We start from the raw sequence: 230,686 nt of genomic DNA on the forward strand, positions 1-230,686 counted from the left end.
GAAGCGTACGACTTGCATGTATTAGGCACGCCGCCAGCGTTCGTCCTGAGCCAGGATCAAACTCTCATAAAAAGTTCGAACAATCTTACGATTGTTAAGCTCAATTTGTTTGCTAGCATATTGCTTGCTTGTTAAAAATGTTTGTTGTCTTGAATTGAATCAAGACGCCCTACACATTTGGTTTGTCTTACTTTGTTCAGTTTTCAAAGGTCTACTTCATCGGAAATGTTTTTCCGATTTATTTTGGCTGCCGTAGCAACTTTTATATCATATCAGAGTGGCAAGTGATTGTCAACTCTTTTTTAAAAGTTTTTTTCGATTTCATTTTTTTGAAATCTTTCAGCAACTCATTTATCATAACTTGTCGTTTGTTATTTGTCAAGAACTTTTTTGAAGTTTTTTTCAATAGAATCAACCTTCGCAAGCTGTTCTTTTTTAACGACTCAGTTATCTTATCATGTCACTATCAACATGTCAATAACTTATTTTTTATTATTTTAAGTTATTGGTGTTCTTTTGAACAAATAATAATATATCAACATCACATACGAAAGTCAATAAGAAAATGCTTATTTATCAACATTTCCAGCTTATATGATCGTTAGTTAGTTCTGCTCCTTTTTTGTTCGTCTTTATAACCTTAAAAAACGAAAAATCCTTTTATTTTCAGTTTAACGTTCATGTTTTTGTCCTATTTATGAGGACCAAATCTCTCACCTTCTAAAATTTTCCTTAACAAAGTGCTGCTTTTATCTATTTCTGCTTTTTTTTGCTAGAATAATAGTAACAATATGACTCTGGAGGATTTATTTATGAAAATTTTGATTGCTGACGACGATAAAGAAATCGTTGAATTATTAAGTATCTATGTTCACAATGAAGGCTATGAAGCAGTAAAAGCTTATGATGGGAAAGAAGCATTATCTAAAATCAGAACAATCCCTGATATTGAATTACTTATTTTAGATATCATGATGCCAGAGATGGACGGGATGCAAGTAGTGAAAGAGCTACGAAAAGAATCTCAAATCCCAATCATTATGCTGACAGCAAAAACTACTGATATGGATAAGATCAAAGGACTGGTGGCTGGTGCAGATGATTATGTAACCAAACCGTTTAATCCATTAGAAGTAATGGCTAGAGTAAAGTCTCTATTACGACGTACAAAAATGCAGATCGCCCCAGATCAGCCTGATGTATTAGAAGTAAATGCATTAATCATCAACAAAGATTCTCATGAAGTTAAAACAATTGATGGGAAAGAAATCCAGTTAACAGCTTTGGAATTCGGTATCCTCTACTTACTTGCTAGTCATCCTAATCGAGTATTTAGCGCAGATGAAATTTTTGAGCGTGTTTGGAAACAAGAAAGTATTGTCTCTGCTAAAACTGTCATGGTTCATGTTAGCCATTTAAGAGATAAGATCGAAGAAGCAACTGGTGGTGAAAAAGTCATTCAAACCGTTTGGGGAGTGGGCTATAAAATTGACGCAAGATAGTAAACGAGCAACTGAAAAACGCCGTCGGATCAACTTGACTTCAAAAGAAATCAGCGAATTGTTAGCGGAAGGAATCATCACGATCATCCTTTTACTTCTATTAAATGTTTCTATTTTGGTTGTTATCAGTTCGGTAATTAATAGTTCACCTTCTTTAACGAATGCGATTTGGGATTCAAAGAATATTTTTGCGGAACGATTGAACACTGATTTATTTTGGAACGGTCGAAACTTTATTATTCCCTTTTTCTTTCTATTAGATATCGGTGTTTTGTATTGGCGTTTGATTCGAAGATATCGCCAAATGCAATTACGACATATCATCAGTGAACTTCATTACATCGCAAATGGAAATTATGATCATCGTATCCCTTTTGAACTTAGTGGTGACTTAAGCCGAGTTGTAACAAGTATCAATGGATTGGTAGATAGCACAGTAGCAGCGATTGAAGACGAACGTAAAATCGAGAAATCAAAAGATGAATTGATCACAAATGTTAGTCACGATATCCGTACCCCACTTACTTCTATCATTGGATATCTAGGATTGATAGAAGATGGTCAGTATCACTCAGAAGAAGATCTTTTAAAGTATACACATACCGCTTATATTAAAGCAAAGCAGATGAAATCTTTAGTGGACGACTTATTTGAATACACTAAGGTACGCCAGCCTGCTGTCCCAGTAAATTTTTCTGCCTTTGATATGATCCAGTTGATCGAACAGTTAGCAGCTGATTTTGAGTTGGAAGCTTCTAAAAAAAATATCCAAATACTTGTGCAGTCAAAAGTAGATTCCCTTATCATGGATGGCGATACAGAAAAACTTGTACGTGTCTTCAATAATCTTTTGACGAATGCGTTGAAATATGGAAAAGGAGCAACGAAAATCGTGATCGAAGTAGAACGTGTCGGTTCAGAAGTTGTTGCAACGGTCAAAAATAATGGAGCAATGATCCCACAACAGGCAATCGATAATCTATTCGACCGCTTTTATCGTGTAGAAGAATCTCGGTCACAAGCAACTGGAGGAACTGGGCTTGGTTTAGCAATCGCTCAAAGTATTGTGGCTTTACATGGTGGCTACATTTATGCAAAATCAGATAAGCAATGGACTTCTTTCATCATGCACCTTCCAATCAAGAAAAATGAAAAATTACCTATTGATGCACAGGAAGTTATTGACGAAAGCTGAAATATTCGCTATTCTTATTACAATTATTAGAATAAATGAAAAACACAGAACCCAGTACACTTTATTCTTTTTCAGAGAGCTGATGGCAGGTGCAAATCAGCAAAGGGTAATTTGGAAGTTCCAGTTCGTTTACGTGCCCTTTCGAAATAAGAAAGGTCGGTTCAACAGCCGTTATGTGTTCAACAAGTGCAGCTTATGCTGAACTTGGGTGGTACCGCGAATTTCAGACTGATTCGTCCCAAGAATAAGGGGATGGATCAGTCTTTTTTTATTTTCAAAAAGGAGGAAATCATATGTTAGATGTAAAAATGATGCGACAAAATATCGAAGAAGTACAAGAAAAATTGATGACTCGGGGCGTTAAAAAAGAAACATTAGCTGAATTCATGGAACTAGATGAAAACCGCCGCAAATTACTAGTCAAAAGTGAAGAATTGAAAAAATACCGAAATGACGTTTCTGCTGAGATCGCTCAATTGAAGCGTGCAAAAGAAGATGCTTCTGCTAAAATCGCTGAAATGAAAGAAGTTGGTGGCAACATCAAAGCATTGGATACTGAAATTGCTGAAGTAGATGAAAAATTGAAACAAATTGCCACTACTTTGCCAAACCTTCCCCATGATTCTGTGCCAGTTGGATCAGACGAAGAGGACAATGTAGAAATCCGTCGTTGGAGAGAACCACGTACATTTGCTTTTGAGCCAAAACCACACTGGGAAATTGCAGAAAATCTGGATATTTTAGACTTTGAACGTGGCGCAAAAGTAGCCGGTAGCCGTTTTGTTTATTATAAAGGGTTGGGCGCTCGATTAGAACGTGCAGTCTACAACTTCATGCTTGATCAGCATATTTACGAACACGGCTATACTGAAATGATCACTCCTTATATCGTCAACAGTAAAGCGATGTTTGGTACAGGACAATTTCCAAAATTCAAAGAAGATGTTTTCCAATTGGAGAATACTGATTTAACATTGATTCCGACAGCTGAAGTCCCATTGACTAACTATTATAATGATGAAATCTTAGATGGTGCGGATTTACCTGTTTATTTCACTGCACTAAGTCCTGCTTTTCGTTCTGAAGCTGGAAGTGCCGGTCGGGATACTCGAGGACTGATCCGTCTTCACCAATTCAATAAAGTAGAAATGGTCAAATTCTCGGATGCAGAACATTCTTACGAAGAATTGGAAAAAATGACAGCTGATGCAGAAGATATATTGAAAAAACTGCATTTGCCTTATCGTGTAATGGCCTTATCAACTGGAGACATGGGCTTTTCTGCAGCTAAAACTTATGATTTAGAAGTATGGATTCCTGCACAAGATACTTATCGTGAAATCAGTTCTTGTTCTAACTGTGAAGATTTCCAAGCACGCCGCGCCATGATTCGTTATCGCGATAATGATGGAAAAATCCACTACGCTCATACTTTGAATGGTTCAGGACTTGCGGTTGGCCGTACAGTAGCTGCCGTTTTGGAGAACTACCAAAATGAAGATGGTTCTGTCACAGTTCCAGAAGCGCTCGTTCCTTATATGGGTAATCTGAAAGTTATTAAATAAAGAGGTTGTGAAAAAGCTGTCCTGCATCAAGTAATAAGAACTGCCAAACAAAAATAGCTCCTCTGATTTTTCGTTTGGTTGGGCTTATTACCGCAGATGCAAGCTTTTGAACACCGTTTATCGAAAGGTTGTGAAATCAGCGTCCTGGCCTGAGTATTAGAGAAAAAAATGGAAAAATAGCTCCTCATATTTTGCCGTTTTTTGAGCTAATACCGAGGGCCAGCTGATTGAACACCGTTTAAAAAAGAAGTCGTGAGCCTGCCGTTTCACTCCAAACCACAAGGAGTAATTTCAAAAAACAGCTCTTCATATTTTATGAATGTTCTACTTGTGATTCGGAGTTGACAAAGGAACATTGTTTACTTAAAAAAAGAGTGGTGACACAACATGTGTCACCACTCTTTTTTAGTATTTTTAAGATTCAACTGAATAGTTTGGTGCTTCTTTCGTGATTTGTACATCATGAGGGTGTGATTCTTTTAATCCACTGCCGCTCATTTGGATGAATTGCGCTTCATCACGTAATTGCTGTAAATTGGCTGCCCCAACATAACCCATTCCTGAACGCAACCCGCCGATCATTTGGAAAATAATGTCTGCAACACTTCCTTTGTAAGCAACTCGACCTTCGATTCCTTCTGGTACTAATTTATTTGCTTCATTGACACTACCTTGGAAGTAACGGTCTTTTGAACCTTTTTCCATCGCGCCTAATGACCCCATACCTCGGTATGTTTTGAATCGTCGTCCTTGGAAGATTTCGAATTCACCTGGTGATTCATCTGTCCCCGCCAACATGCTGCCTAACATAACTGCATGTCCGCCGGCAGCTAATGCTTTGACGATGTCACCAGAGTACTTGATTCCTCCGTCTGCAATAATCGCTTTGCCATATTGACGAGCAACTGATGCTGCATCATAGATAGCTGTGAGCTGAGGTACACCTACACCGGCTACCACACGTGTCGTACAAATCGATCCTGGTCCGATACCGACTTTTACGACATCCACCCCTGCATCATATAAAGCTTTTGTCGCTTCAGCCGTCGCAACGTTCCCAGCAATCAATGTTGCATCTGCAAAAGTTGAACGGATTTCTTGGATTTTTCGGATTACACCTGCACTATGTCCATGAGCTGTATCGATGATGATTGCATCTACCCCTGCTTCTAATAAAGCATTCGCACGCTCGAATGTATCGCTTGTTACACCAACGGCTGCTGCTACAAGTAATCGACCATGTTCATCTTTTGCTGCATTTGGAAATTCGATCACTTTCTCGATATCTTTGATTGTGATCAATCCGCTTAAACGACCTTCGTTATCAACGATTGGTAATTTTTCGATTTTATGTTTTTGCAAAATCTTTTCTGCATCTTTTAGAGAGGTACCTACTGGGGCAGTCACTAAGTTGTCTTTTGTCATCACATCAGCAATGGGCATGTGGTAATCTGTTACAAAACGCATGTCGCGGTTTGTAATGATCCCTACCAATTTTCTGTTTTCAAGTGTTTCAACGATTGGCACACCGCTGATACGGTATTTGCTCATCAATTCTTCTGCATCTGCTACAAGATGCTGTGGTGTTAAGAAGAACGGATCAATGATGACACCACTTTCAGAACGTTTGACTTTTCTTACTTCATCCGCTTGCTGGCTGATCGTCATGTTTTTATGGATCACACCTAATCCGCCTTGTCTTGCCATAGCGATGGCCATCTTGCTGTCGGTAACGGTATCCATACTTGCACTGATGATTGGAATATTCAACTTAATATTTTTAGCTAATTGTACGCTCATATCCACTTCGTTTGGTAACACGTGACTTTCTGCTGGTATCAATAAGACATCATCAAAAGTAAATCCTTTTTTCGTGAACTTTGTTTCCCAGTTGGACATTTTTAGTACCACTCCTCTAATTTAGTTTATCTATTAAAATAATTGATTTTTTCATTTAAGTCAATGATCTACATGGAATCAAATTAGCTTTCTCATAGAATACCAATATAAACCGCTTACATATGTGTGTATGCTAAATGAGGTTGTGAAAAAGCCACTTAGTTTCGAGTATTAATAAAAATTTTGTGAAAATGACTTTCCATATTTTTGCATAGATTTGGCTTAATACCGATAAACTGGCTTTTGAAGACCGTTTATTTACAAATAAGGACTGTGACAAGAATTTTGTCACAGTCCCTTGCTATTATTTAACTATGGATAAACGGAATAAGGTCCTTTACTACCTCTTAATATTTAGTAAAGCTACTGCTCTGCTTTCTGGTTTATCTTCTTGGAACGGATAAACTTCCAATGATCCCATACTTTTTCTTCAAGTAGTAACGGACGGCTAAAGCTGCTGCTCCGATGATGATAACTACTATCGGATCTAATACTGGGTTGATAACTGGTGGCAATAGCGTTGTCGCAGAAAACAGCACGACCCAAAGAAGTGTCGTTCCACCTAGGATAAGCAATGTTTTACCCATTCCTGGTTTCTTGCTTCGATCTGCTCCTGGGTATTCATACTGATAGATGTACTTGTACATCATATAAAAGACCCAGCCACCGATTGCAGAACCTAGAACGAGTGTAGAGAATCCATAAGCTGGCGTTGTTCCACGTGAAAACAATCCGGTAATCGCGATCATGATACTTAATAGACCAAGCAGTAATAACGTATTATCCAACCACATCAATAAAGGGGTCGATGTATTTTGTACTTCTGCTGGTTTATTGATGATTGCTTCCGTTCTTTCAGAGACTGTCCCGAACAATTGGCGAGCTGTTTTTCCGCCTTTTTGTTCTGCAACTAAAGTAGGCAGAATGTCATGAAGGGCTTTTACTTTTTCTTCTTCAGACAAATTCGCTGCTTCTAAAGATTTTTTCAAATCAAAAATGTACTGTTGATTTCTTTTGGTTAATTTTGTTTCTAAACTATTGTTTTCTTTTACGATTTCTCGTAATTGTTCTGGTTCCATTATCTAATAGTCCTCCTTAGCCGTTCCTTTTCTCAACGGTCGTCACAAAAGACATTCTACCATATTCTACAGCTAGTTTGATAGCCCTTTTACACATTAAAGCGGAATAACATTACATCGCCGTCTTGTACGACATAATCTTTTCCTTCTAATCGAACACGTCCAGCTTCTTTTGCTGCATGCATGTTTCCATAATGATCCAAGTCTTCAAAAGAGACAGTTTCCGCACGAATAAATCCACGTTCGAAATCTGAATGGATGATTCCTGCTGCTTGTGGCGCTTTGATTCCTTTTTTGAATGTCCAAGCACGTACTTCTTGTTCCCCAGCAGTAAAGTAAGTAGCTAAGCCTAACAAATCGTAAGCGGCACGGATCAACTGATCCAAACCTGATTCTTCGATTCCTAAAGCTTCTAGAAATTCCGCTTTGTCTTCTTCATCTAATTCTGCGATTTCTTCTTCTGCACGAGCGCTGACCACGATTACTTCTGCATTTTCTTCTGCAGCAAAGTTGCGCACTTCTTGTACATAATGATTCGCGTCTGCATCTGCCACATCATCTTCTGACACATTTGCTACGTAAAGAATCGGTTTTGTCGTCAATAAGAATAGTGATTTAACGATTTTTTGTTCTTCTTCTGTGAATTCGATCGTTCGAGCAGATTTTCCTTCTTCCAGTACAGGTTTGATTTTGTCCAATACAGCTAGCTCTGCCACTGCATCTTTATCTTTGGTTTTAGCAACTTTTGCTACACGAGTATAGCGTTTGTTGATAGATTCCAAGTCTGCTAACACTAGTTCCAAGTTGATTGTATCAATATCTTCTAGTGGATCGACGCGTCCTTCTACGTGAGTGATATTATCATCATCAAAACAGCGTACAACGTGACAAATAGCATCTACTTGGCGGATATGGCTTAAGAATTGATTCCCCAAACCTTCTCCTTTACTTGCGCCTTTTACGATCCCAGCAATATCTGTAAATTCAAAAGTCGTCGGAACAGTTTTTTTCGGATGTACAAGTTCTGTTAAGCGTTGCAGACGCCAGTCAGGTACTTCTACCATCCCTACGTTAGGGTCGATCGTCGCAAAGGGATAGTTTGCTGCTTCTGCTCCTGCTTTTGTGATCGCATTAAACAAAGTTGATTTTCCTACGTTGGGCAACCCAACAATTCCAGCAGTCAATGCCATAAATTTATTCACTCTTTCTCTGCATTTTTTTCAATTACTTTTTTTAATTTCTTTTCAAAATCTCGACGGGTCATCATGACGATATGTCCGCAATTCATACATCTGATTTTGATATCTGCGCCCATTCGAATGACTTCCCAGCGGTTCGTCTGGCAAGCGTGAGGTTTTTTCATTTCAACGATATCGTGCAAGTCGTACATAAAAATAGCCTCCTTTTTGTTTATTCTTCATCAAATTGAATATTCAAGATATCAAGAATTCGTGTCAAATCTTTTTGAGAAAGGTATTCGATCTCGATCTTACCTTTCCCGTTTTTTTCTTGGATAGCTACGCTCGTACCGAATTTATCCATCAAACGATCTTCGCTTTCTCGGATATAATATGGTTTTTCCTTTGCTAGCCTTGGGATTTTTTTCTTTTCTTTTCCATCGTTTTGATTTAACTCAGAAACAATCTGTTCCAGTTGGCGGACAGTTAAATTTTCAGTTACTGCACGATTGGCTAATTTCAAGATCAATGATTTGTTTTTCAAGCCTAACAGCGTACGAGCTTGTCCCATAGATAAACGTTGATCTTGCACCATTTCCTTAACAAGATCTGGTAAAGAAAGCAAGCGCAAATAATTGGCGATATAAGGTCTGCTCTTTCCTAAACGACTAGCCACTTCTGCTTGTGTCAGTTTCAGATTTTTCATCAGCATTTCATACGCTTCTGCTTCTTCTAATGGATTCAGATCTTCCCGTTGCAAGTTTTCCAACACGGCTACTTGCATCATTGCTTCTTCGTCAAAGTCTCTGACAATAGCAGGGATCGTTTCTTTTTCAGCTAGTTTGGACGCTCGAAAACGTCTTTCCCCTGCGATGATCTCATATCCTTTTACTGCAGAACGGCGTACGATGATTGGTTGGAAGACGCCTGATTGTTCAATAGAATTAGCTAGTTCTTGCAAAGATACTTCTTCAAATGTCTTACGCGGCTGATACGGATTTGGACGCAGCTCATTCAATGGCAACTGGACCACAGTATCATCTTTTACATCCACCGTCTCTAAGTTTTCTAAATCTTGGAACAATGCATCGATTCCTCGGCCTAATCCTTTACTTTTCTTCACGACTTACCACTTCCTTTGCCAATGCTTGGTAGACTTCAGCTCCCCGAGAACGTGGATCGTAGTCGATGATCGGTTTTCCATGACTAGGTGCTTCTGATAAACGAATATTTCTTGGGATGATTGTTTCATAGACTTTTTCGCGGAAGTATTTGCGTACTTCTTCTACGACTTCATTTCCCAGATTTGTTCGTGCATCATACATGGTCAGCAAGACACCTTCTATTTCTAATTCTGGATTGAAGTGCTTTTGAACTAAACGAACCGTATTCAGTAATTGGCTTAATCCTTCCAATGCGTAATATTCACACTGAACAGGTATCAAAATCGAATCACTTGCTGTAAATGAATTGATTGTCAAATGGCCAAGAGAAGGCGGACAGTCGATCAAGATATAATCATACTGGCTGCTGACTTCTGCTAAAGATCCTTTTAATCTTGATTCTCTTGCCATCATTGATGTCAATTCGATCTCTGCTCCTGCTAATTGGAGAGTCGCAGGCACAATACTCAAATTTTCGTGTTCAGTGATCAAAGTCGCCTCATCAATTGGCAATTCATTGACTAGAACGTCATAGATGTCTTTTGTCACATCGGGTTTTCTGATCCCGACACCACTGGTAGCATTTCCTTGGGCATCCATATCCACTAGCAATACTTTTTTGCCAAGGCTGGCAAGACAAGCACCTAGATTTACCGTCGTCGTTGTTTTGCCGACGCCACCTTTTTGGTTCGCAACAGATATTATTTGTGCCATCTCTTCTCCTCCTATTTGATTGGCTGCTTATTAGGCAGACCGGGCTTTCTTGGGTATTTCTTTGGGGTTATTTTCTTTTTTTGAATAACGATAATATGCCGTTGGTCAGAGACATTCGGCAAGGTAACTGCCTCTTCTTTGAGGAATTTACCACCTAATAAAGCAATCGCTTGTTTTGCTTCTGTCAGTTCCTCTTCACTTTTTGCTGCTTTCAATGCATAAAAATAGCCTTCTTGTTTAGCCAAGGGCAAACATAATTCTGCTAACACATTCAAACGAGCAACTGCACGAGCAGTGACAAGGTCAAATGATGCACGAAATTGAGGATTTTGTCCAAATGTTTCTGCCCGGTCATGATATAAGGAAGCATCGATTCCTAATAATCGAGTTAGTTCAGACAAGAAGGTTATTCGTTTATTCAGAGAATCAACAATCGTTATCTGCAATTCAGGAAAGGCAATTTTTAAAGGTATGCTAGGAAACCCTGCTCCTGAACCGACATCGCATAAAGATAAAGGTTGCGTAAAGTCTACTTCAAATGCTAATGTAAGCGAATCGTAAAAATGCTTCAGGTATACGTCTTTTTCATCCGTAATGGCTGTAAGATTCATTTTTTCGTTCCATTCGACTAATGTCCGATAATAGATAGCAAATTGATCCATTTGATGATCGGTAAGCTCTATCCCTTTTTCTGCCAAAGATTGGCGAAATTCTTCTGGTATCATAATTATTCCTTTCATTGTGAAACAGCAATTGTTTCACAGATTCTCTCCCTACTTTAACGCAAAATCCCAAGACATGCAATCCTTCCATATGGATTCTTAAAAATTTGAAAAGTAAGAAAAGTCGATAGATTTTTTCTTTCTATTATGGCACTTATAAAATACACATAGAAGAGAGAACTAGCTTTGAGCAATTTCTGCAAAAACTGGTTCTCTCTTCTATTTATTATTACGTATTACGCTGGTTCACTGACTTTCGCAATCTTCCCTTGTTCAATGTAGACCATTAAGATGCTTAGATCTGCAGGATTTACCCCGCTGATCCGGCTAGCTTGGGCAATCGTTTCTGGTTGGATTTTCTGCAATTTTTGTTTTGCTTCTGTTGCTAATCCGTTGATTGCTGCGTAGTCGATGTTTTCTGGAATCTTTTTCGCTTCCATGCGTTTTAATTTTTCTACTTTTTCCATGGCTTTTTTGATGTAGCCTTCATATTTGATTTGGATTTCTACTTGTTCGATTTCTTTTCGTGTCAATTCTTCATTCTCTGGGATAAACCGTAGAAGATCTGCATAAGTAATCTCAGGGCGTCTTAAAAAGTCGCTTGCTAGTACGCCATCTTTTAGAGGTGCCGCATTAATCGTCGCTAAAAAGGCTTGAACTTCTTCTGTTGGTTTGATCCGTACATTCATCAAACGTTTGATTTCTTGTTCAACTGCTTCTTTTTTCTTCAAATAAGCCTTGTATTGGTCTTCTTTTACTAAGCCCACACGGTGGCCCATTTCTGTCAATCGCAAATCTGCATTATCATGACGTAAAAGCAGACGGTATTCAGCACGTGAAGTCAGCAAACGGTAAGGTTCGTTCGTTCCTTTTGTCACCAAATCATCGATCATAACACCGATGTAACCGTCACTTCGTTTGATTACTAAAGGTTCTTTTCCTTGAACTTTCAAAGCTGCATTGATACCAGCAATCAGCCCTTGTCCAGCCGCTTCTTCATACCCGCTTGTACCATTTGTTTGTCCAGCTGTATAAAGATTTTCAACGACTTTAGTTTCTAATGTCGGACGGAGCTGGTGTGGTTCTACTACGTCATATTCGATAGCATATCCTGTACGCATCATTTCTACTTTTTCCAAACCGGCGATGGAATGAAGCATGTCGACTTGGACATCTTCTGGTAAAGAAGTAGATAACCCTTGAACATAGACTTCTTCTGTGTTCAAGCCTTCTGGTTCTAAAAATAGTTGGTGACGTTGTTTGTCTGCAAAACGCACGATCTTATCTTCGATGGATGGACAATAGCGAGCACCTACCCCTTCAACGATCCCTGTAAACATTGGGGCACGATGTAAGTTGTCTCGAATGATTTGGTGAGTCGTCTCACCTGTATAGGTTAGCCAGCAAGATTCCTGATCTAGTTTATAGGCACTATCTGGTGTGCTGAAACTAAAATGATTCGGCTCTTTGTCACCAGGTTGTTCTTCTGTAACAGAATAATCGATCGTACTTGATTTTACTCGAGGCGGCGTTCCTGTTTTGAACCGTTCGATAGCAAAGCCAAGTTCTTTTAGATGATTCGCTAGTCCAATAGAAGGTTGAGAGTTATTCGGACCTGATGAATATTTCAATTCACCGATAATGATTTCTCCGCGAAGTGCTGTTCCGGCTGTAATAACAACTGCTTTTGCCCGGTAGCTCGCTCCTGTGGAAGTCACTACACCATGACAAATACCATCTTCGACGATCAGTTCTTCGACGATTCCTTGTCTTAGCGTCAAATTTGGTTCTTTTTCGATCGTATGTTTCATTTGTGTTGAATAAGCATGTTTGTCTGCTTGTGCTCGCAATGCTCGGACAGCTGGGCCTTTTCCTGTGTTCAACATACGCATTTGGATATAGGTTTTATCGATATTCTTACCCATTTCTCCACCTAGCGCATCGATTTCTCGAACAACAACGCCTTTAGCTGGTCCGCCTACAGAAGGATTACATGGCATGAATGCTACCATATCCAAATTTATTGTCAGTAATAACGTTTTCGAGCCCATACGTGCAGCAGCAAGTGCAGCTTCTGAACCAGCATGTCCTGCGCCGACAACGATCACGTCATACGCATCTGCTTCATAATGTTTCAATCGTTTGTTCCTCCTTTTATTTTCCTAAACAAAATTGACTGAATAATTGAGTGATCAATTCATCTTGTACACTGTCGCCAACTACTTCTCCTAGATAATCCCAACAACGCGTCATATCGATTTGAACGAGATCCACAGGCATTCCTGCATCAATACCTGCAATGACTTCTTCAAGTGACAGAGAAGCTTTTTCTAACAATGCGATATGGCGGGTATTGGAAACATAGGTAGCGTCTCTTTCTCCTGTTTCTCCGCTGAAGAATAAATCAGAAATAGCTGATTCCAAATGATCTAGTCCGTCGTTTTTAGCTACGGAAATTGAAAAAACTGGTTCATTTTCGATCAATTTGTTCAATTTTTCTTGTTCCAACTGTGCTGGCAAATCTGTTTTATTTAGAAGAATGATCCGTTTCAATCCCTTTGTCGCTTCCAGTAATTGTTCATCTTCTGCTGTCAGTGGTTCGCTTTGGTTTAGAACAAGTAAGATCAAGTCTGCTTCTGCTAATGCTTTACGGCTTCTTTCGACCCCAATACGTTCCACCACATCTTCTGTTTCCCGAATTCCAGCTGTATCGATTAACTTGAGCGGTACCCCCCGAACATTGACATACTCTTCGATTACATCTCTAGTCGTTCCTGCAATGTCCGTAACGATTGCTTTTTCTTCTCTTAACAAATGGTTCAACAAACTTGATTTACCGACATTTGGCCGGCCGATAATCGCCGTACTTAACCCTTCCCGCAGAACCTTTCCTTGCTTGGATGTAGCAAGTAGTGCTTGGATTCTTTGTTGGATCATCTGTGCTTTTTCAAGCAATAACTTCGTAGTCAATTCTTCGACGTCGTCATATTCCGGATAATCAATATTTACTTCTACTTGGGCTAATGTCTCTAAAATCTCTTGTCTCAATGAACGGATCAAGGCAGACAGATTGCCGTCTAACTGATTGAGGGCTAACCCCATTGCTTTATCTGTTTTTGCTCGAATCAAATCCATCACAGCTTCTGCCTGTGAAAGGTCAACACGACCATTCAAGAATGCTCGTTTTGTGAATTCGCCTGGCTCAGCTAATCTTGCCCCTTCTCTTAACAGTAACTGCAAAATTTGATTGACTACGACGATCCCGCCGTGACAATTGATTTCTACCACATCTTCCCGCGTAAATGTCTTTGGTGCTCTCATCACGGAGACCATGACTTCATCGACTAGCTGATCGCTCTTAGGATCAACGATATGTCCATAATGGATCGTATGGCTTGGTACTTCTGATAGTCGTTTATTCCCAGAATGATAAACTTTATCTGCTAATTGCACAGCTTGATCGCCACTTAAACGAACGATACTGATTGCTCCTTCTCCAGGCGGGGTAGAAATTGCCGCAATCGTATCAAATTCTAAAGTAATTTCAGCCATTTTTTCACTTCCTTTTTCATTTTGCGCACAAAAAAAGTGCCCACTCCACCCTTTATGCATAATAAATGGTGAACTTCGCACTTTGACTGCTTGTTCTTGATTAAATTCTGGTCATAGGTTATCACACTTGTCATAAGGAATCAAGTGTTTAAAACAAGTTATATGAAGTTGTACCTCACTTGATTCCATTACCTTACATTTAATTGCCTTTGGCTGTCTCTTTGTGTTCTTTGATTCTTTTTTGAATTGGAATCAATAATGATTTTACGCAGTGTTTCTACTTTTTTCTGATCAAATTGATCACACCTATTTCTTATCGCTTTGATTTCCGCTCCTGTTATGTGACGGGATTCAGGAACTACTTCTTTCCGAGGAACAAATGGGATTGTCCAAATTGCATTGTTATATTTATCACCCCAAAATACTTTATGGATTTTTTTATTCTCCAGTGGAAGCTGTTCTCGCTCTTTTTTTCTATCCAAATAATGATCATAGGCTTTTGAAATAAAATTTCTCACTTCTTCTTTACCATATCCCGATTTTTCCAAGTGCATGATCATTAGTTCATTCATTACATAGTTGAATTTTTCTGTCGATAATGTTTTGTATTTCGTTTGCCAAAAGTTTCTGTCGTGGATAGTGACTTGTTTTCTGGTTCCCAAAATATATTTTAAAGAAGCATTCATATTATTTATTTCACAGTTTCCTTGAACATACTGAGTAGTAGCAATATGATTCGCAACATATTCTTTTTCTGTGCAGTTACTTAGCTTGTTTAAAATGTGATAAGTTCTTTTAGCTGTAGCAAATGGATTAATTCTTTCTTCAAAGGTAAGATGCTGCCTTCCTATCCGAAGCACTTCTTCCAATCCTTTCTTCTCTACTCCTTCATAGACATAAACTGGGGTGATTTTTAGGGTCTCTTGATCGAACCACAGCTTTTCTTGAATCTTTTTTTTCAATGCTCTTTTATCAGGGCAGTGCATTCTCATTTGTGCTTTATCATAAACTTCTACGTTCAGACGATCTTGCCCTTTTTTTATGATGAAAGTGACGCCATGACCATTTTTGAACCATGAATACCACTTTTCTTTATAAAACATCGAAACTGGTACAACTAAAAAACTATCTTTATGATTATTCTCTAGCTCATTGATGTAATTTTTAAATAATTTTGTATGGATTGAACCATAAATACTTTTTTGAATGGATTCTTTGATTTTGTTGATGTCCCGACCTTCGAATTCATCTGGATAAACATTGAGGATTTGTTGGTAAACGGTCATAAATTCAAGCGTCGGGCTTGTACTGGGTTTCGTCTTAAAAAAAATATCATTTCCAATCATGTTCCAATTTTGTAAAAGAACACTGCACATTTCTGGCACATATTTTTCGCTATTTACGTACTTTTCTCTTTTTTTATCCGCTGATTGAATCAGCATTTCTACTTGTGCTGCATCTAAAAGATCCATCTTTAAACGCTCCTTTCTTCTCTCTAACAAATGAATAATACTGTATGAGCAAGGATTTATCTTTCTTCAAAAAAGGGAGACTAAATAAATAGGATAACGCTATCTTAACGTTTCTTTTAAAAAGAAAAATGACCTATTTATCAAACTTCTCTTATAACACCTTGTTCTTGTTGTCTTCTTCGTCGTTCAACCATCGTACTAAACGAAGGAACTGATATTCTTCGGATAATATTGTGTAGTTGTTGTTGCCTAGATTCCGTACACTTTATTTTGACAGAGAGAATTTCAATAGGCGTTAAATGATAACAACTTTTCTGTTTATTTTCGCTAGAAGGCAGTCCATAAGAAAAACAAAGCGTATGGTCGATGGATTTTCTAATTTCAGTCGGGATAATCCAATGATTATTTTTGTTGATTCCTCCCCATTCTGATTTATGTGCTATTTTGTCAATCATATCAAGAGCTGATCGCTGACTTTTGGCTTCTTTATAGACTTCATAAGCATTTCTAATGAAATTTTCTGTCACTTGTCCATAGCCTATTTTTTTCAAATGCGTGAACATCAGCTCATTTATTGTGTGATTTAATTGTTCCGTAGATAACGTTTTGTATTTCGTTTGAAAGAATTTCTTGCCATCAATAATAATTTCTGACTTTGTTCCTAGTATGTATTTTAATGCCGCATTCATGTTTTTGATTTCGCTGTTATCTCTTACATATTGAATTGTCCCTACATGAGAGGAATATCCTTCTATTGTTGCGTACTTACTTAATTTATTGTAAATATAATAACTCTTCTTATATTTGGGAAAAGGAACTGCTTTTTCATGCCAATTGTAATGATTTCTTCCTATGCGTAAAACGTCAACCAGTGATTGAACATCGCTCAGTTCATATGTGTATATAGGAGTTAGTTTTGCTATTTCTTCCTTTGTCCATGAATTTTTATGAACATTTTTTTTCTTCGCATATTCATCTGGACGAACTGCTCTGATTTGAACTTTGTCATAAATCTGGACATTTATCTGATTATTTTGTTTTTGGATAATCACTGCAACATCAGATCTTTTTGTGAAATCAGCAGATCTATAACTTAGATAATAAAATGAAACAGGTACTACTAAAAAGCTGTCTTGATCATTGTTTTTCAATTCATTGATATAGTTACTGAACAACTCGGTATGGATCGAACCATAAATACTTTTTTGAATCGATTCTTTGATTTTTTTGATGTCACGTCCTTCGAATTCCTCAGGATGAATATCGAGAAGCTGCTGATAAATTGCCATAAATTCAATCGTGGGAGTTGTACTAGGCTTTTCGATTAGAAAAGTATCATTGTCGCGCATATTCCAATTTTGTAGAAGAAGACTGCACATATCCCGCGCATAGATATCACTTTTTAAATAACGATTTCGCTTTCGATTTGCTGATTTGATCAAATCTGTTACTTGTTTTTCAGTCAATATATTCATTCTATATGCCTTTCCTTCCTTCATTGAGTAAAACAACTTTTAAGACTACGAAATACCCAATTAATTATAACATCTGTGGTTTCTGTATATTTTCTAGCTTTTTCAAAATAAAGAAATAATTGTTTCTCTTCTATTCATGCTTTTTCTTTCTTCATAAAAACGGTAAACTAGAATGGGAGCGCTATCTAAAATATTTGTTTTTGAAAGGAGAAAAGGAATGAGCCAGTTCAACTCTGATGCATTGAAAGAAGAAAGTGATCCTCGGATCAATGATGTTGTTTTATCTACAGGAAATATCAATCAAAAATATATCGTCCGCGATATCGTTTTTGTTGTGGAATGCTTAGAAGCTGATTTGTTTGACCCAGCTTTTCCCAATGAGGATCTTTTCTTGACAACGAAGAGGAAATTAAAAATGAAGGTTCTTGAATATGGTGCGAATGCGGTGATCAACTGTCATTTTGAGTATCAGCAAAGAAATCGGGATGGAAAGTATTTTCTGGAACTTTTTGCTTATGGAACAGTGATCCAATTTATCCAAACGACGATTGGTTAAATGAAATAGACAAAAAAAAGCGGAGCAAAACTGAAAACAGTTTCGTTCCGCTTTTTTCTATCAAAGTTAGTGACTACTTCATCGTATACTCTGATAAGAATGATTTCTAGTAAAATATACTTGGTTTGAAAAACTTTGTCAACGTGATTTATTCAAAAAGTAATGGAATCAATAATATTTTTTAGCAGGTTCAACTACTAAGTAACGATAAGGTTCCTCACCTTCCGAATGTGTTTTTACATGTTCATCTTTGCTTAATGCCGCATGGATTTGTTTACGTTCAAAGGCAGGCATTGGTTCTAAGAAAACAGGCTGTCCTGTCCGTTTTACTTTTTCAGCCGTGCGATCAGCTAAACGCTGAATAATCTCTTGGCGCTTTTCGCGGTAATTGCCTACATTGACCACTACAGATAGCTTATTTCTTGCTAAACGATGGATAAAGACTTGTGCCAGATATTGCAGTGCATTCAACGTTTTTCCATGTTTCCCAATCAGTAACCCTTGTTTTTGTGTTTCTAAATGAAAAACGACCATATTATTTGATTCTCTTTCCATTTTAACAAGTGCTGGAGCATCAAGTTGTTTTGAAATTTCAGTAAGATAGACTGCCAATTCCGTTAAAGCTGCTTCATCACCTAGCTCACTTACTTCTTCTGTTTTTTCTTCAAGAATCGTTTCGTTGACTACCTCGATCTCAACTGTTGGTTCTTCTTCTAAAATCTCTTCTACCGTCTGTTCTACTGTTTCAGAAATTTTTTCGCTGATACTTGGCTGGATCGAAAGCCGTGCATTCTTTCGGCCCATTCCTAGGAAACCTTTTTTTCCTTCTTCCAATATTTCGATTTCAACTTGGTCTTTGGTCAAACCCAAATCAGCTAGACCTAGTTGAACAGCTTCATCTATTGTTGCAGCTTCATAAATCGGCATTAGCATTCCCTCCCCTATTATTTCCGTTTTTTCTTAGGATTCATTGCTTTCTTCAACGCACGTTCTCTTTCGCGGATTTTCCGTGCTTCTTCTTCCCGTTCTTTTCGAATTTTGAAAGGATTGTTGATCAGCAATGTTTGTACAACTTGGAAGGCATTGGAAACCACCCAGTATAATGAAAGACCGCTGGCTAAATTGACACCCATCACTAAAATCATTACAGGCATCACGAAATTCATGATCTTCATTGATGCATTCGATTCAATTTGACTCATACTAGATAAATACGTACTTGCAAAAGTAAAGATTGCTGCTAGAATCGGCAAGATAAATGTTGGATCCGCGTTCCCTAAGTTCAACCATAAGAAATGACCTTGTTTCAACTCAGGTACACGGGAAATAGATTGCCATAACGCCATCAAGATTGGCATTTGTACCAATAAAGGAAGACAACCAGCATATGGATTGACTCCATTTTCCGCATATAAACGCTGTTGCTCTTCTCTTAATTTACTTTGTGTTTCTGGGTCTCTTGAACTATATTGTTGCTGCAGTGCTTTTAATTTCGGTTGTAATTCTTGTGTCTTACGCATGCTCTTTGTTTGGAAATGCATCAGCGGCAACAAGATTACACGGATGATCAATGTAAATAAAATGATCCCTATTCCTGCATTACCAAATGACAACGCCTTGATCGCCTCAGCAAAGTAATAAACAATATAACGATCCCAAATTCCTGTACTTTGTGCGCTGACTTCCCCAGTTCCGCAACCGGATAAGACGATGACCAAACTAACGATACCGGCCATCAAAAGTAAACGTTTGTATTTCTTCACTTACTCTTTTCCTCTCTGTCGATTATTTTTGCAAGTTTTAAGACGTGGACTAAATTGGAGCGAACCTCATCATAAGTTAGCCCCTTCACACTTGGTCTAGCAATCACAATAAAATCCAACTCCGGATCAATCTCTTCTTTTATAGAATAAACTGCTGCTCGGATTTTTCGTTTGACTTCATTGCGGCTTACCGCGTTGCCGACCTTTTTTCCTACAGATAAACCAACTCGAAAATGAGGCTGTCCCGGTTTTTTCAAACGGTAAACGACGAATTTGCGGTTAGCAAAAGAATCTCCCGTATGAAACACGGCTTGAAACTCTCGTTCTTTTTTTACTCGATACGCTTTTCTCATTAGTTTTCTTTCCTTTTCTATCTCTCACTTACGCTCATAATCATACCATAATTACGATTGTCCTTTCATCATTTCCCTAAAAAAGAGTATAAAAAAAACCACTGAAACCCCAGTGGCCTAAGCTGAAAGAACTTTTCTTCCTTTACGACGACGGCTAGCTAACACACGACGTCCATTTTTAGTACTCATACGTTTACGGAATCCGTGAACTTTTTGACGTTTACGTTTATTTGGTTGGTATGTTCTTTTCATATATTCCACCTCCAAAATGTTCTTATCTATTTTATAAACACAGACATACTTTGATAGTATAACGACAAAGTAGTGATTTTGTCAATATAAAATAGAAGATCGATTGTCAAAACTTATCCACAAGATTATTTTTTTCTATGGGAATCTCATGTGGAAAAAGTTATGCACAGGAATTATCCACAAATAATAACGAGGTACTTTTACACAGAAAACACACGTGTAAAAAAAGTAATCCACAACCAGACGTTTTCCTGTGCATTTCGTCCCTAAACCATTGATAAATATACATTTGTTATCCACAGGTACAGGAGGAAATCTAGTGATTTTTACAAGTTGTCCACCTGTGCATTAGTGGTGTGGAAAACTTTTTTTGACAGCTGTGTTTTTCTCTTTTTTTTATTTGTCGATTATGTGGATAATTGTAATTAAAAAATTTTTTTCTTCGGTTTCTGTGGAAAACTATTAAAAAAAATGCTAAATTAGTACTAGTTATTCACTTTTTAATGAAGGAGGAGGCCTTATATGGTATCCCTCGATGCTTTATGGAATGAATTAAAAGCAACATACCAAAAGGATTTATCGCCTGCTAGCTATAATACATGGATTGAAACAGCGAACCCTCGAACTCTTGATCAAAACCAGCTCGTTGTTGAGGTTCCTAGCAAGATTCATAAAGAATATTGGGAAAAAAACCTGGCAACAAAAATCGTTGAAGTCGGTTATATGTTATCAGGAAATGAGATTATCCCTCGCTTTATTACTGGCGAAGAAGCAGAGCAAGAAGAAGTTGTAGAAGAAAAAAATCCAAAAGTTGCGGCACCTAGCCCGCTAAAAAAAGCCATGCTGAATCCTAAATATACCTTTGATACGTTTGTCATTGGTAAAGGAAACCAGATGGCTCATGCAGCAGCGCTCGTTGTAGCAGAAGATCCAGGTTCTATTTATAACCCGCTCTTCTTTTATGGAGGCGTAGGACTTGGTAAGACTCACTTGATGCATGCCATCGGTCATCAAATGCTGCAAAGTCAGCCTAATGCCAAAGTAAAATATGTAAGCAGTGAAACTTTTGCTAATGATTTCATCAATTCGATCCAAAACAAAACAGCAGAAGAATTCCGTCAAGAATATCGAAACGTTGATTTACTATTAGTAGATGATATTCAATTTTTCGCAGAAAAAGAAGCTACGCAAGAGGAGTTTTTCCATACTTTCAATGCCTTGTACAATGAGGGTAAACAAATCGTTCTAACCAGTGATCGGTTGCCAAACGAGATTCCGAAACTACAAGAACGCCTTGTTTCTCGCTTTGCATGGGGGCTCTCTGTTGATATTACGCCACCGGATCTTGAAACAAGAACAGCGATTTTGCGTAAAAAAGCGGCAGCTGAACGTCTAGAGATCCCAGATGACACGCTGAGCTATATCGCAGGACAAATTGATTCTAATATTCGTGAATTAGAAGGGGCACTTGTTCGAGTACAGGCTTTTGCTGCAATGAATAGTGAAGATATTTCGACTAGTCTAGCTGCAGATGCGCTGAAAACGTTAAAGTCAGGAAAAGGACATCCTCAATTGTCGATTTTGCAGATCCAAGAAGAAGTGGCAAAGTATTATCACATCCAATTGAAAGATCTCAAAGGAAAGAAACGCGTCAAATCTATTGTTGTACCTAGACAAATCGCTATGTACTTGGCACGTGAGCTCACAGATAATTCTTTACCGAAAATTGGTGCTGAATTCGGTGGCAAGGACCATACAACGGTTATCCATGCCCATGAGAAAATCCAGCAGCTGATGGATTCTAGTGTCAGCATGCAAAATGAAGTATCAGAAATCAAAAACTTTTTACTAAATTAATTTGTCGATTCTACCAACTGAAAATAGCATGTGGATAAAAGAAAAAAACAAGCAAAAGTTATACACACTTTTTCCACAGCTGTTTTTTCGTTTCTCTCTTGCGTTTTTTGAGTTTTCCACAGAATCAACATGCCCTATTACTTTTATTATTCTTTTTAACTAATAATAAATAAACAAACATTCAAAGGAGATACATCATGAAAGTTACTTTAAACCGAGCTAGCTTTATGCAGGAATTGCAAACTGTTCAACGAGCTATTTCAAGCAAAACCACTATCCCTATTTTGACAGGTGTAAAAATCACACTGACACAAGAAGGTTTGACTTTGACAGGGAGCAACGCTGATATATCAATTGAAACTTTTTTGTCTGTTGAAAACGAAAAAGCAAATATGCAAATCGAATCTACCGGATCAATTGTTTTACAAGCTCGTTTCTTTAGCGAAATCATTCGAAGACTTCCTGAAGAAACATTTACTTTAGAAGTATTAGAAAATAAACAAGTAGCGATCACTTCTGGAAAAGCGAATTTTATCGTGAATGGATTAGATGCAGATAATTATCCTCATCTTCCTGTTGTCGAAAGTCATAACCAGATGAAATTACCAGTACACGTATTGACTAAACTAATCAACGAAACAGTTTTTGCTGTTTCGCAGCATGAGAGCCGTCCAATCTTGACGGGTGTGCATTTTATTTTATCTGATCATTCTTTATTGGCTGTAGCTACCGACTCTCACCGTCTAAGTCAACGGGTGATCCCAGTAGAACAAACGGCTGATCATTTTGATATTGTTATTCCCGGGAAAAGTTTGATCGAATTGTCTCGCTCATTGACAAATGAAGAAGAAATCGTCGAAATCAGCATTATGGAAAACCAAGTCTTGTTTAAAACGGAAACAATGTATTTCTATTCCCGCTTGCTAGAAGGAAACTATCCTGATACCAATCGTTTGATCCCATCAAGCTTTAATACAGAGGTCGAATTTTCTGTTCCTAGCTTTCTAGCAGCAATCGAACGTGCTTCTTTACTTTCTCATGAAGGCCGCAACAATATCGTTCGTTTATCCATTCGTCCAGATGCGGTTGTTTTATACGGAAATTCTCCAGAAATCGGGAAAGTAGAAGAAAGCTTGAGCTATACAGCAAGCAGTGGCGATCCATTGGAGATTTCTTTCAACCCGGATTATATGAAAGCAGCGTTGCGTGCATTTGGAGATATGAGTATCAAAGTAAAATTTATTTCCGCTATTCGACCATTCACGTTGGAACCAACGGAAGATGGCGTTCAATTTATCCAATTGATTACTCCTGTACGTACAAATTAACAAAGATTTTCAAAGATATTGAAAATTTAATTGAAAAGAATTAGAAAAAATAAAATTTAAACAGAAGGCCCTAAAATCTCTTTTAAGGCTTTCTGTTTATTTTTGTCTAAATCACCTTTTTTAGATTAAATCGTCTTATATGGAAAAATATATGGATAAATTTGTTTTATTGCGGAAAAAAAGGTATAATAGAGTATACTTTTAATAATGAAAATGAGGGATGGACATTGAAACAACAAGTCATTCTAAATACGGAATTCATGACGTTGGGTCAAATGCTGAAAGAAGCCACCGTTATCGGTAGTGGCGGACAAGCAAAATGGTATTTGGCAGAAAACACTGTGTTAGTCGATGGCGAGCCGGAAAATCGTCGTGGACGCAAGCTTTATCCCGGTATGATGGTTGAAGTTCCAGAAGTAGGAACTTTTTTTATGGTAAAAAAAGGAAACGACGATAATGAGGCTGAATAAGCTGTATTTAAAAAATTATCGAAATTACGAAGAGCTGAACATCGAATTTTCCAAGAATCTGGTCATTTTTTTAGGTGAAAATGCGCAGGGAAAAACAAATCTTTTGGAAAGTATCTATGTATTGGCTATGACGCGAAGCCATCGGACAAGTAGTGAGCAGGAATTGATTGGTTGGAATGACGATCAGGCAATGATCCAAGGAGAGATCGCAAAAGGTTCATCCACTCTCCCATTAGAAATCTTATTATCTAAAAAAGGCCGAAAAACCAAGATCAACCATATCGAACAAAAAAAGTTAAGTACTTACGTGGGACAAATGAATGTCATTTTATTTGCACCAGAGGATCTTTCGTTAGTAAAAGGCAGCCCGCAGATCAGGCGGAAATTTTTAGATATGGAATTAGGTCAGATCAATCCAATTTATCTTTATGATCTTGTCCAATACCAAGCGATTTTGAAGCAAAGAAACCAGTATTTGAAGCAATTGAATGAAAAAAAACAAACTGATTTGCTTTATTTGGATATTTTGTCCGAACAACTAGCAGCGTTTGGTAGCAAAGTATTGAAAGCAAGAGCACAGTTCATCAAGCGATTGGAGTTTTGGGCTAATTCTTTACATCAGCAAATCACACATCATAAAGAGCAGCTAGAAATCGAGTATCTCACCGCAGTCGATTCTTTAGAAACACATACGCAAGAACAAATCCAAGAACAATTTCTCGCACTTTTGAATCAAAACAAAAAGAAAGACCTTTTTCGGGGAACGACGACAGTTGGTCCTCACCGTGACGATCTTTCCTTTTTTATTAATCAAAAAAACGTGCAGACTTATGGATCGCAAGGACAGCAAAGAACGACTGCTCTAAGTGTCAAATTAGCAGAAATTGATTTGATCAAAGAAGAGACAGGGGAATATCCAATCCTATTATTAGATGATGTGATGAGCGAGCTGGATGATAATCGTCAGCTCCATCTGCTGGAAACAATCGAAGGAAAAGTTCAAACGTTCTTAACAACGACGACACTTGACCATGTAAAAAATAAAATGACTGTTGAACCTGAGATTTTTTATGTTCGACAAGGGAAACTAAAAGGAGAAGAAACTGAATGACAGAAGAAAGAAGTTTAGTAGAACGCGCTAAAGAATATGATGCCAGTCAGATTCAAGTACTTGAAGGACTTGAAGCCGTTCGTAAACGACCTGGCATGTATATCGGTTCGACTAGTTCTGAAGGTCTGCATCACCTTGTTTGGGAAATCGTCGATAATTCGATCGATGAAGTATTAGCAGGTTTTGCAACGAAAATCCATGTGATTATAGAAAAAGACAACAGTATCACTGTTATTGACGATGGACGGGGGATACCAGTAGATATCCAAGCAAAAACCGGACGTCCTGCAGTTGAAACGGTCTTTACTGTTTTACATGCTGGAGGAAAATTTGGCGGTGGCGGATACAAAGTTTCCGGTGGTCTTCATGGAGTGGGATCTTCCGTCGTAAACGCACTTTCTACGCAACTTGATGTCAAAGTATACAAAGAAGGAAATGTGTACTATCAAGAGTATCGTCGTGGAGCTGTAGTGGACGACTTAAAGATCATTGAACAAACGGATCGCCATGGAACAACGGTTCACTTTACGCCAGATCCTGAAATTTTTACAGAGACAACTGAGTTTGATTTTTCAAAATTGGCTACCCGAATCCGTGAACTAGCTTTCTTGAACCGCGGGATGCGTATCTCGATTGAGGACAAACGAGAAGAAGAACCAGTCATCAATGAATACCATTATGATGGTGGGATCAAAAGTTATGTCGAATACTTGAATGCAAACAAAACCGTGATTTTCCCAGAACCTGTATATTTGGAAGGTGAGCAGCAAGATATCGCAGTTGAAGTCTCTATGCAATATACAGACGGCTACCATTCCAATATCATGAGTTTTGCCAACAATATCCATACGTATGAAGGCGGAACACATGAATCAGGATTCAAGACTGCATTAACTCGGGTAATCAATGATTATGCTCGAAAACAAAAGCTGATGAAAGAAAATGATGACAACTTGACTGGTGAAGACGTGCGAGAAGGATTGACAGCTGTTATTTCTATCAAGCATCCTGACCCTCAATTCGAAGGACAAACAAAAACAAAATTGGGCAATTCCGAAGTACGGACAGTCACTGATCGGTTATTTAGCGAGCATTTCATGAAATTCTTGCTGGAAAACCCAAGTGTGGGCCGTCAAATCGTTGAAAAAGGATTATTAGCTTCCAGAGCTCGTCTAGCAGCGAAACGTGCGCGTGAAGTAACGAGACGTAAAGGTGCTTTAGAGATCAGTAATCTGCCAGGAAAATTAGCAGACTGCTCTAGCAACGATCCTGAAAAATGCGAATTGTTCATCGTCGAAGGAGATTCGGCCGGCGGATCAGCTAAGCAAGGTCGTAATCGAGAATTTCAAGCTATCTTGCCTATTCGTGGGAAAATCTTGAATGTTGAAAAAGCAAGTATGGACAAGATCTTGGCAAATGAAGAGATCCGGTCTTTATTTACCGCTATGGGTACAGGGTTTGGAGAAGATTTCGATGTATCGAAAGCTCGTTATCATAAATTAGTGATCATGACTGATGCCGATGTTGATGGTGCGCATATCCGTACATTGCTGCTGACTCTTTTTTACCGCTACATGCGTCCAATTGTTGAAGCTGGTTATGTCTATATTGCTCAGCCGCCTTTATACGGGGTAAAACAAGGGAAGAATATCACGTATGTACAACCAGGAAAGAATGCAGAAGAAGAGTTGAAACAAGTCGTTGCTTCACTTCCTGCTTCACCAAAACCAAGTGTTCAGCGGTATAAAGGGCTTGGAGAAATGGATGATCATCAACTATGGGAAACAACTATGGACCCAAGTAATCGAATGATGGCCCGCGTCAGCGTGGACGATGCTATTGCGGCAGACCAGATATTTGAAATGTTGATGGGGGATCGAGTAGAGCCTCGTCGTGCATTCATCGAGGAAAATGCACATTACGTGAAGAACTTAGATATTTAATCATGAAGGAGGAAAAAGAATGAGTGAAGAAATCAGAGAAAACATCCATGATGTCAATCTAACTAGCGAAATGAAAGACTCCTTCATCGATTATGCGATGAGTGTTATTGTCGCACGTGCACTGCCTGATGTCAGAGATGGTCTGAAACCCGTTCATCGCCGTATTTTATACGGCATGAACGAATTAGGTGTGACACCGGATAAAGCCCATAAAAAATCTGCCAGAATCGTCGGAGATGTCATGGGTAAATACCATCCTCATGGGGATAGTGCGATCTATGAGTCAATGGTACGGATGGCGCAGCCATTTAGCTACCGTTATATGCTAGTGGATGGCCATGGAAACTTTGGTTCTGTTGACGGTGACGGTGCCGCTGCTATGCGTTATACCGAAGCACGGATGAGTAAAATCGCTACAGAAATGCTGCGTGATATCAATAAGAACACTGTTGATTTCCAAAGCAACTATGATGACACAGAAAAAGAACCCGTTGTATTACCTGCTCGCTTCCCCAATCTTTTGGTGAACGGAACGACGGGGATAGCCGTGGGTATGGCAACGAATATCCCACCTCATAATTTATCTGAGGTAGTAGCGGCTATCGATTTGCTGATGGATAATCCTGATGTGACGACCAATGAATTGATGGAAGTATTACCTGGACCAGATTTTCCAACAGGTGGTTTGGTCATGGGAAAATCAGGAATCCGAAGAGCGTATGAAACAGGTAAAGGTTCTATTACCGTACGTGCAAAAGTTGAGATCACTGAGATGCCAAATGGCAAAGAACGGATCCTCGTGACGGAATTACCTTATATGGTCAATAAAGCCAAATTGATTGAACGGATTTCTGAGTTGCACAGAGACAAGCGTATCGAAGGAATCACGGATTTGCGGGATGAATCTTCCCGTGAAGGCATGCGAATTGTCATTGACGTTCGTCGTGACGCCAGCGCATCAGTTATTTTGAATAACTTATACAAATTGACATCCTTGCAGAATTCATTCGGATTCAATATGTTGGCCATCGAAAAAGGCGTGCCGAAAGTTTTAAGTTTGAAACAAATCCTTGAAAACTATATCGAACATCAACGCGAAGTCATCACACGACGGACGGTCTTTGAAAAAGAAAAAGCAGAAGCAAGAGCACACATCTTAGAAGGTTTGCGTATTGCTTTGGATCATATCGATGAAATCATTGCGATTATCCGCGGGTCTAAATCAGATGACGAAGCAAAAGCAACAATGATCGAACGGTTCGATTTATCCGATCGCCAATCACAAGCTATCTTAGATATGCGTTTGCGTCGATTGACCGGTTTGGAACGGGAAAAAATCGAAAATGAATACCAAGAACTATTGAAACTGATTGAAGATTTGACTGACATTCTGGCAAGACCCGAACGTGTCACAGAAATCATCAAGAATGAATTAGCAGACTTGAATCAACGATTTGGTGATAAACGACGCACAGAATTACTAGTCGGTGAGGTCTTAAGTCTAGAAGATGAAGATTTGATTGAAGAAGAAGAAATCGTTATTACACTGACAAACAATGGTTATATCAAACGTTTGGCAAATAATGAATTCAGAGCTCAACGAAGAGGCGGGCGTGGTGTCCAAGGAATGGGTATCCACAATGACGACTTCGTCAAGAATCTAGTTTCTTGTTCTACCCATGATACATTGTTATTCTTTACGAATAACGGAAAAGTGTATCGGGCAAAAGGATACGAAATTCCAGAATACGGACGTACAGCCAAAGGTATCCCAATCATCAATTTGCTGGGTATCGACTCGAGTGAAAGCATCCAAGCAATTATTGCGGTGACGGGAGAAGCAGAAGAAGGCCACTACCTCTTCTTTACGACGCGTCAAGGTACAGTTAAACGTACGTCTGTCACTGCTTTCGCTAACATCCGAAGCAATGGTCTGATTGCAATTGGTTTGAAAGAAGATGACGAATTAGTCAATGTTCTATTGACAGATGGACAGTCAAATATCATCATTGGCACACATAACGGCTACTCTGTGACCTTCAAAGAGGAAGCAGTCCGCGATATGGGACGTACAGCTTCCGGCGTCAGAGGGATACGTTTGCGTGAGGAAGACTACGTTGTTGGGGCAGCCCTGATGAAGGAAGACCAAGAAGTACTAGTGATTACAGAAAAAGGTTACGGAAAACGGACCAAAGTATCGGAATATCCAGTGAAAGGCCGCGGAGGTAAAGGAATCAAAACGGCGAATATCACTGAAAAAAATGGTCCACTAGCCGGATTGACCACTGTTTCTGGAGATGAAGACATCATGCTGATTACAGATAAAGGTGTGATTATCCGTTTCAACGTATCGACTGTTTCTCAAACTGGACGTTCAACATTGGGTGTACGTTTGATGAAGATGGAAGCTGATACGAAAGTCGTCACAATGGCAGCAGTCGAGCCAGAAGCGGTAGAACAAACAGTTGAAGAGCAAGCAACAGAAGAATAATCATAAAGATGAAGTGTTTAAGTTAGCAAAGAGGTTGTGAAAAAGCTGCTCTGCATCAAGCAGTAAGAACAATCAGACAAAAATAGCATTCCATATTTTTCATCTGATTGGGCTTAGTGCCGTAGATGCAAGCTTTTGAACACCGTTTAAGGAAGAGATCGTGAGTCTGCCGTTTCACTCTGAGTCACAAGGAGCAATTTCAAAAAAATAGCTTCTCATGTTTGTTGAATAGTGTGACTTGTGACCGAGGAGTTGGCAGGAGAACACCGTTTATTCGAAAAAAGGGAACTGCGACAAGACTTTTGTCACAGTTCCCTTGCTTGCTTTTTTGATTAATTGAATTTCTCTTAAAATATTTGAAACTGTTTATTCTGTATTGCTTTTGACCAAAATAGAGTGTATAATCAAAGCTTGTGAGTAGTCTAATTAATTAGATAACTCTCCTTGCTCTTAGGAACCTAAGAGCCGAAAGTCCACAGGGAGGTGAATATCAATGGAAAACACGAAATATGAAATCATGTACATTATTCGTCCAAACATTGATGAAGAAGCAAAAACTGCTTTAATCGAACGTTTCGATGCAATCTTGAAAGATAACGGAGCAGAAGTTATCGAATCAAAAGATTGGGAAAAACGCCGTTTCGCTTATGAAATGAACGGTTACCGTGAAGGTATCTATCACATCGTTAAAGTATCTTCTCCATCATCAGCAAATGCTGTCAATGAATTTGACCGTCTTGCTAAAATCAACGACGACATCATTCGTCACATGATTGTTAAAGAAGAAGCTTAATTGTTGTTTCATGTGAAACAATAGAAAAACGATGAGAGGAGATGACTATTTTGATTAATAATGTTGTATTAGTTGGACGTCTGACGAAAGATCCAGATTTGCGTTACACAGCAAGTGGTACGGCAGTCGCAACATTTACTTTGGCTGTGAATCGTAATTTTACAAACCAAAGCGGCAATCGCGAGGCTGATTTTATCAACTGTGTGATTTGGCGCAAATCAGCAGAAACTTTAGCAAACTATGCTCGTAAAGGAACACTTTTAGGTGTTACTGGACGTATCCAAACTCGTTCTTATGATAATCAGCAAGGACAACGTGTATACGTGACAGAAGTAGTAGCTGACAACTTCCAATTGCTGGAAAGTCGTTCTGCATCTGAAAATCGCCAACAAAGCGGCGGATTCCAAAGTTCTGGTCAATCAGCTGGCGGATTTGGCGGAAACAATAACTCTAATCAAACATCTCAATCATCCAACGGTATGCCTGATTTCGACCGTGATACTTCTGACCCATTCGGCTCAAGTTCAACGATCGACATTTCAGATGATGATTTACCATTCTAAACGAATTTGATAGGAGGGAAATAGAATGGCACAACAAAGAAGAGGCGGACGTAAACGTCGTAAAGTAGATTACATTGCTGCTAACCATATTGAATATATCGATTATAAAGATATCGAATTACTAAAAAGATTTATTTCAGAACGCGGTAAAATCTTGCCACGTCGTGTAACTGGTACAGGCGCTAAAAACCAACGTAAAATTACTGTTGCAATCAAACGCGCACGTATCATGGGCTTGCTACCTTTTGTTAGCGAAGACTAATAAATCCGAGGAATTGAATGACTGATCCTTTTGATCAGCTATTCAATTCTTTTTTTTCTGTAAAATAACCGATATTCGTTTAGTCGCTTGAATGACGAAAGTTATGGTAAAATCAAGTTAGTCATATATGGGAGGAAAATTATGGAAAATAAAAACAATCATTTATCCCCAAAACCTCTCTTCCTTATCCTGTTTATACTAATCGAAGTATTGGTAGTCTTAATTTTACCATTTCGTTTTGTTAGCGCTTTGGTCATTCTTTTGATGAATTTATGGGGCGTTCGCTATTGGTTGAAAATGAAACGCTGGCTTATTTTAAATAAACGTGAAAAAATCCAGCAGGCTTCGACCGTAGCCGAAACAAATCTGGCTTATGTCTCAGAAGTCATGCCTGTAGGAGTGATTGCTTATCAGCCATCAAGCCAAAAAATCGAATGGCTCAATCCTTTAGCATTGAAAGTCAAAGATCAAAGTGGATTAACAGAGGAAGAATTATTAGATACTTTTTTTACTGCAAAAGAAAAAAAGAAAAACCAAGTCTATCTAGCAGATAAAACATTTCAGTTTGATATGGATACAGTAAAGGGTGTCGTTTATTTTAATGATATCACCCAAAACCAGTTGTTGAAACTTCATCAGGCGAACAGTCAGCCAGTAATCGGTATTTTATCTATTGATAACTATGCAGATGCTATTGATAAATTGGATGATAAAGAGATTTCTTATTTGAACTCTTTCGTCACTACACTAGTTTCTGACTGGATGAATGAATACCATGTCTTTTTCAAAAGAATCAACGCAGAACGGTTTTTCTTCGTCGCGCAGATGATCGATTTGAAAAAGATGATGGATAAAAAATTTGATTTGTTGGACCGCTTTCGAGCAGAAGCTGAAAAACAGAGCTCGCCTGTCACCTTGAGTATGGGGATTGCTTATGGCGCAAGATCCCTCGATGAAATCGGTGGAGAAGCTCAGAACAATTTAGATGTTGCTCTAGTCCGCGGAGGCGACCAAGTTGTCGTGAAAGAGGTAAAAGAAGGTGCGAAACCTGTTTATTATGGCGGTAAATCAGCTAAGAATGTCAAACGCACGCGTGTCCGTTCTCGAGCGATGAGTACTGCTTTGCGCCGGATTTTTGATGAAACAGGCGATGTGTTCATCATGGGACATAAATTTCCGGATATGGATGCTTTAGGCTCTGCTTTTGGTGTCAGTTGTCTTGCACGCTTCAACCAGAAAAAGGCTTATATCGTTATCAACGAGAACGAAATCATTCCAGATGTAGAACGTTGTCTCGAAGAAATCCATAAACATCCAGAATTAGAAATGCAATTGATCTCTCCAGAACGCGCCATAGAGCTGAAAAAAGATGAAGACCTACTCGTGATGGTGGATTATCATAAACCTTCTCTATCGATCTCTCAGAGCCTATATGAGCAATTTGATAAAATCGTAATCATTGATCATCACCGCCGAGGGGAAGAGTTTCCAAGCAAGCCTTTGCTGACTTATATCGAATCTTCAGCCTCTTCCGCTTCAGAGCTAGTTTCTGAGCTGATCCAATACCAAAGCAGCAAAACGAATCGCTTAGATCGCTTTGAGGCCACACTATTACTTGCAGGGATGGTTGTAGATACGAATAGTTTCAATGTTCGTACAACTGCACGAACTTTTGATGTTGCCAGCTATTTAAGGTCTTGTGGAGCAGACGCATCCTTAGTACAATATTTATTGAGCTCGGACTTAGCGACATACTTGGAAATCAGTCATTTGATTGCTGGAAGCGAGTATGTGACTTCTGATATTGTTGTGGCGGCAGGAACAGATGAAAAAGAGTATAATAGTGTCATAGCGGCAAAAACAGCAGATACACTACTTTCGATGATCAATATCAACGCAGCTTTCGTCATTACGAAGCGGATAGACGGATTGATTGGGATCAGTGCCAGAAGTACCGGTACGATCAATGTCCAAATCATCATGGAATCCTTAGGTGGTGGAGGACACTTCACAAATGCAGCTACTCAACTGGAGAATACGACAGTTGAAGAAACAAAACAGAAGCTTTTTGCTGCAATCAAAGAAAATATGAATCAAATATATGATAAGGAGTAATCCAAATGAAAGTAATTTTTTTACAAGACGTAAAAGGAAAAGGTAAAAAAGGGGACATCAAAGAAGTTCCAGCAGGTTATGCACAAAATTATCTAATCAAAAATAACTTGGCAAAAGAAGCAACGAAAAGTAGTATCAGTCAGTTAGCTGGACAGAAGAAAGCCCAAGAAAAACACGAAGCTGAAATCTTGGAAGAAGCTAAAAAATTAAAAGAATTCTTGGAAAAAGAAGATACGGTAGTCGAGTTAAAAGCAAAAGCAGGGGAAGACAGCCGTTTGTTTGGATCGATTCCTTCAAAACAAATTGCTGAAGGGCTAAACAAACAATACAAAATCAAATTAGATAAACGAAAAATCGAACTAGAAAACCCAATCCGTTCACTAGGCTACACAAACGTACCTGTGAAGTTGCATCATGAGGTGACGGCTACGATCAAAGTTCATGTCGTACAAGAATAACAAGTTTTGATAGTGATGTTCAGCTGGTAAGAAGAACCAGAAGGAGAAAAGACAAACCGAAATTTATCTGAGAAAAGCAGCTGTAGCAACAAAAGCACAAGCTGCATATCGATTTCAGATTGATTTCGGTTTCTTTTTTGAGAATAGTAAAATAGCATGAAGTAAACGAGTATAATAAAAGAGAGCTATTTTTTTAGGATACTTTCGATGCGAATGATGACTTTTCCATCATTTTCTTGTAAAATGAAGCAATTGAAGACAAGGAGCGATACGTATGAATGAAGTGTGGCAGGATCGAATCCCACCGCAAAATATTGAAGCTGAACAAGCGGTTCTAGGCTCTGTTTTTCTTGATGCAGAAACGATCATTGATGCCATGGAGTACATAGAGCCAAAAGACTTTTATCGTCGCGGCCATCAAATTATTTTTGAGACAATGATCGAGTTGAATGATCGTAATGAAGCGATTGACGTTGTTACTGTTAAAGACCGACTAGAACAAGCAAATTTGTTAGAAGATGCCGGTGGTTTAAGTTACCTATCAGATTTGGCTTTAGCAGTTCCGACAGCAGCAAATATCGTCTACTATGCAAAAATCGTTGAAGAAAAATCATTATTGCGTACATTGATCCAGACAGCAACGGGTATCGTTACAAAAGGATTCGAGCAAGGAGAAGAAGTTCAGACGATCTTAGATGATGCAGAACGCAGTATCTTGGAGGTTTCGGAAAAAAGAAATCGAAGCGGCTTTTTATCCATTGCTGAAGTACTGAACTCAACGATTGAAAATATCGATCGACTAGCTCAAAATAATGAAGAAATCACAGGCCTACCAACTGGCTATCAAGGTCTGGACAAAATGACAGCAGGTTTCCAGCCCGAAGAACTAATCATTCTGGCTGCTCGTCCGGCGGTAGGTAAAACTGCGTTCGCATTGAATATTGCTCAAAATGTAGGAACCAAAACAGATCGTTCTGTTGCGATATTCAGTCTGGAAATGGGGGCGGAATCTCTTGTAAATCGGATGCTTTGTGCAGAAGGTTCGATTGAAGCCAGCCATTTGCGTACAGGTCAGCTTTCGGAAGAAGAATGGTCGAATCTGATCGTTGCGATGGGAAGTCTTTCTCGAGCAAATATTTTTATCGATGATACACCAGGGATCAAGATCTCTGAGATCCGCGCGAAATGTCGAAAACTAGCGCAAGAAAAAGGCAACCTAGGCTTGATATTAATCGATTATTTGCAGTTGATTGAAGGGAACGGTAAAGAGAACCGTCAACAAGAAGTATCAGATATCTCCCGCCAACTGAAAAAACTGGCAAAAGAACTGAAAGTACCTGTCATTGCTCTTTCGCAGTTGTCTCGTGGAGTAGAACAGCGACAAGACAAACGTCCAGTACTAAGTGATATTCGTGAATCCGGATCAATCGAACAAGATGCGGACATCGTAGCCTTCTTGTATCGGGATGATTATTATGAAAGAGAAGGCGGAGATGACGATGATGGAAATGAGCCAAAAAATGACAACGTCATCGAAGTCATCATCGAGAAGAACCGAAGCGGTGCGCGAGGAACAGTTGAACTGCTGTTTATCAAAGAATACAATAAATTTTCGTCGCTTTCGCCAAGAGAAGAATTTTAAAGAAGAGGTTGTGAAAGCAGCGTTCAGCCTTGCGCAATGACCAAGGGCACTCGTATAAGATGCGACGAGTAACTGCAAGAGTGACTAGAGCACTTAATTAAAACAGATCTCCAAAGGGATTGTGACAAAAGTCTTGTCACAGTCCCTTTTTCCGAATAAACGGTGTTCCAGAAGTAACTTCTTCGGAAATAAGCCGAAATGCCACAAAAATTTGAGAAGCAATTTTCGTACATTCCTTCTTATTTCTTGAAGTTGACCACTTCTGTTACAACCTCTTTTTTAACAATCATTCTAAAACGATAAAAGTTCGTTTTTTAAGCGTTTTTATAAAATAAAAATAAAAATCATTCGATTTTATTTGAATTATGTATCTATTATTGATACAATGGTTCAGGATTAAATAATATAGAACGAGGTGTTCACATGTCATCTGTAGTAGTAGTAGGTACGCAATGGGGCGATGAAGGGAAAGGAAAAATCACAGACTTTCTCAGTGAAAATGCTGAAGTGATTGCACGGTACCAAGGTGGCGACAATGCAGGACACACAATCAAATTCAACGGTGTGACTTATAAACTGCATTTGATTCCTTCTGGGATTTTTTATAAAGACAAGATCAGTGTGATTGGAAATGGCGTCGTAGTCAATCCTAAATCATTGGTCAAAGAATTAGCTTATTTACATGAAAAAGGTGTAGAAACAAGTAATCTGCGTATTTCTGACCGCGCACACGTAATCTTGCCTTATCATATCAAATTGGACCAATTACAAGAAGATGCGAAAGGTGAAAACAAAATCGGTACAACGATCAAAGGAATCGGACCAGCTTATATGGATAAAGCCGCTCGTGTAGGTATCCGTATCGCAGACTTATTGGATAAAGAAATTTTTGAAGAACGACTTCGTTTGAATCTAGATGACAAAAACCGTCAATTTGTAAAAATGTTCGATTCAGAACCACTTGATTTTGACGATATTTTTGAAGAATATTATGAATATGGTCAACAAATCAAACAATACGTCACAGATACTTCGGTTATCTTGAATGACGCCTTAGATGCAGGTAAACGAGTGTTGTTTGAAGGGGCACAAGGAGTCATGTTGGATATCGACCAAGGAACCTATCCTTTTGTTACTTCTTCTAATCCAGTAGCCGGTGGTGTTACAATCGGAAGCGGTGTAGGACCTTCAAAAATCAATAAAGTCGTCGGCGTCTGCAAAGCCTATACGTCACGTGTCGGTGATGGACCATTTCCAACTGAACTATTTGATGAAACAGGTGAACAAATCCGCAAAGTAGGACGAGAATACGGTACGACAACTGGACGTCCTCGTCGTGTCGGCTGGTTTGATTCTGTAGTTATGCGCCATTCTAAACGGGTTTCAGGTATTACCAACCTATCTTTAAACTCAATCGATGTATTAAGTGGATTGGAAACCGTAAAAATTTGCACGGCTTATGAATTAGATGGCGAACTAATCTACCACTATCCAGCAAGCTTGAAAGAGTTGAACCGTTGCAAACCAATCTATGAAGAATTGCCAGGCTGGTCAGAAGATATTACAGGATGCAAAACACTTGCAGAACTGCCAGAAAACGCACGTAACTATGTACGTCGTATCTCAGAGCTTGTTGGTGTACGTATCTCAACATTTTCTGTCGGACCTGATAGAACACAAACAAACATCTTAGAAAGCGTCTGGGCGCAAATCTAAGGATAAAAACGACGACTGAATCAGGACGTTCTTACCAGAGCGAGTCGAAGGGTTTATCTATACGATAATAATAACTTGAACACTGTTTATTCAGAATAAGGGACTGTGACAAAAACCGTGTCACAGTCCCTTTTTTCGAATAAATGGTGTTCAAAGGCTTGCATCTACGGCACTAAGCCCAATCAGATGAAAAATATGGAGTGCTATTTTTATCTGATTGTTCTTACTGCTTGATGCAGAGCAGCTTTTTCACAACCTCTTCCTTAAACGGTGTTCAATCAGCTGACCCTCGGTATTCGCTCAACAAACGGCAAAATATGAGGAACTATTTTTCCGTTTTTTTCTCTAATACTCAGGTCAAAACGCTGATTTCACAACCTCTTATTCACGGTGGTCCAGAAGTAGCTTCTACGGAAATAAGCCGAAATTCCACAAAAATTTAAGAAGCAATTTTCGTAAATTCCTTCTTATTTCTTGAAGCTGACCACTTCTGTCACAACCTCTTATTTTAATTAGAACTTACGAAAATAAACCGGTTAAAGTGTGTCTAGCGCAAGAGATTTGCTATAATAGACGATAAGGGTAAAATGTAACGAGAAGGGGTTGAAAAATGTGTATCAAATTGTAACAGATTCTTGTTGTGATCTGCCATACCATGTATTAGCAGAAGAAAAAATTGATTTTTTATCAATGAATCTCCAATTGAATGATCAAGAGTTAGTAGATGATCTCGGAAAGACATTCAATTATGACCGCTACATGAATCAGCTGAAAAATGGTGCGATGCCTACGACATCACAAATCAATGTTGGCCGATATTTAGAATTTTTCCGTTCTTATGCGGAAAAACAGATTCCTGTCTTATATGTGGCTTTTTCCAGTGGATTAAGCGGCTCTTACAGCAGTGCGCTTCAAGCTGTTGAATTACTGAAGGAAGAATATGAAGACCCTGAGATCTATGTTTTTGATACAAAAGCTGCAAGTATCGGGGAAGGGCTTTTAGTATTGGAAGCTGCAAGATTGAAAAAAGAAGGGAAAAGTATCGAAGAAACCTTAGAGTGGCTGGAAAAAAATTATTTGAAAGTCCATTCATGGGTAACTGTAGACGATTTGAAGTATCTAGAACGAGGCGGTAGGATTTCCAAAGCAAGTGCTACTCTGGGCAGTCTATTGAGTGTAAAGCCTATTATTACGGTAGATAAAGAAGGAAGGCTGACGAATGTTGACAAAGTTCGCGGAAGGAACAAGTCGATCCAGACAATCGTCAATGAGACAGTAAAAACAATCGTTGCGCCACTTGATCAAATCGTTTATGTGGCTTACGCTGGGGATCTAGAGAGCGCGGAGAAGGCAAAACGGCTTTTGGAAGAGCAGATAAAGATGAAAGATGTCAAGCTTTATCCTTTAGGACCAACGATCGCCAGTCACACAGGCTATGGCTGTATCGCGATTTTTTCGATGGGAATCAGTCGATAAAAGCAGTAACTCATTCTGTAAAAATGCCTAGGATTTGAATGTAACAAAAATAGCGACTCTTAAAAGATAGATGAGCATTCTATCTCTTAGAGGTCGCTGTTTTTTTGTTTTTTAAGCTAAATAGGTCGTTACGCCCATAACTCGTTCAATTGTTTTTGAATATCTGTGTTTTCCAAGAATTCATCATATGTCGTATCAGCCCGATCAATCACACCTTTATCTGAAACAGCAATGATACGGTTTGCCAATGTTTGGATAAATTGATGGTCATGAGAGGCAAACAGGATCGAGCCAGTAAATGCCATCAAGCCATCATTCAATGCGGTGATTGATTCTAAGTCTAAATGGTTCGTTGGATCGTCTAATACAAGTACGTTAGCTTTCGAAAGCATCATTTTTGAGAGCATACAACGGACTTTCTCTCCACCAGATAAAACATTTACTGGTTTCAATACTTCTTCACCAGAAAACAGCATTCTTCCTAAGAAACTTCTTAAGAAGGTGTTGTCATCTTCTTCTTTACTTGCATATTGGCGCAACCAGTCTAAAATCGTTAGATCCGTGTCGAATTCTTTCGTTGTATCCTTTGGTAAATAAGAATGACTGGTTGTTACTCCCCAACGTACTGTTCCAGTATCTGGTGTAATTTCACCCATTATAACTTTGAATAGCGTTGTTGTTGTTATATCATTTTCTGCGACAAAAGCAACCTTGTCTTCTTTGCTTAAATTAAAAGATATATCATCTAAGATTTTCTTTCCATCAATCGTTACACTTACATTTTCTACCTGCAATAAGTCGTTTCCGATCTCACGTTCAGGTTTGAATCCAACGAATGGGTAACGTCTAGAAGAAGGCTGGATATCGTCCAAAGTAATTTTTTCAAGCATTTTTTTACGTGAAGTTGCTTGTTTTGATTTTGATGCATTCGCACTAAAGCGAGCAATGAATTCTTGGAGCTCTTTGATTTGTTCTTCTTTTTTGGCATTTGCATTCGCTTGGAGTTTAGCCGCTAATTGACTAGATTCCAACCAAAAATCATAATTTCCTACATAAAGTTTGATTTTACCAAAATCCAGATCCGCCATATGTGTACATACTTTGTTCAAAAAGTGACGGTCATGGGAGACAACGATCACAGTATTTTCAAAATTAATCAAAAATTCTTCCAACCAATTGATCGATTGGATATCCAGACCGTTTGTTGGTTCGTCTAGTAAAAGAACATCAGGTTTACCAAATAGTGTTTGTGCTAACAACACTTTTACCTTTTGTCCGCCAGTCAATTCACTCATTTGCTGATGGTGCAATTCTTCAGGGATGTTCAGTCCTTGCAGTAAAACAGCTGCTTCTGGTTCTGCTTCCCATCCATTAAGCTCAGCAAATTCTCCTTCTAATTCAGCTGCTCGAATACCATCTTCGTCAGTGAAATCTTCTTTCATGTAAATTGCATCTTTTTCTTTCATCACTTCATACAGACGCTTGTGTCCCATGATGACTGTTTCAAGTACAGTATAGTCTTCATAGTCGTAATGGTTCTGTTTCAATACGGCCATCCGTTCATCTGGTCCCATAGTAACGGAACCTGTGGAAGGCTGCAGATCCCCTGATAACACTTTAAGGAACGTTGATTTACCTGCACCATTTGCACCAATCAAGCCATAGCAGTTTCCGGGGGTAAATTTAATATTCACATCATCAAATAGTTTGCGGTCTGAAAAGTGCAAACTCACATCATTTACAGTAATCAATTTTTTTCCTCACTTTTATCATTATTAGTTTTTGACAAGTCTTATAGAATTATATAGGGGAAAGGTAAAAGATTCAAGGCAATCGAACATTCTTTGTGTTTCACGTGAAACAGAATGAAGAAAATAAACATAAAAGAGGAGTAGAAATAGCTGCTATAGGATTTTTTAGTTTGAAACAGCATAATTTTTGACGTTATTTATAAGAAGGAGTACTATAAAACTGTAAAAGAAATGAAAGAAGGATAGAAAATGGATGAAAAAAGAACCATCGACTGGGGCTCATTGATTTTGGGAATTTTATTTGTACTTGTCTCATTGTTATCATTTCAAGACCCTGTCGGAAATTTAGTTGCAATTGTAGTAGTCTTTGCGATTTTTGCTTTTATTAAAGGAATATTTGAACTGTTTGTACGTAACAGATTGAAAGAGCTAACAGGATATAAAGGAAAAATGCCCTTAATAATCGGGATCATCGATATTCTAGTTGGCGTCTTTTTCTTATTCAATATTGGTGCAGGAGTCGCAGCATTACCTTTTGTTTTTGCAGTATGGTTTATTGCTGATTCCGTTTTAGCGTTATTTACTGCTGACTTGGCAAGAGGAGTAAGTGAAGGTTATTATTGGTTTACGATCATCGTCAATATTTTAGGAATTTTATTAGGAATTTTCTTATTGTTTAATCCAATTTCTTCTGCGTTGACATTAAGCTTTTTAGTTGGGTTCTATTTTATGTTATTCGGCATCACACATATCGTCTATGCGTTTAGATAAGTGAAATCAAACAAATAAAAAAGCCAGCTTCCGGTAACAGTTTGACTGTTGCAATTGGTAGCTGGCTTTTTTATCATGGACAAATATGCACGAGGTAATCTTTAGGTGTCGAGAAAAATTTATGCAAAAATGTGAAAAGCAATATGCATAAATTTTATCTTAATACTTGAAACATACCGCAGTTATCACAACCTCTTGATATACGGTGTTCAAAAGTTTGCATCTGCGATAATAAGCCCAACCAAACGAAAAAATATGACGAGCTATTTTTGTTTGGCTGTTCTTATTACTTGATGCAGGGCAGCTTTTTCACAACCTCTTGATACACGGTGCTCCACCTGCTGCTTCTCGGTAATAAGATCGCCGTCCTAGAAAATATGAGGAACTATTTTCTGTCCATCGTTCTTATTACTCGAAGCATAGCGCAGTTTTTACAACCTCTTTTCATATAATTCATTCAATACTGGCAAATCATGGACTTCATATTTTTCTTTGAATGCTTGGATTTCTTCTTCAGAATATTTTCTTGGATCTAAATGCAGATCTTCTACTGGCAATGGGCGCTTGTTATTGATTTTCACATCGATCACTACAGGACGATCTGATTTTGCGGCTGCATCAAAGGCAAACCGAAGTTGCGAGTATTCTGTGACTGTAAAGCTTTTTGCTCCGAGTGCTTCTCCAACTTTACCGAAATCTGCATCTTCTAAAAATACACCGAATTTCTTTTGTTCCGTATCTTCTTGTTCTGCTTCGATGAAACCAAAAGAATCATTAGAAAAAACAACATTGATAATTGGAAGCTGATATTTGACTTGTGTAATGATATCTTGCATGACCATAGCAAATCCGCCATCACCACTTAAGGTAAATACTTGTTTTTCTGGGTAGCTTAGTTGTGCGGCAATTCCTCCAGGCACACCATTACCCATAGTGGCGAACCATCCAGAGGTTGTATGTTTTTGTTTACCGTTCATATTTAATAAGCGAATAGAATGGATAGTCGTGTTACCGACATCTGTGACGAAAATCGCATCGTCTTCAGCAATCCGATTGATTTCTTTATAGACAGCCTCTGGTCGAATCGGTTCTTCCTCACGATCTTCAAAAGATTTCAACCAATTTACCCATTTTACTTTATTTTCCTGATTTGCTAGGTACCAGCTATCAGCAGGACGAGTATCACCTAATTCGACCAGTCTTTGCAAAGCTGTGTTTGCATCACCGAGAATCGACAGAGATGTTTCATGGCGCCGTCCGAATTTTGACGCATCAATATCGATTTGGATAAATTCAGCAGTTGGATTAAAAAATGCACGTCCAAACGGGAAGTCGCTACCGACAAATAAGATTAGATCGGCTTCTGCCAATGCTTCATTTCCGGGTTTAGTAGCGACACGTCCAGCAAAACCAAGAAAGTTTTCATAATCATCAGGAATAATTCCTTTTGCTAGAACGGAAGCGACAATAGGAACTGAAAAATGTTCTGAGAATTCTTTGATTTGCGGAAATCCGTTTCGCGTTCCTTGACCAACATAAAGAACTGTTTTTTTTGCTTTTTCAAGATAAGGCAAAGCAGCCAGCAAATCTTTTTCTTCTGGTAATATCACACTTGTTTTATGAGTGTGAGCAGTAGAGAAAGGTTGTTCATCAATTTCTTCAAACCCAAGATCAACAGGAATAGTTACGATAGCCACACCTTTATGCTCATAGGCGGCTTTAATGGCTTCATCTACGACATGTGGAAGACTTTGGGGCGTCATGACTGTACGATTGTATACGCTGACATCTGCGAAAATAGGATTTTCATTTAATTCTTGGAAAGAGTTATAGTTCATGGATGTAGAAGCAACTTGTCCTAAGAACGCTACTAGAGGCACATGGTCCATCTGTGCATCATATAAACCATTGATCAAATGTGTCGCACCAGGTCCTGCAGAGCCGAAGACAGCGCCAACTTTCCCGGTTAATTTTGCATCTGCGGCGGCTGCTAGTGCACCGACTTCTTCATGACGGACTTGAATATATTTGATTTCGTTTTTTTCGTGATATAGTGCATCCATAATCGAATTGAAAGATCCTCCGGGAATGCCATAAATATGGTCGATGCCCCAGCTTTCAAGAACTTTTACCATTGCGACTCCTGCATTGATTTTTGACATGGTGTTTCACTCCTTTAGCAATGATGATTCATAAATTTTTGGTATCTAGAGTATAGAACTTTTTATCGAAAATCCCAACTAATTCGTCTTTTCACAAAAATGTAGTCATGTTTTTGGGAATATGCTAGAGTAGTACATAAATAGATTCAAGAGAGGGGAATGGCATGGTTGAATGGCTATTGAGGCTTGATCCTTGGCAGCAAGCACTTGCTGGGACAGCTTTTACTTATTTTATGACAGCTCTTGGTGCCGGATTGGTTTTTTTCTTTAAAGAAATCAAAAAAGAAGTGCTAAATTTGATGTTAGGATTTGCTTCTGGTGTCATGATTGCTGCAAGTTTTTGGTCCTTGCTCGATCCAGCAATTACAAAAGCAGAAGAAAATGGAGATATTGCTTGGCTAGTTGTAAGTATTGGATTTGGTTTAGGTGGGGTGTTTTTATATATGGCAGATAAAACACTGCCCCATATGCATTTTGGACCGCAACATGAAGCAGAAGGATTGCCTACCCATTTAAAGCGGACAATCTTGCTTGTTTTTTCTATTACATTGCATAATGTTCCTGAAGGTTTAGCCGTGGGGGTAGCATTCGGTGCAGCAGCAACTGCGAATAATCCGACAGCCGCTATACTAGCCGCTGTTTCGGTGGCGCTAGGTATTGGTATCCAAAACTTCCCAGAAGGAGCAGCTGTATCAATCCCATTGCGACAAGAAGGTCTGAGCCGTAAAAAGGCCTTTGTTTACGGACAAGCTTCTGGAATCGTTGAACCAATCGCTGGGGTGATTGGCGCACTACTAGTAACGAAAGTGGAGCTGCTGCTTCCTTATGCACTTGCTTTTGCTGCAGGAGCGATGATTTATGTCGTGGTGGAAGAATTGATTCCCGAAGCACAGCAGACATTGTCCAGCAAACGTCATTTTGCAGTTTTTGGTGTTATGAGCGGATTTATCATTATGATGATCTTGGATGTAGCATTAGGATAATTGGGAAAATTCATATATGATATATCAAATAGGGTCGCGAACTTATGTCGTGACCCTATTTTTAAGTAAGTTATATCATAACGGAGTGATTATGTGATTCATTAATAATAGTTTTTTCGATGTGTATTGCCTTTGATCCAACGAACGAGCCAGATGATAAGTGCGATTGGAATCAAAACTTTGACCGCAAACCATAAAAGGCCACTTACGACACTAACAAAAAGACTGATGACAAAGCTAGCAGCAATCAACACTAAAAGAACCATGAAGATATTTAAGAACATATTTTTTTGACGCATACAAAACCCTCCTCTTGTTCATTCTTTACTATAGAAAAAGTATAACAGGGATTCTCTAAAAACACCTCCAACTGCAGACTGATTTTTACTTCATCTGCTTAAATGATCAAACAATTGCTTTTTCACTTGTTTATCATCTAAAATAGAGCGGAAAAGGAGGAGAATATCATGCCTAAAAATCGTCTTGAAGCATTTACAGATGCTGTAATCGCCATTATCATGACTATTTTAGTTTTAGAACTTCATGAACCTAACGGAGATACGTGGGAGGCGCTCGCAGCATTAGGCTACCGATTTTTTATCTATATTGTCAGTTTCATCATCTTAGCGATTTATTGGAACAATCATCATCATTTATTTCAAGTTGTACATAAGATAAATGGACGGGTCTTATGGGCGAATAGTTTCTTTATTTTTGCGCTTTCACTTTTTCCATTTGCCACTTCATGGATCAGTGAGTACATCAATAGTCTGGCTCCAGAAATGACTTATGGTTTTGTTACCTTGATCGCTAACATTGCGTATTATATCTTGGCAAAAGAACTTGTCAAAGCAAATAAGGGTCACGAGAAAGCATTGAAGGCGATGCTGAATGATTACAAGAAATCGTACTTATCGATTGGCTTGAATGTCTTAGGAATTGTCTTAGGCTATTTAGTAGCGCCAGTAGCCGTGCTGATCGCAAACATCGTGATTCTGGCTGCTTGGATCATCCCCAGCCGTACCATCGAATCACAATATCGGTAAAATGATCTTTGTTTAAAATTTAAGAGAAAAATATAGAAAAAATAATCAAACGATCAAATATCCGAGTGATACTAGTATTCAAAGAGGGATGCAGATGGATCAAAAAAGACTTCATGTAGGACTGATTACTAGTTTTGTCACGATGCTTATTTATTTGGATCAAGGTCATTTGACTTGGACAGTAGTTAGTGTCACGGTATTTTTGACATTATTCGCAGCAATAAAAAAATAAACATCTTTATGTAAGCTAACATTCTATCTATTTAATAAAAACAGGTTTACAGCAGTATGATTCTGTTGTAAACCTGTTTTTATTTGTGGAAAATTTTTATTTTTAGGAAAGTGTATTGAAATATAAATCGTTAGTTTTTCCACAGTGGATAACTTTATGATAGCTAAAAAAGCAATAGATTAGTTAAAGGAGGCATATAGCTTTCTTTTGTCAGGGGATATACAATAGAAATGAATAAATATTAACGAGAATTCAGATGGGGTTAAAAAAGTAAATTCAGAGGAGTGAAAAATAACTAAACGACTATATTCAACTTGTTATTTAATAGTTAAAAAATAACGATACACTTGTTTTGATTTCTCTGCTACTTCTAAAAAACTGCTGCTTTTTCCTTTGAAATGTCTTCAAAAAGTAGGATCAGGTAAAATCTACTGGCAGAAATCAAGGAAAAAGATACCTTCATAAGAGAGAAAAATGATAGAAAAGAAGAAAAATTATTTATAGAACAAGCTTTTTGTAACAAATTAATATACCTATACGGGGTATAAAGAAGAGCGAAGATTTCTCAATCGATTTAAGTGTCGAATAGGAAAATGCTAAGATTTAAAGCATGTAAGCTAAAAAAATAATCATTTTTGATTAAAATGCGTACTTAAATTATGAACGGCTTATGGTAATACTTGTTTTTCAAGTAAAAAGAGCAAACCTAACCAATTTAACGAATAAAAAGGGAAAGTAAACAAAATATATATTTCTGTACTTTTTGTGATAGCGCTTTAATGATACACTTGAAAGGAGGAATAAGCCTATCTAAGAGTTTCTTTATAAACTATCAGACAATGTTTCCTTTAAACATATGGAAAACTGGAGCAGGTATTCTACTCCAGTCATATGAGTGTGTTGATACTATTTTTTTGAATAGGGATTGCTAAATGGAAAATCGTACCCTCTTTGTTGCTTTTAACTCGAAGAAGCCAATCATTTTTTCGAACGAGGGAGGCAACAATAAATAGTCCGAGCCCAGTTCCTCCAGCTGTAGTTTTCGTTGTAAAAAACGGAGTGAATATCTTATCTCGTATTTCTTCTGGAATACCAGGTCCATTATCTGCTATTTTGATAAAGACCCAATTTTTTCCTTGTTGCGAAACAGGGATATCCGTCATGCATTTAGAAAGTTCCGCGCATTTTTTTGATGTGATGTGTATATGGGCATCGTTTTTTGCTTGATAAGCGTTCATTATCAAATTATAGAGGACGATTTGCAGATCTTCTTTTTCAAATCTGCTACTTCCATTAGCGGAAAGTTCAGTATCTAGAATGATTGTCTTAGGAAGTAAAATACGAATCGTTTGTATCGCTTCTTGAACCGTTTCTGATACTTGATGGACTGACTGTTCCCCTGAATGTACTTTTGAAAAGCGCAAGACATTGGTAGAAAGTTGCAGTCCTTTTTCTGCAGATTGATAGATTTCTTTTAAATCTTCAGTTAATTGTTCATCTTCTTGGCGTTCTTCTATCAAAAGCTGTAAGTTACCGATCATGGGTGTCAAGAAGTTGTTCATGTCATGAACGATCGTAGTAGTCAATAAACCGATTGTCTCTAATTTGGATTCTTGAAGGATACTTTTTTCCAGCTCATATTTTTCTTGTAAAAGCAGTTGTCGTTCTTGTAGACGAATATTCTCTAAGTAAGTTTCATTTCGTTTTACATAATAGCGGATGGAAACAGTTAACAAAAAAATAATGACTAGCAAGAACATTAACAATCCTAGTGTAATCAGGTTATCCTGTAGGAGCAGCCCATTTCTTTCGTAATAATCTTCATTGCTAGCAGCGATAAGTCGAGCGTTACCAACTGTAAACCACTCATAGGAAGAAATCTTTATCACTTGTTTAGGATGTTTTTTTGTCCACCAGTATGAATAGTAGGTCAGGCTGCCTTTTTTATGTTTCAGTTGTTCTTTTTCTAGCTGCTCCAAACTAGCAAAATCAAAAGTTGGGAATTTTTCTTTTCGATCATCTACCACTGTTAAGCCAATCTGTTCCTGAGAAGGATGCATGATGATCTTCATTTCTGCATTTTTGACCATTGTATAGCCGATGACTGCAGAATCTTTTGAAATATTGGTCTGATAAATCTGTTGTAAATCAAGCGGCATGACGAGTAGAACTTGTTTTTTAGAGGCGAGAGAAACTTGCTGGTATAAATTTATGTAAGCGTGATGTTGATGGAAATACACATCACCATTTTCAATAGTATTCTCTGACAAAGCTGTTGAAAACAAAGGATCAGCTGTTAGGGTTTTTGGTATATCAGTAAAGGCACTCTGAAATTTATATTGGTGAATAAGTTGACCATTAGAAGAGAAAAGGAAAATACCGATTGCAGCTTTTTGATTTTTAGATATAGAGACATCAGATAAATCAGAAGCAAGTTCCTCGTTTTTTATTTGTCCGCTATACTTGTCCAGTAAGCATTGATAAGAAAAAATCTTTTCTTTGATCAATTCAATAGCAGAATGATTGATTTGAGCTAATTGCACTTCTGCAGATTTTACAGCTTTTTCTTGTGAAGTATGAAAACTGGCAAGTGTAAAAATAATTCCGCTGATCGTCAGCAGCAGGATCAGTGCGATGGGAGCATAGAGACCTTTGTTTGTAGGTTTTTTCATTGTTCGTTCCTTTCTGTTGCTAATCTATCAAATAAAAATAGAGGAGGAGTTTTTGTGCGAAATGAAAAAATTTTAGTTGTAGACGATGAGCCGGCGATTCGGAGACTGATTTGGAAGTCTCTACAATCTACAGGCATTTTAGTTTATCAAAGCGACTCAGTAGAAAAGACGATTGAAATCATGTCACGTGTGACATTTGATCTTTTTTTACTTGATATCAGCCTTGATTATGAAAACGACGGATATCATTTAGCGCAATTGATCCGAGAAGAAGATCTAGCCGTTCCATTACTTTTTCTAAGTGGTAAGAAAAGCGAAGAGGCGATGATTACCGGTTTAGAAGTAGGAGCAGATCAATATTTGACTAAGCCTTTTTCTTTAGATCTTTTACGCGCACAAGTGACAGCAGCTTTAGATCGTAATAAAGCGATTCGCAACCAGTCTGCCCATCCTATAAAAGGAGAGATCAAAGCCGGAGATTTTCGATTTGACCCAATACGTTATCAATTGTTTAAAAAAGATTGTCTGATCAAATTATCATCTAAAGAACTTCAGTTGATCCGTTTTTTCATGGAAAATCCAGATCAGGTCTTTTCCAAAGAACAAATTTATCGCAGTGTTTGGAATGATGAGCATTTTGATGCCAATACGATCATGGTTTTTATCAATCATTTAAGAAATAAAATCGAAGCCGACCCCAAAAACGCAAAGTATTTAAAAACGATTTGGGGGATCGGCTATACATTCTTGCCTGATGGAGACAAGGAATGTTCTAAAAATGAAAAATAAATACTTAAAGCAAGTAGATCAGCAGAACCGCCGGGGCTTAAATGCCGTTTGGTCAAATGGAGGTCATAAATTGTCAGTTCATGGATAAATGCTTGCGCTGATAAATTTTTTTTGAACAGATAGCTGCTTTCAGCTTGTACTTGCTTTAAAGCTTCAAAGCCGCCACGATGGAGCAAATTGCTGTCTTGTGTCTCACTCATCAAAAAAATCAATGCATATAAGTATTTTATCTCTTGGTTGTTCTGCGTATGCTGCCGTAAAAAATCTAACAGCTTATTTAGTGTAGGGTAGCCGCTTGCTGCTTCGCCTCGGATTCCGGTACTGCCGTGTTCGAGATAAAGTTTTTCTCCATAAGTCAATGATTCTTTATCTTTACATGAGAGGTGCTGAAAATCTTTTTCTACTATTCCGGAGACGATCTGCTTTGCTATTTGAAGGACAGACTCAGTATCTTTCTTTGTAAAGGGAAGGGTAGCACCTTTTTTGATATATAGCCCTGTAGCACCTAGAAGAATCGCAAAAGAGAAATTAGCACCCTTATGTGTATTTATACCATTTGTTGCGTGTAGCATTGCTTTTTCTGCTTTTTTTCCAATCTTTCGTAACTGTTCAAAAAGTAAAGGAGCATCTCCTTTATGATTATAACCAGCCTCTGCATATTGATAAAAAAAGGGGGCTAAACTGACGATACTGTCGAGAAAAGTATAAAAATCCATATCGTGATGAGCACCATTCGAGTAGCGATCGACCAGTCCGGGTTTTGGAGTAAGTGAGACTTCGTATAGCAAAGCCTTTTCTGCATAACTACTGATGGTCTTTAATAAAGGATTAGTCAATTTTTTGCCGCTCCATTTCTTCTAGAATGAATTTTAGCGAGTGATCTAAATGTTCATGGATCAATAAAGTGAGTTGCTCTTTGTTTTTTGTTTTCATTCCTCGATAGATAAGCCAATGTTCCTCCAGGGCTGTATTTCTACGTTTAGAGGAACGAATGGCAATATCACGAAAGTAGATAAGGTAAGATTGCAATTCTAATACAATTCCTTTTAGCCGAAGCATTTGGCTCTTTTCATAAATAAATGCATTGAAATCGGAAAAATTTTGTAGTAATTCATCTACTTGATCTTCTCTATTTAATTTCTCCCCATATATCAACAGCGCTTTCATTTTTTTGAAATCGTCAGTTGTCATTTGATCCATAGCTTTAATTGCGGCGAGTGTATCAAGCGATTTTCGAATATCGTAGATTTCATGAGCATCTTTCGTACTTATTCCTTTTACTACGACACCGATTTTAGGAACATATGTGACTAATTTTTCTGTAGTTAATTGCTTTAGCGCATAACGGATCGGGGTACGGCTGATATTCAAGATCTCAGAAAATTCTTTTTCGTTGATTCGCGTACCAGCAGGAATTTCTCCTAAAATAATCGTTTTTCGAAACGCTTCGTAAAGTAAGATTTTCAAGGTCTTATTTTGTGAAAAATCAAGATTTTTTTTGACTGCATCAATAATCGAGCTCATTTGCCAACTCCTTTCTGACTATCTGAATTGGATTCTAAAAATCAAATAATCAAGCAACTAAAGGAATCATAACGAAAAAAATAACAAAAAACAATTATATATAAAAACAAATTTTCGAATTAATTTTTTATGGTTATTTATTGAGGAATGTAAAGCGGCATATGTCCTAAAAGAATGATCGTAACGACGAAAATGATGAAGATCCCTAATGCATACTTTGCCGCTTCTTTTTGCCATTGTCCCATATCTAAACCTGTCAGGCGCAAAAGCAGATAAATAAATGCGACTAGCGGACTCAGTAAATGAAAAGCCTGTCCTAATAAGGAGGCAAGAGCCATCTGCATATTAGTAAATCCATAAGCACGACCTGCTTCTGCTAAGACTGGTAAAACACCAAAATGTAATCACCGTTCGTCCAGCAGATTTCATTGAGCCCCAACTTCCAGCTTTTCGTCAAGAAATTTCAAATTATGCAAAATCTGAGGAAGATGTCTTGATGTATGCTTTGTTTCCAATACAGGCAAAAGATTTTCTAGGAAGAAGAGAAGATCGATTTTACGATGTCCCACTCCAAATGGTAGAGGTGAAAATCGATTTTTTTGAAAATCAATAATTGAATAAAAAAGGACTGTCATAGGTACACACTGGAATGTATCTGTGACGGTCCTCTTTTATGAACGATTTTATCGAAGACGGATAGTACGTGTCAAAAATAAAAAAGCTACGATTAGAAATAACAATAAAATGTACCCCAAAATAACGGCTAGGCGATCCAACTTATTTGTCGATATGTGTTTGTTTAAAAGCTGATAGAACCATAATCCAATCAGACCTCCTGTTGTATTAGTAATTACATCAGTGATATCCGCTACGCCAATAACGAATAGGAATTGAATAAACTCTGCGAAGAAGCTTACAAGGAAAATGATCCCTAATTTTTTAGAAAAGGAAAGCCCTTTGAAATTGACATCCAAAAGCACCCCAAAAGGAAAAAAGACAATCAAGTTATAAGTGGTCTCGCGCAAAACCGTCGTATTTTCAAAAGAAAAAGTAGAAAAAGGGACGAGATTGACATTGCTATAAGAATAAGTGAGAAATTGTGGAAGATTAAATGACAGCTTGAATAAAATCAACCATAATAGAAAGAATAAATAAATCCCTAATAAAAATTTTGATACATACCGCATAGACATCTCCTCCATTTAAAAAGTATACCATCGAAAACCGCTGAAAAATCATAAAAAAGTATGAAGTTTAAGGGCCAATGTAGTTATCGTACGAAAATTAGAAGCTTTTTTTGTTGGGAATCCGGTTTCTTTTAAATGAGTTTAAAATGAGAAAATATTCAAATGTATAACTTAAGTAATTTTTATTCATCCACATTTTCCTCTCAAAGATTATTTTTAATAATTATATAAACTAAATGCATATATATATTATTTTTTGTATAAAAATGGAATATGCTATACATGAAAAAATTATGGAAAGATAAGTCTTTCAACACTTTTTTCTTCGGATTCATTAGTTTTACGCTCATTTCATTAATGATATTTACTTTTTTATTTTCTTGATGATAAAAAGAAAAAGTTAGATAATTGCATATATAGTTATATATATAAATTTCAGATAATTCGAATTATTTTGCTGAATCACCTTGACATTGCCTAATACCAATTGTATTATTTCAATAACTTTCATTATCTTTTAATTATTTCAGGTGATTTATTAATTAAACATGTTGCGCAATTATCTGGTTAATAGGGGTTGAAAAGGGTGAAAGCAGTATAAATAAGAGGGGGATATACATTATATGAAAAAAGTTTTAGCTTTGCTTCTAGTAAGTGCCGTTATGCTGGGAGCATGCGGGAGTAATGCAAAAGGGTCTAGCTCTTCAAAGAAAAGTGACCTTGTATCAGAATATAGTTCTGTATATGTAACAGATCTTGAAACGCTAGATTACACATTCTCATCCCGTAAAACGAATAGTGACCACTATACTAACTTTGTGGAAGGTCTTTTGGAAAATGACCAATACGGGAACCTGAAAGGCGATATGGCTAAGTCATGGGAAGTTAGTGATGACGGGTTGACTTATACGTATCATCTTCGCAAAGGTGTTCCTTGGGTGGATAGTGAAGGAAATGAGTATGGGGCTGATGTGACAGCAAATGACTTTGTTACTGGGTTGAAACACGCGGTAGATGTACAATCACAAACGTTATATATCGTGGCAGATAGTATCAAAGGCTTATCTGATTATATAGATGGTAAAACGAATGATTTTTCTACTGTTGGGGTAAAAGCAGTAGATGACTATACGTTGCAATACACATTGAATAAACCTGAACCATTCTGGAACTCAAAAACGACTTACGGTATCTTATATCCAATCAATGAAGAGTTCCTAAAATCAAAAGGGAAAGATTTCGGTAAACCAACACCAGACTCCATCCTTTATAATGGACCCTTCATCCTTGCAAACAATACAGCTAAATCAGTTATCGAATATACGAAGAATGAATCTTATTGGGATCCTAAAAATGTCCATTTAGACACAGTAAAATGGACCTACAATGATGGAAGTGATCCCGATGGGTTATTTAAATCTTACGAAAATGGAGAATTATCTCTTGCTCGTGTTTATCCAAACTCACCAGGATATAAAGACGTAACAAAAGCTTATCCAGATGGTGTGACTTGGTCTCAAACAGGTGGATCCACATACAATTTAACATTTAACTTTAACCGAGGTACATTTGATGCAACTTCAAAAACAACAGATAAAGAAAAAGAAGATACACAGAAAGCTATTTTAGATCGCAATTTCCGTTTAGCTATTCTATTCGGATTTGATAAGAAAAGCTATAACGCACAAAGTGTAGGAGAAGAAGGAGCCAATAAAGCATTACGTAATACACTTGTTCCTACCGATTTTGTAGAAATTGGCGGAAAACCTTACGGTGATACAGTGGCAAGTAAATTAAAAGCACTGGATTCCGATGCTTTTGGCGATGTAAATTTATCTGATGGACAAGATGGGTATTATAACGCAGACAAAGCCAAAGAATATATGGAAAAAGCAAAAACAGAACTAGAAGCAAAAGGTGTGCAATTCCCTATTCATTTAGATATGCCAGTTGAGGAAACTTCTGAGATTAGTGTCAACATGGTCAAATCTTTGAAAAAATCAGTGGAAACTTCTTTAGGATCAGATAACGTAGTGGTTGATGTTCAACTATTGAATGAAGATAAATATTTAGCTGCTACTTATCAAGCAACGACCGGACAAGCTGGCGACTTTGACATTACAAATGCCTCTGGTTGGGGTCCAGACTACACTGATCCATCTTCTTACTTGAATATCTATGATTCACGCAAAGGGGATATGATCCATACACTTGGACTGGAAGCTTCTGCCGTAGTACAAGGAACGGATCCATCAACTGCTGCGAAAAAAGCAATCAACTTACCTGAATACGACGCATTATTGGATAAAGCCGCTGCTATCACTGATGATTTAGATGCTCGTTACACTGCTTATGCAGATGCAGAAGCTTGGTTGTTAGATAATGCTTTGCAAGTACCAATTTATGCGGATGGTGGGACGCCGCGTGTCACAAATGTAGTGCCATTTAGTGGACCATATGGTTGGGCAGGAATTGCTGCAAACAAACTGAAATATGTAGAAGTACAAAGCGATATCGTCACAACAGATCAATACGACAAAGCGAAGAAAGCTTGGGAAACGAAAAAAGAAGAAACTGCGAAAGAAGCAGAAACAACAAGTTCTAAGTAATTTAGCTGAATGAATAGTAAAAAAGGCTTTCAATTTCTATTGTAGCCTTTTTTACTTATATGATGAAAGAGAGGGAAAATTGTGAAAAGATACCTTTTATTTAGAGTCCTGCGCTCTATACTTAGTATTTTTCTTGTAACTACCTTAACCTATGCGGTGATCTATTCACTTGTTCCGAGAAAAACGATATTTCAAAATGATGTGAATTACGGAAAATTAAAGGCAAAACCAGATGAACTGGCAGATTATGAAAACACAGCTTTCAGCAAGATGGGTTATATCGAATACCACACGACGAAAGAACTGAAAAAAGAAGTAGGAAGTAGTTCATCAGAAAAAGCCTCTTCTGAGCAGTTAGAAGAAAAATACCAAGATTGGGCGAAGAAAAATGGTTGGACGCTCAAACAATTTCCAATCAGCAAAGAATATTATGCGACAAAAGATATCCCATTAGTAAAACGCGTAGTGAATTTCTATGCGAATATGATCCAAATCGATCACCCTTGGAAAGTAAAAGATGCCAGCAATCCTAACTTAAAACATTCTCTGCGTATCGAAAACGATGAGTTGGTCGGTTGGGCACTTGTCGGTTCAGGAACACAATATAAATACCAGATCTATTTCAATGGACAATTTCCTTATATCCATCAAAATATCGTTCATTTGAATCTAGGCACTTCATATCCGACATTTGCTGGACAAGCGGTAACAAGCATCCTTTCAGGAGGACAAGGGAAAACAGAAAGTACAGAGACAACATTTAATGATGATTTTACAGCGCGCTCTTCTGCTAACATCTATCTCCGTCAATATCAGAAAACAAAAAACATCTCTTCACGAGACAAAAAATATTTTTCTGATAATTATGTCATCACAGATACGAATTACCAAGACCCATCGATGATCGGCACATCATTTCGTATGGGAGCCATCGCTGTTGTTATTGCTTATGCGATCGGCATACCTGCTGCGATGTTGATGGCTCGTTACAAAGGAAAGATACCAGATAAAGCAGGGATCGCTATCGTAACGGTGCTGATTTCCGTGCCAAGTCTAGCCTTTATCTATTTCTTCCGATTTATTGGAAGCAGCTGGTTTTCTTTGCCAGATTCCTTCCCAGCATTGGGCGCACAAGATATTCGCTCCTATATATTACCGACAGTGATTCTAGGACTATTGTCTGTTTCTGGAATCGTTATTTGGCTGAGACGTTACATGATCGACCAACAGTCTTCCGATTATGTTAAATTTGCGAAAGCAAAAGGTTTGAATGCGAAAGAAATTGCTAGAAAACACATTTTCAAAAATGCAGCTATCCCAATCGTCAATGGGATTCCAGGAAGTATCATCGGAGCGATTGCTGGGGCGACGATCACAGAAACAGTGTTTGCTGCACCAGGTATGGGGAAAATGCTACCTGATGCGATCATTACCCATAACAATCCATTAGTTATCGCAATCGTTTTTGTCTTTACCACAGTATCCGTATTTTCAATCTTAGCCGGGGATATTGCAATGGCATTAGTCGATCCGCGAATCAAACTATCGTCAGGAGGAAAATAGCTTGGAAAATGTGAAAACAGAACAAATGAATGAATTCATTTTTGTAGAAACGAATTCGTTAGCTTCAGAAAAGATTGATACGCCGAAGTATTCGTATTGGCGTTCGGTCATGCGTAAATTCTTTTCAAATAAAGTTGCGATTTTTATGCTGATACTGATGCTGGCTGTCTTATTGATGAGCTTTATCCAGCCATTATTCAGCGGATATAAATTTATGGATGTAAAAGATATCAATGACTTTACGAAACGCTATAATCCACCAAGTGCAAAATTTTGGTTTGGTACAGATGCTAACGGCATGTCCTTATTCGATGCAGTTTGGGCAGGGGCAAAAACATCAATTTCCATCAGTGTCATTGCTACATTGATCACTACAGTTATTGGTGTAGTAGTAGGGGCGATTTGGGGAACATCTAAAGCAATTGACCGTTTCATGTTGGAAATTTACAACATCATCTCGAATGTGCCAACTTTACTGATCGTTATCGTTCTCTCTTATACGTTTGGTTCCGGATTTTGGAATTTGATTTTTGCGATGTGTGTGACGAGCTGGCTGAGCGTAGCTTACTTTATTCGGGTACAAGTCATGATCATCCGCGACCGCGAGTATAATCTAGCCTCAAAAACACTAGGAACACCGACCTTGCGGATGATTTTTCGTAATATCCTGCCTTATCTGATTTCTATCATCGTGACAGATATATCTAGAGCGCTACCTTCGTTTATTTCATATGAAACATTTCTTTCATTCTTAGGCGTTGGGTTAAGCAGTGATGTTCCTTCCCTCGGACGATTGATCGCAAAATATACGAATAACATGAGCAATTACCCTTATCTTTTCTGGATTCCTGTGACTGTACTGGCGTTAGTTTCTGTTTCTTTATACATCGTAGGACAAACTCTTGCAGATGCGGCAGATCCAAGAACACATATTTAGGAGGCAAACAATGGAGAATCAAACAATTTTATCAGTAGAAAACATCTCGGTCAGCTTCCATGTTCGTCACCGTGAATTAAAAGCGATCAGAAATGTCTCATTAGTGCTAAAAGAAAAAGAAACATTAGCCATCGTTGGTGAATCAGGATCAGGAAAATCAGTTCTGACAAAAACATTCACCGGGATGCTGGAACAAAACGGCAATATCACTTCAGGAACGATCCGTTATAAAGACAAGATATTAAGCGAATTGAAAAAGGATGAAGAATGGGAAGATATTCGGGGAAAAGAAATCGCGACGATCTTCCAAGATCCTATGACTTCACTGAATCCTATCAAAACAATTGGCTCACAAATCTCAGAAGTCATCATCAAACACCAGAAGAAATCAGCGAAAGAAGCGAAACGCTTAGCTGTCGAATTGATGGAAAAAACAGGAATTCCTAATGCGGCAAAAAGATATGATGAATATCCTTTCCAATACTCTGGTGGGATGAGACAACGGATCGTCATTGCTATTGCATTGGCTTGCCGACCTAAAATCTTGATTTGTGATGAACCGACAACCGCTTTGGATGTAACGATCCAGGCACAAATCTTGGAACTAATCAAAGAGCTTCAGGAAGAATATCAATTCACAACGATTTTTATCACCCATGATTTGGGCGTTGTCGCGGCTATAGCAGACAAAGTAGCTGTTATGTATGCTGGACAGATCATCGAAAGCGGAACAGTTGAAGAAATTTTTTATGATCCAAAACATCCCTATACATGGAGCTTGCTTTCTTCTTTACCACAATTAGCACAAAAAGGAGATGTGCTTTACTCTGTACCAGGAACACCACCTTCTTTATATAAAGATATCCAAGGAGATGCTTTTGCGCCTCGCAGCGCCTATGCGATGAAGGTCGATTTTACTAGTGAACCGCCTATGTTCCAAGTATCCGAAACCCATTTTGCGAAGACTTGGCTGTTGGATCCTCGTGCACCGAAAGTACTTAAACCAAAACAAATCGAAAATCTTCATGAAAAAATGATTGCTTTGGCTGCAGAATTGGATAGTGAAGAACAAGACGGGGGGAAGCAAGTTGTCAGCTGATAAAAAAACTTTGTTAACTGTAAAAGATTTAGAAATCACTTTTGGAGAAGGAAAAAGCAAGTTCGTAGCTGTCCAAGACGCCAACTTTGATATTTATAAAGGAGAAACATTCTCTCTCGTAGGAGAATCTGGTTCAGGCAAAACGACGATTGGCAGAGCAATCATTGGGTTAAATCCGACAAGCAAAGGGGATATTCTCTTTGAAGGGAAAAAGATCAATGGTCCCTTGTCGAAAAAAGAACAAGCAGAAAAAATCCGTAAGATCCAAATGATATTCCAAGACCCATCCGCATCGTTGAACGAACGGGCAACAGTAGAATATATTATCTCAGAAGGCCTCTATAATTTTAACCTGTTCCACTCGGAAGAAGAACGTTTGGAAAAGGTGGCAAAAATCATCAAAGAAGTCGGACTACTTCCAGAGCATATGTACCGCTATCCTCACGAATTTTCCGGCGGTCAAAGACAACGGATCGGAATCGCTCGTGCATTAGTGATGGAACCTGAATTAGTCGTAGCAGACGAACCAATCTCTGCTTTAGATGTTTCGATCCGTGCGCAAGTGTTGAACTTACTGAAAGATGCACAAAAAAAACGAGAAGTGACATATCTTTTTGTCGCTCATGATCTATCAGTCGTACGTTTTATTTCAGATAGAATCGCTGTGATCAGACAAGGACATATTTTAGAACTAGCTGAAACGGAAGAGTTATTCAACCATCCGATTCATCCATATACAAAGGCATTGCTTTCAGCTGTGCCTATACCAGATCCTATTTTAGCAAGGAAAAGAAAATTACATGTGTATGATCCTAGCATACACGATTATACAAAACACGGTCCGGTTTTCGAGGAAGTACGCCCCGGACATTTTGTATACGGGAATCAAAAGGAATTAGAAGCGTATCGAAAATTGTGAGATCTGCAGTTTGACTGAGCACCGAAAATCAGGTGATCAAACATAATAGTTAATCGATATTTTGGTAAAAGCAAGGGGAAGACAGAGGAGTCTTACCCCTTCTTAGTCCACAAAGGGGTGGATGAATTGGAGGATTGTTTATTTTGTAAAATAGTGAATGGAAGATTGCACCGAAGAAAAATAGTTGAGAGTGAAAATATTCTTGTATTTTTAGATAACGCAAGAGATGTCGATGGTCATATGATCGCTCTAGTCAAAAAACATTGGGTCAATTTAATTGATTGCGAGCAAGAACTATTTATCGAATTGATGAACGTCATTCGAGCGGTTTCTCTTCATTGTGTCGAAAATTGCGGTTTTGATGGCGTCAATTTGATCAAAGCAGAAGATGAGACAGTAGAAGAACATGTCTCTCACCTTCATTTCCATATTATTCCTAGAAAAAAACAAGATGGGGTGGATGCTTGGCCCTTATTTACCGGCGCGATGAATGATTTAGAGACTATGCACCAGCTTCTTGATATGAGACAAAGGACAGGAGAAAAATCCAGTGCATAAAAGAGAAGAATGTACGCTCTTAGATACGATTCATTCGGTTTTTAATAAAAAAAGATAAGGTAGCGAGTTGCTTAGAAAACTTGCTATCTTTTTTTGTTAAAACGACTCGGAATGTTTGTTCTTTGTTCTGACTTTTCCAAGCCTTTTTCTTCTTGATACTAATTTTATGAAAAATCAAGAAACAATTGTTATACTAGGTAATGCTGACAAACGGGATTGGCATTTCATTTTGATTCAGCTTCTTTTCAAATCACTAGGAAGGAGGGATAGATTGTTCAAGACTTATTTTCGTTTCAATAAAATACAAGATAATCCTTTTCGTATCATGAACCTGATGCTACTTATCTTTATCGTATTGTGGTTAGGTTACATAAATCATGACTTTTTGATTTCAAGTTTTTCATCCTTAGGGATCTTTACTTTTTTCTATTATCAAAACATACCGATGAAATCTTTGTTGAAACGTATGTTTTTGATTGGTTGTGGTCTTTTGTTTGCTTTCGTTCTAGGGATTTTGTCAACTTATGTTTTATGGCTTGAACCATTTGCTGTAGCTTTGGTTGCTTTTTCCAGCAGATTTGTGTTGCGATTATTCCATATCTCTAAACCAGGTGGCTTGTTTTTTGCGATGCTTTCTGCCATGGGAACGAGCATGCAGCTGCCAATCGCTCAATTACCGATCGTCTCGCTTTATTTTTTTATGGGTGTCGTTTTTGCCCTGATTGCGGCAGTGATTACAAAATTACTGGATTCACGGCCTGAGCAGACAATTGAAAAAGCGACTCTAAAAGAAAGGTTTCATGAAGAGCCTTTGGTGATCATTGATTCTGTTTTCTACAGTGCCGCCTTGTTTCTGTCCGTTTATGTCAGTCATGGCTTGAATCTGCATAATCCTTATTGGTTGACCTTGTCATGTGCATCGATTTTGCTGGCGGAAAATTTGGATGCGATGAAGCATCGACAAGTTCAATATCTGATTGGATCGATGGGTGGGTTATGTGTATCAGCAGTCTTGTCATTTGTGCCGTTCACACAACTGCAGACGATTTTTCTGATTACGTTTCTTTATGGAATCGCACAATTTCTAGTTGCTAGAAATTACGCGGTTGCTAATATTTTTCTTAATCCCATGGCGTTGATGCTATCTACACTTATTCGCGGGGCCTATCTGATGTCTTTGATCGAATATCGTTTTTTAGGAATCATCATAGGAAGTTTCATCGGTTTAGGTGTTGCGTGGGTAATGAATGTCGGACTGCAACATTATTTAAATGTCGTTCGAAAGAAATTAGAATAGAAGGACAAATAGAAGTATATGTGCTAAAAAAGGTTGTGAAAAAGTCATTTTCACAACCTTTTTCTTAATACTCAAAACTGAGCGGCTTTTTCACAACCTCATCTAATCGAATGATACCTCAAAGCGGACAGAAGAGGGGAATTCCGCAATGTTTTCGTTTAACATAGTTGGTTTCACGTTTTTTACCTCTTTTCTGTGTTTCCAAACTGGTCGCACTTTTTCTTCTGCTGCAACGATTTTATGTCTATCCGAGTGAGCTACACGTTTCAAAAGATAGACGAAATTGATTTGCTGATAGGCTTTATCTGTGTTTCCTTCAATTGAAAAGGTACTTTCAATAAGGGCAAGCAAACGGACGATTTCTGTTTCATAAGCAGTTTCCTCCAGCATTTCGCGAACAACGGCTTGTCGACTTGTCTCCAAACGTTTGACCGCTCCGCCAAGCAACACTTGGATGACCTGTTTATCGTTTTCCCTGCTCAAAAGAATATCATCTGTTTCCTCATTCCATAAAATTCCAGATGCCCGTATATCAAATTGAAAATTCTCTTCTACCATACGCAAATCATTTGTTTCCATTCCAACGCCCACCAATCTTTTTCGCAAAAAATTTTTATTTATGTTGGCGGATGGATAAACTTTTTTGAGATAATCAACGTTTTACTTGAAAGTCGTACAGATATTCTTGCTTTCTCCATAGTGAAGGTTCTACACGTCGCTTTTCCGTAAGAGACAAGCTAATTAGGTCGAGTTCCCAAATGATTAGATTATTATCATGATCATGGGTAGCAATCGCTACGTGTTCATCATCAATCACGGAGACAATAAATACCCCACTAAGATCCATGTTTGTCGGGAGTTTTTTAGTAGTTTCTGCAGTCTCAAGATCAATAAAGTAGATCGTGCCGTTACTTGAAAAGTAAACAAGCTGATCTTTATAAATAAAACTTCCTTTTGAAAAACTGAATCCTATATCTTCCAGTATTATTTCTCGGTCTGTTTCTTTAAATGTATACGATGAATCTTTCAGCGAATAGCTAAATAATCCAGCTCGCCGATTATTAGCAAAATCAAAAGCCACTCCGTATAAGTGGTTTTCATGAACATTTAGCCGATAACCTATCAGATATTCACTCCCTTCTATATTGGGGAACGAACCAAGGTTCTCACTGATAAGCGTATCTTCAGAAAGATAGAGTCTATCAACAAATAATTTTCCTATTTCTTCGTCACGTAAAATATAGAGAGACTGCTCATCGTTTCCAGTCGAAAAAATATGCCCGTTGATAATCGTATAGTCATTATTAAAATAAAGATTGTTTTGATAAAGGATGTCATTGGTATCTGGATAGCCATGATTGAACAAAGTAACCAGCTTCCCGTCCAATATGACGCTGTCTATTCCTGTATGTTCTTTTGTTTGGCGCTTTTCCTTTTCGATTTTTCCTGAATGAGGTGTATAAACGAAGTCATGCGTTCGATCAGATAAAAAGACTTTTTGATCATGTTGTACGAAAGTGCCTAGTTCCAGTCCTTCTGTTTTTAAAATCACTTGATCCTTCTTTCCGATACCAACGAATCTGCCAGATGTTACAAACTTGTCCATTGTATTCGAAAAATAGAGATAATAATCATAATCATCTGTCAGTTTCTTTTCCTACACCGGTACATCCCGATATCCCTAACAATAAAAGGAACCCCAAGCTAAGAAATAGGTATTTATATTTCATGACATCTCCTTGTTAACGGTCATATTCTAAAAAACATTCCCATATTATTCCACCTATTACCGATTTTTTCATTCTCTAACACTCCTTTTATTTTTTTATATTTCAACAATTACAGTGTATTCTAACTAGCAATCAAATGTAAGACACAAATCATTGCGCCATATATTCAATTCCTAAATTTTCCGTTATAGTTAATATGGGAGAGAATACTTAAATGAAAGGAGCGAGGGATGGAGATCCATCAGTGGTTGCGTGAGAAGAGAAGGGAAAAAGGGTATACTCAAAAATGGGTGTCACTTCAGTTACATATTACAAGACAAGGTTTGTCCAATTGGGAAAATGGCCGGTCATATCCAAGTTGATGCTCTATAAATTGATTTGTTTGTATGGATGCTCAGCTAAAGAGATTTCAGAACTGTTTACAAGAGAAAGAGAAACAAAGAACTAGGATACACCATTTCTTTTTTAAGATCCCAATCGTTATAGACTCTTTTCAATTACAAATGTTTCTAATATAGTTGATATTGAGGGAAATGGATGCGGTTTAACAACGAGGAGGATGCTTGGATGGTATTTGCTCGATGGCTGACAAAAAAAGAAAAGACCGAAGTTATACACAAGATTTCGTTGCACGACAATTAGGTATCACAAGACAAACACTTTCCAAATGGGAAACAGGTCTATCGCGTCCCAGTTACGAGATGTTACAAAAAATTTTTCGTTTTTACGACTGTTCGCAAAAAGAAGTAGCTGAATTGTTTAAGACAATCGGAAACGGTAAGATGTGAATGTGGGAAGAATAATTGGTAGATCATATGTAATAATAAAACTTATTTCCGAAGAAGCACCTTTTGGAACACTATTCATTCGGAAAAAGTGATTGTGACACGACTTTTGCCATAGCCTCGTTTTAGCAGGTTGACTTTCTTTTTGACATTTGATACCATTCAGAATACAAATCGTAATTATTTCGATTTGCATTCTTTAACATGACTACAATCAAAGAAGAAAGTGGGTCGTCTATATGGAAAAAACAGATATCTCAAGTGCGTATCGCCGTTTGAAAAGCCCAAATATCAAAACACGAAAACGTGCGTTGAAAATCATCAAAGATGTGAAACGAAATAGTGGAAAAAGGTAAGAAGAAGGAAACTTAATAAAAAAATGAGGTTGTGACAGAAGTGGTCAGCTTCAAGAAATAAGAAGGAATTGACGAAATTTACTTCTCACATTTTTGTGTAATTTCGGCTTATTTCCGAAGAAGCTACTTCTGGAACACCGGTTATTCGAAAAAAGGAACTGCGACACGATTTTTGTCACAGTTCTATTTTCAATTATTTTTGTTTATTCCCACTCGAAAATAAAAAGATAGCGTATAGAATTATTTCGCTAATCTAAAGGTTTGCAACATATTATAATATGTTTAGAATACGATGGATTTTATAGAGTATTATCATTTTATTTACTTATTTCTACGTATTAATGTGTTAAAATTTTTTCTTGCTTATCTAGGACAGTTAAATCTAACGTATTTTTAGTAAAGTTTATAAACTTTTTGTCATGAGTCACAAAAACAACGGTAGCATGATGTTCGACATTAAATTTTTTTATGATGCGAAAGACTAATTCAGCATTTTTTTCATCAAGATTACCTGTAGGTTCATCTGCAAAAATATAAGAAGGTTTTTTTAAAATTAATCTAGCTAACGCAATACGCTGCTGTTCTCCGCCGCTTAATTCATAAATCTTTTTCTCTAAAACATTGGATAGACCTACTTCGAATAAACTGTGTAACATCATTTCTTTTTTCACTTTTTTATTCATTTTTTGGTTTTTTAATGCTATAAGTAGATTACTTTCGACACTTTCATCGTTTATTAAACCGAAATTTTGAAAGATATAGCCAATCTTATCTTTTTGTAGTAAATGAACTTCTTTAGCACTAGGATTTTCTATACCTTCAAATATGATTTTTCCACTATCAGGTTTTTCCAGCAAGCCTAACAAGTTTAATAAAGTTGTTTTGCCACTCCCGCTTTTTCCATAAATACATAAAAAGTCACCATCTTTAATCGTTAAGGAGAATTGTTCAAAAATTTTATTTTTTCCATATGAAATACCAACGTTTTTTATCTCTATCATCTCTAAACTCCTTTTTTTTCTATGCTTGGCTTGTTAATAGAAGTGCTTAAGTAATACATGGTTAATAAAGTGATAAGTAATTCTAAAATGCTCCAGCAAGTAATTATAAAAATAATATATTGGTTTCTATAAAGGATGAATAATACTGATACAAGAATGATATCTAATAAGATAATTGGCATGACTATTGGAGTAAAGAGTTTTATAAAAGAGTATCCAAAAAGTCTCTTAATATGCAAGCTATATCTATATTTTTCTACGATTAATTGGTAGGATGAAAAAACATTAAAAATTTGGATTACAGTTAAACAAATCAATAGAATTCTTATAGTGTAAATCAATGTTTTCTTTGTATTCAATTCTTCAGCTCGGAAATTGTAAATTGAAATAGTATTCTGGATGCTTGGTAAAGTATTTGTTTTGATAATGGTCGGTAATAAATAATTAAATCCATCCTTTTTTTCTGTTTGAACAAAAGAAGATGTCGTCAACCAGGCTGCATAAAAACTAGCATCTAGATTTCCTGTATCTACTATAGAGATTGGATCAACTATAGTAAAGTCTTTTTTATCAATGTGAGGATTATACGTAAAATATTTTTGATGACTTTTCACATATATGATGTTTATTTTTGCATTTATCGGTTCTGAAGACGCGCTCGTAGCTCGCCTCAAAAAAGAAAAATATTCCAGATATTGCGATTCAATTTCTTTTTCAAATTTATTCAAGAAGTCAGGCACTAATAGATTCAAATGGTTAGGTGAATAGATTATTTTATCTATAGGAGATTTTCCTTGAGTATCTATGATCGGGTTGTGCGCGAAATAGTTTTTATTGATAATGATCGATTTTCCAGCAGGAGAAGTCAATTGTTCAATATCACTATGAGTATTCATTTCATAGAGCGGTTTTCCATTTGATAGTTTTTCATAATTGGATGAGTTTATTAGGAATAATCCTTTTTTATTTGTTGCCTCGTTAAAAAAATTTTTCAAATTTTTCTCGTAAGGACGATATTCATCTGGATCATTCGTGATAAATCTTAATTGTGTGGCATAGATATTCTTTGTTTTCTCCCAATAGACATTTTGATTTTGGTGCTGAACCAATACCTGTTGATCTTTTAATAATGAAGTACCTAAAATAATAATGGTTGTTGCAACTGCTAATTTACAGAATAGATTAAAGGCTATCCCAAAGCTGCTGTAATTGTTGCCTTTTAAATTATTGGGATGATTCGAGCGATAAATGAGTTTAATAGATAGATAAATACAGATAGAATACAGCGTAATGAGTAAAAGAGTGGTCAATAATGACAAAGAGAAAAAGGAAATTATAAATGGCATTCCTTTATAACGGATAAAAAAGTATGGGACAATAATAAGGCTGACGGTAGATAAACTCAATAAAAGTACACGTATGATAGGAATTGTAAAAGAACTTAAAGTATCTTGGATACTCCAGCCAAATAGTTTAAATAGAGTGATTTTTTTAGTTTGTTTAATAAGAAGTTGGATCAATATTGCTAAATTAACTACCAATAATAGAAACCATACTAAAATCAATAAATATTTGTCGAAAAACTCTTTGCGGACATTTAGGTTGTAACTATCATTGTTATCGGTTTGTATAGTTCCTAGTTTATTGATATCTCTGAGAAACGCGTGGATCTGTTTTTGAGTGTTTCCCTGAATATAATAGACGCCTGAAATCCCTGTTTCAGGAATGTCGGCGAACTTTTTTAGCTCTAGGTCAATTTTTGAATTTGTCCAAACGAAATCTTTTCTAGATTTTAAAGTATCTGTACTGCTTTCATTTGGATTCCCTAGAGTAGTAAATTCATTCTTCATTGTTTGATTTGTATATATTTTTAAATCGGAGTCACTAGAAAATATATATTTAAAGATTTCAATTTGATTGTTGTTTGCTGTTTCAATAATAAAATCAGCTTGTTGCTGAGGTTCTCTTAACATTGAATTAGATTCGACTAGAATAGTAATCTTTTCTTTATCTTTATAAAGTAATTTATTTAACTCTAATTGGTCAATAACTGAAAGGAAAATAAAAACAGTTAATATTAATTGGGCAATTATTCCTATGTAAACATATTTTTTCATAATATCTCCTTTAATAATTACTTAAACAGATAGCTTCATACTGTGATTTTTTGTGTTTTAATTAACGAAAGTTATAATATGCTTTATTTCCACCAAAAAGAGTCCAGCCAACACTTGCGTTACTCCATTGATATGGCGCTTTCCAACCACCACTATTAAACGTTCCGTTTCCGTTCTCGCATGAGGCATGGCCCTCTTTTGTATAGTGTTGGTATTCAGAAATATTACGGTTGCCATTCTGGCCTCTACGCCACCAGCCACCACCAACGGCACTTGAAGCATATCTTGATGAACTATCGTTTTTATTATCTTTTGTTTCAATTACAGTAGTATATGCATCTACATTTTCTTGCCCACCAGAGTATAAAGAGTCCTGTGTAGCATTAGCAATAGGTACTACTATTCCAATGGCTGTTCCGGAAATTAACAAAGTACTAATAATTATTTTTTTCATTTATATCTCCTTTTAGTATAAAGCTATCTCAATTAAAGATAGCGCTTACAACGATGGTTGTCAATAGTTGAAAATAAAATGTCAAGCAATTAGCTCAGAATATTTTTTCTATCGGAAAATGTTTGTATTGATTAAGGTAATACTAGAGTTATCGAATATATTTTTATTATGGTTTACCTTATTTAAAATTATTATTGTTATTTAGTATTAACTATAAAAGTTTCATTTTTTATTATTTGAGAACACATATTGAATCATGTCCAGAACTGTTAAATAATTAGCAAGAAATATTTGGTAAGGAACAAAGAAGACTAAAGGAGCGGACATATAAAAAACGCTTATGAAGTACTATTGAAGGAATTTTCATGTTTTGTCAAAAGTAAATCAATTAAAATTACGTATAAAGTAATTGATGAAATCTTTTAAAAACTTTGTAACTGTGATAAAAGTGTGATAATGAAAAAACAAACAGCCAACAAACATTGACATATCAAAATTTGTTGGCTATTTTTGATTATTCCCACTCCACTGTTGCTGGTGGTTTAGAAGTGATGTCATACACGATACGGTTGACATGGGCTACTTCGTTTACGATACGTACAGAGATTTTTTGCAAGACTTCCCATGGGATACGGGCAAAGTCAGCTGTCATTCCGTCGATTGAAGTCACCGCACGGATACCGACTGTGTAGTCGTAAGTACGTCCGTCACCCATAACACCGACAGAGCGGATTCCTGGAAGAACAGTGAAATATTGCCAGATATCACGGTCAAGTCCAGCAGCTGCGATTTCTTCACGCAAGATAGCATCAGATTCGCGTACGATTTCTAGCTTGTCTTCAGTGATTTCGCCAAGAACACGAATACCAAGACCAGGGCCAGGGAATGGCTGACGCCAAACGATTGAATCAGGCATGCCTAATTGAGTACCTAATTCACGGACTTCGTCTTTGAATAGTGTGTTTAATGGTTCGATCAACTCAAATTGCATATCTTCTGGCAGTCCACCTACATTATGGTGAGATTTGATCGTTTGTGCTGTTTCTGTACCAGATTCGATAACGTCAGTATACAACGTTCCTTGTGCTAAGAAAGAGACGCCTTCTTCACCAGCAAGTTTTGTTGCTTCGTCATCAAAAACATATACGAATTCATTCCCAATGATTTTACGTTTTTGTTCTGGATCAGATACACCTTTCAACTTGTCTAAGAAGCGATCTCTTGCATCGACTTTGATGATGTTCAAGCCGAATTTTCCGCCTAGACTTTCCATTACTTGTTCCGCTTCGCCTTTGCGTAGCAGACCATGGTCAACGAAGATAGATGTCAATTGGTCACCAATCGCTTTTTGTAAAAGAACTCCAACGACACTAGAATCAACGCCGCCTGAAAGACCAAGCAAGACTTTTTTGTCACCAACTTGTTCACGGATTTTTTCTACTTGCATATCGATAAAGTTATCCATTGTCCAGTTACCTTCACAGTGACAAACATCAAAGGCAAAGTGGCGCAGCAATTCGATTCCGTATTCGGAATGACGTACTTCTGCATGGAATTGGATACCGTAAAAATTACGTGTGGTGTCTTGGATAGAAGCAATCGGACAATCTTTGCTTGTTCCGACTGTTTCAAAGCCTTCAGGAACTTTAGTTACCAAGTCACCATGGCTCATCCATACTGTTTGTTGTTTTGGTGTTTCTTTAAACAAGACAGCTTGATCGCTTGTTACTTCTAACAAGGCTTTCCCATATTCGCGGTTTTTAGCAGGCTCTACGGAACCGCCAAGTTTGTATGTGATCAATTGCATACCATAGCAAATCCCTAATACAGGAATACCTAAATTGAAGATCTCAGGATCGATCCCAAATGCATTCTCATCATATACACTGTTTGGTCCGCCAGAAAGAATAATTCCCTTTGGATTCATCGCTTTTACTTCTTCTGCAGTAATGCGGTGGCTCAATAATTCGGAAAAGACTCCAAGATCACGAATACGTCTTGTGATCAATTGGTTATACTGACTACCGTAGTCTAATACGATAATCTTTTCAACGTTCGTCATATCGGCAACGTTTGTCAAATTTATTACCCCTATCCCTTTAAATTTTATCTCAAAATAGTCAAACTATTTTAAAATGCTAATATTTTCGCATGAAAATCGAATCGATGATATGATTTTCAGTTTTATGGAGAATTATATCGGCTCTTCCTCGTGTAGGCAAGATATATTCCTGTAAATTTTTCAAATTCACATTTTTCCATACATCTTTTGCCATTTTAAAGGCTTCTTCACGATCTCCGATAGCAAAACGATAATAATAATTCTCTGGATTTTGGAAAGCCGTATCCAGTAACGCGCCAAAACGATCCAAATACCATTTTTCGATCAGCACGGGATCGGCATCGACATAGACAGAAAAATCAAAAAAGTCGCTGACGTAGATTTGCTGATTCGCAGGTAATTGAAGCGTATTGATCCCCTCAACGATCAAGATATCAGGTTGCTGGATCAGCTCGTACTTATCTGGAATGATATCATACACATCATGTGAGTAAACAGGTACTTTTATCTCTTCCTGACCAGATTTTACACGATTCAAGAAGTCGATCAGCATCTCCATATCATAACTTTCAGGAAATCCTTTGCGATCCATAATTCCACGCTCTTTTAATATACGATTTGGATAAAGAAATCCATCAGTCGTGATCAGCTGAACATTTCTTCGTTTGAAGGTACGAGACAAAATCGTCTGCAGCAGTCTGGCTGTGGTACTTTTTCCAACGGCTACGCTTCCGGCGATCCCGATAATAAAAGGCGGTACTTCTACGTATTTATGAAGAAATAAACCTTTACTCAAGAACAAAGATTCGAATTCTTTCATATATAGATATATCAGATGAGCAAGAGGTACGTAGATATCTCGAACATCCTGCATGGAAATGCGGTCATTCAAACTTTTGATATTATCTAGTTCATCTTGTGTCAAAGGTGCTTGCCCATTACGATAAAATTCTCGCCATTCTTCTCTTGCCACACGGTAGTAGTTCATTGGATCATTCATATTAGCCTCCTGCGTTCTCCCATCAATGGAACTATTTTAACACAAAATAAACACAAACCCCACCACTTAAGAGAGATTGCCAATCTTTTTGTACAATCTTTATAATAGAAAGAAAAGGAGTTTTATTCTTGACTTGCGCACGGATACATAAAAGGATAGACTGTTGACATGAAAGAAATGAGAAGGATGGAAGACATGACAAATCATTACTATTCTGAACGCCCAGATACGGCGCACGATTTTGAACAATGGGCTTTTGAGTTAAAAGGCAGAACCTTTCAATTTGTAACTGATTCTGGTGTATTTTCACGTGAAACAGTGGATTATGGTTCACGTGTCCTGATTGATGCTTTTGATTGGGAAGAGTTGCCTGACGAAGGAAAGATCTTAGATGTGGGATGCGGGTATGGACCGATTGGGCTAGCTTTGGCATTTGCGACACAACGGTTTGTTGAAATGGTCGACATTAATGAGCGAGCAGTGAGTCTAGCGCAAGGAAACGCAAAGCGTAACCAAATCGAACAAGTGGACATCCACCAATCAAATATCTATGAAGTACTTCATGAAGAAACCTATGCAGCTATCGTCAGCAATCCGCCAATCCGTGCTGGAAAAAAAGTCGTACATGAAATCTTGACAGGCGCATATCCTCGATTGAAGCAGGGCGGTACACTGACAATTGTGATCCAGAAGAAACAAGGAGCGCCGAGTGCGCAAAAGAAGATGGAAGAAACATTTGGCAATGCAGAAATCGTTACAAAAGATAAAGGATATTATATCATCAAAAGTGTGAAAGAATAACTAGCTGAAAAATAATAGAGCGACGAAAAAGTGGAACTGGGCGTGCATGTAAGGGTACGTATCAGTTCTTTTTTTGCTGAGAAGTTTTTAAAAAACAAAGAACTATTTTTTCTTCAAAAAGAAATAGTAGGAACAGAGTCGTTGTTTTTTACGATAAAATAAACAAGATACAGAACTTGTATAGAAGGCTGCCAAGTTGGTAGATAAAGGAGATTTTTATCAAAAAACATACTTTCTTTTTTTCTCTATTCTTTTCTTGGGGGTTTTGGTACACTGATAGGGAATTTAGATAGAAGGGAGCCACTAGGGTGAAGCTGACCATCAGAGATATTGCAGAAATGGCAGGGGTATCAGTAACAACTGTCTCACAGATTTTGAATAACAAAGGAAGCCGATTTAGTGATAAGACAAGAAAAAAAGTGTTGTCGATCGTGAATGAACATCATTATAAACCCGATTATTTCGCTTCAAATGTGATCAATCGACATTCAAAGACCATCGGAATGATCGTTCCTGATGTCACCGATTTCTTCTTCTCCAAACTGATCGAAGGTGTAGAGAGCTATTTGAATCCTTTGGGCTATGTGATCATGTTATGCAATTCTCGTCATAGCCAAGAAAATGAGATCAAGTATTTACAAGAGCTTTCCCACCGCTCAGTGGACGGGATCTTGCTGGCAACACCAAATATTTTACCTGAGAAATACGCATTAGACAGCGGATTTTATCAAAAAATGCCGATTATTTTAATCGATCGCGGATTGAATCGTCGGGATAACGGACGGCTTATCGTAAAGGAATATGAGGGAGCCTATCAAGCTGTTTCACTATTTATTGAAAGTGGCCATACGAAGATCGGCATGCTGAAGGAAACCACTGGATACTATCAATTAGAAGAACGTTTCAACGGATATCGTCATGCGCTGAAAGATCATGGCCTGCCTTTTAATGGGAAATTTGTTGAACATGGAGAGTTGACTGTCCAAGGTGGATATACTGCATCAAAAAAATTACTCAAACATAAAGATATCACGGCTATTTTTTGCGGGAATGATGCCATGGCGATTGGCTGTTATCAGGCGATAGATGAATTGGGCAAAAAAATCCCAGAAGATATCTCAGTCATAGGATTCGATGGATTAAAGCTGTCAGAATACATGATTCCGCAATTGACGACAGTGCAGCAACCAAGTTTTGATATTGGATTTTATGCTGCGCGTTTCCTGATTGATACGATCGAATTTCCTCAAAGAAAAGTTCCGAACAAAGTGTTCGAAACAAAATTAATTATTCGTGAGAGCGTAAAAGTATTGACAAAGGGCTAACTCGGCGGTATATTGCTTATGTAAGCATTTACAAAGGCGAGTTAGTGCTTTTTTTATTTTTAGTAAACCAGTTTACTAAAGTGGTTTACCTTTTCTAAAAATAATGTATAATACCGAATGAAGACAAGGAGGATCAGGCAATGCGAATGGTGGATCTGATTGAAAAAAAGAGGGATGGAAACGAGCTGTCGAAAGAGGAAATCGAGTACATCGTCACGAACTATACGAATGGAAAGATTCCAGATTATCAAGTCAGTGCATTATTGATGGCAATTTTTTATCAAGACATGACAAATGAAGAAATCACGAACTTAACATTGGCGATTGCTAATTCTGGTGATGTCATCGATTTGAGTTCTCTTGAAGGAATAAAGGTAGACAAGCATTCGACAGGTGGCGTTGGTGACACGACCACATTGATTTTAGCCCCCCTAGTAGCTAGTGTCGGAGTGACAGTGGCTAAAATGTCTGGACGCGGTCTAGGTTACACAGGTGGCACATTAGATAAGCTAGAAGCAATTCCCGGATTTCAGATCGAGCTTTCGGATGAAGCATTCGTGCGCATTGTCAATGAAAGCAAAGTAGCAGTAATCGGTCAATCAGGAAACTTGGCACCGGCGGACAAAAAATTGTACGCTTTGCGTGACGTCACAGCGACCGTTGATTCTCTTCCGCTGATTGCCAGTTCGATCATGAGTAAAAAGATCGCGGCAGGAGCAGATGCAATCGTTTTGGATGTGACCACTGGAGACGGTGCTTTCATGAAGAATATCGAAGATGCAAGACGTCTGGCAAAGACCATGACAAACATTGGCAAACTAGCGAACCGAGAAACAGTGGCGGTAATCTCGGATATGTCAGAACCTCTTGGCGAAGCAATCGGAAATAGTCTAGAAGTTGTCGAGGCAATCGAAACATTACAAGGAAATGGTCCAGAAGATCTAGTAGAAATGTGCTACGCTTTAGGAAGCCAAATGGTTGTCCTTGCTGGCAAAGCTAAAACAATCGATGAAGCAAGAACGTTGCTTCAAGAAGCTCTGGAATCAGGTAAAGCGTTAGCAAAATTCAAAGAAATGATTCAAAATCAAGGGGGAGACCCAACCATCGTGGAAAAACCAGAACGAATTTTGACTGCACGTTACACAATGGAACTTCCTGCTAAACAAAGCGGAGTCGTGTCAAAAATCGTGGCAAACGAATTAGGAATTGCTGCAATGATGCTAGGTGCTGGGCGTAAAACCAAAGAAGACGATATTGATCACGCCGTTGGATTGAAACTGCATAAAAAAATCGGGGACACTGTGACAAAGGGCGAGTCATTATTGACAATCTATAGTAATGATGAAGAAATCTCTTCGGTTATTGAATTATTATATAAAAATATTGAAATTGGCGAATCAGCAATGAAGCCAACATTGATTCATGACATTATCACAGAATAAAAGGAAAAAAGCGGATTTACCGTTTGAAAGAAAAGGGGAAAAGAAATGGAACTAAACCGAATGATCGACCATACTATTTTGAAAGCAGACGCATCTAAAGAAGCTGTGATGCAAATTATCGAAGAAGCGAAAAAATATCATTTTTACTCTGTCTGCATCAATCCAGCATGGGTTGCGCTAGCAAAAGAACAATTACAAGGCGAACCAGTAGCCGTATGTACAGTGATCGGGTTTCCTTTAGGAGCAAACACATCCGAGACAAAAGCATTTGAAACGACAGATGCCATCAATAACGGTGCTGATGAAGTCGATATGGTCATCAATATCGGTGCGTTGAAATCAAAAGATGATCAAAAAGTTCAAAAAGATATCGAAGCAGTTGTTGAAGCAGCAAAAGATCGTGCACTTGTCAAAGTGATCATCGAAACATCTTTATTAGATAGAGAAGAAATCATCCGAGCATGCGAATTAGCAAAAGCTGCAGGCGCTGATTTTGTCAAAACATCAACTGGTTTCTCAACGGGTGGTGCAAAGGTAGAGGATGTCCGCTTGATGCGTGAAACGGTAGGACCTGAAATGGGCGTTAAAGCTTCTGGCGGTATCCATAACGAAGAAGAAGCAATGGCAATGATCGAAGCGGGTGCTACAAGAATCGGAACAAGCGCAGGAGTAGCAATCGTATCTGGTTCAACTGGCGAAGGCTATTAATTTTCAAAGGAGAAACTCATGGCAGAACTCAAACAAGAATGGATCAACATAGCTATTGAAGCGTTAGATAAAGCATACGTTCCTTATTCCCATTTTCCGGTAGGTGCTTGTCTCGTAACAGAATCAGGCAAGATTTATCAAGGTATCAACATCGAGAATGCATCATTTGGATTAACGAATTGTGCCGAGCGCACAGCTTTCTTCAAAGCCGTATCAGAAGGAGAAAGATCGTTTACCCATTTAGTCGTAGCAGGGCACACCCCGGATCCTATTTCTCCATGTGGTGCATGTCGGCAAGTAATGGCAGAGTTCTGTGCTCCTGATATGCCGGTTACGCTAGTGGGAGACAATGGTGTGACGAAGGCAACGACCGTTCGAGAACTACTGCCTTATGCATTTACTGAAAAAGATCTATAACTCATGTTCATTCAGTCAGCTGACTGTTGAAAAATAAAACAATTATTTTAGGAGGCTTTACAGAAATGAAAAAAGCAAAATTATTTGGTTTAGGTGCTGTCGCACTAGCAGCAGGGTTATTTTTAGGTGCATGCGGCAACAACGGCTCTACTGATTCATCCGGTGGCAAAAGCTCATCAGACACAACAACTGCAGCATTGATCACAGATACAGGTGGTGTAGACGACCGTTCATTCAACCAGTCAGCTTGGGAAGGATTACAAAAATGGGGGAAAGATCAAGGTCTTTCACGAGGCAATGATGGCTTCCAATACTTCCAATCTTCAAACGAATCAGATTATATCCCAAATATCGACCAAGCATTGAATGCTGGATTCAAAACGATTTTTGGTATTGGTTATAAACTAAAACCAGCGATCCAAGAACAAGCAACAAACAATACAGGTACGAACTTCGTTATCATCGATGATGTGATTGACGGATTAGATAACGTTGTATCTGCTACATTCAAAGACAACGAAGCTTCTTATCTTGCAGGGATTGCAGCAGCTTACACGACTGAAACGAACGTAGTCGGCTTTATCGGCGGCGTAAAAGGTGAAGTAATCGATCGTTTTGATGCTGGATTCAAAGCCGGTGTTGATGCAGGTGCGAAAGAACTAGGAAAAGAAATCAAAGTATTGAACCAATATGCTGGTGACTTCTCTGCTCCAGATAAAGGACGTTCAATTGCTCAAGGTATGTATGCACAAAATGCAGATATCATCTTCCATGCTTCAGGTGGTACAGGTAATGGTGTATTCCAAGAAGCAAAATCATTGAACGAATCAGGCGACAAAAAAGTTTGGGTTATCGGTGTTGACCGCGACCAATCAGACGAAGGCGAATACACATTGAACGGCGAAAAGAAAAACTTCACATTGACATCTACACTGAAAGCAGTAGGAACAGTAGTAGAAGATTTGGCACAAAAATCAGCTGACGGTAAATTCCCTGGTGGTGAACACACTGTTTATGGATTGAAAGAAGACGGTGTTGGTCTAACAGAAGGACAACTTTCTGACGAAGCGAAAAAAGCAGTGGATGAAGCAAAAGAAAAAATCATTTCAGGTGACGTAAAAGTTCCAGAAACTCCTGAAGAAAATTAAAACCATTTCTATAGCCTTGTTAGACACATGTTTGACAAGGCTATGGTTTGATTAGAACAAGAATTGTTCATTTATCCAAGCTGCCTTGAGACAGTTTGGATAAGGGAACAATTCCCTGAAGTAATGTTTGTTTCAAAAGAAGAACGCTCGCTAAGCGTGAATCTTAGTCAATCGTTGCCCTAGATAGAAATCGTTAGGATGTGAAAAAAAGGTGGTTCAAGAAAATATTGTCATAGAAATGCAGAATATTACCAAAGAATTTGGAACATTCAAGGCAAATGACAACATCAATTTACAAGTAAAGGCAGGAGAGATTCATGCGTTGCTTGGAGAAAACGGTGCTGGCAAATCTACATTGATGAACGTGCTTTCCGGATTATTAGAGCCGACATCAGGAAAAATTTTGATGCGTGGGAAAGAAGTACAAATCACAAGCCCGACAAAAGCCAATCAATTAGGGATTGGGATGGTCCATCAGCACTTTATGCTTGTTGATGCCTTTACTGTAACAGAAAACATCGTGTTGGGAAGCGAACCTAGTCGTGCAGGGATGCTTGACCATAAAAAAGCGCGAAAAGAGATTCAAAAAGTTTCTGAACAATATGGATTATCAGTCAACCCAGATGCTTATGTTCGTGATATTTCAGTTGGGATGGAACAACGGGTAGAAATTTTAAAAACACTTTACCGAGGAGCAGATGTACTGATTTTTGATGAGCCGACAGCTGTATTGACCCCTCAGGAAATTGATGAATTAATCGTGATCATGAAGGAATTAGTCAAAGAAGGCAAGTCAATCATTTTGATTACGCATAAGTTAGATGAAATCAAAGCAGTAGCTGACCGTTGTACAGTTATCCGCCGTGGAAAAGGAATCGGTACAGTCAACGTTAAAGACGTTACCTCACAGCAATTAGCTGATATGATGGTCGGAAGAACGGTTTCATTCAAAACGATGAAAAAAGAAGCGAAGCCTCAAGAAGTCGTTTTGTCTATTGAAAATCTAGTGGTGAAAGAAAATCGTGGATTAGAAGCCGTGAAAAACTTGAACTTAGAAGTTCGTGCTGGCGAAGTACTTGGTATCGCTGGAATCGATGGAAACGGGCAGTCGGAGTTGATCCAAGCTTTAACTGGTTTGCGAAAGGCAGAAAGCGGACATATCAAGCTAAAAGGGGAAGACATCACCAATAAAAAACCTCGAAAGATCACTGAACATGGTGTAGGACATGTGCCAGAAGACCGTCATAAATATGGGTTAGTCTTAGATATGACATTGTCTGAAAACATTGCCCTACAAACGTACCATCAAAAACCTTACAGTAAAAACGGTATGCTGAATTATTCAGTGATAAATGAACATGCCAGAGAATTGATCGAAGAATATGATGTTCGAACAACGAATGAACTTGTTCCTGCAAAAGCTTTATCAGGCGGAAATCAGCAAAAAGCAATCATCGCTCGGGAAGTCGACCGAGATCCTGATCTGTTGATCGTTGCAAATCCAACTCGTGGACTGGATGTAGGTGCGATCGAATTTATTCATAAACGTCTGATCGAACAAAGGGACAAATACAAAGCAGTGTTATTGATTAGTTTCGAATTAGAAGAAATTTTAAATGTTTCGGATCGTATTGCTGTTATCCATGAAGGAGAAATCGTCGGGATCGTTGATCCGAAAGAAACATCTGAAAATGAATTAGGTCTATTGATGGCGGGCTATACCTTAGAAGAAGCACGAAAAGAGTTAGAAAAGGGGGCTGGCGCACATGAATGATCGCAGCGAGAAATTCCGTAATTTATTAGTGCCTGTACTTTCAGTTGTTTTAGGATTAATCTTAGGCGCGATATTGATGGCTGCTTTTGGTTTTCAGCCCATCCAAGGTTATTCTTCTATGTTAGATGCAGCTCTTGGTTCGCAAAGAGGAATCGGTGAAACATTAAGGCAAGCAACGCCGTTGATTTTTACAGCATTAGGGTTTTCTGTAGCTAACTCAGCTGGGTTCTTCAATATCGGGCTTTCTGGACAAGCACTTTGCGGATGGATCGTCAGTGTCTGGGTGGCACTTGCTTTTCCAGATCTTCCAAAAGTCGTTTTGCTTCCATTGTGTGTGATCCTAGGTGCCTTAGCAGGTGCGATGGCAGCGGCTGTTCCTGGGTTGCTACGAGCATTTTTTGGAACAAGTGAAGTGATCGTAACGATCATGATGAACTATATCTTATTATACGTAAGCACATTTGCTTTACATGAAGTGATGCCTGAAAGCTACCGATCAAGTTTGGACTCTTCCAATATGATCAGTCAAAATGCATCGTTGCGGTTACCTTGGTTAACACAAGCTTTTGGCGGCTCTCGCGTAAACTCAGGTTTGTTTTTAGCCATCATCGCGCTTATTTTTGTTTGGCTATTGATGAAGAAAACGACTTTAGGATTTGAGATCCGTTCCGTTGGTTTGAATCCTTTTGCTTCTGAGTATGCAGGGATGAGTAGTAAACGTACGATCGTTTTGTCGATGGTCATTTCTGGCGCTTTGGCAGGGCTTGGCGGTGTGGTTGAAGGATTAGGAACGTATCAAAACTTCTTCGTTCAAACGACTTCACTATCTATTGGATTTGATGGGATGGCTGTTTCCTTACTTGGATCTGGATCAGCAATCGGTATTCTTTTATCAGCGATTTTGTTCAGTATTTTGAAGATCGGCGGACTTGGCATGCAGACAGGAGCTGGTGTTCCGTTTGAGATCGTCAATGTATCGATTGCTCTGATTATCTTCTTTGTTGGGATCAATTTCTTGATTCGTTTCGTCATGGCTAAGTTCTTCCAAGGAAAAAAACAAGAAGAAATCGTTGCGACAATCGAAGCGAAGCCAACGAATCAAAACCATGAAGGAGGCGAACTATAATGTCGACTATCGAATTAATTGCCTTGATTCTTACTTCAACACTGGTTTATTCAACACCGTTAATTCTAACATCACTAGGCGGAACGTTTTCTGAACGCAGCGGGATTGTAAATGTAGGGTTAGAAGGAATCATGGTCATGGGTGCTTTTAGTTCCATCGTTTTCAACTTGACGATGAGCCCCTCACTTGGTTCCATGACGCCATGGATCGCTATTTTAGTGGGTGGCGTCGTAGGTATCCTATTTTCTTTGATCCACGCAGTAGCAACAGTCAGCTTGCGTGCTGACCATATTATCAGCGGTACAGTGATCAATCTGATGGCACCAGCTTTAGGTGTTTTCTTGATCAAAGCATGGTATGGGAAAGGTCAAACAGATAACATCACGCAGAATCTGGGATATTTCTCTTTCCCAGGTTTAGCAGATATTCCGGTCATTGGACCAATTTTCTTCAAAAATACATTCTTGCCTGCTTATTGTGCAATTTTGATTGCTGTCATTGCTTGGGTGATCATCTTTAAGACGAAATTCGGCTTACGCCTCCGTTCAGTTGGTGAAAACCCTCAAGCTGCCGATACATTAGGTATCAATGTATATGCTATGCGTTATTCAGGCGTGCTGATTTCAGGCTTGTTAGGCGGTATGGGCGGTGCTGTTTTTGCTCAGTCGATTTCCGGTAACTTTTCAGCTGGTACGATCGTTGGACAAGGGTTCATCTCCATGGCTGCTATGATCTTTGGTAAATGGAATCCTTTAGGCGCAATGGGTGCCTCACTGTTCTTTGGTTTTGCACAAAGCTTGAGTATCATCGGTGCACAATTACCAGTTATTTCTTCGATTCCACCAGTATTGCTGCAAATTGCTCCATATTTGCTGACAATCATTGTGTTGGTTGTTTTCTTAGGGAAAGCTTCTGGACCAAAAGCAAACGGGAAGAACTATATCAAATCAAAATAATCTTTTAGCGAATAAAAAGGATGGGTTACGGGAAGTGTTTTTCGTCTCGCCCTTTTTGTTTTAAAGGTAATAAAAATAAAAAGAAAGAAGGAATAATCATGTTTAAACGCGTACATCTGATCGTCATGGATTCAGTAGGAATTGGAGAAGCACCAGATGCCGAGAAGTTCGGTGACGTTGGTTCTGATACATTAGGACACATTGCAAAAGAAGCAGGATTGAATATTCCGCATTTAGAGCAGCTTGGTTTGGGAACGATTCGGCCTCTTGAAGGTGTGGAATCAGTGAAAGATCATCAAGGCTATGCGACGAAATTAGAAGAAGTTTCTGTAGGGAAAGATACGATGACAGGCCATTGGGAAATCATGGGATTGAATATCAAGACGCCGTTTCGTGTGTTTCCGAACGGATTCCCTGATGATCTGATCAAACAAATCGAAGAGTTTTCTGGCCGTAAAGTCGTATGCAACAAACCATATAGCGGAACGGCTGTTATTGACGATTACGGTGAACACCAAATGAAGACAGGTGATTTAATCGTATATACTTCTGCCGATCCTGTCCTTCAGATCGCGGCACATGAAGAAATCATTCCTTTAGAAGAACTATACCGGATTTGCCAATTCGTTCGTGATATAACAAAAGATGACCCGTACATGATTGGTCGAATCATTGCACGTCCATATGTGGGAGAACCAGGAGACTTCACACGAACAAGCAATCGTCATGATTATGCGTTGAATCCATTCGGACACACCGTCCTTGATTCTTTGAAAGAAGCAGGAAAAGATGTGATTGCTGTAGGAAAGATCAACGATATTTTCAATGGACAAGGAATCACTGAATCTGTCCGCACGAAAAGTAATATGGATGGCGTCGACCAGTTGCTGAACGTTATGAAAAAAGAGTTTACAGGTATCAGCTTTACCAATTTAGTAGATTTTGATGCATTATACGGTCATCGCCGGGATGTAGTCGGTTATGCGCATGCGATTGAAGAATTTGACTTGCGGATCCCAGAATTGCTTGAAGCGATGGAAGAAGACGACTTGCTAATGATTACAGCCGATCACGGAAACGATCCGACATTTACTGGTACCGATCATACACGAGAATATGTACCGTTATTGGCTTACAGTAAAAAAATGAAAGAACAAGGGGCGTTGCCTCAAGGATATTATTCCGATATCTCCGCAACGATTGCTGAGAACTTTAGTGTTTCTTCGACTGAAAATGGCGAAAGCTTCTTAAAATTATTAAAATAATCTTTTTAAAATAGGAGAAAGCAAATGACCAAGTTAAGTGAGATGTTACAAGAAACGACCCAGTTTATCCTTGATAAAGGAGTAAAAGAAATTGATTTTGGTTTGATCCTAGGTTCAGGATTAGGTGAATTAGCAGATGAAATCGAAGATGCTGTAATGATTTCTTATGATGAGATCCCGTTCTTTCCTGTTTCGACAGTAGTTGGACATGCAGGACAGCTGGTTTACGGATCTCTAGCAGGTAAGAAAGTGTTAGCCATGCAAGGAAGATTCCACTACTATGAAGGTCATTCCATGCAAACAGTGACCTATCCAGTACGTGTGATGGCCGGACTAGGTGCCCATTCAGTCATTGTGACCAACGCATGTGGCGGTGTCAACGAATCCTTTGTACCAGGAGATTTGATGCTGATTACCGATCACATCAATTTTACTGGCGAAAATCCTTTGATCGGTCCGAATGAAGATGAAATGGGCCCTAGATTTCCAGATATGAGTCAAGCTTATACGCCTGACTATCAAGCAACAGCAAAAGCAGCAGCAGAAAAACTAGGTTTGGATCTTAAAGAAGGCGTATATATGGGCTACTCTGGACCAACTTATGAAACGCCTGCTGAGATTCGGATGTCTCGAACAATAGGGGCCGATGCAGTAGGGATGTCGACTGTTCCAGAAGTCATCGTAGCAGCTCACAGCGGATTAAAAGTGTTAGGAATTTCTTGCATTACCAACTTAGCAGCAGGTATGCAAGCGAATCTGAGCCATGAAGAAGTTGTAGAAACAACTCAGAGAGTCAAACAATCTTTTAAAGCATTGGTTAAAGAAACATTGACATTATTGTAATAGGAGGAGCAACAAAATGAGTGTGCATATCGAAGCGAAAGAAGGCGAGATTGCCGATAAGATTTTACTTCCAGGCGATCCTTTACGAGCTAAATATATTGCGGAGACTTTTTTTGAAGAACCAGTTTGCTACAATCAGGTCCGTGGTATGCTAGGCTTTACCGGCAAATATAAAGGAGAACGTATTTCTGTTCAAGGAACAGGGATGGGGATGCCATCAGCCACCATCTATGCCCATGAATTGATCCAGTCATATGGCGTAAAGAAATTGATCCGAGTAGGTACATGCGGGGCATTGTCAAAAGATGTCCATGTTCGTGATTTAGTACTAGCGCAAGGCGCAGCAACCAGCTCTTCGATGATCGAAAAAAATTTCCAAGCCTTTCATTTTCCACCAATCAGTGATTTCAATCTATTACTGAAAGCATATGAAATAGCGAAAGAAAAGGGCTATACGGTTCATGTAGGAAATGTCCTTTCGGAAGATTCTTTCTACAAAGATGATTTGACAGAGACATTCCAATTAGCTGAACTTGGCGTCTTAGGAGTTGAAATGGAAGCAGCGGCTCTTTATTACTTAGGCGCGAAATACCATGTGCAGACATTAAGTTTGATGACCGTTAGCGACCATTTGATTACTGGAGAAGAAACAACAGCTGCAGAACGTCAATCGACGTTCAATGAAATGATCGAAGTAGGATTGGAAACGGCGATTCAAGGGTAAAGTAATAGCTAAATAGCAAGAAAGTGTGACTGCCTAAACTTCTATTAATAGAAATTTGGCAGTCACATTTTTTGCAGAAACTGTCTCACATAACCTGAAAACAATGACAACCGTTGCTTCAGTTACTTCGAGAGTCCTCCTAAAGTCAACCATTTGAATGTCTAAAATGTGAATCGACATTCCTTTTAAATTGCAGACGAATGGCACAATCTTAATCAAATAAAAAAGAACAGAAAGAAGCGAGTTACGCTCTTTCTGTTCCGAACTAGGCCACCAACAGGAGATGACAAATGGGTCATCTCCTGTTGGTGGTTTCGTCTAAATGAATACCTTAATCATTCAATTGCTCATGTGATGATGCTTGAAGAATGAAAAATTCAACTTAAATCAAGTCTGTATCAATAATAAGTGTTTCGAATAATACAGCGTGCTCAAGTGAGGTGCTTGATCCAGGACGTCCTGGTAGGCGATATACTTCTACTCGCTGTCCTGCTTTTCCAGGAAATGCTCGACGTATTTGAATGTTACCATCAACTATTCTTGTAAAGCTATAGAATGTTCTGCCGTCAAATGTTTCAAAATGATATCTTCCATCAATGTAAACGACCAATCTTTCTTGACTGTAAAAACGTTCAGGTGTCAATGTTAAATAAGCAAATGCTCGAGAGCCTTCTCGCCCTGCAGACAACAAGTTTGTTTCTGTTACGCCTGTTTCCACTTGGATATTGTCATATTTCGCCCAACCATTCCATGTAGAAGCAAATCGTATAAGGTATGTATTTTCATCGTCTGGAGTCGTAAAAGTAAGTTTACCACGTTCCCAGTTCTCATTATTATGTTCACTGCGCTCTAATACATCAAAACCGACATCATGATTCATGATCCCTAATTCAACACGTCCTGGTGCTGATTCGCTTGCTGCAACATCATAACTAAATGTATACGTGGTACTTGGTTTTAATGTCACGTATTGATGAACATTTTCACCATCTCTTGCTAAAGCAAAGTTATTTCCATTAACGGTTTGCAGTGTGGGATTATTTGGCTCTTGGCCACTAGTGATCCAATGATCAAACCCGTCATTAAAGTCACCATTATGGATATACAATTGTTGCTCAATGGCCTGCTTACTTGTACTAACGAAGTCAGTTGTTGATAGACTTGTTGCGAATGTCGAAACGGATCCTCCTAAACTTAAAAATACCATACCTGCTGCCATCACTGTTTTTAAATTATTTTTGATCATCTTGTATCTCCTCGCTCTCTATTTTTATTTTTTGATTTTGTTTGTAAGATGCAGCCGTGTAATCTGTCTGTATCTCACAAATTAATCATAACCGAGAAAATAACGGTCGTGTAAACGCTTTTTTCTATGTAACATTTATTATTAGAAAAAAATGATAAAATAAATAGTTTTATGAGGTTGACTTCTATCTAAATTTCATTTATTAGCAACATAAAAAAAGATGGAGAGTTGTGGTGATAGCTCATACAAATGAAACTTCCTCTTAGAAACAGGATAAAAGAATGAAATTTAAATAAGTTTCTACAAAAAATGTTCGCTCCACATCTGAATGTTTGTCAGACATTCTTTTTTCTCTCAATGCTACGCCTTCTCTCTTAATTTTTTATTTATTCAAACAGTACTTACTATTATAATCATATAGTTATTATGTAAATTGATGTCATTCGTATTAGATAGCCAAGACTACCGTCTTCCAATATCTAAAAAAACAGCCCCTTCATCTCTTACAATAATAGGAGGTGAGAGGGCTGTCTTACTTACAATAGAGTATCTATTATAGGTAGTATTTTTTAGCTACTGTTAAGTCATCATTTAATTCATAAACAAGTGGTTGACCTGTTGGGATTTCAAGATCCATGATGTCTTCGTCAGAGATACCTTCGATATGTTTAGCTAGAGCGCGTAATGAGTTACCGTGTGCAGCTACTAAAACAGTTTTGTTGTCTAGTAATGCTGGAGCAATTTCATCTTGCCAGAATGGCAAAGCACGTTCTAATGTTACTTTCAAATTTTCGCCACCAGGAATATCGCGTTTGTCTAACATTGCGTAACGACGGTCGTTTGCTGCAGAACCTTCGTCAGTTTCTTCCATTAATGGAGGAAGAGTATCGTAAGAACGACGCCAGATGTGTACTTGTTCGTCGCCGTATTTTTCAGCTGTTTCTTTTTTGTTCAAACCTTGTAATTTACCATAGTGACGTTCGTTCAAGCGCCATGATTTGATTTGTGGTACCCAAAGTTGATCTGAATATTCTAAAATCAAGTTACATGTTTTGATTGCACGAGTTAAAACAGAAGTATAGGCAACATCAAATTCGATTCCAGCTTCTTTGATTTTGCGTCCGCCTTCTTTTGCTTCTTCGATTCCTTCTGGTGCTAGGTTTACATCAGCCCAACCAGTAAATTGGTTCAATGCATTCCATTCACTAAGACCGTGACGAGAAAAAACTAATTTTGGCATGTTTAGCTCTCCTTTAAGATAGGTTTATATTTCTGAAAATTTCAGTTCTGTTTTATTGTACAATTTTTTGGAAGAGATTTCCATCGAAAAATTGGATAAGATTCTATGAGAAAACGAGTAGAGAAGATAAAAAAACGAACAGCTGCGAAAGCACTGTTCGTTTTTAGGCATTAGATGCATAATTGCTCGATTTCTTTTTCAGGCAAATTGATATATTTATAACATGTTCCAACTGAAACACCGCATTTTGAAGAAATAAATTGGATTGTTTCTTTTTTTTCATAATAGAGACGCCGGATTTTTTTGATCGTTTTTGCATCAATTTTTGGTCTTCCGCCGATTTTTCCTTTTTTACGAGCTTCATCTAATCCAACTAATGTACGTTCTTTGATCAATGCGCACTCCATGTTTGCTAGGTTTTCCATCAATTGGAAATAGATTTTTCCCATTTCGCGCGTATCGATTCCTTCATCAATGCTAATCAAGTGCAGCCCGCGGTCTTTGAATAATTGCGTAAGTTCTGTTAATTGCCGTGTAGATTTGCCCAATCGATGAAGTTGGCAGACGACTAGTGCATCGCCTTGCTGCATGTCAGCAATCACTGACTCCAAATGAATAGCAGTAGCATCGTTTTGTTCCACTTCATATGTCTCATGGAAAATTTCTTGACAACCAAAGTCAGATAATTGTTCAACCTGAGTTGTTAAATCAACATCATTTATGGTTGTGCGTGCATAACCAATAATTTTCATGGTGATTCCTTTCTAGCAGTGATTTTCTAACTGGATATAACAGTAAAAATGTAGCATAAAGTACGTCAAAAAGATAGTTTTTTCGCAAATTTTCCGCTGTCTTTTTTTATTGGATGATCAAGCAGTTTTTCTTTATTTATGGCGGATGGCATCAAGAATCTCAACACCTTTTTCTGAGCCAACAACAACTTTTGAAACCATATTTAGGAAAAGTCCATGTTCGACTACCCCAACAAGTTCATCTAAATAGGTAGCTAAGCTTTCTGGTTGTTCAATAACTTCTAGATGCAGATCAATGATATAATGACCACCATCTGTGGTTAGGACTTCGCCGTTTTCGTCTGTACGCAAAACAGGTTGGAATCCTTTTTCGTCAAAAATATGAAGTAGCTGTTGGGAGCCATAAGGGATGACTTCAACTGGGAGTGGGAACTTCCCGAGTTTATGGACTAATTTAGAAGAATCAACGATCCAAATCGTTTCTTTTGAGTACGTAGCGACTATTTTCTCGAAAAGCAAAGCAGCACCGCCGCCTTTTATTCCTTGAAAATCAGTACTGATTTCATCAGCACCATCTATCGTCAGATCGACTACTGGGACTTCGTCGATACTCTTTAGCGGTATTCCTAATTTTTCCGCTTGTTCTTTTGTCGCATTTGAAGTAGTGACTCCTGTGATACGTAATCCTTCTTCACGCATGCGGCGACCAATCTCTTCTACCATATAATAGGCGGTTGAACCGGTCCCGAGACCAACGATCATCCCGTCCTTTACGAATTTCGCGGCTTCAATGCCAGCTAATTGTTTTAAATTCATTTTTGCATCCACCTTTTTTTAGTTTGAGCTTCGTGCTTTCCTCACTATTTTAGCGTGATTTACGGCAAAAAGATACCATTCTTTTTTATTCCAATAAAGCTTTTTCAAAAAAAATTCCGTCTCTTGTTGACATGCTTTTTCATTCATGATATTCTAACAAAGGTGCTTTATCTACAGGTTTCTGTGAAGAAACGTGCTGACTGTTTATCAAAGCATATTTGATAAGGATGCAGACATTGCATTTATTTTTTATCGCAAAAAAAGAACCACCTGGATGTGTGGGACTAGACGCAAATCGTGGGAAGGAGGAAACAAGGAATGCCTACAATTAACCAATTAGTACGTAAACCTCGTAAATCAAAGGTGGAAAAATCTAATTCACCTGCTTTGAACAAAGGATATAACAGCTTTAAGAAAACTCAAACTAACGTAAACTCACCTCAAAAACGTGGGGTAGCAACTCGTGTGGGTACAATGACACCTAAAAAACCGAACTCAGCTTTACGTAAATATGCACGTGTTCGTTTGTCAAACTTAATTGAAGTTACTGCTTATATCCCAGGGATTGGTCATAACTTACAAGAACACAGTGTTGTATTATTACGCGGTGGTCGTGTAAAAGACTTACCAGGGGTACGTTACCATATCGTTCGCGGTGCTTTAGATACTGCTGGTGTTAACGACCGTAAACAAAGCCGTTCTAAATACGGAACTAAAAAACCTAAAGCTTAATTTTAATTATTAAACAAATGAAACTTGCTTCTATTATATAGAAGTAATTACTATGAACAATATTTCGGAAGGAGGAGTTACGGATGCCACGTAAAGGTCCTGTTGCAAAACGTGATGTTTTACCAGATCCTATTTATAACTCAAAATTAGTAACTCGCTTGATCAACCGTGTAATGGTTGACGGAAAACGCGGGATTGCAGCTAACATTATCTATAATGCCTTTGATTTGATCAAAGAATCTACAGGTAACGATCCATTAGAAGTGTTTGAACAAGCAATGAAAAACGTTCAACCTGTTCTTGAAGTTAAAGCACGTCGTGTTGGGGGTTCAAACTACCAAGTACCAGTTGAAGTTCGCCCTGAACGCCGCGTTACTCTAGGTCTTCGTTGGGTAGTAAACTACGCTCGCTTGCGCGGTGAACACACAATGGAAGAACGCTTAGCAAAAGAAATCATGGATGCTGCAAACAACACAGGTGCTTCTGTTAAAAAACGTGAAGACACTCATAAAATGGCTGATGCCAACCGCGCGTTTGCTCACTATCGCTGGTAAGATTCTCTCTGTTTGGTCGGCTTTTATAAGTCGACCTCAGATAGTGTCCTTATTTTTAGCAACTAGATAGTAAAGAGAGGAGAAACAAGGAGAATGACCAGAGAATTTTCTTTACAAAACACTCGTAATATCGGTATCATGGCCCACATTGATGCTGGTAAAACGACTGCTACTGAACGTATCTTGTACTATACTGGTAAAATCCATAAAATTGGTGAAACTCATGAAGGAGCTTCACAAATGGACTGGATGGAACAAGAACAAGAACGTGGTATTACGATCACTTCTGCTGCTACTACAGCACAATGGAAGGGTCATCGAATCAACATCATCGACACACCAGGACACGTAGACTTCACAGTTGAAGTTGAACGTTCCTTGCGTGTACTTGATGGTGCTGTAACTGTTCTTGATGCACAATCAGGTGTTGAACCTCAAACTGAAACAGTTTGGCGTCAAGCAACAACTTACGGTGTACCTCGTATCGTATTTGCAAACAAAATGGACAAGATTGGTGCTGACTTCTTATATTCAGTATCAACTTTACATGACCGTTTGCAAGCAAACGCTCACCCAATCCAATTACCAATTGGTGCGGAAGACGACTTCACAGGAATTATCGACCTTGTAACAATGAAGGCTGAAATGTATACAAACGATCTTGGAACAGAGATTGAAGAAACAGAAATTCCTGAAGAATACCGCGAATTAGCTGAAGAATGGCGCGAAAAATTGGTTGAAGCTGTAGCTGAAACTGATGAAGAACTTACTTTGAAATACTTAGAAGGTGAAGAAATCACTGAAGCTGAGTTAAAAGAAGGTATCCGCCGCGCAACAGTTAACGTAGAATTCTACCCAGTACTATGTGGCTCAGCATTTAAGAACAAAGGGGTTCAATTACTATTGGACGCTGTTCTTGATTACTTGCCATCACCGTTAGATATCCCAGCAATCAAAGGGATTGACCCTAAAACTGATGAAGAAGTAGAACGTCCTGCAGACGACAGCGCTCCTTTCTCAGCTTTAGCATTTAAAGTTATGACTGACCCATTCGTAGGTCGTTTAACTTTCTTCCGTGTGTACTCTGGTGTTTTAAAATCAGGTTCATACGTACAAAACGCAACAAAAGGCAAACGCGAACGTGTTGGTCGTATCCTACAGATGCATGCCAACTCTCGTTCAGAAATCTCTGAAGTTTACGCTGGAGATATCGCTGCTGCTGTTGGTTTGAAAGACACAACTACTGGGGACACACTGTGTGATGAAAAGAATCTAGTTATTCTTGAATCAATGGAATTCCCAGAACCAGTTATCCAAGTCGCTATTGAACCTAAATCAAAAGCTGACCAAGATAAAATGGGTGTGGCTTTACAAAAACTATCTGAAGAAGATCCTACTTTCCGTGCTGAAACAAACGTGGAAACAGGCGAAACAATCATCGCTGGTATGGGTGAACTTCACTTAGATATCATCGTTGACCGTATGCGTCGTGAATTCAAAGTTGAAGCTAACGTAGGTGCGCCTCAAGTATCTTACCGTGAAACTTTCCGTGCCGGCACTCAAGCCGAAGGTAAGTTTGTACGTCAGTCTGGTGGTAAAGGTCAATACGGTCACGTATGGATCGAATTTACACCAAACGAAGAAGGTGCTGGTTTCGAATTTGAAAATGCGATCGTCGGTGGGGTTGTTCCTCGTGAATACATTCCAGCTGTTGAAACTGGTTTGAAAGATGCTATGGAAAATGGTGTCTTAGCTGGCTATCCATTAGTAGATATCAAAGCTAAACTTTACGATGGTTCATACCATGATGTCGATTCAAATGAAACTGCCTTCCGTGTTGCTGCTTCTATGGCATTACGTGCAGCAGCTAAGAAAGCTAATCCAGTAATCCTTGAACCAATCATGGCTGTAGAAGTTGTTATCCCTGAAGATTACTTAGGTGATGTTATGGGTCACGTAACTGCTCGTCGTGGACGTGTTGAAGGTATGGAAGCTCGCGCTGGCGGCCAACAAGTTGTTCGTGCGATGGTTCCACTTGCTGAAATGTTTGGTTATGCTACAACTCTTCGTTCTGCTACTCAAGGTCGTGGTACATTTACAATGACATTTGACCACTACGAAGATGTACCAAAATCAGTACAAGAAGAAATCATTAAGAAAAACGGCGGAAAAGCTGAATAATTTCTTAAAACCGGATAGTCCTGCAAAGAGATTATCCAAAGAGACTATATTTTTAATATAGTTTCGTGTAAAATAATTATCGATGATATGGGCATGTGATGTACCTAGTGTACATCATATACCTATCAGACAAATAAAAAATATATTGTATTTTTAGGAGGACATTTTAAAATGGCAAAAGAAAAATTTGACCGTTCTAAACCACACGTTAACATTGGTACTATCGGACACGTTGACCATGGTAAAACTACATTAACAGCTGCAATCACAACTGTACTATCTAAGAAAAACGGCGGCCAAGCTATGGCTTACGATCAAATCGATGGTGCTCCAGAAGAACGCGAACGCGGAATCACAATCTCAACAGCTCACGTTGAGTATGAAACAGATACACGCCACTACGCTCACGTTGACTGCCCAGGACACGCGGACTACGTTAAAAACATGATCACTGGTGCTGCTCAAATGGACGGAGCTATCTTGGTAGTTTCTGCTGCTGACGGCCCAATGCCTCAAACTCGTGAACACATCCTATTGTCTCGTCAAGTTGGTGTTCCTTACATCGTTGTATTCTTGAACAAAGTAGACATGGTTGATGACGAAGAATTACTAGAATTAGTTGAAATGGAAGTTCGTGACCTATTAACAGAATACGAATTCCCTGGTGACGATGTTCCTGTAGTTGCTGGTTCAGCTTTGAAAGCTCTAGAAGGCGACGCTTCATACGAAGAAAAAATTCTTGAATTGATGGCTGCAGTTGACGAATACATCCCAACTCCAGAACGTGACAACGACAAACCATTCATGATGCCAGTTGAAGACGTGTTCTCAATCACTGGACGTGGTACTGTTGCTACAGGTCGTGTGGAACGTGGACAAGTTCGCGTTGGTGACGAAGTTGAAGTTGTCGGTATTGCTGAAGAAACTTCAAAAACAACAGTTACTGGTGTTGAAATGTTCCGTAAATTGTTAGACTACGCTGAAGCTGGAGACAACATTGGTGCTTTACTACGTGGTGTTGCACGTGAAGACATCCAACGTGGACAAGTTTTAGCTAAACCAGGTACAATCACACCTCATACAAAATTCTCTGCAGAAGTATACGTGTTGACAAAAGAAGAAGGTGGACGTCACACTCCATTCTTCACTAACTACCGTCCACAATTCTACTTCCGTACAACTGACGTAACAGGTGTTGTTGAATTACCAGAAGGAACTGAAATGGTTATGCCTGGCGACAACGTAACAATGGAAGTTGAATTAATCCACCCAATCGCTATCGAAAACGGTACTAAATTCTCAATCCGTGAAGGCGGACGTACAGTTGGTGCCGGTGTCGTTACAGAAATCAAAGCTTAATTGATTTAAGCAAAACTAAGCAACATTTATTCGGACGTAATCGCTTGGAATGAAGATCTCAGGATCTTTGTTCCGAGCTTTTTTATTTATTGTAGGATCAGGGAAAAAGACAGGAGCATTATAATAGAAGAAACACGAAATAAAAGAGTCAGTATTTTCTAAATGAAACTTTATGAAAACAAAATGTTTTTTACAAGAAAAAGCCTTGCGTTGTGAGTTTATATATATTATAATGACAAAGGTGCGTTTACTTTAGTGAATTGCACAGACGTAATCAGATTGATTTCGTCGGCTAAGAAACGAGAGGTTGCGACACGCCCGGACGCTTTGCCACGAACGAGCGTGACGGAAATTTTCGTGGAGCTATGTCTACTTTTCAAAATAGGCGAAGGAGGGAACAAGATGGCAAAACAAAAAATTCGTATCCGTTTAAAAGCGTATGAACACCGTATTTTAGATCAATCAGCGGATAAAATCGTGGAAACTGCAAAAAGAACTGGAGCTAGCGTGTCTGGTCCAATTCCATTACCAACTGAACGCAGTCTTTACACAATCATTCGTGCGACTCATAAATACAAAGATTCACGCGAACAATTCGAAATGCGTACACACAAACGTCTTATCGACATTGTGAACCCAACACCAAAAACTGTTGATGCTTTGATGAAGCTAGACTTACCATCTGGTGTAAACATCGAAATCAAATTATAAAACTAAAACAAAAATAATGGAGGTGTACTCATGACCAAAGGAATCTTAGGGAAAAAAGTGGGAATGACACAAATCTTCACTGAATCTGGTGAATTAATTCCAGTTACTGTTGTAGAAGCTACGCCAAACGTAGTACTACAAGTGAAAACAATGGAAACGGATGGCTACGAAGCTATTCAAGTTGGTTACCAAGATATGCGTGAAGTTTTATCAAACAAACCTGCGAAAGGTCATGTTGCAAAAGCAAACACGGCTCCTAAGCGCTTCATTCGTGAATTCAAAAATGTTGAGCTAGGAGAATATGAAGTAGGAAAAGAAATTACAGTAGATGTTTTCCAAGCAGGAGACATTATTGATGTAACAGGTACTACGAAAGGTAAAGGATTCCAAGGGGTTATCAAACGCCATGGACAAAGCCGCGGACCAATGGCTCACGGTTCTCGTTACCATCGTCGTCCTGGGTCAATGGGTCCAGTTGCACCTAACCGTGTATTCAAAAACAAACGTCTTGCTGGCCGTATGGGTGGCAACCGCGTAACTATCCAAAACTTGGAAGTTGTACGTGTAGATGCAGAAAGAAATGTTATCTTGATCAAAGGTAATGTTCCTGGAGCGAAAAAATCTTTAATCACTATCAAATCAGCTGTGAAAGCTAAATAATTGTAGGAAGAAAGGAGGAACTAAGGAATGCCGAATGTAGCATTATTCAAACAAGATGGAAGCCAAAACGGTGAAATCACACTTAACGAAGAAATCTTCGGAATTGAACCTAATGAAAGTGTTGTTTACGATGCAATCGTAATGCAACGTGCGTCATTAAGACAAGGAACACACGCGGTTAAAAACCGTAGCGCTGTTCGTGGCGGTGGACGTAAACCATGGCGTCAAAAAGGAACAGGTCGTGCACGTCAAGGATCTATCCGCTCACCACAATGGCGTGGAGGTGGCGTAGTCTTTGGACCAACACCACGTTCTTACAGCTACAAACTTCCTAAAAAAGTTCGTCGTTTAGCAATGAAATCTGTATTGTCAGAAAAAGTTGCTGAAAACAACTTGGTAGCAATCGAAGGCTTGAACTTCGACGCACCAAAAACAAAAGAATTCAAACAAGTTCTTGCTAACTTATCTATCGACTCTAAAGTATTGGTTGTTCTAGAAAAAGGTAACGACTTTGCTGCTTTATCAGCACGTAACTTACCAAACGTTTCTGTAGTAACTTCTGATAATGTGAGTGTGCTAGACGTTGTATCAAATACAAAAGTGTTAGCAACACAAACTGCTCTTACTCAAATTGAGGAGGTGCTTGCATAATGAACTTACTAGACGTAATCAAACGCCCAGTGATCACTGAAAAATCAATGCTTGCCATGGACGACAAGAAATACACTTTTGAAGTGGACACTCGCGCAAACAAAACTTTAGTAAAACAAGCGGTAGAAGCTGCTTTTGACGTTAAAGTCAAAAACGTGAACATCGTGAACGTACGTGCGAAATTCAAACGTATGGGCAAATATGCAGGATATACAAAAAAACGTCGCAAAGCGATCGTTACATTGACTGAAGATTCAAAAGAAATCCAATTATTCGAAGCTGCTGAATAAGCGCTAATAGATAACTCATTAAATTAGGAGGGAAAAACGTGGCGATTAAAAAGTACAAACCTACCTCAAATGGTCGTCGTAACATGACAGGTTCTGATTTTGCTGAAATCACAACATCAACACCTGAAAAATCATTGTTACAACCATTGAAAAACCATGCTGGACGTAACAACAACGGCCGCATCACTGTACGTCATCAAGGTGGCGGACACAAACGCCAATATCGCGTGATCGACTTCAAACGTAACAAAGACAACGTTGTTGCAACTGTTCAAACGATCGAATATGATCCAAACCGTTCAGCTAACATCGCGTTAGTACACTATGAAGATGGAGTGAAAGCTTACATCTTAGCACCTAAAGGACTAGAAGTGGGTATGAAACTTGTTTCAGGTCCAGAAGCAGATATCAAAGTCGGAAATGCTCTTCCATTAGAAAACATTCCAGTTGGTACTGTTATCCACAACATTGAAATGAAACCTGGTAAAGGTGGACAATTGATCCGTTCTGCTGGTACAAGTGCTCAAGTACTTGGTAAAGAAGGCAAATACGTATTGATCCGCTTGAACTCTGGTGAAGTTCGTATGATCTTAGCTGCATGCCGCGCAACAATCGGTTCTGTAGGTAACGAACAACACGAATTAATCAACATCGGTAAAGCTGGACGCTCTCGTTGGATGCGTAAACGCCCAACTGTACGTGGTAGCGTAATGAACCCTAATGATCACCCACACGGTGGTGGTGAAGGTAAAGCTCCTATTGGACGTAAAGCACCAGTTTCTCCTTGGGGTCAACCAGCTCTTGGTTACAAAACTCGTAACAAAAAAGCTAAATCAGACAAACTTATTGTTCGTCGTCGCAAAAATAAATAATTACTTTGACCATGTGTCGCACATTTTGAGAGGAGGTTCACCATGGGTCGTAGTTTAAAGAAAGGACCTTTTGTCGATGAGCATTTAATGAAAAAAGTTGAAGCTCAAGCAGGGGTTGAAAAGAAAAAAGTTATCAAAACTTGGTCACGCCGTTCAACAGTTTTCCCAAGTTTTGTTGGATATACCATCGCAGTTTATGATGGACGTAAACATGTACCAGTTTACATCCAAGAAGACATGGTAGGACACAAATTAGGTGAATTTGCACCTACAAGAACTTATCGTGGACATGCTGCTGACGATAAGAAAACGAAACGCTAATTTGAGGGGAGGATAAATCCAAATGGCAGAACAAATCACATCAGCTAAAGCAACTGCAAAAACAGTTCGCACTTCACCTCGAAAAGCCCGTTTAGTAATTGACCTTATCAGAGGTAAAAGTGTCGCAGATGCAATTTCAATCTTGAAATTCACACCAAACAAATCTGCTGGAATCATTGAAAAAGTATTGATGTCAGCAGTTGCGAATGCAGAAAATAACTTTGACTTAGATGTTGAAAACTTGGTAGTAACCGAAGCTTTTGTTAACGAAGGACCTACAATGAAACGTTTCCGTCCTCGTGCAAAAGGATCAGCTTCTCCAATCAACAAACGTACAAGTCATATCACGGTAGTCGTATCAGAAAAATAAGGAGGGATAATCAGTGGGTCAAAAAGTACATCCAATTGGAATGCGTGTAGGCATCATCCGCGACTGGGATGCTAAATGGTATGCTGAAAAAGAGTATGCTGAGTTCTTACACGAAGATTTAAGAATCCGTAAATTTATTTCAACTAAACTTGCTGATGCTGCTGTATCAACAGTTGAAATCGAACGTGCAACAGGTCGCGTAAACATTTCAATTCACACAGCTAAACCAGGTATGGTTATTGGTAAAGGCGGTTCTGAAGTCGAAAGCCTAAGAAAAGAATTAAACAAATTAACTGGTAAAAGAATCCACATCAACATCGTGGAAATCAAAAAACCAGATCTAGATGCAAAATTAGTAGGTGAAGGAATCGCACGTCAATTAGAAAACCGTGTTGCTTTCCGTCGCGCTCAAAAACAAGCGATCCAACGCTCAATGCGTGCTGGCGCTCAAGGTATCAAAACTCAAGTATCTGGTCGTCTAAACGGAGCAGATATCGCTCGTTCAGAAGGATACTCAGAGGGAACTGTTCCTCTTCATACTTTACGTGCGGACATTGATTACGCATGGGAAGAAGCAGATACAACATACGGAAAACTAGGAGTTAAAGTGTGGATCTATCGTGGAGAAATTCTTCCAACTAAAAAAAACACTGAGAAAGGAGGGAAATAATCATGTTAGTACCTAAACGTGTAAAACACCGTCGTGAATTCCGCGGAAAAATGCGCGGGGAAGCTAAAGGCGGAAAAGAAGTAGCATTCGGTGAATACGGTTTGCAAGCTGTTGATTCACATTGGATCACAAACCGCCAAATCGAAGCTGCTCGTATCGCAATGACTCGTTACATGAAACGTGGTGGGAAAGTATGGATTAAAATTTTCCCTCACAAATCTTATACTGCCAAAGCAATTGGGGTACGTATGGGTTCTGGTAAAGGGGCACCTGAAGGATGGGTTGCACCAGTAAAACGTGGTAAAATCATGTTTGAAATCGCAGGCGTTCCTGAAGAAGTAGCTCGTGAAGCGTTACGTCTAGCTTCTCACAAATTACCAATGAAAACTAAGATCGTAAAACGTGAGGAAATGGGTGGTGAATCGAATGAAGGTTAAAGAAATCAGAGAATTAACCACTGCCGAAATGCTTGATCAAGAAAAACAATTAAAAGAAGAATTGTTTAATCTTAGATTCCAATTAGCAACAGGTCAATTAGAAAACACTGCACGTATTAAAGAAGTACGTAAATCGATTGCACGCATCAAAACTGTGTTGCGTGAACAAGCTAAGTAATTATGGAAGGAGGCCATTAAGCGTATGACTGAAGGAAGAAATCAACGCAAAGTTTATCAAGGTCGCGTGGTTTCAGACAAAATGGATAAAACAATTACCGTTGCTGTCGAAACAAAGAAAAACCACCCTATCTATGGCAAACGCATGAACTATTCTAAGAAATACAAAGTGCATGATGAAAACAACACAGCAAAAGTTGGCGACATCGTGAGAATTATGGAAACTCGTCCATTATCAGCTACAAAACGTTTCCGTTTGTTGGAAGTAGTCGAAGAAGCAGTTATTATCTAATAACACGAGATTTTCCTATATAGATTGAATGCAAAATCTGAAAGGAGGATACACAACGTGATCCAAGCAGAAAGTCGTTTAAAAGTCGCTGATAACTCAGGCGCACGTGAAATTTTGACGATCAAAGTCCTTGGTGGATCTGGTCGTAAAACTGCTAACATCGGTGATGTGATCGTTGCTACGGTTAAACAAGCAACGCCAGGTGGGGTTGTCAAAAAAGGTGACGTCGTTAAAGCCGTTATCGTTCGAACAAAATCAGGAGCTCGTCGTACAGACGGTTCATATATTAAATTTGATGAAAATGCTGCAGTGATTATTCGTGATGATAAAAGCCCTCGTGGAACACGTATCTTTGGGCCAGTTGCACGTGAACTACGTGAAAACAACTTCATGAAGATCGTTTCACTAGCACCAGAAGTTTTATAATCTTGAGACACTTATCAAAGGAGGTGCGAAACAGTTATGTTTGTTAAAAAAGGCGATAAAGTTAAAGTTATCACTGGAAAAGACAAAAACAAAGAAGGCGTTGTACTAGCAGCGTTCCCGAAAAAAGATAAAGTTATTGTCGAAGGTGTAAATGTCGTTAAAAAACACCAAAAACCTTCTCAAGCTGCTCCTCAAGGTGGAATTGTTGAGATGGAAGCGCCAATTCATGTTTCTAACGTGATGGTGGTTGACTCTACTGGTGTAGCTGGCCGAGTTGGCTACAAAGAAGTAGACGGCAAAAAAGTCCGTGTTTCTAAAAAAACCGGTGAAGTTTTAGATAAATAAAAGTTTAAGGAAGGAGGGTCTTACTGAATGAACCGCCTAAAAGAAAAATATCTTAAAGAAGTAACTCCATCATTGATGGAAAAATTTAACTATAGCTCTGTTATGCAAACACCTAAAGTTGAAAAAATCGTCATCAACATGGGTGTTGGTGATGCGGTATCAAACGCTAAAAACTTAGATAAAGCAGTTGAAGAATTAACTTTGATCACTGGTCAAAAACCAATGATTACAAAAGCTAAAAAATCAATCGCTGGATTCCGTTTACGTGAAGGAATGCCAATTGGTGCAAAAGTTACATTGCGCGGAGAAAGAATGTACGAATTCTTAGACAAATTGGTTTCAGTTTCACTACCACGTGTACGTGACTTCCATGGTGTAAGTAAAAAAGCCTTTGACGGTCGTGGAAACTATACTTTAGGTATTAAAGAACAATTGATCTTCCCAGAAGTAGATTATGATTTAGTAGATAAAGTACGTGGTATGGACATCGTTATTGTAACAACAGCAAACTCTGATGAAGAATCTCGTGAGTTGTTGACACAATTAGGCATGCCATTCCAAAAATAATTAAAGGAGGCGAACTACGTGGCTAAAAAATCAATGATTGCTAAAAACAAACGTCCTGCAAAATTTTCAACACAAGCTTATACTCGTTGCGAACGTTGCGGACGTCCACATTCAGTTTATCGTAAGTTCCATCTTTGCCGTATTTGCTTCCGCGAACTTGCCTATAAAGGTCAAATTCCCGGCGTGAAGAAAGCTAGCTGGTAAAAAGTAAATTCGCATAAGAAGGAGGTAAAAGATCAATGGTCATGACAGATCCAATTGCAGATTTTCTAACTCGTATCCGTAACGCAAACATGGTTAAACATGAGTCTTTAGAAGTACCTGCATCAAAAATTAAACGTGACATCGCTGAAATCTTGAAACGTGAAGGTTTCGTTCGTGATGTTGAATACATCGAAGATGACAAACAAGGCGTGATCCGTGTTTTCCTAAAATTTGGTAAAAACGGCGAACGTGTTATCACAAACTTAAAACGTATCTCTAAACCAGGTTTGCGTGCTTATGTCAAAGCTGACGAAGTACCAAAAGTATTGAACGGTTTAGGTATCGCAATCATTTCGACTTCTGAAGGTGTTGTCACTGATAAAGAAGCTCGTGAAAAAAATATCGGCGGCGAAGTTATCGCTTACGTATGGTAATCAAGTAGAATCTACAAGGAGGTGTCTTTAAGTGAGCCGTATCGGAAATAAAGTCGTTGTTATCCCTGAAGGAGTAACAGTTACTCAAGAAGGAAACAACGTTACAGTTAAAGGACCAAAAGGTGAATTGACTCGTACTTTCTCAGCAGATATCAAAATGAATATCGAAGGAAACGAAGTGACTTTCACTCGTCCAAACGACAGTAAAGAAATGAAAACAATTCATGGAACAACTCGTGCGAACTTCAACAACATGGTTGTAGGTGTCAGCGAAGGTTTCCAAAAAGCGTTAGAACTAATCGGGGTTGGGTACCGTGCACAATTACAAGGATCAAAACTTGTATTGAACGTTGGTTACTCACATCCAGTAGAAATCACACCACCAGCTGGAGTAACTGTTGAAGTACCAGCTAACACACAAGTAATTGTTAAAGGTGCGAACAAAGAAGAAGTTGGCGAATTAGCTGCAAATATTCGTGGAACTCGTCCTCCAGAACCTTATAAAGGTAAAGGTATTCGTTATGTTGGCGAATATGTACGCCGTAAAGAAGGTAAAACTGGTAAATAATCGTTTAGAAAAATTGCATAGAAGCCAGCAGCAGGAAAAAGGCATTTGGCTGAAGTTTACCTTCAAAAAAATAAATTTTTACTTGTGCCGCAGCTTCTATTTTTCGAAACGTATTTACTGCTTGAAATAGTAGTACAATAAAAATAAAGAGGTGACAATTGTGATTACAAAACCAGATAAGAACAAAACACGTCAAAAGAGACATCGTCGTGTACGTAACAATATCTCTGGTACTGCTGAGCGCCCACGCTTGAACGTTTTTCGTTCTAACAAAAACATCTACGCTCAAATTATTGATGACGTAGCGGGTGTAACGCTAGCAAGTGCCTCTACCTTGGATAAAGAAATTTCAGGTGGAACAAAAACAGAAGCAGCACAAGCTGTCGGTAAACTAGTTGCTGAACGTGCAGCTGAAAAAGGCATTAAAGTAGTAGTCTTTGACCGTGGTGGATACCTTTACCATGGCCGTGTGCAAGCTTTAGCTGAAGCTGCTCGCGAAAATGGACTAGAATTTTAGAAGAAGGAGGAATACCATTCATGGTTTATATCGATCCAAAACATTTGGAATTAGAAGACCGCGTTGTTGCAATTAACCGTGTAACAAAAGTTGTTAAAGGTGGACGTCGTCTACGTTTTGCTGCTTTAGTTGTTGTCGGTGACAAAAACGGACACGTAGGATTTGGTACAGGTAAAGCTCAAGAAGTTCCTGAAGCAATCCGTAAAGCAATTGAAGATGCGAAGAAAAACTTAGTTGAAGTACCTATGGTTGGTTCAACAATCCCACACGAAGTAATCGGTGCTTTTAGTGGTGGTAGAATCCTAATGAAACCTGCTGTAGAAGGTTCTGGGGTTGCTGCTGGCGGACCAGTTCGTGCCGTATTAGAATTAGCTGGGGTAGCAGATATCACTTCTAAATCTTTAGGCTCAAATACACCAATCAACGTTGTTCGCGCAACAGTTGAAGGTTTGAAACAATTGAAACGTGCAGAAGAAGTTGCAGAACTTCGCGGCAAATCAGTTGAAGAATTAATCGGATAAGGAGGACAACAATAATGGCTGAATTAAAAGTTACTTTAAAACGCAGTATTATCGGACGTCCTCAAAACCAACGCGATACAGTTAAAGCGTTAGGTCTTACAAAGATTAACAGTTCAGTGGTTAAGCCTTCTAATGAAGCAATTAAAGGCATGATCAATACTGTTTCTCATCTAGTGGACGTTGAAGAAGTTTAATTAAAAAAATCAGAACTAGAATATTAAGGAGGTGCCAAACCTATGAAACTTCATGAATTAAAACCTGCTGAAGGTTCACGCCAAGTACGTAACCGTGTTGGTCGTGGTACTTCATCTGGTAACGGAAAAACTGCCGGACGCGGACAAAAAGGACAAAAAGCCCGTTCAGGCGGTGGTGTGCGTTTAGGATTTGAAGGGGGACAAACACCATTGTTCCGTCGTTTACCAAAACGAGGATTCACAAACGTGAACCGTAAAGACTATGCAGTCATCAATCTTGATGTATTGAACCGCTTTGAAGACGGAGCTGAAGTAACTCCTGTTGCTTTAGTTGAAGCTGGAATCGTGAAAAACGAAAAAGCTGGAATCAAAGTATTAGCTAACGGGGAACTAAACAAGAAATTAACTGTGAAAGCAGCAAAATTCTCTAAAGCAGCTCAAGAAGCAATTGAAGCGGCTGGTGGATCAATCGAGGTGATCTAATGTTTAGACTATTAAAAGATGCTTTTAAAGTAAAAGACATTAGATCGAAAATCCTATTTACTGTATTTGTGTTGTTTGTATTTCGCCTAGGTGCACATATCACTGTACCAGGCGTAAATGCTGCTTCATTGCAAAACCTTTCTTCTTTGCCATTTTTCAACATGTTGAACTTGGTAAGTGGTAGTGCGATGCAAAACTTCTCCATTTTCTCAATGGGGGTTTCACCATACATTACTGCTTCTATCGTCATTCAGCTTCTTCAAATGGACATCGTGCCTCGATTTGTTGAATGGTCGAAACAAGGGGAAGTTGGTCGTAAAAAATTGAATCAAGCCACTCGATATCTGACATTAGTATTGGCATTTATCCAATCTGTCGGTATCACTGCTGGATTCAATCAATACGCTCAATTAGGTTTCGTGAATAATCCTAACGTAGCAACTTACGTAACGATCGGTTTGATTCTAACAGCCGGTACGATGTTTGTTACTTGGCTAGGAGAACAGATCACAGAAAAAGGTATCGGAAATGGCGTATCAATGATCATTTTTGCAGGGATCATTTCTAGATTGCCTGAAAGTATCAGAGAAATTTATGAAGATTACTTTATAAATATCGATCCTTCAGACATATGGAAATCTGCTATTTTTGTGGCCATTTTATTAGTAGCGGTCTTATTGATCGTGACATTCGTAACATTTTTCCAACAAGCTGAACGCAAGATCCCGATTCAATATACGAAACGCGTCGCTGGCGCGCCTACAAGCAGCTATCTGCCGTTGAAAGTAAATGCAGCTGGAGTTATTCCAGTTATCTTTGCTAGTTCGTTTATTGCTACGCCAAATGCTGTTTTACAAGCATTGAGTGGTAGATTCGGTTCTGAAAACTGGTATAAAGTGATGATGGAGATCTTTAACTATAATACAGCACCTGGTGCTACGATTTATACGATTCTGATCGTTGCCTTCACTTTCTTCTACGCCTTTGTACAAGTAAACCCTGAGAAATTAGCGGAAAACTTGCAAAAGCAAGGAAGTTATATACCAAGCGTACGCCCTGGTAAGGGGACTGAAGAGTATGTCTCAAGATTACTGATGCGCTTAAGTACAGTTGGTGCAGTCTTCCTTGGTTTAGTGGCATTGCTTCCAATCATTGCTCAAATGGTTTGGGATCTTCCAAAATCAATCGGATTAGGCGGTACAAGCTTACTGATCGTTATCGGTGTAGCTTTAGAAACTGCGAAACAGTTAGAAGGCTTAATGCTGAAACGTAAATATGTTGGATTCATTGAGTAAGAAAGCGTGTTGAGGTTCTTCCTCAACACACGTTCTCACACATTTATTAGGAGGGAAAACAATGAACCTCATTTTAATGGGGCTGCCAGGCGCAGGTAAAGGAACACAAGCTGAAAAAATCATTGACGCTTATGGTATTCCGCACATCTCAACAGGAGATATGTTCCGCGCAGCGATGCAAAACGAAACAGCTCTTGGCCTGGAAGCAAAGTCTTATATGGATAAAGGTGCATTAGTTCCTGATGAAGTAACAAATGGAATCGTGAAAGAGCGACTAGCTGAACCAGATACAGAGAAAGGCTTCTTATTAGACGGCTTTCCACGTACACTAGATCAAGCAAAAGCTCTGGACGCAATGCTAAAAGATTTGAATAAAAAAATTGATGCTGTCATCGATATCCATGTTGGTGAAGAAATCTTGGTCGAACGTCTAGCCGGCCGATTTATCTGCAGCAATTGTGGAGCAACTTACCATAAAATTTTCAACCCTACAAAAGTTGAAGACACATGTGATCGTTGCGGTGGGCATGAATTCTATCAAAGAGAAGATGATAAACCTGAGACGGTTAAAAATCGTCTGGCTATCAACATCAAAAATAGTGAACCAATCTTGGCTTATTATAAAGAACAAGGTTTGCTAAACACTATTGATGGTGCTCGTGAAATCGATGCTGTATTTGCAGATGTACAAAAAATCATTGAAAAATAGCACGATTGCCCGTAGCCGACTTGCATTATGCAGTTACTCTTGTCAAGTTCAATAAATTATGATAGAATATGTCAGTCCGACTTCTAGAGAATCCTCTAGATGATCCATTTTGAGAATTTTGAGGTGGGAACTGCAGTTTCCGCCATTTTATCGTGTGAAAATGCGAAACAAGTACAAGGAGGTACTGTGCGTGGCAAAAGAAGATATGATTGAAGTCGAAGGTACAGTCGTCGAAACTTTGCCGAATGCAATGTTTAAAGTTGAACTAGAAAACGGACACCAAGTTCTTGCTACTGTTTCAGGTAAAATTCGTATGCATTACATCCGTATCTTACCTGGTGACAAAGTAACGGTTGAATTGTCTCCATACGATCTTAACCGTGGCCGTATTACTTATCGCTTTAAATAATTGTACTCCGTAAAACTACAGGAGGTATTATCATGAAAGTAAGACCATCAGTAAAACCAATGTGCGAACATTGTAAAGTAATTCGTCGTAAAGGACGCGTTATGGTGATTTGCCCAGCAAATCCAAAACATAAACAACGTCAAGGATAATTGGAGGTGCTATAAATATGGCTCGTATTGCAGGAGTAGATATTCCTCGTGATAAACGTGTGGTAGTTTCACTTACTTATATCTATGGTATTGGTAACACTACTGCTAAAAAGATCTTAGCTGATGCTGGTGTATCTGAAGATGTTCGCGTTCGTGAATTAACGAATGAACAAACAGATGCTATCCGTGCGGAAGTAGATAAATTAAAAGTTGAAGGGGATCTTCGTCGTGAAGTGAACTTGAACATCAAACGTTTGATGGAAATCGGTTCTTACCGTGGAATCCGTCATCGCCGTGGATTGCCTGTTCGTGGACAAAACACGAAAAACAATGCACGTACTCGTAAAGGCCCAGCTCGCGCTATCGCTGGCAAGAAAAAATAATTCTTAAGTGAAGGAGGTTAAAACTTCATGGCAGCAAAAAAAGTGAATCGTAAACGCCGTGTGAAGAAGAATATAGAAGCAGGTATTGCACATATCCATTCTACATTCAATAACACTATCATCATGATCACTGATACTCACGGAAATGCATTAGCGTGGTCATCAGCTGGTTCATTAGGTTTCAAAGGAAGCAAAAAATCAACTCCTTTTGCCGCTCAAATGGCAGCAGAAACTGCTACAAAAGCAGCAATGGAACACGGATTAAAGACTGTTGAAGTAACAGTTAAAGGACCTGGTTCTGGACGTGAAGCAGCAATTCGTTCATTACAAGCTACAGGTTTAGAAGTGACTGCAATTCGTGACGTGACTCCAGTTCCTCATAATGGTGCCCGCCCTCCAAAACGCCGTCGTGTTTAATGAGTGCCGCTCATTTTGAGTTTTATCAGTAACGTCATTGAACAAGACACTTTTCGTTTTGAAAGGGGTAAAGATAAGAATGATTGAGTTCGAAAAACCAAGAATCGCAAAAATTGATGAAGAAAAAGATTATGGCAAGTTCATCGTTGAACCTCTTGAAAGAGGGTATGGGACTACTTTAGGGAATTCCCTACGTCGTATTTTATTATCTTCTTTGCCAGGTGCTGCCATCACTAATATTCAAATCGATGGTGTACTGCATGAATTCTCTACCATCAAAGGTGTTAGAGAAGACGTCACTCAAATCATCTTGAACATTAAAGGCTTAGCGCTGAAAATGTATGGCCAAGAAGAAAAAACCCTTGAAATCGATATTACCGGACCTGCTACAGTAACTGCTGGCGATATTATCGTTGATAGTGATGTAGAAATTCTTAACAAAGATATGTACATCTGTAGTGTCTCTGAAGGAGCTACGTTCCATGCTCGCTTAACAGTGAAACCTGGACGTGGTTATGTTCAAGCAGATGAAAATAAAAAAGAAGATATGCCAATTGGCGTTCTTCCAGTCGATTCAATCTACACACCTGTTCGTCGTGTGAACTATCAAGTTGAGAACACACGTGTTGGACACCGTGAAGATTTTGATAAATTGACGATGGAGATTTGGACAGATGGTTCAATCGAACCGTTGGAAGCAATGAGTTTATCTGCGAAAATCATGACTGAACATTTGGATATTTTTGTGAACTTAACTGATGAAGCAAAAAATGCTGAAATCATGGTCGAAAAAGAAGAAACACAAAAAGAAAAAATGTTGGAAATGACGATCGAAGAGTTAGACTTGTCTGTTCGCTCTTACAATTGTTTGAAACGTGCAGGAATCAATACTGTACAAGAACTTACAAATAAATCTGAGCCTGAAATGATCAAAGTCCGTAATTTAGGACGTAAGTCATTAGAAGAAGTTAAAGCAAAATTGCACGACTTAGGTTTAGGTTTACGTAAAGAAGATTAAAACCTTTTACGAAGGAGGGAAACCAACGTGAGTTATCGTAAACTAGGACGCACATCTAGCCAACGTAAAGCGATGTTGCGTGATTTAACAACTGATTTATTAATCAACGAACGTATTGTGACTACTGAAGCTCGTGCGAAAGAAGTTCGCTCAACTGCAGAAAAAATGATCACTTTAGGTAAACGCGGAGATTTGCATGCACGTCGTCAAGCTGCGGCTTTCGTACGTAATGAAGTTGCCAGCGTGCGTGAAGAAAATGAGGACATCGTCATTGAATCAGCTTTACAAAAACTATTCAACGATATTGCACCTCGTTACGCAGAACGTCAAGGCGGATACACACGCATTTTGAAGACAGAACCAAGACGCGGTGATGGTGCACCAATGGTTGTCTTAGAACTTGTCTAAAATCACACTAATAACATCACTTTATAGATGATTCTTTTAGAGTGTTATGATGTTGGAAGATATTTTTCCGAGTCTAGCTCAGCGCTGCTCCTCAAGCGAATATCGCTTGGGGAGTAAGCACTCATCATAAAGTGTTTTTTTATACCTTCAATTAACTGTCATGACATCTCTGCTTGAAGGCATAAAAAAACATTTTAAGCGAGAAATAATTGAAAATTTTGTCTTTTTTTGATAGTGTTAGTAGGAACTTTAGGATGAAGAAGGAGTAATCATGGAGCCAATTATTGAATTAGAGAAAATAAATTATAAATACCAGCCAGATGATCTTCGCCCCGCATTGAAAGATGTCTCCTTTACAATTGATAAAGGTGAGTGGATCGCTATTATTGGACACAATGGTTCAGGAAAATCGACACTTGCCAAAACAATCAATGGGCTACTTCTGCCAGAATCAGGGGTCGTGAAAGTCGGAAATCAAGTATTGGATGAAGAAAACATTTGGACGATCCGGCAAATGGTTGGAATGGTTTTTCAAAATCCAGACAATCAGTTCGTTGGTTCGACAGTAGAAGATGACGTTGCGTTTGGTCTTGAAAATCAAGGGATTCCCAGAGAAGAAATGCTGATACGTGTGAAAGATGCACTTGAGAAAGTTAGAATGGCTGAGTTTGCTACACGCGAGCCTGCTCGTTTATCAGGAGGACAAAAACAACGTGTTGCTATTGCCGGCGTGGTTGCCTTACGACCTGATATCATTATTTTAGATGAAGCAACAAGTATGCTAGATCCAGAAGGCCGTGAAGAAGTGATTTCTACGATCAAGAAGATCAAAGAAGAAAGTCAATTGACCGTTATATCTATCACTCACGATATTGATGAAGCAGCTAATGCCAATCGGATATTAGTGATGAGGCAAGGAGAACTTGTCCGTGAAGGTACACCAAAAGAAATCTTTTCTGCGGGACCCGAACTGATTGATTTAGGTCTAGATCTACCATTTCCTGAAAAACTGAAGCGTGCACTGAAAGAACGCGGGGTAGATGTGCCAAGTGAATATATGACAGAAGAAAGGATGGTGGATTGGTTATGGACATCCGTTTTGAACAAGTAGACTTCACTTATCAGCCGAATACACCATTTGAACAACGAGCCTTATTTGACATCAATATGACGATCAAAGAAAACAGTTATACAGCATTAGTAGGGCATACCGGAAGCGGGAAATCAACTTTACTCCAACATTTGAATGCGCTTGTTAAGCCAACAAGCGGTACCGTCCATATTGGAGAACGCGACATTCAGCCAGATACGGATAATAAAAATCTAAAGCCGATCCGAAAAAAAGTCGGCATCGTCTTTCAGTTTCCAGAAGCACAGCTATTCGAAGAAACGGTGGCAAAAGATATTGCCTTCGGTCCTAAAAACTTTGGTGTCAGTGAAGAAGAAGCGCTGATACTAGCAAAAGAAACGTTAGAACAAGTTGGACTGGATGAAAGCTATTTGGACCGTTCACCATTTGAACTTTCAGGAGGGCAAATGCGTAGAGTAGCAATCGCTGGTGTGCTTGCCATGAAGCCTGAAGTACTTGTATTGGACGAACCAACGGCAGGACTTGATCCTCAGGGCAGAAAAGAAATGATGGAGATGTTTTGGCGTCTTCATAAGGAACAACAGATTACTATTGTTTTAGTGACGCATTTAATGGATGATGTAGCCAATTTTGCAGACTATGTCTATGTACTGGAGAAGGGGCGAATCGTTAATAGCGGGCAGCCTCAAGAGGTTTTTCAAAACATCAAATGGCTAAAAGAAAAACAGTTAGGCGTACCTACTGCCACAGAATTTGCAGAAGAATTAATGGCTAAAGGGATGGACTTCACTACCTTACCTTTAACAGCTGAAGAATTAGCAGACGCCATCGTCCATTCTGCTGGAGGAAATGCCCATGATGAATAAATTGATATTTGGTCGTTATATGCCAGGAGATTCCTTGATCCATCGATTGGATCCCCGAGCCAAATTATTAGCCAGTTTTTATTTTATTGGTATCATTTTTTTAGCAAATAATTGGGAAACATATCTTGTATTGGCAGTTTTCACATTATTTTCCGTCTTCTTATCAAAAGTAGACTTGAAATTTTTTATCCGAGGTATTCGCCCATTGATTTGGCTGATCCTCTTTACTGTAGCTTTGCAAATCTTGTTCACCAGCGGAGGAGAAACTTATTGGAGTTGGGGTGTTTTCCATATCACTGAATTTGGTGTGATGAACGGTCTCTTTATTTTCTGCCGATTCGTGTTGATTATTTTTATGTCGACGCTACTCACGCTTACTACACCGCCTTTGGAATTATCTGATGCGATTGAGTACTTGCTTCGTCCATTGAAAGCCGTACGGTTCCCAGTCCACGAAATTTCTTTGATGCTGTCGATTGCTCTTCGTTTTGTGCCTACATTGATGGATGAAACAGAAAAGATCATGAACGCTCAGCGCGCGCGTGGTGTTGACTTTGGTGAAGGCAATCTAGTTCAGAAAATGAAAGCAGTCATTCCTTTGCTGATTCCTTTATTTGTCAGCAGTTTCAACCGAGCGGAAGATCTTGCGACCGCTATGGAAGCAAGGGGCTACAAGGGCGGGGAAGGAAGAACGAAATATCGTGTCTTGCATTGGCATAATAGAGACACGATGGTTATCATTGCTTTTATATTATTAACCGTGCTGCTGATCTTTTTAAGAGGATAAACGTTCAGTGGACCGCTATCTATCCTTTTCTTGCTAATCTATTTGCAAGAAAGTATGCGAGCAGTGTATGACAAGAAACATTAGGGTCTGTGGCAGACTAATGTCACAGGCCTCTTTCTTTTATTTGAAAAAAAGAACAAACAACATTATCTGGAAAAACCACTATTTCTAGACAACTTTTTAGAAACAAAGGAGAGAAAACCATGGTACGTTACAAAGCAATCATTGCATACGACGGAACAAATTTCAATGGGTTCCAGAAACAGCCAAATGGACGTACTGTTCAAGAAGAAGTAGAAAAAACATTACAAAAAATGGCAAATGGGAAAGAAATCACGGTCTTTGGTTCGGGAAGGACAGATGCCGGAGTACATGCAATCGGGCAAGTGATCCATTTTGATTATCCAGAAGAACGCCCGTTAGAACGAATGCGTTTTGCGTTAGATACCCAGTCACCAGAGGATATCGCTGTAAGACAAGTAGAAATCGTTTCAGAAGAATTCCATGCAAGATATTTGGTCAAAGAAAAAACTTATCAATTTCGAGTGGATATAGGGAAACCACGCAGTCCTTTTCGACGCCATTATGCAAGTTATTTTCCTTACCCCCTTGATTTGGAAAAAATTCAGCGGGCACTTCCTGATTTATTAGGGACCCACGATTTCACCTCTTTTTGTGCATCAGGAAGCTCGATAGAGGATAAAGTACGTACGATCTACGAGGCTAAGATGGAGGTTAATGAAACAAAAGACGAATTGTTGTTTACTTTTAGGGGAAATGGCTTCTTGTACAAGATGATACGGATCTTAGTAGGAACGCTTTTGAAAATTGGCAATGGCCGATTGCCTGAAGATAGTATCCCAGATATTATTGCGAAAAAAGATCGTAATGCAGCAGGACCTACAGCACACCCTGAAGGACTTTATTTGTATGAAGTGAAATATGAATAAGAGGTTGTGAAAAAGCGGTTCTGCATCAAGTAATAAGAACAGCCAAACCAAAATAGTTTCTCATATTTTGCCATTTGTTGAGCTAATACCGAAGGACAGCTGATTGAACACTGTTTAAGGAAGAGGTTGTGAGCCTGCCATTTAGCTCTGAGTCACAAGAAACAATTTCAAAAAACAGCTTCTCACGTTTGATGAATATCACAACTTGTGAACGAAGCATGGATAAGTGAACCTTCTTTTTGCCACACTACTTTTTTGTAACTAAAAACGATGGAACGTTGTTTTGATTGCCCTTGGCAGACAGTCTGAACAGGTTCCATCGTTTCTTTATTTTCTTCGTCTTCTTCTGTGTGTATTTCGCGGTTTTTCTTCTATTGTTGGATCAATCGTGCCATAGAAGGGTTGATTGCGGTCAAGGTACCAGACATAGAGAATAAACAATGCAATGCATAGTACAAAAAGGATTGCACCTATTATAAATCCTTCAGGCAAGTAGCTGAAAGTAACCGTGTGTTTACCTGCTGGAACTTTTAGCATCAAGAATGCGTTTTTGAAGTTGCTGACTTTGACTGGCTTCCCATCGATTTCGGCTTTCCATCCTTTGTCGTAAGGAATAGTCGTCACCAACATAGAATCTTCTGCGGTATCTACAGTTCCAGAAGCTTTTCTGCCAGAGGCTTCCATTTCGACACCTTTTTCTTTGATCTGATTCATTGCGGCTTGATAGGCTACAACATCTAGACCAACGACTTTCGGCTCCATGAAACTTACTTCTTTCGTCCCATAAAAACTTGCAGTAAATGTCACCGTTGTCTCTTGGGGATAATAGCCAAGATCATAGTATTGTCCAGAAATATTGATTTGCGTTTTCCTCGATGTACCATTGACAGTAATCGTTGCACTAGAACTTTCTAATTGTGCAAAATTGGTTGGGAACAAACTTAAGTAAGCTTGTGTATTTGCAGGTACATGGACTTCCCATGTGAGCTCTTTCGGTTGATTGTCTGCCGTCTCTGAATAAGTCACACCAGTCGTTGTTTTTGTGATTGTCGTATTTAACTGATTCTTCAAAGTAGGCGTATAGAATGTAAAATACTGTTCATTTAGACCAGATAATGTATTGATCAAGTTTGTCTGACTAGTTAAATTATCTGTTACGGGCTGCTCAATATCATTAACGGATAACGGTGCGGTAAATGCCAGTGGCAATGCATTGACATTCTGATACAGTGTATAGTCGCCGCTTTGACCAGCTTGGCGGAAGCCATATTTGCTGAACGTGCTTTCGTTCTTAGAAATGTTGTATTTGATCCCTGTAAAGCCATCCATCAGCAAAGTATTATTATTGTAACGGATATTCAAATTTGTCCCTCTTGAACGAAACCCTAATGTATCCAGATAAGAGGAAGAATTACGATTTCTTATAGAAGAAAACAAGCTGATGCCACTGTAACCGTAGTTGATCGAATCGTTTGGCGATACCGGATCCAGATTTTCTAAGCGGTAAAACGAGTCAGAATCTTCTTTTGTTTCATTTACAAGAGCTTTCAAGTCAGGAGAAGGATCCGTATACAAACTGCGGGAAGCATAATTCCAATCATCAAGGATACCATGGATCATGCTGTTCGTATTGACTAGAGCCTCAGCAGACATGATCAATAACAACAATATACTTAGATGATTGAAGGAAAGTTTTTTATGCTGATAAAATCCCACAGCAAAAGCATAGATCCCTAAGAAAACAACTGTCAATACAAAGGAAGTCATCGTCACATAGGTGTAGCTTCCTTCAGGTTTGATGCCCCATGCCACCGCAAAGAGAGCAGCTACGACCAAAATGATTCCTAACAACAGCCCACGATCGTCTTGTTCTATCTTTTCCCATCCTTTTCCTGCAAGCAGGAGAACTAAGAAAGAGAACAGATAGGCATAACGGAATAAAAACATATTCGGTGCATGCATACCATGCCAGAACAAATTCAATGGGACAAGATAAAAACTTGCGATAAGTATGGCGAAAAGACCACCGTACAAAAACTTATTTTTCAACGGTACTTTCCGACTGGCAAAATAAAACAAGCAAAGGACCAACGGAAGTAGACCTGCGTAAATGAACGGAATCGAACCGTATTTTGTGGTGTCATAAACACCAATCATGTTTTTCATGATCAGATCCAGATAAGAAGTCGCTTCTGTTTTCAACGTAGTGATTTGACTCAATGCTTCGCCATTTGAGCGAAGATCCAGTACTGCTGGCAATACAATGATCATTGAAGCGCCGCCTGCCAGTAAAGAAGTGATCCCATAAGGAACAATCGATTTTTTGTATTCTGACCAGTTTGTCAATAGACGGGCAATAAAATATAAGAAAGAAAAGACACCAATCATGAAGCCCATATAAAAACTGGATAGAAACAAGAGCAAATAGCTGATGAATAAAAGTTTCGGCCGTTTCAGATCCATGACACGATGAATCCCCAAAATCACTAATGGAAGATAAACAAATGCATCCAGCCACATGATGATCTCCGAATGTGCAGTAATGAATGAGATCAATGCGTAACTGACGCTAAGTGCAACATGCCCCCAGCGAGGAATCTTGAACGTGCGTGCAAGAAACCAAAAAGCTAATCCGGCACAGCCGACTTTAAGCAAAGTCAGAACATAAAGTGCATCTGGCATCATCTGGTTTGGAAAGAAGAAAACCAGTGGCGTGAAGATCCCGCCGAGATAATAAGAAATCAAAGATAGATAATTCAAGCCCAGAGAAGCATTCCATGTATAGAAAATACTTTGCTTTCCAAGAAGGACATTTCGGAAGCTTGCATGAAAATTAGAAAATTGTGAAAAGGCATCACTTGCCAAAATACTTCTGCTGCTCCCGGGATAGATCCCGATACTTAAATAAACAAGTGCTAAAATCAAAAACGGAATCAGGAAACTAGCTGCTGCGTAGCGTCCGTTTTCTCTAAAGAATGACTTTAAGTTTTTTTTCATATTTATTTTCCACCAAATTTCTATGAAGTTGTATTTAGTTTATCATATCCTTGTTTTTCTCTGCTTAAAAAGAGTCTAGTTTTCATAAAAAAATAAAATTTGGGAATAAATAACTTCACAATTTGTTCGTATAACAAAAATAAACACAAAAAAAGGGGAGGAATCAAAAATTCCACCCGCCAAAATTTTTATTAAATAAAAAACCGTTCACTATCTGAACGGTCCAAGTATCATTCAATTAAACGCGTTCAACTTTTCCTGATTTCAAAGCACGAGTTGACACCCAAACTTTTTTAGGTTTTCCGTCGACCATAACGCGAACTTTTTGTAAGTTAGGTTTAACAGTACGTTTTGTTGAGTTCATAGCGTGTGAACGGTTGTTTCCACTTTTTGTCTTGCGACCTGTAAAGTAACAAACTTTTGCCATGGTAATTTCCTCCTTTGCCTTGATTTGGAGCAATAGAATAATTCAGCTCATACCAGACTAACATATCATATAGATTGGAAATTTGCAAGTACATTTTCATGGATACAATTGACATTTGTGAAGAATAATTGTAAATTAAACAGGGTTATACCTGAAATTTTGCAAGGTTTTTGAGTACTTTGGGTAACTGCCTTTTATTTCAAGTTGCGCTATGATAAAATATGATAGAAGAAAAATGGGAGTATTTTACCCGTTAAGGAGGCTCATTCATGGCTGTAAAAATTCAAACGTCAGCTGGAACCATTGAAATTACCAATGATGTAATTGCAACAGTTGTTGGTGGCGCCGCGACAGATGTGTTCGGTGTTGTAGGAATGGCCAGCAAAAATCAAATTAAAGATAATATTACTGAGATTTTGCGTAAAGAAAATTACTCAAGAGGAGTAGTTGTCCGCCAAGAAGATAATGGTATTGCTGTAGATGTTTATACGATTATCAGCTATGGTACGAAAATCTCTGAAGTTTCTCGCAACGTCCAAGAAAAAGTGAAATACAATCTAGAGGCATTATTAGGTGTAGCTGCCAATTCGGTTAATGTCTTTGTACAAGGTGTTCGTGTACTGCCAGACTAGGCAGGAGACTGGCTGATAACTCAGCAGTCGATCTGAAGGAGGATTATCTAGGTGAGTGTAACAGAAATAAGTGCAAGCCAGTTCCAGGAAATGGTGCAGGCTGGTGCGAATCGTCTGCAAGTAAATGCAGAATACGTCAATTCATTAAATGTATTCCCTGTGCCAGATGGTGATACGGGAACAAATATGAATCTATCTATGACTAGTGGAGCGAAGGCAGTAGTAGATTCAACCTCAGAAAAAGTAGGAGAATTAGCAGCAATGCTTTCAAAAGGATTGTTGATGGGTGCGCGCGGAAATTCCGGCGTTATTTTGTCTCAATTGTTCCGAGGATTTTCTAAGCAAATTCCAGATGTTGTCTCATTAAATGCTTCTGATCTTGCTGCAGCATTCACTCATGGTGTTGAAACTGCGTATAAAGCAGTAATGAAACCAGTAGAAGGAACGATTTTGACAGTAGCTAGAGAAGCAGCAAAAGCTGGAGAAAAGAAAGCTAAGAGTACAGACGATGTCGTTGAAGTGATGACAGCTGTTGTAAAAGGAGCAAAACGTGCTTTAGCTAAAACCCCAGACTTGCTTCCAGTCCTAAAAGAAGTCGGTGTTGTAGACAGTGGAGGACAAGGATTGCTGTTTGTTTATGAGGGCTTTTTAAGCGCATTGAATGGAGAATTCCAAGCGGATGAAACATATGAACCTTCTCCAGCAGAAATGGATGATATGGTCAATGCAGAGCACCATCGCAGTGTCCAAGGACAAATGGCGACAGAAGATATCCATTTTGGTTATTGTACAGAAATCATGGTGAAAATCGGTGAAGGACCTACTGTTGATAGCACGTTCGACTACGAAGAATTCCGTAATTATTTAGATGGTATTGGAGATTCTTTACTTGTGGTCAATGATGACGAGATCATCAAAGTTCACGTGCATACAGAAAACCCAGGAGAAGTCTTGAACTATGGACAAAAATTCGGTTCATTAGTCAAAATCAAAGTCGACAACATGCGCTTGCAGCATGAGACGATTTTGGAACATGATGAAGAAGTGAACGAGTTTGCGAAAAAAGAAACACCACGTATCCCGTATGGTATCGTAGCAATCGCTGCTGGTAAAGGCGTCCAAGAGCTGTTTGAAAGTTTAGGCGCTAATTATGTTATCAGTGGTGGGCAAACAATGAACCCAAGTACGGAAGACATCGTTAAAGCGATCCAAGAAGTGAACGCAGATAAAGTGATTGTCTTACCGAACAACAAAAACATCTTCATGGCAGCTGATCAAGCGGCAGAAGTAGCAGATATCCCAGTAGCAGTCGTTCCTTCAAGAACGATTTCTCAAGGATTGACGGCTATGCTTTCATTCAATGATCAAGCTTCTTTAGAAGAAAACAAAGAAACGATGACAGAAATGTTGTCTAGCGTCGTAAGTGGTCAAGTCACTCACGCAATCAGAGATACCTCAATCGACGGTGTAGAGATCAAAGAAGGCGACTTTTTAGGCATGATTGATGGAAAAATCATGATCTCTAACCCAGATATCACAGCAACAGCGTTAAGTACACTAGAACAAATGATCAATGAGGACACAGAGATCGTAACGATCTTAGCAGGTGATGAAGGAACAGTTGAACAAGCAAATGAATTTGCTGAGAAACTAACAGAAAAACATCCTGATTTGGAAATCGAGATCCACCAAGGAGATCAGCCTGTCTATCCTTATCTATTTTCTGCTGAATAATTCCTGTGACAGAATATCTTTCTAACACAGTATTCATTCATAAAAGGCCTTCGGTTAGTGATCAGGTATGATCACTGACCAAGTCCTTTTTTTGTTAAAGGAGGGAGGAAAAAATATATGCGTTCTTTAGATGATCCAATCACTATGCTGGCAGGAGTCGGAGAAAAAAGAGCAGCTAGTCTTGCCAGCTTGGGTATCCAAACGATTGAAGACTTACTGACTTATTATCCTTTTCGCTACGAAGATATTCAGGAAAGAAATCTAAACGAGATCCAAGATCAAGAAAAGGTTACTTTGAAAGGAATCGTAGTCTCTCCTCCTGTGATGAATCGATTTGGTTATAAAAAAAGCCGATTGCAATTTCGTATGATGCAAGAACATGATGTGTTCAACGTTTCTTTTTTTAATCAACCTTATCTAAAAGAAAAAGTCATTTTATCGGAGGAAATCGCCGTATACGGTAAATGGGATGCAAAGCGTAAAGCCTTGAACGGGATGAAGATTTTAGGTTCTCAAACAATGGATGACTTTTCGCCGATATATCACGTCAATAAATCGATTCGTCAAACGATATTAGTTGATCTAATCAAAAAAGGGTTCCAAGAATACGGCACATTGATCGAAGAAAACCTGCCGAACAACCTTGTGGAGAAATATCGACTACTTGACCGAGCTTCCGCTGTAAGAAGTATGCACTTTCCGAAAAACCACGAAGAAAATCACCAAGCCAAACGACGTGTTGTTTTTGAAGAATTCTTTTTATTTCAAATGCGTCTTCAAGGATTGAAAAAAGCAGAAAAAGCAGAAACAAATGGCTTGGAGATCCTTTATGATGTCCAAAAATTAAAAGAATTTACTCAAAAGCTACCTTTTGAACTGACAAATGCCCAAAAACGAGTAACGAATGAAATCTGTCGGGATCTTCGCAGTCCTCAACATATGCAGCGACTTTTGCAGGGAGATGTAGGTAGCGGAAAAACAGTGGTTGCCGCAATTGCATTATATGCCACCGTTACAGCGGGTTTCCAAGGTGCGTTGATGGTGCCTACCGAAATCTTGGCACAACAGCACATGGAAAGTTTGCAACAGCTGTTTGATCCCAATGAAGTAACGGTCGCATTGCTTACAGGGTCAACGAAAACAAAAGAACGACGTGAACTCCTTGAAAAACTAGAACGAGGAGAAATCAACGTCGTGATCGGTACACATGCATTGATCCAAGATGGAGTTGAATTTCAGAATTTAGGTCTAGTTATTACGGATGAACAGCACCGTTTTGGTGTGAATCAGCGGAAAGTCCTTCGTGAAAAAGGCTGGCGACCTGATGTCTTGTTTATGACAGCCACTCCGATCCCTAGAACGCTAGCTATCACAGCGTACGGTGAAATGGATGTATCGATCATTGATGAACTTCCAGCTGGGCGTATCCCTATTGAAACACGCTGGGTAAGAACACCTCAATTAGACAGTGTACTGGATTGGACAAGGAAAGAACTGGCAAGAGGACATCAAATGTATGTCATCTGTCCACTGATCGAAGAATCAGAAGCATTAGACGTAAAAAACGCAGTGGAAATCTATGAAAAACTTCGTGAACTATTTGCGCCAAAATATGAAGTTGGCTTGTTACATGGTAAAATGAAGAATCAGGAAAAAGAAGTGATCATGGAAGCTTTCAAAGATAACCAGATGCAGATATTAGTTTCTACTACGGTAATAGAAGTAGGGGTAAACGTGCCAAACGCAACCGTCATGCTGATTATGGATGCGGATCGATTTGGTTTGGCACAGCTGCATCAGCTTCGTGGACGTGTTGGACGCGGAAGTGATGCTTCCTACTGTATCTTAGTTGCTAATCCCAAAAATGAACTAGGCGTGGAACGGATGAAAATCATGACAGAGACCACCAATGGTTTTGTACTAAGTGAAAAAGATCTGGAATTACGCGGTCCCGGTGAAGTATTCGGCTTCCGACAATCTGGTTTACCTCAATTTGCGATTGCTGACTTGGTGACGGATGGAAATGTTTTGGAGGTAGCCAGAGAAGAGGCTGCAGCTCTTTGGCAGATAAAGAATTGGCAGATGCTGCCTGAGTATCAGCCTCTAGCACAAAGCCTCCAGATAGAAAATCAGGATAATCGTTATTTCGATTAGCAGACTATGCTATACTTTATAATGATGATGGAAAAAGGAGTGGGAACAATGAAAATTGCCGTAGATGCAATGGGCGGAGATCACGCACCTCAAGCAATTGTAGAAGGCGTGGCTTTAGCTCAGCAAGATTTTCCAGAAGTAGAATTCTTACTTTACGGAAAAGAAGCAGAAATCAAGAAATACTTAACAAATGAAAAAAACATCACGATTATCCATACAGACGAAAAAATCAATAGTGATGATGAGCCAGTAAAAGCGATCCGACGGAAAAAGACTGCTTCAATGGTCCTTGCTGCACAAGCAGTGAAAAACGGCGAAGCGGATGCTATATTTTCAGCAGGGAATACAGGTGCGCTGCTAGCAGCGGGTTTGTTCATCGTAGGACGTATCAAAAATATCGAACGCCCTGGCTTGATGTCTACCTTGCCAGTAGTAGGAAAAGAAGGTGCCGGTTTCGATATGCTGGATCTTGGCGCTAACGCAGAAAATAAACCAGAACATTTGTTGCAATACGGTATTTTAGGTTCTTTCTATGCACGTAAAGTCCGAGGGATCGGACGTCCCCGCGTTGCTCTTTTAAACAACGGAACAGAAGCCACAAAAGGTAGTGAAGTGACGAAAAAAGCCTATGAACTTCTTCAGAATGAAACCAGTTTGAATTTCATTGGAAATGTAGAAGCGCGCGAGTTGCTCAATGGGGTGGCTGACGTAGTAGTCACAGATGGATTTACAGGCAATGCTGTTTTGAAATCCATTGAAGGAACGGCAATGAATATGATGGATCTATTAAAATCCGCTATTCTAAACGAAGGGATCAAAGGGAAAATGGGCGCCATGCTTTTAAAAGACGGCTTGCGTTCTTTAAAATCTGAAATGGATTATTCCAAACATGGCGGAGCTGTTTTGTTTGGCTTGAAAGCACCAGTCATTAAAACCCACGGAGCAACAGGTCCTGATGCTGTCCGCTATACGATCCGCCAAATCCACACGATGCTTGAAACAAATGTAGTAGGGCAGTTAGTCGAACAATTTGAAAAAAGCGAAGAATAATATTCAGATAGCTGAGGCAATCCGGTTCGTTAAAAAAAGGTGGACAATCCTGAAAAATGTCAGTAAAATTAGCCATGGTGTAGGTAATTGACAAGTGTATGATTCTTGGAGGTGAAAAAGTTGACTCGCGAAGAAGTATTTAACAAAGTAGCGAAAATTATTTCAAATCATTTTGAGATAGATACCGATAAAGTGTCGGATGAATTGAACATCAAAGATGATTTAAAAGCTGATTCAATTAGTATTATGGAGTTCGTTTTAGAACTTGAAGATGAATTCGGTACAGAAATTTCAGATGAAGACGCTGAACAAATTGAAACAGTTGGCGGTGCAGTAGATTATATCAGCAGCCATCTCAAATAATTTCAATAAAAGCAAAGAAGGATAAAAAGTTATATGCAACTTTTTATCCTTCTTTTTTTAATCTTTCTGACACGGAAAAGACATTTTTCTGATAATTCTGGCGATAATTAGAAATTATGTTGCAAAGTAAAGCGGTTTTCTATATAATTATTAATAATTCATTACACAAAGATAAGAATAACCTTTGTTATAAAACGCTTTATTATGTGTAATGTTCTTTCTTTACTAAGAAAAACTTCCGTTTAGGAAGCAGAGAGGGGTATTCGATTGTCAGATAATCAATTATTAGAAGTTCAGAACCTACATACAGGCTTCCGACTCAAAGATGACTATTATGATGCAGTAGATGATGTTTCATTTACTTTAGACAAAAACGAGATCTTAGCAATCGTTGGGGAATCTGGGTGCGGGAAAAGTACATTAGCTACTACGATTATGGGATTACTTGATCCTAATAACACAAAAATTACAGGTGAAATTTTATATAACGATCTGAATTTAATCGAACTGAACGAAACGCTTTATAATAAAATCCGCGGAAATGATATCGGAATGATTTTCCAAGATCCGTTGTCTGCATTAAATCCTCTCATGAGAATCGAAGACCAGATCAAAGAAGGACTTTCCTATCACACAAAGATGAATGCAGAACAGCGTCAAGCTCGCGCACTGGAATTACTAGAACAAGTAGGGATTCCTAATCCAGCAAGAGTTGGACGTCAATATCCCCATGAATTATCAGGCGGTATGAGACAACGTGTCATCATCGCGATCGCAATCGCCTGCAAACCTCCAATCGTCATTGCAGATGAACCGACGACAGCCCTAGATGTAACCATCCAAGCACAGATTCTTGATTTACTGAAAGATCTTCAGGAAGAAACAAAAACAGGAATCATCCTGATCACTCATGACTTAGGAGTCGTAGCAGAAATGGCTGATCGAGTGGCAGTGATGTATGGCGGACAGTTTGTTGAAGTAGCGGGTGTAAAAGAACTGTTTGATCATCCGAAACATCCTTATACGCGCTCTTTATTGAACTCTATACCTCAAGAAGGAAATCATGATGCAGAACTCCATGTGATCGAAGGTGTGGTTCCTTCTCTGAAAAACATGCCTCGTAAAGGGTGCCGATTTGCTCCACGTATTCCGTGGATACCAGCAAGTGATCACGAAGAAGATCCTATCCTTCATGAAGTCGCTCCGAACCATTTGGTACGTTGCTCTTGCTACAAGCATTTCCACTTTAGAGACGAAAAAGGAGAGGTGTAGATGACAGAATTAATCACAATCAAAGACCTGAAAGTTCATTATCCTATTCGCAGTGGATTCTTCAATCGAGTAACGGATCATGTATATGCTGTAGATGGTGTGGATTTTATTATCGAAAAAGGAAAGACGTATGGTTTGGTGGGAGAGTCCGGTTCCGGAAAATCCACTACAGGAAAAGCAGTCGTTGGTTTAGAAAAGACTACAGCTGGACAAATCATGTATGAAGGAAAAGATGTAACGAAGCGAAGCAACCGAAAAAAAATGGGTTATAACAAAGACGTACAAATGATTTTCCAAGATTCAATGTCTAGTTTGAATCCTAAAAAACGAGTATTGGATATCATTGCAGAACCTATCCGAAATTTTGAACGGTTAAGCGATCAAGAAGAAAAGAAGAAGGTAAAAGGATTGCTAGATATCGTTGGGATGCCGGAAGATGCACTTTACAAATATCCTCATGAATTTTCAGGGGGACAACGCCAACGTCTAGGAGTAGCCCGCGCTGTTGCTACTAATCCAAAATTAATCGTGGCCGATGAACCGGTATCTGCTCTGGATCTATCTGTTCAAGCACAAGTATTGAATTTCATGAAACGGATCCAGCAAGAATACGGTCTCAGCTATTTATTTATTTCTCATGATTTAGGTGTAGTAAAACATATGTGCGACAACATCGCAATTATGTACAAAGGTCGATTTGTAGAAATCGGTACAAGAGAGGACATTTATAATGACCCGCGCCACATCTATACGAAACGTCTGCTTTCAGCAATTCCGCAAATCGATGTAGAAAATCGGGAAAGCCACAAAGAAAATCGCCGAAAAGTAGAACAAGAGTATATCCAAAACCAAAGAGAATACTATGATGCGACTGGCCGAGTCTACGATTTGCGTACGATCACAACTACACATAAAGTGGCGTTGAAAGATGGAGGTGCGAGCTAATGTGGAAAACGATTCTGCGACGTGTTTTATTGATGATCCCGCAAGTTATTATTTTAAGTGTTCTGATCTTCTTATTAGCCCAAGCGATGCCAGGGGATCCATTTACTGGTTTGATCAACCCAAACCAAGATCCGGCAGTGATCGAACAAATGCGACAATCAGCTGGATTGAATGACCCATGGTATGTCCAGTACTTCCGTTGGATCGGAAATGCTTTGCAAGGCGATTTTGGTCAAAGTTTCTTATACAAACGCTCTGTTGCTGACCTAATCGGTGAACGGATCATCAACACGTTATATCTATCGATCTTGACAGTTGTCCTTACTTATTTGATTGCTGTGCCTCTAGGGATGCTAGCAGGCCGGTATCAAAATTCGATCTTGGATAAGATCGTCGTGATTTATAACTTCTTTAGTTTTGCTGTTCCGTTATTCATCTTCGGCTTGATCATGCTGTTTGTTTTTGGTTATCGTTTAGGCTGGTTCCCAACAAGCGGTTCTCAAACACTAGGTTTGCAAGGGGGATTTATCACTCAGTGGATAGATCGCTTGAAATATATTCTGCTACCATCGATTACCCAAGCATTTCTGGCGACTGCCGTTACGATCCAATATCTGCGAAGCGAAGTAATCGATTCGAAGTCGCTTGATTTTGTCAGAACAGCCCGTTCCAAAGGGGTACCGACGAATAAAGTATTCAGTAGACATATCTTCCGGAATGCAGCGTTGCCGATGGCTTCGCAAATGGGGTATGAAATCACTTCGTTGATTGCTGGTTCTGTAGTTATCGAAAAGATTTTTGGCTATCCAGGAGTCGGGAAACTATTTATTGACTCTATTGGTCAACGAGACTACACCGTGATCACATCCTTAGTATTGATTTTAGGAATCGCGACGCTAGTGGGGACGTTACTGTCAGATATTATTATGAGTATCGTTGACCCGCGTATTCGGATTCAATAAAACCAATCAGAAAGGAGAATGGATCGATGAGTGAAAAAAACAATACAGCAGTTCAAGAAAGTATCCCTCCTATGGGGATACGAATGATTGCTCGAGAATTTAAAAAAGATAAAATCGCTATTTTTTCATTAGGTTTGCTAGTGGTTTTATTATTAGTGATTTTTATCGGTGCGATGCTGACCGATCAAGATAAAGTGATGTATGTTAGTATTTTTGACAAATATGCTGCCCCAGGAGCAGTTTCGACACAAGGACAAAAGTTCATTCTGGGAGCAGATGAAGGCGGACGTGATGTATTAGGTCAATTGATCATAGGTGCTAGAAACTCTGTCACGATCGGATTTGCGATCACGATCCTTACTTCGATCATCGGGGTTGGATTAGGGATCATCTCTGGCTACTACGGAGGGATCATTGACAACATCTTGATGCGAATTGTTGATTTTATCATGATTCTACCGATTATGTTGATCATCATCGTCTTCGTTTCGATTATTTCCAGATACAATGTCTGGTCCTTTATTTTCATCATGAGTGCATTTTATTGGGTAGCTAAAGCCCGATTATTCCGAAGCAAGACATTATCTGAAGCAAGAAGAGATTATGTCAGTGCCTCAAAAACAATGGGAACAAGTGATTTTAAAATCATGTTCCGCGAAATTATGCCGAATCTAAGTTCATTGATCATTACGAACTTGACAATGAACTTTGCGGCAAACATCGGTATCGAGACAACTTTGACTTTCTTAGGTTTCGGTTTGCCGGCAAATGTACCTAGTTTAGGTACACTGATCGGTTATGCAAGTAATGGAGAAGTCTTAGTGAATCGGCAATGGATCTGGTTACCCGCATCAATCCTCATTTTAGTTTTGATGTTGAGTATCAATTATGTTGGACAGGCATTCAAGCGTTCTGCAGATGCACGCCAACGGTTAGGCTAGTTATAGAAGCGAAGGGGGAAATAGGAATGAAGAAAACGATTTTTGGATTTGCAACGCTGATGTCTGCTGTTGTTCTTGCAGCATGCGGGGGCGGAGGTACAGATACTTCTGGAAATAACTCTGGAGGCAACAGCAATAACAAAGAGGAATTAACTTTTCCAATCGCAACAAAAAACAATGATGATGCAATCGAAGACGGTGAATTAGAAGCTGCGGTCGCAACGGACAGTCAGTTCAAAGGATTGTTCCAGTGGGAGTTTTATCAAGATTCTTTTGATGCAGCTTTCATGGCTCCTTCTCATGAAGCGTTATTTGCAAGTAACGATGATTTCCGAATCACCGATGATGGAGCAGCTACGCTTGACCTAGATCAAGATACGAAGAAAGCAACAATCAAAATAAAAGACAATGTCAAATGGTCAGATGGTGAAGACGTAACAGCTGATGACGTGATTTTCCCATATGAGATCATCGGTCATAAAGATTACACTGGTATCCGATACGACGATACGTTCCGTAATATCGTAGGGATGGAAGAGTATCATGATGGAAGTGCCGATACGATCTCTGGTATCAAAAAAGTGGATGACAAAACAGTTGAGATCGAATATAAAGATGTAAACCCAAGCATGCTGCAAGCTGGTGGCGGGATTTGGTCTTATGCAGCACCGAAACATACATTGGAAGGTATAGCAATCAAAGATATGGAATCTAGCGATCAAGTACGTAAAAACCCAGTAACTTTCGGACCGTACTACATGAGCAACATCGTAGCTGGAGAATCTGTGGAATACTTGCCAAATGAGCATTACTGGAATGGTACGCCTAAACTGAAAAAAATCACGATGAAATCTGTACCAACAGCCAGTGCAACTGAAGCATTGAACTCTAAATTATACGATATGATTTTCCAAATGCCAACAGACACATATGATACGTATAAAGAAATTTCCGGCTATACAAATTTAGGTCGTGAACAAACATCTTATACTTATCTAGGATTTAAACTAGGTAAATGGAACGCGGAAACAAAGAGTGTAGAATACAACCCGGATTCAAAAATGGCAGATAAATCATTACGTCAAGCAATGGGCTATGCTTTAGACAATGATGCAGTAGGCGAACGTTTCTATGCAGGATTAAGAAGCAATGCCACTTCATTGATCCCTCCAGTATTCCAATCTTATCATGATGATGAGTTGAAAGGATTCACGCAAGATTTAGACAAAGCGAAAAAACTATTGGATGATGCCGGCTACAAAGATGTGGACGACGATGGGTTAAGAGAAGACAAAGATGGAAACAAATTAACCATCAACTTTGCTTCGATGTCTGGTGGAGAAACAGCGCAACCATTGGCAGATTACTATATCCAACAATGGAAAGAAATCGGTTTGGATGTCCAATACACAACAGGTCGTCTGATTGAATTCAACTCTTTCTACGATAAATTAGAAAACGATGATCCTGAAATCGATGTTTACCAAGCTGCTTGGAATACAGGAACTGATCCAAATCCAAGTGGACTATGGGGACCGAATGCAGCATTCAACTACACTCGTTATGAATCAGAAGAAAATACAAAATTGATCAACGATATCAGTTCAAGCCAAGCATTTGATGAAGACTATTTGAAAGAAGCCTATCAAAAATGGCAACAGTATGCGTTTGAAGAAGCATTTGCGATTCCAACGTTGTTCCGTAACGAAGTATTGCCAGTGAACGACCGCGTCAAAGACTGGGATTGGTCTTATGATGTACCAAACCCATGGGCAAATGTTTCTGTTACAGCAGATTCACGTTCATAATCAATAAAAATGACCGAAAAAGGGCGATGTCCTTTTTCGGTTTTTTTAATTATCGTTATTTTTGATAGCAAATAAAAATAAATGTAGTTTTTTAAAACTTTATTTTAAAAACACGTTGAACATAAATGTGTTATTATATATAATTTAAATAGATTTTAAAGAAGGAAAATGTATAAAATGTGTGTTATTTAATTTAAATTGAATAAAAATTATTGTTATTTTAAATTGATGGGAATTTTTCGCGTAGTTAATAAAAGAGAAGGTTCACACTTATCTCTTTTTAAAATAAAAAAAGGGGGACCGAACGACTGTCGCCTTTGCTTGTTCAAGTATGTTTCAATAGTCACTCGTGAGACACTTTAGGCACTCAAAAAAGGGAGCGGATACAAATGAAGAGAAATGTGAAAAAGATGATAGCAAGTTCATGTACACTTATTGCCTTGAGCAGCTGGATCGCACCAATCAATGCCGTTAGTGCGGCTGAAATACCTGAACCATTAGTCATTTCTACTACACCAGAGATTTTCAATATGGATGTGGTGCAAACAGATGTACCACTAAAACAAGGAAGAATAACTGTGAACACTTTTTATGGAGGTGTAACAGGAATACCGGGCTTTGGAACAGTTTGGGGAGAATTTTATCCAACACAAAGAAGAGTGACTGTTTATGCATATGGAAAAGAAAGAAACACAAGAACGGGTAATCCAGGAACAACCGTTCGGGTAACCGCCCCTAGAGCATTTTCTGGAAATACATCTGGCTGGTGGTGGGCATAGAAAGAAGTGCGGCTGATCCAGCCGCTTCTTTCTTCTAAACGATGAAAAAAATCTATCGCTTCTTTTTTCTATTCACAGTCACCAGTTTTTTATATGCTATTTCTTTTGCTGGAACCGAAATGATCAAATCAGCGATTCCAGAAATCCATTCATCGATCATCATCGAAGCAGCGAGTGGTGAAGAAAATCAGCAGGAAATGTACCAGACGATTGCGAAATATGCTAGAGAAAAGCAATTGGATCTCCATAAGATCCTCTTTCGAATCGGCAAAGATGGGGAAACGTATAAAGATATCTATACGTTTGGTAAAGAAGGGTATTCGACCTATAGCTTTTCCCCTATAGCATCCGATTATCCTATCAATTTTTATGATTCTTCGAAACTATCTACTGAAGAAGTACTTGGCGGTTATATGATCACAGAGGAACCGCCTGCCAATATGATCGAAGAATTTTATGATATGGGGATGGAAATAACGATTGAAAGGGCACAATGGCCGCTTTATCTAGCTTCAGGTTTGCTATTAAGTATCGGTCAATTGTTCTGTATGCTTTTCTTGTGCTTATTCTTAGCTCTATTATTCTATAAGTCCTCTATGAGAAAGAAAGTCGGGATTCTCGAAACACTTGGACGAAGCAAAGCAAAACTAGTGTGTAAAGATAGTTTGATAGATGCGGCCATCTTCACGGTTATTTTAGCTGGCTTTGCATGGTTTTATCCCTATCTGCACTTTCTTTATCCCCAGATCCTGTTATGGGGGATCATTGGAATCATCATCATGCGCATATCAAGCAGCTGGGTGATTTATTCATGGGGATCGATCGCCGATAAAATAAAAGGACATAAACCGTATAGATGGCTGTTCTACACGAATCACCTTATCAAGGCCGCCTTGCTTGTATTTATCGTAGTAAGCGGGAATATGATCTTGTCTAGTATGGATGAGAACAAACAGCTAGAACAGCAATTAGCTTATTGGAATGACATTCCTGATTATTATCACTTGAGATTTAGTAATATCACGACCAAATTACCAGATAATTCTAGAAATTTTACGAGAGAAGAAAGAAAAAAAGAAGCGAAAAGGATCAATCAGGACATGCTTCCTTTATTAGAACGAGCAGAACAATCAGGTGGGATCCTTTTGAGAGATAATGAATTTGGCCATACGAGTGACGTTCTTACCTACATTCAAAATGATGCTTATTGGTTAGTCAACCATAATGCCGTACACGAATTGAAAGTCAAAGATATACATGGAAAACCAATCTATCCATTAGAAGATACCTTCTTCTATGTGTTGATCCCAGAAAATAAAAAGCAATACACGGATCTGATCGTTAAAATGGCAGAAGATGAAATCACTTTTTACCAGAATTCCTTCGAGTATGAACAAGGCGAGTATCAGGGGGAATTAAAGGTGATCTATACCCAATCGAATCAAATCATCTTTAATTATAATTTTGATTTACTTGAGAATATCTTTTCTTTCAATCCGATCATTGTCTCCATTTCTTTGCCTTTGATCCAACCTAATATAGAGATATGGATAAGTGAGGTATCGAACGGCTCCTATTTGTTTCGAAATGGTCGAGAAGTTCAAGTGTTTATTGAAGAGAATGGCATTGAAGATGATTTTTACGGCCTAACATCTGTGAAAGACAGAATTAGCGAAGTAATTACGAAAGCGCGTTCAGAATTTTACACAGCACTAGTCGTGTTCTTACTGATTCTTATCAGTTTTGTTGCTATTGAACTATATGCGAGCATGATTTATGCAGAAGTAAATAAGAAAAAATCATTTTTAGCGTACATTACTGGTAAACCGCTGTTCCAGCGTCACAAAACTTACTATTTCATGACGGCGGGGATATCTTCAGGTGTTTTAGGGATCTTACTCATATGGCAGAAGGACTTATGGCCGATTGCACTGGCTGTATTCAGCTTTGAGCTGTTTTTGCTACTCCCAACGACTTATCTATCTGAGAAAAAGCAACGGCTGGAGGTGATCAAAAATGATTGATGTTAGAAAAATCACAAAAAAATACAAAGAGAAAACAATCTTTGAACACCTTTCTTTTTCTGTGCCCGCGGGTTCTATGCTTGCTATCACAGGAGAAAGTGGGATAGGTAAAACAACTTTATTGAATTGTTTAGGCCAGCTGGAAACGATAAATGAAGGGGAAATCTTGATCAATGGCCAAAAAATCAGCCGAAAAAACAGAAAAACATTTTTTCGGGAACAAGCTGGTTTTTTATTTCAAAACTATGCACTGATCGACAACGAAACAGTGAAGCAAAACTTGACCTTGGTCTCAAAAGAGGAGCAGAAAATCAAAGAATCCCTCGAAAAATTTCAGGTAGACCATTTGATAGACAAAAAAATATTTCTCTTAAGCGGAGGAGAACAGCAGCGAGTTGCTCTTGCTCGTTTATTTTTGAAAGAACCAAAGATCATCTTTGCAGATGAGCCAACAGCCTCTCTTGATCAAAAGAACAAAGGAATCGTCCTTCAAGCATTACAAGAACTGAATGCAAAAGGAGCTACGGTCCTTGTGGTCACCCATGATCCAACATTGGCAGCAGAATTCGATCATGTGTTGGACATGAATGAATGGAAGAAATCAATCCAATAAACCTTATTTATGTGTTCATTCTGTTGGTTTTGTCTGATAGTTTACCAGTGATTGGACTGTTTTTTTCAATCGTTTTATTGAAAAGTCATCAGCCAAAGATTCACCCACGATGGATAAAATGGTGTGTGTTCATTTCGCTCCTTTTTCAAGTGTTACTAACGGTGTTTCTTCTATTGAGCATTCATGTTTCAGAGGTTCAGCTAGGACCCGTCCAAGAAGTCATTTAAAACATACGAGAATAAGGGATTGTACAAAAAAGGAATGTGACAATAGTCGTGTCACATCCTTTTTTTGTATGAACAGTGTTCAATCAGCTATTCCACGGTATTCGTTCAAGAAACGGCAAAATATGAGAAGCTGTCTTTTTGTTTATTTCTCTAATACTCCGAACTAAACGGCTTTTTCACAACCTCTCGTCAATCACTAGGATTATTAAAGCTTTACTTACCTTTTACCCGAACCATTTCAAATTTAACAAAAAACCAGTATAATAAGGAAGTATCGAAAAAATATCCATAAAAGGAATGTGGAAAATGGACAACCAGCTGACAAAAGAACTAAAAGAAAATTATAACATCGTTTTTCACGATCTAAATTTGCTTGAACAAGCTTTTACCCATTCATCCTATGTGAATGAGCATCGCAATCTGCAATTATCGGATAATGAACGACTTGAATTTTTGGGAGATGCCGTTTTAGAATTGATGGTTTCTCAGTATTTATTCCGTTTATATCCTCATTTGCCAGAAGGAAAATTGACAAAAACACGAGCAGCGATCGTTCGCGAAGACAGCTTATCGAAATTTGCCAAAGAATGTCACTTTGATCAATATGTTCTGTTGGGCAAGGGAGAGGAGAATTCAGGAGGACGTACGCGACCAGCATTGCTTTGCGACCTATTCGAAGCTTTTTTAGGCGCGTTATATCTTGACCAAGGATTCGACACGACCCATGCGTTCATCGAAAAAGTGATTTTTCCTAAAGTCAAAGCAGGTGCTTTTTCACATGAGATGGATCATAAAACAAAATTGCAAGAAGTCTTACAAAAATCAGGTGATGTATCGATCGAATACCGATTGATCAATGAAGAAGGTCCAGCTCATGAACGAGTATTTTGGATCGAAGTTTATGTAGATGATCAATTGATTGGCACTGGACAAGGAAAATCGAAAAAATTAGCAGAACAAGCTGCGGCGGAAAATGCATTAGCAGCACTGTAAAAGTAAGTGAGGGAAAGCTTTGTATTTGAAACGAATTGAAATAGCCGGTTTTAAATCATTTGCAGACAAGACAGTCATTGATTTTGAAAACAGCGTCACAGCAGTGGTTGGACCAAATGGCAGCGGAAAAAGCAATATTACAGAAGCTATCCGCTGGGTATTAGGAGAACAATCTGCTAAAAGTTTGCGAGGCGGAAAAATGCCGGATATCATCTTTGCCGGTTCCGATACCCGAAAGCAGCTGAATATTGCAGAAGTCACAGTGATTTTAGACAATAGTGATCATTATCTGCCATTGGAGTACAATGAGATCAGTGTAACCCGCCGTTATCGACGGACTGGGGAAAGCGAGTTTTTCATCAATAAACAAAGCTGCAGATTAAAAGATATCCAAGAATTGTTCTTAGATTCTGGATTAGGAAAAGAATCATTCTCAATCATTTCTCAAGGAAAAGTAGAAGCGATTTTCAGTAGTAAACCGGAAGACCGTCGTGGGATCTTTGAAGAAGCAGCTGGTGTGTTGAAATACAAGCAACGGAAAAAGAAAGCAGAACAAAAGCTTTTTGAAACAGAAGACAACCTCAGCCGCGTCCAAGACATCATCCATGAATTGGAAGAACAGTTAACTCCTTTGGCCGCCCAGAGTGAGGCAGCAAAGGAGTTTTTACAGCTAAAAGAAACACTGACTCAAACCGATGTTTCTTTGATGGTTGCTGAAATCAAGACAGCAAAAAAAGATTGGGACAACAAACAAGCACAGCTTGCGAAATTCAATCTAGAATTAGGTAAACTATCTGAGTCGATCCAAGAACAAGAATCCATTTTGGCGAAGCAGCGTAAAGAAAATGCGCAAGCCGACCGTCTGATCGAAAAAAATCAGCAAGTATTATTAGATCTTTCGGAAAAACTGAAGCAGACAGAAGGACAAAAAGATGTTTTGCAGGAGCGGACAAAGCATACACAAAAAAGCTCGCAAGAATATCAAACTTCATTAGCAGAAGCACAAAAAAAGGTTAAACATTTTGAAAAGCTTCAAGAAAGCTTGATGAAAGAAGCAGCAGAAAAAGAAACAGAGATCCAAAAAGCTGAAGCAAATCTCATAAAAACACAGCAAGAATTAGAAAAATACCAAAAATCAACGAAAGAATTATTGGCAGAATTAAGAGATCAATATGTTGATTTAATGCAAGAACAAGCAGCTGTAGGAAACGAACTGAAGTATCTGGAACGTCAATATGTACAAGAAACAGCAAAAAGCAAGCAGACGTTAGCCAAGCAATCGGAAGTAGAAGCATCAGTAGACCGATTGATCTTACAGAAAGAAGAATTGATACAAAAGCAGGCGCAGCTAAAATCATCTTTAACTGAAACAAAAGAGAAGTTAGAAATGATCCAACGAAACGGGAAAAAGTTCCAAGAAGCATTAGCAAAAGAACAGCCTAAAATGTATCAATTGATGAATCAAGTCCAGCAGCTGCGTGCTCGTCAGAAAAGCCTTCAAGAGATCCAAGAAAACTATTTTGGTTTTTACCAAGGCGTTCGATTGGTCTTGCAGCATAAACAGCAGCTTTCCGGTATTGTCGGAGCAGTAGCTGAACTGATCGACGTCCCTGCAGATTTCACGTTAGCCATCGAAACAGCTTTAGGTGGAGCAGCTCAACATGTTATCGTTGAAAATGAAAAAGATGCTCGGCAAGCCATCACGTATTTGAAACAGCAAAGAGGAGGAAGAGCAACATTCCTTCCGCTGACGACAATCAAACCAAGACAGTTACCAGCTCATATATTGACACAAGCGGCAGCTATAGAAGGGTTTATAGGGATTGCCAGTGAACAAGTTGCTTATCCTGATCAAATCCAAACAGTGGTTCAAAACCTGTTAGGAACGATCCTTTTAGCAAAAGACTTAACTAGTGCCAATGCGATCGCACAAACGATCCGCTATCAATACCGAGTGGTTTCCTTAGAAGGTGACGTGATGAATGCCGGAGGATCCATGACAGGTGGAGCGAACAAACGAGGAAACCAAGGCAGTTTGTTTGTACAAAACCAAGAATTGAAACAGTTGACTAGTGAATTCGAAGAAGCAGATAAACAACTTCAAGTGCAAGAAAAGAAAGTTCAGGAGCTGCAACAAGAAACAGCTCGTTTAGCCGAAGAACAAGAAGTTTTGCGTACACGAGGCGAACAATTACGTTTTGAAGAACAAGAAGCGACAAATCAGCTGCAAAACATCATAAACGAACTTGAACGTTTTGAAAAAGAAAAGCAAATCTCAACTTTTGAGACACGTGAGCTACAGCAGTTTATCGAAGATTACGAAAAACAAACGAACGAGTTGAAAGACAAACAAACAGATCTTGAAACGCAACGTCAACAAATCGACGAAGAAATCAAATCTTTAAGTCAAGAAAGTGACCAGATGGAAGCCAGAAGAGCACAAGTGCAAAGTCAAAAAGCACAAGAACAAGCAGATCTTGCTGTCTTGAAAGAGCAGTTTAATCATCTGCAGATCCAGCTCCGCGGTGCCCGAGTCCAAAAAGCAGAGGCAATCGAACGCCAAGAAGCGATAGAAAAACAGTTGGCGACATTGACAGCAGACTTTTCTGATCATGAAGTCACAGAAGAAAGTTTGGAAAAACAAATTAACGAATTATCTGCTCAGCGAGAAACATTAAAAGCCGAGTTGGCAAAAGCCAAAGAGCAGCGAGATAGAAGGCAAAGGGAGATCGATGAGCTTGAAGCAGTCTTGGCAGAGCGTAATCGTGAGCAAAAAGCACGACTGTCGGAACAATCCAAATTAGAAGTCCAAAAAGACCGAGCTGAAATGATTTTAGATAATCATTTGACCTATCTGCAGTCAGAATATCAGCTGACATTTGAGAAAGCTTCCCACGACTATCAAGAAACAACCAATATTGAAGACAGCAGAATAAAGGTTGCCTCCTTAAAAGAACAAATTGAAAAACTGGGGCCAGTAAACTTAAATTCAATCGAACAATACGAACAAGTCAGTGAAAGACATACCTTCTTAGCGACACAGCGAGATGATCTGTTAGCAGCGAAAAAACAGTTGTTTGAAACGATGGATGAGATGGATGATGAAGTGCGGACAAGATTCAAAGAAGTATTTGAAGCTATCCGTCAAGAATTCAAAATTGTCTTTCCCAATATGTTTGGCGGCGGTAAAGCTGAATTAGTACTGACAGAACCAACTGATCTGCTGAAAACAGGTATTGAGATTGAAGTACAACCTCCTGGCAAGAAACTGCAAAGTTTAAGTTTGCTTTCCGGAGGAGAACGAGCACTTACAGCCATTGCGCTGCTCTTTTCTATTATCCGTGTCTGTCCTGTTCCGTTTTGTATCTTAGATGAGGTAGAAGCAGCGTTAGATGAAGCAAATGTAAAACGTTTTGGTCGTTACTTAAGCGACTTCCAAGATGACACACAATTTATCGTAGTCACACACCGCAAAGGAACGATGGTCGCAGCAGATGTACTGTACGGAGTGACGATGCAAGAATCCGGTGTATCAAAAATCGTTTCTGTACGGATGGAAGATATCAATGAAGAGGCGAAAATCAACGAAACGAAAGTGTAGGAACGAAAATGATCAAATTAGTAGCAATCGATTTGGATGGTACATTATTAAATGAACAAAAGCTGATTTCAGATGAGAATAAACAAGCATTAGCACAAGCAAAACAGCAAGGGGTCAAGATCGTTCTATGTACAGGACGCCCCTTAGCGGCGATGGCGCATTATCTGCAAGAATTAGGGCTGGTAGATGAGGGTGATTACAGCATCACTTTCAACGGCGGTTTAGTACAAAAAAACGATACTGGTGAAATCATGGAAAAGAAAGTGATGGAAGTATCAGATATCCAACGCTTATACAAATTGGCTCAGCAATTGGATCTGCCACTAGATGTTTTGTCTGACAATGTGGTTTTACAGCTGCCTAGTGCCCCAAGAAAGCAATCCTTGTACAATGTGTTGAATAAGCTGCTGCAATTCCAACCAGCGGATATAAGCGATATTACAGATGAATTTGTGCTTAATAAGGCAGTAATCGCTTATGACCAAGAAGAATTAGATCCTAAAATCAAAGAAATACCAGTAGAATTCCATGAAATGTATGAGATCATCAAAACGAGAAGTATGCTTTTGGAATTTATGCCAAAAGGTGTCACAAAAGCTTATGGTATTTCTTTATTGGCAAAAGATCTTGGTTTGAAACAAGAAGAAATCATGGCAATCGGTGATGAAGAAAATGATTTACCGATGATCCAATACGCTGGTCTAGGCGTAGCGATGGAGAATGCTGTGCCTTTCGTCAAAGAAGCAGCAGATTTTGTGACAGTCAGCAATGAAGAAAATGGCGTAGCCAAAGTGATCCAAAAATTTGTATTAGATTAGGGGGGAGTCAAATGGGATTTTTTGATAAAATCAAGCGTGCTTTTACTGGCGAAGAGAAAACGGAAGAAGTTGAAGTACAGGAGAAGTATGACAAGGGTTTAGAAAAGACGCGTAAAACATTTGGTGAACGGATGAATGAGCTGTTTGCCAATTTTCGAACAGTCGATGAAGACTTTTTTGAAGAATTAGAAGAAACACTTATCGGGGCAGATGTAGGTTTTGAAACAGCGATACGAATCACCGAAGCGTTACGTCAAGAAGTGAAACTCAGAAATGCGAAAAAATCGGCAGAAGTTCAAAATGCGATCATCGAGAAACTTGTGGATCTCTATGAAGCGGAAGGAATCAATGAAGTAAATGAACTAAATATCCAAGAAGACGGACTAACAGTTATTTTGTTTGTCGGCGTCAATGGTGTAGGGAAAACAACAAGTATTGGTAAACTTGCTCATCAGTTCAAAAACGAAGGTAAAAAAGTATTGATGGCAGCAGCAGATACCTTCCGTGCTGGAGCAATCGACCAATTAGTTGTCTGGGGCGAACGCGCTGGTGTTGAAGTTGTTCGTGGCAATGCAGGCGGCGATCCAGCAGCTGTCGTATTCGATGCTTTGGAAAGAGCAAAGACAGAGCAGGCAGATGTTTTATTAGTTGATACTGCAGGCCGACTGCAAAATAAAGTGAACTTGATGAACGAATTAGAAAAAATAAAACGAGTAATCCAGCGGGAATTACCAGAAGCACCCCAAGAAACACTACTTGTATTAGATGCAACAACTGGTCAAAACGCGATGGTTCAAGCAAAACAATTCAAAGAAACAACAGATGTGACCGGTCTTGTTTTGACAAAATTAGATGGTACAGCAAAGGGCGGTATCGTACTTGCTATCCGTAATGAACTGCATTTACCAGTGAAATTGGTCGGGTTGGGTGAAGGCATCGATGACTTGGAGCCGTTTGATCCAAACGATTTTGTCGTTGGATTATTCAAAGGATTACTAAAAGAAGAATAACCCATGTCTAAAAAGCAGGAGCTGTAACAAAAGTTGCAGCTCCTTGTTTGAATGATTGTTTTTAACATAGCTGTGTTTTTGATGCCTTCATTTTTATACTTATTTGTAAGCGGTTCTCAAACAATTTCGTTCTTTTTCTTAGACTTTTTGATTATAATTAGATTCATATGAATTGGAGGTCACTTAATGATGAATTTTAAGCAATTATTATTGCATGTCAATGCGCGCCCTTTTATCGACCAAGCTCGATTTGGTATAGAACGGGAAGGACAGCGGGTTGATCTTGCAGGAAATCTAGCAAAAACCGATCATCCAGCAATCTTTGGCGATCGATCCTATCACCCCTATATCCAAACAGATTTTAGCGAAACACAAACAGAAATGATCACCCCTGTTACCGATTCTATTCCCGAATTATTTCAGTATCTGGCTGCTGTTTATGATGTGACTGCTCGTTCTATACCGAAAGAAGAGATGATCTGGCCATTAAGTATGCCACCTGCCTTACCGGAAAAAGACGAAGAAATCATTATTGCAAAATTAAAAAATTTCGAAGATGTTTTGTATCGACGTTACTTAGCAAAAGAATACGGGAAGCGAAAACAAATGGTGAGCGGTATCCATTTCAATTTTGAATTTGGCGATGAGTTGCTAAGAACATTGTTCAGCCATCAGGAAGAATTTCAAGATTTTTCTGAATTCAAAACAGAACTTTATTTGAAAACAGCGAGAAACTTTATGCGCTATCGCTGGATGATCACTTATTTATTCGGTGCTTCACCGATGAGTGAGAAGAACTATTTTATAAATGAATCACATCCGCAAGAACCTGTTCGCAGTATTCGCAACAGTGCGCTGGGGTATACGAATCATCCAAATGTGAAAGTTTCCTATGCTTCTATGAAACAGTATTTAGCAGATATTGAGCGAATGATCGAAGAAGGGAAACTTTCAGAGGAGAAAGAATTTTATACACCGCTTCGTTTCCGAGGTGGAAAGAAAGTCGCAGATTTAGCAACAACAGGCGTTCGTTATATTGAATTGCGGAATATCGATCTGAATCCTTATGCAAGGCTGGGAATCAATCCAGAACAAGTTCGTTTCTTACAATTATTCCTGATGTATATGCTATGGACAGAAGAAAAAGAAGACAGTGACCAATGGGTGGCAGAAGGTACGACTCGAAATAACAAAGTAGCACTAGAACAACCATCAGATCAAACAGAATTTCATCAAGAAGGTAGAGAAATTCTTGAAGGGATGAAGCAAATGCTGGTTGAATTGGATTGGTTGGATTCTCTTTATTTAGTAGAGGAAGCATTGACTCAAATGGATTATCCTGAACAAACGTTAGCAGCGAAACTCTATCAAGAAGCACAGCTATCGAGTCAGCAAGAAGTTGCTGTGGCATTGGGGCATCAATATTATAAAGAAAGTCATGAACGTCCCTATCAGTTGGCCGGTTTTCGCGAAATGGAACTTTCTACTCAGATATTTATGTTCGATGCCATCCAAAAAGGCGTCCAAGTCAAAGTATTAGATGAGTCGGATCAATTTTTGCGTCTGCAATTCCAAGACCATGTAGAATATGTGAAAAATGCAAACATGACAAGTAAGGACAGCTATATCGTTCCACTTATCATGGAAAACAAAACAGTAACGAAAAAAGTTTTAAAAGAAGCTGGGTTCCGAGTACCAGGAGGCGCAGAATTTTCATCCATGGAAGAAGCCGTAAAAGCTTATCCAAGATTTGCCGATCAGGCATTTGTGATCAAACCTAAGTCCACAAATTACGGATTAGGTATCACGATTTTCAAGGAAGGGGCTGATCTGGAGGATTATCAAGCAGGATTGGCGATTGCTTTTCGTGAAGACAGCTCGGTTTTAGTAGAAGATTTTATGCCGGGAACGGAATATCGTTTCTTTGTAATCGGTGGAGAAGTCCAAGCCATCATGTTGCGAGTCCCTGCTAATGTTATTGGTGACGGTATCCGAACAGTGAAAGAACTTGTTGAAGAAAAAAATAGTGACCCTTTGCGTGGAACGAATCATCGTGCACCGTTGGAATTGATCCAATTAGGCGAATTAGAACAATTGATGTTGAAAGAACAAGGGTTAACGATCGAATCAGTTCCCCAAGCCAATCAAATTGTTTATCTAAGGGAGAACTCAAATATCAGTACGGGCGGTGATTCGATCGATATGACTGATGAATTTTCTGAAGCTTACAAAAAAATCGCCGTTTCTGCGGTAGAAGCACTAGGAGCTAAAATCAGTGGTATTGATTTGATCATACCAGATAAAGAAATCGATCCTACAACCGATAAAAAAGCATACGGGATCATCGAAGCAAATTTCAATCCAGCGATGCATATGCATGTTTATCCTTTTGCAGGAAAAGGCAGAAGATTGACGATGAATGTATTGAAATTGTTATATCCTGAAATATTTTAAACGAAAAAGCTTTTGACAGATTGTCCTATTTGATGTCAATCTGTTCAAAAGCTTTTTTGCATGTAAAAATTTATGTGTTTTTTCGTTTTAAAATAAACGATCCCAGAAGCTTTTTTTCTTTTTTGGTTTTTCTTTTTCAGATGGCGAAGAGTTTTCTTCTGGGTATTTTTTTTCGATATCGATCACAGGTTCATTTACTGCTTCTTTTGCTGTTAAGAGCAATCCGAATTCCTCAGGATTTGCAGTGACGTAATCGTTGACTACAGTAAATCGGCTATTGTTTTTCGTTGCTATCTGGATATATTGGTTTTGGACAGAAAGGGGTAGAGCCCCATTCAAGAGTATGGAAGCATCTGGATGTTTTTTGAGTTCTTTTAAAAAGTTTTCTTTGTTTTTCGGTTGGATCATTTCAGCAACAGTCATACTAAGATAGCAACGTTCCCTGAATGTCCCTAAATATTTATGCTGTTCTTCAGGGTTCACTAAAGGTGTACCATAAAGTCCCTTATCCAAATGGCTTTTTACATCATCTTGTGCCATAAAAAATACCCTCCTTCTTCTCTTTGTCTTTCTTACGATTATAGCATATTCCCAATAATACCTAAAACATATGAAAAAGCGGTTGCTTTTGTTCAACGATTCACTTAAAATAAGAATGAAAATCATTCTCAATTAGAAAGGTGGATTGGATGCGCTACGGACGACTAGTAGCATTATTAGTTATTTTAAGTAGTATTTCATTGTTCATTGGAGTATCAAATGTACAATTGTCAGAATTGCTCCAGTTAAATGGGCAAAGTTTACAAATTTTGCTAGCGACTCGTTTGCCGCGAACGATTTGTTTGATCCTTGTGGGAGCGACTAGTAGTATTTGTGGGTTGATTATGCAACATTTGACCCAAAATAAATTTGTTTCACCAACGACTGCGGGCACGATGGATAGTGCGCGTTTAGGTATTTTAGTGGCCATGATTTTCCTACCTGGTGCATCCTTGATCGTCCGATCCTTGACTGCATTTTGCTTTGCTTTTGCAGGAACATTGCTTTTTTTATCCCTTACGCGATTGTTCCCCCAGAAAAATCAATTGATGCTTCCGTTGATTGGGGTCATGTTAGGGAATATCATTGGTTCAGTTGCTACTTTTTTTGCTTATCAATTCCAGTTGGTACAAAATATGACTTCGTGGCTTCAAGGGAATTTTGCGACTGTGATACGAGGAAATTATGAGTTACTGTATGCTGTTGTTCCATTGCTGCTCTTGGTTTGGCTATTTGCTTACCAATTTACGATTATTGGTCTGGGCGAATCGTTTGCAGTAAATTTGGGAATAGATTACCAGAAGATGCAGTTTTTAGGCATTGGCTTGGTTTCATTGGCTAGTGCAGTCATGTTGATCATGGTGGGAAGCATTCCTTTTATCGGAGTGATTATTCCGAATCTTGTCTCTAGAATATATGGAGATCAAGTGCACAAAACCATTGGCGTAACTGCTTTAGCAGGTAGTTTGTTCTTAGTATTTTGCGATCTTGTCGCTCGTGTGTTGATTTTTCCTTATGAAATACCAGTCAGTGTGATCGTTGGAATCATCGGTGGGGCTATCTTCCTTTGTCTTCTGATAAGGGGGCGACGATATGCTTAAAAAAAAGCCGTCTATTTTTATTGGTATGCTTGTTCTTGTTCTATTTGTTACAGGAGTGTACTTGATGATCCATACATATGGAAACTGGCATTTTTCGTGGGTATTGAGGAGCAAGAAAATTTTTGCATTTATCCTTGTCTCGCTAGCTGTCAGCAGTGCTACGATCAGCTTTCAGACAATTACGCATAACCAGTTTTTGACTCCTTCCGTATTGGGACTTGAGTCGTTATACGTCCTTGTCCAAACGGTCCTTTTCTTCTTTATCGGAGGAGTGACGATGCTTCAGCAGACAGGTACAGGTTTTTTCTTATTGAACGTTGGGCTGATGGTCGGGTTGAGTCTGTTGTTATTTTTCTTTCTTTTGAAAAAAATGAAAGCAAATCTTTTTTTGTTACTGATGTCAGGGATGATTTTAGGCACGCTTTTTGGTAGTGTCAGTACCTTTTTACAAGTCATCATGGATCCAAATGAATATGATTTGCTTCAAGGGAGATTATTTGCAAGTTTTGGCAATATCCAAAGCCAGTATCTTTTGCCTGCTTCTTTGATCATTATCGGCTGCTGGTTCCTGTTATTTCGATATCGACATGTGCTAGACGTTTTCCATCTTGGGAATGAACAAGCTGTAAACCTTGGGATAGACACAGATCGATTTGAATTTTTTATTTTATGTTGTGTCAGTCTTTTGACAGGAACAGCAACGGCTCTTGTAGGTCCAGTTACTTTTTTAGGGTTTATTGTCGCAAATGTCAGTTACCGTATATTTTCTACTTATCGTCATGGTCTGCTATTTATCGGAAGCTTTCTAATAGCTATGCTGTTTCTGACAGGCGGACAGCTCGCAGTAGAGCAGATTTTCGGCTGGAATACAACAGTGAGTGTCGTTGTTGAATTTGTCGGAGGAATTTATTTTGTCACAAAATTGATTCGCGAAAGGAAGAGTATCCTATGATCGATTTACAAAAGGTCAATAAACTGTACCATGGAAAATCAGTGGTCAAAGATGTACAGTTAACGATTCCTGAAAAGAAGTTGACTGCTTTTATCGGTCCAAATGGTGCTGGAAAGTCAACAGTGTTGTCGATGATCAGTCGTTTGATACCAAAAGATACAGGTGAAATCTATTTAGACCATAACGAAGTAAAGGCTTGGAGATCCAATGAATTAGCCAAAAAATTGTCGATCCTGCGACAATCGAATGAAATAAATGTCCAAATCACCGTGAAAGAATTAGTAGAATTTGGACGATTTCCTTATACGAAAGGAAAATTGACGACAAAAGATCAGAAAATCGTTCAGGAATCACTGGAACACCTCGGGCTAGAAGAAATAGCAGATCAATCGATTGACACTCTTTCAGGAGGTCAACTCCAACGTGCGTATATTGCAATGGTGCTAGCGCAAGACACGGATTATATTTTACTGGATGAACCTTTGAACAATCTAGATATGAATTTTGCGGTTCAAATCATGCAGATTTTAAAAAATTTAGTACAAAAAATCGGAAAAACGATTGTTATTGTTCTTCATGATATCAACTTTGCTGCAAGTTATGCAGACGAAATTATTGCAATGAAAGATGGGAAGTTATTCACGCAAGGAACGACCCAAGAAATGATAAAAAAAGATGTATTGGATGAATTGTACGAAATGGACATACGGATTTGTGAGATTGAAGGCCGCAGATTCTGTCTTTATTTCTAAAACTAACATTAGGAGAGAAGAGATGAAAAAATTAGTAGTAGGTATCTTGATTCTAGCATCATTTGGTTTAGCAGCATGTGGAAATAGTAACAACACCAGTCAGGCAGACACAAAGAAAAGCAGTACGCAAGCTGAAACGGCATTAACGATAAAAGACAGTAATGGTGATCAAATCGAGGTGCCAAAGAATTCTGAAAAAGTCGTCGTATTCGATAATGGTTCTTTAGATACGATGGATGCTCTTGGTGTTGGAGATAAGGTAGTTGGAGCAGCTACGAGCAGCCTTCCTGAGTATCTTTCCTCCTATAAAAAAGTGGAATCAGCAGGTGGGATCAAAGAACCAGACTTAGAAAAAATCAATCAACTTCAGCCAGATCTGATCATCATTTCTGGTCGGCAAAGAGATTTTCAAAAAGATCTAAGTCAAATCGCTCCGACCATTTTCCTTTCTTTAGATGCGAAAAAGCCATGGGAATCTTTCCAGCAAAATGTCACTACTTTAGGGGAGATCTTTGGCAAGCAAGAAGAAGCCAAAACTCAATTAGAGGAATTATCCAATGCAATCGATCAGACGAAAAAGAAAGCAGAAGCGTCTGACAAAAAAGCACTAGTCACACTTGTGAATGAAGGGCAATTATCAGCCTATGGATCAGGTTCTAGATTTGGTTTCATCCATGATTTATTTGGCTTTGAACAAGCGGATGATCAAATCGAAGCATCCACTCACGGTCAAAGTGTTTCTTATGAATATGTGCTAGAAAAAAATCCGGATATCTTATTTGTGGTAGACCGAACAAAAGCTATCGGTGGAGACGATAGCAAAGATGATATTTCTGCCAATGAACTGGTAGCACAAACGAATGCTGGTAAAAATCAGCAGATCATCTCCCTTGAACCAGATGTCTGGTATTTAAGTGGGGGCGGTTTAGAATCAATGAAACTGATGATTGAAGATGTGGATCAAGCATTTAAGTAGAATCAATAATAATCGAAAAAATTGAACCGACCTCTAAAAGTTAGATTTTCCAGCTAATTTTTAGAGGTCGATTTTTATGTGTTTGGGCAATCTTTTTTCTTTAATACTAAGGTCAGAGCGCTGATTTCATAACCTCTATTCACGCATGTGTCTCAGCAAGCGGTTGATAGTTGATGATCTGCATTTTTCGATAAAAATCGGCGGGAAGCTTACTCCAACGTTTTAATAATTGATAGAAATAACTTTCTTCTGCTTTGATCTTATACTCGCTTAATATCAATCCAAAACTATTCGTTTGTTTTGCAGCTAATTTTTTATAGATATCCAATGCTTTTGTTTTATCTTCATTGACAAAAAGTGTTTTTACTTCAATATAAGAACCCTCGATGTTTTGTGTTTCTTCGATAAAATAGATACTTTTTATATATTCTTTCATAGTGATTCCTCCAAAGAAGTCTTTTTATTTGATAAGTTTACTTTACCGAAGAGTTGTTAATAATCCGTGAACAAAAAGTTATTCTTTTTCCAATAGTTATTAAGGGATGTTTATTTTTTAGAATATATTTTGTTATTTAAGGAATGGATAAGGTTGGACAAATAACAGGTTGCTTTTTGGGGCCTGCTTCGCTATAGTAGAGAAAAAATAACGAAAGAAGCGGATTTAGATGGGAGAAGAAATTAAAACAGACCTTGTACTGGCAGAAAATCAATGGATAGAAACAGAACGACTTATTTTACGACCCGTCACTTTAGCAGATACAGAGGATGTATATGAATATGCAAGTGATGAGGTAACGACACGGTTCCTCTTTCCCGCAAACCAATCATTAGCTGAAACAAGAGCAAATATTGCTACATCCTTTATAAAGGACCCTTTAGGAAAATATGGTATAGAACTAAAAAAATCAGGTAAACTGATCGGAACGACAGATATCCGTGTGAATGACCATAATGGGACTGCCGAAATTGGTTATGCGCTAAATTCTGCCTATTGGGGTAATGGCTATATGCCTGAAGCTACCGCTGCTTTGCTGAAACTAGGTTTCGAACAATTAGATCTTGTAAGGATCTTTGCTACCCATGACGTGAGAAATTCCAATTCGGGACGGGTAATGGAGAAGTTACATATGAAAAAAGAAGGATTGATCTCAGATGCTGAGCGAAGAAATGGTGAAGTGGTTTCTTTAGTGATAAGAGGAATCACAAGGTCCGAATGGTTGGCTCTCCAACAAACAGAAAACAGCTAAAACCAGACAAATTAGTTGCATCTGATGAATAAAGTGATTATTCTATGACGTGAGGTGATACAGATGAAATTAGAAGTGACAAAAGAAGCACAAGAAGTATTGAAAAATAAATTAGAAGCAGATGATCAACTGTTATTAGATATCGAAAACGGCGACGGTCCATTTGCAGAAAGCCAAGTCAGTTGCCAATTAGACACGGCATTTCGATTGATCATTGTCAAAAAAGATACACAAACAGATCTAAGTCTTTATTCTGTAGTGGCTGATACACCAGTTGGACCAATCAAAATCAAAGACAGTGCAATACTTTACATGGATGATCCATCAACACTTGCTTTAGAACCAACTTATAATAGTTTACAATTAAAAGGACCCAGCGGCTTGAGAAAAGGCAACTTGCAAGTTGTTCGAAAAGACTAGAGGGATAAAATGGGAAAATTGGCGATCATCAGCGACTTACATGTGGACATCAATAAATTCGGCGAATCAGAGCTGAGGCAGCTTTGGCAAGTTTTGCAAAAGCACAAGATCACTCGGCTTCATCTAGCCGGAGATACGGCCAATAAAGTAGATCGTTGCCTAGCTGTTGTCGAATTTTTCGTCAATAAAGGATTATCTACGACCTTTCATTTCGGCAATCACGAGTTGGCAGATGTGCCCAATGAACAGATGATGGACCATTTTCCAGACCCACATTTTTTAAATGAACGGTATATTGCTTTAAATGAGCAGACCGTTCTTTTAGGGATGAATGGCTGGTACGACTATCAGTTTTCTGAATTGAAAGATTACGATGCAATCGTACGAATGAAACGTTTGTATTGGTATGATCGATTCATCCAGCGTGGGAAAACAGATCTCGAGGTCAATGCAGAAATGCTTGCAGCTGCAAAAAATTTGCTAGACCAGTTGGAAGCAAAAAAACTTGAGGTTATTCTATCCACTCATTTCGTTCCTAAACGAGCATTTATCGTGTATCAATCTGCTCCTTATGAGCGTTGGAACAAATTAAATGCGTTTTTAGGATCAGAATCATTCGGAAAATTACTAGACCATTACTCAAATATCAAACAAGTAGTTTTTGGTCATACGCATCGGCGGTTCGAAGATCAGTTGATCCATGGAGCAATTTATAGTTGTCGACCATTCGGTTATTATTATGAATGGCAACTGACTCGTGATTTTGTTTTGAAAGAACAGTTGTTAGACAGCTATGATCCTATGAAATTACGTGTACTCTTGCGTGCCCATCACCCAGCTTTTCATGCCTATCAAACACAACATTTGCAAGAAGAATTTGAACAAGCGATGACGATCATTTCGTATTGAAAGAAACAGTTACACCTGTGTATGATTGATCGATAAACCATTCTAGAAAAACAAAAAAACTTGGTACACGAATGTTGTACCAAGTTTTTTTGTTTTTCTATATCTATGGCATCATGAGAGAAAGCAATAGTGGAAAACTCATTCTATTCAAGATAAATCAAGTCGTACCTTAGAAGATAATATAGGGATCTTCTTTCCAAATATTTCTTGATCTTCCGCAGTAATCATTGAGTCAGTGATTAGGTAGTCAGCGTCTTTTAAAGAATAAAAACTGTAAAAATCTTTTTTATTTATTTTGTGGTGATCAGCAACAATAAATCTCTGTTCAGCAATATTCAACGCACATTTTTGAGTTAATCCTTCGTCTTCATTTGAAGTATAGATAGCAGATGTATCTAATCCATTTACTCCGATAAAGCTTTTCATCACATGGATTCCTGAAATAAAATCATTTGCAATCGTCCCCACAAATGCACCAGTTTTACTCCGATAAGAACCGCCAATCAAAATCAATTCAAATCTTGAATCATGTTTGAATTTGTCGAATACATGTATGGAATTCGTGATAATCTTGGCATGGTTCACGGTTAAAAACTCATAGACCAGTTCGATGGTTGTACCTGCACCCAAAAAAACAGTCTCGTCTTCGAATATATTCTCAGCAATGATCTTTGCAATCTCCAATTTTTCATTGAGATGGATATGTTGTTTTTCTCGATGGCTTAGCTCAGTAAGTATATCGTTCTTATTGTCTTCAATAATTCTTGCACCGCCATGTACACGAATGATCAGTCCTTTATCTTCTAATTCTTGAAAGTCTCTGCGAACAGTCATGTCAGTTATTTTAAGTTCATTGACGATGTCTCTTACTTTTAAGAATTTATATTGGCTCAATAAATCCATCAAATACTTTTGACGTTCTTCTTTTATCATTTTTTTCTTGCCCCTCGTTCAAGTCCTTCTTTTATGTCCGAATTAAACATATTATATTTTGAAAATAAAGTCAATTTTAAACAGTAAATCTGCTATTGACAGGAATGGATTCTTCTTTTATGATATGTTTGGAAGAAACAAAAACAAACAAAAATAAACAAAAAGGAGAAGTCGATGAATAAAGAAGAAGCAGCAATGATTGGATTTGAAGTAGTTGCATTTGCAGGAGAAGCACGATCCAAATTAATGGAAGCGCTTGAAGAAGCGGAAAAGAAAAATTTTGAGCAAGCAGAGCGGCTAGTAGAAGAAGCTCATACCAGTTTGATGCAGGCACATAAATCTCAAACACAAATGTTAGCAGCTGAAGCAAACGGTGAATCAGTCGAAATCGGTTTTATCATGGTCCATGCACAAGATCACTTAATGACGACGATGTTATTGAAAGATACGATCAGACATTTATTCAATATCTACAAAAAAGCGTAAGGGGGCAGAAGCAGTATGAAACAGCTGATACAAACAATCGAAAAGATGAAACCTCATTTTGAAAAGATTTCGAATAATCCTTACTTGAGAGCGATTAGAGATGGCTTTATCAGCCTTATACCAGTGATTCTTTTTTCAAGTTTCTTTTTGTTAGCTGCTTATGTTCCAAATGCTTTCGGTTTCCATTGGGATACATCAATCGAAACGATTCTAATGAAGGCTTACAACGGATCAATGGGTATTCTAGGTTTGCTTATGGCAGTTACTGTGACAAAAAGTTTGACGGAGACTTTTAATAATAAACTACCTAAAACCAATCAAATCAATCCTACTTCAACGATAATCGCAGCATTTATTGGATTTGTGATTATTGGCGTGGATGCGATTGAAGGCGGTTTCTCTTCTGATTTTATGGGAACAAAAGGATTGTTGACAGCTTTTGTAGTCGGATTTATTGTCCCAAACGTCTATCGTTTCTGTGTCAAAAACAATATCACTGTAAAAATGCCTGAAGAAGTTCCAGGGAATATTTCGCAGACATTCAAAGATCTTATCCCAATCACGTTAGCAACTGTCTTTTTTTGGTTATTCGACTTAGGGTTCAGGCATTTAGCAGGAACAGGATTCTCAGAAAAGATTATTGAATTGTTCCAGCCAATTTTTAGTGCTGCAGATGGATATTTAGGACTGGCATTGATTTTTGGGGCAATGGCTTTTTTCTGGTTTGTCGGTATCCACGGACCTTCTATCGTAGAACCTGCAGTTGCGGCAATCTATATTACAAATGTTGAAGCGAATCTTCAGCTCTATCAAAGTGGTGAACATGCACCACGGATTCTTTCTCAAGGGATCCAATATTTTGTCGCTACTTTAGGTGGTACAGGGGCTACGCTTATCCTAACATTCATGTTTGCTTTTTTGGCAAAGTCGAAGCAAATGAAAACGATTGGTCGTGCTTCTGCTATCCCTGTGTTATTTGGTGTGAATGAACCGATCCTGTTTGGTGCACCAGTTGTTTTGAACCCGATTTTCTTTATTCCTTTTGTGACTGCGCCAATCTTAAATGTGTGGATTTTTAAGTTTTTCGTTGATACTTTAGGGATGGATGGATTTATTTATAATTTGCCATGGACAACGCCTGGACCAATTGGTTTGATTTTAGGAACAGGATTTGCTGGATTAGCAGTTTTATTAGTCATACTATTACTGATCGTTGATTTTTTAATATATTTTCCATTTTTCAAAGCATATGACAATGAATTAGTGGCAAAAGAAACCCTTGAGGAAGTAAAGGCTGAACCGATTTTTACAGAAGAACCTCCTATAGCTGAACAAGTGACTACAGGGTTAATGGAAGAAGGTGGTCAAAAAAATGTATTGGTTCTATGTGCAAATGGTGCAACAAGTTCTATGTTGGCTAATGCAATCAAAAAAGGTGCTAAAGCTCGAGCTATCGATATTGAATCTACAGCAATGGCTTATGGGCAACACAAAGATTTAATCAATGAATTTGATTTGATCGTTTTAGCTCCACAAATGGCTTCAATGTTTAAAGAATTGGAAGAAGATGTAAAAAATTACAAAACAAAAGCTGTTTCTACTAGTGGAGCGGAGTATGTGGCTTTAGCGAAAGCGCCGAATCAAGCAGTAGATTTTGTTTTTAAGAATTTAATTTAAGGAGGTAAAGAATGAATAAGTTTCCGGAGCATTTTGTTTTTGGCGCTGCGACAGCTGCTTTTCAAGCAGAAGGTGCACTATTAGAAGGAAATCGAGGGAAGAATTATTGGGATGATTATTTAAAAGAGCAAGGTATGTTTGATCCAAGTCTAGCAAGTGATTTTTATCATAAATACCCAGAAGATCTAGAATTATGCCGTACATTCGGTATCAATGGTCTTCGTATTTCTATTGCTTGGTCACGGATATTTCCTTCAGGTGTCGGAAAATTTGATCCATCCGGTGTCCAGTTTTATCACAAATTGATTGATGAATGTATAGCTAATGGAGTGGAACCCTTTGTTACCTTGCATCACTTTGACACCCCTTTATCTTTGTTCGAAAAGGGCGATTGGCTTTCTCAAAAAACGATTATTGCTTATGTTGATTTTGCGGAGTTTTGTTTCAAAGAATATGGGAACAAAGTAAATTATTGGATCACGTTCAATGAGCCTTGGTCTGTAGTAGCTGGTCAATACATTATTGGTCATTTTCCACCGAATATAAAATACGATCTTCCAAAAGCAATCCAAGCTATGCATAACATGATGGTTGCTCATGCAAAAGTAGTTGAAAAGTATAAAAAGGCGGAGTACCTAGGAGAAATCGGTATTGTCCACATCTTGGAATCAAAATATGGTATCACTAATCATCTTGAAGATACACGTTCTGCAAGAAAAGAACATATTTTAGCAAATCAATTTTTATTAGACGCTACTTATAGGGGACATTACGCTGAAGATACTTTGGAGAACATTGAAGAAATTCTTCGCGAAAATGAAGGAGTGTTGAAGACTACACGTGAAGAATTTGAGATATTAGCTTATGCAGCTGATCAAATTGATTTTATTGGAATCAATTATTATGCTAGCCATTTCGTAAAAGCTTATATTGGTGAATCTACTATCCATCACAACGGTACGGGAGAAAAAGGAAGTAGTCGTTTTGCATTGAAAGGGGTTGGAGAAAGAGTCAATAACCCTGAAGTTCCAACAACAGACTGGGATTGGCCAATTTATCCGCAAGGGCTAGAGGATATGTTGGTCTTTATCAAGGAACGGTATCCAAACTATAAAAAAATCTATGTAACAGAAAATGGAATGGGCGAAAAAGATGTGTTATGTGACAAGCAAGTGCAAGATGATTCTCGAATCGCTTATATTTTCGTACACTTGAAAGCCATTTTAAAAGCTATTGAGCGCGGGGTAAATGTAGAAGGTTACTTTGTATGGTCATTGATGGACGTGTTTTCATGGACAAATGGCTATAAGAAACGCTATGGTTTATTTTATGTCGATTTTAAAAATCAAAATCGATATGCGAAAAAAAGTGCCTATTGGTATAAGAAAATCAGCAACAGCAAATTGCTTGAATAAGGAAGAGAGGTAAGAAGATGCGTATAGTAATCGGTTCGGATAAAGATGGAATGCAACTGAAAGAAGTGATCAAGAAAGATCTAATCGAAAAAGGATTTATGATAGCAGATAAAAGTGAGACACCTTCTGAAGATTTTGTAGCATCTGCTTTAGCCGTCGCGAATGATCTAATGAATAATGAAGGAAGTTTAGGTATTACAGTAGACAGTTACGGAGTAGGAAGCTTCATCTCAGCAACAAAAGTCAAAGGGATGATTGCAGCAGTAGTTTCAGACGAACGTAGCGCTTATATGACTAGAGAGCACAATAATTCTCGCATGATTGCTCTTGGGTCGAAGATCGTAGGAGAAGAGTTAGCGTTATCAATCGTAAAGGAATTTTTACAAGCAACTTACGCAGGTGGTAGACATCAAGTTCGTGTAGATATGTTGAATAAAATGGCATAAAAAAGGAGAAAGTATGAAAATCGCAATTGGTTGTGACCACATCGTCACAGATACTAAAATGGCTCTATCAGATTTTTTGAAAGCAAAAGGACATGAAGTATTAGACATGGGAACCTATGATTTCACACGGACTCATTATCCTATTTATGGAAAAAAAGTAGGAGAAGCAGTAGTGATGGGAAAAGCAGATCTAGGGGTCTGTTTATGTGGGACCGGGGTAGGAATCAATAATGCAGTAAACAAAGTTCCAGGTATTCGGAGCGCATTAGTGCGTGATATGACAACAGCTATCTATGCAAAAGAACAATTGGATGCAAATGTGATCGGGTTTGGCGCTCGGATTACTGGAGAATTTTTGATTTGTGATATTCTTGATGCTTTCATTCAGGCAAAATATCAAGAAACGGATGAGAACCAGCAACTGATTGCTAAAATCAAACAAATCGAAAAAGCTAATGAGTATCAAATTGATCCGAATTTTTTTGATGAATTTATCGAAAAATGGAATCGCGATGAATACCAAGATTGTGAGGCTAATCAATGATTCTAACGATTACGATGAATCCTTCAATCGATGTTTCTTATCCATTAACAGAATTTAGTTTAGATGCAGTCAATCGTGTGAAAAATGTGAAAAAAACAGTCGGTGGGAAAGGATTGAATGTCACACGCATTTTGAAACAATTAGATGCAGAAGTGATGGCGAGTGGATTAATTGGTGGGGTTTTAGGGGAAGAAATCAAAGAGAGGTTAACACAAGATAATATCCTTCATGAATTTTTGTCCATCAAAAGCGAAACACGAAATTGCATCGCTATTTTACATGAAGGTCAGCAGACGGAAATCTTAGAAAGTGGACCAATTGTTTCTACACAAGAGGCTTCTGACTTTCTCAATCATTTAGGAAAATTGGCAGTAAAAGCTGATGTTATTTGTTTTTCTGGTAGTTTGCCTCAAGGACTTCCGATAGATTTTTACCAGCAAATGATACAAGTCTGCAGACCCAAGCCGGTCATGTTAGATTGTTCTGGCGAAGCATTGATGACAGTACTTAAAGGAGAGTCTAAACCGTATTTGATTAAGCCAAACATACAAGAACTAGCGGAGTTATTAGATCAGCCTATCACTACAGATGTGAAGCAACTGAAAGTAGCTTTATCGGATCCGTTATTTGCTGGTATTGACTGGGTTGTAGTCTCGATGGGTAGAAAAGGTGCATTTGCTAAACATTCGAATCGATTCTATCATGTGATGATTCCTTCAATCAAAGCCGTAAACCCTGTAGGTTCTGGTGATGCAATGTTAGCTGGTTTAGCGGTTGCTATTGAAAAAGAAAAATCAGTTGATGTGGTGCTGAAGCAAGGAAATGCTCTGGGAATACTAAATGCACAAGAAGAAACCACGGGTTATATTGAGTTAGTAAATTATCATACATTAATTAAGCAGATACAAATAAAAGAAGTCTAGGAGGATATCAATTTGAATGAAGAAAAACGACGATTTATCAATCGCTTATGTAGTAGCGAGGGGATAATTGGTGCTTTAGCAATCGACCAACGTGGTGCATTGAAGAAAATGATTGCTCAATTCAAGGGAAGTGAAGCAGAAGACACAGAGATTGTAGAATTTAAGAAAATCGTTGCCTCTGAATTAACGGAATATGCATCATCTATTTTATTAGATCCAGACTACGGGCTACCTGCTGCTGATGTAAAGAACGAAAATTCAGGATTATTGTTAGCTTATGAGAAAACCGGCTATGATACCTCCACTCCTGGACGCCTCCCAGATTTGTTAGCTTCTTGGTCAGTCAAGCGCTTGAAAGAAGCTGGTGCGGATGCATGTAAAACCCTGCTATATTATGATATTGATGAATCTGAAGAAATCAATCATCAAAAGCACGCCTTTATTGAACGAATTGGTTTGGAGTGCCAAGCAGAGAAGTTACCATTCTTTCTAGAATTGCTGTCTTATGATGCAACCATTCCTGATTCAACATCGAAAAAATATGCACGCGAAAAACCCCATAAAGTGATTGAAATGATGAAAGAATTCTCTAAAACACGTTACGGGGTGGATGCACTAAAAGTAGAAGTGCCAGTCAATATGAAATATGTCGAAGGGTATGGGATAGATGAAGCTATTTATACAAAATCAGAAGCAGCAGCTTTTTTCAAAGAACAAGCTGAATCTACTCCTCTGCCTTACGTTTTTTTGAGTGCTGGTGTAACCTCTGGATTGTTCCAAGAAACCTTACATTTTGCAAAACATGCCGGTTCTACTTTCAACGGTGTTCTTTGTGGTCGTGCCACTTGGGCTGATGGAATCAAACATTATGTCCTTGATGGAAAAGAGGCAGCAATTGAATGGATGAATACACAAGGACGAGCAAATATCGAAAGCTTAAATACCGTATTGAAGGAAACCGCGACACCTATTGATTTTAATAGGTTCTAATATTTTTTCTGTTATTACTACGGGAGCGATGGAATATCATCAACGACAAAGAAAATCCCTGTTAATTATAAGGATAAGTAAGAGCAGTAGATCCATTTATTGTGGATATGCTGCTTTTTTGCTGTGAAGAATAGTCAGCGAATGTTTATTTGATCGATCGATTCATAACATAGGGAGTACTAGATGCAAGCGTTTATTCTTTTTTTATCTGATACTGTCAAAAAATAATATAATATGTATTTTTTATTTACTTATAATAACTATTGATTGCAGTCTTGACAGTCAAGTCATATTTGATGGATGGGGGTGTGAGATGTACAAATGATTTTAAAGACTATGACAGCTACAGTTCTAATTTTAATTGCATCAAGCGGCAATAGAAAAATAAGAATCAAAACGGACTGATAATCATCTAACAACTAATCGACATATATGAGCAGATACGGAACGATATTCTTCTCTCTCATAAGTTCCGTAAAGCAAACATGTGCTATGGATCGATTGTATATTTATTAAAAAAAGAAAGAGGAATGGCAATGATGAAAAAAGAAACTATATTAGTGGCAACGATGTTATTCAGTATGGCAGTAAGTACGACTTTCGTCTCTGCAGCTGAAGTATACCCAAAGGAATATAACACAGACGGAACAATCACATTTGAAGCAGGAGATGAGGGAATAACTCCTCCAGTTGATCCGGAAGATCCTGATCCCAACGTCCCTGTCGATCCAGTAGACCCTCCAAGTCCTGGAACAGGAGGAGCATTATCGATTGACTATGGATCAAAATTCAAATTTGGGACTCAAAAAATTTCTACTGCAGATAAAACGTATTATGCATCTGCTGATGAAATGACTGATGGTTCTAAAAAACCGACATATGTCCAAGTGACAGATAAAAGAGGAACACTATCTGGGTGGAAATTAAGTGTAGCCCAACCAGAACAATTTAAAACTGCCAGTGGGGACGAACTAGTTGGAGCACAGCTGAAGTTTACGAAAGGGCAAGCTGTTTCTTTGGTTGATCCAACATATACACCTGAAACGGTCAATTCTGAATTAACGCTGACACCAGGAGGAAATAATACGTTAGCAATCAATGCTAAATCAGGAACAGGTGTGGGGACTTGGGTCTATCGATTTGGTGCGAATGAAAATGAAAATAAAGATGCGGTACAGCTTTCGGTACCTGGTACATCTGTCAAGTTAGCGCAACAATATTCTACTAAATTAATTTGGACATTAGAAGATACACCCAATAACTAGTTTACTTACAAGAACAGTTGAAAATAAGCATGCAATCAAACGGTTTTGTGAAGACAATCTAAACAAAGGTTGGTAAAGGCCAAGCTATATTAGTTTGGACAGGAACAGTTCATCTGGGAATTCAACAATCAGGAGGAAAAGATATAGTGAAAAAGAGAAGGATCGTGCTCATTTTAAGCAGTCTATTAGCGACTAATATCTTTCCGATTATAGGGTATTCTTTGGAATCGAATCAGTTGGTCAGTGATAATAGAAGAGTCGAAGAAAGCAAAGAGACTTCGACACTCGATCGTTTAACAGAATCCAGCCAGATCCAAGAGAGCAGTGAGAATTCAAGTACTACTGACAGTAAAGAGACCACTGACAAAGAAGAATCTGAAGAGTTAATCAAACAGCCATTGGAGAATGTCCCGACTTATCGAGTGGGGCTGCCTGATGATCCCAATATTATTTCTATTGATAAGATTTTTCAACAACCTATCGGTACCAGCACGTCCATATTGGAAAACGGAAAGCTATTGCAACTGAATCCAGCAGAGAGGTCTCAAAGAGGAGCTATTTGGTCAAACAATAAAATCGATTTACGCTCAGATTTTACATTTAAATGTTATTTATATTTAGGAAATCAACGAGATAAAGCAGGAGATGGTATGACTTTTACATTGACTGGTGATTCTAGAATGGCTAATGATCCCAGTCAAGTTATCGGTTCCCCAGGTATGGGAATTGGTTCTTATTCGACTCGATCAGGACAGCCTTATGTCGCAAATGCACTCTCGATTGAGTTCGACACATATAAAAATAGTGGTTCTTCTGATCGAATGGATCGTGAAATAACTGCCGATAATAAGGGACATGGGCATGTCGCCTTTGTCACTCCTAAACCAAATAACAACAATTATTCCGGAGAGCATACTGGCGTAACAGTAGCACCTACCTTTCTCTCTGATGGTACATGGCGTACATTAATCATTCAATGGGACGCGTCTCAAAGAAGTCTCACCTATGATCTGGAAGGTGTCGGACGCTCTTCTCACATTGTACCTGATCTCATCAGTCAATTCGGTTCTACACAAGTAAATTGGGGATTTACTTCTTCAACAGGTACATTTTTTCAAGAAAACGCTATTGCTATGACGCAACTTCCATCTAATGTGTCATCAACAGCTGATGTAAAAGTCAATGATAGTGATTATGGGGCCATCGCTGAAGTTGAAAGAAACGATAAGATAACTATCAGAAATACATTGAAAGTTACTGGGAATTTTCTTGAAGATAAGAAATTGGAGACTAGTATAGACCTAGCACAAGAATTAAATATTCCTGAGCGTATCTTGATCAACGGAAATCAAGTTGATACCAAAGATATCCTGATAACAGGAAACCGAGTCACACTCAATCTAGGAGATTATTTTGTTCTTGGAGATACATTGATTATTGAGTTGGAAACAGATTTGCGAGAAGCCATTCCCGAAAAGGTACTCACTATGCACTTTGAATATCTTGAGGATGCAAAGTTAATTGAGCAGTCAAATGATATAAATCTGACGATTGCGAAGCTGAAGGAAATAGATGTCCATGTTTACTATAAAGAGAAAGAGAGTCAAAATGATCTCGCAGAAATGAAAACAATCACTGGAAAAATCGGAGAGAATTATAAAGAATTTCCTATTGATATTGAGGGATATGTTTTTGACTCTGATTCAGCGAATACAGAAGGTGTCTTTTTCGAAAATACAGCGGATATCTATTTTTATTACAGAAAAGGAAAGCTTTATCTTTCAGCGGCTCCTCAGTATGTTGATTTTGGGCAACACAAAATATCCAATAAACCATTAAGTGTATTTGGCAGTTCTCAGGTGGATTGAAAATCATGGATGAACGGGCTTCTGGAGGTTGGACATTACAACTGAAACAAGAAAAAGTTCTTACAAATGGAACGTTTGAACTCCCGGAAGCTCTTTCGTTTGTTACTTCTGAAGAGACAACGGTTATAGGGTCATCTGCTGTTACGATTTTTGAAAGTGACCAAAAAGGCGAAAGTGATTTGTCTGCTATTTTAGATTCTACATCTCAACATGGAATCAGAATAGATATTCCTGTAGAAAATCAAAGGATTGGAACATTTGAGGGGAAACTATCCTGGATTCTTGCAGATGTTCCAGAAAATTAATAAAAAGAGAAGATGAGGACAAAAGCATGGTGCACCAAGGACAACAGGAACCATAAATACTTATTTCCTGCACAGCTTAAAATGGCAGAGACACGCTTTTGTTCCCATCTTTTCTTACATATGATGAAAGGAGCGATTTACTTGAAACCAAAACAGCAATTATTTGTAACACTCCTAGTTATTATAGGGACACTTTTTAACCATTTACCAGTGACAGCTAGTGCATTCAATTTTTCGGTGACGCCAATAACTTCGGAGAATCAAATCGATAAAAGAAAAACTTATTTCGATCTCCAACTTGTTCCAGATCAGGAAGTAGAATTAAAAGCAGAATTGAGAAATGATACGGAAAAAGAAGTGAAAATCGACATTTCTGTGAATAGCGCAACGACTAATTCAAACGTGATGGTTGAATATGGAAAAAATGAGATTGAAAAAGACGAAAGTCTAATCTTTGATCTGATCGACTATGTGAGTTATCCAGAGACAGTGACACTGGAACCTAAAAGCGTTCAAACCGTGGTTTTTCATGCTAAGATGCCAAAAGATCGATTCGATGGTGTATTGGCCGGTGGGATCACATTCAAAGAAATTGTGACGGAAAAGGATCAAACAGAAAACAAGGATCAAAGCTTATCGATTGAGAATGAATACGCCTATACTGTTGCCTTGTTAATGCGACAGACACTGAATAAAGTTGCTCCTAACTTAGTTCTCCATGAAGTTAAACCTGATCAAATCAATGCAAGAAATGTCATTTTAGCAAACGTTCAAAATGATCAAAAAACCTATATCAATCAGGTAGTTATTGAAACAAAAATTACAAAAAAAGGGCATTCTGAAGTTTTATATCAGGAGGAAAAAGAAGGATTGCAGATTGCGCCGAATACAAACTTTTCTTTTCCAACAGCTTTGAATGGTCAGCCACTAACTCCAGGCGAATATCATCTCACAATGACCATTCTAGGAAATGAAAATGAAAACGGAAAATTCTCAAGAAAAAAAGAAAATACCATCATCAACTATACCGACCAATGGATATTTGAAAAAGCGTTTATGATAGACGAGAAAGAAGCCAAGGAATTGAATACGAAGGATGTGACGATTAAAAAGGCCAATAATTGGATCTACATCTTAGAAGCGCTGATTTTCTTGTTGTTCGTTTTAATACTTATCCTTTGGTTTATTTTGAGAAAGAAAGAAGAGAAAGAAAAGTAAGATCAAAATAATAAATATTTTCCTTATTGCGTGATATTTACGTTCTTTTTCGATAGTATAAAACGCTTTTGTATTAGCGTAGATGCCTATAAGTAAATGATATAATCATTATAATAGGTCTAACAGCAAGAATGGTCAATAAACGGATCCTCCAGTTTGTGTAGCGTACAGTTGGGACGATGTAGGAAATACGAATAAGAAGGGATAGTAGCAGTGAAGGAATGGAAACAGCAATATACGTAGAAAGAGCTGATCGCTAATGAATTATGAGTTTTTTTTAAGCAAGGAAGATTATAGAAGTTATTCATTACTTAAATATTTAGAAGCAAGCTCAAATTTATCAGAATCAATCTCGGATATTCAAGAGAAACTATCGTTATCGACATTTCTCTTGAAAAAAACTATCGATAAGCTAAAACATGATTTACAAATGTTCGATTTAGAGAAAAACTTTCGTCTAACTGTTAGTGAATTGGTGATATGTTTGGAAATCAATGGTAAAAGTTCTAGTAATGCCCTATTATCTCGCTATATAACAGATTCTTTATCCATGAAAATGGTATTGGCTTTCTTTCAGGAAAAATATATCTCAATAGAAAATTTTGCTGAACAGCATCATGTGAGTTATTCTGTGGCTTATAAAGTATTGCAAGGGCTGAAAAGAAATCTAAAAAAGTATCAAATTTTTTTTGAGAAGAGAAAGTTGACAGGAAATCCTAAAAACATCCGCCTTTTTTTATATAATCTTTTTAACTCAACAGAAATAAGTGTTGAAAAGTTGTATTCGCTACCTATAATTATAAAAACAGAAAAAATGGTAAAAAATTTAAATCGGTATTATCCTCTTTCCGCTTATGAAAAAAAGAAATTATTCCACTTTTTAGCAATCAATCTATTGTCTGAACAAGAAGATTCTTTAGATATTGCCAACAATCAGCCGCTGTTTTTCTCAGATATAGGATTTTTCTATCTAAAAGGAGTACTGGAGACAGAATCAGTTGTTTTTATCTGTAAGACACTCTCGTGGCTTTATCTCCATGATAAGTTAGATCAAAAGTATTTGAGGAAAAAAGAAGATGAAACAATCGAATGGTTGAATGAGCGGTTCATTGAAAGTTTTGAAAAACGGTTTAAACGGTTACCGAAAGAAACGAGAAAATCGATCCAAAACGAGTTAACCAAATACATTTTAAACTTTTGCATTATACCCTTAATAAATCGGATGAATTTCCACTAGATATTTCTTTTTTTAATCAAAACTATCCTACATTTTATTGCTATCTGTTAGAGTATATGAATGATCTAATGTCAAAACACAAAGAGTTGCTTCAAGATAAATTTTTTCTTTTTTTCAGTTATTTATTGTTATTGATCAATCACATACCCGTTCAACTGGTTTCTGAGCCAGTAAAAATCATCATCGATTTTTCTTATGGTGCTGCTTATAATCGATTTATCAAGAAAAATTTAAGTTTGTATATTAATCTGAATACGGAAGTGATAGAGGCTGGAAAGTCTGATTTTCCGGATGTTATAATCACGAATAGAAACAATTTATATGAAGAAAGTGTGTCTCAAGTAGTAGTTTGGCTTGATCCGCCAAGAGCAGTAGACTGGGGGAACCTTACAAAGATTTTGTTGACTATCCAAGAAGAGAAATACAAAGACAGCAAAATTGACAAGCAAATAGACGATTTTCCTGAAGAAATCATCGACAGGATCGAATAGAGAATTTCTTTTAGAAAGTCCGTCTGCTTTTTCTAAAAATAAAAAAACTTGGTACGCAATCGCTGTACCAAGTTTTTTTATTTAGCTTTTAATTAAGCCATAAATAATAATTTATATAAGAATACTGCTACGACACCAGCACAGATAGGTGCAACAACGGGTACCCATGCATATCCCCATTGAGAAGAACCTTTATGTTTCAATGGAAGTAGTGCGTGTACAAGACGTGGTGCAAAGTCACGAGCTGGGTTCAGGCCAGGACCTGTAGGACCACCAAGTGAAGCAACTAATGTCCATACAAGGAAACCAAGTGCTAAGTGAGCTGTACCAAGGTTATCTTGGAAGAATGGTGCTTTTGTAATACCTAAAGCTCCAAAGAATAAAACGAATGAACCAAAGAATTCATTGACGAAACCATTGAATTTAGAACCAACACTGTTGATTGTTGAGAATGTACCTAACACATGGTTTACATCTTCTGTTTGGTCGTAGTAAGGTTTGTAACAAGCCACTACGATCAATTGTCCGATCGCTGCACCAATCAATTGTGCAATGATATAAGGAACAACTTCAGCCCAAGGGAACAATCCGTTAGACGCTAAGGCGATCGTAAATGCTGGGTTGATGTGGTTACCGCTGATTCCGCCAAAGATCATTGCCGGCATCATAACCCCAAATCCATATCCGACAGCAATCAGCATCCAGTCGCTGCCATATCCTTTTGTACCTTTTAAATCTACGTTTGCTACAGCACCGTTACCTAGCACGATTAGTAATGCTGTACCAATCATTTCCGCCGCAAGACGGGTCATTAGTGAGTAATCCATAAATACCTCCAAATGTTATAAAAATGCAAAAAAAAAGAAACATCAACACGAAAAGCCTCGGTGCAGTGTTTCGTGTCGGAAGGATTTCTGCAGTCTTAACAAATGTGAATAAAAAAATGATTTCCATTACGTATAAGAAACCAGACCAACAGCAAAACTCCAACTCTTTTTAAAAGTTCTCCACAAATCACCAAGCTTAACTATAAATATACCAAAAAAAAAACGTTTTTTTTCTCAAAAATTGTATCTTAGAAACAGCATGTTTTGAAACTTTCAGAAAAGGTTTGTTAGTAAAATGAAAGCTATACGTAAGGAGTGTTGTTTGATGAAATTTTTTCAAGAGTTTTTCATTATTATTTTCTTTTCTGTATTAGGAGAAGGTATCCGAATTTTTGCTCATTTACCTATTCCTGGGAGTATCTTAGGTATTCTTTTTTTATTTTTAGCATTTGAAATGCATCTTGTTGATCCTGAAAAAATCGGAGCAACTGGTGATTTTTTATTGAATAATCTAGCTATTTTATTTGTTCCAGCTGGTGTAGGTTTATTGGAATATTTCGATGATATCGCTTCGATATGGCCTATTTTACTGGGGGCAGTCGTCGTGTGTTCCATCGTCACGATGGTCGCAGCGGGAAAAACGGCAGAAGGGGTAGAAGCTTTGCTAGGCTATGTCCGTAAGAAAAAAGCAAGCAGGGTATCTGTAAACGAAATGGAGGAGAATCAAATTGACTGAGTTTTTTGTGAATCCATTATTTGGCTTAAGTTTGACTTTAGGAGTGTACGTATTATCTGACAAATTTTTGCGGCAATATAAACTGCCTGTTTTGAATCCTCTCGTATTATCGATTGTTGTTATTATCTTATTTTTGCATTTTTCTGGCGTCAGCTATAAAGAGTATAATATCGGCGGCAATTTTTTGACTATGCTGATTACTCCTGCGACAGTGGCACTTGCCATTCCGCTTTATAAAAACTTCCGTTTGCTGAAAGAAAATTTTTATCCTGTAATGGCTGCGATTTTAGCAGGAATAGTCGCAAATTGCTTGGTTAGTGTAGGGATCGGTTATTTTTTCTCTCTTCATAAAGAGATGGTCATCTCTTTACTACCGAAATCTGTAACGACGGCTATTTCTGTCGATTTGTCTCATACGATGGGCGGGGTGAATGCCGTGACTCTTGCAATTGTTGTCTCTACAGGTATTTTTGGCTCGCTGATCGCTACTCATATTTTCCGCTTATTCAAGATTGAAAGTCCCGTTGCTCGCGGTGTGGCGTTAGGAAGTACTTCTCATGCTATCGGTACAGCAAAAGCAATCGAGATTGGCGAAGTAGAAGGGATCATTTCAGGGCTTGCGATATGCGTAAATGGAATATTGACCGTTTTGTTGCTACCGTTATTCTTTCAGCCTTTTGCTGGCTTGTTTTGATGCGAAAACCACTATTTTATGCTACAATAACCAAAACGTTCTAGCATAAAAAAGGAGGGAAAGACGTGTATTTGTCTTCCGAGTATCTTAAACAATTTGATAAAGATCTATATTATAAGATTCTCCTCCTAGAAAGTTTTGAGGATCAAGCTTGGCATACTGCTGCACAATTAGCGCAAGTTGTTCAGCTGGATGCCCGCAGTGTGTCGAAATACCTAAACGAGCTGTCTAAAAACTATCAGCAGTTTAGCGGTAAGACGCACCCTTTGTTTACAAAAAATCACCGTTCTGGTTATAACTTTTATGATGCGCTCGATTCGATTGAACATGAGCGTTTTTTGATCTATCTCGTGCAAAGTACGCTGAAATTCCAGCTGCTGCACGACATTTTTTTTGAAGAATTCCACACGATTTACCAATTTGCGCAAAAGCATTACATTAGTGAATCCACTGCTCATCGAAAAATCAATGAATGGAAACAGCAACTGCAAACTTATGGCATTCGTCTGCAACGAGGTACATATATCGCGCAAGGCGAAGAAGAAATCATTCGACTTTACTTGCATATGACATTCTGGCAGTTGTTTCGAGGGAAAATCTGGCCGTTTGAAACGATTTCTCAAATGGACGTAAAGAATATGGCAGAACATATCATGGCTTTTTTCAATGTTCGTTTGAATGAAATCAAAAAAAGACGTTTGGAATACATGCTAGGTGCCTTTTTTTTAAGAAAATCACAGAAGCATTATGTGGTATTGAATGAGAAAAAAAGACGGCTGATCGCAGACAATCTGTTGTTCCAACGATTCTGCCAAGTCATGGAGCCGGTATTTCCTAATTATTTTCAAGTAGAAGACGAATTAGGCGCATTATTTCTTGTTCTGATGACGCGTGAAGAATATTATAGTGATCCTAAGATACGGAAGAAAATTTTTGATTTCCATCAACAAGCAGAAACACCGCCTTTTGCAGCTCTTTCTGAAGCAAAAGCAGCTCTTTCTCTTTATCAAGAAGAGCAGGAGCTACCAGCGGAAGATCTGACCTTTGAGGCAGAAAACTATTTGTTCAGTAGTCATTTTTTCGCCTATCTTTTTCCTAACGCAAAAGAAACGATTGATGGAAACAGTAGTGACTTCATTAATCATTTAGTCATTGAAAACAAGGAATTAAAACAATGGTTAGTACGCTTTTTTGAAAGCAGACACAAACAGCCTAATCATCTGGCGTTTAAAAATCATGCGTTTTTGATGGGACGGTATCTGACTGTGTTTAAAACATTAGGAGCATTTACTCCACAGCTTCCAAAGATCACGATCCTCTTGATGACAGATTTTCCATTATTTGAAGAGCAACTGTTAGAGGAGGGGTTACGGACGTTTTTCCGTAATGATTATCAGCTGATTTTTCTACCAACGGATTATCGGGGAAGAGAAGTAGATCTTCTGATTTCAACAAGTAAAGTTCATCGAAAACCGTGGGCGGATCTTGACTATTTTATTGTGACCGAAGAATTAAAATTGATAGATTACATTCAGCTATCTCAAAAATTTGAAATGATTCAAAAACAATCAAAACAATAACAAAAAAAGGAGAATAAAGATGACATTTGAAGAAATTTTACCAGAATTGAAAAAAGGTGCAAAGATTATTCGTAAAGGATGGAGTGGATTTGAGCTTTATGTTGTTCTCGTATCCGATGATGAATTTGATGGCTGTCCGGTGACGCCTTACTTATTGATCAAAACAAGTGATGAAGGTTTTTCTAGCTTTGCTCCTACAGTTTGCGATATTTTAGCAGATGATTGGGCAATCGTAGAATGAAAAACCGTTATCCAGATTTAGCTAAACAGGTCGTATTTATTACAGGAGCTGCTTCTGGTATTGGCGCCGCGCAAGCCCAAGCTTTTCTGGAACAAGATGCCTTTGTTTTTGGATTAGATCAAAAATTTGGAAAAATGGAAGAACTTTCTTTTCGATTTCCTGAAACTTTTGCCTACGCACTAGGGGATGTCCGACAGAGGAAGAAACTCCAACAAGCGGTATCGAAATGCCAGGATCATTTTGGTGAAGTTACAATTTTATTGAATACTGCGGGGGTACTAGATGCATACAAATCCTTGATGGAAACTGACGAATCGCTGTGGGATCTGATTTATGAAACGAATGTGAAAAGCATGTATCATCTAACAAACATCATCCTTCCTGATATGATCCGCCGAAAAAGCGGAACAATCATCAACATGGCTTCGATTGCGGGTTTGGTTGCTGGCGGAGGTGGGATCGCTTATACAAGTGCGAAACATGCAATCGTCGGTTTTACCAAACAACTCGCTCTGGATTACGCAGAGCAGGGGATCCGAGTAAAAGGAATTGCTCCAGGAGCCATCCAAACGCCGATGAATGCGGCTGATTTTGAAGGGAAAGGTGAGATGGCAGAGTGGGTGGCAAATGAAACACCAGTCAAGCGATGGGCACAGCCGGAAGAAGTAGCGGAGCTGACATTATTTCTTGCCTCTCCTCAAGCAAGCTATATACAAGGAACGATTATTCCAATCGATGGTGGCTGGTTGCTAAAATAACCTTGTGTTTTTTTCAAGCTTCTGTATGATAAGAAATAAAGAGAGAACCAAATGGTTGATGATAAAAGAAAGTCGATGATTGTTCCCGGCATTTGATGTCAGACAGCTTTTTCACAACCTTCTAATATAAACAGTGTTCAAAAGCTTGCAACTGCGGTAATAAGTCCAACCAAATGGAAAATAGGAGGAGCTATTTTTATTTGACTGTTCTTATTACTTGTTGCAGGGCAGCTTTTTCACAACCTTCTGCGGCACTTCAGTTGGAATTTTCTTCCCATCCTTTGGTCGCAGTCATTACCAAGATAAAATTATCTTGCAAAGGAGAAATAGAACATGGAAAAAAATAATACCCGTTCAGCCAAACGCTGGACAACGACAGATGTGACTCGGATGGCGCTAGTCACTGGTTTATATGTGGCAGTGACGCTGGTTTTGTCTGTTTTTAGCTTTGGAGTGATTCAGATTCGTCTCTCGGAGATGTTCAACTATCTGTCCTTGTATAACAAAAGATACATCGTTGCGGTAACAGCAGGAGTAGCTTTGGCTAATATTGCTTCTCCTCTTGGACTGATAGATGTTGTAGTAGGAAGCGTCAGCACGCTGATTGTATTGCTTATCAACTATAAAATCACTAGTCGCATCAAAAACATGAAAATCAAAATGGCTGTGACAGCATGCGTATTCGCTTTTTCCATGTTTACAGTAGCTGGTCAGCTAACGATTTTATATCAACTACCTTTTTTCTTGAATTGGTGGGTGATTGCTTTAGGAGAATTGGCATCAATGATTGTCGGTGGGATAATTATTTATTGGATCAGTAAAAAAGTAGATTTGACAAAATAAAGATCTGTTTAAATTAAAATATGGCAGCGTGGAAGAGACCGGATGTTGAGTCTTCTTCCATGCTGCTTTTTTGTTCAATTCGTTCGAAGAAATCGATTTAGCCGTTTCTTCAACAAGACACCGATATAGGCTGCTCCAGTTGCTTTGATTGCTTCCGGCAGTAAAAAAGGCAGCAGCCCACTGGCAAATGCAGTTGTAAAAGTAAGGTCGCCACTTATCTTCAGCCAGATCGTCCCACAGACTAATGCGGCAAGAGAACCCATTAGATTGGCAAAGATTGCGTACAAGTAATGAGCGTCTGTTTTTTCGATCATCCAGCCAGTTAGCCATGTTTGAAAGAGAAATCCAATCAAATATCCGCCAGTTGGACCAAATAAAACAGCTATGCCGCCAGTCATCCCTGAAAATACAGGAAGACCGATCAAACCCAGTAAAAGATAAACCGTAACAGATATCAATCCCAGTTTTCTTCCGAGAAAAGTGGCTGTCAGTCCAATAGCAAATGTTTGCCCTGTCAAAGGAACCAAACCAAAAGGAATGGTCATCTGAGAAAGGACAGAAATAATCGCGGCAAATTCCGCAGCAAGTATCAATTCTTTCAATGTTCGGTTCATAATGCCCTCTTTTAGTTAACTTAATATTTTTTCTTGGTTAACGAAATTGTAAAACAAAGTGATTGCTTTGTAAATAGAAAATAAAAAAAAGACCAGCTATCCAATAGATAGCGGCCTTTTTCAAGAAAGCTTTTGAAATTATAAGCTTTGGTTGTAGTATTCAACGACAAGAGCTTCGTCGATTTCTGGATATAGTTCGTCACGTTCTGGTAAACGAGTTAATGAACCTTCCAATTTTTCAGCGTCAAAGCTTACGAATGCTGGACGTCCAACAGTTGCTTCTACAGCTTCTTTTACTGTTACGATGTTTTGTGATTTTTCACGAACTGAGATCACTTGACCCACTTCTACGTGGTATGAAGGGATATCAACGCGTTTGCCATCAACTAAAATGTGACCATGGTTAACTAATTGACGTGCTTGACGACGAGTCGTTGCAAGTCCTAAACGGTAAACAACATTGTCTAAACGTTGTTCTAGTAAGATCATGAAGTTAACACCGTGTTTACCTTCTTTGATTTTGCTAGCTTTTACGAACAAGTTACGGAATTGACGTTCGTTCATTCCGTACATGTGACGAAGTTTTTGTTTTTCAGTTAATTGCATGCCGTATTCTGATTGTTTGCCACGGCTGTTAGGTCCGTGTTGACCTGGTGCGTAAGGGCGACGTGCTAATTCTTTTCCTGTGCCTGACAATGAGATGCCTAAGCGACGAGAAATTTTCCATGATGGTCCTGTATAACGAGACATTAAAATTTCCTCCAATGAATATAAGTTTTTGGAGTAAAATAATCCGTTGAAAAATTCATAATCATATAGTTTGTTCTTCAATCTTCACCTTTGCAGCCGCGGTTACACAATCGAACCCGAGACGGGGCAACAAACTAGGGATGAGTTATTATTTTTCTGCTGCATTATTTTACACAAACTACAGTATATGATAGATCATCCATGAATGTCAAGATAATTAGTATGTAAAAACGCTTTACAAACCTAGGCTCTCTTTATAAAATGAGAAGGTATGTGCAAATGGAAAAAAGTGAAGGAAGTTTAAGGAGAAAATCAATGAATCCGGTATCACCATTATTTGAGAAAATCGATGCTTCAATTGAAAAGAAGGCGAACCTTTTTGAAAACAGCTTTTCACGTTACGCTGTTCGAGCGGTTCTTGCCTGTTTGTTTTTGACTTTAGGAACGGCTGTGGCATTTGCGATTGCGATGAATGGGGAAGATATCGCGCACGGTCTAGGAAAGATTTTATACGCATTTATGTTCAGCTGGGGGCTGGTCATGATTCTATACATGAACGCCGAATTAGGAACATCGAATATGCTTTATATGACCGTGGGTGTTTTTCGGCAGAGACTTGCTTTAAGTAAGGCAGCCAAGATTCTATTTGCTTGTATTTTTTTCAATATGATTGGCGGTATGTTATGTGGATTTCTTATTTCTATGACTACGCCATTTCAAGATTTAACGTTGGACAACTTTATGTTAGAATCAATAGCAGTAAAACTAGCAAAACCTGCAACAACGATTTTGGTGGAAGGGATGTTTGCGAATATCGTTGTCAATACCGCTGTACTGATTAGCATGCGGATGAAAGAAGATGCTGGGAAAGTAATCCCGGTCGTATTCATTATTTTCATTTTTGCTTTTTTAGGATATGAACACGTGATAGCGAATTTTCCTGCCTTTACGCTTGCTTACTTTGCTTCTCATGGTCAGATGGATGGAATGACAGCCAGTAATGTGTTACATAATTTGTTTTTTGCTTTGGCAGGGAATTATATTGGTGGCGGTTTAGTGATGGGACTGGGTTATGCTTGGCTGAATCAATCAAAATCATCCTATGTGGACTAAAAAGTCGTTCATTAAGGGAGGAAATACTATGGAAGTGTTAGTTTTTCCAAAAAATGAAGAAAAAGCGTTACAAATGGAAAAGTACATGAAAAATCTCTTTCCTTTTGCTGGAGTACCTAAGCCGGAACGCGCTCTTTTGCAACAGCCGTTATTGGATGAAAGCAAACATTTATCTGTTTCTGAAGTTTTAGCTTTTGTTCATTACTATTATGAACAAATCGAAAGAGAATATCAGTATGTGGCGATCGATTTAGTCCAAAAAAACATCAAACGGTTTACCTTTGAAGAGCTAGTTACATTGTTACCACTAGTCCAGAAAAAAGAATGGTGGGACAGCATCGATTCTTGGAGAAAAGTATACAGTACATGGTGTAAATCCCATCCAGAGCAACGTAAAGAAGTCTTTCAGTTGTTCGAAAAAAAGGAAGATTTCTGGTTGCGTCGAATAGCAATCACGTTGCAATTAGGTTATAAACAGCAAACAGACACAGCACTATTGATTCGAGCAATAGACGAAGACCGTCAAACAAAGGAATTCTTTATCCAAAAAGCAATCGGTTGGGCATTGCGTGATTATAGTAAGACCGATGCCGCTTGGGTAAAAAGTCAGCTGACAACAGATTTGAGCAAGTTAGCTGTTCGAGAGGCAAGCAAGTATTTATAAGAAAGCGAGACGACAAGAGATGAGACGCAAATTATTTGCTTTTGATATTGATGGAACGTTGTTAGATTCAAATAAACAAGCTTTAGATAGCACGAGAGAAGCATTGGAAAAATTACGCAAAGCCGGTCATCTGGTCACGATTGCTACAGGGCGGAGTCGATTCCATGCGCAAGAAGTCATTCGAGATCTGGATTTTACGAACTACATTTTATGTAATGGAGCGGCCGGTTTTTTAGACCATGAACAAGTATATAAGAATTTACTAGATCGCGAACAGTTAGATGCATTCGTCCAGGAAGCGCATCATGAACAGATCGACACAGCTTTTGTCAGCTTAGACAATATCAAACGTTCTTCTTCCAATGATGTAACGGTGATGGAAGAGGCGATGCATTCTTTCGGCGCTGTCTTGCCTGAACTAGATCAGTTTTTTGCAGAGGAACAAGAAATCTATCAAGCGTTAGCATTTTTCGATCAAACCTATGATGGAAAATTCTCTTCATATGATAAGATCCGATTTGTCCGTTGGCATGAGAACAGTGTAGATGTCGTTCCCCAAAACGGTTCTAAAGCGGCGACGATCCTACACTTAGCAGAACAAGTAGGTATCCCGCATGAAGATATTATCAGCTTTGGTGACGGACAAAATGACCGTGAAATGTTGCGTATGTCAGGAATCGGAATAGCTATGGGGAATGCTGTGCCAGAAGTACAAGCAGAAGCCAAGATGGTCACTGATACAAATGATCAAGATGGCATCTGGAAGGCATTGAAAGAGTTAAGTGTGATTTAAAAGAGGTTGTGAAAAAGCTGTCCTGCATCAAGTAATAAGAACAGATTTATGAAAATTGTTTCTCAAATTTTTGAAAAATTTCGGCTTATTTCTGAAGAAGCAGCAGATGGAACAACGTTTATTCGGGAAATGGGACTGTGACAAGATTTTTGCCACAGTCCCATTTATTTATTTTATTTTTCAAATCTAAGAAATATCAGGAAAGTGTTCCTTTTGTTTGACCTTTTCTTTCTTATTGAAAACAACTATAATATAGAGTGATGTTAAAAGAGAAGAGGAATTTAGTGTGCGGGTATTGTTTATTGGTGATGTAGTAGGTTCAATGGGACGAGAGATGATTACTGAATATCTTCCTAGGTTGAAGAAGAAGTATCGTCCGCAAGTAACGATCGTAAATGGTGAGAATGCCGCTTCTGGACGTGGAATCACAGAAAAAATCTATAAAAAATTTTTGCAAGACGGTGTAGATGTCGTGACGATGGGAAATCATACGTGGGACAACCGCGGGATTTTTGAGTTTGTAAATGAAGCCAAAAAGATGGTTCGGCCGGCAAATTTTCCGGAAGGGACGCCTGGACAAGGGATGGTCTTTGTCAAAGTGAATCAGATCGAATTGGCAGTAATCAACATGCAAGCTCGTTCTTTCATGGTGGACTTGGATGATCCTTTTCGTAAAATGAAGGAACTAGTAGAAGAAGCTAGGAAACGTACGCCAATCATTTTTGTAGATTTTCATGGAGAAACAACAAGTGAAAAACAAGCGATGGGCTGGTTTTTAGATGGGAAAGTTTCAGCAGTGGTCGGTACACATACACATGTCCAGACAAATGATGCGCGAATTTTGCCAAAAGGTACAGCGTATCTGACAGACGTTGGGATGACAGGACCCTACGATGGTATTTTGGGTATGCGCAGAGAACCTGTGATCGAAAAGTTTCTGACCGCATTACCAAAACGTTTTGAAGTTGTCGAACAAGGCCGATCGATTTTAAGCGGCTGTATCTTAGAATTGGATGATACGACAGGTCATGCAAAAGAAATCCAGCTGATTCAAATCAATGAGGATCGACCGTTCATGGAGTAGAAAGAGAGGCAGTTTTTTGCAGCAGGAGCCGGAAATTCAAAAAGAAGTAAGGAAACTGACAAAACTTTTAAGAGAAAATGAAACGATCATTCGCTACAAAGCACTTGAAGAAAAGATCCAGCAAAACCAGTATTTAGCTGAGTTGAGAGAGAAAATCAAACAAGCGCAAAAAGAAGCTGTTCATTTTGCCCACTATGACAAACCAGCAGCAGAACAAGAAGCAATCAAGCGAGCGGATCAATTCATGAAAGAATTTGATCAGCATCCGCTTGTTATAGCTTATAGAAAACAGCTGTTGGAAGCAGATGATCTGCTTCATCATTTAACAACGATGATACAAGAAGACATCAATGGACAAATAGAGGAGGAAAAACATGCCTCAAAAAACTAAAAACACTCCTATGATGGAACAATATCTAAGCATCAAGGCACAATACCAAGATGCTTTTTTGTTCTATCGTTTAGGAGACTTTTATGAATTATTTTATGAAGATGCGATCAAGGCATCACAGCTTTTGGAATTAACGTTGACGAGCAGAAATCGAAATGCAGAAGAACCTATTCCTATGTGCGGTGTACCTCACCATGCAGCACAAGGATATATCGATACCTTGATTGAAAAAGGCTATAAAGTAGCAATTTGCGAGCAGGTAGAAGATCCAAAGACGACTAAAGGGATGGTCAAGCGCGAAGTGATTCAGCTAGTCACTCCTGGTACAGTCATGGACAGCAAAGGATTGTCGGCAAAAGACAACAATTTTTTAACAGCTGTAGTTAGTCAAGGAAATGAATTTGGCTTTGCTTATGCCGATCTAAGTACGGGAGAATTGAAGACGGCTCGGTTGCATGATGAAGAAGCTGTTTTAAATGAAGCCTCTGCATTGCAGACAAAAGAACTCGTATTAGGTAGTGAGATCACTGATACCCTTCGTGAACAGCTAAGCGGGCGTTTAGGGCTAGTCTTTTCTCAACAAAATGAGATGGAAGAAAATGCCGAATTTAGCTTTTTGACAAGTGAACTAGTCGATCCGCTGGAAAAAGAAGCAACTGGTAAACTATTGACTTATTTAGCGGTGACACAAAAGCGGAGTTTAGCTCATATCCAAAAAGCAGTAGAATACCAACCAGATCATTTTTTGAAAATGGATTATTATTCAAAATTCAACCTAGAATTAAGCCAATCTATTCGGACTGGGAAAAAGCACGGCACCCTTCTATGGTTATTAGATGAAACAAAAACAGCAATGGGTGGCCGCTTACTAAAACAATGGCTAGACCGTCCGCTTATCCAGGCAAAACAAATTAAAGCAAGACAAGAAATGGTCGCTTCTTTGCTAGACAGTTATTTTGAACGTATCGATTTGCAGTCAGCATTAACGAAAGTCTATGATCTGGAACGCCTAGCAGGTCGAGTAGCTTTCGGTAATGTCAATGGGCGAGACTTGATCCAGTTGAAAACTTCTTTAGAACAAGTGCCAATGATCAGAGGGTTGATTGAAGGAATTGATCAAGGTCAATGGCAAAGTCTGCTTTCAGAAATGCAACCGATGGACCATCTCGTCCAATTGATTGACCAAGCTATCCAAGATGATCCGCCGTTACAAATAACGGAAGGAAACATCATCAAAGATGGATTCAATGAGCAGCTCGATACGTACCGTTCTGCTATGAGAAACGGAAAGAAGTGGCTAGCAGAACTTGAAGCAAAAGAGCGTCAAGAAACAGGAATCAAGAACTTAAAAATCGGATTTAACCGCGTTTTCGGTTATTATATAGAAATCACAAAAGCAAATCTTGGGAATGCAGAACTGGAGAAGTATGAACGAAAACAAACCTTAGCAAATGCAGAGCGTTTCATCACACCAGAACTAAAAGAATTGGAGACACAAATCCTCGAAGCAGAAGAAAAATCTGTTGATTTAGAATATCAGTTGTTTTTAGCTGTGAGAGAAGAAGTCAAAAAGGCTATCCAACCGCTACAAGTACTTGCAAAAGCAATCAGCGCAGTAGATGTGCTACAAAGTTTTGCAACAATCAGCGAACGCTATCAGTATGTTCGGCCAGAACTTGTCAGTGACAAGCATCAGCTTCTGATCAAAGACGGACGACATCCTGTAGTAGAAAAAGTATTAGGACATCAGGAATATATCCCTAACAGCGTAGAAATGGCAGAAGACGAAATGATTTTGTTGATCACAGGACCGAATATGTCTGGTAAAAGTACGTATATGCGCCAGTTGGCATTAACTGTTCTGATGGCGCAAATGGGCTGTTTCGTTCCGGCAAAACAAGCAGTTTTACCTATTTTTGATCGGATTTTTACCCGAATTGGTGCAAGTGACGACTTAATTGCTGGACAAAGTACTTTTATGGTAGAGATGATGGAAGCCAATCAAGCCCTACGTTATGCGACGCCAAACAGTTTAATTTTGTTTGACGAACTCGGGCGAGGAACAGCAACCTATGACGGAATGGCGTTGGCCCAAGCAATCATCGAATATATCCATCGTCATGTACAAGCAAAAACACTCTTTTCTACCCATTATCATGAACTGACGGTACTTGAAAAAGAACTTCCGCAGCTTAAAAATGTCCATGTTGGAGCTGTTGAAAAAGACGGAGAAGTTGTCTTCTTGCATAAAATGATGGATGGACCTGCGGATAAAAGCTATGGTATACATGTGGCAAAAATCGCAGGATTGCCTGCCAATCTACTTGAGCGAGCAGCAGATATCCTGCATACGCTAGAAAATGGCGATAACGGACACCATACTGTTCCAGCTGAAATAGGAGAGAAGACTAAAACAGCCAAACAGGAGCAAATAAAACCACCTGCAGAAAAAGTAAACCAAGACCCTATACAAGACAGTGTCAAAGAAGAAACCCAACAACTTTCTTTATTCGGTGAATTATCCGAAAATGAAACAGAAGTCATTGAATCACTGAAGCAAATAAATTTACTAGAAATGACGCCAATGGATGCACTAAACACATTATATGAATTACAAAAACAACTGTAGGAAGAAGGCGGATATCGATGGCCAAAATCCAAGAATTATCTGAACGTTTAGCTAATCAGATCGCTGCGGGAGAAGTAGTGGAACGACCAGCTTCTGTCGTGAAAGAATTAGTGGAAAATGCAATTGACGCCGGTAGTACTCAGATTGATATCTTAGTTGAAGAAGCGGGACTGCGGACGATCCAAGTGATTGATAACGGAGAAGGCATTTTGGCAGACGACGTAGAGAATGCCTTCAAGCGGCACGCGACAAGTAAGATCCATAATCGTGACGATCTTTTTCGCATACGAACGCTGGGCTTTCGAGGGGAAGCTTTGCCAAGTATTGCCTCTGTTTCTGAGATGATTCTGGAAACGGCGAATCAGGAAGAAAAACAAGGTACTTATCTTTTGCTCAAAGGTGGCGAGGTCATGGAGCATCGGCCAGCACCTCTGCGTCAAGGAACGAAGATTACCGTCAGCAACCTGTTCTTCAATACGCCAGCCCGCTTGAAATACGTGAAAACACTGCATACAGAATTAGCGAACATCGGGGACATCGTCAATCGTCTGGCATTAAGTCATCCAACAATTGCTTTTCGTTTAGTACATGATGGAAACAAAATGTTGGCAACTGCTGGAAATGGCGATCTGAAACAAACGATTGCGGGAATCTACGGATTATCTACCGCTAAAAAAATGTTGAAAATCGAAGGAAAAGATCTAGATTTTGAGTTATTTGGTTATGTTTCATTGCCAGAGGTGACTCGTGCCAGTCGGAATTACTTATCGACGATCATCAATGGACGTTTTATCAAGAATTTTTCCTTAAATAAAGCAATCGTTGCAGGTTATGGATCAAAATTAATGGTCGGCCGTTTTCCTATTGCTATATTGGAAATCAAGATGGACCCGCTTTTAGTCGATGTAAATGTCCATCCGACGAAGCAGGAAGTCCGGTTGTCGAAGGAAAAAGAACTAACAGAGCTAATTAGTAACGCTATTCAAAAAGCATTGTCACAAGAAAACCTGATTCCAAGTGCCGCGGATAATCTACGGTTCAAGAAAAAAGTACCAGATCAGCCTAAAACGGAACAAATCGAAATCGATTTGTCCTATGCTTTTGAAGAAGAAAAACCTAAAAAGCCAAGTAGTTTGAATTTTGACCGAGAGACAGGAACCTTTTTTGTAGAAGAACCAAAGAGCACATTTGTTGACAGATCTGTTGATAAGTCTGTGGAAAATGTTGAAAACTTTTCTGGCTTTTCTGAAGGAAACACTAGTTATCCAGAAAAAACAGCGAAAACGGTGGATAAGTTTGGTGAAAATGTTGATAACTTTGTAGAAAAAACAGTGGAAAAATCTGAAAAGAAAGAAATTCCTACTGTGGATAACACGAAAGAAACAAATAAAGAACAGATAGATATATCCTTAGAAGAGAATGAACAGATTTACGAGGAAGAATTGACACTGCATCCTGAATTTGATTTCACTCACGGAAACGACAAAACATTAGAACAAGCGATCAAGAAACTAGAAACGGAAACACCAGTTCAACGTTTTCCTCAATTGGAATATTTTGGACAGATGCACGGAACGTATCTTTTTGCCCAAAGTAGCGACGGATTGTACATCATCGATCAGCATGCTGCTCAAGAGCGTATCAAATATGAATATTTCCGGGAAAAAATTGGGGAAGTATCTGATGATCTACAAGAATTACTTGTTCCATTTGTGTTGGACTATCCAAACAGTGATGCTTTGAAACTAAAAGAGCAAAAGCATTTGCTAGAAGATGCAGGGATTTATTTAGAAGAATTTGGTCAAAACAGCTTTATTGTACGGGCCCATCCTACTTGGTATCCCAATGGTGAAGAAGAATCGATTATTCGCGAGATGATCGACATGCTATTGACGACAGGAAGTGTGAGCGTAAAAAAATTCCGTGAAGCAACAGCAATCATGATGAGCTGTAAACGATCGATCAAAGCCAACCATTATTTGAATGAAGCACAAGCACGTGTGCTGCTGAAAGATTTAGCACAATGCGAAAATCCATTCAATTGCCCCCATGGCCGCCCAGTATTGATTCACTTTACCAACTCGGATATGGAAAGAATGTTCAAACGGATCCAAGATCCGCATTAAGTCAGAGAGAAGAGGGAAACATGAAGATTATACTAGCGTCCCAATCACCAAGAAGAAAAGAGTTATTGGCTCACATCGTTTCAGAATTCGAGATCGAACCTGCTGATATTGATGAAACGCCATTTCCAGACGAACTGCCAGTCGATTATGTACGCAGAATGGCTGAAGAAAAAGCACGAACTGTTTGGGAACAAAAAGAAAAGAAAGACAGCTTAGTGATTGCTAGCGACACGACTGTTGTTCTCAACCAGGAGATCATGGGTAAACCAGAAGATATGGCTGAGGCTGAAGTCATGTTGAAAAAATTAAGCGGGGAAACACATACTGTATACACAGCAGTTGTTTTAAAAACAAAGGAGCGAGAAGAACGAATACTAGCAGAAGCACATGTCACTTTTTATCCACTGACAGATGAAGAAATCAATCGTTACTTGGAGACGGGAGACTATGCGGATAAAGCAGGGGCATACGGCATCCAAAATGCTGCCAGTGTATTCGTCAAAGAAATTTCTGGAGATTACTACAGTATCGTAGGGTTTCCGATTGGTGCTGTCAATCAGGCACTGAAAACATTCAATTAAACAAAAAAAGCGGACTATCTGATTTTCGATTGAAATCCATGATAGCCCGTCTTTTTTATTGAAAAGATTACTTATCTACTCTGACTAAGATTTTACTTCAGCGTTACCGACTGCTTCGCCTGGGCGAACAAGTCCTGATTGGTCAAGGGATAGACCAGCAACTTTTTCGTTATTAGTTAAAGCAACAATAATGTCAGTTTTCTTACCAGCTTGTTCTATTTCTGGCAATTCCATTTCAGCAATCAGAGTTTCTGGTGTGACAAGATCTCCTTCTTTCACGAATACAGTGAAAGGAACGCCTTTTAGTTCAACGGTATCTAATCCCATGTGAACGAGTACTTCCAGCCCCTCATCAGAAAGAATACCAATGGCATGTTTTGTTTCAAAAACACTCGTCACTTTACCATTTACTGGTGCATAGACTTTGCCATTTGACGGTTCGACAGCATAACCGTCACCCATCATTTTTTGTGAGAAAACTGGGTCATTTACTTCAGTAATTTCCTTGATGTTCCCAGCAGCCACTGCGAATAATGTTTCTTTTGTTGCAACTGCCGTACCAGTTGCTGAAACAGGTTCAAAAGACTGTGGCATTGCTGTTGCACCATTCGCTGTTTGAAGCTGTACATCAGCAGCATTTTCAGGAACAGCAGGATCAATCTTATTCAAGATTCCCTGGCGTCTAAAGACGATCGTCAAGCCAAATGGAATGATGATAGCGATGATCATTGCGATGATGAAAGGTACCCATGTTTCTGCTTGGATAGCTAGTATTCCTGGTAACCCACCTACTCCGATCGCGTTTGCTCGAACATCCATCAAGTTGGCAAACATGCCAGCTAATCCAGAACCGACCATTGCTGCGACGAAAGGATAGACGTATTTCAAATTGATCCCGAACATAGCAGGTTCAGTTACGCCTAAGTAACAAGAAATCATTGCTGGAATCGAGATTTGTTCTTCTTTTTTGTTTCCACGATGCAAGAAGACGATGGCTAAGACTGCAGAGCCTTGGGCGATATTTGATAAAGCAATCATCGGCCATAAATTCGTTGATCCGAAATCTGCAATCAGCTGCATATCAATCGCATTGGTCATATGGTGGAGACCAGTAATTACTAAAGGTGCATACAGGAACCCGAATACAGCACTAAACAACCAGCTGATAGAAGACGTCAACCCGGTATTTACGATAGTTGAAATCCAGCTTCCGACTGTCCAACCGATAGGACCTAAAATAACGTGAGCAGCTAAAACAGTTGGTAACAATGAAAACAATGGAACAAAGATCATTGAAATCGACTGAGGGATATATTTGCGGAAGAAGATCTCTAGATACGCTAACATAAACCCTGCCAGCATAGCTGGAATAACTTGTGCTTGATAACCGATCATTTGGACTTGAGCAAAACCAAAATCCCAAAATGGAATATCTGCTGCAGCTGTGGAAGCTACACTATAAGCATTTAATAATTGCGGAGAAACTAATGTAATTCCTAAAACGATTCCTAATATTTGTGTAGTACCCATCTTTTTCGCAATACTCCAAGTGATACCTACTGGAAGAAAATGGAAAATTGCTTCACCTGGCAGCCATAAAAAGGCATTGACGCCATTCCAAAATTGCGAGTGTTCAACGATCGTTCCACCAAGACTTTCAAACTGGATACCTTCAAGTACATTTCTGAAACCAAGGATCAATCCGCCGACGATAATTGCAGGAATCAGTGGTGTAAAGATTTCTGCCAAGACGGCAATGGCGCGTTGTACGGGATGAAGGTTTTGTTTTGCTGCTGCTTTTCCTTGTTCTTTAGAAACCCCTTCAACTCCGGATACTGCAACGAAGTCGTTATAAAAAGTAGAAACATCATTTCCTATGATGACTTGGAACTGCCCAGCATTCGTGAACATCCCTTTCACACTAGGAATATCTTCGATTGCTTTTTGATCTGCTTTTCCAAGATCATTTAGGACAAAACGCATACGAGTTGCACAATGACTAACTGCAGCAATATTTTCTTTTCCGCCGATATCATGTAGCAGTTTCTCGGCATCTGCTTGATACTTTGCCATATCAATAAACCCCTTTCTTTTAACTTGTCTATGCAAGTTACTTCTTCGTTTACTATACTTTTTTTCGGGAAGAATTGCAAGCGTTTTATCCAAAAATGTCCAGAAAAATGATATCGTTTTAAAAAGCATAAAATAAGCTTTTCTTAAAAAGAGGAACATTGAAATACAAAAAGAGCTGTAGTATAGTGAAGAAATGATGGAAGAACGAGTGAGGGAAAAAACATGAACAAGTTCAATGAAATTTTTTTAGATTTGGAACAGAAAATTTTAGCGAAAGAATATCCTCCGCATTCGCTTTTGCCTAGTGAGAACCAATTGATCAAAATCTACGGTGTTTCACGAGAAACAATTAGAAAAGCACTGAATCTTTTGACGACGGAAGGATATATTCAAAAAAAACAAGGAAAAGGGTCGATCGTACTAGATCGAAACCGCTTTGATTTTCCTATTTCTGGGCTGACAAGCTATAAAGAGCTACAGGAAACCCAACGTATTCCAAGTGAAACGATCGTTCATACGTTAGAAGAAACAGAAGTAACAAAATCACTGAATGAGATTACTGGCTGGGAGATTGGTGCACCTGTCTGGCATTTGATACGCGAAAGAAAAATCGATGGTGAAGTGGTTATATTAGATACTGATTATCTATTAAAGGAGATTGTTCCTCATTTAACCCCAGTACAAGCACAAGGGTCGATCTATGAATATTTTGAAAATGAGCTTTCTTTAACGATTGCTTACGCACAAAAGGAAATCACAGTAGAAGAAGTAACAGATATCATGAAAACAACGATGGATCTTCACGATGACACTTACGCAGTAGTCGTCAGAAGTCTTGTTCATTTGGAAGATACCCGCTGTTTTGAGTATTCTGAGTCGGTACACCGATTAGATAAATTCCGTTTCGTTGAGTTTGCCCGGCGCCGAAAAGTGTAAATGATTCGAAAGAAAGCAAATTGTTGGCATCTGTCTGCTTTGGCGCTATGATAGGAACACAAAGGGGGCATTTTTAATGGATAAACCAACAAGACCAGAAAAAGAAGAACTGAAAGAAAAATTATCACCGATGGCTTATGCAGTCACACAAGAAAATGCAACAGAACGTCCATTTACCGGAAAATACGATGATTTTTACGAAAAAGGGATCTACGTCGATATCGTCAGCGGCGAACCGTTATTTAGCTCTGCGGAAAAATATGACGCTGGTTGTGGCTGGCCATCATTCAGCAAACCAATAGCGAAAAGACAAGTACGTGAAAAAGCCGATTTTTCTCATGGCATGCATCGAATAGAAGTCCGAAGCAAAGAAGCAAACTCTCATCTCGGACATGTATTTACCGATGGCCCAGTAGATAAAGGCGGTCTGCGTTACTGCATCAATTCTGCCTCACTAAAATTCATTCCCTATGAAAAGATGGATGAACTCGGTTATGGCGAATACAAATCACTGGTAGAATAATGAAAATACAAAAAGAGCGGTACAATACGGGGATTCACTCGATCGTCCGCTCTTTTTTATTCAAGCGATTGCTATTTGAAAGAAACGCTCCCCAGACTCCTTTTTTCACAAGGTGAAATGTGCTACAATAAAGGGAACGTATGTGTGCAAAAGAAAGAGGACTAGAATATGTATGAATATCTGACAGGTGTGGTTACCTTTATCAACCCCTATTACATAGTAGTAGAAACCAATGGTATCGGCTACCAGATCGCACTAGGAAATCCTTACCGCTACAGCAGCAAACTAAATCAAAAAATAAAAATTTATGTCCATCAGGTGATCCGCGAAGATGCACATCTTTTGTATGGATTTGATTCTTTAGAAGAAAAACAACTGTTTTTGCGATTAGTCAGTGTTTCAGGAATCGGTCCAAAAAGTGCTCTTGCGATCATGGCAAGTGAAGACCACTCCGGTTTGATCCAAGCAGTGGAATCCAGTGATGTCACTTATTTGACAAAATTTCCAGGGGTAGGGAAGAAGACGGCGCAACAAATGATCTTGGATCTAAAAGGAAAATTTGGTGAGCTGAGTATCGATACGCCCTTCAGTCTATTCGATGAAGCAACTACAAAAGACGCTACCGCTCTATCTGAAGCAATGGAGGCTCTCTCAGCTCTTGGTTACAGTGATAGAGAAATCAAACGTGTAGAAAAACAATTAAAAGAAGTCGATAATCAGACAACGGATGAGTATTTACGCCAAGCACTCAAGCTGATGATGAAAAAATAAGGAGGAGACCAAATGACAGATGAATACTTGTTATCACCAGAAACTGGCAAAAATGAACTGAGTTTGGAAAAATCTCTTCGTCCGCAGTTGCTTTCTCAGTATATCGGGCAGAGAAAAGTCAAACAAGAGCTTCAGATCTACATCGAAGCTGCCAGAAATCGGGAAGAACCATTAGATCATGTTCTGTTGTATGGGCCTCCTGGATTAGGGAAAACGACGATGGCTATGGTCATTGCTAATGAGATGAACGTGAACATTCGTACGACAAGCGGCCCCGCTATCGAACGTCCGGGTGATTTAGTAGCGATCTTAAATGAACTGGAAGCAGGGGATGTCCTATTTATCGATGAGATCCATCGATTGCCTAGAGTAGTAGAAGAGATGCTTTATTCGGCCATGGAAGATTTTTATGTAGACATCATGGTAGGACAAGGACCAACCGCACATCCGGTCCATTTTCCTCTTCCTCCCTTTACTTTGATTGGGGCGACGACGCGAGCAGGTATGCTTTCTGCACCTTTACGCGATCGATTTGGCATCATTTCACATATGGAATATTATGACGAACAGGATCTGCAGGAGATCGTTTTACGTTCTTCGGATATTTTTCAAACAGAGATCATTCAAGAAGGGGCATTGGAAATTGCTCGCCGATCGCGAGGAACGCCTAGAATCGCGAATCGCTTACTCAAACGGGTTCGTGATTTTGCGCAAGTTCAAGGAGACGGGAAAATCGATCGTCCTATAGCAGATCAGGCTCTTACTTTGCTACAAGTCGATCAAGCTGGTTTGGATTATGTTGACCAGAAATTGTTACGGACGATGATCGAATTATATGGCGGCGGACCCGTAGGATTAAGCACGCTTTCCGTAAATATAGGAGAAGAACGAGAAACAGTCGAAGATATGTATGAACCGTACTTGATCCAAAAAGGATTTTTAAAGCGTACACCTAGAGGGCGAATGGCTACGGCTTATGCTTATGAACATTTCGGATACGACTATCATATGTGATTTTTGCTTTTAGATTGGAGGAAAATGAATGAGTGATACAACACGTACGAAACAATTGATCAAAAACGTATTGATTGATTTGTGCCAAACACAATCTTTTCGAAAAATCAGCGTCCAAAAAATCGCAAATGAAGCAAAAATCAATCGTCAAACATTTTATTATCATTTTACAGATAAATACGATTTGCTTCGTTGGGTCTATTGTGAGGATGCCTTGCATTATTTAGACCCGCAATGTCTTACTCTTGATAATTGGGAAGAGCAAGCATTGAAAATGCTGAAAGCAATTGCTGAAAAGAAAGAGTTTTACGCAAATACTGTGCTTTCTGACCAAGAAATTTTACAAAAAGAATTCTCTCAACTAATCCAAAAATCTTTTATCAAGATTTTTGAGCAAATGGATGAAGAAAGACAGCTTTCTGCAAAAGATAAACTATTTTATGCTCGTTTTTTTTCTTACGGTTGCAGCGGCGTGTTAGTCAATTGGATCACGAATGAATATGAAGAAACACCGATGGAAATCGCTATGCAGCTTTTCCGTTTAGCTAAGGATACGGAGTTATACTCTTATCGTCTTTATGCAAAAGAAGAGTTGGAAGAACAGTAATAGAAATAATCTTTCGTTGAAAAAGCCATGATCGTTAAAAGGAGATGGGAAAATGACAAAAATTTTATTTGTTTGTTTGGGAAATATTTGCCGTTCACCAATGGCAGAAGGCTTGTTGAAGAAACGAATAGCATCAGAAGGAAAGGAAGCAGAGTTTTTTGTGGATTCTGCTGCTACAAGTACGTATGAAGTTGGAAAGACACCGCACCCTGGAACGAAAAAAATATTAAACCAAGAAAATGTAGATATGACGAATATGGTTGCTCGTCAAATCACACCCCACGATTTTGAAACTTTTGATTGGATCATTGGCATGGATCAAGAAAATGTAGAAGAACTGAAAAGAAGAGCACCACGCTCAGCACAGGAAAAAATCCATTTGTTTTTAAGTAGCATCCCTGGAAAAGAAAAAGAAAATGTTCCTGATCCATACTATACCAATAACTTTGATGAGACATATCAATTGATCACAGAAGGGTTAGATCATTGGTGGAACATTTGGATGGATGAAAATAAAATAACAAACAATTTCTAAGATTAGCGCTTTCTTTTTTTAGAGATGTTAGAGCATTTCCTTGTTTTTTTGTAAAATGTTAGGTAAAATAAGATTAATTAAGTAACACTTTCTTAGCTAAAGGAGGAGTGCATTCGATGAACGAAGAGACAGTATCACCAATGAAGAAGCTTACGAAGTTAGTTACTCATACCTCGTATCAACTTTTTGATTCTTTTGTAAATGACACTGAAGAACATGCTAAGAATGTACGATTGCAAGGAAAGTTTATTCTTGAGCTGCAAAAAGCTGCGACTGAACATAGTTTAGTTATCTTACAAGTAAGAGCGAATCGTTTGAGTAGCAAGTATGAAACGATCTCAGGTTGGGTGGCGACAAAAACGGTCGAAAAAGACCGAGTAATGATCCGCCTACAAAACGAAGAGCAGCAGATCCGCATGGTTCCCGTAGAACAAATTGAAAAAATAACAATCCTTTCGCCAGCAGGAGAACAGGAACGGTTATCAAAATAATTTATACCAGATAGAAAAGCACGTATGAGCTTGTACCATCAATCATTACTAATCAAAAATAACCGAATGCTTTAAGCGGATATCGATAAAACGAAACGTTTTACGATGAGTATCACAGCATGAGAGCATTCGGTTGATTAGTTGAATCGATTGTATGGGACAAGTTTTTTTGATAAAAAAAGGTCCTGCTAGCCGGGGAGCTAGCAGGATAAGGAGTTAAAAATGAAAAAGTGTTGTTAGGGTTGTTTGTTGGTATGCTTATATAATAGTCATTAGTTGTGAATATTTTGTGACGAAAGTTTTCGAAAGTTGTTAAGTTTTTTTGCGAAATTTATTTTTATATCATGTATTTGTCTAAAATTTTATACTATAAAAAGATACGTTGTGCAATCAGCTACCCTTTGGTATTAGTGCAAAAAACGGTAAAATAGCTCCTTATATTTTGCTGTTTTGCTTTTCTAATACTTAAGCCAAGGCGCTGATTTCACAACCTTTTTTTACAAATCAAGCGATTCCCATGAGTCAAGAACTATCTTTTCTTCAAAAAGAAATAATAGGAATAGAAGCCTTGATAGTTGCGATAAAATAAAAATGGATAGATAAAATTCGAGAGAAACATGTATTGACGTAGCAGATGAAAGGGTCAGATTTGTTAGTGTATCAGGAGTGCCGTTAGAAGAACAAAAGGAGAGAGAAGATGGAATTATTAGAAAAAGAAACTGTTAGTTTATACTTAAGACATGATTGGACTCCATTCCATTATGTTTTTTTAAAAGAGGAAAAGTATAGTGGGATAAACAGTCATCAGGAAGCAGTTTTAGAATTTCTTAATTGCTCAAACAGGTTTCGAGAGTGTCTGCGTCTGATGTGGAGTGATAGAAATCCTATGAAAATAGATCATGAAGCATATGCTCGTAAATTTCATGAGCTTAACGAAGAAAAAATCAACTATACGGATATCCGATTTTTTGACAAGATGAAAGAGTACCCTATTTATGTGAATAAAGAAATGATGAAGGCGAAAAGAGTCACCCCTAAAGCATTATGGGCTGAGGATGGTATCTATCGGACTTCTTTTCTTAATGCACCTCAAGGAGCGGCAGGAACGGAAGAAGAATTTAACCAGTTGAATGATCGTCTTTTCCCAGATAAAGATCATCTGCACATTTACCTTTGGAATAATGAATTTACGAATTATTATAATAATGGTCGTTATTGGGATGGCGCTTATGTGTGGTCAGTGTATGACGAAAAAAGAAAGCGATTTACTGTTTTCGATGCTACACTGGTATTGGATTGAATTACTTCATATAAATTTTTGAATTACCATGTGATTTCTTTCGTCAGTGTAATTTTCAAATAACTGTTCAATCGTTAGCTCATTTTCTAAATTTACTACGAGTATTGTGCCCTGATTAATTTGATTTATTAATAAAATTTAGTTAATAGAGTGATAGAAAAAAGCTTCTTACAAACCGATTTCTCCCTTAAATCCTCATTATACAATGATTCTTTCTAATCGACTTGAGGAACTATATCCATTGGAATAGAATAAACTACATCAAATATACTGATAAATTTTCTTGATAGAAATATATTAGTGATGTTAGTATCATATCTTAAACATCTTTTCGTAAAGACAGAAATAAATTAAACTTATCTACGAGAAGATGTTGTAAACGGCCAAGTTAAAATGTAGAAAAGGGGATGCGGACGTTTTCTTGCACCTTTATTCTATAAAATACCTAACTGTTTACGATAATCTATCGAGCTAAGTCCAACCAGCGAGCATTTGATTTGTTTCTGATTGTACCAAAGAATATACTCGTCTAACTCAGCGATGAATTGATCAATAGAGACCAATTTCCAATCATGACCATAAAAAAATTCATTTTTAAGACGACCCAAAAATCCTTCACAGGCTGAATTGTCTGGAGAATATTCTTTCTTTGACATTGAACGAATTAAATTGCCTTGTTTCATTCGTTCAATCCATCCTGGCCAGCGATAATGTGCTGCCCCACGATCAGAATGAACAATAGGAGAGTTCCCTGGACTCAAAGTAGCCACGGCGTTGTCTAACATAGAATTGACCATTTCAGCATTCGGTTTTGTACTTATAGTCCAACTGATAACCGCACCGTCAAAACAGTCGATTATAGGTGACAGATACACTTTTCCTGAAGGAATGTATTGTTTATTTTTCTCTGTAGATAATTTATTTCTAGCTAAGTAATATAATGAATAAAAAATAGAGATCAAAAACTTAAAAGTTTTTGACCCAATAAATTTTTCAAGCGACTCTATCTTGCACAGTCTAATTGACCTTTAATACAGTCTATATTTGTAGAGAATCAAAAAGCCCAACAAGGCATGCTCCGTTGACCTTTAAAAAAGTAACTTTCTGACCTAATTAATTGTGCTACTAAAAGAGCTGTGAAATGAGAAATAAAAAAGGGGGCAAAAACTTTTAAGTTTCTGACCCTTTTGATTTATTTCTTTTACTTACTTCTTAAAACTATCTAAAATCATTTTTTTTACTTAGATGTCGCTCATTTAATGTGAACCCAATAACAGCAACTAATAGCGCTATAACTGAAAGTATAACATCGTAAGAAGTTATATCATGAAATCTAAGTATAGGTGAAACTAATGTAACAAGACTGCACAAAAATATTCGTTCGCTCCTATGAGATTGCGGATCATACGTCATACTTTTCCATGTTACATTTACGATATTTTTGCGTAGCAAACATGTCCACAAAACAATCACTAATAGGATAGTTACGACAATTAGAATCCACGCAATCAAACCATAATACTTAATTTGCTGTATTAGAGAAGATGCTATTACCAAAAGAACATATAGTCCAATCAACCCTATATATCTCTTTTTCTTATTATTAGCCATCGCTAAACACCCTCTCTTTAAATGCACCGATTAATTAGGAAGCTTTCCAAGTTACATGATCTAAATACATATAAATTGCACCACCTGAAGGATGCGCCTGAACAGCTGTAATGGATTCTTTACAACGACTTCTAAAGCCATTGAAGCCAAGTCCTACAAAACCGCCAACAATACTACCAGGTATTCCACCTAGAGCGCTTGAAAAGATTGCTATTGCATCTCCAATTGCTCCCATTCCATAAGTTTTATTAAACATTGCAATTAAATTTTTACCATCTGCTGTTGATGTATATCTTATTTTAACACCAATATAGATAATTGACGAAGTATATCGAAGATTAGGACTGTTTGGGTCAAGAATATGTTCATTTCCATTCTCGTCAATTCCTATAATTTCAAAATTTTGAAAATCATTTTGATCTAAAATAGAAGATGCTCCCAATGTTTGGTTCAATGTTACCGGTAATGTAGTTGAATTTGTAGTCGTAGCAGTGGATGTTGGAACCTCTGCCGCTGAAGCAGTTACAGTTGGAACAACTGTCGATCCAATAATAGAAACACCCAGTGTAGCAACAACAATTTTCGACACAGTTTTTAACATAAGTACACCTCTTCATTATATAATTTTTAACTAAATCTCAGGACTAGAAATTTCTTTTTTATTCCTCTTTTCACCTCAGTATTATCCTAAAAAATAGTATTTGATAAAGAATAAATATTTAATAAAATAGAACACAAGCTCAGAAAACAACCTAGTTTTTTAACAGATTATCTTTGCTTCTGATAAATTGTCGTTTAACCTATGTCTATTTAACTATCTCTTTTAACTCGTCAGGCATATCAGGTTCATAAGTCGCTAAAAAACAGCAATTTTGAATTGAATGACTGAAAATACTTAGTGCTAGAGTTGCTAAACATCCTAAAAGAACTCTATTCAACTTTAAAACTTTTACCAACACGATACCTCCTCTTTAATTCATTAAGTAATACCAATAAGTTACTGATAAAAACTCCCCAAACCATGAATACCGTTAGGTCTGTAAAAGGTGATAAAACACAAAGAATTAGAATATTGATAGTTGTTAAGAGAGGTTTTATGCGACTGTGATTTCCTACATCCTTACCAACGTATTTAGTATATGAAGGAGCAAACCGCCATGTCACAGCGATGAAAGTAATCGACACAATAACCAACCCCAATAAAGAGAACCTAAAATTCATCCAGTTTAAAAGAACAGCTGAGATAGGGAAACTAAAAATCCCAAAGAGAGTACATATCAAGCTGTTTTCAAAATGAAATCCATAGTTATTATGTCTCAAAATGCAAAAAGTAACATGAGATAAAAGCGTTTCCAAAAACACCCCGAAAATAATAGCACTTAGATATATGGCGAGCGCTTTAGATAAATTAACAATTAGAATTGTCAATCCATAATTAATTTTGAGAGAATCTTCTCTAGAGAATTCAAAATAGTTTACCATTTTTTTTAAAAGCAAATCAGATAATCTCTCTTCGATACTATTTCCCATTGGATTGCTCCTCTCTTACAAAAACAATGATAATACAGAAATTGAATCGACAACGAAACTTTCAAAAGAAACGGTTTTCATTTCATAAGTGTTAAGATAATGTTTTTTGCTTCTCTTTTAATTTAAATAGTAACCCTTTTAGATAACGTACTGATACATTACATTTTTGTCCATCAATCATTTGAATTAATTTTGTTTTAGTATTGACTACTTCAATATTGTTAATATTAACCACAGTAGACTGGTGACAACGATAAAATGCACTGTTGTAAGCAGAAATGTCCTTGATATTTGCATAAAATTCTAATTGCCGATTAAGCAAATGAACACTCAATTTATGAGCTACAGGTGTTGTTTCAAAAAATAAAATGTCATCTATTACAAGCTTGATGTCTGTGTAATTACTGCGTATCAGGATAAATTCTCGTTTATCAGGAGAAAACTTACTAATCCGATCAACGGTAGTATTTATTACTTCGATTATCTTTGGTTTAAGTTCCTCTTCACTCTTTTTCTGAATGAAGTCTAAAGCTTCAACTTTATGCAAAAAAGAAAGAAACGCCATCTCAGTATGGCTAGTGATGAAAACAATTTTTGCATGCGGATAACTTTCTCTTAACTGAGATGCTAAGATTATCCCATTCATTTCATGATTTAGTTCAATATCTAGTAAAAATAAATAATCATGTTGTTCCTGCGTTCTCCACTTTAGAATATCGTTTGGAAGATCAGTAGAAAGTTCTAATCGAGCATCTAAATCTACCATCATCAAATAATTCTTTACAATACGTTCAATTGATTGCCGTTGATCCTTATTATCCTCGCAAATAAATATCTTTAGCATTTGTATTCTCCTTCTTAATTAACAGTTAAAATTTGACAAAACTTATTGTCCTGAATAGATGTTTCTAGGGATAAATGGGCTTCGTGTGCAACAATAGAATCAAGGTTAGATAAACCCAAACCTCTATTCGATCCTTTTGTTGAATACCCTGAAACCTTCAACTGGTGAAGAGGTGGTAAATTTTCAGATACCGAGTTTGAGATAATAAAACTTACACTTCCCATATCTTTTAAAATGGCACATTCAATAAACCCTTCAGATTTCGCCATTCGGGTTGCTTCTACAGCATTATCTAAAATAATGCCAAGAGAGCGAACTAAAACTAATTCATCAACTGCAACAGAATCGACTTCATTAAAAACAAAAATTGATACCTTAGTTCTTTTTGTATCCACTGAATTGAGTTTAGATAAAAAAATGCTCTTTAAAGAAACTACCTTTAGATTTCCTAACTCCGATAGTTCTAATGAATTATCAAAAATTGTTTTTGATGTTTCCAAAATATTCTGTTTAAAGTATTTCGTAAGTTCTTCAAGATTACCTCGCTCGATATAATTTCCCATTGAAATTAACATATTCTTATAATCGTGTTTAAATGCTCGAAGGTCACTATACTTTTTTTCAATGTCAGTCGCATATTGTTTAAGATAGTGTAAATAATTCTCAATTTCCTTATTTTTATAATACTTTCTTGCACTGAAAACAAAAATTGAAGCAGAAAAAAGAGATAAAAGAGAATACACGATGACGAAGTAACTATTGATCATTTCCATTTCTCGTTGATTTGTAACATGGCGCTCCATCGTAATTACGATAAAGTGTATGAGAAACGTTCCTGTTGCAATTAATGAAATCATCGGCATGTACAAATCATTCTCAAACAAAGAAGTCGTATTTACAAGCTTTCTAAAAGCAAAAGAAAGTAATAAAGCTACAATAACCGTATAAAAAAATCGGGTATATTCTCCTACATTTACATTGAACATAGGATTGATAAATAAAGTTAGATAGTCAGAAAATATAACAATGAGAATTGCAGAACTACTTGAAATCAAAGATTTATGTACCGTTGATTTGGCAACAAAAAAGTTCATTGCAATTAAATAGACCCACAAAAGACCAGTTGCAAATAATTCGAACTGTAAGTACACAAGTGAAAAAATTACAGCACTAATCACACTTAAAACAATAAATTTTCTATTTTTTTCTCGAAGTATTCTAAAACTTAAACTACACATCAAAAAATATTGGACAGATAATAAGATAATAGTTATCAACACGATCCACCTTCCCTAACATAAAATATGCACCCATTTATTACTACCACTTTAAACAGTCAAAAAATAATAATGTTATTTAACTCTATTGCATTTCTTTTCTTCACTTTTTCTATAAATATTCGTTTTCATTACAAATAATACAGTATATTTAATTATATTGCGACATAAATTAAATACACTGTAGTTTTTTTTAGGGATTATATTGTTATCTAATAGACTTACCATTTGGTCCTGTATAAGAGTACCAACCGATACCTTCATACTTCCATCCGTATTTCGTGATATTGTCACGTTCAGCGGCATTCAGCGTGTAGAAATGTTCGCCGTTGTAACGATTGTATAGACGATAAACTGGATCGTCACTTGTTGGAGCTTGCCAACCAATACCTTCGTAATTCCAACCAATTCTTCTTAGATTATCTCGTTCTCCAGTATCTTGAGTGTAGAAGTGTTCTCCGCTATTTGGATTATACATGCGATACATAGGTATTGTTCTTACTGCACTACGAGCAAACCGACTCATTTGATCTTGTTGTAACTCTTCTTTTGGTGCTTGAGTCGCTTCAGCTTCAGACTGTCCTTCTTTCACTGGCGCTTCTAATTTTACTTCTTCTCCATTTACAATTGCTGTTTGCTCTTCGCTAGAACTATTGCTAGTTACTGTTTGTTGCGTAGTGTCATAAGTTGCATTATTCCCTGCTTCTTCCGCGAGGGCATTTTGTGTAGGAATCGTCCAAGTTGATAAAATAGTTGCACAAATCAACACTGTCCATTTATTTTTCATTTGATTTAATCCTCCGTCTTTTCATTAAAAAATTATATGATCAGAACCTTAAAAAATAAAACCGCATTATCGCTTGCTTTTTTTAGTATATCTTCTATAACTGACTAAAAAGGCATGCATAACATGCCATCAGACTGTAGACAAACCTTGACACGAACCATTTCCAGCAAGAAGAATTGATCTTCGATGAACATTCGATCAGCTACCGAGGCATCACGTCCGATTACGCCAGTCCGAGCCGTTTCAGTAGAAAGAGAACCATAAGAGATCAGTTTACGAAAAGCCGGATGGTCATTGATCGAAAAGCGATAAGCACCATGATCCGTTGTTCCTGTCAAATATTCCCGCATCAATGCATGACTGGTCACATCTTGCGCGTATCTTTTTTGCAGACCTTGCGAGAAATTATAGGTACTAGTAGTAGAATCAATTCCCGAAGTGGCAAAAGCGGCCAATTCTTGTTGCAGGGCAGGATTATTGGAAGATAATTCATACAAGCTCGCATTCGTTTTGAGTAAGTCTGCAGTGGCGACGCCTAAGGAGGAACCTAATTGGTAAAAACTATATAACCAAGTCCTGCTCCTAGGATAGCAGAAACTACTGTAGCAGAAGCAGGGAGGGAAACCAATGCAGAACTTAATGTAGCACCAACAGCAGAAAAAGGAGAGAGGAAAGAGGAGAAACTGACGCCACCGATTAAAGGAACCAATGCTGCGTTGTGCGGATCTGGTTCTAGGGTAGTGACAGGGATACGAGAGATAGACGGGAGTTCAGGAACAACTTCGGTCGTCGCATGTTGTTCTGCTTTAATCGTATACGTTTCTTGGGCGTGCGTTTGGATAGGCGTGGCAGCAAATGGCAGAAGTGTCAACACAACAAAAAACAAATGAGTGAGTTTTTTCATGTTTTCTCCTTTCAAGAACACGTGCGGCTGATCGACAAGGGGGTCTTTTGCACCTCCGTTCATTCGTATTCGCTTACACATTTAATTATTCTTGAAAAAACAAAAGAATACAAGGCGTAATAGAAAAAATCAATTTAAAAAAATGTTTTTTATATTATTGGTGTTTCCTTCGTGTATTCTCATGGAAGACAGTAGTTATGTCAAATAATCGTTTGTTTTGGATGCATAATCGTTCGCGTAACTGATAAAGAAAAAGAAGGGAGGAATTTATTTGTTTTGGAATTAAAGTTATTTAATGTTTGCTTTTTTATTATGTAAAAATAACTTTATTTATAAAAAAGAGGTTGTGACTGAAGTGGTCAGCTTCAAGAAATAAGAAGGAATTGACGAAAATTGCTTCTCAAATTTTTGTAAAATATCGGCTTATTTTTCGAAGAAGCTACTTCTGGAACACCGTTTATTCGGAAAAAAAGGTCTGTGACAAGACTTTTGTCACAGACCTTTTGCTTTTTATTGATCCTGCGATTACTCGTCGCAATTTTTGTGAGAGCTTTTTCGCAAACTCTTTCTTAAAAAGTGTTCAAGAGACAATCTCTTTTATCAATCCGCTACTTCTTCTTTCTTAGCGAAACTCCAAATCAGTCCGATAACAAAACCGATAACTGCTGGTACGATCCACCCCATCCCCAATTTGAAAAACGGCAAGTAGCTTTCCGCAACATGTAAAAGATTTTGAACGATAGGGGTTTGCTTGATAGATTCTGGGCAGGCATTCAACCCATCAAAAATCGAAGCAATCAACGTAAAATAGGTAGTCATCCGATAAACAGCTGTACGCTGCTTAAACAAAGGACCAACCAACACTAACAGAATCAATGTCATTGCTAATGGATAGATGAACATCAAAACAGGCAATGAAAATTGAATGATATTCGTCAAGCCAACATTTGCCGCTAAACAGGGAAGGATACTGGCAAGTGCAACAAAAAAGGCGTAATTTCTTTGCGGGAACAAATCTGTGAATGTTTCTGCAAAAGCTGTAATCAAACCAATACCAGTCTTCAAACAAGCTAATATAACGATGAATGCTAATAAGATACTACCATAAGTGCCTAAATAATGATCAGCAATCTGAGCCAGCGTGATTCCGCCATTTTCACTTAGAGCAAAGCTACCTAAGCTCATAGCACCTAAATAAGCGAGCAAAGTATAAATGATTCCCATCAATATAATGCTGATCGCACCAGATTTGATCGTGTCTTTAGCAATTTCAGCAGGTTTTGTTACACCCATGTTTTGGATCGTCGTAACGATGATGATTCCAAATGCTAAAGCAGCAAGCGCATCTAATGTGTTATATCCTTGAGTAAATCCTGTGAAAAAAGCATGGTCTTGGTAATTTGGCTGAATAGGCGCTTGATTGACAGAGCCTAGTGGATTCAAAAAAGCAAGGAGAAGCAATGCCCCTAATAAAGCCAAAAATGCAGGATTCAGGAATTTTCCAACATAATCTAATATCTTTGTCGGTTTTCTTGAAAACCACCAAGCCAGCACAAAAAATACAATACTGAAAATTGCTAGATATAGCGTCTGTCTGCTAGGATCGATAAATGGTGCTAAACCAATCTCGAAAGATGTGGTTGCAAGGCGAGGTAAAGCAAAAAACGGTCCGATAACTAAGTAAAGCAAGATGGTAAAAACCATCGCATATGTTTGATTTATCCGTTTTGCTAATTCATATACACCTGAGCTTTTCGATACACCAATGGCAATCACTCCTAAGAAGGGAAGACCGATACCGGTAACCAAGAAACCTAGATTCGCCCAAAAGGTAGCAGCACCTGCTTCTTGACCCAAATGAACGGGAAAGATAAGATTTCCAGCACCAAAAAATAGACCGAAAAGCATGGAGCCTATAAAAAGATAGTCTTTAAATGATAATTTTTTTGTCATACATAACTCCTTTACGGTTTTTTTAAAAGTAACAAAATTTCGAAAAATATGCAACAATTTTCAGAAAATTACCTATATAAAACGATGGTTATTTAATAACACAAGTGATAAAATAAAAGCGCTGAATCATCTGAGGAGGAAACATCGTGACAAAGTCGAGATTAGAAGCATTTACTGATGGAGTAGTGGCCATCGTTTTGACAGTTCTTGTATTAGACATCAAGATTCCTGATCCATCTGGTATCCATTCTTTATGGGCCATCCGAAATACATTATTAGCTTATGCAATCAGTTTTATATTTGTTGCGGTAATCTGGGTGAACCATCATCGTATATTCCAGATGGCAGAACGCATCAATTACCGAGTGGTCTGGTCGAATATCTTTTGGCTCTTCTGGCTGACTTTATGTCCTTCCGTTACTAGTTGGGTCGGGCGTAACCCTGAAGCTTTTTGGCCTGAGATGGCTTATGTCTTAGTATACACGATGTGGAGTTTTTCTTTTGGTATATTGATGAGGCAAATCATGAAAGCAAATAAACCAGATTCCCATGTCGTGAGAGTTTTGTCAAAGGACCATCGAAGTTTTATCTCCATGTTTATTAACTTATGTTTGATTGCCGGTATCTTTTTTGTACCGATGATTGGGTTATTCGGACGTTTTTTCGTATCTGGTATTTGGATTTTTTCCTATAAAAAAGCAGATGCCTATTATCAGCGGTTGTTTCCGGGGAAATAAAAAGAGCTGTGACAAAAATATTGTCACAGCCCTTTTTCCGAATAAACGGTGTTCTCCTGCCACCTCCTCGGTCACAAGTCACAATATTCAACAAACATGAGAAGCTGTTTTTTTGAAATTGATCCTTGTGACTCATAGTGAAACGGCAGGCTCACAACCTCTTTCTTACTTCTTACGTTCATATTTCATATGATAGATCAGTAAGAGAAGCAAGAACCACACAGGTGTCAGTAATAAAGCGATTCTCGTATCTTTTCCTAGGAACAAGACGACACACACAAAGGCCATATAAAGAAAGACCAAATAATTACTCAATGGGTACAGCGGCATTTTAAATGAATGAGCTTTTTTGCCGATGATACTTTTACGATATTTCATATGCGTGTAGACAAGCATACTCCAAATAAACAAGAAACAAGTAGTGGCAATACTGCTTACGAGTGTGAATACTTCACTAGGCATCACGTAATTCAAGATAACCGAAATGAAAATGACGATCGTAGAAAATGTCAAAGCATTCCCTGGAACATGATGTGTTGTTAACTTTTTGAATTTTTTAGGAGCACTTCCTTCTTGTGCTAAAGAACGAAGCATACGTCCTGTACTGTATATGGCGCTGTTGCAGGCAGAAGCTGCTGCACTTAATACGACTAGATTGATCAAGGATGCAGCAATCGTGATCCCAATTTCCGAAAATACCTCTACAAATGGACTATTATCTGGATTCAAGCTATTCCATGGATAGATGGCCATAATGACAAAAAGAGAGCCTAAGTAAAATAAGATGATCCGGATAGGAATATTATTGATAGCTTCCGGCAATACTTTTTCAGGATTTTCTGTTTCCCCAGCGACTAATCCAACTAATTCGATCCCAGCAAAAGCAAAGGTCACCATTTGGAAAGCCAAGATGAATCCTTTAGCACCAGTCGGAAAGAATCCGCCATGAGACCATAGATTCGTGATGCTGGCTGTGCCAATATCTGTCGTATAGTGGGTGAGGATCATATAAGCACCTACGAGGATAAAGGCAATGATCGCTACAACCTTGATCAAGGCAAACCAAAACTCTAACTCACCAAACAATGATACAGCCACCATATTCAAGCAAAGAAGAAGACCTAATGCAATCAGTTCAGGAAGCCACTGAGGAACACCAGGTGCCCAGTAGCGTACATACATCCCAATGGCTGTTAAATCTGCCATTGCAATCGATACCCAGCAGAACCAATACGTCCAACCAGTGATGAAAGCCGCTTTTTTGCCAAGATATTCTGCAACAAAATCCAGAAAAGAATGGTTATTAGTGTTTGATAACAGAAGTTCGCCTAACGCACGCATAATGAAAAAACAGATACATCCAGTGATGAGATAGGCGAGCAATATCGAAGGGCCAGCTAGCTGGATAGACTTTCCGGAGCCTAAAAACAGCCCCGTTCCAATCGCTCCGCCAATAGAAATCAGTTGGACATGTCTATTTTTCAGTCCACGCTGCAGTTCTTGCTCTTCATTCATTTTTAAATCATCCTAACTAAAAAAGTTTATATTACTTCCATATTAAGAGAGTTTTCTGAAAAACACAACTAAGATTCCAAAATTTTCAGAAATTTACTATTTATGAGTAGGCGCAAAAAAAGAACTGCGGTAAACGCCGCAGCTCTCTGTCCCAATCGGCGATTGATCCTAAGCATTTAAAATACGTGAAAGGAATTCTTTTGTACGTTCTTCTTTCGGATGGACAAAGATATCTTCTGGTGTACCTTCTTCTGCAATCACACCTTTATCCATAAAAATGACACGGTCAGATACATCTTTTGCAAATTCCATCTCATGCGTCACGATAAGCATCGTCAAGCCAGTATGTGCTAAGTCTTTGATCGTATTAAGCACTTCACCAACCATTTCAGGGTCTAACGCCGAAGTAGGTTCATCGAATAACAATACATCTGGATTCATCGATAATGCCCGAGCAATTGCGACACGCTGCTTCTGCCCGCCAGACAATTGTGCTGGTTTAGCTTCGACATAACGATCCATACCAACTTTTTCCAGATTTTCGATTGCTACTTTTTTGGCAGTTTCTTTATCTCGTTTCAGGACAGTTGTTTGTCCAGACATACAGTTTTCCAAGACGTTCATATTATTGAAGAGATTGAAGGATTGGAAAACCATACCTAGATTTGTTCGATATTTAGGTAAATTATATTTAGGAGCTAATACATTTTCTCCATTATAAATGATCTCGCCGCCTGTTGGTTTTTCTAGCAAATTGATACAGCGCAAGAAAGTAGATTTACCAGAACCAGAAGAACCGATGATCGTCACAACTTCACCTTTGTTGACTGTCACGCTGATATCTTTCAATACTTCATTTTCACCGAAGCTTTTTCTTAGATGGTTGATTTCAATAATTTTTTCACTCATGATTCTTCCTCCTTATTCCTGCAAATTTGAATTGTCGATTTCTTCAAGCTTTGTGTAAGCAGAAGGTCCATCGATTTTCTTTTCTACCGCACGCAGGATTCTGGTGATCGTAAAGGTCATGACTAAGTAGATGATCCCGACGATCGTAAATGTTTGGAAGAATTGGAAATTCGCACCGGAAGCAGAGTTCCCCTGGAAGAACAAGTCAGCTACGCCGATTACACTTAAAACGGCTGTATCTTTGATATTGATAACAAATTCATTCCCCGTTGCCGGCAAAATATTCCGTAAAACTTGTGGAATAACAACTTTTCTCATCGTTTGGCCATGGGTCATACCAATGGCTTGCGCAGCTTCGAACTGTCCTTCATCTACTGCAAAAATTCCCCCACGGACGATTTCTGTCATGTAAGCTCCAGTATTGAGAGAGACGATAAACAAAGCGGCAATCGTTCGATTCAACGAAATACCAAAAGCGAGTGCTAGGCCGTAGAAGATGACCATTGCTTGTACCATCATCGGTGTTCCGCGGAATATTTCGACATAGATAGATAGAAGTGCATTTCCGATTTTTTGGAAGAAGCGAGTCAGTGCATTTCCTGATTCAGGTACCGAACGGAAGACACCAATCAGTAATCCAAGTGTGGTACCGACAACTGTCCCGATCAATGCGATGAACAAGGTAAGTCCAGCACCTCGTAAGAACATATTGCCGTATTGTTTCCAAATCGTAGTGAAGTCAGAAATGATGCCGGGTTTTTCTTCACTATCAGTTGCAGCAGGCTGATCTTTGACTGCTTGGTCCATGATTTTTGTTCGTTCATCGTTAGAGATGCCAGAAAGAATCTGGTTTACTTTTTGGATATCTGGGTCGCCTTTACGCATACCAACAGAAATCTGAACATCTTCCGGGTTTGTCTGGAAGCCATCTGCACCACTGAATTCGAGCATTTCCAAGTCTTTGTTCACACTAGTTGCCGTTACACCTTCCGGACGTTCGCTGACATAACCATCGATCATTCCAGAAGCTAACGCTGTTCTCATGGCTGAGAAATTATCCATTGCTTGTTGTTTCTGCACATCCGGTATCTGATCGATCACAGTATAATGGAAGGTATTTAACTGAGCAGTAATCTTTGCTCCAGAAAGATCTGCTAAACTTTTTGCTTTTGCGTATTTGCCATCTTTCTGGACTACTACTACTAATTGTGATTCATAATATGGATCGGTAAAATCAATTTCTTTTCGTCGTTCAGCAGTAGGGCTCATTCCGGCGATGATCGCATCGATCTTGCCTGATTGAAGGGCAGGAGCCAGACCATCCCATTTTGTTTGGACGATGACTAATTTTTTCCCTAAACCATCTGCTACTTTTTTAGCGATTTGAACATCATAACCGCCGGCGTAACTATTTTGGCCTTGGATTGGCAAGGCGTTATTCTCGTCTGTTTGTTGAGACCAGTTGAAGGGTGCATACCCAGCCTCCATACCTACGCGAAACTCATCGCTCGGTGTTTTTTCATCTGCATTTGCCAAAGATCCCACACTGAATAGTGAGAAGACAAAAGCAAATAGTACGGCAACTGAAACCATATTTTTTTTCATTTTTTTCTCCCTTTCTGATTATATGATACACGAGCGGTCTAGATGAAATGCGGTAAAGCTTTATCTGAAAAAATAAAAAGCGACCGATTTATAGATATAAAAAGGCCGCTAAAATTCCATAAGGTGATAAACCTCTCACAAAACATAGCGCAACTTAGCATCACTGCTAAGACAGTCCGCAAGCTCTTAACTTGCGTCCCAACATACACTTCAAGCAAAAAAGTGTACATTTCGGCGATCCTCCCTATTCCTGCTTCTCCATGTTTGCTTCACTCCACAGGGTTAATGATTCTCGCGACCTCTACCTCATTGATTGAGGCATCTCGTATTCAGTTATTTATACAAAAAAAGTTTACGATACTCGAGAGGCTTTGTCAATCTATAACTGCTGTTTTTTGAAAAATACTGATAAATATAGAAATCTTTACTTTTACCGAAAAAACAATCAAAATGTGAATCATCTATCTATTGCAAACGATAGTATAATTATACACAAAAATGTATGTAACACAATAAAAAAAGAACTGAAACAGAAAATTTCCTGCATCCAGTTCCACCTCGATTATTTAAGCAGCCGCTTTCTTTGGCTCACGTCCTAGGATCGCTTGCAAAAGAACAACGACACCGTAAATGGCTAATATTAGATAAATCAAACTTGAGTATTGGGTGATTCCCCAGCCCCATGTTCGATAAACGGCTAATGTAATGGCTAAAACAATTGCGGCAATCACGTTGAATAAAGCAAAAGCCCAAAGATTTCCGTTTTCTTTGCGTACAAGGTAAAAAACAGAGAAATAAACACTTAACGCTAACCAGGCGATGCAAGCCAGAATAACGCCCCAGTAAATAAAGAATGGTAACATATCGATTCACCTCACTTTTATACAGCAGTATTGTAACACGTTTTCATTCTTTTGTCAGTGTGGATTGTGATAAATTGTTCAAATGTCCCTCACACTTTTTTATTCCTATTTTTCACACTTTTCAACAATAAATTTGTTTGAGTATGGGCTATAATGGAAAGTGAGGTGACAAAACATGAAACAAGGAACAGTAGACGAAGTAGCAAAAGAGATATTGACTCATCAGAAAATCACGTTTTTGACCGGTGCTGGGGTATCCACACCTTCTGGAGTGCCAGATTATCGATCACTGACAGGAATCTACCACGGAATGGAACAGCCGGAATACTTGCTGAGTCATCAAGCAATGGTGAATGAACCGGATAAATTCTATCAATTTGTCAAAAAGATCTATCATCCTGAAGCAAAACCAAATATTATTCATTTAGAAATGGCACATCTGGCGAAAGAAAAAAATATCTGGGTCGTTTCGCAAAATATCGACGGGTTGCACGCAAAAGCTAAGAGCCCGCAACTCGTCAATTTTCATGGAAGTTTGTATCAATGTCATTGTCGAAAATGTAAACAAACAGTAGACTGGAAAGAATATCTTCACAGCGACAAACATCAAGCATGCGGCGGACAAATACGCCCAAACATTGTGTTATATGGTGAAGGATTTCAAGATGAAGTCATTGAGCAGGCGGCTTACGCCGTCAGCCAAGCAGAGCTGGTCGTCATTGTTGGAACGAGTTTTCAAGTTCATCCATTTTGTGATCTGGTACAATTTCGCCAACCGTCAGCCAAAATTTTAGTAATCAATCAAACGCCTGTTTATTTAGCGGAACCTTATACGTTTATTCAGGAAGACGGAGCGGTTGTTTTCAAAAAAATACAAGAATTAGGAGTAGACTATGACTGAATTCAAAACAGAAAAAGAAAAGATGATTGCAGGCGAGCTTTATTTTGCCAATGACCCTGAGTTGGTTGCCGACCGTATGTTTGCAAGAAGTCAAAGCCAAATCATCAACCAAGCCGAATCAGCGGAATTGCGATCCCAATTGTTGAAAGAAACATTTGGTCGTACAGGGAAAAAAATCTATATGGAGCCAGTTATCAATTTTGATTACGGATATAATATATTTGTCGGTGAGAATTTTTATGCAAATTTCAACTGTACATTTTTAGATGTCAGCACAATCGAAATCGGTGATAACTGCATGTTCGCTCCCAATGTCCAGCTGTATACGGCAACACATCCATTACATCCAGTGAAACGTAACAGTGGTTTGGAGTACGCAAAACCCATAAAAATCGGTGATAATGTTTGGTTAGGCGGAGGCGTGATCGTCACGCCGGGTGTCACGCTAGGAAACAATGTAGTGGTCGGCGCAGGTTCGGTTGTGACCAAATCTTTCCCCGACAATGTAGTGATTGCAGGAAATCCTGCTCGTATCATCAAGACAGTAGAGGAAGAACCGTTAGAAGAGTCTCTTGAAACATTACGTCAAAAGATTGATACGATCGATCGAGAATTAGTTGCTTTATTAGAAAAAAGAATGGATACAGTAACTAAAATAGGACAAGTAAAAAAAGAAGGAAACCAAGCAGTTTATGATGAAAAAAGAGAGCAGCAAGTATTGGATAAAGTTGCTAAACTGCTGAAAAATAAGGGATACAAGGAAACAATAACAAACACATATGTTGATTTGATGAAACACTCGCGCGAATACCAAAACAAAATGAAGGAGGAATAAGTGTGATCGAAGGAGAGGCACGACGAAAACAAATCATGCAAACCTTGGCAAATACAGAAAAACCAGTGAGTGCTAGCAAGTTTGCGAAAACTTTTGGAGTCAGCCGTCAGATTATTGTCGGTGATATTGCTTTACTACGAGCGGCAGGTAAAAGTATCGTGGCAACAGCAAGAGGTTATATCCTTGAAACAGAAGAAACCAATACTGGACATATCAGTAAAATCGCGGTCCAGCACGGAAAAGATCAAACAGACGAAGAGTTGAGACTCATCGTTGAAAATGGCGGCGAAATCATTGATGTAATCGTAGAACATCCGCTTTACGGTGAATTAACAGGTACGTTGCACATTAAAACGCCACAAGACATCGATTCATTTATGAGACGTTATCAAAAGAGCAATGCTTCTTTATTATCCGAACTCACAGGAGGAATCCATCTGCATACGATCCGATACCCAGAAAAGCATATGCTGAAAACAATCAAGCAAAAACTAGCTGAAGCAGGTATCTTGTACGAAGGATGACTAGCTCCATAAAAAACAGTACCGAAGAACTGGCGAAATTTAAACGCCAGTTTTTTTATTTTCAAGAAAAAGGTGTTCGCTTTGTCTGCACAAAGTATTGTACGCTTTTTTTGTAACATAACTAGCAAGATAATGGGGGCGGATATGAGATGGATCCAAATAAGCAAGACCAAGGAGCGTTGGAAGCACAAAAAATCAAGCTGTATTATAACGAGGTTGGTGAGGAAAAATTAGATCAATACATAGAGACGCTCGCGCACAGCCTAATTAAATTCATCCGAAACTTTGAGGACTCTGAATACGTATCTGAAAGATTAAAAAAATTTTCTGAAAATTTTTCTGAGAATATTTACACTTACAATCGAAAGTGGCCATTATGGAATGACCTTTACAAAGCAACTCGCTCTTCTGAAGCACTCCATCTAGAAACAATTTTTAGAGATGCAGGATTTAACAAACCTTCCTTCGATTCGCAAGACTTATCAGTAATATATAAGCAAGCAGAAGAGCTTTTAAACGAAAAAAAAGAAGAGCTGATAGTAGAGATACTAAAGGGAAATCCAAACGTTGAACTGTATATCTCTTATGATCCTAAGGCTGAACAAGGAAAGCTATTAAATAAGAAGCTGAAAAATGGCGAGTATAAAACAAAAGAAGAACGGATAGAAGCTTTAGCAGATGGGTATGAACATCGAGATGAAAAAGCGAAAGATATTGAGAAGGATATCATTCAAGGAGTAGATGAAACGGAAATAGGAGCTATGATACGGCTGATATATCCTCTTGAAAAAACAGTGAGAGATAGAGTGAATTTTTATAAAAACGACCACATAATTTTAGCACCATGGGCTAAAAACAAGGAACTTACTGATCTATGGAGCGGTGTGATTTCACCAAATGAAGAAAAATTCGTGGGATTAAAAGAAAGCCTGATCCATAAGAGTGAACAAGAAAAAATTTTATTGACTTATGGAAACGGAAAAGAATTCAACGCTACTTTTCATGATTTAGAAGAGAAGAATTACAAATGGGAAAGCTGTGAGAAGTATATAGAAATAATTGCAGAAATGTTAGAGGAGAAAAATGGGATACAAGGAAAGCTAAACCAAGATGTTTTTGAAAATTTCGACCAGTATATCCCTTCTACAAAAAGACAAGGACAACTATGGGGAGAATTTCAACGAGTCAGTCGTAAGTTTGAAGAATTCCATTTAGAGAATATAGTAGGATGGGATGAGTTCATGAAAAAAGCGTATCCTGAACAAGGGTTTAAGCATTCCTTGAATCAATGGTTTGGGAAAATGTCAGTAGAACTAGCAAAAGAAAACCCGAAAATAGAACTCGGTGTTTTTTATGATCCAGCTTGGGAAAGCGTAAAAAATTTAGAATTTTATACGCCAATTTCAAAAACAAAATGGAAAAAGCGTGTAGAATCGACAGAGAATGCTATTGCTCAAAAATTGCATCTGGCTGAAACTTCAGATACGTTACACCATTTATATCATAATGAGAGCTCATTAGGTGGTCGGATTTATTATTATGACAGAAAAAATGTGTTGACTAATGTAGCTCCTTGGGCCAAGTCAAAAGAGCTTGGTACAGTTTGGTCAAGAAGTAGTAGAGAAGAGACTTTGACATTTCTACTTCCACAGATGGATGGACAAAGTGATTTATCTGCTTCAATTAAACCGCAAGAGCACCGGAAAATCAGTTTATTTGTGTCAGAAACTGGAAAATATGCAGATGAGGATAATTTTCGACAGAAAAACCCTACAAAAGCAGAGCATACGATAGAGTCTATTGATGGCTATATTTCTGCTACGATAGGTGCAATCTTCAAAAACCAAAGGAAATTTTATGATCCAGATTTCAGACAACATTTTTATGAGAATTTTACAAAATATATCCCATCAGATAAAAAACATTGGGAGCTATGGGACGATTTCCAAAAAGTCAGTAGAAGCTTTGAGGAATTCAAATTAGAAAACATATATAAAAAATTAGATATCAATTTTGAAATACCAATGACGTGGTCTAAGGAATTAACCCTCATATCCTACTTGCATAAGATTAAAGGGGAGATAGCGGTAGAAATAGTAAAAAGAAATCCCATGACTGAATTGACACTTTTTTATGATCCGATACAAATTTATGCAGCATACGATGTTATTGGCTGGACTAATTCTGATTATTCTGATTATTCTGATAGTGATACTAGCAATTCTAGTGATAGTAGCAGGCGTAGCATAGATATCGATCAATATGCTGATAAGATAGAACGGCGTGGTACTGATAGAGCTGGTATATTAGATATTGAAGAAAAATTTGCAAAAGGAACGGAAAGGGAGAATGAAAAATGTATCGGTAGGATACTCAGATATGCATTTCACAATAAATCAGAGTTAGAAGGAAGAATTGTTCTGTTTGATCGTCATAAACAAATTGCCGATAGATTACCATGGGAAAAAGAAGAGATTGCAGAAGCGTGGAGAAATGCATGCAAAAGTGTCGTTCTTACACCTAGCATTAATAATGAAAATAAACTTCATGAAAAGAAGGAAAGCGAAACAAGTTTACACCAATCAATAGACACTCAGGTAAAACATCGAAAGAGTCCAGAACAGTTGATAAAAAAACAGCCACAGCAGTTATCGAGTCTTTTAAAAACAGTGGGTATAAGGAATGAACAGCCATCAACAAGCACCGATCAACTAATAAGTGCTTCCACATCCCAAGTTGGACAACAAAGAATGGCACAAATCAGACAGCAAGAAGAGAGAGAAACTTCGGCTAATAAAAAGCCATGTGTACGAGAAATAATAAGATTCTATGAACGTTAAAAAGAGATAGACTTAAAAAAATGCTAAAAACAATCAAGCAAAAACTAGCTGAAGCAGGTATCTTGTACGAAGAATGACAAGCACCATAAAAAAACACCGAAGAACTGGCGAAATTTAAACGCCAGTTTTTTTGTTTTCAAGAAAAAGGTGTTCGCTTTGTCTGTATGAAAGTAATGTATACTTTTTTATAACAAAATAATGGGGGCGGATATGAAATGAATCCTGAAAAACAAGAAGAACAAAGAATTGGCTTATGTATTGATAAGGAATCTGGGCGTAAGAGATTTGAAGGAGTATACTGTACTGATTATCTAACTGCTATAACAAATACTATGTTCGACCATGCGAAACAGCTTTCTGATAAGAAGTTCCAGCAGCACTTTTTTCAAAACTTCACGGAGTATCTTTCCCCTGAGATCAAAGGATGGGTTTTATGGAACGATTTCCAGAAGGTGAGCAGGAAGTTTGAAGAGCTAAAACTAGAGAATATCTATAATAATCTAAATCTAACTTTTGATGGTACATCACAGCTTTCTGAGAAGGAAAGAGTCAACGATTATTTGTACGACTTGAGAGGACAGATAGCCGTAGAAGTAGCAAAAACGAATCCAAGAATCGATTTTTATCTTTACTATGATCCTGAATATGAAAATGCAAGGGATGAGATAAGTGCTATTGGTGCTGGTGACTTAATGACTATAGTAGCAAATTGGAGTGTTAATGTAGCATTTGAAGAAAGACAAGTTGCTAATGGAGGTGAAGAGAGTTATCCCAGTCACACGCTCCGTTATGTTTATCATAACAAAGAAGAACTGGCAGGAAGGGTGTATTTATATGGAGAAGGGCATGATAACAGTGTTGTTATGTACGATTTAAAAGGTAAGCTGACTGATGTAATGCCTTGGGAAAGAGATGAGGGTCTTGCTGTGACATGGAAAGAAGAATGTAGGATTACGAATCTTACGTTGGATCCAGCCTATGCAGCCAATCATTTACAGCAAAGCAGTACAGTAAGGCAAAACAGTGGAGAAGAAAAAGATATAAAAGAATTTGCTGATAAAAATCCAGTGTTTGAAAATGAACTTAGAGAAGGAGAGGAAAAAAATATTCCTTCCACTCCTGATGCTTCTGCTTCTGATCTTAAGATTGTAAACGAACAAGCCAAAAATTTAGAGAGTACTACCCCAAGCAGTACAGTAAGGCAAAACAGTGGAGAAGAAAAAGACATAAAAGAATTTGCCGATAAGAATCCAGTGTTTGAAAAAGAACTTAGAGAAGGAGAGGGAAAAAATATTCCTTTCATTTCTTACTCTTATAGTTTTGGTCTTAACTCTCTAGCTGAACAAGAACATTACAAAAGAATTGCCAGAATTGCCCCAAGCAGTACAGTAAGGCAAAGTGATAATCAAAGGATGTATATGATTTATGGAGAAGAAAAAGATATAAAAAAATTTCTCGATAAGCACCCGATGTTTGAAAAAGAACTTAGAGAAGGAGAGAAAAAAAATATTCCTTTCACTCCTTACGCCTATGCTTCTGAATTTAAGTCTAAAAACAAAAAGCTTATTTTGTGGAACGAAATCAATTCAATTATAAATTCTCGTAGGGAATTTCAACCAGAAAACCTTACAATAAGAAAAAATATAGATGCCTGTTTTGAAAAGATAATGTTAGAAGTCGCAAAAGAACGATCTGATATAACGATCGTGATGTGTAACGATTACAGCATTGATAAAGATGTGAGAATTGTTAATGGAAGCCGGATAGACTCACGTGCTGCAGCTCTCCGTTATATTTATCATACGCCAGAGCTTAGGGAGAAAGTAGTTTTCTACAATGGAGCACAAAACAGAATGGCACCATGGGAGGCAAATCCCGAATTATGGAAAGCATGTGTCAAAGACTTTGGCATGGATCTAAGACCAAATGAACAGTTGACTCAGCCAAAAAGTACGGCAAAACAAGACAATAGTACGAGGACAGAGACGCTAGTAGAAATAAATCCTTTGGAAAATAGAGAGGAATCAAAGCAAAAGACAGATCAAACGATTCAGCCAAAAAATACACATCAAGACAAGCCGTCACAACTAAAGGATTTAGCTTCTCGACATAACCATCAATCCTTATCAGATATCATGCAAGCAGCTGATATACAGCATAAAGAAAATAATCAATCAAACAACTGGAAACAAGATAGTCCAACAAAGCAAAATGTAAGTACAAATACACAAAAAGAAATATCGTTGATAAAAGCAGAATCTTGGGCAGACAGCAATGAATCGAAGCGAGTGGGACAGTTAATAAAGACGTGGGAAACTCCCTCCCAAACGACGAGTGCAACCACATTAGATTCAAGAAAACAGGGGTTAGGGCAACTTCTAGAAGACGTAACGACACGTAAAAGTTATCCTTCTGGAGATAAAAAACAGGTAATTCCCAATAAAGCTTTATCTCTATCCAAGACACAGCCACATCTTGAATTTTGATTTCAGGAAATTTCATTTTAAATTTAGTAGCGAAACATAAAAAAGGGGCTGTGACAAACGACGTGTCACAGCCCCTTTATTCCGAATATGTTCAAAAGCTTGCATCTGAGGTAATAAGCCTAACTAAACGAAAAATAGGAAGAGCTATTTTTGTTTGGCTGTTCTTATTACTTGATGCAGGACAGCTTTTTCACAACCTCTTTATAAAGCTTTCTTATGCCATTAGAATCGAAGGATCAATCCAAATCTCTATTCGATCACCAATACGCCTTCTTTTAATGCAAATGGATTTTGATCGTTGATGTGGTCATAGAACATCACACCGTTGATATGGTCGATTTCATGTTGAACGACGATCGATTCATAATTCTTCAAACGAATCTTGTGTTTTTCACCATTCATATCATAATAAGACACAGTGATTTTGGCGTGGCGAACGACATATCCTGGTACTTCTCGGTCAACAGATAAACAGCCTTCGCCTTCCCCTAAACAAGCATCTTGAACAGAATGGCTCAAAATTTTAGGATTATACATAACAGTACTTAGAGAAGGTTCATCTACCTCTGGGTCTGCACTTGGTACGTGAACAGCAATGATTCTTTTAGAAATATCTAATTGAGGCGCAGCTAAGCCAACACCGCCTCGTAAGTGCAATTCTTCAGCTTTGATTGGATCTTGGCTGTTTTTTAAGAACTCAAGCATCTCTTTTCCTAAAGAGAGATCTTCTTCGCTTAATGGAAGAGAAACTTCTTCTGCAACTTCGCGTAAGGTCGGATTTCCTTCACGAATGATATCATCCATTGTAATCATGGAATATGTACCCCTTTCTTAGAAGACTATATTCAAGTCTATTTTCGCATTATAGTTTACCACAAAAATGGAAAAGTAGTAGTAAGATTGTTTGAAAACTACTTTTTCTTAATGATTAACCACTTGATTTCCAGCCCGGTTTCAGGTAAAGTATAGCTGTGTGCTCTAGGCGCACGGCCTGCCACTTGGTTAAGCGAATCACCAACGTTTTACTCAGTCGCAGGGGAATAATCGAAAGAGGTGAAAGAAATGGCAATTTCAAAAGAACGCAAGAATGAAATCATCAACGAATATGCTCGCCATGAAGGGGATACTGGTTCTCCAGAAGTACAAATCGCTGTATTAACTGAAGAAATCAACCACTTGAATGAACATGCACGCGTGCACAAAAAAGACCATCATTCATACCGCGGCCTAATGAAAAAAGTTGGTCACCGTCGTAACTTGTTAGCTTACTTACGTAAAACTGACGTTCAACGTTACCGCGAATTGATCAAACGTTTAGGCTTGCGTCGTTAATTTTAGTCAAAAAGAGTGGGATTCACATGAATCTCACTTTTTTTACTCGTATATCAATTAAGCAAAATTCCGTGATCAAGCTAGATGGACTCCTACTAACCAAATGAAAGCTGCTCAAAAAACGGCTTTCGGCAGTTTTCATTTGTTTAGTAGCGTCTTGCTTTCACGAGAAGGAAAAGGAGAAGTTATGTCAGAAAAACAAGTATTCAAAACGACATGGGGCGGCCGTCCCTTACAAATCGAAGTCGGTCAGCTAGCAAAACAAGCAAACGGAGCCGTTTTAGTCCGTTATGGAGATACAGTGGTCTTAAGTGCAGCTGTGGCCTCTAAAGAAGCAAAAGATACAGACTTTTTCCCATTAACGATCAATTATGAAGAAAAAATGTATGCAGCAGGGAAAATCCCTGGAGGTTTCATCAAACGAGAGGGTCGTCCAAGTACAGAAGCAACATTGACTGCCCGTTTGATCGACCGTCCGATCCGCCCGATGTTTGCGGAAGGCTTCCGTAATGAAGTCCAAGTAACGAACATCGTGATGAGTGTAGAAACTGACTGTTCACCAGCTATGGCAGCGATGTTAGGTTCTTCTTTAGCACTATCAATCTCAGATATCCCATTTGATGGTCCAATCGCGGGTGTAGAAGTTGGTCGTGTAAATGGTGAGTATGTCTTGAATCCAACGGTAGAGCAAGCAGAACAAACAGATATCGAATTAACTGTTGCTGGTACGAAACAAGCGATCAACATGGTTGAAAGTGGCGCGAAAGAAGTTTCAGAAGAAGACATGCTTGGTGCATTGCTGTTTGGTTTTGACGCTATCAAAGAATTAGTTGCTTTCCAAGAAGAAATCGTTCAAGCAGTAGGAAAAGAAAAAATGGAAGTCACTTTACTGCAAGTTGATGAAGTATTGAAAAAAGAAATTTTTGATGCTTCTTACGCTACAATGAAAGCAGCAGTAATGACCGAAGAAAAACTTGCTCGCGAAGAGAACATTGAGCAAGTGAAACTCGATATTCGTGAAGCTTACGCTGAGAAATTTGCAGGTCACGAAGATGAAGATCACTTATTGAAAGAAGTCAAACAAATCACGGAAGATTTAGAAAAAGATGTCGTACGTGAATTGATTACCATCGATAAAATCCGTCCTGACGGGCGTAAATTGGATGAAATCCGTCCATTGTCATCAGAAGTCAGCTTATTGCCACGTGTACATGGATCAGGATTGTTCACACGAGGACAAACACAAGCTTTATCTGCTTGTACACTCGCACCTTTAGGAGAGCACCAAATCATTGACGGTTTAGGGGTTGAAGTCAGCAAACGATTCATCCACCACTACAATTTCCCTCAGTTTTCTGTTGGTTCTACAGGACGTGCAGGATCTCCAGGACGTCGGGAAATCGGACATGGCGCATTAGGAGAACGAGCATTGGCACAAGTAATCCCTTCAGAAGAAGAATTTCCTTATACGATCCGCTTGGTAGCAGAAGTATTGGAATCAAATGGTTCTTCTTCCCAAGCAAGTATCTGTGCTGGCACGTTAGCATTGATGGACGCAGGGGTACCAATCAAAGCACCTGTTGCCGGTATTGCGATGGGACTTGTTTCTGATGGTGAGAACTATACGATCTTAACAGATATCCAAGGGCTGGAAGATCATCTTGGCGATATGGACTTTAAGGTTGCCGGTACAAAAGATGGTATCACTGCTTTGCAGATGGATATCAAGATCCAAGGAATCACAGAACAAATCCTAACTGAAGCATTGACTCAAGCAAAACAAGCACGTATGGAAATCTTAGAAGAATTGACTTCAACGATTGCTGCTCCACGTGAAGAATTAAGCCAATATGCACCAAAAATCGAAATGATCCAGATCGAACCTGCTAAAATCAAAGATGTCATCGGTAAAGGCGGAGACACGATCAATGGAATCATCGATGAAACGGGTGTAAAAATCGATATCGATCAAGATGGAAAAGTAAGTATTGCTTCTGCTGATGCAGAAATGATCAAAAAAGCCATCAAGATCATCGAAGATCTGACAAAAGAAGTCAAAGTCGGTGAAGTTTATCTAGGGAAAGTTGTCCGTATCGAAAAATTCGGTGCATTCATCAACTTGATCAAAGGAAAAGATGGACTTGTCCATATTTCTCAATTGGCAAACGATCGTGTCAATAAAGTCGAAGATGTTGTTAAACTAGGTGATGAGATCCTTGTGAAAGTAACGGAAATCGATAAACAAGGACGCGTAAATCTGTCAAGAAAAGCAATGTTGAATGAAGATGGTTCAACGAAAAACGAAGCAAAATAATTTTAATTCTTATGAATATTGTGTTTTGTGATCAAGAAGTTGACAGGAGAACAACAATTATTCGAAAAAAAGGGAGGTGACGATTTTTGTCATCTCTCTTTTTTTACTGAAGTTTCTTGGTGCATATTTTTGGAGTCCTTCTAAATAAAGCGTAAAATAAAAGTGAGATAAAAGGACGAAGGAGGGGAAGGCTATGCTGAACTTTTTATGGTCGTTGTTTATCGGCGGTGTGTTAGGTTTGATAGCTGGTGCCATTTTGGGAAAGGAGGTCCCAGGTGGTGTATCTGGAAATATCATTATCGGCTTTTTAGGCAGCTGGCTTGGCGAATTTTTACTAGGACCGCTAGGACCGGAACTTGGCGGTTTTTATTTGATCCCAGCACTATTGGGTGCAATTTTTTGCCTTGCGCTTTATTCATTTGTGGCAAGACGTATCAGGGAACGACCAAAGAAAGAATAATTTTATTCAAATAAGTTGACACTTCAGTGTGTTACTTGGATAATTAGAAGCAATTTAGGAAAGTGGGTGTCATGGATAAGAATATCGTCTATCATTCAAGCTTACCTAAAGGATATCCATATAACAAGAAATGAGGGGAAAACGTGGCAACAACGCACAATACCAAAAAAATATCAATGGCTGGCCTGCTTGTAGCGATGGGAGTCGTCTACGGTGACATCGGGACAAGTCCGCTTTACGTGATGAAATCGATTGTTGAAGATAATGGCGGATTGACAGGAATTAATCCTGATTTTGTTATCGGATCAGTCTCATTGATTTTTTGGACATTGACTCTACTGACAACGATCAAATATGTCGTGATTGCACTAAATGCAGATAACCATGGGGAAGGTGGAATTTTCTCACTCTACACACTTGTCCGAAAAGGTGGGAAATATTTGATTATTCCTGCAATGATCGGAGGAGCTGCCTTACTAGCAGATGGGGTATTGACCCCTGCTGTGACGGTAACGACTGCGATTGAAGGATTGCGGGGAATTCCGCAGTTTTTTGACCGGTTCGGTAATAACCAGAACGTGATCGTCATTATCACTTTAGTTATTATTTTTGTCTTATTCATGGTCCAACGCTTTGGTACAGATATTGTCGGAAAAGCATTCGGACCAATCATGTTCGCTTGGTTTACTTTTTTAGGAGTAATGGGGTTGCTGAATTTTAGCCAGGATTGGACAGTTATCCGTGCATTGAACCCTTATTACGCAATCCAGCTGCTTTTTAGTGCAGATAACAAATTAGGCTTGTTCATTCTTGGAAATATTTTCTTGGCTACGACAGGTGCAGAGGCGCTTTATTCCGATCTTGGACATGTCGGCAAACGAAATATTCGTTTGAGCTGGCCTTACGTCAAAATTTGTTTGGTCATCAATTATTTTGGGCAGGCTGCATGGTTATTGAATGTTTATCAAAACCCTGAAGCACAGCAAATCAAGAACTTGAATCCATTCTTCCAAATGATGCCTCAAAGTTGGATCGTGATTGGCGTTGCTTTTGCAACAGTTGCTGCGGTGATTGCTTCGCAAGCATTGATTACAGGCTCGTTTACGCTGGTTTCGGAAGCTATCAAGTTGAAACTGCTGCCTCGATTAAAGATCATGTATCCTGGGAACAGTATCGGGCAAATGTATATCCCAGCAGTCAATCTGATTCTATGGATCGCCTGTTCTCTAGTGGTCGTCACATTCCGAACTTCCCATCATATGGAAGCTGCTTATGGTCTGTCGATCACGGTGACCATGTTGATGACGACGGCATTGCTTTACTTTTATCTTATCCAAAATGGGCATTCTCGTTGGTTTGCATATTTAGTTACCTTTTTCTTTGGTGCAATAGAAGTCGTTTTCTTTATCTCAAGTGTCGTCAAATTCTTCCGTGGCGGTTTTGTAGCCGTTCTGATTGGTTTGATCATCTTAGTCGTGATGTTCATTTGGGAACAAGGGAACATTATCCGCGAATCGTCAACAGAGGATGTGTCTTTGAGGGATTATATCCCACAGCTTAAAGAATTACGTGATGATGCTTCTTTACCAATCTATCAGACGAATGTTGTCTTCCTAGTTCCTGATATGGCTGAAGATAAAGTGGGACGACAGTTCATCTATTCGATTTTAGATAAGCGACCTAAAAGAGCAAGAGTCTATTGGTTTGTTCATGTGGAAGTGACGGATGAGCCATATACGAAAGAATATCAAGTAGATATGATGGGCACCGACTTTATTGTCCAAGTGAATCTGTTCTTAGGTTTCAGGGTCCAACAGGAAATTAACGTATATGTTCGCCAAGTCATCCATGATTTGATGAAACAAGGTCGTTTGCCAAAACAGCCACAAAGATACTCTTTGACACCAGGACGGGAAGTTGGCGATTTCCAATTTGTTCTGATTGATGAAGTAGTCTCAAATGTGACAACTCTAGGAAAATGGCAACGTCAAATCATGCAGGCAAAACTGGCAATCAAAAAAATCGCTACCTCGCCAGAAACATGGTTTGGGATAGAGTACAGCGAAGTAAAACATGAAACTGTTCCGCTTATCATTGGAAATACTCGGAAAACATGGTTGAAAGAGCGGTTGTGAAAGTAGCGCTTTGATCTAAATTCAGCTTTTGAATACCGTTTTTATCAGAGATCATGAAAAAGCTGTTTAGCAACAAGTAACGCAATGCTTTTAATAGGAAGGAGATGTGGCATTTTTCAGCCACATCTCTTTTTTTACTCCTAATATAAATACGCATTATTTTCAATTTTTTTGTAGAAAAAGGGTACAATAGAAAAAGAGAAAGGCGGGAGAATATGGTTATCAATTTCATTATTTTATTTTTGATGATCGCAATTACTTCATTTTTTGTAGCAAGTGAATTTGCTTTAGTGAAAATCAGACGATCAAAATTGGAACAATTAGAAAAGGAAAACGTGAAGAACGCCAAGCTAGCTCTTCATGTTACACACCATTTAGATAATTATTTATCAGCTAGTCAATTAGGAATTACGCTAACCGGGTTGATCATCGGGTGGGTCGGTGAAGGCTCTGTCGCGGCTCTACTGGAACCAGTGATCGGTAAACTACCTTTCAGTTCGGCTATCAGCAGTACAATCTCTGTGGCGCTAGGATTTATTTTAGTGACGTATATCGATGTGGTTATTGGCGAACTGCTTCCTAAGAGCTATAGTATCGTCAATACGGAGAAGGTCGTCTTGTTCGTAGTCAAACCGCTTCATTATTTTTATAAAGTAATGTTTCCTTTTATTTGGGTATTGAATCATTCAGCAGCGGGTCTAGGAAAGCTTTTAGGTGTGCGCCTCGTATCTGAAGGAGAAGAAACCTTGTCTCAAGAAGAGCTGACACTAGTCGCATTGAATTCTTATGAAAAAGGTGAGTTAACCAAAGAAGAATATCATTATTTGGAAAACGTGTTTGAATTTGATGATACCTTGGCAAAAGATATACAAGTAGATCGTACGTCTATGCAAGTATTCGAAGCTTCAGAAACAGTAAAAGAAGCGATAAAAGCTTCGATTGAGCAAGGACATACTCGCTATCCGGTGATTTTAGAATCCAAAGACAATGTTCTAGGTTATGTTACCTTACCAGATTTGATCAAGCAATCTTATAAAGATGACCAACTGACAGTAGAACATTTGATTGAAGAGCCAATCGTAACAACTGAAACAATCCCTATAAAAAAATTATTGACGATCATGCGAAAAAAAGGAAAACATATTGCTATCTTAAAAGATGAATATGGAGGGACAAGCGGCTTAGTAACGATTGAAGATATTTTAGAAGAAATCGTCGGGGAAATCCGGGATGAGACAGATTTGGACGAAGCGTTGATAGCGGAACAGTCAGATGGCTCTTATATCATCTCCGGCAAACTAACATTAGATGATTTTCAACGTTATTTTCATGTAGAGATTCCAGAGTTTGAAGAAACGAATTTTACTACACTTGCGGGATTTGCTTCTAGCCGATATAAAGAAATAAAAGCAGGAACGATCATTGAGATTGCCTCATTCCGTTTCACGGTATTAGAATACCAGCATGCGCATATCGATTATTTCAAAGTAGAGACCATGGAAAGAGATGCAGAATAAAAGAAAAAATGCTGTGACAAAAAATGTCACAGCATTTTGTTATCTAAAAAAACTGTTTTCGGTAAACGAAGAAGATATTTTCAATAAAAGTTTTCATTTTTAGCCGCACCGATTTCTTTTAATCAAGGTTACCTTGCTTCGGCATGTTCTAACGTGAAATGTTCCTCTTCACCCATATGTTTCAATTGTTTCATCGAACGCATGTAAGAGTAAAGCAACACTGCAACAGAGCCGATCCAAGCTAGAGGAGAAGCTGCTGCGGCTCCTGGATACCCCCACATTCCTGTAAGAACGATAGCTGCAAAAGAACGCATAAGCAATTCCATCATACCGGCGATCGTAGGAATCTTGCTTTGTCCAAGACCTTGAAGCGTGTAGCGTAAAATGAACAGGACTGCTAAGATCCAGTAAAGAGACCCATTGATATTGAAGTAGGTTTGTGCTAATTCAAATACATGTGTTTCTGATGGGCTAACAAACAGTTGAACAAAGAAATGTCCAAAGAAAATGACGATAGCACCTGCTAAAAGACTAAATCCGACACTCATCAATAAAGTTTGTCGTACACCTTGCAAGATTCGACCATATTCTTTTGCACCATAGTTTTGTGCAGTGAAAGTCGCCATTGCGATACCAAATGACATCATCGGTTGATTGGCAAATTGATCAATACGACCAGCAGCGGCTTGAGCAGCCACAACATCTGTCCCTAAGCTATTTAGTGCCGCTTGTAATACGATAGCACCGACAGCGATGATTGAAGACTGGAACGCCATTGGCAAAGCTGCATTTAGATGTACACGAAACTCTTCTTTATCAAAATTGAACTCTTTTTTGCGTAACTGTAACAAAGGCATCTTTTTCTTGATATACACAAGACACAGTACGCTAGAAGAAACTTGTGCGATTACGGTAGCAATAGCTGCACCTTCCACACCCATACCAAAATAGATAATAAAAATCAAATCAAGTACGACATTGATGATAACCGCAATGATCAGAAAGAATAATGGTGTGCGGCTGTCACCAAGTGCGCGAATGACATTAGAAAGCAAATTGAAACTGACGGATGCAAAGATTCCTAACAAAATAATTGAAATAAACGTTTGTGCTTGATCAATTATTTCAGGAGGAGTTTGCATCAACTGAAGCATCGGACGAATAAACAGGAGACTCAGGACGGTTAAAATCACAGTGACGACAAGACTAATAACAACACTAGCAGCAAAACTTTTCTTCAGACCTCGATAATCTTTTGCACCGTAACGTTGTGCAGTAATAATGGCTAAACCAGCTGTTAACCCTTGGGCAAAACCAATGATCAAAAATGTCAGGCTTCCAGTTGCACCAACCGCTGCTAGCGCATTTTTACCTAGTGTCTGACCCACGATGATCATATCGATCATATTATAAAACTGCTGAAAAACGTTTCCGATCAGTAAAGGAACAGTGAACAGCAAAATCAGTTTAGCGGGGCTTCCTTTTGTTAAATCGCGCATCTTTTAAACTCCTTATATCTTTAAAATTTAGTTAGTAGTATATAGCGTTTATCCTGAGAATACCAATTAGAAATCAATGATAATTGATGAAATTCCATAAAAAGAAGCCAAGAATTGAGTCAAAGAATCAACAACTTGGCCTGGTCTGTAAAATAAGGGACATCCACGTTTATCTATCACCTTAATATTGTCTGATCTCACTTGGTAAAAGGATCGTTTCTCTCGTACCGTCATCATAGGCGTATACTTGAGCAGGAAATTGGTTCGAATAGGCAAACGGTAAATCAATATCCATTTCCACATTGCTTCCTGCTTGAGAAAAATGCATTGTCACTTTTCCACGATTTTCGATCAAATCAAAGGTTAATATATTTTCTAATGGAATGACTCCCTTAAGATCTAGGTCAATAATAAACCATATACTGTCAATCAATTCATCTGGCAAACTTGATACTACACCAACTGAAGCGTAACGGTTGCGGCTGCTATCAAAACTTTCAAACATCTGGTTAACCTCCTTCGAATCAACGAATGTTTTTATTTTTATAATCAATCATAGGATAAACTAGAAATACTTACTTTAACGAGGGTTCATTCTAATAAAGAATCAGGAAAAATGCAACAATAATTGAATACTTTTTTTCAAAGTATAAATTTTTATAAAGGTACGATAAAAATATGCGAGGGAAAGCTTGGTAAATCAGGATTTTTCGTTTGCAAAGCTATTTACAAAAGTGGAAGCCCCATATGAAAATAAACGATTAGAAATAAAAAAGGCGTGTTAAAAGCTGCTGACCCGCCACTTCTAACACCACCTGATTGTTTCAGTATTATTCTTCTTTTGAACCGATTACTTCTGGTTCGCCGCCTTCACCTGTGCTTTCTTCTTCTTCACTTTGAGCGACTACAGCAGCAATTTGTTCTTCACTGTCGGTCACGAACTTGTAATCGTCGTTTTTTGGAAGATCGGCTACTGTAATAGAATCGCCTAATTCCAAGTTTGTCACGTCGACTTCAATTCGTTCAGGCAATTTGTCTGGTGTAGCAGATACGACTACTGTATACAAGTTTTGAGCTAACACTCCACCCGATTTAACACCAATTGATTCGCCAACAAGAACGACTTCTGTTTCGACTTCTGTTTCTTCCGACATGTTGACAGATAGAAATTCTGCATGCTCGAAATGATTAGTAAAAGTGTTCGTTTGAATCTTATGAACCAATGTATTGACTTTTTGTCCGTCAATGTCCATCGTGATAACTGTGTTTGCTCCATGTTCACGCAACAATTTGCTTAGTGTCAAACCATCGAATGAGATAGGGGTACTTTCTATTTTATACCCATAAACAACAGCTGGAACTTTCCCTTCGTGACGAAGTTTATTTCTTAATGAACGGGGACGTACTTCTCTTTTACTTACTTCTAATGATACTGACATAACCAAAATTCCTCCTTAAAATGTGACTGTCTGCTTTGGTAACGGACAGATTTTATTTAAGTGAATTCTAAAGGCTAATCTCGTGCACATCATCGAAGGCAGGGCGCTTAAAAAAACGCAAAAGGAGAGATGTGCGCATCTCCCCTTAGAAAGTCAGGATTCAACTTTTCTCCACCAGGTCATTACGCTGTGTATGAGAAATCCAATTCACTTTACTCTTTAACCGTAACGCGAACTACTGGTTAAGTCAAGGAATAACGCTGTTGATTTATTTGCAAGCAAACATATTCAAGGTATAATTCTTATTAGTAATAAGAAAGGAAACGGTATGCGCTTAGATAAATTAATAGAAGAAAAATTAGAAACGACACGTAAGGAAATGAAGCGGCTGTTTGCTTTGAAGCAAGTGATGGTCGATGGCACAGTCGAATTTCGACAAAATCGAAATGTAGACAGTTTGCTGCATCGGATTGAAGTAGCAGGTGAACATTTAGAAACAAATGAGTCCTATTATCTTCTCAACAAGCCTAAAAAAGCTGTGACTGCCGTGTCAGATCCAGAAAAGACGACGGTAATCGATCTGATTGCAAGTGCCGATCGTTTTCAGCCGCTCTATCCGGTGGGAAGACTGGATAGAGATACAACAGGACTATTGCTGATTACTTCGAATGGCCAATTGGGATATGAAATGCTCCTTCCTGAAAAAAAGGTCTCAAAGACTTATCAAGCAGTGGTGAACGAAAGGGTGACATCAGCAGACGTAGCAGCATTTGAAAAAGGAATCGTATTCGCTGATGGGTACCAGTGCCAGCCGGCTAATCTAAAAATACTCAAAGCAGACAAGCACCAAAGTACTGTTTTATTGACGATCCAAGAAGGAAAATTCCATCAAGTCAAAAAGATGTTTTTAGCCCAAGGAAAGAAAGTGATCGCATTGAAGCGGTTAAGCATGGGACCATTGGAATTAGATGAACAGTTGGCAGTAGGCGAGTACCGATCGTTGACGCTAGCAGAGATGAAAAAGTTAAGTATTTATTTTAAATAGGAGATCAAAAAGATGAGATATAACACTTTATTGTTTGATGTTGATGATACATTACTAGACTTTCAACAAACTGAAGCAAATGCTTTAAGTACTTTGTTCGCAGAGCAAGGAATCACGTTGACACCAGAAATCAAAACGAGCTATAAGGCTTTGAATCATCATTTATGGCAGGAATTTGAAAAGGGCAGACTATCACGAGAAGAAGTAACAGGCAGTCGTTTTGGATTACTCTTCCAACAATTTGGGAAAACAGTAGATAGTCGCCAAATGGAGAAACGCTATCGTCACTACTTGAACCAAGGACATGACCTTGTTCCAGGGAGTCTAGAACTTCTGAAAAAGGTCCACCCTCACGCCGAACTTTATATTGTAACGAACGGTGTGTCGCATACTCAATATCAGCGTTTAACAGATGCAGGAATGCTTGATTATTTTAAGGATATATTTGTCTCAGAAGCTGTCGGAGCGCAAAAGCCGATGAAAGAATTTTTTGATCATGTATTTTCCCGCATTCCTGATCTTGATAAAAAGCAGACGGTGATCATTGGCGATTCACTGACTTCTGATATCAAAGGAGGGAACATGGCAGGGATCGATACGATTTGGTTCAATAAAAACAAATTGCCGGAAATCGAAGAGATCCAACCCACTTATCGAATCGATTCTTTAGAAGAACTTTACTCATTATTGGAAATTGAAAAGGATTAATTTTCAGAAAAATATAGCATTTTCGTGTTTTTTCGCTATAATAGATTAGAATGAAAAAACGGATACGAAAGAGGTTTTAGTCAATGACAAAAAGCAAGCCAATTATCATTGGTGTGACGGGTGGGTCAGGAAGCGGAAAGACAAGTGTCAGCCGTGCGATTTTCAACAACTTCCCGGACCATTCCATCATGATGCTTGAACAAGATTCTTATTATAAGGATCAGAGCCATTTGAGTTTTGAAGAACGATTGAACACAAATTACGATCACCCTTTTGCCTTTGATAATGATCTGCTGATTCAGCATGTAGGCGACTTACTGAACTATAAAGCCATTGAAAAACCCGTGTATGACTATGTAGCGCATACAAGAAGTCAGGCAACGATCATTCAGGAACCAAAAGAAGTGATCATTCTAGAAGGAATCCTGATCTTAGAAGATGAACGTCTGCGTGACTTGATGGATATCAAGGTATACGTAGATACAGACGATGATATTCGTATTATTCGTCGTATCAAACGGGATATGGAAGAACGGGGACGCACATTGGACTCCGTGATCGAGCAATATTTGACAGTTGTTAAACCGATGTATCATCAATTTATCGAACCAACGAAGCGCTATGCGGATATCATTGTTCCAGAAGGCGGAGAAAACCACGTTGCTATTGATTTGATTACAACAAAAGTGGCTAGTTTCTTAAACCATAAATAGTGCGCAGTGAAACAGTTGAACGGACTGCGACCGTTTGAAAAGCAAGGATCCTGCTTTTTGAACAGTCACCAGTCAACTGTTTTTTTATTTATAACAAGAGGTTGTGAAATCAGCGTCTTGACTTGAGTATTAGAGAGAAAAAACGGAAAAATAGCTACTTATATTTTACCGTTTTTTGAGCTAATACCGAAGGTCAGCTGATTGAGCACCGTGAATCAGAGGTTGTGACAGAAGTAGTCAGCTTCAATAAATAAGAAGGAATTTTCCGAAGAAGCTACTTTTGCATCACCCCCTAAGGAGGCAGTTTTAGCAAATGAAAAAAGATATGAGGAAGAAAGATGTCTAAAAAAGCATCAGTTTTACAAAAATGTCTTCAGATCATGCCAATCATCGGTCTGTTGTTTTTCTTTGTGTTGATTCTCTATGCTTATCATCATGGGATTTTTCGTTCAAGCACCTCTTTGCAAGCGTTTATCCAGGAATTCGGCAAGTATGCAGTGATAGTATTTGTTCTGCTGCAAGTGATCCAAGTGATCATTCCTATTTTGCCGGGAGGGATCTCTTCGGTAGCTGGCATGCTGATGTTTGGCAATGGATTTGGGCTTTTATATAGTTGTATTGGTCTAGTGATTGGGGAAGCAATCGGATTTTTGCTTGTCCGTTACTATGGTGTAGCCTTTGTCCAGCTTATTTTATCGCCAAAAAAGTATCAAAAATTTGATGAATTGCTGACAAGAAAAACGAAAGATATCAAAAAAGTATTAGTCGTTACCTTGCTGCTTCCCTTTGCGCCAGACGACTTGATCTGTCTAGTAGCTGGTTTGACGAAATTATCTTTTAGAGAGTTTATGCAGATCGTGATTTTCTTGAAGCCGTGGTCGGTAGGTGTGTACAGTATGATCATGCTCTTTTTATTCCATCAAGCGCAAGGTCATTTATAATGTAAAAAAGGACGTGGGTGTATGGAAAAAATAAAAGTAACAGAAAATGAACTGGATGAGCTGATGGCAGTCATTCAAGAAGTATGGCCGGAAGCTTTTGTACCAATTATTGGTCAAAAACAAGTCGATTATATGCTGAAAACTTATCAGTCAAAAAAGCAGATCCAAAAAGAACTGGCAGAAGGCGTTTCTTATTTTTTATTAAAAAGTGAAGGAAAGACTGTCGGTTACACTGCTTATGAAGAGATAAAAGGTAAAATCTATTTAAGTAAATTATATTTGCTGAATAAAGCCCGTGGCCAAGGATTGACTTCTTCGGTTTTTCGCTGGTATGAAGAACTTGCTGCGCAAACAAAGGAAAAAGAGATTTTTTTACGAGTGAACCAGGGAAATCACCAAGCAATCGAGGTTTATAAGCATGAAGGGTTTGAGATTACAGAAGAACTTGTTTCAGATATCGGTCAAGGATTTCAAATGGTCGATTATAAAATGAAAAAAGCTCTCGCATAATCTTAGGAACTGTGTTAAAGTAACTTCATGCGACGGGTCGAGAAGGACTCTGGTTTACAGAGCTCCTAATTGATTTTGGAGGCACAGGATAATTGATTTCTATCTTTATCACCTGCCGGATGCAGGGGTGTCGGGCAAGACTTTTGTGGAGAAGGGCTTGTCTGCTTGAGTAATCAAGTACCGTAAAAATGCGGAAAGAAGCTTATGCTTCTTTCTGCATTTTTTTTTTTTTACAAGAATATATTCTGTAAAATTGGTTTATTTCCCCTTTAATGCTAAAATCGAAGAGCAGATTAGTTATAAGACTGTTTAAGGGAGCCATTGTCATGTTCGAAAAACTCAAACGATTTGGGCGCAATTTTACGCAAACAACGCCCTTTATTTTAAGCAATACGGTTATTTTGATTCCTTATCTTTTATTTTTGGGAATAACAGATTCGCATAATTGGCTGACGATTTTGCCATTTACGCTGTTTTATGCCTTTCGGATGACTGGGCTGTTTTTAGTCAATAGTCTACGATTTGGTCTAGATAGTTACACGTTGCTGATGATCGCTCTGCTGATGGGTGGTACTGGTTCATTACTTGGAATACTAGGCGTATTTTATTTTCCTTTGTTTTATTTTTCAAGTGTTCTTCTAGGGCTAAGTGCAGCATGGCTTGTACCTGCTAATATCACGGTCAATTTCCATGAGAAGATGCAAGGCTTTATCAATATGGATGGGAAAAAGTACTTATTTGCAGCTATCTGGCTATTCCTCCTGTATCAAGCAATCGGACTGCCTGCACCGACTCAGATTGCAGCAAGCTTTACGATTTATACACTTTTTTACGTCATGGCCTACCACACGGTCAGTCATTATCCGCGTTACGAACTGGATTTCAAAGATATGAAAAGAAATCTAGTGGCTACGCGGGAGCTTGTTTTATTTTTGGTGTTCTTTGGCTTATTGTTTCTTTTGAGAAATGCCCGATTGTTATTCGATGAAAGGCTTTTTGATCTTGCTGTTTATGGTTTCTTGGTGTTGTTCATTGTGTTCGTGTTCGTCTTAGGCCACCAGAAGAAGGAATGGAAGTTGCCAAGTTGGCTGAATCTGTTTACTTTTCTAAATGGAATGTTAGGGAATTTTCTTTTTTTGTTTAGCAGTTTTTATGTTGGCATACTGTACGGATTAGAGAAACTTCCGTTTTATATGTATTTTCCTTATGCTGCCGGTTTGATTGCAGCAAAAATAGTCGGACCATTGATTTTGAAACGTTTATCATGGTCTCCATTGGCTACGCAATTGCTTGGACTGAGTTCTTCTTTGTTGGTCCTCTTGATTCCAAATGGTTTTGCGATAGGTGTCTTTTTGCTTAGTTTCTGGCACGTAGTAACAGGCAGTTGGCTAAATAAGGAATACTATCAAACCGATGTAGCTATTCCAATGGATCGTCGGATTATTGCCAAGTACACTACTCAAAATAAAGGAAGTGTGATCCACCAGTTTTTATTGATGACGCTTTTGTTTATTTTATCAAAAGAAATGGGAGAGCCAATCCATCTACTACTGATCATGCTGAACCATGGAGCAGTGCCGATAGCAAGTGCGCAACTGCTTATTTTAGCCAAATGGATCAATGTCGGTCTCTTAATGAGCGGATTGGTGACTGTATATCATTTATGGAAGAAGGCGAAAAAGAATGAGGCTATTCATTGATGGGGATGGTTCTCCAGTAAAAGACGATGTCATAAAGTTAGGAGAATCCTATGGTCTCGACGTGATTATCGTAACCAGTGTAGATCATTATACGACCAAAGAATACGCTAATCATGTCCAAATCGTCTACGTAGACCGTGGAGCTGATAGTGCAGATTATAAAATCGTCGGTATGGTTAAGAAGAATGACTTTTTGATCACGCAAGATTATGGTTTAGCTTCACTTGTATTGCCGAAGGGTGTGCGAGTGTTCCATCACTCTGGAAAAGAATTTGATGAAGCGAATATCGGCACGCTTCTCGAACAACGTTACCATAGTGGGAAGTTAAGAAAAGCTGGCATAAGGACAAAGGGTCCAAAACCCTTTACAGATAAAGATCATACGACTTTTCGTCAAGCGTTGAAAAAGGCAATTGACCAAGGTTTACCAAGTACAGAAGATAGTAGGTAACGAAGGTAAGTTTACTTGTGCGCGAATACACCAAAAAAGGAACAGGGAAACAGGATAAATGGATTCCTTGTTCCTTTTTTTGTTGTTCGGTACTAGCTCAAAAAACGGTAAAATAGGAGGAGTTATTTTTATTTGGTCATTCTTATTGCTTGAGACAGAACAGCTTTCTCCCAACTTTTTTCTACTTTTTCCTCTTCTTATACATTTGGATCAATGCATCGATTGCTAAAAAAATAATGACAAATGCTGCAATAGCATACGTAAATATCCCTAATAAGGAAACGACCTCTGCGTTTTCTACAGGTGCAGCTTGGACAAGCAGGGAAGATCCTACGATCAATGCAGCTAAAATCATACCGAAAACAAGTCGATTGATCATACTTTCGATCCTGTTCAATAATTTGTCTTGCTTTTTTAATTCCAAATTGACTTTTCCTTGTCCCGAAGTCCACATTTCTAATAGATGATGAAGTTGTTGTGGAATCTTAGGCACAGCCTTCATTCCTTCTAATAGGTCTAATCCACTTTGTTTCAATGTATCTTCTACATCCAAATGGGTGAGAAAGTAATGTTGGGCAAAAGGCGAAGCAATTTCCATGAGGGAAACTTCAGGGTCAAGGACACGGATCACCCCTTCTAATGTCCCGAATGCTTTCAGCAAAAGCGTGATATCACGGTCGAACTGCAGATTATTTTGATGACAGATCATCACGACTTGTGCGAATACTTCTTGCAAGTTGATTTCATCAATAGGGGAATCATAATATTGTTCAAGAAAACTTGTCAGTTCTTGGTGAAACCGACTTTCATCAAATAAGCCTTCTTGCTGACAAAGTCGAAGGACCGCTTTTTCGATTCGATAAGCATCTTTCGTATACAGCGCTAAAACGGCTTGTGTGAGCTTTTGCCTAAGACCTGCAGAAAGATGCCCCATCATGCCAAAATCAATGTAGTTGACTGTATATGGCGCAACAGGGTCTTCTATAGAAGTAGAGGCTCGAAAAGCAAAGGGACCGAACTCTTTTTCATGAACTGTTTCAGTTGTTCGGCGAGCTCGTGTCTGTTCTTCTTTTGTTAGCACATGGAACAGCAAATTCCCCGGATGAGGATCAGCATGGAAAAAACCATCATCAAACACCTGCTTCATAAAGTTCTCAACTAAAAGCTTTGCAACTTCTTGTTTCAGCTGCTTGTTTTGAATACCGGTGATAAAAGTTTCTGTTCTGTTTTCGGCATTCATCAAATGATTCAAGTTTTTACCAGACATTTCTTCCATCACGATCACTTTTTTCGAACAAAAAGCGTCATAAATTTTGGGGCTGCGGATCTCTTTCCAGCCATTGTTCTTTTGATAGAATTGTTCGCCATTTTGACTTTCTTTTAAGAAGTCCATTTCATTGATCAAGGAACGTTTTACTTCTTGGAGTACCCCTTTTAGATCAACTACGCTAGTTTCAGGAATGTATTTGATCAAAGGGATTGCACGTTCAAATAGTTGAAGATCAAGGCGAATCTCTTCGGCAATGTTAGGGTGTTGGATCTTAACAACTACCGCGTCACCGCTTTTCAGCTTGGCACGGTGAGCCTGTCCCATAGAAGCGGAGGCAAAAGGCGATTTGGAAAAATCATCGAATATATCTGATACCGAAAGAGAAAGTTCCGTTTCGATCGTCTTTTTGACCGTTGAAAATGTGTCGCTAGGTACACTGTCTTGTAATGTTTTAAATGTCTGAGTGAAGGCAGAGGAAAGCAAGTCCTCTCGAACAGAAAGCATCTGTCCTATCTTGATGAAGGTGGGGCCTAATTCTTCAAAGGCTTTTTTTACCTGTTCGGGATTTTTTTGCTGTACAAAGTTTGGCACTACATTGTAGTTGATGAACACTCGAATGATTTCTGCCAAGCGGCTGCGTGGATTTGTTTGCGCCATCATCATCCCTCCTTTTCTTTATCATAACTTTTTATAAAAAATGGGACAAATAATCTAGCTGGCAAAAAATAAATGACGTTTGTTCTTTTAGAAACCAACTCGTTTTTTTATAAATAAGTTATTCGTTTATTTTTGTTTTGTGCTAAAATATGAGAGTAAATCACTGAACGATTTAGAATACAGGAGGACAATCTTTTGAAGATTACTTTACTATATGGCGGACGCAGCGCAGAGCATGAAGTGTCCATTCTTTCCGCATTTTCAGTTTTAAATGCCATTTATTATAATTATTACCAAGTTCAACTCGTATTTATTACAAAAGAAGGACAATGGGTCAAAGGTCCATTACTAACAGAAAAACCTGCAAGCAGAGATGTCTTGCACCTTTCATGGGACCCAAGTGGACAGACAGAGGAAGGCATTACAGGAAAAGTGATCAATCCGGGCGAAATCAAAGAAGAAGGAGCCATCGTTTTTCCAGTTTTACATGGGCCAAACGGGGAAGATGGAACGATCCAAGGCTTCTTAGAGACATTGAATATGCCTTATGTCGGCGCAGGCGTATTGACCAGTGCATGTGCCATGGATAAAATCATGACCAAATATATTTTACAAGCTGCTGGTGTGCCACAAGTTCCTTATGTACCAGTACTTAAGAATCAATGGAAAGAAAATCCTAAAAAAGTATTTGATCAATGTGAAGGTTCTTTGCTTTATCCGATGTTTGTCAAACCGGCGAATATGGGTTCTAGTGTCGGCATTACAAAAGCAGAAAACCGAGAAGAATTGCAAAATGCTTTAGCAACAGCCTATCAGTATGATTCTCGAGCAATCGTTGAACAAGGAATTGAAGCTCGCGAAATCGAAGTTGCTGTATTAGGAAATGAAGATGTTCGGACGACTTTGCCTGGCGAAGTCGTAAAAGACGTAGCATTCTATGACTATGAAGCCAAATATATCAATAATAAAATCGAAATGCAGATTCCAGCCGAAGTGCCGGAAGAAGTTTATCAAAAAGCGCAAGAGTACGCGAAGTTAGCTTACACGATGTTAGGCGGAAGCGGATTGAGCCGGTGTGATTTCTTTTTGACAAATAAAAATGAATTATTCCTGAATGAATTAAACTCTATGCCAGGATTTACGGAGTTCAGTATGTACCCGCTCTTATGGGAAAACATGGGCTTGAAATACGGTGATTTGATTGAAGAACTGATTCAATTAGGAATGAATCGATACCGTCAGCGTCAATCTTTTTTTGAAAAAAATGAATAAAGAGAAATAAAGAAGAAGCTGGAGTGATTGCGTAACCGCGTTCATTCTAGCTTCTAAATACGAATAGAGAAATTTACTTGGAAGTGAGAGTCATGCGAACCCGCCGTTTAGGCCAAACGCTTTTTTCACAACCTTTTTTAGGAGAGATCTCAATGAATCTAACAATACAAGAAATTGCACAAGCCGTGGGCAGCGAATGCTCTGAACTGACAAAGATTACCAATGTCGAATTTGACAGCCGGAAGATAACCGAAGGAAGTTTATTCGTTCCTCTTGCTGGTACGCGAGATGGACATGAATTTATCCAGCAAGCAATCACAAACGGCGCATCTGCTTCATTTTGGAGCTTGCCTGTTGAACAAGCACCAAAAGATTTTCCAGTTATCCCTGTAGCAGATCCTTTGAAAGCCATGCAGCAATTGGCAACCTATTACTTGGAAAAAGTAGGTGCAGAAGTCGTTGCAATTACAGGAAGCAATGGTAAAACCACCACGAAAGATCTAACCGCGTCTGTCTTGTCTGAAAAATACAAAACATATAAGACGCAAGGAAATTACAACAATAATATTGGTCTTCCTTACACGATTTTGCACATGCCGCAAGATACAGAAAAGATCGTCTTGGAAATGGGCATGGATCACGCCAATGAAATCACGGAACTTTCACTTATGGCTCAACCAAAAGCTGCAGCAATCACAATGATCGGTGAAGCACACATAGAAAATCTTGGGTCGCGAGAAGGAATCGCTAAAGCCAAAATGGAAATCACTGACGGACTTGTACCAGACGGATTACTCGTTGTGCCCGCAGATGAACCGTTGTTGACACCTTTAACGGCAACATTAGTACAAACAGTCACAACATTCGGTATTGGAAATGGCGATGTTCATGCGGAAGTGACAGCAGAAGGAAAAGCACAAACCGATTTTGTAGTAGAAGGAGAAACATTTACGATCCCGCTGCCTGGAAGTTATAATGTAACGAATGCTTTGATTGCGTATACGATTGGGCGCTTCTTTGGACTGTCTATACCTGAGATACGCCAAGGGCTCGCTCATGTTTCTATCACACAAAACAGAACTGAATGGCTAACGGCAGGAAATGGTGCAGCTATTTTGAGCGATGTCTACAATGCAAATCCAACAGCCATGGGACTGGTATTAGATACTTTTAAAAATCTGCCAACAAAAGGGCGTAGAATCGCTGTGTTAGCAGATATGCTGGAATTAGGGAAAGATTCTTTAAACATGCATGCGCAAATGAGTGAACATATCGATCCTGAGAAATTTGCCATGATTTTCTTGTACGGGGAACAAATGCATGCATTAAAAGAAGACTTGAATCAAAAATATCCGCAACTACCTGTGTTCTATTTTGAAAAAGAAAAGAATAAATTGATTGAGGCTGTCAAACAAAATCTTGAATCAACAGATAGTATTATGCTGAAAGGCAGCAACAGCATGGGCTTATTCGAAGTAGTAGAACAGCTTCAGCAAATGAAATGAAAATCTGTAAACTTGCAGAAAATGAAAAGCTATGTTAGAATAACCTATTGCCGAAAGATGAAGAGAAATTGGACTGGTTTTGCCATGGAAGCAACTTGTCGAAACCAGATGTCATAATCATGATAAAGCTGAACGCGACCCGTTTGGCTTTTCTAATGCCTAAACTTCGCAAAGTGATTTTTCGGTGGTGCCACAGGGGCTAAGAATGGGTAAAAACGTGCGTGGCCACTGTCAAAAAGAAACAATACACTTTGACCGAACAAATCGACGGGGTAGCAAAAAAGCTACATCCTCAGTTAACAACCATATAGGAGGATTCATTTGAAATTTAAAGAACTAGAATTATCACCAGAATTGTTGAAATCAGTCGAACGCGCTGGTTTTGAAGAAGCAACACCTATCCAAGCAGAAACGATTCCGCTAGCATTAGTTGGAAAAGACGTTATTGGACAAGCACAGACAGGTACAGGGAAAACAGCTGCATTTGGATTACCAATGTTAGAAAAAATCGATCCAGATCGTCACGAATTACAAGGTCTGGTTATCGCACCAACACGTGAATTAGCTATCCAAACACAAGAAGAACTATATCGTTTAGGGCGCGACAAAAAAGTGCGTGTACAAGCTGTCTACGGTGGAGCAGATATTGGCCGTCAGATCCGTGGCTTGAAAGATCGTCCACATATCGTTGTGGGTACACCAGGACGTATGCTTGACCACATCAACCGCCATACATTGAAACTTGGAACTGTTCAAACATTAGTCTTGGATGAAGCAGATGAAATGTTGAATATGGGCTTCTTGGAAGATATCGAAAAAATTATTTCCCAAGTTCCTGAACAAAGACAAACATTACTTTTCTCAGCAACAATGCCGCCAGCCATCAAGAACATCGGCGTTAAATTCATGAAAAGTCCACATCATGTGAAGATCAAAGCGAAAGAAATGACAGCTGACTTGATCGATCAATACTATGTCCGCGCAAAAGAATACGAAAAATTTGATATCATGACTCGCTTGTTTGATGTTCAAACACCGGAACTAACAATCGTCTTCGGACGTACAAAACGCCGTGTAGATGAATTAGCACGCGGATTAGAAGCACGTGGTTATCGTGCAGAAGGAATCCATGGCGATTTGTCTCAACAAAAACGGATGAGCGTATTGCGTTCATTCAAGAGCGGTCACTTAGATATCCTTGTAGCGACAGACGTTGCCGCACGTGGATTAGATATCTCAGGTGTCACTCATGTGTACAACTATGATATCCCTCAAGATCCAGAAAGCTACGTTCACCGTATCGGACGTACAGGCCGTGCCGGAAAAGGCGGTATGTCTGTGACTTTCGTTACACCAAATGAAATGGACTACTTGCATGTGATCGAAAACTTGACGAAAAAACGGATGACGACTTTACGTCCGCCAACCGAAAAAGAAGCATTCAAAGGTCAATTAGGTGCTGCAGTTGAACAAATCGAAACAAAACTTGCAGAAAACGGTCTAGATAAATATCTGCAAACAGCAGATAAATTATTAGAAGAATATTCTGCACAAGATTTGGTTGCATTACTGCTGAAAACGACAGCAAAAGATCCAGCTGATGCAGTACCAGTGAAGATCACACCAGAACGCCCATTGCCAATGCAGAAAAAAGGATACAACAAAAATGGCAAACGTGGCGGCGGAAACAACCGTAATCGTCGTGACGGCGGGAATTATCGTGGAAACAAATCAAAAGGCGGTTATAGCAAAAACATTAACAGCCAAAAAGATGGCGGTAAACGTCACAATGATAAAAAACGCGGATTTGTGATCCGTTCAAATAACGATTAAACCTAAAATGAAAGTTTCTCTGTTTTAAGAGAAACTTTCATTTTTGTTATTTGTGGACTTATTTGTGGCAAAATGGTTATAATTTGGTAGAATGAGAGTGTTCTAAATTTATTGAAAAGAGAAAAGCATATGATAAAAGGAATTGGGATCGATGCAGTCGAATTGTCTAGGATCACTCGGCTGATCGAAGAAAAACCAAAATTCATTGCACGAATCTTGACCTCTGAAGAAACGAAACTGTTCCAATCCTTGCCTTTTCATCGCCAAGTAGAATTTTTAGGCGGACGTTACGCTTGTAAAGAAGCTTTCTCTAAAGCTTGGGGAACGGGAATCGGGAAAGTTACCTTTCAAGATATCGAGATTTTAAAAAATGAAAACGGTCAGCCCGTTGTTACGCGCTCACCCCATGAAGGCAATGTATGGGTCAGTATTACTCACACAAATGAAACAGCTTTTGCACAAATTATTTTGGAAGACTAGAAAGAAGGAAAAATGATGGTTGTCGCTTGGCACCGCCCAACGAAAGCAGTGATACATAAAAAAGCTATAACTGAAAATGTAGCAAATGAAGTGGCAAGACTTCCGCAAGGGAAAGAATTGTTTGCAGTAGTAAAAGCAAACGGATACGGTCATGGAGCTGTAGAGACAGCTGAAGCAGCAGTTGCTGGTGGAGCTTCGGGCTTTTGTGTTTCAAATTTAGATGAAGGAGTCGAGTTGAGAGAAGCTGGATTTACTCAGCCTATCCTTATCTTGAACATGGTTCCTTACGACGCACTGGCTTTAGCTGTTGCTCATGATTTGTCAGTAACTGCAGGTACACGGGAATGGTTGCAGGTAGCAGCTGCTATTTTAGAGGAAGGCAAGCTAGAAATGCCTCTTTCGATCCATTTAAAAGCAGATACTGGGATGGGACGTATCGGTTTTTGTACACCTGAAGAAGTAAAAGAGGCAGCTGCATTCATCAGAGAAAGTCGTGTATTAGAATGGGAAGGATTATTTACCCATTTTTCTACAGCAGATCAACCAGATGATACGTATTGGAACCTGCAAAAAGAACGCTTTATGGAAGTGCTAAAAAAACTTCCTGAACTTCCTCGATATGTACATGTCAGTAACAGTGCAACGGCTTTATGGCATGATGAAACAATCGGCAATATGATTCGTTATGGTGTAGCAATGTATGGACTGAACCCATCTGGACATGCACTTCCGGAAGTTTATCCGTTACAGCCAGCACTTGAACTGGTTTCTGAATTGATCCAAGTCAAAAAACTCCCAGCAGGTGAAGGAATCGGCTATGGGGAAACATATATCACTCCTGAAGCAGAATGGATCGGAACGATACCGATCGGTTATGCAGATGGCTGGTTACGAAAGATGCAAGGTTTTTCTTTATTGGTAGAAGGAAACTATTGTGAAACGATTGGACGTGTATGTATGGATCAACTGATGATCCGATTGCCTCAAGAATTTCCGGTCGGAACAAAAGTGACGCTTATCGGCAAAAATGCAGACAAAGAAATCACTATGCAAGACGTAGCAGATCAATTAGGTACGATCCACTATGAAGTGGCATGCGGATTAGGACAGCGGATACCAAGAGAATATCAAGAATAAGGAGGATCCTATGGTAAAAAGAGGAGATATTTATTTTGCTGATCTTTCTCCAGTCGTGGGATCGGAGCAAGGCGGAACACGCCCAGTTTTGGTTATTCAAAATAATCTAGGTAACCATTTCAGCCCGACGATCATTGTTGCGGCCATAACGGCAAAAATGGCTAAGCCTAAGCTTCCGACTCACATTGGGATCAAAGCTACTGGAACAGGAATAGAAAGAGACTCCGTTATCCTGTTGGAGCAGATCAGAACGATCGATAAATCAAGATTGAAAGAAAAAGTCTGTCATTTGGATCGACCAATTATGGCAGAAGTTGACCGAGCATTAAAAATTAGTGTGGGCATTGAGGCACTGACTCCTGTTACTAAATAAGTATAGCGAAGTAACCATGCAGCCTTTACATATAAAAAAAGGTCCAACTGTGCGTAAAAAAAGATACGTCCGCTTCTAGTACCAGCATTTCTGCTAGAAGAAGCGAACGTATCTTTTTTGATGATCCAAGGAGTGGTCCATGCGCCCTCCTCCTTTACAGCCAGACTTGGACTACCAGCTGGCTTTTTTTACTCCTGGAATCAAACCTTTATGTGCTAACTCACGGAATTTTA

General features: G+C 38.6%; 222 protein-coding genes, 1 rRNA gene, 7 pseudogenes, 1 riboswitch and 1 other annotated feature (1 of these 232 cut by a window edge). Of the genes and pseudogenes, 166 read left to right on the forward strand and 64 right to left on the reverse strand.

Annotated features, from left to right (window positions below; genetic code table 11):
• Positions 1-72: ribosomal RNA gene (locus OZZ83_RS02105) — 16S ribosomal RNA — on the reverse strand; the annotation flags it as partial.
• 740 nt (positions 73-812) lie between these two features.
• Here OZZ83_RS02105 and OZZ83_RS02110 point away from each other — a divergent pair.
• The 3 genes from OZZ83_RS02110 to serS all read left to right on the forward strand — a co-directional run bounded on the left by OZZ83_RS02110 (position 813) and on the right by serS (position 4,262).
• Positions 813-1,502 carry a response regulator transcription factor gene (locus OZZ83_RS02110; RefSeq protein WP_002295268.1) on the forward strand — a complete coding sequence of 230 codons (690 nt, stop codon included), beginning with the start codon at positions 813-815 and terminating at the stop codon, positions 1,500-1,502.
• The gene (locus OZZ83_RS02115) at positions 1,489-2,697 is read left to right on the forward strand and encodes a sensor histidine kinase (RefSeq protein ID WP_002309915.1); all 1,209 of its coding nucleotides are present in this window, start codon (positions 1,489-1,491) and stop codon (positions 2,695-2,697) included. The genes OZZ83_RS02110 and OZZ83_RS02115 overlap by 14 nt, the downstream gene beginning before the upstream one ends.
• A 38-nt stretch (positions 2,698-2,735) precedes the next feature.
• Positions 2,736-2,941, forward strand: a binding site (T-box leader).
• 49 nt (positions 2,942-2,990) lie between these two features.
• Positions 2,991-4,262 carry a serine--tRNA ligase gene (gene serS, locus OZZ83_RS02120; protein ID WP_252706779.1) on the forward strand — a complete coding sequence of 424 codons (1,272 nt, stop codon included), beginning with the start codon at positions 2,991-2,993 and terminating at the stop codon, positions 4,260-4,262.
• A gap of 414 nt (positions 4,263-4,676) precedes the next feature.
• Here serS and guaB read toward each other — a convergent pair whose 3' ends face one another.
• From guaB to OZZ83_RS02175, 11 genes are all read right to left on the reverse strand, one after another.
• On the reverse strand, positions 4,677-6,161 hold the full coding sequence (gene guaB / locus OZZ83_RS02125; RefSeq protein ID WP_002293341.1) for an IMP dehydrogenase: 1,485 nt from the start codon (positions 6,159-6,161) through the stop codon (positions 4,677-4,679).
• Positions 6,162-6,544: 383 nt separating this feature from the next.
• Complete coding sequence (locus OZZ83_RS02130) at positions 6,545-7,240, reverse strand: DUF1129 domain-containing protein (protein ID WP_002309913.1); 696 nt, start codon at positions 7,238-7,240, stop codon at positions 6,545-6,547.
• Positions 7,241-7,329: 89 nt separating this feature from the next.
• The gene (ychF, locus tag OZZ83_RS02135) at positions 7,330-8,430 is read right to left on the reverse strand and encodes a redox-regulated ATPase YchF (RefSeq protein WP_002293105.1); all 1,101 of its coding nucleotides are present in this window, start codon (positions 8,428-8,430) and stop codon (positions 7,330-7,332) included.
• Between the two features lie 8 nt (positions 8,431-8,438).
• Complete coding sequence (locus OZZ83_RS02140; RefSeq protein ID WP_002293106.1) at positions 8,439-8,630, reverse strand: DUF951 domain-containing protein; 192 nt, start codon at positions 8,628-8,630, stop codon at positions 8,439-8,441.
• A 20-nt stretch (positions 8,631-8,650) separates the two neighbouring features.
• On the reverse strand, positions 8,651-9,541 hold the full coding sequence (locus OZZ83_RS02145) for a ParB/RepB/Spo0J family partition protein (RefSeq protein WP_002293107.1): 891 nt from the start codon (positions 9,539-9,541) through the stop codon (positions 8,651-8,653).
• Positions 9,528-10,295 carry a ParA family protein gene (locus OZZ83_RS02150; RefSeq protein WP_002293108.1) on the reverse strand — a complete coding sequence of 256 codons (768 nt, stop codon included), beginning with the start codon at positions 10,293-10,295 and terminating at the stop codon, positions 9,528-9,530. The genes OZZ83_RS02145 and OZZ83_RS02150 overlap by 14 nt, the downstream gene beginning before the upstream one ends.
• 11 nt (positions 10,296-10,306) lie before the next feature.
• The gene (gene rsmG, locus OZZ83_RS02155; RefSeq protein WP_002309910.1) at positions 10,307-11,020 is read right to left on the reverse strand and encodes a 16S rRNA (guanine(527)-N(7))-methyltransferase RsmG; all 714 of its coding nucleotides are present in this window, start codon (positions 11,018-11,020) and stop codon (positions 10,307-10,309) included.
• A gap of 233 nt (positions 11,021-11,253) precedes the next feature.
• Positions 11,254-13,155 carry a tRNA uridine-5-carboxymethylaminomethyl(34) synthesis enzyme MnmG gene (mnmG, locus tag OZZ83_RS02160; RefSeq protein WP_002313911.1) on the reverse strand — a complete coding sequence of 634 codons (1,902 nt, stop codon included), beginning with the start codon at positions 13,153-13,155 and terminating at the stop codon, positions 11,254-11,256.
• A 16-nt stretch (positions 13,156-13,171) separates the two neighbouring features.
• Complete coding sequence (mnmE, locus tag OZZ83_RS02165; RefSeq protein ID WP_002309907.1) at positions 13,172-14,569, reverse strand: tRNA uridine-5-carboxymethylaminomethyl(34) synthesis GTPase MnmE; 1,398 nt, start codon at positions 14,567-14,569, stop codon at positions 13,172-13,174.
• Between the two features lie 188 nt (positions 14,570-14,757).
• Positions 14,758-16,041 (reverse strand): hypothetical protein, encoded by a 1,284-nt coding sequence (locus tag OZZ83_RS02170; RefSeq protein WP_252706778.1) that lies wholly within the window; start codon positions 16,039-16,041, stop codon positions 14,758-14,760.
• Positions 16,042-16,181: 140 nt separating this feature from the next.
• On the reverse strand, positions 16,182-17,516 hold the full coding sequence (locus OZZ83_RS02175) for a hypothetical protein (RefSeq protein ID WP_002346211.1): 1,335 nt from the start codon (positions 17,514-17,516) through the stop codon (positions 16,182-16,184).
• A gap of 217 nt (positions 17,517-17,733) precedes the next feature.
• On the opposite strand from OZZ83_RS02175, the gene OZZ83_RS02180 reads away from it, so the two are divergent.
• Entirely contained in the window at positions 17,734-18,072 is a 339-nt protein-coding gene (locus OZZ83_RS02180) for a hypothetical protein (RefSeq protein WP_104760339.1), read from the forward strand.
• Positions 18,073-18,240: 168 nt separating this feature from the next.
• Here OZZ83_RS02180 and jag read toward each other — a convergent pair whose 3' ends face one another.
• The 4 genes from jag to rpmH form a co-directional block, all read right to left on the reverse strand.
• Entirely contained in the window at positions 18,241-18,999 is a 759-nt protein-coding gene (gene jag / locus OZZ83_RS02185; RefSeq protein ID WP_278023391.1) for an RNA-binding cell elongation regulator Jag/EloR, read from the reverse strand.
• 17 nt (positions 19,000-19,016) lie between these two features.
• The gene (locus tag OZZ83_RS02190; RefSeq protein WP_002309900.1) at positions 19,017-19,835 is read right to left on the reverse strand and encodes a YidC/Oxa1 family membrane protein insertase; all 819 of its coding nucleotides are present in this window, start codon (positions 19,833-19,835) and stop codon (positions 19,017-19,019) included.
• Positions 19,832-20,188: a ribonuclease P protein component gene (rnpA, locus tag OZZ83_RS02195; RefSeq protein WP_002293120.1), complete on the reverse strand. Its 357-nt coding sequence runs from the start codon at positions 20,186-20,188 to the stop codon at positions 19,832-19,834. Before rnpA ends, OZZ83_RS02190 begins: the two co-directional genes overlap by 4 nt.
• Before the next feature lie 117 nt (positions 20,189-20,305).
• Positions 20,306-20,440, reverse strand: coding sequence for a 50S ribosomal protein L34 (gene rpmH, locus OZZ83_RS02200; RefSeq protein WP_002293121.1), 135 nt, complete (start codon positions 20,438-20,440; stop codon positions 20,306-20,308).
• 522 nt (positions 20,441-20,962) lie between these two features.
• Between rpmH and dnaA the strand changes: the two genes are divergently transcribed.
• The 14 genes from dnaA (at position 20,963) to OZZ83_RS02270 (ending at position 38,665) form a co-directional block, all read left to right on the forward strand.
• Positions 20,963-22,297, forward strand: a complete 1,335-nt coding sequence (dnaA, locus tag OZZ83_RS02205; protein ID WP_002293122.1) for a chromosomal replication initiator protein DnaA — start codon at positions 20,963-20,965, stop codon at positions 22,295-22,297.
• 197 nt (positions 22,298-22,494) lie between these two features.
• Entirely contained in the window at positions 22,495-23,625 is a 1,131-nt protein-coding gene (gene dnaN / locus OZZ83_RS02210; RefSeq protein ID WP_002293124.1) for a DNA polymerase III subunit beta, read from the forward strand.
• 227 nt (positions 23,626-23,852) lie between these two features.
• Positions 23,853-24,095, forward strand: coding sequence for a S4 domain-containing protein YaaA (gene yaaA / locus OZZ83_RS02215; RefSeq protein WP_002293125.1), 243 nt, complete (start codon positions 23,853-23,855; stop codon positions 24,093-24,095).
• Entirely contained in the window at positions 24,082-25,206 is a 1,125-nt protein-coding gene (recF, locus tag OZZ83_RS02220; protein WP_002309899.1) for a DNA replication/repair protein RecF, read from the forward strand. The genes yaaA and recF overlap by 14 nt, the downstream gene beginning before the upstream one ends.
• Positions 25,203-27,149: a DNA topoisomerase (ATP-hydrolyzing) subunit B gene (gyrB, locus tag OZZ83_RS02225; RefSeq protein WP_002288364.1), complete on the forward strand. Its 1,947-nt coding sequence runs from the start codon at positions 25,203-25,205 to the stop codon at positions 27,147-27,149. The genes recF and gyrB overlap by 4 nt, the downstream gene beginning before the upstream one ends.
• Positions 27,150-27,168: 19 nt before the next feature.
• Positions 27,169-29,640: a DNA gyrase subunit A gene (gene gyrA / locus OZZ83_RS02230; protein ID WP_147606798.1), complete on the forward strand. Its 2,472-nt coding sequence runs from the start codon at positions 27,169-27,171 to the stop codon at positions 29,638-29,640.
• A 493-nt stretch (positions 29,641-30,133) separates the two neighbouring features.
• A complete protein-coding gene (gene rpsF, locus OZZ83_RS02235; RefSeq protein WP_002288366.1) occupies positions 30,134-30,433 on the forward strand; it encodes a 30S ribosomal protein S6 in 300 nt (99 codons plus the stop codon).
• Positions 30,434-30,483: 50 nt separating this feature from the next.
• On the forward strand, positions 30,484-30,996 hold the full coding sequence (ssb, locus tag OZZ83_RS02240; RefSeq protein ID WP_002288368.1) for a single-stranded DNA-binding protein: 513 nt from the start codon (positions 30,484-30,486) through the stop codon (positions 30,994-30,996).
• A gap of 25 nt (positions 30,997-31,021) precedes the next feature.
• Positions 31,022-31,258 carry a 30S ribosomal protein S18 gene (rpsR, locus tag OZZ83_RS02245; protein WP_002288370.1) on the forward strand — a complete coding sequence of 79 codons (237 nt, stop codon included), beginning with the start codon at positions 31,022-31,024 and terminating at the stop codon, positions 31,256-31,258.
• Positions 31,259-31,399: 141 nt separating this feature from the next.
• Complete coding sequence (locus OZZ83_RS02250) at positions 31,400-33,373, forward strand: DHH family phosphoesterase (protein ID WP_002320645.1); 1,974 nt, start codon at positions 31,400-31,402, stop codon at positions 33,371-33,373.
• Positions 33,374-33,378: 5 nt separating this feature from the next.
• Positions 33,379-33,831, forward strand: a complete 453-nt coding sequence (gene rplI, locus OZZ83_RS02255) for a 50S ribosomal protein L9 (RefSeq protein WP_002288372.1) — start codon at positions 33,379-33,381, stop codon at positions 33,829-33,831.
• 274 nt (positions 33,832-34,105) lie between these two features.
• On the forward strand, positions 34,106-35,473 hold the full coding sequence (dnaB, locus tag OZZ83_RS02260) for a replicative DNA helicase (RefSeq protein ID WP_002288373.1): 1,368 nt from the start codon (positions 34,106-34,108) through the stop codon (positions 35,471-35,473).
• Positions 35,474-35,896: 423 nt separating this feature from the next.
• Complete coding sequence (locus OZZ83_RS02265; RefSeq protein ID WP_002309895.1) at positions 35,897-37,189, forward strand: adenylosuccinate synthase; 1,293 nt, start codon at positions 35,897-35,899, stop codon at positions 37,187-37,189.
• A 612-nt stretch (positions 37,190-37,801) separates the two neighbouring features.
• Positions 37,802-38,665, forward strand: coding sequence for a DegV family protein (locus OZZ83_RS02270; RefSeq protein ID WP_002316532.1), 864 nt, complete (start codon positions 37,802-37,804; stop codon positions 38,663-38,665).
• Between the two features lie 128 nt (positions 38,666-38,793).
• Here OZZ83_RS02270 and OZZ83_RS02275 read toward each other — a convergent pair whose 3' ends face one another.
• Positions 38,794-40,416 (reverse strand): ABC-F family ATP-binding cassette domain-containing protein, encoded by a 1,623-nt coding sequence (locus OZZ83_RS02275; protein WP_002309893.1) that lies wholly within the window; start codon positions 40,414-40,416, stop codon positions 38,794-38,796.
• Positions 40,417-40,665: 249 nt separating this feature from the next.
• Here OZZ83_RS02275 and OZZ83_RS02280 point away from each other — a divergent pair, with 249 nt between their 5' ends.
• The gene (locus tag OZZ83_RS02280; RefSeq protein ID WP_002309892.1) at positions 40,666-41,187 is read left to right on the forward strand and encodes an HdeD family acid-resistance protein; all 522 of its coding nucleotides are present in this window, start codon (positions 40,666-40,668) and stop codon (positions 41,185-41,187) included.
• Positions 41,188-41,618: 431 nt separating this feature from the next.
• On the opposite strand, the gene spxB is transcribed toward OZZ83_RS02280, so the two are convergent.
• A complete protein-coding gene (gene spxB / locus OZZ83_RS02285) occupies positions 41,619-43,349 on the reverse strand; it encodes a pyruvate oxidase (protein ID WP_278023392.1) in 1,731 nt (576 codons plus the stop codon).
• A gap of 164 nt (positions 43,350-43,513) precedes the next feature.
• Between spxB and OZZ83_RS02290 the strand changes: the two genes are divergently transcribed.
• Entirely contained in the window at positions 43,514-44,332 is an 819-nt protein-coding gene (locus OZZ83_RS02290) for a ZIP family metal transporter (protein ID WP_002309890.1), read from the forward strand.
• Positions 44,333-44,433: 101 nt separating this feature from the next.
• Here the strand turns inward: OZZ83_RS02290 and OZZ83_RS02295 are convergent, their stop codons facing one another.
• Positions 44,434-44,631 carry a hypothetical protein gene (locus OZZ83_RS02295; protein ID WP_002309889.1) on the reverse strand — a complete coding sequence of 66 codons (198 nt, stop codon included), beginning with the start codon at positions 44,629-44,631 and terminating at the stop codon, positions 44,434-44,436.
• A gap of 168 nt (positions 44,632-44,799) precedes the next feature.
• On the opposite strand from OZZ83_RS02295, the gene OZZ83_RS02300 reads away from it, so the two are divergent.
• On the forward strand, positions 44,800-45,378 hold the full coding sequence (locus tag OZZ83_RS02300) for a TMEM175 family protein (protein WP_002309888.1): 579 nt from the start codon (positions 44,800-44,802) through the stop codon (positions 45,376-45,378).
• A gap of 94 nt (positions 45,379-45,472) precedes the next feature.
• Positions 45,473-45,610 carry a hypothetical protein gene (locus OZZ83_RS02305; RefSeq protein WP_002320647.1) on the forward strand — a complete coding sequence of 46 codons (138 nt, stop codon included), beginning with the start codon at positions 45,473-45,475 and terminating at the stop codon, positions 45,608-45,610.
• 887 nt (positions 45,611-46,497) lie between these two features.
• Here OZZ83_RS02305 and OZZ83_RS02310 read toward each other — a convergent pair.
• Positions 46,498-48,282 (reverse strand): sensor histidine kinase, encoded by a 1,785-nt coding sequence (locus OZZ83_RS02310; protein ID WP_104835530.1) that lies wholly within the window; start codon positions 48,280-48,282, stop codon positions 46,498-46,500.
• A 54-nt stretch (positions 48,283-48,336) separates the two neighbouring features.
• Here OZZ83_RS02310 and OZZ83_RS02315 point away from each other — a divergent pair, with 54 nt between their 5' ends.
• A complete protein-coding gene (locus OZZ83_RS02315) occupies positions 48,337-49,071 on the forward strand; it encodes a response regulator transcription factor (RefSeq protein WP_087063299.1) in 735 nt (244 codons plus the stop codon).
• Here the strand turns inward: OZZ83_RS02315 and citG are convergent.
• The 3 genes and pseudogenes from citG to OZZ83_RS02330 form a co-directional block, all read right to left on the reverse strand.
• Positions 49,020-49,907 carry a triphosphoribosyl-dephospho-CoA synthase CitG gene (gene citG / locus OZZ83_RS02320; RefSeq protein WP_002309884.1) on the reverse strand — a complete coding sequence of 296 codons (888 nt, stop codon included), beginning with the start codon at positions 49,905-49,907 and terminating at the stop codon, positions 49,020-49,022. The genes OZZ83_RS02315 and citG overlap by 52 nt on opposite strands.
• A complete protein-coding gene (locus tag OZZ83_RS02325; RefSeq protein ID WP_104760346.1) occupies positions 49,900-50,595 on the reverse strand; it encodes a GntR family transcriptional regulator in 696 nt (231 codons plus the stop codon). The genes citG and OZZ83_RS02325 overlap by 8 nt, the downstream gene beginning before the upstream one ends.
• A gap of 137 nt (positions 50,596-50,732) precedes the next feature.
• Positions 50,733-50,996 (reverse strand): annotated as a pseudogene (locus OZZ83_RS02330) (CitMHS family transporter); the annotation flags it as partial.
• Here OZZ83_RS02330 and OZZ83_RS02335 point away from each other — a divergent pair.
• Positions 50,993-51,208 (forward strand): annotated as a pseudogene (locus tag OZZ83_RS02335) (oxaloacetate decarboxylase subunit alpha); the annotation flags it as partial. The pseudogenes OZZ83_RS02330 and OZZ83_RS02335 overlap by 4 nt on opposite strands.
• Positions 51,209-51,278: 70 nt before the next feature.
• On the opposite strand, the gene OZZ83_RS02340 reads toward OZZ83_RS02335, so the two are convergent.
• Positions 51,279-51,782, reverse strand: coding sequence for a VanZ family protein (locus tag OZZ83_RS02340; RefSeq protein WP_002309868.1), 504 nt, complete (start codon positions 51,780-51,782; stop codon positions 51,279-51,281).
• A 623-nt stretch (positions 51,783-52,405) separates the two neighbouring features.
• On the opposite strand from OZZ83_RS02340, the gene OZZ83_RS02345 reads away from it, so the two are divergent.
• The 7 genes from OZZ83_RS02345 to OZZ83_RS02375 all read left to right on the forward strand — a co-directional run bounded on the left by OZZ83_RS02345 (position 52,406) and on the right by OZZ83_RS02375 (position 60,764).
• On the forward strand, positions 52,406-54,391 hold the full coding sequence (locus tag OZZ83_RS02345; protein ID WP_002309867.1) for a peptide ABC transporter substrate-binding protein: 1,986 nt from the start codon (positions 52,406-52,408) through the stop codon (positions 54,389-54,391).
• A gap of 81 nt (positions 54,392-54,472) precedes the next feature.
• On the forward strand, positions 54,473-55,954 hold the full coding sequence (locus OZZ83_RS02350) for an ABC transporter permease (protein ID WP_002313930.1): 1,482 nt from the start codon (positions 54,473-54,475) through the stop codon (positions 55,952-55,954).
• A gap of 25 nt (positions 55,955-55,979) precedes the next feature.
• Complete coding sequence (oppC, locus tag OZZ83_RS02355) at positions 55,980-56,891, forward strand: oligopeptide ABC transporter permease OppC (protein ID WP_050396368.1); 912 nt, start codon at positions 55,980-55,982, stop codon at positions 56,889-56,891.
• 10 nt (positions 56,892-56,901) lie between these two features.
• Complete coding sequence (locus OZZ83_RS02360) at positions 56,902-57,990, forward strand: ABC transporter ATP-binding protein (protein WP_278023393.1); 1,089 nt, start codon at positions 56,902-56,904, stop codon at positions 57,988-57,990.
• The gene (locus OZZ83_RS02365; RefSeq protein ID WP_002316542.1) at positions 57,980-58,909 is read left to right on the forward strand and encodes an ATP-binding cassette domain-containing protein; all 930 of its coding nucleotides are present in this window, start codon (positions 57,980-57,982) and stop codon (positions 58,907-58,909) included. Before OZZ83_RS02360 ends, OZZ83_RS02365 begins: the two co-directional genes overlap by 11 nt.
• Positions 58,910-59,035: 126 nt before the next feature.
• Positions 59,036-59,467 carry an HIT domain-containing protein gene (locus OZZ83_RS02370; protein ID WP_002313932.1) on the forward strand — a complete coding sequence of 144 codons (432 nt, stop codon included), beginning with the start codon at positions 59,036-59,038 and terminating at the stop codon, positions 59,465-59,467.
• Positions 59,468-59,738: 271 nt separating this feature from the next.
• Positions 59,739-60,764 carry an FUSC family protein gene (locus tag OZZ83_RS02375; RefSeq protein WP_002313933.1) on the forward strand — a complete coding sequence of 342 codons (1,026 nt, stop codon included), beginning with the start codon at positions 59,739-59,741 and terminating at the stop codon, positions 60,762-60,764.
• A 102-nt stretch (positions 60,765-60,866) separates the two neighbouring features.
• Here OZZ83_RS02375 and OZZ83_RS02380 read toward each other — a convergent pair whose 3' ends face one another.
• A complete protein-coding gene (locus OZZ83_RS02380; protein ID WP_002316546.1) occupies positions 60,867-61,343 on the reverse strand; it encodes an NUDIX domain-containing protein in 477 nt (158 codons plus the stop codon).
• A 73-nt stretch (positions 61,344-61,416) separates the two neighbouring features.
• On the reverse strand, positions 61,417-62,316 hold the full coding sequence (locus tag OZZ83_RS02385; protein ID WP_002320656.1) for a hypothetical protein: 900 nt from the start codon (positions 62,314-62,316) through the stop codon (positions 61,417-61,419).
• A 408-nt stretch (positions 62,317-62,724) separates the two neighbouring features.
• Here OZZ83_RS02385 and OZZ83_RS02390 point away from each other — a divergent pair, with 408 nt between their 5' ends.
• The 3 genes from OZZ83_RS02390 (at position 62,725) to OZZ83_RS02400 (ending at position 63,635) form a co-directional block, all read left to right on the forward strand.
• A complete protein-coding gene (locus OZZ83_RS02390; protein ID WP_252706772.1) occupies positions 62,725-62,856 on the forward strand; it encodes a helix-turn-helix transcriptional regulator in 132 nt (43 codons plus the stop codon).
• A 219-nt stretch (positions 62,857-63,075) separates the two neighbouring features.
• On the forward strand, positions 63,076-63,282 hold the full coding sequence (locus tag OZZ83_RS02395) for a helix-turn-helix domain-containing protein (RefSeq protein ID WP_029682149.1): 207 nt from the start codon (positions 63,076-63,078) through the stop codon (positions 63,280-63,282).
• Positions 63,283-63,518: 236 nt separating this feature from the next.
• Positions 63,519-63,635, forward strand: coding sequence for a putative metal homeostasis protein (locus tag OZZ83_RS02400; protein WP_002288644.1), 117 nt, complete (start codon positions 63,519-63,521; stop codon positions 63,633-63,635).
• A gap of 338 nt (positions 63,636-63,973) precedes the next feature.
• Here the strand turns inward: OZZ83_RS02400 and OZZ83_RS02405 are convergent, their stop codons facing one another.
• The 5 genes from OZZ83_RS02405 to coaA all read right to left on the reverse strand — a co-directional run bounded on the left by OZZ83_RS02405 (position 63,974) and on the right by coaA (position 70,269).
• Positions 63,974-64,636, reverse strand: coding sequence for an ATP-binding cassette domain-containing protein (locus tag OZZ83_RS02405; RefSeq protein WP_002309855.1), 663 nt, complete (start codon positions 64,634-64,636; stop codon positions 63,974-63,976).
• 2 nt (positions 64,637-64,638) lie between these two features.
• The gene (locus tag OZZ83_RS02410; RefSeq protein WP_123861113.1) at positions 64,639-66,753 is read right to left on the reverse strand and encodes an ABC transporter permease; all 2,115 of its coding nucleotides are present in this window, start codon (positions 66,751-66,753) and stop codon (positions 64,639-64,641) included.
• Positions 66,754-66,814: 61 nt separating this feature from the next.
• Positions 66,815-67,207, reverse strand: coding sequence for a bacteriocin (locus OZZ83_RS02415; RefSeq protein ID WP_002309853.1), 393 nt, complete (start codon positions 67,205-67,207; stop codon positions 66,815-66,817).
• A 514-nt stretch (positions 67,208-67,721) separates the two neighbouring features.
• A complete protein-coding gene (guaA, locus tag OZZ83_RS02420; protein WP_002298578.1) occupies positions 67,722-69,287 on the reverse strand; it encodes a glutamine-hydrolyzing GMP synthase in 1,566 nt (521 codons plus the stop codon).
• Between the two features lie 58 nt (positions 69,288-69,345).
• Entirely contained in the window at positions 69,346-70,269 is a 924-nt protein-coding gene (coaA, locus tag OZZ83_RS02425) for a type I pantothenate kinase (protein ID WP_002288627.1), read from the reverse strand.
• 195 nt (positions 70,270-70,464) lie between these two features.
• On the opposite strand from coaA, the gene OZZ83_RS02430 reads away from it, so the two are divergent.
• The 12 genes from OZZ83_RS02430 to deoD all read left to right on the forward strand — a co-directional run bounded on the left by OZZ83_RS02430 (position 70,465) and on the right by deoD (position 82,798).
• Positions 70,465-71,070: a class I SAM-dependent methyltransferase gene (locus OZZ83_RS02430; RefSeq protein WP_002309852.1), complete on the forward strand. Its 606-nt coding sequence runs from the start codon at positions 70,465-70,467 to the stop codon at positions 71,068-71,070.
• A 308-nt stretch (positions 71,071-71,378) separates the two neighbouring features.
• Entirely contained in the window at positions 71,379-72,395 is a 1,017-nt protein-coding gene (locus OZZ83_RS02435; protein ID WP_002291103.1) for a LacI family DNA-binding transcriptional regulator, read from the forward strand.
• 140 nt (positions 72,396-72,535) lie between these two features.
• Entirely contained in the window at positions 72,536-73,837 is a 1,302-nt protein-coding gene (locus tag OZZ83_RS02440) for a pyrimidine-nucleoside phosphorylase (protein ID WP_002309849.1), read from the forward strand.
• Between the two features lie 45 nt (positions 73,838-73,882).
• Entirely contained in the window at positions 73,883-74,545 is a 663-nt protein-coding gene (gene deoC, locus OZZ83_RS02445; RefSeq protein WP_002291107.1) for a deoxyribose-phosphate aldolase, read from the forward strand.
• Positions 74,546-74,563: 18 nt separating this feature from the next.
• The gene (locus OZZ83_RS02450) at positions 74,564-74,962 is read left to right on the forward strand and encodes a cytidine deaminase (protein WP_002309848.1); all 399 of its coding nucleotides are present in this window, start codon (positions 74,564-74,566) and stop codon (positions 74,960-74,962) included.
• Positions 74,963-75,027: 65 nt separating this feature from the next.
• A complete protein-coding gene (locus tag OZZ83_RS02455; protein ID WP_002291111.1) occupies positions 75,028-76,110 on the forward strand; it encodes a BMP family lipoprotein in 1,083 nt (360 codons plus the stop codon).
• A gap of 211 nt (positions 76,111-76,321) precedes the next feature.
• Positions 76,322-77,884 carry an ABC transporter ATP-binding protein gene (locus OZZ83_RS02460; RefSeq protein WP_002291113.1) on the forward strand — a complete coding sequence of 521 codons (1,563 nt, stop codon included), beginning with the start codon at positions 76,322-76,324 and terminating at the stop codon, positions 77,882-77,884.
• A complete protein-coding gene (locus OZZ83_RS02465; protein ID WP_002291115.1) occupies positions 77,877-79,010 on the forward strand; it encodes an ABC transporter permease in 1,134 nt (377 codons plus the stop codon). Before OZZ83_RS02460 ends, OZZ83_RS02465 begins: the two co-directional genes overlap by 8 nt.
• The gene (locus OZZ83_RS02470; RefSeq protein ID WP_002309847.1) at positions 79,010-79,966 is read left to right on the forward strand and encodes an ABC transporter permease; all 957 of its coding nucleotides are present in this window, start codon (positions 79,010-79,012) and stop codon (positions 79,964-79,966) included. The genes OZZ83_RS02465 and OZZ83_RS02470 overlap by 1 nt, the downstream gene beginning before the upstream one ends.
• A 98-nt stretch (positions 79,967-80,064) precedes the next feature.
• On the forward strand, positions 80,065-81,231 hold the full coding sequence (deoB, locus tag OZZ83_RS02475) for a phosphopentomutase (protein WP_002309846.1): 1,167 nt from the start codon (positions 80,065-80,067) through the stop codon (positions 81,229-81,231).
• 24 nt (positions 81,232-81,255) lie between these two features.
• On the forward strand, positions 81,256-82,074 hold the full coding sequence (locus OZZ83_RS02480; RefSeq protein ID WP_002291120.1) for a purine-nucleoside phosphorylase: 819 nt from the start codon (positions 81,256-81,258) through the stop codon (positions 82,072-82,074).
• A gap of 16 nt (positions 82,075-82,090) precedes the next feature.
• The gene (deoD, locus tag OZZ83_RS02485; RefSeq protein WP_002309845.1) at positions 82,091-82,798 is read left to right on the forward strand and encodes a purine-nucleoside phosphorylase; all 708 of its coding nucleotides are present in this window, start codon (positions 82,091-82,093) and stop codon (positions 82,796-82,798) included.
• Between the two features lie 382 nt (positions 82,799-83,180).
• On the opposite strand, the gene OZZ83_RS02490 is transcribed toward deoD, so the two are convergent.
• From OZZ83_RS02490 to rpiA, 4 genes are all read right to left on the reverse strand, one after another.
• On the reverse strand, positions 83,181-84,044 hold the full coding sequence (locus OZZ83_RS02490) for a carbohydrate binding domain-containing protein (protein WP_252706768.1): 864 nt from the start codon (positions 84,042-84,044) through the stop codon (positions 83,181-83,183).
• 553 nt (positions 84,045-84,597) lie between these two features.
• On the reverse strand, positions 84,598-85,284 hold the full coding sequence (gpmA, locus tag OZZ83_RS02495; protein ID WP_002294321.1) for a 2,3-diphosphoglycerate-dependent phosphoglycerate mutase: 687 nt from the start codon (positions 85,282-85,284) through the stop codon (positions 84,598-84,600).
• 170 nt (positions 85,285-85,454) lie between these two features.
• Positions 85,455-86,036, reverse strand: coding sequence for a recombinase family protein (locus tag OZZ83_RS02500; protein ID WP_047929618.1), 582 nt, complete (start codon positions 86,034-86,036; stop codon positions 85,455-85,457).
• A 132-nt stretch (positions 86,037-86,168) separates the two neighbouring features.
• Entirely contained in the window at positions 86,169-86,852 is a 684-nt protein-coding gene (rpiA, locus tag OZZ83_RS02505) for a ribose-5-phosphate isomerase RpiA (RefSeq protein WP_002344754.1), read from the reverse strand.
• A gap of 318 nt (positions 86,853-87,170) precedes the next feature.
• Here rpiA and rpsL point away from each other — a divergent pair, with 318 nt between their 5' ends.
• The 37 genes from rpsL (at position 87,171) to truA (ending at position 109,869) form a co-directional block, all read left to right on the forward strand.
• Positions 87,171-87,584, forward strand: coding sequence for a 30S ribosomal protein S12 (gene rpsL / locus OZZ83_RS02510; RefSeq protein WP_002294318.1), 414 nt, complete (start codon positions 87,171-87,173; stop codon positions 87,582-87,584).
• An 83-nt stretch (positions 87,585-87,667) separates the two neighbouring features.
• The gene (rpsG, locus tag OZZ83_RS02515) at positions 87,668-88,138 is read left to right on the forward strand and encodes a 30S ribosomal protein S7 (RefSeq protein ID WP_002290440.1); all 471 of its coding nucleotides are present in this window, start codon (positions 87,668-87,670) and stop codon (positions 88,136-88,138) included.
• A gap of 93 nt (positions 88,139-88,231) precedes the next feature.
• Entirely contained in the window at positions 88,232-90,319 is a 2,088-nt protein-coding gene (gene fusA, locus OZZ83_RS02520) for an elongation factor G (protein WP_002309841.1), read from the forward strand.
• Between the two features lie 171 nt (positions 90,320-90,490).
• On the forward strand, positions 90,491-91,678 hold the full coding sequence (tuf, locus tag OZZ83_RS02525; RefSeq protein ID WP_002290442.1) for an elongation factor Tu: 1,188 nt from the start codon (positions 90,491-90,493) through the stop codon (positions 91,676-91,678).
• 402 nt (positions 91,679-92,080) lie between these two features.
• Entirely contained in the window at positions 92,081-92,389 is a 309-nt protein-coding gene (gene rpsJ, locus OZZ83_RS02530; RefSeq protein WP_002290443.1) for a 30S ribosomal protein S10, read from the forward strand.
• 30 nt (positions 92,390-92,419) lie between these two features.
• Complete coding sequence (rplC, locus tag OZZ83_RS02535; RefSeq protein ID WP_002290445.1) at positions 92,420-93,049, forward strand: 50S ribosomal protein L3; 630 nt, start codon at positions 92,420-92,422, stop codon at positions 93,047-93,049.
• A 27-nt stretch (positions 93,050-93,076) separates the two neighbouring features.
• A complete protein-coding gene (gene rplD / locus OZZ83_RS02540) occupies positions 93,077-93,700 on the forward strand; it encodes a 50S ribosomal protein L4 (RefSeq protein ID WP_002290446.1) in 624 nt (207 codons plus the stop codon).
• The gene (rplW, locus tag OZZ83_RS02545) at positions 93,700-93,990 is read left to right on the forward strand and encodes a 50S ribosomal protein L23 (protein WP_002290449.1); all 291 of its coding nucleotides are present in this window, start codon (positions 93,700-93,702) and stop codon (positions 93,988-93,990) included. Before rplD ends, rplW begins: the two co-directional genes overlap by 1 nt.
• A 38-nt stretch (positions 93,991-94,028) precedes the next feature.
• Positions 94,029-94,862, forward strand: a complete 834-nt coding sequence (rplB, locus tag OZZ83_RS02550) for a 50S ribosomal protein L2 (RefSeq protein ID WP_002290451.1) — start codon at positions 94,029-94,031, stop codon at positions 94,860-94,862.
• Positions 94,863-94,904: 42 nt separating this feature from the next.
• Positions 94,905-95,183: a 30S ribosomal protein S19 gene (gene rpsS / locus OZZ83_RS02555; RefSeq protein ID WP_002288655.1), complete on the forward strand. Its 279-nt coding sequence runs from the start codon at positions 94,905-94,907 to the stop codon at positions 95,181-95,183.
• A gap of 22 nt (positions 95,184-95,205) precedes the next feature.
• The gene (rplV, locus tag OZZ83_RS02560) at positions 95,206-95,553 is read left to right on the forward strand and encodes a 50S ribosomal protein L22 (protein ID WP_002290452.1); all 348 of its coding nucleotides are present in this window, start codon (positions 95,206-95,208) and stop codon (positions 95,551-95,553) included.
• Positions 95,554-95,566: 13 nt separating this feature from the next.
• The gene (gene rpsC / locus OZZ83_RS02565; RefSeq protein ID WP_002288659.1) at positions 95,567-96,223 is read left to right on the forward strand and encodes a 30S ribosomal protein S3; all 657 of its coding nucleotides are present in this window, start codon (positions 95,567-95,569) and stop codon (positions 96,221-96,223) included.
• 2 nt (positions 96,224-96,225) lie between these two features.
• Positions 96,226-96,660: a 50S ribosomal protein L16 gene (gene rplP / locus OZZ83_RS02570; protein WP_002288661.1), complete on the forward strand. Its 435-nt coding sequence runs from the start codon at positions 96,226-96,228 to the stop codon at positions 96,658-96,660.
• Entirely contained in the window at positions 96,650-96,838 is a 189-nt protein-coding gene (gene rpmC / locus OZZ83_RS02575) for a 50S ribosomal protein L29 (RefSeq protein ID WP_002288664.1), read from the forward strand. The genes rplP and rpmC overlap by 11 nt, the downstream gene beginning before the upstream one ends.
• Before the next feature lie 24 nt (positions 96,839-96,862).
• Entirely contained in the window at positions 96,863-97,129 is a 267-nt protein-coding gene (gene rpsQ, locus OZZ83_RS02580; RefSeq protein WP_002288668.1) for a 30S ribosomal protein S17, read from the forward strand.
• A gap of 57 nt (positions 97,130-97,186) precedes the next feature.
• On the forward strand, positions 97,187-97,555 hold the full coding sequence (gene rplN / locus OZZ83_RS02585) for a 50S ribosomal protein L14 (RefSeq protein ID WP_002288669.1): 369 nt from the start codon (positions 97,187-97,189) through the stop codon (positions 97,553-97,555).
• A gap of 36 nt (positions 97,556-97,591) precedes the next feature.
• Entirely contained in the window at positions 97,592-97,900 is a 309-nt protein-coding gene (gene rplX / locus OZZ83_RS02590) for a 50S ribosomal protein L24 (RefSeq protein WP_002288670.1), read from the forward strand.
• Positions 97,901-97,927: 27 nt separating this feature from the next.
• Positions 97,928-98,467, forward strand: a complete 540-nt coding sequence (rplE, locus tag OZZ83_RS02595) for a 50S ribosomal protein L5 (RefSeq protein ID WP_002288671.1) — start codon at positions 97,928-97,930, stop codon at positions 98,465-98,467.
• Positions 98,468-98,485: 18 nt separating this feature from the next.
• Positions 98,486-98,671 (forward strand): type Z 30S ribosomal protein S14, encoded by a 186-nt coding sequence (locus OZZ83_RS02600; protein ID WP_002288673.1) that lies wholly within the window; start codon positions 98,486-98,488, stop codon positions 98,669-98,671.
• 35 nt (positions 98,672-98,706) lie between these two features.
• A complete protein-coding gene (gene rpsH, locus OZZ83_RS02605) occupies positions 98,707-99,105 on the forward strand; it encodes a 30S ribosomal protein S8 (protein WP_002288675.1) in 399 nt (132 codons plus the stop codon).
• Positions 99,106-99,136: 31 nt separating this feature from the next.
• A complete protein-coding gene (gene rplF / locus OZZ83_RS02610) occupies positions 99,137-99,673 on the forward strand; it encodes a 50S ribosomal protein L6 (RefSeq protein ID WP_002309839.1) in 537 nt (178 codons plus the stop codon).
• 160 nt (positions 99,674-99,833) lie between these two features.
• The gene (gene rplR, locus OZZ83_RS02615; protein WP_002288679.1) at positions 99,834-100,190 is read left to right on the forward strand and encodes a 50S ribosomal protein L18; all 357 of its coding nucleotides are present in this window, start codon (positions 99,834-99,836) and stop codon (positions 100,188-100,190) included.
• A gap of 20 nt (positions 100,191-100,210) precedes the next feature.
• The gene (gene rpsE, locus OZZ83_RS02620) at positions 100,211-100,711 is read left to right on the forward strand and encodes a 30S ribosomal protein S5 (protein WP_002288681.1); all 501 of its coding nucleotides are present in this window, start codon (positions 100,211-100,213) and stop codon (positions 100,709-100,711) included.
• Positions 100,712-100,725: 14 nt separating this feature from the next.
• A complete protein-coding gene (gene rpmD, locus OZZ83_RS02625) occupies positions 100,726-100,905 on the forward strand; it encodes a 50S ribosomal protein L30 (RefSeq protein WP_002290455.1) in 180 nt (59 codons plus the stop codon).
• 42 nt (positions 100,906-100,947) lie between these two features.
• Positions 100,948-101,388, forward strand: a complete 441-nt coding sequence (gene rplO / locus OZZ83_RS02630) for a 50S ribosomal protein L15 (RefSeq protein WP_002288687.1) — start codon at positions 100,948-100,950, stop codon at positions 101,386-101,388.
• Positions 101,388-102,683: a preprotein translocase subunit SecY gene (gene secY / locus OZZ83_RS02635; protein WP_087063508.1), complete on the forward strand. Its 1,296-nt coding sequence runs from the start codon at positions 101,388-101,390 to the stop codon at positions 102,681-102,683. The genes rplO and secY overlap by 1 nt, the downstream gene beginning before the upstream one ends.
• Before the next feature lie 61 nt (positions 102,684-102,744).
• Positions 102,745-103,392, forward strand: a complete 648-nt coding sequence (locus tag OZZ83_RS02640; RefSeq protein ID WP_002288690.1) for an adenylate kinase — start codon at positions 102,745-102,747, stop codon at positions 103,390-103,392.
• Between the two features lie 190 nt (positions 103,393-103,582).
• On the forward strand, positions 103,583-103,801 hold the full coding sequence (infA, locus tag OZZ83_RS02645) for a translation initiation factor IF-1 (RefSeq protein WP_002288695.1): 219 nt from the start codon (positions 103,583-103,585) through the stop codon (positions 103,799-103,801).
• A gap of 32 nt (positions 103,802-103,833) precedes the next feature.
• Entirely contained in the window at positions 103,834-103,950 is a 117-nt protein-coding gene (gene rpmJ / locus OZZ83_RS02650) for a 50S ribosomal protein L36 (RefSeq protein ID WP_002288710.1), read from the forward strand.
• 17 nt (positions 103,951-103,967) lie between these two features.
• The gene (gene rpsM / locus OZZ83_RS02655) at positions 103,968-104,333 is read left to right on the forward strand and encodes a 30S ribosomal protein S13 (RefSeq protein WP_002288713.1); all 366 of its coding nucleotides are present in this window, start codon (positions 103,968-103,970) and stop codon (positions 104,331-104,333) included.
• Positions 104,334-104,360: 27 nt separating this feature from the next.
• The gene (gene rpsK, locus OZZ83_RS02660) at positions 104,361-104,750 is read left to right on the forward strand and encodes a 30S ribosomal protein S11 (protein ID WP_002288714.1); all 390 of its coding nucleotides are present in this window, start codon (positions 104,361-104,363) and stop codon (positions 104,748-104,750) included.
• Positions 104,751-104,829: 79 nt separating this feature from the next.
• Complete coding sequence (locus OZZ83_RS02665) at positions 104,830-105,768, forward strand: DNA-directed RNA polymerase subunit alpha (protein ID WP_002288715.1); 939 nt, start codon at positions 104,830-104,832, stop codon at positions 105,766-105,768.
• A 27-nt stretch (positions 105,769-105,795) separates the two neighbouring features.
• On the forward strand, positions 105,796-106,176 hold the full coding sequence (rplQ, locus tag OZZ83_RS02670) for a 50S ribosomal protein L17 (RefSeq protein ID WP_002288716.1): 381 nt from the start codon (positions 105,796-105,798) through the stop codon (positions 106,174-106,176).
• A 271-nt stretch (positions 106,177-106,447) separates the two neighbouring features.
• Positions 106,448-107,287, forward strand: a complete 840-nt coding sequence (locus OZZ83_RS02675; protein ID WP_002290456.1) for an energy-coupling factor ABC transporter ATP-binding protein — start codon at positions 106,448-106,450, stop codon at positions 107,285-107,287.
• Complete coding sequence (locus tag OZZ83_RS02680) at positions 107,263-108,132, forward strand: energy-coupling factor ABC transporter ATP-binding protein (RefSeq protein WP_002290457.1); 870 nt, start codon at positions 107,263-107,265, stop codon at positions 108,130-108,132. Before OZZ83_RS02675 ends, OZZ83_RS02680 begins: the two co-directional genes overlap by 25 nt.
• Positions 108,122-108,919 (forward strand): energy-coupling factor transporter transmembrane component T family protein, encoded by a 798-nt coding sequence (locus tag OZZ83_RS02685; RefSeq protein ID WP_002312339.1) that lies wholly within the window; start codon positions 108,122-108,124, stop codon positions 108,917-108,919. Before OZZ83_RS02680 ends, OZZ83_RS02685 begins: the two co-directional genes overlap by 11 nt.
• Before the next feature lie 203 nt (positions 108,920-109,122).
• Positions 109,123-109,869, forward strand: a complete 747-nt coding sequence (truA, locus tag OZZ83_RS02690; RefSeq protein WP_002290460.1) for a tRNA pseudouridine(38-40) synthase TruA — start codon at positions 109,123-109,125, stop codon at positions 109,867-109,869.
• A 327-nt stretch (positions 109,870-110,196) separates the two neighbouring features.
• On the opposite strand, the gene OZZ83_RS02695 is transcribed toward truA, so the two are convergent.
• Both OZZ83_RS02695 and rpmB read right to left on the reverse strand, forming a co-directional pair.
• Positions 110,197-112,866, reverse strand: coding sequence for a YfhO family protein (locus OZZ83_RS02695; RefSeq protein ID WP_002313939.1), 2,670 nt, complete (start codon positions 112,864-112,866; stop codon positions 110,197-110,199).
• A 238-nt stretch (positions 112,867-113,104) separates the two neighbouring features.
• A complete protein-coding gene (gene rpmB, locus OZZ83_RS02700) occupies positions 113,105-113,293 on the reverse strand; it encodes a 50S ribosomal protein L28 (RefSeq protein WP_002290463.1) in 189 nt (62 codons plus the stop codon).
• A 269-nt stretch (positions 113,294-113,562) separates the two neighbouring features.
• On the opposite strand from rpmB, the gene OZZ83_RS02705 reads away from it, so the two are divergent.
• The 18 genes from OZZ83_RS02705 to gshAB all read left to right on the forward strand — a co-directional run bounded on the left by OZZ83_RS02705 (position 113,563) and on the right by gshAB (position 137,673).
• On the forward strand, positions 113,563-113,925 hold the full coding sequence (locus OZZ83_RS02705) for an Asp23/Gls24 family envelope stress response protein (protein ID WP_002290464.1): 363 nt from the start codon (positions 113,563-113,565) through the stop codon (positions 113,923-113,925).
• A 51-nt stretch (positions 113,926-113,976) separates the two neighbouring features.
• The gene (locus OZZ83_RS02710) at positions 113,977-115,659 is read left to right on the forward strand and encodes a DAK2 domain-containing protein (RefSeq protein ID WP_002290465.1); all 1,683 of its coding nucleotides are present in this window, start codon (positions 113,977-113,979) and stop codon (positions 115,657-115,659) included.
• A gap of 117 nt (positions 115,660-115,776) precedes the next feature.
• A complete protein-coding gene (gene recG, locus OZZ83_RS02715) occupies positions 115,777-117,813 on the forward strand; it encodes an ATP-dependent DNA helicase RecG (RefSeq protein WP_104835544.1) in 2,037 nt (678 codons plus the stop codon).
• 48 nt (positions 117,814-117,861) lie between these two features.
• A complete protein-coding gene (gene plsX / locus OZZ83_RS02720) occupies positions 117,862-118,863 on the forward strand; it encodes a phosphate acyltransferase PlsX (RefSeq protein WP_002290467.1) in 1,002 nt (333 codons plus the stop codon).
• Positions 118,864-118,983: 120 nt separating this feature from the next.
• On the forward strand, positions 118,984-119,226 hold the full coding sequence (gene acpP / locus OZZ83_RS02725) for an acyl carrier protein (protein ID WP_002290470.1): 243 nt from the start codon (positions 118,984-118,986) through the stop codon (positions 119,224-119,226).
• A 267-nt stretch (positions 119,227-119,493) separates the two neighbouring features.
• Positions 119,494-120,498, forward strand: a complete 1,005-nt coding sequence (locus tag OZZ83_RS02730; RefSeq protein ID WP_002309832.1) for an ABC transporter ATP-binding protein — start codon at positions 119,494-119,496, stop codon at positions 120,496-120,498.
• Entirely contained in the window at positions 120,499-121,443 is a 945-nt protein-coding gene (locus OZZ83_RS02735) for an ABC transporter ATP-binding protein (protein WP_002309831.1), read from the forward strand.
• Positions 121,443-122,405, forward strand: a complete 963-nt coding sequence (gene opp4B / locus OZZ83_RS02740) for an oligopeptide ABC transporter permease (protein WP_002290474.1) — start codon at positions 121,443-121,445, stop codon at positions 122,403-122,405. The genes OZZ83_RS02735 and opp4B overlap by 1 nt, the downstream gene beginning before the upstream one ends.
• A 26-nt stretch (positions 122,406-122,431) precedes the next feature.
• A complete protein-coding gene (locus OZZ83_RS02745; protein ID WP_002290475.1) occupies positions 122,432-123,346 on the forward strand; it encodes an ABC transporter permease in 915 nt (304 codons plus the stop codon).
• Positions 123,347-123,372: 26 nt separating this feature from the next.
• A complete protein-coding gene (locus OZZ83_RS02750) occupies positions 123,373-125,154 on the forward strand; it encodes an oligopeptide ABC transporter substrate-binding protein (RefSeq protein WP_002290476.1) in 1,782 nt (593 codons plus the stop codon).
• Positions 125,155-125,543: 389 nt separating this feature from the next.
• The gene (locus OZZ83_RS02755; protein ID WP_002313941.1) at positions 125,544-125,933 is read left to right on the forward strand and encodes a hypothetical protein; all 390 of its coding nucleotides are present in this window, start codon (positions 125,544-125,546) and stop codon (positions 125,931-125,933) included.
• Positions 125,934-125,974: 41 nt separating this feature from the next.
• Positions 125,975-127,957, forward strand: coding sequence for a DUF1430 domain-containing protein (locus OZZ83_RS02760; protein WP_002309830.1), 1,983 nt, complete (start codon positions 125,975-125,977; stop codon positions 127,955-127,957).
• Positions 127,950-128,570 (forward strand): ABC transporter ATP-binding protein, encoded by a 621-nt coding sequence (locus OZZ83_RS02765; protein ID WP_002309829.1) that lies wholly within the window; start codon positions 127,950-127,952, stop codon positions 128,568-128,570. The genes OZZ83_RS02760 and OZZ83_RS02765 overlap by 8 nt, the downstream gene beginning before the upstream one ends.
• A gap of 533 nt (positions 128,571-129,103) precedes the next feature.
• A complete protein-coding gene (gene rnc, locus OZZ83_RS02770; protein WP_002287896.1) occupies positions 129,104-129,790 on the forward strand; it encodes a ribonuclease III in 687 nt (228 codons plus the stop codon).
• A gap of 19 nt (positions 129,791-129,809) precedes the next feature.
• Positions 129,810-133,391 (forward strand): chromosome segregation protein SMC, encoded by a 3,582-nt coding sequence (gene smc / locus OZZ83_RS02775; RefSeq protein WP_278023395.1) that lies wholly within the window; start codon positions 129,810-129,812, stop codon positions 133,389-133,391.
• 8 nt (positions 133,392-133,399) lie between these two features.
• Positions 133,400-134,209 carry a Cof-type HAD-IIB family hydrolase gene (locus OZZ83_RS02780; RefSeq protein ID WP_002313942.1) on the forward strand — a complete coding sequence of 270 codons (810 nt, stop codon included), beginning with the start codon at positions 133,400-133,402 and terminating at the stop codon, positions 134,207-134,209.
• A gap of 11 nt (positions 134,210-134,220) precedes the next feature.
• Positions 134,221-135,219 (forward strand): signal recognition particle-docking protein FtsY, encoded by a 999-nt coding sequence (gene ftsY, locus OZZ83_RS02785; RefSeq protein ID WP_002287900.1) that lies wholly within the window; start codon positions 134,221-134,223, stop codon positions 135,217-135,219.
• 186 nt (positions 135,220-135,405) lie between these two features.
• Positions 135,406-137,673 carry a bifunctional glutamate--cysteine ligase GshA/glutathione synthetase GshB gene (gshAB, locus tag OZZ83_RS02790; RefSeq protein ID WP_252706764.1) on the forward strand — a complete coding sequence of 756 codons (2,268 nt, stop codon included), beginning with the start codon at positions 135,406-135,408 and terminating at the stop codon, positions 137,671-137,673.
• Between the two features lie 87 nt (positions 137,674-137,760).
• Here gshAB and OZZ83_RS02795 read toward each other — a convergent pair whose 3' ends face one another.
• Positions 137,761-138,213 carry a YueI family protein gene (locus OZZ83_RS02795; RefSeq protein WP_002345490.1) on the reverse strand — a complete coding sequence of 151 codons (453 nt, stop codon included), beginning with the start codon at positions 138,211-138,213 and terminating at the stop codon, positions 137,761-137,763.
• A gap of 149 nt (positions 138,214-138,362) precedes the next feature.
• Here OZZ83_RS02795 and OZZ83_RS02800 point away from each other — a divergent pair, with 149 nt between their 5' ends.
• Genes OZZ83_RS02800 through OZZ83_RS02815 form a run of 4 tightly spaced genes read left to right on the forward strand, consistent with a single transcriptional unit; the run spans position 138,363 to position 141,993 of the window.
• Complete coding sequence (locus tag OZZ83_RS02800; protein ID WP_002309823.1) at positions 138,363-139,313, forward strand: ABC transporter permease; 951 nt, start codon at positions 138,363-138,365, stop codon at positions 139,311-139,313.
• A complete protein-coding gene (locus OZZ83_RS02805; protein WP_325066006.1) occupies positions 139,306-140,265 on the forward strand; it encodes an iron chelate uptake ABC transporter family permease subunit in 960 nt (319 codons plus the stop codon). Before OZZ83_RS02800 ends, OZZ83_RS02805 begins: the two co-directional genes overlap by 8 nt.
• Positions 140,262-141,017, forward strand: coding sequence for an iron ABC transporter ATP-binding protein (locus tag OZZ83_RS02810; RefSeq protein WP_002309821.1), 756 nt, complete (start codon positions 140,262-140,264; stop codon positions 141,015-141,017). Before OZZ83_RS02805 ends, OZZ83_RS02810 begins: the two co-directional genes overlap by 4 nt.
• Positions 141,018-141,039: 22 nt before the next feature.
• On the forward strand, positions 141,040-141,993 hold the full coding sequence (locus tag OZZ83_RS02815) for a siderophore ABC transporter substrate-binding protein (RefSeq protein ID WP_002309820.1): 954 nt from the start codon (positions 141,040-141,042) through the stop codon (positions 141,991-141,993).
• A 139-nt stretch (positions 141,994-142,132) separates the two neighbouring features.
• Here OZZ83_RS02815 and OZZ83_RS02820 read toward each other — a convergent pair whose 3' ends face one another.
• Positions 142,133-142,429: a hypothetical protein gene (locus OZZ83_RS02820; protein ID WP_002290488.1), complete on the reverse strand. Its 297-nt coding sequence runs from the start codon at positions 142,427-142,429 to the stop codon at positions 142,133-142,135.
• A gap of 229 nt (positions 142,430-142,658) precedes the next feature.
• Between OZZ83_RS02820 and OZZ83_RS02825 the strand changes: the two genes are divergently transcribed.
• The 3 genes from OZZ83_RS02825 (at position 142,659) to OZZ83_RS02835 (ending at position 144,569) form a co-directional block, all read left to right on the forward strand.
• On the forward strand, positions 142,659-143,240 hold the full coding sequence (locus OZZ83_RS02825) for a GNAT family N-acetyltransferase (RefSeq protein WP_002312367.1): 582 nt from the start codon (positions 142,659-142,661) through the stop codon (positions 143,238-143,240).
• 63 nt (positions 143,241-143,303) lie between these two features.
• Positions 143,304-143,660 carry an iron-sulfur cluster biosynthesis family protein gene (locus OZZ83_RS02830; RefSeq protein ID WP_002287910.1) on the forward strand — a complete coding sequence of 119 codons (357 nt, stop codon included), beginning with the start codon at positions 143,304-143,306 and terminating at the stop codon, positions 143,658-143,660.
• Between the two features lie 9 nt (positions 143,661-143,669).
• A complete protein-coding gene (locus OZZ83_RS02835) occupies positions 143,670-144,569 on the forward strand; it encodes a metallophosphoesterase (RefSeq protein WP_002313946.1) in 900 nt (299 codons plus the stop codon).
• Between the two features lie 147 nt (positions 144,570-144,716).
• Here the strand turns inward: OZZ83_RS02835 and OZZ83_RS02840 are convergent, their stop codons facing one another.
• Positions 144,717-145,502: a DeoR/GlpR family DNA-binding transcription regulator gene (locus OZZ83_RS02840; protein WP_002329750.1), complete on the reverse strand. Its 786-nt coding sequence runs from the start codon at positions 145,500-145,502 to the stop codon at positions 144,717-144,719.
• 174 nt (positions 145,503-145,676) lie between these two features.
• On the opposite strand from OZZ83_RS02840, the gene OZZ83_RS02845 reads away from it, so the two are divergent.
• The 12 genes and pseudogenes from OZZ83_RS02845 to OZZ83_RS02900 all read left to right on the forward strand — a co-directional run bounded on the left by OZZ83_RS02845 (position 145,677) and on the right by OZZ83_RS02900 (position 158,367).
• Positions 145,677-145,988, forward strand: coding sequence for a PTS lactose/cellobiose transporter subunit IIA (locus OZZ83_RS02845; RefSeq protein ID WP_002309816.1), 312 nt, complete (start codon positions 145,677-145,679; stop codon positions 145,986-145,988).
• A 15-nt stretch (positions 145,989-146,003) separates the two neighbouring features.
• The gene (locus OZZ83_RS02850) at positions 146,004-147,665 is read left to right on the forward strand and encodes a PTS transporter subunit EIIC (protein WP_104835905.1); all 1,662 of its coding nucleotides are present in this window, start codon (positions 146,004-146,006) and stop codon (positions 147,663-147,665) included.
• A gap of 11 nt (positions 147,666-147,676) precedes the next feature.
• The gene (gene lacG / locus OZZ83_RS02855; RefSeq protein WP_252706900.1) at positions 147,677-149,080 is read left to right on the forward strand and encodes a 6-phospho-beta-galactosidase; all 1,404 of its coding nucleotides are present in this window, start codon (positions 147,677-147,679) and stop codon (positions 149,078-149,080) included.
• A gap of 17 nt (positions 149,081-149,097) precedes the next feature.
• A complete protein-coding gene (lacA, locus tag OZZ83_RS02860) occupies positions 149,098-149,526 on the forward strand; it encodes a galactose-6-phosphate isomerase subunit LacA (RefSeq protein WP_002309813.1) in 429 nt (142 codons plus the stop codon).
• 13 nt (positions 149,527-149,539) lie between these two features.
• On the forward strand, positions 149,540-150,070 hold the full coding sequence (gene lacB / locus OZZ83_RS02865; protein WP_002309812.1) for a galactose-6-phosphate isomerase subunit LacB: 531 nt from the start codon (positions 149,540-149,542) through the stop codon (positions 150,068-150,070).
• Complete coding sequence (lacC, locus tag OZZ83_RS02870) at positions 150,067-150,993, forward strand: tagatose-6-phosphate kinase (protein WP_002309811.1); 927 nt, start codon at positions 150,067-150,069, stop codon at positions 150,991-150,993. Before lacB ends, lacC begins: the two co-directional genes overlap by 4 nt.
• A 12-nt stretch (positions 150,994-151,005) precedes the next feature.
• Positions 151,006-151,983 (forward strand): tagatose-bisphosphate aldolase, encoded by a 978-nt coding sequence (gene lacD, locus OZZ83_RS02875; RefSeq protein ID WP_002309810.1) that lies wholly within the window; start codon positions 151,006-151,008, stop codon positions 151,981-151,983.
• A 536-nt stretch (positions 151,984-152,519) separates the two neighbouring features.
• Positions 152,520-153,248 (forward strand): WxL domain-containing protein, encoded by a 729-nt coding sequence (locus OZZ83_RS02880; RefSeq protein ID WP_002320687.1) that lies wholly within the window; start codon positions 152,520-152,522, stop codon positions 153,246-153,248.
• A 146-nt stretch (positions 153,249-153,394) separates the two neighbouring features.
• Positions 153,395-155,421, forward strand: a pseudogene (locus OZZ83_RS02885) (lectin-like domain-containing protein).
• Positions 155,422-155,541: 120 nt separating this feature from the next.
• The gene (locus tag OZZ83_RS02890; RefSeq protein WP_278023400.1) at positions 155,542-156,639 is read left to right on the forward strand and encodes a DUF916 and DUF3324 domain-containing protein; all 1,098 of its coding nucleotides are present in this window, start codon (positions 155,542-155,544) and stop codon (positions 156,637-156,639) included.
• Between the two features lie 556 nt (positions 156,640-157,195).
• A pseudogene (locus OZZ83_RS02895) lies at positions 157,196-157,330 on the forward strand (helix-turn-helix domain-containing protein); the annotation flags it as partial.
• A 123-nt stretch (positions 157,331-157,453) separates the two neighbouring features.
• A pseudogene (locus tag OZZ83_RS02900) lies at positions 157,454-158,367 on the forward strand (hypothetical protein).
• A 92-nt stretch (positions 158,368-158,459) separates the two neighbouring features.
• Here OZZ83_RS02900 and OZZ83_RS02905 read toward each other — a convergent pair.
• A complete protein-coding gene (locus OZZ83_RS02905) occupies positions 158,460-159,194 on the reverse strand; it encodes an MIP/aquaporin family protein (protein ID WP_002290500.1) in 735 nt (244 codons plus the stop codon).
• A 325-nt stretch (positions 159,195-159,519) separates the two neighbouring features.
• Between OZZ83_RS02905 and OZZ83_RS02910 the strand changes: the two genes are divergently transcribed.
• The 6 genes and pseudogenes from OZZ83_RS02910 (at position 159,520) to OZZ83_RS02935 (ending at position 164,046) form a co-directional block, all read left to right on the forward strand.
• Positions 159,520-159,930, forward strand: coding sequence for a CidA/LrgA family protein (locus tag OZZ83_RS02910; RefSeq protein ID WP_002312390.1), 411 nt, complete (start codon positions 159,520-159,522; stop codon positions 159,928-159,930).
• Positions 159,923-160,624 (forward strand): LrgB family protein, encoded by a 702-nt coding sequence (locus tag OZZ83_RS02915; RefSeq protein WP_002348051.1) that lies wholly within the window; start codon positions 159,923-159,925, stop codon positions 160,622-160,624. The genes OZZ83_RS02910 and OZZ83_RS02915 overlap by 8 nt, the downstream gene beginning before the upstream one ends.
• Positions 160,624-162,204: pseudogene (locus OZZ83_RS02920) on the forward strand (helix-turn-helix domain-containing protein). The gene OZZ83_RS02915 and the pseudogene OZZ83_RS02920 overlap by 1 nt, the downstream one beginning before the upstream one ends.
• 19 nt (positions 162,205-162,223) lie before the next feature.
• Complete coding sequence (locus OZZ83_RS02925) at positions 162,224-162,445, forward strand: DUF2829 domain-containing protein (RefSeq protein WP_002290506.1); 222 nt, start codon at positions 162,224-162,226, stop codon at positions 162,443-162,445.
• Positions 162,442-163,203, forward strand: a complete 762-nt coding sequence (locus tag OZZ83_RS02930) for a 3-oxoacyl-ACP reductase (protein WP_252706901.1) — start codon at positions 162,442-162,444, stop codon at positions 163,201-163,203. Before OZZ83_RS02925 ends, OZZ83_RS02930 begins: the two co-directional genes overlap by 4 nt.
• A gap of 333 nt (positions 163,204-163,536) precedes the next feature.
• On the forward strand, positions 163,537-164,046 hold the full coding sequence (locus OZZ83_RS02935) for a QueT transporter family protein (protein ID WP_047929625.1): 510 nt from the start codon (positions 163,537-163,539) through the stop codon (positions 164,044-164,046).
• A 74-nt stretch (positions 164,047-164,120) separates the two neighbouring features.
• On the opposite strand, the gene OZZ83_RS02940 is transcribed toward OZZ83_RS02935, so the two are convergent.
• Both OZZ83_RS02940 and rpsD read right to left on the reverse strand, forming a co-directional pair.
• Entirely contained in the window at positions 164,121-164,660 is a 540-nt protein-coding gene (locus OZZ83_RS02940) for a biotin transporter BioY (protein ID WP_002309798.1), read from the reverse strand.
• 138 nt (positions 164,661-164,798) lie between these two features.
• The gene (gene rpsD, locus OZZ83_RS02945; protein WP_002294265.1) at positions 164,799-165,410 is read right to left on the reverse strand and encodes a 30S ribosomal protein S4; all 612 of its coding nucleotides are present in this window, start codon (positions 165,408-165,410) and stop codon (positions 164,799-164,801) included.
• 261 nt (positions 165,411-165,671) lie between these two features.
• On the opposite strand from rpsD, the gene OZZ83_RS02950 reads away from it, so the two are divergent.
• The 8 genes from OZZ83_RS02950 (at position 165,672) to OZZ83_RS02985 (ending at position 174,791) form a co-directional block, all read left to right on the forward strand.
• Positions 165,672-166,523 carry a formate/nitrite transporter family protein gene (locus tag OZZ83_RS02950; protein ID WP_278023403.1) on the forward strand — a complete coding sequence of 284 codons (852 nt, stop codon included), beginning with the start codon at positions 165,672-165,674 and terminating at the stop codon, positions 166,521-166,523.
• Positions 166,524-166,551: 28 nt separating this feature from the next.
• Positions 166,552-167,187 (forward strand): DNA alkylation repair protein, encoded by a 636-nt coding sequence (locus OZZ83_RS02955; protein ID WP_002309795.1) that lies wholly within the window; start codon positions 166,552-166,554, stop codon positions 167,185-167,187.
• Between the two features lie 19 nt (positions 167,188-167,206).
• Positions 167,207-167,980 (forward strand): Cof-type HAD-IIB family hydrolase, encoded by a 774-nt coding sequence (locus tag OZZ83_RS02960; protein ID WP_002309794.1) that lies wholly within the window; start codon positions 167,207-167,209, stop codon positions 167,978-167,980.
• 286 nt (positions 167,981-168,266) lie between these two features.
• Positions 168,267-169,064, forward strand: coding sequence for a TIGR00282 family metallophosphoesterase (locus OZZ83_RS02965; RefSeq protein WP_002290518.1), 798 nt, complete (start codon positions 168,267-168,269; stop codon positions 169,062-169,064).
• Positions 169,039-169,455 (forward strand): YlbF family regulator, encoded by a 417-nt coding sequence (locus OZZ83_RS02970; protein WP_002316579.1) that lies wholly within the window; start codon positions 169,039-169,041, stop codon positions 169,453-169,455. Before OZZ83_RS02965 ends, OZZ83_RS02970 begins: the two co-directional genes overlap by 26 nt.
• The gene (gene mutS, locus OZZ83_RS02975) at positions 169,439-172,084 is read left to right on the forward strand and encodes a DNA mismatch repair protein MutS (RefSeq protein WP_235042681.1); all 2,646 of its coding nucleotides are present in this window, start codon (positions 169,439-169,441) and stop codon (positions 172,082-172,084) included. The genes OZZ83_RS02970 and mutS overlap by 17 nt, the downstream gene beginning before the upstream one ends.
• A 17-nt stretch (positions 172,085-172,101) precedes the next feature.
• A complete protein-coding gene (mutL, locus tag OZZ83_RS02980) occupies positions 172,102-174,210 on the forward strand; it encodes a DNA mismatch repair endonuclease MutL (protein WP_002309791.1) in 2,109 nt (702 codons plus the stop codon).
• Positions 174,211-174,230: 20 nt separating this feature from the next.
• Positions 174,231-174,791, forward strand: coding sequence for a Maf family protein (locus OZZ83_RS02985; RefSeq protein ID WP_002290524.1), 561 nt, complete (start codon positions 174,231-174,233; stop codon positions 174,789-174,791).
• Positions 174,792-174,875: 84 nt separating this feature from the next.
• Here OZZ83_RS02985 and treP read toward each other — a convergent pair whose 3' ends face one another.
• Positions 174,876-176,864 (reverse strand): PTS system trehalose-specific EIIBC component, encoded by a 1,989-nt coding sequence (treP, locus tag OZZ83_RS02990; RefSeq protein WP_002329741.1) that lies wholly within the window; start codon positions 176,862-176,864, stop codon positions 174,876-174,878.
• Positions 176,865-177,086: 222 nt separating this feature from the next.
• Here treP and treR point away from each other — a divergent pair, with 222 nt between their 5' ends.
• The 8 genes from treR to OZZ83_RS03030 all read left to right on the forward strand — a co-directional run bounded on the left by treR (position 177,087) and on the right by OZZ83_RS03030 (position 183,041).
• Positions 177,087-177,800, forward strand: coding sequence for a trehalose operon repressor (gene treR, locus OZZ83_RS02995; RefSeq protein ID WP_002309789.1), 714 nt, complete (start codon positions 177,087-177,089; stop codon positions 177,798-177,800).
• 76 nt (positions 177,801-177,876) lie between these two features.
• A complete protein-coding gene (gene msrB, locus OZZ83_RS03000; RefSeq protein ID WP_002309788.1) occupies positions 177,877-178,323 on the forward strand; it encodes a peptide-methionine (R)-S-oxide reductase MsrB in 447 nt (148 codons plus the stop codon).
• A gap of 168 nt (positions 178,324-178,491) precedes the next feature.
• Positions 178,492-179,094, forward strand: a complete 603-nt coding sequence (ruvA, locus tag OZZ83_RS03005) for a Holliday junction branch migration protein RuvA (RefSeq protein WP_002309787.1) — start codon at positions 178,492-178,494, stop codon at positions 179,092-179,094.
• 12 nt (positions 179,095-179,106) lie between these two features.
• Positions 179,107-180,108, forward strand: coding sequence for a Holliday junction branch migration DNA helicase RuvB (gene ruvB / locus OZZ83_RS03010; protein WP_325066007.1), 1,002 nt, complete (start codon positions 179,107-179,109; stop codon positions 180,106-180,108).
• Between the two features lie 28 nt (positions 180,109-180,136).
• On the forward strand, positions 180,137-180,715 hold the full coding sequence (locus OZZ83_RS03015; RefSeq protein WP_002290530.1) for a TetR/AcrR family transcriptional regulator: 579 nt from the start codon (positions 180,137-180,139) through the stop codon (positions 180,713-180,715).
• 52 nt (positions 180,716-180,767) lie between these two features.
• Positions 180,768-181,250 carry a low molecular weight protein-tyrosine-phosphatase gene (locus OZZ83_RS03020; RefSeq protein WP_002309785.1) on the forward strand — a complete coding sequence of 161 codons (483 nt, stop codon included), beginning with the start codon at positions 180,768-180,770 and terminating at the stop codon, positions 181,248-181,250.
• A 116-nt stretch (positions 181,251-181,366) separates the two neighbouring features.
• The gene (locus OZZ83_RS03025) at positions 181,367-181,741 is read left to right on the forward strand and encodes a hypothetical protein (RefSeq protein ID WP_002289815.1); all 375 of its coding nucleotides are present in this window, start codon (positions 181,367-181,369) and stop codon (positions 181,739-181,741) included.
• A 697-nt stretch (positions 181,742-182,438) separates the two neighbouring features.
• The gene (locus OZZ83_RS03030) at positions 182,439-183,041 is read left to right on the forward strand and encodes a hypothetical protein (RefSeq protein ID WP_002313962.1); all 603 of its coding nucleotides are present in this window, start codon (positions 182,439-182,441) and stop codon (positions 183,039-183,041) included.
• 434 nt (positions 183,042-183,475) lie between these two features.
• Here OZZ83_RS03030 and OZZ83_RS03035 read toward each other — a convergent pair.
• The 10 genes and pseudogenes from OZZ83_RS03035 to brnQ all read right to left on the reverse strand — a co-directional run.
• A pseudogene (locus OZZ83_RS03035) lies at positions 183,476-183,931 on the reverse strand (transposase); the annotation flags it as partial.
• 755 nt (positions 183,932-184,686) lie between these two features.
• Positions 184,687-185,253, reverse strand: a complete 567-nt coding sequence (locus OZZ83_RS03040; RefSeq protein WP_002309782.1) for a hypothetical protein — start codon at positions 185,251-185,253, stop codon at positions 184,687-184,689.
• A gap of 205 nt (positions 185,254-185,458) precedes the next feature.
• Complete coding sequence (locus OZZ83_RS03045; RefSeq protein ID WP_002335130.1) at positions 185,459-185,611, reverse strand: cyclic lactone autoinducer peptide; 153 nt, start codon at positions 185,609-185,611, stop codon at positions 185,459-185,461.
• Entirely contained in the window at positions 185,583-186,182 is a 600-nt protein-coding gene (locus tag OZZ83_RS03050) for an accessory gene regulator B family protein (RefSeq protein WP_002313964.1), read from the reverse strand. Before OZZ83_RS03050 ends, OZZ83_RS03045 begins: the two co-directional genes overlap by 29 nt.
• A 91-nt stretch (positions 186,183-186,273) precedes the next feature.
• Complete coding sequence (locus tag OZZ83_RS03055; RefSeq protein ID WP_002309780.1) at positions 186,274-187,026, reverse strand: LytR/AlgR family response regulator transcription factor; 753 nt, start codon at positions 187,024-187,026, stop codon at positions 186,274-186,276.
• Positions 187,027-187,040: 14 nt separating this feature from the next.
• Positions 187,041-188,306 carry a GHKL domain-containing protein gene (locus OZZ83_RS03060; RefSeq protein ID WP_002309779.1) on the reverse strand — a complete coding sequence of 422 codons (1,266 nt, stop codon included), beginning with the start codon at positions 188,304-188,306 and terminating at the stop codon, positions 187,041-187,043.
• Between the two features lie 205 nt (positions 188,307-188,511).
• Complete coding sequence (locus tag OZZ83_RS03065) at positions 188,512-189,090, reverse strand: hypothetical protein (protein WP_002309778.1); 579 nt, start codon at positions 189,088-189,090, stop codon at positions 188,512-188,514.
• A gap of 104 nt (positions 189,091-189,194) precedes the next feature.
• On the reverse strand, positions 189,195-189,587 hold the full coding sequence (locus tag OZZ83_RS03070) for a hypothetical protein (RefSeq protein WP_239657853.1): 393 nt from the start codon (positions 189,585-189,587) through the stop codon (positions 189,195-189,197).
• Between the two features lie 50 nt (positions 189,588-189,637).
• The gene (locus OZZ83_RS03075) at positions 189,638-190,057 is read right to left on the reverse strand and encodes a hypothetical protein (RefSeq protein ID WP_278023404.1); all 420 of its coding nucleotides are present in this window, start codon (positions 190,055-190,057) and stop codon (positions 189,638-189,640) included.
• A 537-nt stretch (positions 190,058-190,594) separates the two neighbouring features.
• On the reverse strand, positions 190,595-191,947 hold the full coding sequence (brnQ, locus tag OZZ83_RS03080) for a branched-chain amino acid transport system II carrier protein (protein ID WP_002344727.1): 1,353 nt from the start codon (positions 191,945-191,947) through the stop codon (positions 190,595-190,597).
• A gap of 146 nt (positions 191,948-192,093) precedes the next feature.
• Here brnQ and OZZ83_RS03085 point away from each other — a divergent pair, with 146 nt between their 5' ends.
• Positions 192,094-192,684, forward strand: coding sequence for a TMEM175 family protein (locus tag OZZ83_RS03085; RefSeq protein ID WP_002312417.1), 591 nt, complete (start codon positions 192,094-192,096; stop codon positions 192,682-192,684).
• 165 nt (positions 192,685-192,849) lie between these two features.
• On the opposite strand, the gene OZZ83_RS03090 is transcribed toward OZZ83_RS03085, so the two are convergent.
• The 4 genes from OZZ83_RS03090 to OZZ83_RS03105 all read right to left on the reverse strand — a co-directional run bounded on the left by OZZ83_RS03090 (position 192,850) and on the right by OZZ83_RS03105 (position 197,576).
• Positions 192,850-194,199: an amino acid permease gene (locus OZZ83_RS03090; protein WP_002293445.1), complete on the reverse strand. Its 1,350-nt coding sequence runs from the start codon at positions 194,197-194,199 to the stop codon at positions 192,850-192,852.
• A 168-nt stretch (positions 194,200-194,367) separates the two neighbouring features.
• A complete protein-coding gene (locus OZZ83_RS03095) occupies positions 194,368-195,108 on the reverse strand; it encodes an amino acid ABC transporter ATP-binding protein (protein WP_002293446.1) in 741 nt (246 codons plus the stop codon).
• A gap of 12 nt (positions 195,109-195,120) precedes the next feature.
• The gene (locus tag OZZ83_RS03100) at positions 195,121-196,713 is read right to left on the reverse strand and encodes an ABC transporter permease subunit (RefSeq protein WP_002293447.1); all 1,593 of its coding nucleotides are present in this window, start codon (positions 196,711-196,713) and stop codon (positions 195,121-195,123) included.
• Positions 196,714-196,850: 137 nt separating this feature from the next.
• Positions 196,851-197,025: riboswitch (Lysine riboswitch) on the reverse strand.
• 254 nt (positions 197,026-197,279) lie between these two features.
• Entirely contained in the window at positions 197,280-197,576 is a 297-nt protein-coding gene (locus OZZ83_RS03105) for a hypothetical protein (RefSeq protein ID WP_002293448.1), read from the reverse strand.
• Between the two features lie 175 nt (positions 197,577-197,751).
• Between OZZ83_RS03105 and OZZ83_RS03110 the strand changes: the two genes are divergently transcribed.
• From OZZ83_RS03110 to OZZ83_RS03130, 5 genes are all read left to right on the forward strand, one after another.
• A complete protein-coding gene (locus tag OZZ83_RS03110; protein ID WP_278023405.1) occupies positions 197,752-198,477 on the forward strand; it encodes an NAD-dependent protein deacylase in 726 nt (241 codons plus the stop codon).
• The gene (locus OZZ83_RS03115; protein WP_025477129.1) at positions 198,470-199,312 is read left to right on the forward strand and encodes a chorismate mutase; all 843 of its coding nucleotides are present in this window, start codon (positions 198,470-198,472) and stop codon (positions 199,310-199,312) included. Before OZZ83_RS03110 ends, OZZ83_RS03115 begins: the two co-directional genes overlap by 8 nt.
• Positions 199,313-199,314: 2 nt before the next feature.
• The gene (locus OZZ83_RS03120) at positions 199,315-199,836 is read left to right on the forward strand and encodes a transcription repressor NadR (RefSeq protein ID WP_002316587.1); all 522 of its coding nucleotides are present in this window, start codon (positions 199,315-199,317) and stop codon (positions 199,834-199,836) included.
• Positions 199,837-199,985: 149 nt separating this feature from the next.
• Positions 199,986-202,676, forward strand: a complete 2,691-nt coding sequence (locus OZZ83_RS03125) for a hypothetical protein (protein ID WP_325066008.1) — start codon at positions 199,986-199,988, stop codon at positions 202,674-202,676.
• Between the two features lie 215 nt (positions 202,677-202,891).
• Entirely contained in the window at positions 202,892-205,162 is a 2,271-nt protein-coding gene (locus tag OZZ83_RS03130) for a hypothetical protein (RefSeq protein ID WP_278023407.1), read from the forward strand.
• A gap of 249 nt (positions 205,163-205,411) precedes the next feature.
• Here the strand turns inward: OZZ83_RS03130 and def are convergent, their stop codons facing one another.
• A complete protein-coding gene (gene def, locus OZZ83_RS03135) occupies positions 205,412-205,975 on the reverse strand; it encodes a peptide deformylase (protein ID WP_002309767.1) in 564 nt (187 codons plus the stop codon).
• Positions 205,976-206,224: 249 nt separating this feature from the next.
• Here def and rpsO point away from each other — a divergent pair, with 249 nt between their 5' ends.
• From rpsO to OZZ83_RS03160, 5 genes are all read left to right on the forward strand, one after another.
• The gene (rpsO, locus tag OZZ83_RS03140) at positions 206,225-206,494 is read left to right on the forward strand and encodes a 30S ribosomal protein S15 (RefSeq protein ID WP_002289282.1); all 270 of its coding nucleotides are present in this window, start codon (positions 206,225-206,227) and stop codon (positions 206,492-206,494) included.
• A 187-nt stretch (positions 206,495-206,681) separates the two neighbouring features.
• Positions 206,682-208,808, forward strand: coding sequence for a polyribonucleotide nucleotidyltransferase (gene pnp, locus OZZ83_RS03145; RefSeq protein WP_002344721.1), 2,127 nt, complete (start codon positions 206,682-206,684; stop codon positions 208,806-208,808).
• Positions 208,809-209,001: 193 nt separating this feature from the next.
• Positions 209,002-209,268, forward strand: coding sequence for a GlsB/YeaQ/YmgE family stress response membrane protein (locus OZZ83_RS03150; RefSeq protein WP_002293441.1), 267 nt, complete (start codon positions 209,002-209,004; stop codon positions 209,266-209,268).
• Positions 209,269-209,411: 143 nt separating this feature from the next.
• Positions 209,412-211,403 carry a KUP/HAK/KT family potassium transporter gene (locus tag OZZ83_RS03155; RefSeq protein WP_317548485.1) on the forward strand — a complete coding sequence of 664 codons (1,992 nt, stop codon included), beginning with the start codon at positions 209,412-209,414 and terminating at the stop codon, positions 211,401-211,403.
• Positions 211,404-211,618: 215 nt separating this feature from the next.
• On the forward strand, positions 211,619-212,920 hold the full coding sequence (locus OZZ83_RS03160) for a hemolysin family protein (protein WP_002309763.1): 1,302 nt from the start codon (positions 211,619-211,621) through the stop codon (positions 212,918-212,920).
• 128 nt (positions 212,921-213,048) lie between these two features.
• Here OZZ83_RS03160 and OZZ83_RS03165 read toward each other — a convergent pair whose 3' ends face one another.
• From OZZ83_RS03165 to OZZ83_RS03175, 3 genes are all read right to left on the reverse strand, one after another.
• Positions 213,049-214,419, reverse strand: a complete 1,371-nt coding sequence (locus OZZ83_RS03165) for an MATE family efflux transporter (RefSeq protein WP_278023408.1) — start codon at positions 214,417-214,419, stop codon at positions 213,049-213,051.
• A gap of 181 nt (positions 214,420-214,600) precedes the next feature.
• Positions 214,601-214,924 carry a DUF960 domain-containing protein gene (locus OZZ83_RS03170; RefSeq protein WP_002289744.1) on the reverse strand — a complete coding sequence of 108 codons (324 nt, stop codon included), beginning with the start codon at positions 214,922-214,924 and terminating at the stop codon, positions 214,601-214,603.
• A gap of 325 nt (positions 214,925-215,249) precedes the next feature.
• The gene (locus OZZ83_RS03175) at positions 215,250-215,858 is read right to left on the reverse strand and encodes a 50S ribosomal protein L25/general stress protein Ctc (protein WP_002309762.1); all 609 of its coding nucleotides are present in this window, start codon (positions 215,856-215,858) and stop codon (positions 215,250-215,252) included.
• A 328-nt stretch (positions 215,859-216,186) separates the two neighbouring features.
• On the opposite strand from OZZ83_RS03175, the gene OZZ83_RS03180 reads away from it, so the two are divergent.
• From OZZ83_RS03180 to OZZ83_RS03210, 7 genes are all read left to right on the forward strand, one after another.
• The gene (locus OZZ83_RS03180; protein WP_002312433.1) at positions 216,187-216,903 is read left to right on the forward strand and encodes a 16S rRNA pseudouridine(516) synthase; all 717 of its coding nucleotides are present in this window, start codon (positions 216,187-216,189) and stop codon (positions 216,901-216,903) included.
• 12 nt (positions 216,904-216,915) lie between these two features.
• Complete coding sequence (locus tag OZZ83_RS03185) at positions 216,916-217,611, forward strand: YjjG family noncanonical pyrimidine nucleotidase (protein WP_002309760.1); 696 nt, start codon at positions 216,916-216,918, stop codon at positions 217,609-217,611.
• Between the two features lie 83 nt (positions 217,612-217,694).
• A complete protein-coding gene (gene udk / locus OZZ83_RS03190; protein WP_002289751.1) occupies positions 217,695-218,324 on the forward strand; it encodes a uridine kinase in 630 nt (209 codons plus the stop codon).
• Positions 218,325-218,662: 338 nt separating this feature from the next.
• Complete coding sequence (locus OZZ83_RS03195) at positions 218,663-219,265, forward strand: TVP38/TMEM64 family protein (protein ID WP_002293431.1); 603 nt, start codon at positions 218,663-218,665, stop codon at positions 219,263-219,265.
• Positions 219,266-219,286: 21 nt separating this feature from the next.
• Complete coding sequence (locus OZZ83_RS03200) at positions 219,287-219,775, forward strand: GNAT family N-acetyltransferase (protein ID WP_002293430.1); 489 nt, start codon at positions 219,287-219,289, stop codon at positions 219,773-219,775.
• Between the two features lie 326 nt (positions 219,776-220,101).
• Positions 220,102-221,475 (forward strand): hypothetical protein, encoded by a 1,374-nt coding sequence (locus OZZ83_RS03205; RefSeq protein WP_002345469.1) that lies wholly within the window; start codon positions 220,102-220,104, stop codon positions 221,473-221,475.
• On the forward strand, positions 221,459-221,926 hold the full coding sequence (locus OZZ83_RS03210; RefSeq protein ID WP_002309757.1) for a YaiI/YqxD family protein: 468 nt from the start codon (positions 221,459-221,461) through the stop codon (positions 221,924-221,926). Before OZZ83_RS03205 ends, OZZ83_RS03210 begins: the two co-directional genes overlap by 17 nt.
• 181 nt (positions 221,927-222,107) lie before the next feature.
• On the opposite strand, the gene OZZ83_RS03215 is transcribed toward OZZ83_RS03210, so the two are convergent.
• Entirely contained in the window at positions 222,108-223,853 is a 1,746-nt protein-coding gene (locus OZZ83_RS03215; RefSeq protein ID WP_278023409.1) for an ABC1 kinase family protein, read from the reverse strand.
• Positions 223,854-224,048: 195 nt separating this feature from the next.
• Between OZZ83_RS03215 and OZZ83_RS03220 the strand changes: the two genes are divergently transcribed.
• The 6 genes from OZZ83_RS03220 to OZZ83_RS03245 all read left to right on the forward strand — a co-directional run bounded on the left by OZZ83_RS03220 (position 224,049) and on the right by OZZ83_RS03245 (position 230,453).
• Positions 224,049-225,125, forward strand: a complete 1,077-nt coding sequence (locus OZZ83_RS03220) for a D-alanine--D-alanine ligase (RefSeq protein ID WP_278023410.1) — start codon at positions 224,049-224,051, stop codon at positions 225,123-225,125.
• 152 nt (positions 225,126-225,277) lie between these two features.
• Positions 225,278-226,630, forward strand: coding sequence for a UDP-N-acetylmuramoyl-tripeptide--D-alanyl-D-alanine ligase (locus OZZ83_RS03225; RefSeq protein ID WP_002312441.1), 1,353 nt, complete (start codon positions 225,278-225,280; stop codon positions 226,628-226,630).
• A 321-nt stretch (positions 226,631-226,951) separates the two neighbouring features.
• Positions 226,952-228,463 (forward strand): degradosome RNA helicase CshA, encoded by a 1,512-nt coding sequence (gene cshA, locus OZZ83_RS03230; RefSeq protein WP_002345468.1) that lies wholly within the window; start codon positions 226,952-226,954, stop codon positions 228,461-228,463.
• 129 nt (positions 228,464-228,592) lie between these two features.
• Positions 228,593-228,943, forward strand: coding sequence for a holo-ACP synthase (gene acpS / locus OZZ83_RS03235; protein WP_002293418.1), 351 nt, complete (start codon positions 228,593-228,595; stop codon positions 228,941-228,943).
• A 15-nt stretch (positions 228,944-228,958) separates the two neighbouring features.
• Positions 228,959-230,080 carry an alanine racemase gene (gene alr / locus OZZ83_RS03240; RefSeq protein WP_002313979.1) on the forward strand — a complete coding sequence of 374 codons (1,122 nt, stop codon included), beginning with the start codon at positions 228,959-228,961 and terminating at the stop codon, positions 230,078-230,080.
• Between the two features lie 10 nt (positions 230,081-230,090).
• Positions 230,091-230,453, forward strand: a complete 363-nt coding sequence (locus OZZ83_RS03245) for a type II toxin-antitoxin system PemK/MazF family toxin (RefSeq protein WP_002289874.1) — start codon at positions 230,091-230,093, stop codon at positions 230,451-230,453.
• Between the two features lie 171 nt (positions 230,454-230,624).
• Here OZZ83_RS03245 and rpsN read toward each other — a convergent pair whose 3' ends face one another.
• Positions 230,625-230,686, reverse strand: the end of a protein-coding gene (rpsN, locus tag OZZ83_RS03250) for a 30S ribosomal protein S14 (protein ID WP_060806742.1). 208 nt of this gene lie beyond the right edge of the window; the window shows 62 of its 270 coding nt (coding positions 209-270); its start codon lies off the right edge, out of view; it ends in the stop codon at positions 230,625-230,627.

This window comes from Enterococcus sp. E5-162, from assembly GCF_035725965.1.
Taxonomy (GTDB): domain Bacteria; phylum Bacillota; class Bacilli; order Lactobacillales; family Enterococcaceae; genus Enterococcus_B; species Enterococcus_B lactis.

Excerpts from the sequence above, each read along its gene's own strand:
- OZZ83_RS02110 (WP_002295268.1), top strand. The coding sequence starts at position 813 with ATGAAAATTTTGATTGCTGACGACGATAAAGAAATCGTTGAATTATTA.
- serS (WP_252706779.1), top strand. The coding sequence starts at position 2,991 with ATGTTAGATGTAAAAATGATGCGACAAAATATCGAAGAAGTACAAGAA.
- guaB (WP_002293341.1), bottom strand. The coding sequence starts at position 6,161 with ATGTCCAACTGGGAAACAAAGTTCACGAAAAAAGGATTTACTTTTGAT.
- OZZ83_RS02130 (WP_002309913.1), bottom strand. The coding sequence starts at position 7,240 with ATGGAACCAGAACAATTACGAGAAATCGTAAAAGAAAACAATAGTTTA.
- ychF (WP_002293105.1), bottom strand. The coding sequence starts at position 8,430 with ATGGCATTGACTGCTGGAATTGTTGGGTTGCCCAACGTAGGAAAATCA.
- OZZ83_RS02140 (WP_002293106.1), bottom strand. The coding sequence starts at position 8,630 with ATGTACGACTTGCACGATATCGTTGAAATGAAAAAACCTCACGCTTGC.
- OZZ83_RS02150 (WP_002293108.1), bottom strand. The coding sequence starts at position 10,295 with ATGGCACAAATAATATCTGTTGCGAACCAAAAAGGTGGCGTCGGCAAA.
- rsmG (WP_002309910.1), bottom strand. The coding sequence starts at position 11,020 with ATGATACCAGAAGAATTTCGCCAATCTTTGGCAGAAAAAGGGATAGAG.
- mnmE (WP_002309907.1), bottom strand. The coding sequence starts at position 14,569 with ATGGCTGAAATTACTTTAGAATTTGATACGATTGCGGCAATTTCTACC.
- OZZ83_RS02170 (WP_252706778.1), bottom strand. The coding sequence starts at position 16,041 with ATGGATCTTTTAGATGCAGCACAAGTAGAAATGCTGATTCAATCAGCG.
- OZZ83_RS02175 (WP_002346211.1), bottom strand. The coding sequence starts at position 17,516 with ATGAATATATTGACTGAAAAACAAGTAACAGATTTGATCAAATCAGCA.
- OZZ83_RS02180 (WP_104760339.1), top strand. The coding sequence starts at position 17,734 with ATGAGCCAGTTCAACTCTGATGCATTGAAAGAAGAAAGTGATCCTCGG.
- jag (WP_278023391.1), bottom strand. The coding sequence starts at position 18,999 with ATGCCGATTTATGAAGCTGCAACAATAGATGAAGCTGTTCAACTAGGT.
- rnpA (WP_002293120.1), bottom strand. The coding sequence starts at position 20,188 with ATGAGAAAAGCGTATCGAGTAAAAAAAGAACGAGAGTTTCAAGCCGTG.
- rpmH (WP_002293121.1), bottom strand. The coding sequence starts at position 20,440 with ATGAAAAGAACATACCAACCAAATAAACGTAAACGTCAAAAAGTTCAC.
- dnaA (WP_002293122.1), top strand. The coding sequence starts at position 20,963 with ATGGTATCCCTCGATGCTTTATGGAATGAATTAAAAGCAACATACCAA.
- dnaN (WP_002293124.1), top strand. The coding sequence starts at position 22,495 with ATGAAAGTTACTTTAAACCGAGCTAGCTTTATGCAGGAATTGCAAACT.
- recF (WP_002309899.1), top strand. The coding sequence starts at position 24,082 with ATGAGGCTGAATAAGCTGTATTTAAAAAATTATCGAAATTACGAAGAG.
- gyrB (WP_002288364.1), top strand. The coding sequence starts at position 25,203 with ATGACAGAAGAAAGAAGTTTAGTAGAACGCGCTAAAGAATATGATGCC.
- gyrA (WP_147606798.1), top strand. The coding sequence starts at position 27,169 with ATGAGTGAAGAAATCAGAGAAAACATCCATGATGTCAATCTAACTAGC.
- rpsF (WP_002288366.1), top strand. The coding sequence starts at position 30,134 with ATGGAAAACACGAAATATGAAATCATGTACATTATTCGTCCAAACATT.
- rpsR (WP_002288370.1), top strand. The coding sequence starts at position 31,022 with ATGGCACAACAAAGAAGAGGCGGACGTAAACGTCGTAAAGTAGATTAC.
- OZZ83_RS02250 (WP_002320645.1), top strand. The coding sequence starts at position 31,400 with ATGGAAAATAAAAACAATCATTTATCCCCAAAACCTCTCTTCCTTATC.
- rplI (WP_002288372.1), top strand. The coding sequence starts at position 33,379 with ATGAAAGTAATTTTTTTACAAGACGTAAAAGGAAAAGGTAAAAAAGGG.
- dnaB (WP_002288373.1), top strand. The coding sequence starts at position 34,106 with ATGAATGAAGTGTGGCAGGATCGAATCCCACCGCAAAATATTGAAGCT.
- OZZ83_RS02265 (WP_002309895.1), top strand. The coding sequence starts at position 35,897 with ATGTCATCTGTAGTAGTAGTAGGTACGCAATGGGGCGATGAAGGGAAA.
- OZZ83_RS02280 (WP_002309892.1), top strand. The coding sequence starts at position 40,666 with ATGGATGAAAAAAGAACCATCGACTGGGGCTCATTGATTTTGGGAATT.
- spxB (WP_278023392.1), bottom strand. The coding sequence starts at position 43,349 with ATGTCAAAAATCAATGCAGGAGTCGCAATGGTAAAAGTTCTTGAAAGC.
- OZZ83_RS02290 (WP_002309890.1), top strand. The coding sequence starts at position 43,514 with ATGGTTGAATGGCTATTGAGGCTTGATCCTTGGCAGCAAGCACTTGCT.
- OZZ83_RS02295 (WP_002309889.1), bottom strand. The coding sequence starts at position 44,631 with ATGCGTCAAAAAAATATGTTCTTAAATATCTTCATGGTTCTTTTAGTG.
- OZZ83_RS02300 (WP_002309888.1), top strand. The coding sequence starts at position 44,800 with ATGCCTAAAAATCGTCTTGAAGCATTTACAGATGCTGTAATCGCCATT.
- OZZ83_RS02305 (WP_002320647.1), top strand. The coding sequence starts at position 45,473 with ATGGATCAAAAAAGACTTCATGTAGGACTGATTACTAGTTTTGTCACG.
- OZZ83_RS02310 (WP_104835530.1), bottom strand. The coding sequence starts at position 48,282 with ATGAAAAAACCTACAAACAAAGGTCTCTATGCTCCCATCGCACTGATC.
- OZZ83_RS02325 (WP_104760346.1), bottom strand. The coding sequence starts at position 50,595 with ATGAGCTCGATTATTGATGCAGTCAAAAAAAATCTTGATTTTTCACAA.
- OZZ83_RS02340 (WP_002309868.1), bottom strand. The coding sequence starts at position 51,782 with ATGCGGTATGTATCAAAATTTTTATTAGGGATTTATTTATTCTTTCTA.
- OZZ83_RS02345 (WP_002309867.1), top strand. The coding sequence starts at position 52,406 with ATGAAAAAAGTTTTAGCTTTGCTTCTAGTAAGTGCCGTTATGCTGGGA.
- oppC (WP_050396368.1), top strand. The coding sequence starts at position 55,980 with ATGAATGAATTCATTTTTGTAGAAACGAATTCGTTAGCTTCAGAAAAG.
- OZZ83_RS02360 (WP_278023393.1), top strand. The coding sequence starts at position 56,902 with ATGGAGAATCAAACAATTTTATCAGTAGAAAACATCTCGGTCAGCTTC.
- OZZ83_RS02380 (WP_002316546.1), bottom strand. The coding sequence starts at position 61,343 with ATGGAAACAAATGATTTGCGTATGGTAGAAGAGAATTTTCAATTTGAT.
- OZZ83_RS02390 (WP_252706772.1), top strand. The coding sequence starts at position 62,725 with ATGGAGATCCATCAGTGGTTGCGTGAGAAGAGAAGGGAAAAAGGGTAT.
- OZZ83_RS02395 (WP_029682149.1), top strand. The coding sequence starts at position 63,076 with ATGGCTGACAAAAAAAGAAAAGACCGAAGTTATACACAAGATTTCGTT.
- OZZ83_RS02400 (WP_002288644.1), top strand. The coding sequence starts at position 63,519 with ATGGAAAAAACAGATATCTCAAGTGCGTATCGCCGTTTGAAAAGCCCA.
- OZZ83_RS02405 (WP_002309855.1), bottom strand. The coding sequence starts at position 64,636 with ATGATAGAGATAAAAAACGTTGGTATTTCATATGGAAAAAATAAAATT.
- OZZ83_RS02410 (WP_123861113.1), bottom strand. The coding sequence starts at position 66,753 with ATGAAAAAATATGTTTACATAGGAATAATTGCCCAATTAATATTAACT.
- OZZ83_RS02415 (WP_002309853.1), bottom strand. The coding sequence starts at position 67,207 with ATGAAAAAAATAATTATTAGTACTTTGTTAATTTCCGGAACAGCCATT.
- coaA (WP_002288627.1), bottom strand. The coding sequence starts at position 70,269 with ATGAATGATCCAATGAACTACTACCGTGTGGCAAGAGAAGAATGGCGA.
- OZZ83_RS02430 (WP_002309852.1), top strand. The coding sequence starts at position 70,465 with ATGACAAATCATTACTATTCTGAACGCCCAGATACGGCGCACGATTTT.
- OZZ83_RS02440 (WP_002309849.1), top strand. The coding sequence starts at position 72,536 with ATGCGAATGGTGGATCTGATTGAAAAAAAGAGGGATGGAAACGAGCTG.
- deoC (WP_002291107.1), top strand. The coding sequence starts at position 73,883 with ATGGAACTAAACCGAATGATCGACCATACTATTTTGAAAGCAGACGCA.
- OZZ83_RS02450 (WP_002309848.1), top strand. The coding sequence starts at position 74,564 with ATGGCAGAACTCAAACAAGAATGGATCAACATAGCTATTGAAGCGTTA.
- OZZ83_RS02455 (WP_002291111.1), top strand. The coding sequence starts at position 75,028 with ATGAAAAAAGCAAAATTATTTGGTTTAGGTGCTGTCGCACTAGCAGCA.
- OZZ83_RS02465 (WP_002291115.1), top strand. The coding sequence starts at position 77,877 with ATGAATGATCGCAGCGAGAAATTCCGTAATTTATTAGTGCCTGTACTT.
- OZZ83_RS02470 (WP_002309847.1), top strand. The coding sequence starts at position 79,010 with ATGTCGACTATCGAATTAATTGCCTTGATTCTTACTTCAACACTGGTT.
- deoB (WP_002309846.1), top strand. The coding sequence starts at position 80,065 with ATGTTTAAACGCGTACATCTGATCGTCATGGATTCAGTAGGAATTGGA.
- OZZ83_RS02480 (WP_002291120.1), top strand. The coding sequence starts at position 81,256 with ATGACCAAGTTAAGTGAGATGTTACAAGAAACGACCCAGTTTATCCTT.
- deoD (WP_002309845.1), top strand. The coding sequence starts at position 82,091 with ATGAGTGTGCATATCGAAGCGAAAGAAGGCGAGATTGCCGATAAGATT.
- OZZ83_RS02490 (WP_252706768.1), bottom strand. The coding sequence starts at position 84,044 with ATGATCAAAAATAATTTAAAAACAGTGATGGCAGCAGGTATGGTATTT.
- gpmA (WP_002294321.1), bottom strand. The coding sequence starts at position 85,284 with ATGCCAAAATTAGTTTTTTCTCGTCACGGTCTTAGTGAATGGAATGCA.
- OZZ83_RS02500 (WP_047929618.1), bottom strand. The coding sequence starts at position 86,036 with ATGAAAATTATTGGTTATGCACGCACAACCATAAATGATGTTGATTTA.
- rpiA (WP_002344754.1), bottom strand. The coding sequence starts at position 86,852 with ATGAATTTAAAACAATTAGCTGGCATTGAAGCCGCGAAATTCGTAAAG.
- rpsL (WP_002294318.1), top strand. The coding sequence starts at position 87,171 with ATGCCTACAATTAACCAATTAGTACGTAAACCTCGTAAATCAAAGGTG.
- rpsG (WP_002290440.1), top strand. The coding sequence starts at position 87,668 with ATGCCACGTAAAGGTCCTGTTGCAAAACGTGATGTTTTACCAGATCCT.
- fusA (WP_002309841.1), top strand. The coding sequence starts at position 88,232 with ATGACCAGAGAATTTTCTTTACAAAACACTCGTAATATCGGTATCATG.
- tuf (WP_002290442.1), top strand. The coding sequence starts at position 90,491 with ATGGCAAAAGAAAAATTTGACCGTTCTAAACCACACGTTAACATTGGT.
- rpsJ (WP_002290443.1), top strand. The coding sequence starts at position 92,081 with ATGGCAAAACAAAAAATTCGTATCCGTTTAAAAGCGTATGAACACCGT.
- rplC (WP_002290445.1), top strand. The coding sequence starts at position 92,420 with ATGACCAAAGGAATCTTAGGGAAAAAAGTGGGAATGACACAAATCTTC.
- rplD (WP_002290446.1), top strand. The coding sequence starts at position 93,077 with ATGCCGAATGTAGCATTATTCAAACAAGATGGAAGCCAAAACGGTGAA.
- rplW (WP_002290449.1), top strand. The coding sequence starts at position 93,700 with ATGAACTTACTAGACGTAATCAAACGCCCAGTGATCACTGAAAAATCA.
- rpsS (WP_002288655.1), top strand. The coding sequence starts at position 94,905 with ATGGGTCGTAGTTTAAAGAAAGGACCTTTTGTCGATGAGCATTTAATG.
- rplV (WP_002290452.1), top strand. The coding sequence starts at position 95,206 with ATGGCAGAACAAATCACATCAGCTAAAGCAACTGCAAAAACAGTTCGC.
- rplP (WP_002288661.1), top strand. The coding sequence starts at position 96,226 with ATGTTAGTACCTAAACGTGTAAAACACCGTCGTGAATTCCGCGGAAAA.
- rpmC (WP_002288664.1), top strand. The coding sequence starts at position 96,650 with ATGAAGGTTAAAGAAATCAGAGAATTAACCACTGCCGAAATGCTTGAT.
- rpsQ (WP_002288668.1), top strand. The coding sequence starts at position 96,863 with ATGACTGAAGGAAGAAATCAACGCAAAGTTTATCAAGGTCGCGTGGTT.
- rplX (WP_002288670.1), top strand. The coding sequence starts at position 97,592 with ATGTTTGTTAAAAAAGGCGATAAAGTTAAAGTTATCACTGGAAAAGAC.
- rplE (WP_002288671.1), top strand. The coding sequence starts at position 97,928 with ATGAACCGCCTAAAAGAAAAATATCTTAAAGAAGTAACTCCATCATTG.
- rpsH (WP_002288675.1), top strand. The coding sequence starts at position 98,707 with ATGGTCATGACAGATCCAATTGCAGATTTTCTAACTCGTATCCGTAAC.
- rpsE (WP_002288681.1), top strand. The coding sequence starts at position 100,211 with ATGGTTTATATCGATCCAAAACATTTGGAATTAGAAGACCGCGTTGTT.
- rpmD (WP_002290455.1), top strand. The coding sequence starts at position 100,726 with ATGGCTGAATTAAAAGTTACTTTAAAACGCAGTATTATCGGACGTCCT.
- rplO (WP_002288687.1), top strand. The coding sequence starts at position 100,948 with ATGAAACTTCATGAATTAAAACCTGCTGAAGGTTCACGCCAAGTACGT.
- secY (WP_087063508.1), top strand. The coding sequence starts at position 101,388 with ATGTTTAGACTATTAAAAGATGCTTTTAAAGTAAAAGACATTAGATCG.
- OZZ83_RS02640 (WP_002288690.1), top strand. The coding sequence starts at position 102,745 with ATGAACCTCATTTTAATGGGGCTGCCAGGCGCAGGTAAAGGAACACAA.
- rpmJ (WP_002288710.1), top strand. The coding sequence starts at position 103,834 with ATGAAAGTAAGACCATCAGTAAAACCAATGTGCGAACATTGTAAAGTA.
- rpsM (WP_002288713.1), top strand. The coding sequence starts at position 103,968 with ATGGCTCGTATTGCAGGAGTAGATATTCCTCGTGATAAACGTGTGGTA.
- rpsK (WP_002288714.1), top strand. The coding sequence starts at position 104,361 with ATGGCAGCAAAAAAAGTGAATCGTAAACGCCGTGTGAAGAAGAATATA.
- OZZ83_RS02665 (WP_002288715.1), top strand. The coding sequence starts at position 104,830 with ATGATTGAGTTCGAAAAACCAAGAATCGCAAAAATTGATGAAGAAAAA.
- OZZ83_RS02675 (WP_002290456.1), top strand. The coding sequence starts at position 106,448 with ATGGAGCCAATTATTGAATTAGAGAAAATAAATTATAAATACCAGCCA.
- OZZ83_RS02680 (WP_002290457.1), top strand. The coding sequence starts at position 107,263 with ATGGACATCCGTTTTGAACAAGTAGACTTCACTTATCAGCCGAATACA.
- OZZ83_RS02685 (WP_002312339.1), top strand. The coding sequence starts at position 108,122 with ATGATGAATAAATTGATATTTGGTCGTTATATGCCAGGAGATTCCTTG.
- truA (WP_002290460.1), top strand. The coding sequence starts at position 109,123 with ATGGTACGTTACAAAGCAATCATTGCATACGACGGAACAAATTTCAAT.
- OZZ83_RS02695 (WP_002313939.1), bottom strand. The coding sequence starts at position 112,866 with ATGAAAAAAAACTTAAAGTCATTCTTTAGAGAAAACGGACGCTACGCA.
- rpmB (WP_002290463.1), bottom strand. The coding sequence starts at position 113,293 with ATGGCAAAAGTTTGTTACTTTACAGGTCGCAAGACAAAAAGTGGAAAC.
- OZZ83_RS02705 (WP_002290464.1), top strand. The coding sequence starts at position 113,563 with ATGGCTGTAAAAATTCAAACGTCAGCTGGAACCATTGAAATTACCAAT.
- recG (WP_104835544.1), top strand. The coding sequence starts at position 115,777 with ATGCGTTCTTTAGATGATCCAATCACTATGCTGGCAGGAGTCGGAGAA.
- plsX (WP_002290467.1), top strand. The coding sequence starts at position 117,862 with ATGAAAATTGCCGTAGATGCAATGGGCGGAGATCACGCACCTCAAGCA.
- OZZ83_RS02735 (WP_002309831.1), top strand. The coding sequence starts at position 120,499 with ATGACAGAATTAATCACAATCAAAGACCTGAAAGTTCATTATCCTATT.
- opp4B (WP_002290474.1), top strand. The coding sequence starts at position 121,443 with ATGTGGAAAACGATTCTGCGACGTGTTTTATTGATGATCCCGCAAGTT.
- OZZ83_RS02745 (WP_002290475.1), top strand. The coding sequence starts at position 122,432 with ATGAGTGAAAAAAACAATACAGCAGTTCAAGAAAGTATCCCTCCTATG.
- OZZ83_RS02750 (WP_002290476.1), top strand. The coding sequence starts at position 123,373 with ATGAAGAAAACGATTTTTGGATTTGCAACGCTGATGTCTGCTGTTGTT.
- OZZ83_RS02755 (WP_002313941.1), top strand. The coding sequence starts at position 125,544 with ATGAAGAGAAATGTGAAAAAGATGATAGCAAGTTCATGTACACTTATT.
- OZZ83_RS02760 (WP_002309830.1), top strand. The coding sequence starts at position 125,975 with ATGAAAAAAATCTATCGCTTCTTTTTTCTATTCACAGTCACCAGTTTT.
- OZZ83_RS02765 (WP_002309829.1), top strand. The coding sequence starts at position 127,950 with ATGATTGATGTTAGAAAAATCACAAAAAAATACAAAGAGAAAACAATC.
- rnc (WP_002287896.1), top strand. The coding sequence starts at position 129,104 with ATGGACAACCAGCTGACAAAAGAACTAAAAGAAAATTATAACATCGTT.
- OZZ83_RS02780 (WP_002313942.1), top strand. The coding sequence starts at position 133,400 with ATGATCAAATTAGTAGCAATCGATTTGGATGGTACATTATTAAATGAA.
- ftsY (WP_002287900.1), top strand. The coding sequence starts at position 134,221 with ATGGGATTTTTTGATAAAATCAAGCGTGCTTTTACTGGCGAAGAGAAA.
- gshAB (WP_252706764.1), top strand. The coding sequence starts at position 135,406 with ATGATGAATTTTAAGCAATTATTATTGCATGTCAATGCGCGCCCTTTT.
- OZZ83_RS02795 (WP_002345490.1), bottom strand. The coding sequence starts at position 138,213 with ATGGCACAAGATGATGTAAAAAGCCATTTGGATAAGGGACTTTATGGT.
- OZZ83_RS02800 (WP_002309823.1), top strand. The coding sequence starts at position 138,363 with ATGCGCTACGGACGACTAGTAGCATTATTAGTTATTTTAAGTAGTATT.
- OZZ83_RS02805 (WP_325066006.1), top strand. The coding sequence starts at position 139,306 with ATGCTTAAAAAAAAGCCGTCTATTTTTATTGGTATGCTTGTTCTTGTT.
- OZZ83_RS02810 (WP_002309821.1), top strand. The coding sequence starts at position 140,262 with ATGATCGATTTACAAAAGGTCAATAAACTGTACCATGGAAAATCAGTG.
- OZZ83_RS02815 (WP_002309820.1), top strand. The coding sequence starts at position 141,040 with ATGAAAAAATTAGTAGTAGGTATCTTGATTCTAGCATCATTTGGTTTA.
- OZZ83_RS02820 (WP_002290488.1), bottom strand. The coding sequence starts at position 142,429 with ATGAAAGAATATATAAAAAGTATCTATTTTATCGAAGAAACACAAAAC.
- OZZ83_RS02825 (WP_002312367.1), top strand. The coding sequence starts at position 142,659 with ATGGGAGAAGAAATTAAAACAGACCTTGTACTGGCAGAAAATCAATGG.
- OZZ83_RS02830 (WP_002287910.1), top strand. The coding sequence starts at position 143,304 with ATGAAATTAGAAGTGACAAAAGAAGCACAAGAAGTATTGAAAAATAAA.
- OZZ83_RS02835 (WP_002313946.1), top strand. The coding sequence starts at position 143,670 with ATGGGAAAATTGGCGATCATCAGCGACTTACATGTGGACATCAATAAA.
- OZZ83_RS02840 (WP_002329750.1), bottom strand. The coding sequence starts at position 145,502 with ATGATAAAAGAAGAACGTCAAAAGTATTTGATGGATTTATTGAGCCAA.
- OZZ83_RS02845 (WP_002309816.1), top strand. The coding sequence starts at position 145,677 with ATGAATAAAGAAGAAGCAGCAATGATTGGATTTGAAGTAGTTGCATTT.
- OZZ83_RS02850 (WP_104835905.1), top strand. The coding sequence starts at position 146,004 with ATGAAACAGCTGATACAAACAATCGAAAAGATGAAACCTCATTTTGAA.
- lacG (WP_252706900.1), top strand. The coding sequence starts at position 147,677 with ATGAATAAGTTTCCGGAGCATTTTGTTTTTGGCGCTGCGACAGCTGCT.
- lacA (WP_002309813.1), top strand. The coding sequence starts at position 149,098 with ATGCGTATAGTAATCGGTTCGGATAAAGATGGAATGCAACTGAAAGAA.
- lacB (WP_002309812.1), top strand. The coding sequence starts at position 149,540 with ATGAAAATCGCAATTGGTTGTGACCACATCGTCACAGATACTAAAATG.
- lacC (WP_002309811.1), top strand. The coding sequence starts at position 150,067 with ATGATTCTAACGATTACGATGAATCCTTCAATCGATGTTTCTTATCCA.
- OZZ83_RS02880 (WP_002320687.1), top strand. The coding sequence starts at position 152,520 with ATGATGAAAAAAGAAACTATATTAGTGGCAACGATGTTATTCAGTATG.
- OZZ83_RS02890 (WP_278023400.1), top strand. The coding sequence starts at position 155,542 with ATGATGAAAGGAGCGATTTACTTGAAACCAAAACAGCAATTATTTGTA.
- OZZ83_RS02905 (WP_002290500.1), bottom strand. The coding sequence starts at position 159,194 with ATGGATTACTCACTAATGACCCGTCTTGCGGCGGAAATGATTGGTACA.
- OZZ83_RS02910 (WP_002312390.1), top strand. The coding sequence starts at position 159,520 with ATGAAATTTTTTCAAGAGTTTTTCATTATTATTTTCTTTTCTGTATTA.
- OZZ83_RS02925 (WP_002290506.1), top strand. The coding sequence starts at position 162,224 with ATGACATTTGAAGAAATTTTACCAGAATTGAAAAAAGGTGCAAAGATT.
- OZZ83_RS02930 (WP_252706901.1), top strand. The coding sequence starts at position 162,442 with ATGAAAAACCGTTATCCAGATTTAGCTAAACAGGTCGTATTTATTACA.
- OZZ83_RS02935 (WP_047929625.1), top strand. The coding sequence starts at position 163,537 with ATGGAAAAAAATAATACCCGTTCAGCCAAACGCTGGACAACGACAGAT.
- OZZ83_RS02940 (WP_002309798.1), bottom strand. The coding sequence starts at position 164,660 with ATGAACCGAACATTGAAAGAATTGATACTTGCTGCGGAATTTGCCGCG.
- rpsD (WP_002294265.1), bottom strand. The coding sequence starts at position 165,410 with ATGTCTCGTTATACAGGACCATCATGGAAAATTTCTCGTCGCTTAGGC.
- OZZ83_RS02950 (WP_278023403.1), top strand. The coding sequence starts at position 165,672 with ATGAGAAGGTATGTGCAAATGGAAAAAAGTGAAGGAAGTTTAAGGAGA.
- OZZ83_RS02955 (WP_002309795.1), top strand. The coding sequence starts at position 166,552 with ATGGAAGTGTTAGTTTTTCCAAAAAATGAAGAAAAAGCGTTACAAATG.
- OZZ83_RS02960 (WP_002309794.1), top strand. The coding sequence starts at position 167,207 with ATGAGACGCAAATTATTTGCTTTTGATATTGATGGAACGTTGTTAGAT.
- OZZ83_RS02970 (WP_002316579.1), top strand. The coding sequence starts at position 169,039 with ATGAGGATCGACCGTTCATGGAGTAGAAAGAGAGGCAGTTTTTTGCAG.
- mutS (WP_235042681.1), top strand. The coding sequence starts at position 169,439 with ATGCCTCAAAAAACTAAAAACACTCCTATGATGGAACAATATCTAAGC.
- mutL (WP_002309791.1), top strand. The coding sequence starts at position 172,102 with ATGGCCAAAATCCAAGAATTATCTGAACGTTTAGCTAATCAGATCGCT.
- OZZ83_RS02985 (WP_002290524.1), top strand. The coding sequence starts at position 174,231 with ATGAAGATTATACTAGCGTCCCAATCACCAAGAAGAAAAGAGTTATTG.
- treP (WP_002329741.1), bottom strand. The coding sequence starts at position 176,864 with ATGGCAAAGTATCAAGCAGATGCCGAGAAACTGCTACATGATATCGGC.
- treR (WP_002309789.1), top strand. The coding sequence starts at position 177,087 with ATGAACAAGTTCAATGAAATTTTTTTAGATTTGGAACAGAAAATTTTA.
- msrB (WP_002309788.1), top strand. The coding sequence starts at position 177,877 with ATGGATAAACCAACAAGACCAGAAAAAGAAGAACTGAAAGAAAAATTA.
- ruvA (WP_002309787.1), top strand. The coding sequence starts at position 178,492 with ATGTATGAATATCTGACAGGTGTGGTTACCTTTATCAACCCCTATTAC.
- ruvB (WP_325066007.1), top strand. The coding sequence starts at position 179,107 with ATGACAGATGAATACTTGTTATCACCAGAAACTGGCAAAAATGAACTG.
- OZZ83_RS03015 (WP_002290530.1), top strand. The coding sequence starts at position 180,137 with ATGAGTGATACAACACGTACGAAACAATTGATCAAAAACGTATTGATT.
- OZZ83_RS03020 (WP_002309785.1), top strand. The coding sequence starts at position 180,768 with ATGACAAAAATTTTATTTGTTTGTTTGGGAAATATTTGCCGTTCACCA.
- OZZ83_RS03025 (WP_002289815.1), top strand. The coding sequence starts at position 181,367 with ATGAACGAAGAGACAGTATCACCAATGAAGAAGCTTACGAAGTTAGTT.
- OZZ83_RS03030 (WP_002313962.1), top strand. The coding sequence starts at position 182,439 with ATGGAATTATTAGAAAAAGAAACTGTTAGTTTATACTTAAGACATGAT.
- OZZ83_RS03040 (WP_002309782.1), bottom strand. The coding sequence starts at position 185,253 with ATGTTAAAAACTGTGTCGAAAATTGTTGTTGCTACACTGGGTGTTTCT.
- OZZ83_RS03050 (WP_002313964.1), bottom strand. The coding sequence starts at position 186,182 with ATGGGAAATAGTATCGAAGAGAGATTATCTGATTTGCTTTTAAAAAAA.
- OZZ83_RS03055 (WP_002309780.1), bottom strand. The coding sequence starts at position 187,026 with ATGCTAAAGATATTTATTTGCGAGGATAATAAGGATCAACGGCAATCA.
- OZZ83_RS03065 (WP_002309778.1), bottom strand. The coding sequence starts at position 189,090 with ATGAAAAATAAATGGACAGTGTTGATTTGTGCAACTATTTTATCAACT.
- OZZ83_RS03075 (WP_278023404.1), bottom strand. The coding sequence starts at position 190,057 with ATGAACGGAGGTGCAAAAGACCCCCTTGTCGATCAGCCGCACGTGTTC.
- brnQ (WP_002344727.1), bottom strand. The coding sequence starts at position 191,947 with ATGACAAAAAAATTATCATTTAAAGACTATCTTTTTATAGGCTCCATG.
- OZZ83_RS03090 (WP_002293445.1), bottom strand. The coding sequence starts at position 194,199 with ATGAATGAAGAGCAAGAACTGCAGCGTGGACTGAAAAATAGACATGTC.
- OZZ83_RS03095 (WP_002293446.1), bottom strand. The coding sequence starts at position 195,108 with ATGAGTGAAAAAATTATTGAAATCAACCATCTAAGAAAAAGCTTCGGT.
- OZZ83_RS03100 (WP_002293447.1), bottom strand. The coding sequence starts at position 196,713 with ATGAAAAAAAATATGGTTTCAGTTGCCGTACTATTTGCTTTTGTCTTC.
- OZZ83_RS03105 (WP_002293448.1), bottom strand. The coding sequence starts at position 197,576 with ATGTTACCATTCTTTATTTACTGGGGCGTTATTCTGGCTTGCATCGCC.
- OZZ83_RS03110 (WP_278023405.1), top strand. The coding sequence starts at position 197,752 with ATGAAACAAGGAACAGTAGACGAAGTAGCAAAAGAGATATTGACTCAT.
- OZZ83_RS03115 (WP_025477129.1), top strand. The coding sequence starts at position 198,470 with ATGACTGAATTCAAAACAGAAAAAGAAAAGATGATTGCAGGCGAGCTT.
- OZZ83_RS03125 (WP_325066008.1), top strand. The coding sequence starts at position 199,986 with ATGGATCCAAATAAGCAAGACCAAGGAGCGTTGGAAGCACAAAAAATC.
- OZZ83_RS03130 (WP_278023407.1), top strand. The coding sequence starts at position 202,892 with ATGAATCCTGAAAAACAAGAAGAACAAAGAATTGGCTTATGTATTGAT.
- def (WP_002309767.1), bottom strand. The coding sequence starts at position 205,975 with ATGATTACAATGGATGATATCATTCGTGAAGGAAATCCGACCTTACGC.
- rpsO (WP_002289282.1), top strand. The coding sequence starts at position 206,225 with ATGGCAATTTCAAAAGAACGCAAGAATGAAATCATCAACGAATATGCT.
- pnp (WP_002344721.1), top strand. The coding sequence starts at position 206,682 with ATGTCAGAAAAACAAGTATTCAAAACGACATGGGGCGGCCGTCCCTTA.
- OZZ83_RS03150 (WP_002293441.1), top strand. The coding sequence starts at position 209,002 with ATGCTGAACTTTTTATGGTCGTTGTTTATCGGCGGTGTGTTAGGTTTG.
- OZZ83_RS03160 (WP_002309763.1), top strand. The coding sequence starts at position 211,619 with ATGGTTATCAATTTCATTATTTTATTTTTGATGATCGCAATTACTTCA.
- OZZ83_RS03165 (WP_278023408.1), bottom strand. The coding sequence starts at position 214,419 with ATGCGCGATTTAACAAAAGGAAGCCCCGCTAAACTGATTTTGCTGTTC.
- OZZ83_RS03170 (WP_002289744.1), bottom strand. The coding sequence starts at position 214,924 with ATGTTTGAAAGTTTTGATAGCAGCCGCAACCGTTACGCTTCAGTTGGT.
- OZZ83_RS03175 (WP_002309762.1), bottom strand. The coding sequence starts at position 215,858 with ATGTCAGTATCATTAGAAGTAAGTAAAAGAGAAGTACGTCCCCGTTCA.
- OZZ83_RS03180 (WP_002312433.1), top strand. The coding sequence starts at position 216,187 with ATGCGCTTAGATAAATTAATAGAAGAAAAATTAGAAACGACACGTAAG.
- OZZ83_RS03185 (WP_002309760.1), top strand. The coding sequence starts at position 216,916 with ATGAGATATAACACTTTATTGTTTGATGTTGATGATACATTACTAGAC.
- udk (WP_002289751.1), top strand. The coding sequence starts at position 217,695 with ATGACAAAAAGCAAGCCAATTATCATTGGTGTGACGGGTGGGTCAGGA.
- OZZ83_RS03195 (WP_002293431.1), top strand. The coding sequence starts at position 218,663 with ATGTCTAAAAAAGCATCAGTTTTACAAAAATGTCTTCAGATCATGCCA.
- OZZ83_RS03200 (WP_002293430.1), top strand. The coding sequence starts at position 219,287 with ATGGAAAAAATAAAAGTAACAGAAAATGAACTGGATGAGCTGATGGCA.
- OZZ83_RS03205 (WP_002345469.1), top strand. The coding sequence starts at position 220,102 with ATGTTCGAAAAACTCAAACGATTTGGGCGCAATTTTACGCAAACAACG.
- OZZ83_RS03210 (WP_002309757.1), top strand. The coding sequence starts at position 221,459 with ATGAGGCTATTCATTGATGGGGATGGTTCTCCAGTAAAAGACGATGTC.
- OZZ83_RS03215 (WP_278023409.1), bottom strand. The coding sequence starts at position 223,853 with ATGGCGCAAACAAATCCACGCAGCCGCTTGGCAGAAATCATTCGAGTG.
- OZZ83_RS03225 (WP_002312441.1), top strand. The coding sequence starts at position 225,278 with ATGAATCTAACAATACAAGAAATTGCACAAGCCGTGGGCAGCGAATGC.
- acpS (WP_002293418.1), top strand. The coding sequence starts at position 228,593 with ATGATAAAAGGAATTGGGATCGATGCAGTCGAATTGTCTAGGATCACT.
- alr (WP_002313979.1), top strand. The coding sequence starts at position 228,959 with ATGGTTGTCGCTTGGCACCGCCCAACGAAAGCAGTGATACATAAAAAA.
- OZZ83_RS03245 (WP_002289874.1), top strand. The coding sequence starts at position 230,091 with ATGGTAAAAAGAGGAGATATTTATTTTGCTGATCTTTCTCCAGTCGTG.